Genomic DNA, 170,000 nt, shown 5'->3' on the forward strand with positions numbered 1-170,000 from the left:
AGCTCACCCGGCGGCGACGCGCTGCGCTAGCTGATGGCTACGCGCCTCGCCGCCAGCCCAGGACAACCAACAGAGGGGTCAATTTTGGACGCCGATAGGGGGTCAATTTTCAACGCCGTTTGACAATTCCACGTCGTCGACCGACCAGCCGTGTCGCTTATGCAGATGGGTGGCCTGATGGAAGAGCCCCGAGGCGAGGCTCCGATGGCGCCAATAGTCCCCGACCGCGGCGACGCGATCGGCGTTCGCTAAGCCCCGCTCGATGACGGCGTCGAAATCGACCTCGTGACGGCCGTGGGGCTGAACCGCCAACACGACCGCGCGAAGGTCCTCCAGGGTCAGGCTGGCGTCGGTCAGTCCCGGCGACCGACGTTTGGCCTCGGCGACGATGTTGCGGCAGTCGTGGCAGATCAGCGCGCTGCGGTGGCCGCCGACAATCGGGCGCCCACGCTCGGCCAGCCGGTAGCGGGGATTGACCGGATCGGTCTCCAGCTCGAACTCCGGGACGTCGTGAATCTGGGCGGACCAGCGGCCGGTGTTCGACTTGCGGCAGATCTCGGCCTTGCCGCGCTCGCAGACCTCGCAGCGCCAATCGGCCGGCGCCGCGCGCCAAGGTGCGGACGTCTGCTGCTGGGCGTCAAGGGCCGCAAAGGCCTCCGCTGACGGCGCGTCGCCGGCGGCGCGCCGCTTTGGGCGGATCGAACTGCCTGCGCCGGCCGCCGATCGCGAGCGGGCGTCGAGATGGCCGGCGAGCTGATAGGGGCGGTAGAGATCGCCCGCCTGGGCCACGAGCAGGTGGTGGACGATCTCAGGGTCGGAGAGTGGCCGGCCATAGGGCGAGCCCGGCCGGCCCTCCTTGCGGTGGCGGCCGGCAGCCACGCGCTGCGACAGCGTTCCGGCGAAGGCGACCAGGTCGTCGAACACCGGCTGCAAGGCGCGCCAGATCTCACGCGCGCGTTCGACGTCCACCTCATGCGGCTGGTTGGGCTTGGGCTTGATGAAGGCGGCGATCTCCTTCGGCGAGAAGGAGAAGTCCGGGTCGATCTCACCTTTCAACGCCAGCTTGGCCGCGCCCTCGGCCGTATTGCAGTCGTTGCAGAGCAGGGTGGTGGAGAACCGTTCGATCAGCTGACGACAGCTGTCGATGGCACGGATCAGCTGCTCGCGCGGCTCACGCGCTTCGGGGAAGGGGTTGTCGGCTCGGAAGATCGCCTTGGCGCGATCGTTGAGATGGTCGTGGTGATAGTCCAGCTGGCACAACAGGACGCCGCTGGGGGTGAGGCGAGCGATGCTCGGCTTGTCGCGCTGACAACAGGGACAGACCCAGCTCATGGGCGTAGACGCCCAGGCGTCGTTCAGGGTCAGGCGGTCCGTGCCCGCCTTCAGCAGCATCGCCTTCGTCTGTCGGCTCCAGCGCCCGTCACGGGCGCGCAGCAGGCCTTCGATCACCTCGTCGGGCGCGGTGACGAGATCGGGGATGTCGACGGACAGACGAATGGGGAAGGTCACGAAATCAGCTCCGGCGGCCGTGGCGGGCCCTGCGCCTGGTCGCCGCGAAGACGTGCGATCCAGGGCGGCAAGCGTTGCGTCACGACCTGGGCAAGCAAAGTCAGGCCCGTGACCCAGACGGCGACGATGAAAAGCCACTTCGCGACCCGCCAGGCCAGCACGATGAGAAGCCAGGTCAGGGCGAGGAGCCCTCCGATCATCAGGGCATTGCGAACCGCTCGGCTCATGGACGGACCTCCCACGCCGCGCGAAACGGCCTCGAGGCTAGGCTAGACCGGCTGCTCGACAGAATCGGTCGCGTGTCAGATCCGCTGCGCCAACGCCCGGCGCGCATGCCAGACTGTGTCGGCGTCCATATCGGTTTGACGGATCATCCACTGCAGATAGTCGCTCGGCACCTGCGCCCAGGGTTGGCCGCGATGTTTGCCGAAGGTCAGCACCGGCATGGGTCGGGGTTCGCGGGTCCAGGCGACCATCTGATCGAAGCTGGCGAACCGAGCCAGTTCGGCCAGCAGGTGGGCCGTGACCCATGCGTCCGGCCCGGCCCGATGGGGCGGCATGGCCAGGGCGTTGTCGAGGGTCAGCCCGCGCCAATAGCGCAGCACCTGGTTGGAGTGGCGCGGCGCGTCAGGCCAGACGTGCATCGCCACCTTATAGGTGCAGATCCAGGGGATCGCGCCGGTGGTCGCTTCGGTGATGAACTGGCGTTCGAAGGCGCAGCTATGGGCCACCAGCGCGGCGGGCGCAGGGCCGCTCCAGACCGCCGCGTGGAGTTGATCGGGCGTACAGACCGGTGTGCCCGGACCGAAGTCCGCCTCGGTGATGTGATGGACGGCCATCGTCTCCGGTGGAATGCCCCGCAGCGGCCTATAGAGCGAGGACTGCGGCGGTTCGACCGACGCGCCATGATCCGTGATCACGACATCGACGCGGCCGAATTCGATGATCTCTGCCGGCGGCTCGGTCCCGGTCGTTTCCAGATCGATCACACGCAGCCGCGTCATCTCGGGGCCACCTTGTGCTTGGTCTGCACGCCAACGTCGAGCCAGGGATGGTGACCGCCGCTCCAGGGAAAGCGCATCTCGACCTCAAGCTCGACACGCTGGGCTTCGCCGGGTGCGAACAGGCCCGGCAGGCTCAAGGCCTGCGGCCGTTTGGCGAAGAAGCCGAAGGCGTTGGCGGCCAGGGCGGCCGAGGACTCGGGGTTTGCGAACTTGCCGCTGATCAGCTCCTGGCCGCCGGCGACCTGGTAGCGGGCCAGGATGGCCGCCTTGGCCTGGTGGTCGAGGAGAGCGCCTTCCGCGCCGGCGATGGACTCGAACTCGGTCAAGCCGCGGCCTCGCTCTGGCGCGCGACCCGCAGCAGGGCGCCAACGATCGGCATGTGGATGTAAAGGCCGTCGCAGGATCGGCCGACGGCGGCTTCGATCGCCTCGGCATAGAGGCCGAGCTGCGACCCATAGCTGACGGCGCGCGCATCCCAGGTATCGCGCGACCCCGGGAAGCTCTTGTGGTCGATGACGGCGAAGCCGGCGTCGTGGTCCGCGAGGAGGTCGATGCGGCCGGAAACCAGCTGATCGCCGAGCCGCGCGAACACCGGGGTCTCGCGGTAAAGCCGCCCAGTCGGCCAAAGACCGCCCAGGTGCTTGTGCAGCCGGTCGCAGGCGTCGAGCACATCCTGAGCCTGAACCTGATGCACGCCCCAGCGCTCCAGGATGCGATTGGCTTTCGCCAGCCGCACTGAGGCCGGTTCGTCGGCGCGATCCGCGGCGAAGATGGCATGGACCGCCTCGCCAAGCGACAGCATGTCGGGTGTGCCGACAAAGGGCAGGCGGGGCCCAAGCTGGACCTTCTCGACGACCACAAACGCCTCGGCGCTCGCTTCGCTGCTGGGCCGCCGGTGCAGGGGTGGACGATCCCGGCCCTGGCGCGTCAGGCGCACGTAGGCCGGGCGGACCACAGGCGGGACGAGCGCGTCATCGGCGACGAGCGGACTGACCCGCGCGGCGAAGGTGTGGGTCCCGGCGGTCAGAATGTTGCTGGCGCTGGAGGGAAGCGTGACATGCCCTGGCATCGTTCCGTCCAGGACCTGCAGCCATTTCAGCTCGCCCTTGGCGGGCGGCGCAAAGACGGCGTAGTCCCGGGCGCGGGTGACGCCGACATAGAGGAGGCGGGTCTCTTCCTGCCGGGCGCGCAGCTCGGCGGCTTGGCCCAAGGGGGAGGCCAGGGCGGCCTCGTCCAAGCCGACGTCCTTGCTCTGGCTGGCATAGGGCCAGGGCCAGTAGCGGATCCAGCGTCCCGCCAGGGGATCGCGCCAGTCCAGGGTGCCTTCGGCTTCGGCCACGGGCTCGAACAAGCGCGGCTTCGGTTCGCGGTTGAGGCCGGTCAGGACGACCAGCGGCCATTCGAGCCCTTTGGCGCCGTGGTAGGTCATGACCTTCACCGCGTCGGCCTGCAGGCTCTTAGGCCGTCTCGGCTCGCCGGCGGACAGGGCCAGGACCAGGCCAGACGGGGTCGCCGGCGCGCCTGAGCTGGCGCAGCTGGCTTCATAGGCCCGCGCAAAACCGCGCAAGGCTTCCAGATCGTCGAGCCGGGAGGCGACGTCACCCCAGGTCTCGATCCGCCGAATGACCTCCGGTAGGACGATCAAGGCGTCGACCAGATCGGCGGGCGTGAGGGTCAGCACCGTCTCGCGCAGGCTCGCCAGGGCCGCCGAGATGGGCACGGCCGCTTGGAGGGCGGCGTCCTGGTCCTCTGCGCTGACGGCCTGGAGCCAGAGGTCCGAGGTCGGATCGTCGCTGAAGAACCGGGCGAGCTCGGCCAGGGCCAGGCGGTCGGTCGGGTCGGCAACCCAACGGAAGGCGGCCATCACCAGTTCGACGTGGGGCGTCTTCGCCAAGCCGTCGCGTTCGACGGCGACCTTGACGCCGAGGCGGCTGAGCGAGGTGGCGACCCGCAGGATGTCGGCGTGGCTGCGGCAGAGCACGGCGACGTCGCCGGCCTTCAGCGGACGCACCCCGCCTTCGGACTTGTCCCCGACGCGCCACTCGGCACCGTCGGCGATGGCGTCACGGACTCCGGCAGCAAGCGCCGCATACTGCAGGTCCAGTTTGCCCTCGAGCCACCAGACGGCGAATGGCGCGTGGTCGAAGCCCTCCTCTTTGCGCGCGGTGCCGGCAAAGGCGTGTTCGGACGCCGGCAGACCCATAGCAGCGAAGGCGGGCCCAAAGGCGGCGTTGACGAAGGACACGATGCCCTCACGGCTGCGGTAGGAGGTGGCGAGCACCTCTTGCGGGTCGGTCGTGGTCGAGGCCACCCCATCGAACGCGGCTTGGGTCAGGGCGCTATCAGCGTTGCGGAACCCATAGATGGCCTGCTTGGGGTCGCCGACCCAAGTGCTGGCGTCGACCAGCTCGGCCATGGCCGTGAAAATGGCGATCTGGAGCGGGCTGGAGTCCTGAAACTCGTCGACGAAGACGCGGCTGATCCGCTCCCCCAGACGCCCGGCCATGGCCGGGTCTCGGAGCACGTCCAGCGCCAGCGCCTCCTGGTCGATGAAATCCAAGAGGCCGCGTGCGGCCTTGTAGGCCTGATAGGCGTCCAGCGCCTCGGCGGCGCAGGTGAAGAGGGTGCGGATGAAGGCTTCGCAGTCTGCGCGCAGACGCGGATGCTCAGGGTGGCGCACCGCGGCGCGGGACACCGTGTCGAGGGCGTCGATCAGCGCCTGGCCATCCTTCTTGGCGCATTTGACCTTCGAGAGTCGCGCCCAGTCGGGCCAAGACAGCCGCTCCCCGCGTTGCGCGGCGGCGTGGATCGGCCGCAGCAGCTTCAGCGCCGCCTTGCCGTCATTGCCCAGTTCGCCCGGAAATACAGCCAGGGCCGCCGCGACCGCGCCCTGCAGGGCCTTGTCGAGCGCGTCGGCGCTGACGCTCGGTTCCGGCAACAGGGCCAGGAAGGTTTCGACCGAGCGGTCGGCGGAATGGGCGAGGCCGGCGGCGCCCAAGCCGTTGGCCCTGGCCAGTTCGATCAAGCGGCGCACGGTGGAGCGCCAATCCGAGCGCTCAGCGTCGGCGGCGCGTTTGGGCTCGAAGAAGCCCATCGCGTCGGCCAGCGCATTCAACGCCGGCGCGTGCCGTTCGATCGCGGTGTCGGCGGCGATGGCGAAGAGGCGCGAGACGCCGTCTTCCGGAATGACCTCGGCTCGGGGGGATCGGCCAAGATCGATGGCGTGCTCGCTGACGATCTGACCGCAGATCGAGTTGACCGTGCCGAACCGGGCGCCAAGTAGACGCGCGGCCGCTTCGGCGCGGCCTGACTTAAAGAGATGGGCGCGAGAGCGCTCGATGAGCTCATCAGCCGCCTTCACCGTGAAGGTGGTGGCGACGATTTCCTCGGGCTCGCGGGTCTCAACCTCGCCGGCGATGTCGCGGACGATGCGGGTAGTTTTGCCGGCCCCGGCCGAGGCCACGACGGTGTTGATCTTGGCGGCGCTCATGGTCAGTTCGCCTCCTGGGTGACGCGACAAAGGCTGGTAAGTTCGCAGTAGCGGCACGGCTCTTCGTTCGGACTGACGCGCAGGTCCGCCGGGAAGTGGTCGGCGGCTTCCGGAAGGCCGGTGCCGAGGGCGACGCCTTGGGCGGCCAGGTCGCGCCACGACCGCCAAGTCTCCACGAGGTCGATCCAGGTGTCGGCGAGCGAGCGCGAGGCTTCGATCTCTTCGTCGGCGACGAAGTCGCCGGACGGGCCGATGAGGCGGCGCTGGTTGAGAAGGTAGTAGGCGCCCGGCGCCGGGGCGCCGGCGGCCGGATCGGCGATGGCGCCATAGGTCGCCAACTGGAGGGCGCGACCCTCGGCGAGCTCGGTGCGCCGGCGGTTGGCGCTGCGGGTCCACTTCAGGTCGATGACCCCCGTACCCTTGGCGGGGTGACGGACCACCAGGTCCAAGCGGCCCTGCACCTCGAGTCCATCGGCGAAGGCGGCCTCGCGATCGAGTTCGGTGCCCACAACCTCAAGGTTCTTCTGACGCAGCAGGCGCGCGAGTTCGGCCAGGGCGGCGGGGACGCGGGCACGCGCGGCGGCCAGTTCGCCCGCGAACTCCGGCTGTTGCAGGGGCGAGGCGATAGCGCTGAGCAGCCTGTCGAACACCGCATCGACCTGCCGCAGCACCTCCTCGGCGTCCGCCACGGGCCCGGGCTGCAGGACGCGGTTGGCGATTTCGTGGGCGAGGTTGCCGAGCAGCTGATCGGGGCCGGGAATTTCCGAAAACCGGCCCCGCGACAGCCGCAGCACGTCGAGCAGCATCCAGCGCATCTGACAGTCGGCCAGGCGCTCAAAGCTCGTCGCGCTCTCCTTGCGGTCGGCCAGCTTGGCGACCGCCGACGGCGGCAGGCTCCAACGGGCGCGTGCCTGCGGCGGCGACACTATAGCCGCCAGTTCCCGAGGAAGACGCCGGCCCGCCACATCATGCGCCGCATCTTCGAGCAGTCGCTCGGCGCTCCAGCGAATCCTTTCCCCGGCCGGCTGGATCAGGGGATTGAGTTGGTGCGCGAGGGGGTGACTGACGGTTTCCTCACCACCGGAGAGGGCGGGGCGGAACAGCAGGGCGCGCGTCAGAGTGTGATGCAGGGCGTTGGCGTAGCCCCAACCGATGCGCGCGGCCGCTGCAGGCGGGGCCTCCAGCGTGCAGCCCGCGCTTGTGAGGGCCACGAGCTCGGCTTGGCTCCACGGGCTGGTCGGCACGCGATCGCCGGGCCCTTTGAAATCCCACCAGATCAAACGCTCGACCGGCCCCCAGATCGACGCCGGGTTCTTCACGCAACGCAGCCCTCCGGCCGTGGCGATGTGCTGGGGGTTCGAAGCGCCTTCCGCCAGCACCTGTTCAATCATCCGCTCGACCAGGAGTGCGGGCAGGGGGTCCTGGCCCAAGACGTCGATGGCTTGGGTCAGCGCACTGGCCGCGCCGGCGACGGTCAGCAGCAAGGGGTCGGAGGCGCGGGCGTCGGTCTCGATGGCCCATTGGCCCACGCGGGCGGCGATCCGCCGGGCGGCGTCCGCCGGAATGCCGTCGAGCCGGTTGTAGAGCCCACCGGTCGTCCACTCGCGCCAACGGTCCCGGCGGCGGCTGATCTCGATCTCGGCCGAGGGGTGATCGGCAAACCGTTGCGCCAGATCCGCATCGAGGTCCGCCCAGGCCCGATCCCAGGCGGCGGCGCCGGTGCCGGGCTCTCGCGTGAGGGCGCGCGCCAGCTTGCGCGCGGCACTTCGGCCGATGGGCGGGCGCGGCAGCAAGAGAAGATCAAGCACTGCCTTGGCGTCGAACGGGGCCCAGCTGGCGGCGAAGGCCAGCGGCAAGACCTGCAGGGCGCCACGCCAGGGCGAGGCGGCGGACTGTCCCAGGGCCGGCAGGCCCCGCGCCTGCAGGGCGCGATCCAGGAGTGCGGTGTCGCTGTCGCAGCTGACGACCACGGTCCCGGACAGATCCTCTTCAGAGCCGGCGGCCAGCCACTCCGCCAGCGCCTCAGCGGCCATAAGAGCGGTGTCGGCCTCGACGGTCACGAAGCTCGCGTCCCCGCGCAGCGGCTCAGCCGTCCCGGGGGCGAGGAACGTCCGCACGCGCTGTAGATCGGTGTCATCGGCCGAGCCCAACCGCAGGGTCTGGTCGATGGCGACGCCACAGTGTTCGAGCTGGTCGACGAGCCGGGCGTAGGGCGGCGGCAGTATCTCTCGCGGCTCGACTAGTTGGATGCGGTGGAGATTGATGGTCGGGCGATCCGCCAGGGCAACCAACACCGCGCAGAGGCGGTCTGCCGTCCCGGGCGGCAGCGAGGGGCCGGCGCCTTCGGCTTGGGCCAGATCGTCGAGGCGAGCAGAGCCAATCGCCTGACCCCTCCAGCCAGCGGCGACCAGTTGATCGCGCCAAGTCAACAGCGCCTTGGCGGTGGCCCAAGGGTCACGGGCGAAGGAGGCGGCGTAGAAGGGGGCGCCGTCCGCCGCAGCCGCGCGTAGTTTCGCGGCGTAGGCGGCGATCCGGACGGCTTCGGCGCCGCGAGGTCCCGTCAGACCTAGCTCGACCTCCAGAACGTCGATCAGGCCACTGGCGCCGACGACGGCCGCGTGTAGGGCGCCATCGCCTTCACCGGGAAAATCCGGATAGGCGCGCCCGTCGCATGCCAGCCCCAAAATCAAGTCCATGCCGGTTTCCCCGCCAAAATCATCCGCCCCATTCTTGGAGGCTACCGTGGGTGCCCGACAGATTCGGTCGGGTGAATGCGAAGTTTCCGGCAAGGCGTCAGCACATGTCCTTGTCCACGAAGAGATCGCGATAGTCGCGGTGTCGCCGAACCTCGTCCTCGATCTCCGACGGCGGCTTCAGCTGCGGCAGGTCCAGTTCTTCTTGAGCCAGGCCCCAGGCCAGCAACAGGCGGGCGAAATCGGTGTCGCCGTCATAGCGCAGGTTGGCGCCGGGCGCCGGCGTCCGTCGCGGCGCCTCAAGGCCCTTGGGATAGTTGCTGTAGAGTTCGTCATGGACATCCGTCAGCCGGCCCCCGCCCACGAATAGCAGCGGCTTGGGGATGCCGTTCTGGGGGAAGAAGTCTGAGTCCTTTCGCAGGAACGTCGTCGAGAGGACGTGGCGCGTATGCTGCGCGCAGGCCGCTCGGAAGGTCGGGGCAGGCACGGCGACGCCGCGCGCGGCCCGAAGCGCCTCGGCGCCGAGCAGGCCCACAGCGGACATGAAGACCAGCACCTTGTGGTCGCCATCGGGGATGTGGAAGGTCGCTACGTCCAGGGTCGATGCGCCAACATCGACGATGACGTGCGGCCCGCGCCGGTGATCGGGGCTGGCCTTGTAGCCTGCGATGACGCCTGCCAGCTCCTCGAACAGTACGAAGGGCGTGTCGGCGGTGATCGGCTGGTCCGCCATGGCCCGCTTGTGCGCGGTTTTGACGGTCTCAAGATCGAGGTCAGTCGCAAAGGGGGCGACTTCGAACGCCGCCGCCAGCACGCGGCGAAACTCATCGGCGCAGCCCGGTTCGTCCTTACAGGCCACCGGGACGCCAAAGTGGAAGCGCGAATAGTGGCTGCGGCCATCAAAGCCAGCCGGCGGATGCCTGTAGTGCTGGCCGATGACGAAGGCGATCAGCAGGGCAAGATAGGCCACAGCGGCATGGGCGTGCGTGACCCCGCCGCTCATGCGGTGACCGGTCGCCTGGATCAATCCGGTCTTGAAGCCTTCGATCGCGACCGCCCCATCACAGGGCGTCAAAGAAAACCGTCCGGTTCCTGCATGATACCAGACGACCGATCGCCAGAGGTGTTGCTGGCGGCGGCCCTGCTCTTGGGCGCACAGGGCGTCGGGCGCGCGAAGGGCGTAGGCGAGGTCTCCAGCGCCGGGTTGGTGGATCACGATCTTGCTGGAGCTCGTGCCGAAGTCGAACCCGACCAGATAGCCGGTTTCGTCGGGCCCTGGGTTCTCGAGTAGGATCTCCCCACCCGCTGCGAGGCTGGCGGCAAGGTCGGCCGCATCGTCATCGGGCAAAGTCAGGGGAAGCGGCGCCTCGGCGCGCAAGGCCGAGAGATCGATGCGGCTTGCGACATAGGCCAGGGCCTCTTTGCCCTGGAGCTCGGCAAGCGTCTTCTCACGCGTGGGCGGCGGCGGGCGTCGAACCGGCTCCAAGGCGCCATTGGCATAGCGGCCGGGATTGGGCGGCACATTGGTCGGCCCAAGGCGCGGCGGCGGCCGGTTCGGCTTCTTGCCGGTAGATCCTTTGGCCGGCTTCGCCTTGACGGCCGACTTGACCGCAGAATTTGCCGGCGTCGCCTTGGCGGGCGACGGGCGCAGCGGCTGCGGCGCGGCCGCCCTGGCCTTGGCGCGGGCAGCCTCCGCCTCGGCCTGGAAAGCGTCCTTCAGGAGACCCAGACCCTCGCGGAAATCGACGGAGCTGCGCTTACCCATCAGCGCACCTCAGCCACGAGGACGCCGAATGTGGTGGGTTCATCGAACTCGAACCCGCTCGCCCGCTCGGCCGCTTGGATCTTTTGGCTCATCCGCGCCACATATTTTTCGAGCTTGCCGCGCTCGGCGGGCACGATGCGGGCGCGCGGGCCACCCGACGCGAGATATTCGCGAATTCGCGCCTCGGCCTTGTTCCGGTGGCTATCCAGCTGATGGTGGAGGACCGCCAGCAAGGTAGCGCGCTTGTCTTCGTGGATGGCTTCCTCGAAGTCGATGAAGTCCTGCTGAGCGCGCGCCATTCGTTCGGCGACCAGGGTCGTGCCGATCACCGTGGCCGCCCTCTGCGCGCGGCCTGGGGCCGGCTTGGTGGGTTGCAGGGCGGTCATGGCGGCGCCGACGACCGCTTCGGCTTCGTCGTCTGTCAGCGCTTCGCCCGTGTCGAGGTTGACCCCAGAATAGACCAGCTTGTCCTGCGGCGTGACGCCGTCGACTGACCAGCGTTGGACAGCCAGCCCGTAGTCACCCGGTCGAATGGAGGGGGGCAGGACCGCCCGATCGAGCCTGCCCCAGACGGCGGGCCGCGCCCCCAGTCCGCCGCTGGCGTCTTCCCTGAGCTTGGCCACGAAGCGCACCAGCGGGTGGGTTGGCGTGATGACCTCGATGCGCTGTCCGCGGACCCCCTCGGGTTTCTTGCTGAAGGCGGCGCGGACCATCTCGCCGCGCCTCAGCAAGGTGTCGAAGCGGCGGGCTCTTTGGTCGAGAAAATCTCGGAAGGCCAGATGGGCCGCCGCGCACAGGCGCAGATCGTAGGCCTCATACTCGACCGGCGCCCGGTCGAGTTGGGTGTTTGGAAAGGCGCTCTGCAGGCCTGCCTTGACGTAGTCGTGGAGTTCCCGGGCCTGGATCCAACGCTGCTGCTCATGGGTGCGTTTGATCCGATGCAGGATCATATCGCCGTGGGCGATCAGACCAGCGGCCTGCTCCTCCAGCGCATCTTCGTCACGCTTGCGCAGTTCGGCCGCCGTGGCGGCTCGCTCCAGCTCCTGGTCGACCTCGTGAGGCAGGAGCTTCGGGTCGAGAAGCCGGTCCTCAAGCTCCTTCACCAACGCGCCGAGGATCGGCTCGAAGCCGCCCAGGGTGCGCTCGATGAGGTTAAGCCGTTCGTAGAGGCGGTCGTAGACTCGCGCCTCGATGGTCCCTTCGCAGACGAGACTGAAGATCTCCACGGATGGCGAGCGCTGGCCGATCCGATCGATCCGGCCGATCCGCTGCTCCACCCGCATCGGGTTCCAGGGCAGGTCGTAGTTGATCAGCGTGCGGCAGAACTGGAGGTCGAGCCCTTCGCCACCGACCTCGGAGGTCAGCAGGACGCACGGTCCCTGGGTGTCGGCGAAATCGCGCAGCAGCTGGTCGCGGTCGCGCTTCACCGAGCCGTGCATCTTCACGCAGGTCACGCCGTCGGCCGACAGCCGTTCTTCAAGGTAGTCGATGGTGCCGCGAAAACTGGAGAAGACGATCAGCTTCTCGTCAGGCGCCGTGGCCCAGCTGTCCCGCAGGGCGGTCGCCAGAAGTGTATATTTCTGGTCGGCGGCGCGCAGGGCCTCGAACCCCTCCGGATCGATGCATTCCTGCGCCAGGGTCGCGACTAGCGGACCCGGCGCGTGGCCCGGCCGGGCGTCGTCGTCATCGTCGCCTTCAAGGCCGAGATCCGTCGCGGCCTCGGCCCAACGCCTGTAGGCGGCTGGGAGACATGAGGCGAGCATCCGCTGGCTGTTGGAGAGCAGGAACCGATCGTTGACGTCCGCGTCCCAGGCGTACTGTCGGATCGCCTCGGTGGCCCGCTCGTAGAAGTCGCGCTCGACGGGGCTCATGGCCCACGTCCGACAGACCGCCCGGCGCTTGACCTGAATTTCGGTGACGTCGCGCCGCCGCGTGCGGTTCACGATGCCGCCCAGCATCGACATTTCCTCCAGCCGCGAAGCGATGTCCGCCCGGCGCGCCGGCGTGTCGGTGAGAGGATCGCTGGCCAGCTGCTGCTTTAGAATGTCCAGCCGGCGGTCAGTCTTCAGGAGCTGGCCCGCGGAGATCGCCGAGATGGCCTCGGCCACTTCTGCCAAGCTGGCCTTGGAGGCCAACACGCGCTCACGCGCGGCGACGATCGGCTCATTCTCCGTCTGTAGCTCGCCGAAGATCCATTCGCGGTCGAAGAGGTCCGGCTCGACAAGGCGCAGGATCGAGCGGAGGTCCTCACTGCGCAGGTTGATCGGCGTCGCCGACAGCATCAGCTTGTAGTCCGCCAACTCAACGATCTGGCGAGCGGTCTTATGCTGGGCGGTTTCCGGATTGCGCAGATGGTGCGCTTCGTCGAACACCACCATGTCGAATACGGGATCGCCGCCCGCCCTTTCGGCAAGAAAGCGGGCCAGCTCGGCGCGCGGGCCCTTGGCGGGATCATCGAGGTCGTCCCAGCCCCGCGGCGCGCGAATGCCGGAGAGCGTCGCAACCGCGGCGAAGTCGCCACCGCGGCTCTCAGCGTCTTTCAGAACGCTGACCAGTTCGCCGGCATCGACAGCCTGGGCTGAGACACGGAATTTGTCGCGCAGCTCGACGCGCCACTTCTCCTGCAACGACTTGGGGCAGACCACGAGGAGGCGTTGAACGTCGTAGCGAGCCGCCAGTTCGGTCCAGACCAATCCGGCCTCGATGGTCTTGCCGAGGCCGACCTCGTCGGCGATCAGCAGGCCCTTGGACGCCGAGTTGAGGATCTTCACGACCGGCTTGAACTGGTAGGCGTGGAAGTCGGTGTTGGTGGCTTCCATGCTGTAGATCAGATCGGCCAGTCGGCCGGTGAGCCGGATGTGGGTCAGCAGGCGCCCAAGATCGCCGGCGGCGGAGAACCGTTCGGCCGCCAGATCGGAGAGCGCATCGGGCGTATCGAGCAAGGGTTCGAGCCGAGATTCGAGAAAAGCCTTCAGGTGGCCATCGCTCAATCGGATGGTGCGATAGATGCGGCCATTCATCTCGCGCACGACATCGGTCGCCACGCCGATCTTCGACGGGTCGTCCTTAATCCTGACGCTCATGTCAGCTGTGATCATCTAGTCCCCCCGCCCACTCCAACCTTACGAACCCCTTGCTGCGACTCAAGGTGGAGATTTTCCGCTGTTGATCGCGTGACGCGCTTGCGGCGCCTTCACCGCCGCTGAGCCTGCGCTGTCTTCACGCCAGAATCGGTCGGGTGGGGCTGGCCTGGTGCGCCGCCAGCGCATTCTGCAGCTCGCTGACCATCAGGTCCCGCAGTCTGGGGGGCGAAAGGATCTCCACCTTGTCCGCCCAGGTGAAGAGATGCCAAGTCAGCTCCAGCATCCCGCTGGCGGTGAAGCTGACCAGCACGGACCCATCGGGTTGTTCGGTGACCTGTTGGTTCGAATGAAAGCGCCAGCCCAAGGCGTCGGCCGCGCCATGCGGTTTGATGCGCAGGACCACATGTTCGGCGTCGCCATGAAAGACGCCGAACGAGCGGCCGGCGAAGGCCGACAGGCTGAAGTCTTCCGGTGGCGGGGCCGGGCAGTCCAACAGGGTCAGGTCGTGAATGCGATCCAGCCGCCAGGACTTGGGCTCTGTCGTGCCCAGCTCCGCCGCGACGAGATAGTTGGTGCGGCCAAACATCAGGCCATAGGGCGCCACCTCGCGGATCCGACCCGGCGTCGAGCCGCCGTCGTAGGAGAACTTCAGCCCGCACATGGCCTTGACCGCGTGCCGGACGGTGGCGAGCACTGTCTCGTCCTCGAAGGGACGCGGGCCCGCTTGAACGGCGACGGTTTCGGCGTGCAGCAGAGCTTCCATGTCCGGCACCAGCTTCCGTAGGGCCGACGATCGCATCGAGGCGCGAACCTTGGTTTCGATCGACGCCAGGGCAGCGGCGCGGTCGTGATGGCCAGCCGCGCGCATGGCCTCCGCCGTCGTGCCCAGGGCCACAAGCTCTTCGGCGGTCGGGGCTTGGAATAGGCCGTCGAGGCCGGCCGTCATCCGGTAGCGTTTGGATGGCGGCTCTTCGATGCATTCGAGCTGGGGGAAGAGCTGCTCCAGCGCATCGCGCATTCGCTCGACCGTGCGGCGACCGGTGCCGGCGACCTCGGCCATTTCATCCAAGGTCAATCCCTCGGCCGAGCCGGCGAGGACCCGCGCCAGATGCAAAAGTGACTGTGCTTTCTCGTGGCGCATGGAGTCCCCCCAACCTGGGCACAGCCGAGCTTACCTGCGGTTGTTGCTCCGTCGAGTCCCACGCGACCGATTCTGTCGGGTGCGACCTCCAGGGTAAGGCTCGAAGCACAGGGAGATCTGGCAATGACGTATGCGCTCACCCGACACGCCGCCGTTCGCAGCCAGCAACGGGGCGTTCCGCACCATCTGGTCGACGCCTTGATGAGCTACGCGGATTTCGAGGCGCCAGTGGGTGGTGGCTGCACCGTGTTGCGCATGACCCGCGACCGCCTCGACGACCCTGACTTGGCCGATCGCCTCGGCGCCAAGCGTGAGCGGCTGCGGGGTCTCAGCATTGTCTGGAGCGAGCGGACCGGCGAGATCGTCACGGTCCTGCGGCCGCGCCGAGGGGCGGCCGGGCGGCGCTATCGGCGCGGCGGCCATTAGCTCGTTTCCAGGCCAACAGTCAGACGGGGGGTCTCCAATCTTCCGCCTGTTGAGCTAGTTCTAAGCCTTCGGGGTGATTTGACGCGCGTGCGAGCCTAGGCGCGGTCAACAGGGGTGCTGATGTCGTCTTTGGCGTGGATTGATTTTGACGAGGCGGAGCGTCAACGCGCGCAACGCATCATGGCGCTGTTTCAGGAGCGCGAGAGCCGCGACGAGCTGGGACTGGGCGCGATCCGGGATTCGATCGCAGACCACTTGTTCCCCGGCACCAGCACGATCCAGACCCGTCTCCGCTACATGCTGTTCATCCCGTGGATTTTACGGCGGCTGGAGGGGCGCGACGGCACAGCCAGCCAACTTGCGGCTGAAGGGCGAGCGATGGAAATCAAGCTGTCCGCTGCTTTGAAAGCGGGGGGCGAGAGTGATGGCATCATCGGTCGGCTGGCTGGTTCTCGACTGCAGCGCCTTCCAAGTTCGGTCTATTGGGCCGGCCTCGGCGCTTGGGGCATCCGGCAGTTTCCAGGTTCGCGCGAGACCTATTATGCGACCTTGCCGACCCTTCGTCGGCGGCGTCAGCGGTCCGAAGTTGAGGTCGAGGGCTTTGAAGATCTCCAGACCGGCAGCTGGCATCCGGGGTTGCCCGCCGCGCCGCCCGACTTTTTGGAGACGGCCTCCTTCACCCTGACCGAAGACGAGGCCCAGTTCATCAAGGATCGCCTCGTGGCCTCAGCGCCGACGTCACTGCTGACCTGGCTGGCGCGGCAACCCGACAACGGCCAGTGCGCCTACATCTGGCAGCATCCGGCTTTGGGTGACTTCCCCGCCGCCGCACGACGCCTAGTCGAGCACGCCGAAATCTTCTCCGGCGTCATCCATGGCGCCTCACTGCTCTACAATCTCCAGCTCGCAGAGCTGCGGGGCCGCGACGACTGGATCGACCTCTATCGCGGGCGGCTCGCCCAGTGGGCCGCCGAACTTGACGATCAACGCCTTGCCGCTTGGTCGCTGGCGGACTTCTGGCGTGAGGTCGAACATCCGACCCATACCATCCGGCCGGCCCTGGTCCGCTTCGTCCAGGATTGGGTCGGCCTGGCCCGGACTGGCGCCGTCGACCTGCCCGAGTCTGAGGTGGCGCGGGCGTTGGTGCGCGACCGCGAGCGCCGGCTGAAGACATCGCAGTCCCGGTTTACCAACCACGCGGTCCGAGACCGATGGGGCGGGGCCTCCGGCGCCGACCGGCTGTCGTTCCGCTGGGGTCAGGCCCAGTCGCATCTGGGGGATCTGCTCCATGGTCAATAGAGCGAGCCTCGATCCCGAAGCGCGGGTCCTCTACGGCGAGAGCCTCGCGGCCCCGTCCGGCTATGTGTTCGATGCGGCGGTGGCCACCACCTATTCGCTGGACTTCGAAACGGCGTTGGCCGCCCCGGTTAGCCTGGCCCTGTTCGCGGCGGAGAACCGTGACGAGATCTTGGGCCAGCCTCTCGCCCTCCTCGAGGGGGCCGAACGCATCGCTGATCGCCTCGCCGTCTATTGTGACGCCGGTCACATCCAGGCGCAGACGCAACCGCAGTCGCGGCTCTGCAGCCTGCTGGAGAGGATGATCATAGAGGTCGCCGCGCCCCAGGGCGGGGCGTTCCATCCGAAAATCTGGGTGCTGCGGTTCAAGCCGCAGTCGGGAGCCGGCCCAAGCAAGATGCGGCTCCTGGTGCTGTCGCGGAACCTGACGCGCGACCGCTCGTGGGACATCTCGCTCTGCCTGGACGGCGACGTCACCCGCCGCGTGGTCCCGCTGAACAAGCCGATCGTCGACCTGTTGAAGCGCCTGCCGCGGCTGACGGTGCAGCCGGTCGCCGATGAGGCCCGGACACTTACGCTCGACGTGGCGACCGATCTCAATCGCGTCGCCTGGACCCTGCCGGAGCCGTTCGAGAGCTTGAGCCTGGCGGTCAACGGCATCGGCTCGGAGATCTGGTCGCCGTCCGCCTGCGCCCGGATGGGCGTGATCTCGCCCTTCTGCGATGACGCGACCCTCATCCGTCTGGCGCGCCTTAGCCGGGAGAAGCCGGTGCTGGTCGGGCGCAGCGACGAGCTGGCGGCCTGTTCGCCCGACACCCTCGCCCTCTTCGAGCGCGTTAGCGTGCTGGACGAGATGGCGGCCAGCGAGGATGGCGAGGAGGCCGAGCCCGAGAGCTTGCAGGGCCTGCACGCCAAGGCCTTCATCCAGGAGGTCGGCTGGGACACCGTGCTGACCGTCGGCTCGGGCAACGCCACCCAGGCGGCGCTGGCCAACCGTCAGGTGGTCAACAACGTCGAGGTGTTCGCGACCCTCACCGGCAAGGCGTCGAAAGTCGGCAGTGTCGAAAACATCCTCGGCGCTCAAGGTTTCGGACGGCTGCTTTGTCCGTTCGTAGCGGGAGAAATCTCGGCGGACGCAGCGGCGGTGAAGGCGGCTGAGCGGCGCTTGGAGGAAGCCCGGCGCACCCTCTGCAAGGCGGGGCTGGCCCTGCGCTGCGAACGCGCCCCCGCCGTTGGCGAAGAGGCGCCCGGTTGGCGGGTCTGGCTCACCGTTTCGCGGCCCCTGGTTTTCGCCAGCGTCGCCAGCGCCTTTGCCTGGCCGATCACGCGGGGCGAAGGACATCGCTGTGACGTCCTTGCCGCCCTAGCCGCCGGCGCGGATGTGGACCTTGGGGTCATGCCGCTGGCCGATCTCACCCGCTTCATCGCCTTCCAACTGTCCGATGCGGACAGTGACGCGCGGCTCCTGTTCAGCGCCGGCCTGCCGATGGAGGGGGTGCCGACCGAGCGTCATTCGGCGATCTTCCGGTCGATCATCACCAATCGCGAGGCCTTCTTCCGCTATCTGAGGTTGCTGCTGTCGGAGTTGGGTGATCCGTTCGCGGCGGCCTTGGCCGCTCAAGGCGGCGCCGGCGAAGGCGCCTGGGGTCGCGGGGGAGGGGACGATGTGCCCCTGCTCGAGGATCTGGTGCGCGCCCTCTGTTCGGGCGACGGGCGCCTGGCGGCCGTTGACCGGTTGATCACACGCCTGGCGGCGGAGGACAGTGCGACCGATCCGGTCCCGGCGCAATTTCGCGCCCTTTGGGAGGCCTTCCGGGCCGCGATGCCCGCGGAGGCCAACCATGTCCATTGAACCGTTCAAGGCGCAGTTCGCGCTTGGGCAGCTGAAGACCTTCCAGCGCCGGACGGTCGACTATGTGTTCGACCGCTTCTACGACCCGGAAAATCCCGCCTTCCAGTTCCTGGTCGCTGACGAGGTTGGCCTCGGCAAGACGCTGGTGGCGCGCGGCGTCATCGCCAAGACTATCGAGCACCTATGGGATAAGGTCGAGCGGATCGACATCCTCTACATCTGCTCTAACCAGGCGATCGCGGCGCAGAACCTCAAGAAGCTGAATGTCCTGGGCCAGGAGGCTCTCGCGCTTCCGACGCGCATGACCCTGGTGCCGCTTCGGATGAACGGCGGGCGTTCGTTGAGCGCCAACAAGGTCAACTTGATCAGCCTGACCCCGGGAACGACCTTCGACCTGCGGTCCGCCACAGGCGTCGCTGAAGAGCGCGCGCTGCTCTTTCATCTCCTAAAGCCCCTCGTTGCTTCGCCGCGCGGCTTGCAGAACCTCCTTCAGGTCGATGTCGGACCTGAACGCTGGGACTATTGGGTCAAGAGTGAGGTCTCCCTCAACGGTGTCGACAAGGCGCTTATTGAGCGCTTTCGAGAGAGCGTCGGCGTCGACGATGCGATCTTGGGCGCGCTAGCCGATGGCGTCGAGCAATTCCGCCGCCGACGCGACCGGTATCCAACGACCATGACATCCTCGCGCAACGCGCTCATCTCCAAGCTGCGAGGCAAGCTCAGTCATTCCTGTGTCGATGCGTTGCAGCCCGACCTCATCATTATGGATGAGTTTCAACGCTTCCCGGATCTGCTGCACGGGGACAGCGATGCCGCCCATCTCGCCAGAGACCTGTTCAACTACGGGCAAGGCGGCAGCACGCCGGCCCGAACCCTCCTTTTGTCGGCGACGCCCTACCGAATGCTGACGCTTCAGGGCGACCAGGCCGAGGACGGCGATCACTACAATGACTTCCTGGAGACCCTGACCTTCCTGTTCGGCCAAGCGCGAGGGCGCGAGATGGTGCGCGCCCTGGATCAGGAAATGCGGGCGTTTCGGACGGCTCTTCATGGCTTGCCAGCCGCTCAGGCCGACGCCCTCGATCAGAAGGCCAAGGTCGAGGCCGCGCTGAAGCAGGTGATGTGCCGCACGGAGCGGGTTTCCAGCACCGCCGACCGTGACTCCATGGTCCGCGAACGGAAGACGGCGCTGAGCGTGCAAGCTGACGATCTGCGCCACGCGATGGCCGTCTCAGGCGTCGCCCGCGCCCTCGAAGCGCCAGATGTCATCGAATACTGGAAGTCGGCCCCCTATCTCCTCAACTTCATGCGCGACTATGCGCTGAAGCGGGTGATGAAGGAGAAGGAGGGGACCAAGCCCTCCACAGCGTTAGTCGCGGCCTTGTCGGCCGCCAAGGACGCCTGTCTCGATCACGATGCCCTGAATGCCTACGCGCCGGTCGAGCCGGCCAACGGGCGGATGCGGGCGGTCATGGAGGACGTCTTCCAGGATGGCCTCGAGCAGAACCTTTGGATCCCGCCGGCGCTGCCCTACTACGGTGAGGGGACCTCGGGGGCGCGACCGACCAAGGCGCTGATATTCTCGTCCTGGACCATGGTGCCGGACGCGATCGCCGCGACCCTGTCCTACGAGGCCGAGCGCCGCATGGGCGCGGGGGAGACCGGCCGCGGGTACTTCGATCAGAAGCGGCCGCGGCCGCTTCAGTTCAGGATGGCGGACGGTCGGCTCGCTGGGCTGCGTGCCCTGCTGCTGATCTATCCCTCGCCCGTCTTGGCCGAAATTGGTGATCCGTTGGCCGTGATCGCCGGCCACTCTGAGCGGCTCAGCTACGCCGAAATGCGCGCGCGGATCGCAGAACGGCTGAAGGCGAGCCTGGATGGGGTGGCCGCGCGTGGATCGGATGACGTCGAAGGTGGCCTCCAGGAATGGGCGTTGCCGGCGGCGATCGACGCTGCGGCGGGCAATGACGCGCTGAGCTGGATCGGCGCCTGGGATGGCATGGGCGGCCTCGCCAGCGAGGATGCCTTCAAAGACCATGTGACAGCGCTCAAGGCGGCCGCCGTCGGCGACCTCGGGCCGATCGGCGACGAGGCGCTCGATCTCCTGGTCGATGTAGCCCTGGGAAGCCCAGCGGTTTGCGCGTCGCGGGCGCTTCGTCGCGTGGCCCCAGAGCTGGCTTGGGATGACCCACGCCTGTTGAGCGCGGCGGCGAATGTCGCCTGGGCCTTTCGGACCCTGTTCAATCAGCATGAGGCCGTCGCCCTGCTTCGTCGCGGCGAAGAGGATCGCTACTGGCACAGGGTACTGACCTTCTCGGCGGAGCAAAACCTGCAGGCGGTGCTCGACGAATATGCGCACTACCTGGTCGACGCACAGGGTCTGAGCGCCGCTCCGCCGGCGGAGCGGGTCATCGGGCTCGGCAAGGCCATGGCCGACGCCCTGTCGATCCGCCCCTCCCAAATCGATGTCGACAATCCCACGATTGTCGACGGCAAGCTGAAGGTCGACAAATTCCAGATGCGCGGGCGCTTCGCGATGCGCCTGGCGGACTACCGTGACGAGGAAGGCTCGGTCGCCCGGCTAGGCGGGGTGCGCGACGCCTTCAATTCACCCTTTCGTCCGTTTGTGCTGGCCACGACATCGGTCGGACAGGAAGGGCTCGACTTCCACCCGTATTGCTACCGGGTCTACCACTGGAACCTGCCGGGCAACCCGGTGGATCTGGAGCAGCGAGAGGGGCGGGTCCACAGGTTCAAGGGCCATGCGGTTCGCCTCAACGTCGCCCACAACCACGGCGCCGAGCTTTGGGGGCAGGAGAGTGTGGTGATCGATCCCTGGGCGCAGATGTTCGCGTCCGCCCGGGCGGCCACCGCGGCCGACACGGATCTGGCGCCCTACTGGCTCTGCGAGGGTCCGGTGAAGGTGGAGCGACGCGTGCCGATCCTGCCGTTCAGCCGCGAGACCCAGCGGCTCGAGTGGCTGAAGCGAAGCCTAACGGTTTATCGGTTGGCTTTTGGCCAGCCGCGCCAGGATGACCTGCTGGGCTACCTCGGCGGCCTCATCGGCAGCGGGATGACGCTCGACGAGCTGGAGGCGCTGCAAATTCGGCTCGCTCCTGCATGAGCAGCTCCAGTTTGCACCCAAGAGAACCTGCTCCATGATAGCGCGCGACCGATTCTGTCGGGTGCGCGCGGCACGGTCTGCGCATGCTCGCTGAACCCGACCCATACCAACCTGACCCGATCGAAGACGCTGACGCGTCAAAGGTGCCTATGAAGAGTTTGCTGGAACAGCTGCCTGCCATTGTCGCTGAAGGGAAGCGCGAAGCTGAGCGCGTTATGGAGCGGGCTGAGAGCAACTACCGGATTGGTCTTCAGACGAGAGAGCTTGTTGTTCCGTCGAGGGACACGAATTGGCAGGACCTCTTTCGCCGGAAGTCACCACAGGTGGCTTCATCATCCGCTGATCCGAGTGCCCTTATTTATGGGGACAATCTACTGGCAATGGCCGCCCTACTCGCGGGGAGCGACGGCGCAGAATCTCTGCGAAACAAGGTTGACCTGATCTATATCGATCCGCCGTACGACAGCAAAGCCGACTATCGTTCGACAATCGAAATACTCGGCGCTTCCTACGACCAGTCGCCCACTGTTTTGGAGCAATTTGCTTACACGGACACGTGGGCGGACGGAACGTCATCCTACCTAAAGATGATCGTTCCTAGGCTATACCTCATGAAGGAGTTGCTAGCTCCTGAAGGAACAATATTTGTCCACCTTGATTGGCACGTCGGTCATTACGTAAAGGTCGCTCTCGACGAGATATTCGGAAGAGATCATTTTATTAACGAAATCATCTGGCACTATTATAACAAGATGCAGGGAAATGTGAAGCATTTCCCAAAAAACCATGACGTGATCTATTGGTATCGGAATGGGGACAAATTCCCGTTCACCAAAATAAAGGAAGAGCGGGTCGAGAAGCAGCGACAGCTCAAGCGCGTTTGGAGCAAGGAGAAGCAGAAGCTCGTCAATGCAAGAGACGAGAACGGTAGTCTTATATACATTGAGGCTGAAGACAGGGGGGTGGATGACGTTTGGTATATGTCCATGCTTCAGCCGGCCGACAAAACGGAAAACCTAGGGTACAAAACTCAAAAGCCTGAAACGGTTATTGAGACCGTTATAGCCGCAGCTTCCAAGGAGGGCGATCTCGTCGCGGATTTCTTTGCCGGGTCCGGCACGACGGCAGCAGTTGCGGAACGCCTGGGCCGCCGCTGGATTGCATCTGATCTTGGCAAGCCGGCCTGCATGATGGCGCGCAAGCGGCTGATTGACCAGAATGCCAAGCCCTTCCTCTTTCAACACATTGGCGATTATCAGGTCGAACAGATGCGCTCGACCATGGGTAGCAAGTTCCGTATTGGCGACCTCGCTGAAATCGTTCTCGGGCTCTACGGTGCGCTGCCTCTTCCTGTTGAAGAAAACCCAAACAAGAATATGGGCCGGCTCCAAGGGACCAAGACCCTCGTGCTTGCCGATAGCCCAAACAAGATGACCGGCCTGGCCACGCTGCGCCGGGCCATCGAAATTCGCGATAATCTGATGGGCGGGTGGGACAAGGTTGTTGTGCTCGGCTGGAACTTCTCGCCGACTATCGGCCACGACATCGAGGCGCTTGGGCAAGGTGAACGACTTGAGGTTCTCGTGATCCCGCCTGACCTGCTCGACCGATTGAAAAAGAAGGGCCACAAGCTCAAGGCCGACGAGGTGCGCTTCTCCTCGCTGCAATACCTGAAGCTAGGCGCAGTCTCGCGCGACCGAACGGGGGACAAGGAGTCCCTATCCGTCGCCATCGCCAACTACGTGCTTCTTTCGCCGGAGGCGCTGAATCTCGACGAGGTAAACCGGGACAAGCTGCATAAGGTCATTAGCTCTGATCCACTTGCTCTAATCGAATATTGGAGCGTCGATCCGGACTATGACGGTGAGGTGTTCCGCTCTGTCTGGCAGGATTATCGGGGTAACACCGAGAACGACAGCGACCCCTACCGTGTCACACGAACGGCGCGGCTCACCGGATTGCCGAAGAAGGACGGCAAGCGCCATGTCTGCGTGCGCGTGGTCGATGTGTTCGGCTTCGAAGCCGAAGCGACGGTGGAGGTCGCGTGATGTCGAGCATCAACGACCTCTCTCTTGCCAGGGGACTGACGGCGAGAGTCGACGAAGCCTGTGCGGGGCTTGAGAACGGCGAGGCTCCGATCCTCGACCAGGTTTCAGAGGTAACGGCCGAACTCCTGAAATGGTGGTTTCAGGCTGAGTTCCAGGACGCCCGTACCTTCAATTTCCACGCCGGCCAGCGGCAGGCCCTGCTCAATGTCATCTATGCCCATGAGGTGCTGGGCATCTCGACCCTGCAGGACCTCTACCAGGTCGCTGCACCGGAGGTGATGCTGGCGAGCACGCGGGACTCCGACATTATCCGCGCGCAGAAGAACGCCTATCCGAAATATTGCCTAAAGATGGCGACCGGCACCGGTAAGACCTGGGTGCTCCAAGCCATCATGGTCTGGCAGATTCTCAACGCGAACCGTGCGCCAGACTCTCGGCTCTTCACTAAGAATTTTCTCGTCGTCGCTCCCGGTCTAATTGTCTACGACCGACTTCTGGACGCATTCATGGGCAAGGAGCGCGACGGCAAGCGGGATTTCTCAATCTCGGACTTATCCGTTTTCCAGGAGCTGTTCATCCCGGACGCCTATCGAGACGAGGTGTTCCGCTTTGTGCAGGGAGCCGTCTGCCCAAAGGAGGACATCGGCCGAAAGGTGACGGCTGGCGGCATCATCGCCATCTCGAACTGGCACGTTCTTTCTGATGAAAGCGAGCCGCTAGAAGACGAGGGTGTTCAAGCTCCGGGCGAGGCCGCTGATCCCAAGGTGGTGGTGCAAAGCCTCCTGCCGCTGACGCCGGGCACAACCCAAGGCAACGACCTGAACGTCCTGAATCGTCGCTACGAGCGGGGCGGTATCCTTGATTATCTCAGGGATTTGCCTGCCCTCATGGTCTTCAACGACGAGGCGCACCATATCCACGAGTTCAAGCGCGAAGGCGAAGTGACCGAGGTTGAATGGCAAAGGAGCCTCAATCTCATCGCCGAGCCGAAGGGGCGCCGTTTCGTGCAGGTGGATTTCTCGGCGACGCCCTACAACGAGGTTGGGACCGGCCGAAACAGCAGGAAGTCCTATTTCCCGCACATCGTTGTGGATTTCGATCTCAAGACAGCCATGCGCGCCGGACTGGTCAAATCCCTTGTGCTGGACAAGCGCTCTGAAATCGGGGCGCTTAGCCACGACGAACTGGATTTCAACGCCGACCGCGACGAGAACGGAAACCCCGTGCTCTCGGAAGGGCAGCGGATCATGCTTCGCGCCGGCCTTACGAAGCTTCGCAAGCTCGAAGCTGATTTCGCCGGGCTCGATGCCGAGAAGCATCCGAAAATGCTGGTCGTCTGCGAGGACACGACAGTCACGCCACTCGTTGAAGAGTTCATGCGGCTCGAGGGCTTGGCGGACGACGAAATTCTCCGCGTGGACTCGAACCGCAAGGGCGAGCTGAAGCCGGACGAGTGGAAAGTCTTGCGCGAGCGGCTGTTCGATGTCGATCGCCATCGGGCGCCGCGCGTAATCGTCAGCGTGCTCATGCTCCGCGAGGGCTTCGACGTGAATAACATATGCGTCATCGTCCCGCTGCGGGCCTCGAGCGCCGGAATTCTGCTTGAGCAAACTATCGGCCGTGGTCTGCGGCTGATGTGGCGCGGCAACGAATATGACGACATCAAGCGGGAAAACCGCCAGCTCATCCGAGCCGGGCGTACGCCCACGAACATGATCGACATCCTGTCGATCGTCGAACACCCCGCCTTCCAGAGCTTCTATGACGAGCTGGTGCAAGAGGGGCTCGCAGCCGAGGCGGACGATGAGGACGAGCAAAACACCAGCTCAACCGGCGACCTCATCTCAGTGGGCCTACGCCCCGGCTACGAACCATTCGATTTCGCGATTCCGTTTATTCTCCGAGAGCAAGTCGAAGAGCTGGAGGAGACGAAGATCGATTATGAGGAACTTGCGCCGTTCGGCTCGTTCACGCTCGATCAGCTGAAAAGCCAAATTGGGCAGGGTGAGAAATTTCACTCGGAAGATGTCCAGGCTCGCACGCGCTTCGGGGACTATCGTGTCCACGGCGGCGTAATGACGGCCACCGGCTATAACGACTATTTGGCGCGCATCACGCGGAGGATCACCGAAGCCATTACGCTGACGGACACGACCTCCAGCTCGAAGGCGTTCGCCAATGCGAGCAAGTTCCCATACATCCAGATCAATCGCGCTGAGCTTGCAGAGGCGATCGACACCTACATCCGCACCCGCCTTTTCGGACATGAGTTGGAGCCACTCGTCGACGAAAACTGGCGGGTCCTTTTGATCGACCCCGTCACCGAGCACATCATCAAGGTTTGGGCTCGCGCGATCCTTGAAGCGGAAGACAGCGTGGTTGTCGCCGGAGCGGAGGTGGCCCACCGTCGGCTCTCGGAAGTCACCAAACTGGCCATGCGCGAGGGGTCCTCGCTTGCCGTCAATAAGGCGATCTACTTCCGCTTACCTTATCCCTCGCGCGCTGGGGGGCTGGAGCAGGCGTTCATGGAAAACTGTGAGCGCGACGCAAGTGTTGACGCCTTCTGCAAAATCAATGAGCAGAAGCATACTTTCGCAAGACTCCGTTATATCAAGGAGGATGGCCTGCCCGCCTTCTATTCGCCGGACTTCTTCGTGCGCTGCGGCGACTTCATCTATCTGGTCGAGACAAAGGCTCAGGGGCAGTTGACGAGTCCAAACGTGCTTCGCAAACGCAAGGCGGCGGTGGCCTGGTGCGACCGCATCAATGAGCTCGAGGCTGATCAGCGTTCCGAAGCCGAGTGGGCCTATGTTCTCCTCGGCGAAGATACCTTCTATGGATGGCGGGACCGAGGCGGCTCCGTCGCCGAAATGCTCGCCTTCGCGAAACTCCGGCCAGCGGAGGCCCGCGGCCAAGGGCGGTTTGCCTTCTAGCCGACATGCCCAGCTATCAGGGGAAGCTCGACGGACTTTGCGGTCCGTACGCGGTGGCCAATGCGCTCGAGTGTTGCGGCCTCGACTTGGAGCATGAGCGGCTCTTCCGGCTCGCCTGCGCCGCGCCTGCGCGCGCGCGCTGGCCGCAGCTCCTTTGGGAAGGAACAACCTTCTCCGACGTCCAGCGCATGGTGCGGAGTTGCCTCGATAGCCCAGCAAACCGCCTCGGCATTCGTGCGCGGTATCCGTTTCTCAAGAGCCCGCCAATGAGCAACGCCGACTACTGGCGTCGCTTCCACGAGGTCTTTGATGACCAAGGCGCGCTCTGCGGCATCATCGGGATGACGCAACCTTGGGCGCACTGGATTGTGGTTGGTCGGGATGGCGGTCGGCTGACCTTCACGGACTCTGATCCGCGGACGCCACACCGACGAAGGAACCAGGCATCCCTCTTCGCCGGGGAGAGGCGGCGTCGTCCGAGCCAATGGCTTATCGACCGCCGCGAGTTGATCGTATTCAGCGTCGGATGACGCGCTGCTTCAGCCATTGCTCTTGCAACGCGGCGCGGGCGCGCCGGAGCGCGCCCCCGGAGAGCTATGCTTGCAGCTCGTCAATTAGCGCCAGCATCTCGCGCAACTTTTCCCGGGCGCCGGTGAGCTTGCGGGCGACGATGAGGTCCTGGCGGCCCGCGAGCTGCAGGACGCTCTCCAGGACCTCGTCGGAGTGGCGGAGCAGGGTGACGAGGTTCTCGCCGCTCGGCCCGTTCTTGGCGTGGAACCAGTTCTTGACCGCCCGCTCGTTGGCGCGGGTCAGCCGGACCACGACCTTAACCGCGGCGGGCGTGCCGCCGAACTCGCGGCGCAGGGCCTCGGCGATCACCTCCGGGAAGGGGCTTGGGCCGGCTGCCGGCGGAAGAGAGTTTCCGGATTCGGACTGAAGAATTCGGTCCTTCTGCGTAGGCGACATTTCTCCCCCTCCGGCCGTAGCTTGGGGTGCGCGACAAGCCCGGAGGTTCTTGGCGGAGCCGGTGCGCTTGGCGCGGATCGGATGGCCTTAGGATGAGCGCGCCAACCGCCCGAGATCGCGAAACAGGCCCACTGACGCGGGCCGCGCAGTATGTGCGCATGTCGACCGAGCACCAGAAGTACTCGACCGAAAACCAGGCGGAGATCATCGGTCTCTACGCCGCCCAGCGCGGCTTCGAGATCGTCCGGACCTATGCCGACGAGGGCAAAAGCGGCCTTCGCCTGGACGGGCGCGATGCGCTGAAGCAGCTGATCGCCGACGTCGAGGCCGGCGACACGCCGTTCGAGGCGATCCTCGTCTACGACGTCAGCCGCTGGGGCCGCTTCCAGGACGCCGACCAGAGCGCCTATTACGAGTTCCTCTGCCGAAGGGCGGGCATCGCGGTGCACTACTGCGCCGAACAGTTCGAGAACGACGGCAGCCTCAGCGCCACCATCATCAAGAGCATGAAGCGCGCCATGGCCGGCGAGTACAGCCGCGAGCTTTCGGCCAAGGTGTTCACCGGCCAATGCCGGCTGATCACCCTTGGGTTCCGCCAGGGCGGCCCGGCCGGGTTCGGCCTGCGCCGGCTCTTGGTCGACGAGCATCGCCAACCGAAGGCCGAGCTCGCCCGCGGCGAGCACAAGAGCCTGCAGACCGACCGGGTGGTGCTCAAGCCGGGCCCGCCGTCGGAGATCGAGGTCGTGCAGCGGATCTACCGCATGTTCGTCGTGAACCGGCGCTCCGAACGCGAGATCGCGGTGCTGCTCAACGCCGAGAACATCCTGACCGACCTCGGCCGACCGTGGACCCGCGGGACGGTCCACCAGGTGCTGACCAACGAGAAGTACATCGGCAACAACGTCTACAACCGCGTCTCCTTCAAGCTGAAGACGACGAGGGTGGTGAATCCGCCCAAGGCCTGGGTGCGGGCGGACGGGGCCTTCGAGCCCATCGTCGATCTCGACTTCTTCGTCGCCGCGCAGCGGATCATCGAGGAGCGTAGCCGTCGCTACACCGATGCCGAGCTGCTCGAGCGCCTGACCGAACTCCTCGCCCGCAAGGGCTGTCTCTCCGGCCTGGTCATCGACGAGGTCGAGGACATGCCGTCGAGCTCCACCTACCGCAATCGGTTCGGCAGCCTGGTCCGCGCCTACGAGCTGGTCGGCTACACCACGGGGCGGGACTTCCGCTACCTGGAGACCAACCGGGTGCTGCGCGCCTTGCATCCGGAGGTCGTCGCCCAGACCGTCGCCGAGATCGAGCGGCTCGGGGGCACGGTGCGGGCCGACCCGGTCACCGACCTTCTGCGGGTCAACGACGAGTTCAGCGTCTCGCTCGTCATCGTGCGCTGTTCGCGCACGAGCGGCGGCGACCGTCGCTGGAAGATCCGCCTCGACACCGGCCTCAAGCCCGACATCACCGTGGCCGTCCGCATGGACGCGGAGAACGCCCAGGTGCAGGACTACTACCTGCTGCCGTGGATCGACCTCGGGCCGCTCGGCAGCCTGCGCCTTCGCGAGGACAACGGCGTCTTCCTCGACGCCTACCGCTACGACGGCCTGGAGGCGTTCTACGACCTGACGCGGCGGGTCCGTCTGAGGGCCGCCGCATGACCGCCGCGCCCGACGTCGACATGATCCCGGTGGCCGCGATCAAGGTCCTCAACCCGCGGGCGCGCAACAAGCGGGTGTTCCAGGAGCTGGTGACCAGCATCGCCAACCTCGGCCTCAAACGGCCGATCACCGTCAGCCTGCGCCCCGACGGCGGCTATGACCTGGTCTGCGGGCAAGGCCGGCTCGAGGCCTTCCTCGCCCTTGGCCAGACCGCCATTCCGGCGGTGGTGCTGGAGGTGTCGGAGGAAGACTGCTTCGTGATGAGCCTGGTCGAGAACCTCGCCCGCCGACTCCATAGGCCGTTGGAGCTGGTGCGCGAGATCGGCGCGCTCAAGGCGCGCGGCTACACGATCCAGGAGATCGCCGCCAAGACCGACTTCACGCCCGAGTACATCTGGGCGATCTGCTACCTCCTGGAGCATGGCGAGGAGCGGCTGATCAACGCCGTCGAGCGCGGCGTCATCCCGCACACCATCGCCATGGAGATCGCCCGCGCGGAGGACGGCGACGTGCAGGTCGCCTTGGCCGACGCCTACGAGCGCAAGGCGCTGCCGGGCAACCAAATGCTGGCCATCCGGCGGATCATCGAACAGCGCCGGATCAGCGGAAAGGCCGGGCACAGCGGCGCGCGCGGCGGGCCGCGCGTGCGGGTCAGCGCCGACGGCTTGGTGCGCGCCTATCGCAAGGAGACCGACCGCCAGAAGCTGCTCATCAAGAAGGCCAGCCTAGCGCAGAACCGGCTGCTGTTCGTGGTCAATGCGCTGCGCCAGCTGCTCGACGACGAGCACTTCGTCACCCTGCTTCGCGCCGAGGCCATGCACACTATGCCGCGGCCGCTGGCCGAGCGTATCGGCGCCGCGGGCGGCTGAGATGGCGCGGCCGGTCAAGCTGGCCTTCGAGCGCCAGCTCATCGTGGCGCGCCTCGATGAGATCCTGCCGACCCGCCAGGTGACCGACCAGGTCAAGAAGACGGTGAAGTACCGCCGCATCGAGCAGTCGATCCGCGAGATCGGCGTGATCGAGCCCTTGGCCGTGGTCCGCCCGACGGGCGGCGACCGGCTGATGCTCCTCGACGGCCACATCCGCCATGCGGTGCTGTTGGACCTCGGCGAAACCGAAACCCGCTGCCTGCTGGCGCGCGACGACGAGGGCTTCACCTACAACAAGCGCATCAACCGCCTGGCCACGATCCAGGAGCACTACATGATCGTGCGGGCCATCGAGCGCGGCGTCTCCGAGGACAAGATCGCCCGCGCGCTCAACGTCGATGCCCGTTCGATCCGCCGACGGCGGACGCTTCTGGAGGGCGTCTGCCCCGAAGTGGTCGAGCTGCTCAAGGATCGCTCGGTCAACCCGGTGACCTTCGACGTCCTGAAGAAGATGAAGCCGGGGCGGCAGGTCGAGGTCGCCGAGCTGATGCTGGCCGCCGGCAACTTCACCGCCAGCTACGCCAAGGCCCTGCTCGCGGCCACGCGGCAACCGGACCTGGCCCGGCCAGAGCGGCCCAAGAAGGTGGGCGGCATGACGCCCGAGCAGATGGCACGCATGGAGCGGGAAATGGCCTCGCTCAACCAGGATTTCAAAGCGCTGGAGGCGTCCTACGGCGAAGACGTCCTGCATCTGGTGATCGCCTCCGGGTACCTGGCCCGGCTGATCGGAAATCCCGAGATCGAGCGCTTCCTGCAGTCTCGGCATCCCGAGATTCTGATCGAGTTCCGCGCGATCATCACCGCCGCCTCGCTCGATCAGACGCCCGCGGCCGGCGTGGTCTAGCGGGTGCGATGACCCCTCAGGGGTTCCAGCGCATGGCGCCGCTTCGCCGACCGCCGACGCCATCGAAGTAGGAGCCGCCGTAGAGATACCAGCTCAGCCCGTTGAGATAGGCGATGGCGGTCTCCGGCGTGACGGTGGCGGCCTCGTCATCGCTGATCCGGCCGCGCGCCCAGCGGCCGGATCGGCTGAACGCCTCGTACTCGTAGCGGAGCCAGAGACGGCCGCAGGATCGGCACCGCTCGATCGTGACATCGGCAAAGCGTCCCTCGGTCTCGTCGCAGCCGACCGGCCGTGACTCGAATTCCGTGTAGCGAGCGCTGGCCTGCTCGCACACGCAGCCGGTCATTTGGGGCGGCTTCCGCGCAGGCCGTTCCTCGCTCGTCAGCGCAGGCATCATCTCTCCTCCGGCGGGTTCATCACGGCCAGAGCGTGGCGGCGCCATCCGACAAATCCGGTCGCGCCTTGCCAGTCCAGATCAGGGGCTCAGGCCTGCAAATCGGCAAACCGCTCAGCGAGGATGCGCTCCGCATCCGCGTCCTTGAGCCGGTTCTGCGGACCCGGCTCCCCAGCCAATTTCCCAGCGCCAGCCAGAGCTCCACGACACGTGGCGCACAGCAGCACAACGTCGTCGGCGTGCCCCAGATCGTCGAGCGACTTGTGGTAGACCCCGCGCTCCTCCTCCGAGCCGCAGGCTTCGCAACCCAAGTTCTGGAACTCATGGGCGCGGAACCACAGGTGTTGGGCCATCGCGTCGCGCCATTCCGGGGTCCGCAGGTAGTCGGCATAGGGAAGAGCGGCGAGCACCTGGCAACGTGCAGCGCGCGCCTTGTCTTGCCGATCGCTCGCGAGCCGTCGTGCGTCGAGCACCGCTTCCTCGCACCCGAGACAGAGAACCCGATAGCCCTCCGCCCAGCGGGGGCTGCTGCGCAGGCGCTCCTGCGTCTCTTTCATTTCGTTGCGGCTGCGGATCGGCAGATCCTCGCCGCACCGATCGCAGGGTACCCCGACTGAGACGGGGCCGGCGGCCTTGAGAAGGCGTCCCGGGTGAGCGCGGCCTGTGGCCCCGAGTGCGAGGTCCGATGCATGGACTTCCGGCGCATACCAGTAGGCGTAGATCGCCGCTTCGATACGGCTGGCCTTGTTGGCGATCTGCGACAAAGCTTGGGCTTGCGTCGCCACGAGCGCCTTGAGCTCCGCTAGGCGGGCTTCCTGCAGACGGAGTTCCTCGACCGTGGCCAGCAGAGTGTCCAACTGCGGGCTATTCGGCCGCTCCATCTGCGCCTCCTTGTTCCTGTCTGCGTCGGTCGATGCAGTCCCGCACCGCCGCTTCCGCAGCTGACTTCGTCTCGGCGTCGCCGCGGCCGATGGGGGAGATCCTGTCGTGGTCGTACGCAGACCAGGACCAGCCGGGCCGTCTCGGCCGGATGTCGTAGGCGTGTGTGCGATAGGTAGGCATGACGGTACTCTAACCGACGTTCACGGTTTGTCGCGACGCGCCGGCGCCGTCCTCCACTGGAAAATTCGTATTCGCGATGGAAGCCTCGGGAGGAGGGGGAAAGCCTTCCCCTGCGGCCGAGCCTGAAGTCTCGTCCGACCCCTTCGAGCGGGGGGAGCCCCGCAACGCCCCCGGTTGCGGCGCGGCAGCCGTCGAGAGGACGACGTCCAGCCGGTCCCGCAGCTTGGCCTCGCGCGCCGCCTCGGCCTCGGCGAAAATCCGCCGCATCAGCTTGCGAACCTTCTTGTCCGGAAAGGTGCAGCAGGGCCAGCGTCCCTTGCGCAGCTGCCAACGTCGGATGCGGAAGAAGATCCGGGCGCTGAAGAAGCCCGAGCGGGCGTTGTTGCAGGCCAAACAAGCGGCGACGAGATTTTCACGGTCGCGCGAGCCGCCGTGCACCAACGGCACGAGGTGTTCGATCGTCGCGCCGTCAAGCCGCGCGCCATCCTCGTGCATCTCTCCTGAGCAATAGGCGCACCGCCAGTTCTGCGCTTCAGCCAGGCGCACGCGACGCTTGTTCTTTCCCTTCGGCATCCCTGGGTGCGATCTCGAGGCTTAGGCTTGCGGGGCGCGGATGAAGTCGAGGAAGGCGTTGCCATAGGCGGTCGTCTGCGCCGCCTGCACGCCGCTGGCCGAGCACAGCGCCTTCGGCGATCCGCCGAGTAGCCCTTCGCGGCTCATATCGTCATAGAGCCGATCGAGCAGGCCGGGCGCGGCCGAGAGGTCGGGATGGGCGGCTTCGACGACACCCTGCACCGAGCCCATGTAGACCTTCTTGGCCTCGGCCGCGTAGGCGGCGTCGGCCATCGGGTGGGCCATGAGCGCCAGGAGCTTGAGGTGCGCCTCGGAGAACCGTTGCACGTAGCCGAGGAACGAGCCGAGCAGCGCGTTGTCCAGTTTCACGCCTGCGGCGGTGTTCAGCACGATATTGCGCAAGGCCTCGCGCTTGACGCGGCTGTGGGTCGCCGTCGCCTGTTGGCTGGCCTGCGCCACGGTTGAGACGAACACCTCGTCGGCCGCGAGGCTGTCGGCCGTGAGGCCGTCCATTCGCGCGACTAGATCCGCCAGCGCCTCGCCCAGGCCGGCGAACCAGTCCTCTTGGCGTCGGCGCAAGGGATTGCCGACCGCCTTGTCCAACACCTCTTGAGCAACAGCGCCAATGCCGGGAATGGCGCCGAGGGTCAGTCTTGCGACCGCGTAACCGAACTCCCGGTCATCACGGCGTGGAAAAGACGGCACGGAGGTCTCAGTCATTTGGGCTCCCAGGCGCGGGTGCGTTCGCGTCACGCCTTGTTAGCCCACCGGAGCGACAAAATCGGTCGCAGGGTGCAACTCTTTCCTTCAGTCCAGATTTGGACTATATCCAGTTTGTGGAGGAACCGATGCCTATCGCCAAACGTCGTTCGGACGATGTCGCCGAAGCGCCGCCTATTCTGCTCGCTCAGCGTTTCTCGCCCGCGAACCGTCGCCGGCTGAGCGGTCCGGGGCTGCGGACCTTCCTATCCATCGCCGATCTCTGGGGCCTCTCGGACGAGGAGCGCCTGCTTGTCCTCGGTCTGCCCTCCAGGTCGACCTACTACAATTGGGTGAAGGCCGTGCGTGAGCACCGGGACATCACGCTCGACGTGGACATGCTCACCCGTATCTCGGCCGTGCTAGGCATCCACCAGGCGCTTGGCGTCCTTTATCCCACTGAGCGGGAAGGGGTCGCCTGGCTGCGTACCGCCAACGCCGCGCCGATCTTCGGCGGCCGCCCGCCGATCGCCCTGATCACCTGCGGCACTCAGGACGGGCTGATGAGCGTGCGCCGGTTCCTCGATGCAGCGCGTGGCGGCCTCTACATGCCGCCGGGGGACCTCGACCGCGATTTCCGGCCCTACACCGACGCGGACATCGTCTTCACGTGACCGACGTCTATGCCGCCGCGCCGGAGCCGACGTTTCGGCTGATCCCGTCGCGCTTTCCGCCGATCGGCCTCTTTGACACGGTGGCCACGGCGGCGGACCTCGAGCCGGTGATGGAGCTCGCCGGTTGGACCAATGATCGGCTCGTCGCCGAGCGCATTGCGCGCTTGCCGCAGGCCGAGTGGGTCTATGGTCGGCCGAACGCCAGCGTGGTCATGGCCGCGTTTCTGCACGTCGCGCCGGCCGGCATGAGGTTCAACGGCCCGGACCTCGGCGCCTGGTACGCCTCGGCCGCCTTGCCTACCGCCATCGCCGAGGTCGGCCACCACCTTCGGCGCGAGGCGGTCGCCACGGGCGCCGCCTCGCTGACCCGGCAATATCGCACCTACACCGCGCGGCTGGCGGGCGACTATCTCGACATACGCGGCCGGCAGACGGCGCGGCCGGACGTGTACGCCAGCGACAGCTATGCCGCGGGCCAGGCGCTCGGCGAGTCCGTTCGCGCCTCCGGCGGTGCAGGTCTTCTGTTCGATAGTCTCCGCCATGCCGGCGGGCTGAACATCGTCGCCCATCGGCCGCGCAACGTCCTCGACGTCACCCAAGCCGATCACTTCGAGCTTTCCGTTGAGGCGGCGAGACCCCGCATCGAGGCGCGCCGCCTCGCCGCGTGAAGGCAGCGACGTCGCTCAAGCTGAAGGCGCCACCCCTGAGCCGCACTCACTCGGCTAGACGGGGAGCCTGTGACAAGGCCCCGGCTAGCGACCCCCGCAGACCGCATGTAACGTCCCGCTGTTAGGGGCGGCTGTCAGTGCTTACGAGAATAGACCGGTTAAAGAACATCGGCCGATTTAGGTCGTTCAATCAACGCGCTGATGCGCTCGGACGGCTGGCGCTGCTCTTCGCGCGCAACGGGTTCGGGAAGACCACGATCTGCGCAGTGCTAAGGTCAGCCGCCGCGCAGGATTCCGGCTCTATTGATGAGCGGCTTCATCTTGGGAATGCCGGCCCGCCGGAGGCGGCGCTCGTCTTTGACCCTACCGGCGCCGTCGTCTTCCAGAATGGTACGTGGAATCGCAGTCCGCCGAGCATTCTCATTTTCGACGGCGAGTTCATCCGCCGCAATGTTCACGCAGCCGACGAGGTCACGCGCGACAACAAGCGCCAGCTTCTCCGGGTCATTGTCGGCGCGACCGGTGTTCGGCTGGCGGAGACCGTGACCGAAATCGACGCGAAGAACACGAAGCTCAACAACGAACTCAAGGAGATCGAGCGTGCGATCCATGTCGCCCACCCCGTGATCACCGATTACGCCGGGTTCGCGAACGCCGACATTCCCGAGGACATTCAGGCGCGGATTGAGGGACAGAAGCGCCGGCTCCTCGCAGCGCAGCGCGCGAGCGACGTGCGCACCCGGATGAACATCGGCGTTTGGCAGCAGTTGCCGAACCTGGACACCGTGATCCCCTTGCTCGCTAACGTGCTCGACGGCGCGAGCGCGGCGGTTGAGCGGCGAGTCGCGGAGCACATGGCCAAGCACGCCTTCGACACGAATGGCCGACGGTGGCTCGCTTACGGCGCTGCACGGGCGAAAGACGCCTGTCCCTACTGCGATCAGGAACTCCGACCTTCGGCCATCGCCGCCGACTTTAAGGTGCTGTTCGGCGCCGCTTACACCGAGCTGATCAAGGCGCTCGAGGTTCAGCTCGCCACCGTGAACGCCCTGATCGCCACGGGTCAATCGGGGAGTATTCGAGAGGTCGTCCTCAGCAATAGAGCGGCTATGGAGTTCTGGCGCCAAGTCGGCGAGTTGCCAGTGCTGGACGATTTTGACGATAGTGAGCTTCAAGGCTTCGTGGACGCGCTGCAGCCGTTGGCGGCATCCCTCGAGCAAAAGCTCGGCGCTCCCCTGCAGTCGATCCAGCTCTCCCCAGATCAAATCGAGGCGGCGCGCGACGCGCTCGGGCGCCTCGAAGCCCACGCCCTCCAGATCCTCGCTTGCAACCAGGCCATCGAGCAGGTCCGCAAGGACAATGCCGGACAGGTCACGACAGCGCAGCTGAAGGAACTCCAGGATGCCGTCGACAAGCGCATTGCGCTGCAGGCCAAGGCACAGGACCCCATCAAGAAGCTATGCGATGATTGGAAGCTGAAGACCGCGGAGCGCGCCACCCTGGCCAGCAACCGAACCGCGGCTCAAAAGGCGCTGACAACCCACGTTGAGGCGACCGCGGCGGCTTACGAAAATGGAATCAATGAACTGTTGGAGGCCTTCGGAGCCAATTTCCGGCTTTGCCAGACCAAGGCCAGCTACGTCGGTAGAGACCCGAATACGGAATACTGCATCGACGTAAACGGGCATGTGCTTAAGGCCGGGGAATCCGGGGCCGCGGCCAAGCCGAGCTTCAGGACCGTTCTGAGCGCAGGTGACAAGTCCAGCTTGGCCCTCGCTCTCTTCATCACTCAGGTTAAGCAAAGAGCTGACCTGGGCGACTGCATTGTCGTCTTCGATGACCCATTCAACAGCCAGGACACAGCCCGTCAGTTCGAAACGGCATCGCAAATCCGTCTGATCGCAAGCCAAGCCCGCCAGGTGTTGGTGCTGTCGCATGATCCGCGCTTTCTGCATCTCATAGCGAAGGACAAGGGCGCTCTCCCGGTTACGCAGCACCAGATCGTCGCCGAAAGCGATTGGGTCGCCAATCTCAAAGCTTGGAATGTCGACGAAGAGGTCAAGGCGGATTACGTGCGGCGTGCCGAGCGCATTCGCGCGTACGCTTCAACCGGTCAGCACCTCGCCGACTGTACCCCGGCGCTCTTAGCGAGCGATATCCGCGTGTTCGTCGAGGAGTATATCGATCTACGGTTTCCAGGTCGGTTTGCGCCGCGGGCGGTCCTGGGCGCCATGGTCGACGAGATCGAGGCCGCCGGCGACACCGACCACCTCTATGTTCATCGACATGACCTGCGTAGCTTAAACGAATTCAGCCGCCCTGATCACCATCGCGGCACGGCGCCGCCAGATCCAACGCAGCTCCGCGCCCAGTGCAAAAAGGTGGTCAAGATCATCGGCGCCTATTGATGCTTCGGCGCGTAGCCTGACGCTCACACCGCGATCCTAATCGAGCGACGAGCACTGCGGACAGTTCCAGAGCTTGTGGTGAGCGACCGGCGGTCGCGCTCGGTCCCGCCGCTCGCGCGGCTCCTACGGGCGCGCCGCCTTAGGCGCGCTTCGGCGCCGCCGGCCGCTCGACGGCGCGTCCCGCCATGCAGCGCGCCGTTCGTGCGCGCGCAGGCTCCTTGCAGCCTTCATCTTTCTGGGCCGCCATACGGCGGCGTGGCTTAGGGCTCCGCCCTCGGCGCGCTTCGGAGCGGCTTCCGCCCAGCTTCGGTCCCCTTCGCCGGGCGGCACGTGCGCAGGGCCGAAAGGGGCCCTGCAGCCGGTTCCCCGCGAAGCCGCCCCTCCGCTTGCACACCCGGTCTCGCCGACGGGCAGGGCCGCAGGCGCGGCGTGCGCCTGCAACCCTGGCCCATGGAGGACCCTATGACCGTCCAGCCTGTGATCGAGAGCGGCGCTGTGATCGACATTCCGCTCAACAAGCTCAAAAAGTCGCCCAAGAACGCGCGCAAGACGCCCCACACGGAGGCCGCCATCGAAGCCCTGGCCGCCTCGATCGCCGCCAAGGGCATGCTGCAGGCGCCGGTGGTGGAGCCGGAGGTCGGGGAAGACGGCGAGCCGACCGGCTTTTGGTTGGTGACCATCGGGGAGGGGCGGCGGCTCGCCATGCTGCTGCGCGCCAGGCGCAAGGAGGTCCGCAAGGCCGAGCCGGTGCGCTGCGTCGTCGACACCTGCAACGACGCCCACGAGATCAGCCTCGACGAAAACGTCACCCGCAGCGACATGCATCCGGCCGACCAGTTCGAGGCGTTCCGTCGTCTCGCCGAGGAGCGGGGGCTGAGCGCCGAGGAGATCGGCGCCCGCTTCGGAGTGTCCGCCCACGTGGTGCGCCAGCGCCTGCGGCTCGGCGCGGTGTCGCCGCGCCTGCTGTCGATCTATCGGGAGGGCGGCCTCACCCTGGATCAGCTGATGGCGTTCGCCGTCAGCGAAGATCATGAGCGCCAGGAGCAGGTCTACGAGCAGCTGTCCTGGAACCGCTCCGCCGCCCTGATCCGGCGGGCGATGACCGAGGCCAAGGTTCCGGCCGGGGATCGTCGCGCGGTGTTTGTCGGGGCCGAGGCCTATGCCGAGGCGGGCGGGACCATCCTGCGCGACCTGTTCACCGAGGACGGCGGCGGCTGGTTCGAGGACGTCGCCCTCTTGGACCGGCTGGCGTCGGAGAAGCTGGAGGCCGTGGCCACGGAGGTTCGCGCGCGCGAGGGGTGGAAGTGGGCGACGGCCTCGCTCGACTATCCCCACGGCCACGGCCTGCGGCGCGTCTATCCCCATCCGGTGGAGCGCTCGGAGGCGGAGAAGGCGCAGATCGCCGCGCTCTCCGAGGAATACGACGCCCTGGTCAGCGAGTGGGACGCGGTGGAAGACCTGCCGGCGGAGGTGGAAGCGCGCTTCAAGGAGATCGATGCGGCCCTCGACGCCTTTGGCGACGGCATGGGTTACGATCCCGAGGAGGTGGCGCGCGGCGGGGTGTTCGTGATCCTAGGCCACGACGGCCAGATGCGCCTTGAGCGCGGGCTGATCCGGCCGGAGGACGAGCCTGTGCCGGAGCTTGAGCCGGAGAGCGAGCCTGCCGCCGAGCCCTCGGGGGAGGCTCCGGACCAGCCCGCGCCCGACGAGGAGGCCGAGGACGAAGCCGCCCCGCTGTCGGAGCGTCTGGTCTTGGAGTTGACGGCCTATCGGACCTTGGGCCTTCGCGAGGCGGTGGCGGCGGACGCGACCCTGGCGCTGAGCGCCCTGGCGCACGCTTTGGCGCTGAGGACCTTCTATCCGCCCTACGACCAGCCGTCCTGCGTGGAGGTCAAGCTTGTGTCGGCCTACCTCGACGGGCATGCGCCGGGCCTCAGCGACAGCCCGGCCGCGCGCCGCATGGCCGAACGGCATGACGCCTGGGCCTCGCGCCTGCCCCGTGAATCCGGCGAGGTTTGGGCGTTTGTCATCGGCCTGCCGACGAGCGACCTTCTCGACCTCCTCGCCCACTGCGCCGCCCTGGGGATCAACGCCGTGCGCAACCCTGTGGACCGCCGCGCGGGCGCCTGGGACCACGCCGACAAGCTCGCCACGGCGGCCGGGCTCGACATGACGCGCGTCTGGACGCCCACCGCCCAGAGCTACTTCGGCCGTGTGACCAAGGCCCGGATCGTCGAGGCGGTCGCCGAAGGGGCCGGGGAGGCGGCGGCCGAGCGCCTGACGGGGCTGAAGAAGAGCGAGATGGCCGAAGCCGCCGAACAGGCCCTCGCCGGGACCGGCTGGTTGCCGACGCTGCTGCGCACGGCGCCCGCCGTGGAGGCTCAGCCGTCTGAGCCGGTGATGGTCGCCGCCGAATAGGCCGGGCGGTTCAGGCAAAAGATGGCGGTCGCGCGCTCGCGTGCGGCCGCCTTTTTCCGTGCAGCGTTCAGGAGCGCTGTCTGATCCGGCTTGCCGAGTGGCCCTGAAGGGCCGCGCCAGAGTCGGGGCGCGCCGGCAAAGACCTGTCGGCCTCGACCGGCGGCTCGGGGAACAAGGCGACCTGCGCTTGCGGGTGCCAATCGACCGTCTCCCAATCCGGCGTCGCATCGGCGGGCAAGATGGCCTTCCGGCTGAACAGGTGGACGAGCAGGGTGTCCATGCCGAGCCGCAGCGCCCAGCCCCAGCGCGGGTGGCTGGCGTCGGCGCTTCGGCTGATGCCTTCGGCGATCTCCAGGTGCAGCACCAGATAGCGGGACCCCGGCTGCCGCCGCGCGAAGGCGAACAGGCCGGCGGTTCTGATGAAGCGGCCATCGTGATGGCCCAGCGCCAGGAACGGCACGCCGCCGATGTAGATGTCGCTCATCGCTCTATCCTCCGGCGAGAACATAAGCAGAACTCCTGGCGGCTGTGGAGTCCGAAGCTCACCCGCGCTGAAGCGTGATGCCGTGGGTGTCGATGGCGGCTTGGCCGGTCTCCAGACCCCGCCGCCGCGACCACGCGGCCTCCGATGGCCTGATCACGGCCGAGGGGACAGGGCCGAACGGCCCCGTCCGCGCCCGCAACGCCGGATGGCGACTTCTTTCCCCTGGCGGCTGCGCCGCCATTCCTCGCGCACCAAACAAGTCGCCGTCCGCCGTCCTTCGCTGCGCTGCGGGGCTGACGCCTGCGGCCGCGGCCGCCCCTCGGCTCCGGATCGCCATCGAGGCCGCGATGGGCGCGGCCGAAGGACGACAGGAGACTTCCCCATGGCCACCATCGGCACCTTCCACAAGCAGGCTGACGGCTCCTACAGCGGCGCGATCAAGACCCTCAGCCTCAACGTCAAGACCGCCCAGTTCCGGGCCTCCGACAAGGACAACGACAAGGCGCCGGATTTCCGCATCTTCGCCGGCCAGACCGAGTTCGGCGCGGCCTGGAAGAAGACCTCCCGCGAGAACCGCGACTACCTCTCCGTCAAGCTCGACGACCCCAGCTTCCCGGCCCCGATCTACGCGTCCCTGGTCGACGCCGAGGACGGCTACAGCCTGATCTGGTCCCGCAGCCGCGCCGCCGACTGACCGCTGCGCCGCCCCGTCACCCGGGGCGGCGTCCTTCTCCCAAAATCCATCTCTGAGGAGCCCGCCATGTCGCGCGCGCCCGAACAGTCACGCCCCGATCTTTACAGCCGCGTCACCCAGCAGATTGTCGAAGATCTGCAGCGCGGCGTCCGTCCCTGGACCAAGCCCTGGTCCGCTGAGCACTTGGCCAGGCGCATCACCCGGCCCCTGCGCCACAGCGGCCAGCCCTATAGCGGCATCAACGTCGTGCTGCTCTGGGCCGAAGCTGTCGCCAAGGGTTTCGGCGCCCCGATCTGGATGACCTTTCGCCAGGCCGCCGAACTTGGCGCGCACGTGCGCAAAGGCGAGCACGGCGCGACGGTGGTCTACGCCAACCGCTTCAAGCGCACCGAGACGGACGACAACGGCCACGACGTTGAGCGCGAGATCCCCTTCCTGAAGGCCTACAGCGTCTTCAACGTCGAGCAGATCGACGGCCTGCCCCCACATTTCTACGCCGTCGCCGAACCGACCTTGCAACCCACTCAGCGGATCGCGCACGCCGACGCCTTTTTCCGCGCGCTTCAGGCCGACATCCGGCATGGCGGGAACAACGCGTTCTACGCGGTGGGGCCGGACTATGTGCAGCTGCCGCCGTTCGAGAGCTTCCTCGACCCGGAGGCCTACTACGCGACGCTGGCGCACGAGTGCACGCACTGGACGCGCCATCCCACCCGTCTTGATCGCGACTTCGGGCGCAAGCGCTGGGGCGACGAAGGCTATGCCCGCGAGGAACTCGTCGCCGAACTGGGCGCCGCCTTTCTCTGCGCCGACCTCGGGCTCGAGCTGCAGCCGCGCGAAGACCACGCCGCCTATATCGAGAGCTGGCTGAGCGTCCTTCAGAACGACAAGCGCTTCATCTTCAGCGCCGCCGCCTTCGCTCAGCGCGCGGTCGACTTCCTCCACGGCCGCCAGAGTAAAGAGCTCGCCGCTTGAGCGGCAGGCCCCGGCCCGGTGGGCCGGGGCCATCTTTCCGCCGTCCGACTCGCCGACGATTCCCCAGTATACTAGGTGGCTGAAGCTCAGCCGGCGCGGCCGTCTCCTCCTCATGCGGTTGAGGGGAGTCGTTGCCAGGAACTTGCGCCGTCTGCGTCAGGCCAAGGGTCTTTCGCAGGAGGAGCTGGCGGATCGTGCCGACATCAACCGCAACTATGTCGGTCTGCTCGAACGCGAAGAGCACGCGGCCACCGTCGACATGCTGGAGAAGCTGGCCGAGGTGCTGGAGGTCGAACCGCAAGCATTCTTCGCCCGCGACTAGGCCTTCAACTCCTAAGACGTGTCGTAGGCGACCCCTGGGGCGTAAAGTTAACGCATGACCCAGGCGGAGCTCCGCGAGCGGGCGCCGCAAGGTGAGCCGCTCACCGACTATGATCGCGCACAGGCGACGGTCTACCTGCGCCTGCTCGATGCCGAAGCCGCCGGCGCCGACTGGCGCGAGGTAGCCGCGATCGTGCTGAAGGTCGATCCCACGCGTGAGCCGGACCGCGCCCGCACCATGCACGAGACGCACCTGGCCCGAGCGCATTGGCTGCGCGACGGCGGCTACAAGGACCTGCTTACCTCAACTCAAAGCTGAGCTGTTGTTAAGCAACAACTTGGGTTTGCGGCTGGCCGACAGTTGTGGATAAATGCCGTCGCTGTGGGGGCGCCCGCTCTGTTCATGGGAGAGCGCCTTGAGTGACGAGGATTGGCGTTCAGAAGAGCGCTACGCCGGTTTGCGCGAGCTTACCGCGCCGGCGCTCGCCTGGGAATTCTTGCGCCGCAACGGCGACTACCAGGCCGATTACCAACGTATCCAATCCGAGGTGGCCTCCGGGGGGACGGCGCGCGCAGGTGACGCGCGCCTGGCCCGCTGGGGGCTGACCTTTCGCTGCCGATCCGGCGCTCGCCGCGGCCGAACAGCCGGTCTTCTGGCGGCCTGAGGCCTACCCCCGCACCGTCGTCCTGGCACCCGCGCCAAAAGGCGCCAAGCAGGCGATCACCTTCGATCCATCACGGTGGCGCGGCCAATTCATCGCCCGCCAAGCCGACGACGGCGTGCACGCCCTGCTGCGCGGGGTCGACGCCGACCATCACATCTGGATGCCCGCCGCGCTCGCCTACGGTCAGACCGTCGCCTGTGTTGTCCTGCTGGACGGCGACACCCTCTGTGGGGCAGCCGCCGCGCTGCAGTTCTGGCGCGAGGTGGTTGGCGTCCGCGCGGCGCCCGAACGGCATTCCGACCAGCGTTGGGGGCGCATGGGGCAGAGCCTTCGCGCTTATGACGGCCATCTGGCCGGCGGCAGCTACCGCGCCATCGCCGAGGAGATCTTCGGCGCGCCACGGGTCGCCGCCGAGAGCTGGCGGACCTCCTCGTTGCGCGACGCCACCATTCGCCTAGTGCGCTCCGGGGCGGCGCTCGTGAGCGGTGACTACAAGCGGCTGCTGCGCCACAAGACCGACGAGTAAGGGGTGGCGGAATCGCCGCTCCCCAACTTCGCCATCCCCCTCCGATTCGCACTCCGACACGCTGTCCGGGACTTCGCTGCGCTCCGCCGCAGCATCCAGGAGAAGCCTTGGAGAGCCGAACATGGTCGAGCCCAACACCGCCCTGCCGCCGCGCCTGCTGCGCACGCCTGAAGCCGCGCGCTTCCTTGGATTGTCCGGCCGAACGCTCGAGAAGCACCGCACCTACGGCACGGGTCCCACCTACATGAAGATCGGTGGGCGCGTGGTCTATGCGGTCGCCGACCTGCAGTCCTGGGCCGCCCGTGGTGTGAAGTCTTCCACCGCCGATCCAGGCCGCGACACCGTCCACCCGGCGCGCCGGATCACCGAAGACCGCAGCTTCGTCGGCGGCTGAGGCGCGATCGCCATGCGGGCCAAGACGCCGCCGGAGAACGCGGGCGCCGCGCCCTCCGATCCTACGACTTGGGTCGAGCTCGTCTGGTACGAGAAGCGGATCGAGCGCTGGATCCGGTTTGGGACCGTGCGCGAGGAGCGCCTGCTCGACCGACGCCGGCGCCTCGTGGGCTTCCGCCCGGGCGATGTCTTCGCCTTCGTCCGGTGGCAGGCGAACGACCGTGGCACCGTCGCCTCACGGCTCGACATCCTGCAGGCCGTAGCGCCCGGCGCGCGCTGCTCTACGGTCCCCGGTGTCGAGGCCGGCGGAGAGCCGTTGCTGCGCCTGTCGGGCTGGCCCACCGTCCAGCGGGCGCTCGCCGCCATCGATGCGGTCGAGCAGCTGGGGATCGATCCGACCTGCGTCGCCCCCGACCACTGGCGGCAAGTCCACAACCGGCTGAGCGCCGGCGCTGCGCCCGAGCCCTATAGTCTCGCGCGCCATCGCGCCTGGCGCCTGCGCGACGCAGTGGGCGCCTGATGCGACCCCCCACCATAGCTGTCTTCGGGATGGGGGGCATCCTGGCGCTACTCGCCCCAGCTGCGTTCCCGGCGCGGCTAGGACTCGTCTGGAACGCGACCGCCAGTGCGCCAGAAGGGCTCTACCGACTGCAGCCGGCGCGCAGGCTGAGCGTCGGGGATTGGACCGCCGTGCGGCCGCCTCCCGCGCTGGCGACGTGGCTTTCAGCGCGCGGCTACCTGCCGTCCGGCGCCTTGCTGATCAAGCGGGTCGGCGCCCTGACGCCCAGCCACGTCTGTCGCGACGGCGACCACGTGACCATCGATGGCGCGACCGCCGCGATAGCTGAGCGACGCGACCGTTTCGGACGCCCCTTGCCCGTCTGGCGCGGCTGCTTCGCACTCGGCTCCGACCAGGTGTTCCTCCTCAACCCCGCCCCGGGCTCGCTCGACAGCCGCTACTTCGGCCCGCTGCCGCGCGGCCAGGTGGTCGGCCGGGCCGCACCCCTGTGGCTGCTCCAGGATCCTCGCCATGGCCGATAAGCCGACGCCAAGCCCAGCTCCTTTGTTCGATCGAACAAACAGCGGCCGCTCCTTCGTCCCGACCAGCTTCCGCACAGCCGCCGCGCGCAGCGGCGGTCCAGGGCGGCCGTCAGGCCGGCGCGGACGCGCCTTGCCCTGGACGGCCGCGAGCACAGCGGCACGCTGGCGGCTGATAGGGACCAGCGTCTTCTGCCTCACCGCCGGCGTTGCGTCTCAGGTCGAGGCGCAGCCGGCGGGCGTGCGGGCCGAGATCGGCGGCGTCGTCGCTGAGGCGGCGCAGCGGTTCGGCCTGCCGGAGTCCTGGATCCAGGCCGTCATGCATGTGGAGAGCGCCTTCCAGGTGCGGGCGGTGAGCCCGGCCGGCGCCATGGGGCTGATGCAGGTGATGCCCCAGACGTACGCGGAGCTGCGCTCCCGCTACGGCCTGGGTGCCGACCCTTTCCAGCCGCGGGACAACATCTTGGCGGGCGCGGCGTACCTGCGGGAGATGTACGATCGCTTCGGCGCCGGCGGGTTCCTGGCCGCCTACAACGCCGGACCGGCCCGCTATCAGCAGCATCTGATCGACGGCCGCCCGCTCCCATCAGAGACGCGCGCCTACGTCGCCAAACTCTCGCCATCTGTGCTGGGAGGGCCGGCTGCGGGCGGGTTGGCGACAGGGGCATCGCCGTCGAGTACGCCGCAGCCATCCCTGTTCGCCGTCATGCGGGACGACACAGCCGGCGGGGTGAATGCGCGCTCGGCCGGACCAGCCATCGCACGCGACCCGGCCCACGCGCCGCTGTTCGCGGAGCTCACGCCGCGGCTGGAGGACCGGTGATGGGACCCGGCGTCTCTCGTGCGGCTTCGCAGATCCGCGCAGGTTCGGCGGCGACCTCCCAAACGATGGACCGATGGCAGGATAAAAGGCGCGAGGTGCGGCGTCCGGTCGGGGGCGGAAAGTTTAAAAAATTCAACGGCCTGTCGCGAGGTGTGCAGCGCCCGCGCAGGCTGCGATTTCGACTAAGCCGTTGGTTTGGTGGACAAAGATGCACCTCGCCCGGCCGGAGGCGGTCGTGAGCGAGGACGAGTTCGAGCTGCGCGTAGGCCGTATCCGGTCGCGACCCTCCGGAGGGCGTCGCACCTTTGTCGGTCAGGCCTTGGCGGCGGCTCAGCGGGCGGGCGGCCTTGTCCGTAGCGGATCGGGCCGCGCGGGCGCCTTCGGTCGTGGCCGTGCCGCGAGCCTTTGCGCTCAGTCCGTCGGGGCCCGCCTACGCGGCGCGGTGGTCAAGGCGCGCGTCGTACGGCAGAGGGCGGGCCGGGCGCCGCTGGCCACCCACCTCGACTATCTGCAGCGCGAAGGCGTCACGCGCGACGGTGATCGCGGCCGGCTGTTCGACGCGACGACGGACGAGGCGGACGCGAACGGGTTCGCTGGGCGGTGCGAGGGCGACCGTCACCACTTCCGCTTCATCATCTCCCCCGATGACGCTGAGCAGCTGAGCGACCTGAAGGCCTTCACCCGAGACCTGATGGGGCAGGCCGAGGCGGACCTCGGCACGCGCCTCGATTGGGTCGCGGTGGACCACTGGAATACCGCCCATCCGCATCTGCACGTCATCGTGCGGGGACGCACCGACGAGGGTGAGGACCTGGTCATCGCGCCGGATTACATCCGCGAGGGCCTTCGCGCCCGCGCCGGACGGCTGGTCACCCTTGAGCTCGGGCCCCGCACCGACGGCGAATTGAAGCGGCAAACGGCGCTGCAGATCGAGGCCGATCGCTGGACCGCTCTCGACCGCGGCTTGGCGCGGCTGGCGGACGAGCAGGGCGTCGTTGATATGCGCCCCGCGGCCGGCGGCTCCGGCGACCTGCAACAGGCGCGGCTGGCGCGCCTGCGCAAGCTTCGGGGCCTCGGCCTCGCCGACGAGGTGCGGCCCGGCCGGTGGCGCGTCGCTCCGGACGCCGAGGCCGCGCTGCGGGCGCTTGGCCAGCGCCAGGACGTCATCGCCCGCCTGCACCGCGCCTTGAGCGAGCGCGGCCTCGAGAGTGACCCCGCGCGCTTCGTGCTGGACGGGGGCGAGGCCCCGCTGGTGGGTCGGCTGTGCGGCCGCGGGCTCGACGACGAACTTCGCGGCAGCGGCTACGCGATCGTGGAGGGCTTGGACGGATGCACCCATCACGTCCGGTTCGCGGACCTCGATGACGCCAGCGACGCGCCAATGGGCGGCATCGTCGAAGTCCGGCGGCTCGAATGGCAGGGCCGCCGCAGCCGCCTCGTACTGCAGGTCCGCTCCGACCTCGGCTTGGCGGATCAGGTGCGGGCCGACGGCGCCACTTGGCTCGACCGCCAGCTGGTCGGGCGCGCGCCTGCGGATCTGGGTGAGGGCGGGTTCGCCTCCGAGGTGCGCGCCGCGCTGAACGCCCGCGGTAACCGCCTGGTCGAGGCCGGGCTGGCCCAACGCCAGGGTCGGCGACTGCTCTTCGCGCGCGACCTGCTGGAGACCCTGCGACAGCGTGAGCTCGCCGGCGCCGCGGCGCGGCTCGCCGATCAAACTGGCCTCAAGCATCAGGGGCTCGGCCCAGAGGGCGTCGTCGCGGGGACCTATCGCCAGCGTGTGACCCTCGCGTCCGGTCGGTTCGCGATGATCGACAACGGTCTGGGTTTCACCCTCGTGCCCTGGCGGCCGGAGCTTGAGCGGCATCTCGGCCGCCATGTCGACGGGGTGCTCACGCCGGGCGGTGGAATGACCTGGAGCTTCAGTCCCAAGCGCGGCCTTGGCCGCTGATCAGGAGGCCGCCATGAACGGCACGAAGGTGATGTGGGGCCAGCTGGCGGCGGTATTCGCCATCGTGCTCGCCGCCCTATGGACGGCGACGGCGTGGACCGCCTGGCGGCTCGCGTTCCAGTCCCAGCTCGGGACCCCCTGGTTTGTGGTCGGTCCCTGGCCGGTCTACCCGCCGCCAGCCTTTCTCTGGTGGTGGTTCGCGTTCGACGCCTACGCGCCGCGGGTCTTTCTGGAAGGCGCCGCTATCGCCGTCACCGGCGGGGCGCTGGCCATCGCGGTAGCGATGGGCATGTCGATCTGGCGGGCGAGGGAGTCGCGCTCGGTGACCACCTACGGCTCGGCGCGCTGGGCCAGGCCGCGAGAGGTCGCAGCCGCCGGGCTGCTCGGCGAAGACGGGGTGATCCTCGGCCGTCTGAAGGGCGCCTACTTGCGCCACGACGGTCCCGAGCACGTGCTCTGCTTTGCGCCGACCCGTAGCGGCAAGGGCGTGGGCCTGGTCGTGCCGACGCTGTTGACCTGGCCCGGATCGGCCATCGTCCACGACATTAAGGGCGAGAATTGGCAGCTGACCTCCGCCTGTCGGGCCGCCGTGGGCCGGGTGCTGCTGTTCGATCCGACCAATCCGGAGAGCGCCGCCTATAACCCGCTGCTGGAGGTGCGGCGTGGCGAGACGGAGGTCCGCGATGTGCAGAACATCGCCGACATCCTAGTCGATCCAGAAGGCGCGCTGGAGCGCCGCTCGCACTGGGAGAAGACCAGCCACAGCCTGTTGGTCGGCGCCATCCTGCACGTGCTCTACGCCGGGGCGGACAAGACCCTCGCCGGGGTCGCGGAGTTCCTGTGCGACCCGCGCCGTCCGATCGAGACGACGCTCCGGGCGATGATGACGACGCCCCACTTGGGCGACCGGCCGCACCCGGTCGTGGCCTCCGCGGCGCGCGAACTCCTCAACAAGAGCGAGAACGAGCGCTCGGGCGTGCTCTCGACCGCCATGTCCTTCCTCGGCCTTTACCGCGATCCGGTGGTGGCCAAGGTGACCCGCCGCTGTGACTGGCGCATCGCCGATCTGGTCGAGGCCGAGCGCCCGTCAAGCCTGTACCTGGTCGTGCCGCCGTCCGACATAAGCCGGACCAAGCCGCTGGTCCGGCTGATCCTCAACCAAATCGGGCGGCGGCTGACCGAGGATCTCGGGGCGCGGTCGAGCCGCCACCGGGTGCTGCTGATGCTCGACGAGTTCCCGGCCCTGGGGCGACTGGACTTCTTCGAGAGCGCCCTCGCCTTCATGGCCGGCTATGGCCTGAAGGCCTTCCTTATCGCCCAGTCGCTGAACCAAATCGAGAAGGCCTACGGTCCCAACAACGCGATCCTCGACAACTGCCATGTGCGGGTCTGCTTCGCGACCAATGACGACCGGACGGCCAAGCGCGTGTCCGACGCCTTGGGGACCGCGACGGAGCTTCGGGCGATGAAGAACTATGCCGGGCATCGCCTTTCGCCCTGGCTCGGCCATCTCATGGTGTCGCGCCAGGAAACCGCGCGGCCGCTGCTCACGCCCGGCGAGGTGATGCAGTTGCCGCCTGACGACGAGCTGGTCCTAGTCTCCGGCGCGCCGCCGGTGCGGGCGCACAAGATCCGCTACTTCGAGGACCGCCAGCTGAAGGCTCGAGTCGGTCAGGCCCAGGGATCGTCGGCCGTGGCCGTGCCGCCGGATGATTGGTCGGGGCTGCAGCCGATCGCCGCCCCGCCCTCTAGGTCGATGCCGAAGGGGCAGGACGTGGGGGAGGGGGGACTGCGTCGCGAGCCCGAGCCGCTCTTCGAGGACGGTCATGTGCCGCCGCCGACGCGGGAGTTCGCCTTCTTCGACGAGGACGATGGCCAGGACGATGGCGAGGCGGCCGAGCAGGCGGCGATGCAGCGGCGGTTCCGACGCGTCGCCCGTCAAGCCTCGCTCGATCCTGATGACGGCTTGGAGCTGTGAGCATGCAAAAAGCCCGTCTGTCGGTTTACCTGGAGCCGGACACGCTGAAGGCGCTGGAGGCGTTCGCTGAGCGGCGCGGAAAGTCGAAATCGCTGGTCGCAGAGGCGGCGATCGCCTCCTTTGTCTCGCCCGACGCCGCCGAGCGGCAGGAGGCGGCGATCACCCGACGCCTGGACCAGCAGAACCGTGCGGCCGAACGACTGGAGCGAAATCTCGGCATCTCCATCGAGATGATGGCGCTGTTCGTCCGGTTCTGGCTGACCAGTACGCCCGCGCTTCCCGAAGCCGCTCAGGCGGCCGCCCAAGCCAAGGGCAAGGAGCGGTTCGAGGGCTTCGTTGCGGCGCTGGGGCGGCGGCTGGCGCGCGGCGCCAGCTTCACGCGCGAGGTGTCGGTCGAGGTCGAACATCCAGGCCGGCCAGCGGAGTAGCCGGTCGGGCTTGCATGGACTCGCCGGAACGCAAGTCATCGCACGCCAGAGCACTACTACGACGGACCGACTGTTGATCCGGCGCCATTCGGGCGCTCATTGATGACCCGTTTTCGCACGCCCAAGGGCTGCAAACGGGAGCCGCCAGTGTCCGTCGCGCCGTTCCGCAACGAGGTCTTTGTCCGCAGCGCGCGCATGCTCCGCACGGCGCTCGGGCCGCAGATCGGCGGTTGGCTGGACGACGCGTCCATCGTCGAGGTGATGCTCAACCCCGATGGCCGGCTCTGGGTCGACCGCCTGGGCCCGGGCCTGGAGGACACCACCTGCCGGATGTCCGCGGATGACGGGGAGCGGATCGTTCGCCTGGTGGCGCACCATGTGGGCGCCGAAGTCCACGCGTCGAGCCCGCGGGTCTCGGCCGAGCTGCCGGAGACGGGAGAGCGCTTCGAAGGCCTCCTTCCCCCAGTCGTGGCGGCGCCGACCTTCGCCATCCGCAAACCCGCCGTCGCCGTCTTCTCCTTGGACGATTACGTGGCGGCGGGGATCATGCCGGTTGGCGCGGCAGAGATGCTGCGGCGCGGCGTGGCCGAGCGCCGGAATATCCTCGTGGCGGGCGGCACGTCGACGGGGAAGACCACCCTGGCCAACGCCCTGCTGGCGGAAGTCGCCAAGTCCGGCGACCGGGTGGTGCTCATCGAAGACACCCGCGAGCTGCAGTGTGCAGCCCCGAACCTGGTCGCGCTGCGCACCAAGGACGGAGTCGCTTCTCTCGCCGAGCTGGTCCGCTCGTCTCTGCGGCTTCGGCCCGACCGGATCCCGATTGGCGAAGTCCGCGGCGCCGAGGCGCTCGATCTGCTCAAGGCCTGGGGCACGGGCCATCCCGGCGGTGTTGGCACGATCCACGCCGGGTCTGCCCAGGGCGCCCTGCGCCGCCTGGAACAGCTGATCCAGGAGGCGGTGCCGGTGGTTCCTCGCGCCCTGATCGCTGAGACCGTCGACTTGATCGCCGTGCTGAGCGGGCGAGGGGACGAGCGCCGGCTGACCGAGCTTTGCGCCGTCGCGGGTCTGAGCCCCGACGGCGACTACCGCATCACGCCTGTGACCGCGGCTTCTCCAGGAGAGACTTCATGATCGGCCGCATCCATGGGCGGCTCGCCACTGCGAGCGCCGTCGCCACCGTCTGGCTGCTCGCCGGGCCGGCCTACGCCGCAGGCTCCTCGATGCCGTGGGAAGCGCCGCTCGAGAAGATCCTGCAATCAATCGAGGGTCCGGTCGCCAAGATCATCGCGGTGATCATCATCATCACGACGGGCCTCACCCTGGCCTTCGGCGATACCTCGGGCGGCTTCCGTCGGCTGATCCAGATCGTCTTCGGTCTGTCGATTGCCTTCGCCGCTTCCAGCTTCTTCCTGTCGTTCTTCTCGTTCGGCGGCGGGGCGCTCATCTGATGGACCCCGCCGCTCCCATTCCAGGGTTCGAAGCGCCGGTGCATCGGGCGCTGACCGAGCCGGTGCTGCTGGCCGGCGCGCCCCGCACCTTCGCCATCGTCAACGGCACCCTGGCCGCCGCCCTAGGGCTTGGCTTACGGCTCTGGATCGCGGGCCTCGCCCTCTGGCTGATCGGGCACGCCTTCGCGGTTTGGGCCGCCAAGCGGGACCCGCACTTCGTCGAAGTCGCGCGCCGGCATGTGCGCATTCCGCCGTACCTGGAGGTCTGAGATGTTCGACCTTCGCGAATATCGTCGCCGCGCCGCCCAGCTCCCTGATTACCTGCCGTGGGCGGCGCTGGTCGGACCTGGTGTGGTCCTGAACAAGGACGGCGCCTTCCAGCGGACCGCCCGCTTCCGAGGACCTGATCTCGACTCCGCCACCGCCGCGGAGCTCGTGTCGGCGGCCGGCCGGCTCAACAACGCGCTTCGGCGCCTGGGATCGGGATGGGCGGTCTTCGTCGAAGCGCAGCGCAACGCCGCTGAGAGCTATCCCCTCAGCGACTTCCCCGACCCGGTCTCGGCGCTGGTCGACGAGGAGCGCCGCGCGCAGTTCGAGGAGAAGGGCGCCCACTTCGACAGCGCCTACTTCCTGACCTTCGTCTACCTGCCGCCGGCGGAGCAGGGCGCTCGCGCCGAAAGCTGGCTCTATGAGGGCCGGGAGCGGCGCGGCGTCGATTGGCGCGAGGCGCTGGCGGGCTTTGTCGATCGCACCGACCGGGTGCTGGCCTTGCTGGAGGGATTCGTCCCCGAAACCGCCTGGCTCGGCGACAGTGAAACCCTGACCTACCTGCATTCGACGGTCTCGACGCATCGTCACCGCGTCGGCGTGCCCGATACGCCCGTGCACCTAGATGTCCTGCTGGCCGACCAGCCGCTGACCGGCGGCCTCGAGCCTCGGCTCGGCGAGGCGCACCTGCGGGTCCTCACCATCAGCGGCTTCCCGGCCGCGACCTGGCCGGGTCTGCTGGACGAGCTCAACCGGCTCGCATTTCCCTATCGATGGACCACCCGCGCCATCTGCCTCGACAAGGTGGACGCGGCCAAGCTGCTGGCGCGCATCCGGCGGCAGTGGTTCGCCAAGCGCAAGTCGATCATGGCCATCCTCAAGGAGGTGCTGACCAACGAGGCGGCGGCGCTGGTCGATACGGACGCGCAGAACAAGGCGCTCGACGCTGACGAGGCGCTGCAGGACCTTGGCGCCGACGTGGTCGGCCACGCCTTCGTCACCGCCACGGTCTGTGTTTGGGACGACGACCCCGCGCGCGCGGACGCGAAACTGCGCTTGGTCGAGAAGACCATTCAGAGCCGCGACTTCACCTGCATGGTCGAGACGATGAACGCTGTGGAGGCCTGGCTCGGCAGCTTGCCCGGCCACGCTTACGCCAACGTCCGCCAGCCGCCCATCTCCACCCTGAACCTCGCCCACATGATCCCGCTTTCGGCGGTCTGGTCCGGGCCGCCCTCGAACACGCATCTCGGCGGGCCGCCACTCTTCTACGGCATGACCGAAGGATCGACGCCCTTCCGGTTCTCGACCCACCTCGGCGATGTTGGCCACGCCATGGTCGTCGGGCCGACCGGAGCGGGCAAGAGCGTGCTGCTCGCGCTCATGGCCCTGCAATTCCGGCGCTATCCTCGGGCGCAGGTGTTCGCCTTCGACTATGGCGGCTCCATTCGCGCCGCAGCGCTCGCCATGGGCGGCGACTTCCACGACCTCGGCGGCGCGCTTTCGGAGACCGTCGAGGCGCCGATCTCCCTGCAGCCCTTGGCGCGGCTCGAGGACCCTGCCGAACGGGCTTGGGCGGCCGAATGGCTGGCCGGGGTGCTCGGCCGGGAGCGGGTCGAGGTGACGCCGGAGGACAAGGAGCACCTCTGGACGGCCCTCGGGTCCTTGGCTTCGGCGCCTCCGTCGGAGCGGACCATGACAGGCCTCTCGGTGCTGCTGCAGTCGAACAGCCTCAAGCAGGCGCTGCAGCCCTACACGGTGGCCGGTCCCTGGGGGCGGCTGCTGGACGCCGAGCACGAGCGACTTGGGACCGCGGAGGTGCAGGCCTTCGAGACCGAGGGCCTTATCGGCTCGGCTGCGGCGCCGGCAGTGCTCGCCTACCTCTTCCACCGGATGCAGTCGCGGCTCGACGGCCGTCCCACGCTGGTGATCGTGGACGAGGGCTGGCTGGCGCTCGACGACGCCACCTTCGGCGCGCAGCTGCGCGAATGGCTGAAGACGCTCCGCAAAAAGAACGCCTCGGTGGTGTTCGCCACCCAGTCTTTGGCGGACATCGAAACGAGCGCCATCGCCGCCTCCATCATCGAGAGCTGCCCGACCCGCCTGTTCCTGCCGAACGATCGCGCCCAGGAGCCGCAGATCGCCGCGGCCTATGAGCGGTTCGGCCTCAACGCGCGCCAGATCGAGATCCTCAGCCGGGCCACGCCCAAGCGCGACTATTACTGCCAGTCGCGGCAGGGCCACCGGCTCTTCGAGCTTGGCCTGGGGCCGGTGGCGCTCGCCCTTTGCGCCGCCTCAGCCAAGACCGACCAGCTCGTCATCGCCGATCTTGTCGAACGGCACGGGCCGCAGGGCTTCGCCGCGGCCTGGCTGGACCATCGCGGCCTCGGCTGGGCGGCTGACCTGATCCGACTGCAGCGCCCCGCGCCCCACCTGGAGACCACCCGATGATCCGTCATTCGCTCCGCCTGGCTGCGCTTTCGGGCGCGGCGGTGCTGGCCCTCGCGACGCCCGCGGGCGCCCAGCTCAAGGTGTTCGATCCGACCAACTACGCTTCGAACGTCATGCAGGCGGCGCGAGCGCTTGAGCAGATCAACAACCAGGTCCGCAGCCTGCAGAACCAGGCGTTGAGCCTGACAAACCAGGCCCGCAACCTGCAGCAGCTCCCGTACTCGTCTCTTCAGACGTTGCAGGGCAATCTCGGCCGCATTGGATCCTTGATGCAGCAGGCCCAGCGCGTGGCCTACGACGTCCAGGCGATCCAACGCGAGTTCGGCCAGAACTACGCCGTCTCGTCTGGCGCGTCGGACGCCGCGCTTATCGCGTCGGCGAACGCCCGCTGGCGCAATTCCGCGGAGGCGTTCCAGCACGCCCTGCAGGTGCAGGCGGGCATCGTTAGCGGCCTGCCGAGCACCCGTGCCGAACTCAGCGCCCTTGTCGGCGCGAGCCAGGGCTCCGTGGGCATCGTTCAAGCCACCCAAGCGGGCAACCAGCTGCTCGCTCTCCAAAGCCAGCAGCTCTCCGACCTGACCGCGATGACAGCCGCGCAGGGCCGCGCCGCGGCCCTGGAGCAGGCCGAACGCGCAGCCAGCCGGGCGCAAGCACAAGAGCAGTTCCGCCGCTTCATGGATCGGCGCCAAGGTTACCAGGCGCAACCCGTGGAGATGTTCCGATGACCCGCCTGTTCTTCGCCGCCGCCGCTGTCCTCGCTTTGTCCGGCTGCGGCGAGCGCCAAGCCGCCGCCGACGCCAAGCAGATGAGCGGACAGCAGCTGGCGAGTGAACGTGATCGCTGTCGAGACCTCGGTCTGAAGGCCTATGACGACGCCGCCTGCAAGGCGGCCCAGCAAGAGCGTCAGGATCGGTTCCTCGGCAAGACTAAGGGACCGGGCTCATGAACACGGGCGTCGCCGACCGCTTCCTGGACGTTTTCACCCGCTACATCGACTCCGGCTTCGGTCTGCTCGGTGGCGAGGTGGCGTTCCTGGCGAGCACCTTGGTGGTGACCGACGTCACCTTGGCGGCGCTGTTCTGGTCGTGGTCGGCCGGCGACGACATCCTCGCGCGGCTGATCAAGAAGACCCTCTACGTCGGCTTCTTCGCCTTCCTGCTGTCGAACTTCAACAGCCTCGCCCGAGTGATCTTCCAGTCCTTCTCTGGGCTGGGCCTCAAGGCCGCGGGCTCGGGGATGTCGGCTTCAGATTTCCTGCGCCCCGGAAAGCTCGCCCAGTCCGGTATCGACGCGGGCAAGCCGATCCTCGAGTCGGCGATGCAGATGTGCGGCTTCCCTCAGTTCTTCGACAACTTCCCGCAGATTGCCGTGCTGATGGTCGCGTGGCTGATCGTGCTGGTCGCGTTTTTCGTGCTGGCCGTCCAGCTGTTCGTCACCCTCATCGAGTTCAAGCTCACCACGCTCGCGGGCTTCGTGCTCGTGCCGTTCGGTCTCTTCGGCAAGACGGCGTTCCTGGCGGAGCGGGTGCTCGGCAACGTGGTCGCCTCCGGCGTGAAGGTGCTCGTCCTGGCCGTGGTCGTCGGGATCGGCTCGACTCTGTTCGGCGAGTTCATCCAGGACTTCGGCGGTCAAGAGCCGACCCTTGAGGAGGTCCTGTCGCTCGCGCTCGCCTCGCTTTGCCTGCTCGGCCTCGGCATCTTCGGGCCCGCCATCGCCAATGGGCTGGTCTCTGGCGCACCGCAGCTCGGCGCCGGCGCCGCGGTCGGCACGGCGCTGGCTGCCGGCGGGCTTGGTGCGGCCGGCGCCATGGGCGCGCGTGCGGCCGTGGCAGCGGGGGTAGGGGGCGTGCGCGGCGCGGTCACCGCGATGCGCTCGGTCCGTCCAGGCCCGACCGGTTCGGGCGACGGCGGTTTCTCGCCGCCTAAGCCCCCCGGTTCTGGTGGTCCCTCGGGCTCCCCCTCTGGCGGTTCGTCGTCGGGCGGCTCTCCGGCTGGCGGCTCTCCGGCTGACGGCGCGCCGGCCTGGGCGCGCCAGTACCAGCGCCGCCAGGAGGCCGCCCACGGCGCCGCCACCGCCGCCCACGCCCTGCGCTCGGGTGACCACCCGGGCGGCGGAACCTCCGTCTCGCTCGCAGAGGATCGGTCATGAACGTCTTCACCCGGCCTGGGGTGCGCTACGGTGCGACCCCTACCCTCGACACTCCCTATCAACGGGCCGCTCAGGCCTGGGACGACCGCATCGGCTCGGCGCGCGTGCAGGCCCGCAACTGGCGGCTGATGGCTTTCGGCAGCCTCGTGTTGTCGGCGGGACTGGCAGGTGGGCTTCTGTGGCAGGGCTCGCACAGCTCGGTGACGCCCTGGGTCGTCGAGGTCGATCGGCTCGGGCAGACCCAGGCCGTGGCTCCAGCTGTCGCGGGCTACAAGCCCACCGATCCGCAGATCGCCTGGCACCTGGCCCGCTTCATCGAGGAGGTCCGCTCCATCCCGTCGGACCCGATCGTGGTGCGCCAGAACTGGCTCAGGGCCTACGACTACACCACCGATCGCGGCGCGCTGGCCCTCAACGACTACGCTCGAGCGAACGACCCCTTCGCCACGGTCGGAAAAGACCAGGTGGCCGTCGACGTCTCGAGCGTCATCCGCGCATCGCCCGATAGCTTTCGCGTGGCGTGGGTCGAGCGGCGATATGTCGACGGCGCACTAATGTCCACGGAACGCTGGACTGCGATCCTGACGGTGGTTGTGCAGCCGCCGCGAACCGCCGACCAGCTTCGCAAGAATCCACTGGGCGTCTTCGTCCACGCGCTCAATTGGTCGCGGGAGCTGGGATGATGCCGCGTTCCAACCTCCTGATCGGCGTGGCGGCGGCATCGGCTCTATCGGGCTGCGCCGCCCTTGCGCCAAAATCCGCCACGCCCGCACTGGTCGCGCGCCCACAGATGATCGCGCCTCCGCCAGTGACTGCGCCGGCGCCTCGCCCAATCCTGGTCGTCGCTTCCGAGCCTGTTCCCAACCCGCCTGAGCCAACCCGCCGGTCTGCGGCCGCCCAGCAGGGGGCGATGAGGCGACCGCCAGCCGTTGAGTCCGCAGACGCCGCGTCCCGCGTCGCGCGCGCCAATGCAGCGGCGCGGGTTCAGCCGTCAGGCTCCGCCTACGCGAACGCGACGCAGGTCTACGCCTTCGAGGAAGGCGCCCTGTTCCAGGTCTACGCGTCGCCAGGCCGGATCACCGATATCGCTCTGCAGGAGGGAGAGACCCTGTCCGGCACCGGTCCCGTGGCCGCGGGCGACACCGTGCGGTGGATAATCGGCGATACCGAGAGCGGCGCGGGCGCCTCACGCCGCGTGCACATTCTGGTCAAGCCGACGCGGGCGGACCTGCAGACCAACCTCGTCATCAACACGAACCGACGGACCTATCACCTGGAGCTGCGCGCCACGCCGGCCACCTACATGGCGTCCGTGGCTTGGCGCTACCCGCAGGATGAGCTGAGGGCCGCTGCGGCCGAGAACCTCGAGCGCCACGCCGTTCCCGCCGTCGCGGTCGAGAACCTGAACTTCGGCTATCGCGTGTCAGGTGATCGCGTGCCTTGGCGTCCCCGTCGGGTGTTCGATGACGGCCGCCAGACCATCATCGAGTTCGACAGCGCGGTGAGCCAAAGCGAGCTCCCGCCGCTCTTCGTCGGCCGATCCGATGGGCGGTCTGCGGACCTGGTGAACTACCGCGTCGTGGGCCAGCGCATGGTGGTGGACCGGATCTTCGATCGGGCCGAACTGCGCTTCGGCGATCGCCGCGGCCACAAGCGGGTCCGCATTGAGAAGGTGCGAGGGTGAACATGTCCACGTCCTCGCACGTGGGCGAGCGGGAGATCGCCCAGGAGCTGAGGCTCCGCTCCGGGAAGCCCCGCGTCGCCCGGCTGTCTAGGAAGATGCTCATCGGCCTGTGCGCCACTTCGTCGGTCGCGATCGCCGGAGCCGTCGCCTACGCCATGACCACCAACCCCGCCGGCGGGGTGCCGGAGGAGGTCTACCGTGTTGGCGGCGCTCCGCCGGAGCGCCTGAACGCGCTTCCGCGCGACTACGGCGCCGCGCCGCGTTTGGGCCCGCCGATGCCGGGCGACCTCGGCGGCCCGCTCTTGGCGGCCGATGTTGCGCCGCCGCCCGTGGCCGCTTCCGCTACGCCATCGCCGTCCCAGGCTGACGGGGCTCGTCAGCGGGCCCTGCAGGAGCGTGACGCCGCTCGCACCAGCCGGCTCTTCGCCAGCGACGCCCAGCCGACGGCCCCGGCGGTGTCGAACGGGGATAGCGGTCTTCTCGATCTCGCTGAGGCGGCCGCCGGGCCGGCGCGGCGCACGATCCTAGACGGCCCGGTGGACCGCCGAACGACGAGCCCGGACCGGCTCGCCTCACCTCCGTCCCCGTTCGTGATCCAGGCGGGCGCCATGATCCCGGCCGCACTCCTCACCGGCATCCGCGCGGATCTGCCGGGGCAGATCGTCGGGCAGGTGACCGAGAACGTCTATGACAGCGTGAGCGGCCGCTTCCTGCTGATCCCGCAAGGTTCGAAGCTGATCGGCGCCTACGATACGCAAGTGGCGTTCGGCCAGAACCGGGTGCTACTCGCCTGGACGCGCCTGATCCTGCCGAACGGCCGGTCTCTCGTCCTCGAGAAGCTCCCCGCCGGCGACGCGCAGGGGTACGCCGGCCTGCAGGATCGGGTGGACCGCCATTGGGGCGCCCTGTTCGGCGCCGCTGCGCTCTCCATGATCCTCGGCGTTGGGGCCGAGCTGGGAGCGGGCGACGACGAGGCCGCGATCGCCCGCGCGTTGCGCCAAGGCGCGACCGGCACGTTCAACCAGGCCGGTCAGCAGGCGGTGGGGCGCAGCCTCAGCATCCCGCCGACTCTGACGATCCGGCCGGGCGCCCCGGTCCGGGTGATGGTCACCCGCGATCTCGTTCTTGAACCCTACACAGGCTGAGAGGTGCGCAATGGCGAAGCTGAAGCTTGCTGAGCTGCAGGATGACACCCCGGTGAAGGTGACAGTCGAACTTCCTGGGGCCGTCCATCGCGACCTGGTCGCCTACGGGGAGGCGCTGGCCGCCCAGGGCGGCCGCGCCATGGAGCCTGCGAGGCTGATCGTCCCTATGCTGGCCAGGTTCATGAGCACGGATCGTGCGTTCACCCGCGCCAAGCGGTCGAGTTCCTGAGCAACAAGGGTCGTCTTGCCGACGCCTCGCCGCCGGGCGAAGTTGGCGGCGAAGGAGAGCGGCTCGATGCTCCATTGAAGCGGTTCGCGCGATCTCTACTCGGCCCTGGCGCGCTGGCCGCTGCGCTCTACCTGGCTGGACCAGCCCTGGCAGATCCCTGCGAAGCCGCCTTGCCCAAACAAGGGGCCACCTTCGCCGGCGTCGTGCGGTACGTCGGCGACGGAGACAGCCTCTGTGTTAGCCCAGGGTCGGACCCGGCGACCTGGATCGAAGTTCGGCTGGCTGACTTTTATGCGCCGGAATTGCACCGCCCGGGGGGAGCAGCGGCAAAGCAGACGCTCTCTCGAATCGCGTTGAACCGGCGGGTGGTCTGCCTGGCGCAACATCGATCTTACGATCGGATCGTCGCCGCCTGCACCTTGGGGGGCAGATCGGTTGGCGAGCTGATGCGCCGCGCCGGCGTCGCAGAGGGCGGAGCGGGACGCTAGTGCACGTGAGGACCTGTCCGCATGTTCACAGGCGGACGCCTAGCGCTCGCCGAATGGATGCTTCCCGTATTTGCGCATAAGGTCGTCGAAAGCTTCCCCCATCAGCGCCTGCAGGCTGGTTCCCTGCTCGAGCGCCAGCAGGTGCAGGCCGCGGCTCACGTCGGGGCTGAAATAGCCGCTGACGGCCTTCTTGCCGGACCGGCCAGGCGAGCGGGGGCGATATTCAGCTGGCTCCTCTGGAGGGGGCTTCGCCGTGCGCTCGGACCTGATGGATGCAAAGCGGCTCATGCGCTGATCGCCCGAGGTCCGTCGAGCTCACGTGTGGACCTGTCCAGCTGTTCACACGTCCACGCCCACAGCGCCGACACCTCATTCGCGGCCTTGCCGCCCGGCTCGTGCTCGGAGGCCACCAGACCGGCCGCGGTGCTGTGGTGGTAGGCGGCTCGCTCCGGAAGCGACACAGGTGCGAGCGCCAGGCCAAGCCCGCCGCTAGCCTCGCCGGTGATGAGCTCCGCCGCCTCTCGGTAGATTTGGGGCGCACGGGGAGGCCCGGCCGTGAAGACGACAAATGCCCGCGTGCGGCGGCTCTGAACCAGCTCGGCCGTCGCCTCTATCGCCGCCAGATCGAACGCCTTCGGGCGGCAGGGGATCAGCACAAGGTCCGCGAGTTTTGCCGCCTGCCGCGCCATGAGATCGGCATGCGGCGGCGTGTCGATCACGACGATCTCTGCCCCGAGTTCTTCGGCTCGCTTGAGCTTGGTGGCGAGGAGGGCAGGTGCGCCGCAATCTACCACGTCTGGCTCTCGCTCGCCCCGCCAGTGGGCCCAGCGGCTGGCTGTCGCCTGAGGGTCAGTATCCATGAGTAGGGCGACCCGTCCGGAGGCCTGAGCCTCTGTCGCCAGATGCACCGCCAGCGTCGTCTTTCCGGCCCCGCCCTTCTGACTGATCACGGCTATCGTGCGCATCTGCACCTCCTCACATGAAGCCATGTGAACAGGTGGGCGCGTGGACACCAGCACGCGGCCGAGGTGATCGTGGAAGATCGCAGGATCGGCGGTGAATGGGTCGGAGCTGCTAGGCGATTGCCTTGAGCCCCTTCGCCTTCACAAGGCTGAGAAGTTTAAGCGACGGCCCGTCAGGCCGTTTCTCACCGCGCTCCCATTTGCTCACCGCATCCTTGCGGACATTGAGGTAGCGGGCGAACACCGGCTGAGAGACCTGCTCACGTTCCCGCAGCGCGCGGATCTCCTCGGGCGCCATTGGGGCGACCGGCGTCAGACACAGTTCGTCGAACTGATGCATGGTCGACTTGTCGACGAGGCCGGTGTCGTGCAGCCCGGCCACCGTCTTGTGGACGGATGCCAGGATCCCCGATTCAGCCTTCCGCTTCGCCGCCGCCATGAGGCTCGCTCTCCAACTCCACCAGTTCGCCGGCCGAAGTGGCCGTCCTCAGGCCCTCGGCGGAAAGCCCGGTGAGCACGCCCGCCAAGGCTTTCAACGCCTTCAGCTCCTTCGCGCTCACGTTCGCCTTGTCGCTCTTGGCGAACCCGTGAACGAAGAAGCTGTGCCCGCCGACCTTGAACACGATGATCGTGCGGAAGCCGCCAGACTTGCCGCCGCCCTCACGGGCGACGCGCTGCTTGAACACCCCGCCGCCAAGATCGGCGTCGAAGCGTCCGGCCACGACGTCCGCCGAGGCCTCTACGAGCTTCGGGCTCGCGAGCCCTGCCTTGCGAGCGAAGCGCGCGAACTCCTTGGTCGCATAGACGCTCACGCGTGCACCGGAGCCAACATCAATGTAGTCCTCAGAGCTACATTTTCAATCGATTTAGGTGACGCCTCAGGCCGCGGGCTTGAGCGCTTTGCGGGTGAGCAGGCGCGTCACCCAGGCGTCCCACTTCTTCATGCCCGCTCGCTTCTCGGGCATGTAGTTCCAGCGGTCGTAGCTCTTGGAGCTGACGTCCTGGAGCGTGTGGTTCTGAAGCCGATCGCGGATCTCCTTCGGCACCCCAGCCTTGCCGGCCAGGGTTTTCCAGGTTCGCCGCAGGTCGCGATTGGTGACGACGGGGATCACGCCGCGGTCCCGCTGCCGCCACATGAAGCTGTAGAGCGTGCCGGCGCTCACGGGCTTTGACGGGTCCATGGCCGACGGGAAGAACCACCCGTGTTCGTTCGGCTTGATCGACTCAATGAGCTCTGCGGCCAAGGCCGGCGCCGGGATCGTGTGCGGCTTGCCGTTCTTGGTCTTCGACCAGTCGATGATCTTTTCCTTGGCGTCCCACTGATCGACGTGAAGGCGCGCGATCTCCTCGACCCGCTGGCCGGTGAGCATGAGGATGCGAACGGCCCGGGTATAGGGCGGATGCACCGGCGAGTCTGGCGTCTCCAGCCAGCGATAGAGGCGGACAAACTCGTCCTCGTTCAGCCAACGGGTTCCGACCGTCTTGGGCTCAGTCGGGATCGCCCCAGCCGGGTTGCTCACCAGCTTGAAGCGCCGCGGAGCCGCGCTGCGGTAGTCGTGCTCGGCCTTGAGGCCCCAGGAGTAGGCGGAGCGGATATAGCTCCGCACGTGATCCGCCATGGAGCGTTTGCCGCGCTCGTAGATCGGCCGCAGGACGCCGAGGACATCTTCGGGGCTGATGTCGCGAGCGAGCCGGTTGCGGCCGAGGACATCGGCGACGTTCTCGAGGCTCTTCTCGGCGTCTCGCCAGGATGACTTCCCTGCGGCCTTCAGGTTCGCGACGTAGGCTTCGAAGAGGTCTGCGACGGTGCCGGGGCGCGTATCGCCGGCGACCTTGATGCTGCTGCCCTTCTGAATGACGTCGGCGAAGTCTCGCTTGAAGACTTCGCGGGCTTCAGCGAGCGACATCACCGGGTAGGCGCCGACTTTCGACTTCGTCCGCCGGCCGTCCCGCCACTGCTGGGCCATCCACTCGGCCGTCACCCGGGTCGGCATGGGCTTGAGGATCAGCGTCAGGCGCCCGGTCCCTCGGCCTTCCCCATCGGACAGAGTCTCCTGCTTGCGGGATCGTTCCACGCGCTTGATCGCGTGCTTGATGGCGCTGTCGGTGAGGCTCGGCACGGGGGCTCTCCGGCCCGACCTACTGGGGTCGGTTTGGGGGCTGTAACTGGGGTCGGTTAGGTCGAAGTGACCCCCATATTCGGCCGAAACCGTCCCCAGTCAAGAACGGGAAAAAACCCGCTGATTCAGTGGTATTGGCCGTGATCCAACGTGATCAAAAAGGGCTGAGTGGGGTGGTTGTGGACCAGGATCAGCGCGCTGGCCGAAAGCTCCAGGGCGCGGCGGGCCACCTCGCGCGGATAGACCGGCGCGTGGTCGACGGTGCCGCGGTTCATGACCTCGTCGGCGATGAGCTGGTTCTTCTTGTCGAGGAACAGCACCCGGAACTGCTCGCGGCTTTCGTGGGCGAGGGCGGTCTTCACATAAGCGAGCAGCGCGCTCCAGGACGAGATCACCGGCCGCCGCGCGACCTGCTCCCGGGCGGTGCGGAGCGTCGCCTCGTGCAGCAGCTTGAGGTCGAGGGCGACGCTTTCGCCGACGCCCTTCACCGTCCGCAACTCCTCCGCCGTGGCCCCGAGGACGCCGCCCAGCGAGCCGAAGCGGCCGAGGAGCTGCTTGGCCAGCGGCTTGACGTCCTTCTTCGGGATCGAGCGGAAGAGGAAGAGTTCGAGCAGCTCGTAGTCGGGGAGGGCGGAAAGGCCGCCGGCCGCCGCGCGTGTACGGAGTCGTTCGCGATGCCCTGCGAAATGAGGAGCCTGCGCTGCCAGGAGGTCGGGCGCGGCGGACATGTCTTCCAGGCCGGGCAGGCTGCGCATGGGGAACAATGTTCCCTATGCGTTCTGGTTTGGCAAGCCTAGTTGTAGGCGACGCTGACGGTGAAGGTGCCGCTGTAGGCGCCGGTCGGCGTGCCGTTCGACAGCAGCACCTGGCCCCCGACGCCGAAGCCGAAGGTGCCCGAGCCGTTGGTGTTGCCGGTGAGCTGGCCCCCCGAGGCGGTGGAGTCGAGCATCACCTGCACGGTGCCGCCGCCGCCGCTGCGCAGCATGTCGAAGCTCTGCGGGACGGTGATGCTGATGTTGAGCCCGGTCTCGCCGCTCACGGTGAAGGCCGCGCGCGACGGGGCGGCGTTGGGGCCGTTGGCGACCAGGCTGGCGGCGCCGTCGGCCGTGCGCGCGCCGGTGGTTTTGTTGATGTAGATGGTGCCGTTGCCCGAGGCCGGACGCATCACGGTGCCGAAGGAGAGGTCCGACGCCTTGCTGATGGTGATCGGCTGATAGACCGTCATGGTGCCGGTCACGGAGGTATTGGCGCTGGTCTGCGCGAACGCCGGCGCCGCCGCGGCGGCCAGGCCCGTAACGGTCAGCGCCAGCAAGGCGCGGTTGAACTTCGACATCAGCCGCTCCGATCTCCGGCGGGCGTCCCGGAATGAACCAGGTCACGGCGCGCCATAGCTTACCCGTAGAAATACGGGCAAGTTCCGTGCCGGGAAAACTCAGGGAAAATCCTCAGTTTGGGTATCGGAGCGCGAGCATTTGCAGCGCTACGGTAGAGCGCCGACCCAAATTGCAACGATGGGTGGCAGCGCTCCCGCTGCCGCCACCCTGCGTAGACCGGCCGCGATCAGTCTCCGGTCACCCGGATCGCGTTGTCATCCGAGTTGCGGTCGATCTGCTTGTTGTACGGATCGACCCCGGCGAAGAGCGGCTTGCGGTCGACGGTGACCGTGATCGTCTGGCTGCCCGACTTCAGCGGGGTGAGCTGGAAGTACGCCACGTCCTTGGCCGAGAAGCCCGCCTTGCCCGGTTCGGCGGTGAAGACGCCCACGTCGAACAGCTGACCGTCGAGGGCGGCGGGCGTCTCCTTGCCCTGGCCGTCGGCGTACATCTTCTTCGCCTCGAGCGTGAGCGTGACGTCGTAGCGGCCGTCGGCGCGCTTCTTCGCCGTCGCCGTCTTCGTCTTCAGATCGTAGAGGGTGATCTTCTCGAAGAGGTCGGTGATGAGCTGCTGGGCGACCGGGTCGGCGCCCGCCTCGGCGCGCAGCGCGTCCACCAGGTCCTGGGAGCGAGGATACGGCGCGCCCTTGAAGGCGTACTGCTGAAGCACCCGGCGGAGCGCGGCGTTGACCTTGGCCTCTCCCAGGCGGTCGGCCAGCAGGTACATGACGATGCCGCCCTTCTGATAGTGGATGTAGCCCTGATCCTCGACGCGGATCAGGGGGAGTTCCTCGACCACCTCGCCGCCACGGCTTCGGAGGTAGCGATCGAGCTCCAGCTTCAGGAACCGCCGGATCCCCGCCGGTCCGTAGGTCTTCTCCATCACCTTCAGGGCGGAGTAGGACGCCAGGGTCTCGGACAGGCTCGTCGCCCCCTGCATGTCGGCCCCGATCACCTGGTGGGCCCACCACTGGTGGCCGAGTTCGTGGGCGGTCACGTAGGTGACGAAGTCCACCTTCTCCTTGTCGCGGTTGTCCGCGATGAAGCCGATCGCCTCGGAGTAGGGCATGGTGTTGGCGAACGCCTGGGCGAAGGTCTCGTAGCCCGGGAACTCCAGGATGCGCGCCTGGCGGAACTGATAGGGGCTGAAGTTCGCCTGGTAATAGTCGAGGCCGGTCTCCAGCGCCTTGATCATCCGCTCGACATTATAGGGGTGCTGGGCGTCGTAGTAGATCGCCAGCTCCACGCCCTTGTAGTTCTCCTTGCGGATCGCGTAGCGGGCCGACTGCACCGAGAAGAAGTGCAGCACCGGCGCGTCCGTCCGGTAACGCACCGTCCGGCGGCCGTCGCGGGTCACGTCCGAGACCTTGTAGCCCGGAGCCACGGGCGTCTGGTCGGCCACGGTGGTGACGGTGATGTCGGCGTTCACCCAGTCGGCGTTGGCGAGGTAGTTCCGCGCCTGGGCCGAGCGGTCCTCCAGCTTGGCGGGCCGCAGCTCCGCCGGCAGGCCGTACTTCCGGCGCTTGGCGCGGTCGCGCAGCATCTGGAAGCGGTTCATGCCGATGCTGGGCGCGAACTCGAAGTTGTTCACGAAGGTCCCATTGTCCACGAGGCGGGTGGTGTTGCCCCGGTTCCGGAAGCCCTTCTGCTGCATCACGGTGGTGAACGTCAGGGTGGCCCGCTCGCCCGGCTGCAGCGGCCGATCCAGCGTGAAGATGCGATAGTTGAAGCGGTCGAACGTCTTCACCTTGGCCGGCGTCGACAGCACGAGCGCCTCGGCCCTGGTGTCGCGGTCCAGCCGCAGATGCACCTCGCGGATCGGGACGCCGGTGTCGTTCACCAGGTCGTATCGGCCGGTGGCGACCAGCTTCGGCGCATGCGGGTCGAGGTCCAGATCCAGGACCACGTCGGTGACCGACGGCTGGGGCAGGGTCTCGTACCTGAGGAACGCCTTCTCGTACTCGGCCTGCCACTTCTCGCTGCCCTGCGCGGTCCGGTACTCGTTCCAGACGTTGGTGTTCAGGTAGATGAAGCCGCCAAGGCCCGCGAAGGCGGCGAGCGCCACGACGCCGAGCACGCCGGCCGGCCCGGCCAGCCTGCGGGGCAGACGCCTGAGACGGGGCGCCAGCCGGGTTTCGGTCCCCCGCCGCCACAGGCCGTAGGACAGGACCAGCAGGATCAGCGCGAAGGCGGTCCAGTAGGCCCGGAACCAGGCCGCCGCCTTCCAGAAGTCGCCCTGGCCATTCATGTCCGAGACGGGCGTCGAGGGGTAGCCCCCGTAGAGGTAGAGGTTGTGCTCGAACCCCATGTTGCCGAGCGTCAGCGTGGCGATGAGGTAGAGCAGCATCAGCCCCCAGCCGACGAACTTGTGGGGCGTGATGGCCTGGAAGAACACCGCCAGCACCGCGAGCAGCGTCCAGTCGATGGCGTTCGGCAGCACGTACCAGACGAGGTAGCGGCCGAGATCGATGTCGGTGAAGCCCTTGAAGAGCTGGACCAGCACGCCGGCCGCGGCGCTGACGAGGAGGGTGGCGACCAGCACCAGGGCGAGGGCCAGGGTCTTGGGGACGACGAACGCCCAGTCGGGCACGGCGGTGGCGTCGACGATCTCGTGGGTCTTGCGGTCGCGCTCGCGCCAGACGAGCTCGCCGGCGTAGTAGATCGCGACGATGATGACGATGAGGGTGAAGGCGCCGTTGAGCGTCTGGATGACCCAGCTTGTCACCGGGTAGATGTCGGTTCCCCCGCGCTCGGCTCCGAGGAAGAGGCTGCCTGCGGCGTTGAACAGGCCGAGCAGCAGGAGCACGACGAAGGCCGGGCTCTTGAACACCTGGCCCATCTCGAAACGGGTGCGCTTGACGAGCTGGGTCCACGCCGAGGCGGCGCCATAGCTGGGCGCCGGCAGCGGGCCGGACGGCGCGATCGGCGCCTCGGGCTCGGCCTGGGCGCGGAGCTTCTCGAGGCGCCGGGCGCGCTTGCCCTTGGTCTCGAAGCGGAAGACGGCGAAGGCGACAACCAGGAAGACGGCCGCCATGCCCAGCCAGATCAGCCGGTTGTAGAGCAGGGCGCCCTCGAAGGCCGGCAGCATCGTGTTCGACTCCGCGGCCGTGAAGTAGCGCGTGGCGAGCTGGAAGGCGGCGAAGCCGAAGGGCTCGACGAGGGCCGCGATCTGCCGGCGCTCGGGATCGCGCAGGGCCGCGTTCATGACGATGTAGAGCACCAGGAAGGCGGCGACGCCCACGTAGGTGGCCATCATCGACCGCGTGGCGGTGGCCAGCGAGAAGAAGATCGCCGACACCAGGAGCAGGCTGGGCAGGCCGATCAGGAAATAGGCGTAGGCGTAATAGGCGAGGTTGTTCGGCCCCAGCGTCTCGGGATCGACCCAGGGCATGAAGGAGCCCACGACGATGCCGAGCGGCACGAAGAGGAAGCTGAGCGCCGTCGCCAGGTAGGCGCCGGTGAAGCGGCCGAACAGGTAGTCGAACTTGCGGATCGGCGTCGACCGGATGATCGGGCCGTAGCCGGTCTCGTCGTCCCGAACGATCACGTTGGCGACGAACGCCGTCGAGACGAACATGAAGAACAGCGCCATGGTGAAGACCGTCTCGACGATGGCCTGGGGCGAGTTCTTGTGGACGTTGCCGCCCGATCCGATCTGGATCTGGTCGACGGTGACCGAAGCAAAGACCAGCAGGAAGAAGATCAGGCCGGCGATCCAGAAGATCGGCTGGCGGACCTGGTAGCGCAGCTCGAAGGCCGCGATCTTGCCGAACATGACGCGCGTGTCCTTGAGGCTCAGGCCGCGCGCCGCGAGGCGGTCAGCGTCGAGAAGTAGACGTCCTCCAGCCCGCCCTCGACGGGCGAGAACCCGGCGCCCGGCGAGGCGTCGGCGAGCACGTGCACCACGGTGCGGCCGCCGGAGAGCCGGGTGGAGATCACCTCGTGGCTCTGGCGCATGGTCTCGAGGTCCTGGCGGTCGATCGTGCGGGTCCAGATGCGGCCCTTCAGGGCGGCCATGAGCTGGGACGGCGCGCCTTCCTTCAGGATCTTGCCGCCGGCGAGGATGGCCATGCGCGGGCACAGGTCGGCCACGTCCTCGACGATGTGGGTCGACAGGATGACGACGACGTTCTCGCCGATCTCGGCCAGCAGGTTCAGGAAGCGGTTGCGCTCCTCGGGATCGAGGCCGGCGGTGGGCTCGTCGACGATGATGAGCTGGGGCCGGCCGATCAGCGCCTGGGCGATGCCGAAGCGCTGGCGCATGCCGCCGGAGTAGCCCGCGACCGCCTTCTTGCGCACGTCCCAGAGGTTCACCTGATGCAGCAGGGCCTCGACCGTCTGCTTGCGTTCGGCCTTGCCGGCGATTCCCTTCAGGACCGCCATGTGGTCGAGCATGTCGTAGGCGTTCACCCGCGGATAGACGCCGAAGTCCTGGGGCAGGTAGCCCAGGGTGCGGCGCAGCTTCTCGGGCGTGGCGATGACGTCGATGTCGCCGAAGCGGATCTCGCCGGACGTCGGCGTCTGCAGGGTGGCGATCGAGCGCATCAGCGTCGACTTGCCTGCGCCGTTCGGGCCCAGCAGGCCGAACATCCCCTTGCCGATCTCCAGATCGACGCCGTCCAGGGCGCGCGTGCCGTTGGCGTACACGTGCGTCAGGTTCCTGATCGTAAGCATGAATTGCCACCCCTCGTTGCAGGCGAGGCTGCAACGGCCCTGTGACGGCGGCAAGTGAGGAGCTTGTAACCTTTGGTCGCGGGCTAGCCGGAGGGGCCGTCGCCGGCGACGACCCGGCGGTGCTCGACGTGCGGCGGTCGGTCGAGCAGGAAGCGGTCGTCCTCGGGGTAGTAGACAGCGACCTCGGGGTTGGGGCCGGCGAAGCCGTGGATGGCGTCCATCCCCGTCCACCACGAGAGGGTGGAGACCTCGCTGACGCCGTCGCCCAGGTCGCGGAAGACCATCTGCCAGCCGAGGTTGCCGGGCGTCGCGCGGTACGCCGCCCCGCCCGTGGCCGTGATGTAGGCGGCGTACTCGGCCTCGTCGGCCGTCCGGATGCGGCCGGTCCACATCCGAAGGATCATGGGATCAGGCCGCGCCCTGGATCGGCGGCTTGAAGATGCCCTGGGGCGAGGCCGTGAAGACCTCGCAGCCGTCCTCGGTGACGCCCACCGAATGCTCGCACTGGGCCGACAGCGACTTGTCGCGGGTGACCGCCGTCCAGCCGTCGGAGAGCAGCTTCACCGGATGCTTGCCCAGGTTCACCATCGGCTCGATCGTGAAGAACATGCCCGGCTTCAGCACCGCGCCCGTGCCGGGCTGGCCGAAGTGCAGGATGTTGGGCGCGTCGTGGAACACGCGGCCCAGGCCGTGACCGCAGAAGTCGCGCACGACCGAGCAGCGCATGCTCTCGACGTACTGCTGGATGGCGTGGCCGATGTCGCCGGTGGTGGCGCCGGGCTTCACGGCGGCGAGGCCGCGGTCCAGGGCCTCATAGGTGATGTCGACCAGGCGCCGCGCCCGCGGGGCCACCTCGCCCACGCCGTACATCCGCGAGGTGTCGCCGTGCCAGCCGTCGACGATGACCGTGACGTCGATGTTGGCGATGTCGCCCTCGCGCAGCACCCGCTCGCCCGGGATGCCGTGGCAGACGATGTGGTTGGGGCTGATGCAGGTGGTCTTGGTGTAGCCGCGGTAGCCCAGGCAGGCCGGGATGGCGCCGTGGTCCAGGATGAACTCCCGGGCCAGATCGTCCAGCGTCTCGGTCAGCACGCCGGGCACGACGTGGGGCGTCAGCATGTCGAGGCATTCGGCGGCCAGGCGACCGGCGCGGCGCATGCCTTCGAAGTCGTCCGCGGTGTGCAGCTTGATCTGGCCGGTGCGGTGCTCGGCCTCGAGGATGTCGGTCATAGGGTGCTCGGGTGGCTGGAGGGCCTATGTCGCTATCCTAGCACGGAACTTCAACCGTCCCGACTTCGTCGCACGCGGCTTGCGGGCGCGGGGGGCGCATGCCAGCGTCCGCGCCAGTCGAGTTGGGGACCTGTCTCTATGCGTATCGTGACGTTCGCTGCGGCCGCGGCCGCCTTCCTGCTGGCCGGCGGGGCGCAGGCTCAGCCCGCATCGCCCAAGGCGGCGAAGAAGCCGTTCCAGGTGACCGCGCCGGCGGGAACGCGGACCGACGAGTACTACTGGCTGCGCGACGACACGCGGAAGAACCCCGAGATGCTCGGCTACCTGAACGCCGAGAACGCCTATGCCGACGCCGTGCTCGCGCCGCTGAAGCCGCTGAAGGAGACGCTGTTCAAGGAGATCGTCGCCCGGGTGAAGCAGGACGACGCGTCCGTGCCGTACCGCGAGCGGGGCTACTGGTACTACACGCGCTTCGAAGCCGGGAAGGACTACCCGGTCGTCGCCCGCCGCCGAGTGGTTCCTGGGGGCGCGATGAGCGCGCCCGAGGAGGTGATGCTCGACCAGAACGCCATGGCGGCCGGCAAGGGCTTCTTCTCGGTCGGGCAGTCGGTCGTCAGCCAGGACAACCGCCTGCTGGCCTGGACCGACGACACGGTGGGCCGCCGGCAGTACGTGCTGCGCTTCAAGGATCTCACGACGGGGGAGGTGTTCGCCGACACCGTGACCAACGCCGAGCCCGACATCGTCTGGGCCGACGACAACCGCACGGTCTTCTACATCGAGAAGGACCCGGTCACCCTGCTTTCGAAGCGGGTGAAGGCCCACGTGCTGGGCACGCCGGCCAGCGCCGACACCCTCGTCTATGAGGAGCCGGACAACAGCTACTACATGAGCCTCGGCCGGACGCGGTCGGACAGATTCGTCTGCGTCTACCTGCAGAGCACGACGGCGACCGAGCAGCGCTGCACCTCGGCGGCGGCGCCGGGCAAGCTGGAGGTCGTGGCGCCGCGCGAGCGCGACCACCTCTACCAGGCCGATCACCTGGACGGCCGCTGGGTGATCCGCACGAACTGGAACGCGCCGAACTACCGGCTGATGACGGCGCCCGACGGCGCGCTGGGCGACAAGGCGCGCTGGACCGACTTCGTCGCCCATAAGCCCGACGTGTTCATCGAGGACTTCCGGCTGTTCAAGACCTTCACCGCCATCGAGGAGCGCTCGGGCGGGGTGAAGCGGCTGAGGGTGCTGAAGCCGGGCGGCGGCTCCGAGTTCGTGGCGGCCGACGAGCCCGCCTACACCATGGGCTTCGAGACCAACGCCGAGGCCGATGCGACGGCACTCCGCTACACCTACACCTCGCTGACGACGCCGGCCTCGACCTATGACCTGGACGTGGCCAGCGGCAAGCGGACCCTGCTGAAGCAGACACCGGTGATCGGCTACGACCCTAGCCAGTACGTGACCGAACGGGTGTGGGCGCCGGCGCGCGACGGCACGAGGATCCCGGTTTCGATCGTCTACCGGAAGGGCTTTAAGCGCGACGGGACGGCGCCGCTCTTCCAGTACGGCTACGGCAGCTACGGCGCCTCGCAGGACCCGGCGTTCAACCTGGCGACGGTGAGCCTGCTGGACCGCGGGGTTGTCTATGCGCTGGCCCACATCCGCGGCGGCCAGGAAATGGGCCGCCAGTGGTACGACGACGGCAAGCTGCTCAAGAAGACCAACACCTTCTCCGACTTCATCGACGTGACCCGCTACCTGGTCGCCCAGAAGTACGCCGCAAAGGATCGGGTGGGGGCGATGGGCCGCTCGGCGGGCGGCCTGCTGATGGGCGCGGTGGCCAACATGGCTCCGCAGGACTACCGCGCGATCGTCACCCAGGTGCCGTTCGTCGACGTGGTCACGACGATGCTGGACGAGAGCATCCCGCTGACCACCAACGAGTTCGACGAGTGGGGCAATCCGAAGGACCCCGCGTACTACCGCTACATGCTGGCCTATTCGCCGTACGACCAGATCGAGAAGAAGGCCTATCCGGCCATCTACGTCGGCACCGGCCTGTGGGACAGCCAGGTGCAGTACTACGAGCCGGCGAAGTGGGTGGCGCGACTGCGCGACCGCAAGACCGACGCCAATCCGCTGGTTTTCCGCGTGAACATGGAGGCCGGCCACGGCGGCAAGTCGGGCCGCTTCCAGCGCTACGAGGAGACGGCGGAGTACTACGCCTTCCTGCTGGACCAGCTGGGGGCGAAGTAGGGCGTCAGGCCGGCCGGTCGCGCCACAGGATGGGCCGGGTGAGCTTCACCCGGCTCTGGTCGATCTCGCAGCCGTAGACGAGGACCTCGACGCCCTCGGCGGCGACCTCCTGCAGGGCGGCGTGGAACTTGGGATCGCAGTCGGCGGCGGTGGCGAAGCGGTCGCAGTCGGTGCGCTGGACCACGAACAGCGCGACGGCGCGGTCGTCTTGCCGGACCATCTCGGCCAGCTCGCGCAGGTGCTTCGTCGAGCGGGCAGCGACGCAGTCGGGGAATTCGGCCAGCCCCGGCTCGCGCATCAGGTGGACGTTCTTGATCTCCAGCCAGCAGCGCGGGCGGTCGGGGCTCTCCAGCAGGAAGTCGACGCGGCTGTTCTCGCCGTACTTCACCTCTCGCCGGTGGACGGCGTAGCCGGCGACTTCGGGGATGGCCTCGGCGGCGAGCGCCTCGGCGACGAGGCGGTTGGGATGCAGGGTGTTGACGCCCACCACGCCGCCGTCGGCTTCCACCAGCTCCAGCGTATGGGCGAGCTTGCGCTTGGGGTCGTCGGACTTGGACAGCCAGCAGGTGAGGCCGGGCGTGTTCAGGCCCAGCATCTTGCCGGGGTTCGGGCAGTGGGCGGTGATCGCCGCGCCATCGTCCAGCACCACGTCGGCGAAGAAGCGCTTGTAGCGCTGAACGAGGCGGCCGCGCAGCAGGGGCGAGGGGAACTCCATGGCCGGCGCATAGCACAGGGTCGAAAGCCGAGCGTATGGGTCCCGGTCTTTGGCTTCGCCAAAACCGGGATGACGGCTAGAGATGGCGCATGAGCGAGACCTCTACTGACCGCGTGACCGCCGCGGTGCTGATCATCGGCGACGAGATCCTCTCGGGCCGGACGCAGGACACCAACCTGCGCGACATCGCCCGTTACCTGGGCGTGCTGGGCGTCGACGTCGCCGAGGCGCGGACGGTTCCGGACGTGCTGGACGAGATCGTCGACGCCCTGAACGCGCTCCGGTCCCGCTACGACTATGTGATCACCACGGGCGGGATCGGGCCCACGCACGACGACATCACCGCCGATGCGGTGGCCGCGGCGTTCGGCGTGGCGCTGGAGGAGCATCCCGAGATCATCGCCATGCTGGAGGCGCGTTTCGGAGACCAGCTCAACGCCGCGCGGCGGCGGATGGCCCGCGTGCCCGTGGGTGGAACGCTGGTGAAGAACCCCGTGCAGGGGCCGCCCGGATTCGCCATCGGCAACGTCTTCGTGCTGGCCGGCGTGCCGCAGATCATGCGCGGCATGCTGGAGGACGTGGGCCCCCGGCTTCGCGGCGGACGGCCGGTGGTGTCGCGCACGGTGCGGGTGGAAGGCTCGGGCGAGGGGGCGATCGCCGCGCCGCTGGAGGCGGTGGCCAAGGCGCACCCGAACATGTCGCTGGGCAGCTACCCGTTCTTCACGCCGGAAGGCTACGGCTCCAACCTGGTGCTGCGCGGCCGCGATCCGGCCGAAGTGGAGGCGGTGGTCGGCGAGCTGATCGCCGCGCTCGCGGCGGCCGGCGTTACCGGCGCGCACGAACCGATGGTGTGACAACCGGCCGGTTTGTTTCAGAACCGGCGTTCGGCTACCATGGCGAGAGTTCCTGTTGTGGGGAAGGTGACATGATCGTTTCGATGCTGGCCGCGAGCCTGCTGCTGGTCCAGGGCGCGCCGGCCGCCGCGAAGACCGAGGTGGCCGACAAGGACCCGGTGATCTGCAAGAACGAGGCGGCGCCCGGTTCGCGACTGCCGAAGAAGGTGTGCGCCACCAAGAGCGAATGGGAGCGGCGCAAGCAGGAAGACCGCGACAACCTCGAGAAGAGCCAGCGGGTCCGCCCGATGATCGGCCAGTAAGGCTCGATCCAAGAATCTCGACCTGTGATTCCGAGGGGCTGTAAAGGCCCCTCTTTTCGCTGTGGATAAGTTGTGCGCAAATGGCGCCGCTTGAGGGCGGCCGCTGCAGGGGCCGTTCCCTTGCGGGGATCGGGCGCCCGGCGGCGCCCTGGGTTGGATTGGGGCGGCCCTGGTGAAGACGCTAGCCGTGATGTCCCGCAAAGGCGGGGCCGGAAAGACGACGGTCGCCGTCAATCTGACGCTGGCCGCGCGCGCCATGGGCGTGAAGGCCGTGCTCGCCGACGCCGATCCGATGCGCAGCGCCTGCGAAGTCCTGAAGGGCCGCGAGGAAGCGGCCTCGGTGCTGTTCGAGACGAGCGCCGCCAAGCTGTTTCCGCTGACCCAGGCCTGTTCGCGGGCGGGCGTCGAGCTCCTGATCATCGATACGCCCGCCGCGCCGGAAGCCGACGTCGCCGAGGCGGTCAAGGTCGCGGACCTGTGCCTGGCGGTGGCGCGGCCCACCTACCTGGACCTCGCCGCGGCGGTGCTGTCGGTGGCGGTGATCCAGCGCCTGGGCCGCGAGGGCCTGATCGTCCTGAACCAGTGCGCGCCCGCTCGCAGCGGCGTGGAGCCGCCGGCGGTGCTGAAGGCGTTCGAGGCGCTGCGCTTCGCCAGCCTGCCCGTCGCGCCGACCGCCCTGCGCTCGAGGGTCGTCTATCAGACCGCGTTCGCCCAGGCCCGCTCGGTGCTGGAGATCGAACCGAATGGGGCGGCGGCCGGCGAGGTGCGCGAGCTGTTCGCCCAGGTCTGGCGTCAGCTCAACGGCGCGGGCCGCGCGCCGATGCGTTCGGCCAACGACGATCTCGGCCGGGCGGCCGGGCTGCGACTGGTCCCGACCGCCTGACCCCGCCTCACTTGTAGGCGACCGCCGCGCTGGCCGGCCCGCCCAAGGGGATGACCTCGCAACGCCGGAAGCCGGCCTCCAGGCACCAGCTCTCGAAATCGGCGCCGGTGAAGTCGAAGGCGTCGCCGAACTCGATCAGCATGTTGAGCGACATCAGGAGACCGAAGGCGTTCTCGCGCCGCTCGTCGTCGATGATGTTCTCGATGGCCACGAGGGCGCCGCCTTCGGGAAGGGCGCGGAAGGCCTTGGCGATCAGCATCTTCTTATGCTCGAGATCCCAGTCGTGGAGGATCATCCCCAGGGTGATCACCTCGGCCGGCGGGAATTCCTCCTTCAGGAAGTCGATGGCGCCTGTCCGCACGCGGTCCGTGAGGCCTTCGCGGGCGATGCGGCGCTCGGCGATCGGCTGGACCACCGGCAGGTCGTAGGTGGCGCAGGCCAGGTGCGGATGACGGCGGGCGACGATGCACGAGAGCTGGCCCGTGGCGCCGCCGATGTCGGCCAGGGTGCGGTAGCCGGAGAAGTCGAACTTCGCCGCGAACGCTTCGAAGTTGCCGAGCGAGCAGCCGGTCATGGCGTCCATGAACTGCTCGAGCCGGGCGGGATTGGCGTAGAGCTCCTCGAACAACGGCTTGCCGGTGCGCGCGGCCTCGTTCTGCGGGCGGCCGGTGCAGAGCGCGGCGGTGAGCTCGCCCCAGAACGGATAGAGCCGGGCGTTGGCCATCTCGAGCAGGCCGCCGACGTACCGGGGGCTCGCCCGGTCGAGATAGACGGCGCCTTCCGGGGTGTTGGCGTAGAGCGCGGTGCGGCCCGCGCCGTCGCGCTCCAGCAGGCCGAGCGCCACCAGGGCGTCGAGGAAGTCGGCGGTGGCGCGGGGGTGCAGGCCGATGCGCGCCTCCAGTTCGTCGCCGGTCATCGGCTCTTCGGCCAGCAGGCTGAAGACGCCGAGCTCGACTGCGCTCAGGAGAGTCTTCGACGACCAGAAGGCCATGCCCACGTCGAGGATGCGGGCGGGAGAGAGTGTCGGGGCCGTGACGTTGATGCCCATGGCGTTTGTCCTTCTCGGAGTTTGCGATGGGCGAGGCTTTGCGGCTTCCCCGTGGAGGCCAGCGTTTGAAAGAACGTTGGAATTGTAGGGCCTTCGGGGTGCGGCTAGTTTCCACGCATGGGCGGGGCGGGCGCGCGATCCTTCGAACTGCAGCTGATCGGACCCTTGGCCGTGCAGCGAGACGGAAAGCCCGTGCCATTGCCCGCCTCGCGCAAGACGCGGGCCCTGCTGGCCTACCTCGCCATCTCCGGGAAGCCGGAACGCCGCGAACGGCTGTGCGAGCTGTTCTGGGAGGTCCCGGATGATCCGCGCGGCGCACTGCGCTGGAGCCTCAGCAAGCTCCGGCCGCTGGTGGACGTGGCCGCCGACCGCGAATGGGTGGAGATCCGGCTGGCCGACGAGGCGGTGGACTGGCGGCGGCTGAAGGCCCTTGTGCAGCGGGGCGTGGCGCAGGCTCCGACCGAGGCGCTGGCGGCGGCGGCCGGCGAGGGGGAGCTGCTGGAGGGACTGGAGCTTGCGCGCTGCGACCGCTTCCAGGCCTGGTGCGTCGCCCATCGCGAGGACGTGGCCGCCTGGCGCGCCGCCGTGCTGCGGGAACTGACGGCGCGGCCTCTCGCACCCGACGCGGCGCTGGCGTACGCGCGCCGCTGGGTGGAGGTGGCGGGCGATGCGGCCGAGCCTTGGACGCGGCTGGTGGACCTGCTGGAAGCGGCGGGACGCGGGCGCGAGGCTGACGAGCAGCGGGCGCAGGCGGCGCGGCGGCTGGCGGCCGTCGGCGTGGAGATTCCTGCGGCGCTGCGGGGCAGGACGGCGGCGGCCAGGCCGGCCGCGCCCGGCGGCGAGGTGCGCTTCTGCACCGCCTCGGACGGAGTGAACATCGCCTACACGGTGCAGGGCTCGGGCCCGCCGCTGGTGAAGGCGGCCAATTGGATGACCCACTTGGAGCGCGACGCCGAGGGGCCGATCTGGCGCCACTGGATCGCCGAGTTCACGCAAGGCCGCGCGTTCGTGCGCTACGACCAGCGCGGCAACGGGCTGTCGGACTGGAAGGCGCGATTCAGCTTCGAGGCCTTCGTCGACGACCTCGAGCAGGTGGTGGACGCCGCGGGCCTGGAACGGTTCGATCTGCTGGGAATCTCGCAGGGCGCTGGCGTGGCCGTGGCCTATGCCGCGCGACACCCCGAGCGCGTTCGCCGGATCGTGCTGCTGGGAGCGTTCACCCGAGGCTGGGCGTTGCGGGGCACGCCCGAGGAGCGCGAGCGGCGCGAGGCGGTCCTGACCCTGACGCGGACCGGCTGGGACCTCGACACCCCGGCCTTCCTGCAGATGTTCACCTCGCTGTTCATCCCCGACAGCAGCCCCGAGGACCAGCACTGGTTCAACACCACCCAGAAGCTCTCGACGAACGGCGAGAACGCCTACGCCATCCAGCGAAGCGGGGCGGACATGGACGTCGACCACCTGCTGCCGCAGATCAAGGCGCCCACGCTGATCGCCCACCGGCGGGGCGACGCCGTCGTGCCGTTCGAGGTCGGCCGGGAGATCGCCAGCCGCATTCCCGGAGCGCGCTTCCTGCCGCTGGAGGGCCGCAATCACATCATCCTGGAGCCGGATCCCGCCTGGCGTCGGTTCGCGGACGCCGCCCGCAGCTTCCTGGACGAGCCCGAGTCGTGAAGGGGGCGGAGCCGGCGTTCCGCGCACGGCGGGCGATAAATTTACGCCACGGAAGCGCCGGGGTCTGGACACAAAGCGGCCTCGCACCCAGCTAAGCGCATGAAGCGCTGCCGCAGACGGGCGGCGGCGCGCACATCCTGCTGAATTCGAGGGTTCGCATGTCGGGGGCGGTCCGCACGGCCGTTGTGGCCTTGGTGTCTCTGGTGCTCGCAAGCTGCGGCGCCAAGAAGGTGGAGCCGACGCAGGGCCCGCCGCCCGTGTCGGTGTCGGCGCCGCTGCAGCGGCAGGTGATCGACTGGGACGAGTTCGTCGGCCGGTTCGAGGCGATGCAGGAGGTGGAGGTCCGTCCGCGCGTGTCGGGGTACGTCCGCTCGATCCATTTCCGCGACGGCGACCTGGTGCGGAAAGGCCAGCTGCTCTACGTCATCGACCCGCGTCCTTACGAGGCGGAGCTCGCCCAGGCCCGCGCCCAGACGCGCCAGGCCGAGGCGCAAGCCGCCCGCGCCCGGCTGGAGCTGGACCGCGCACAGAAGCTGCTGGAGACGGGCTTCGTCTCCAAATCCTCGTACGACGCCCGGCTCGCCGAGAGCCGCACGGCCGAGGCCGCGGTCGGCGCGGCGCGTGCGGCCGAGCAGGCGCGCGCGCTGGACGTGCAGTTCACCCGCGTGACCGCGCCGATCGCCGGCCGCGTGTCGGACCGCCGGGTCGACGTGGGCAACCTCGTCGCCGCGGAAGGGGCCGAGCCAACGCTGCTGACGACCGTGGTCTCGCTGGATCCGATCCATTTCACCTTCACGGGGTCGGAAAGCGTCTACCTGAAGTACCAGCGGCAGAACCGCGAAGGGACGCGGATCAGCTCGCGCTATGCCTCCAACCCGGTCGAGATCCAGCTGCAGGACGAGACGGCCTACGCCTGGCGCGGGCAGATGGACTTCGTCGACAACGCGCTCGACACCGGGTCGGGCACGATCCGTGGCCGCGCGGTTGTGCGCAATCCCGACCTGTTCCTGACGCCCGGGATGTACGGCCGGATGCGGCTGCTGGGCTCCGGCGCCTACGACGCCATGCTGGTGCCCGACGCCGCGGTGATGACCGACCAGTCTGACAAGATGGTGCTGGTGGTCGGCCCCGGAAACGCCGTCCAGCCGCGGAAGGTGCAGCTCGGTCCCATCGTCGATGGCCTGCGGGTGATCCGCGCTGGCCTGTCGCCGGCGGACCGGGTGATAATCGAGGGGCAGCATCGGGTGCGGCCGGGCGACAAGGTCGTGCCGCAACCCGGCCGGATCGTGGCCAGCGCGCCGACGGCGCCCCGGCCCCCGCAGGTCCTGACCCAGCCCGCCGCCCAGGCCACCTCGGCCGACGGCGCGGAGTGAGGCCATGAGGTTCTCGCGCTTCTTCATCGACCGGCCGATCTTCGCGGCCGTCATCTCGGTGATCATCGTGCTGGTGGGCGCGTTCGCCTATCCGACGCTGCCGATCGCGCAGTACCCGGAGATCGCGCCGCCCACGATCACCGTGAACGCGGTCTATCCGGGCGCCTCGGCCGAGGTGATCGCCGACACCGTGGCCACGCCGCTGGAGCAGGAGATCAACGGCGTCGAGGACATGCTCTACATGTCCTCGTCGTCGACGTCGGACGGCCGGCTGACCGTCACCATCACCTTCAAGCTGGGCACCGACCTGAACGCCGCCCAGGTGCTGGTGCAGAACCGGGTGGCCTCGGCCGAGGCCCGGCTGCCGGAGGAGGTGCGCCGCCTGGGCGTCGTGACACGCAAGGCCGCGCCGGACCTGCTGATGGTGATCCACCTCTACTCGCCCGACGGCTCGCGCAGCCCCGAGTACATCTCGAACTACGCGACGCTGCAGCTGCGGAACCAGCTGGCCCGGCTGGAGGGCGTGGGCGACGCCCAGATCTTCGGCGCGCGCGACTATGCAATGCGCGTCTGGATCGACCCGGACAAGGCCGCCGCCCACAACCTGACGGGGGGCGAGATCGTCCAGGCGCTGCGCGCGCAGAACGTCCAGGTGGCGGCCGGCACGGTGGGCGCCCCGCCGTTCTCGGACAACGGAGCGGCCTTCGAGCTGAACGTCTCCACCCAGGGCCGCCTGGTCGATCCGGCGCAGTTCGAGAACGTGATGATCAGCGCCGCGGACGGCCGGGTGGTGCGCGTGCGCGACGTCGCCCGCGTCGAGCTGGGCGCCCAGGACTACAACATCAACGCCTACCTGGACCGCGGCCAGAAGGCGGTCGTCATCGGCATCGCCCAGCGTCCGGGCTCGAACGCGCTGGCCACCGCCGAGGCCGTGAAGAAGACCATGGAGCAGGCGAGCGAAGGCTTCCCGCCCGGGCTCGAGTACACGATCATCTACAACCCGACGGAGTACGTCGCCGAGAACATCAAGGAGGTGCGCAAGACCCTCCTCGAGGCGGTGGTCCTGGTGGTGCTGGTCGTGATCGTCTTCCTGCAGACCTGGCGGGCGGCGATCATCCCGGTGCTCGCGATCCCGGTGTCGCTGATCGGGGCGTTCTCGGTGATGGCGGGCTTCGGCGCCTCGCTGAACAGCCTGTCGCTGTTCGGGCTGGTGCTGGCCATCGGCATCGTCGTCGACGACGCCATCGTCGTGGTCGAGAACGTCGAGCGGAACCTCGCCGCGGGCATGTCGCCGAAGGAGGCGGCCTACAAGACGATGGAGGAGGTGGGCGGCGCCCTGATCGCCATCGCCCTCGTCCTCGTGGCCGTGTTCGTGCCGACGGCCTTCATCACCGGCATCTCGGGCCAGTTCTACAAGCAGTTCGCCCTGACCATCGCGAGCGCGACGGTGATCTCGTGCATCGTCTCGCTGACGCTGTCGCCGGCCATGGCGGCGCTGCTGCTGAGGCCGCACGACCACCACGCGCCGGCTCCCGCCGGCTGGCGTGCGCCGTTCGCCCGCTTCGGGCGGTGGTTCAACCACACCTTCGACGTGCTGAGCGACCGCTACGGCAAGCTGACGGCCCACACCGTCAGACGGGTGTCGGTGATGCTGATCGTCTACGGCGTGCTGCTGCTGGTCACGGTCTGGCGGTTCGCCGCGACGCCTACCGGCTTCATCCCGGCGAAATGACCTGACTTTTCCAGCCGTCTGATTTTGTGAGGGAAAAGAAGGGTCCATTCCGCCGTGTAGGAAGTGTGCAGGAATCCTCCTGCACAGGCCGGGCGAAAGCGCCCAACCTTGGCAATTCCTAGCGATTCCCGCAACGGCTGGCGACAGCCTGTTGCGCTGGCCTGGGGGCCAGTTGGCAAGGAGGCCCGAGGCCGGATGGCGGCGGGCCGGAGCCCGCCGCTGCTGGGAAGGCGCGTCATGCGGCGCCCGCCTCGGGCCGGGGCTCGATAAGCCGCAGGACGATCCGGCCGGTGAGCGGGACCGCATCGCAGTTGAGGTTGAAGCCCTTGCCGTCCTTGTTGGGCCAAGCTGCCCCGATGGGGGTCCAGATCGAGGCGTCGCCGTCGCCGGTGACGCGGTAGAGCCGGTGCGTCGGGCGCCGGGGCTCGGCTGAAGACTGGGGGCGTTCGGCGGAGGTGGTGGACTTGGCGGTCATGGGAGAGGCTCCTTCAATCCAGCCGCGGGACCATCCCGCGGCTTCATGGTGAGCCCCAGCGACAGGCCAGGAGCCGGCGGTCACACCCCGCGCGCAGCGCGCCCGAAGGGAGCGAGCTGCACGGAGCCGAAGGCGGAGGAAGCGAGCTGGGTTGATCGGCGGCGGGCCTGGCGCACAACGCTCACAGTTCGAAGCCGCAGAGGTTCCGCTACTCCAAGAAGAGGAGAACTTGCCCGCCGGCAAGGCCCTGGCCCGCTATGACACGCGTCCCTGAGGCTCAGACAGAGCTTCCACGAACGAAACGACAGCAGCCTTGTAGCCCAGAGGCAACCGGCAATAGGCCCGCAGTAGATTGAGCGCCCCCGGCTCGCTCAGCATCGTGGCGATGTCATCGCTGATCCGCGACGCTGCTTCGACGGGCCCGAACAGTTCGACGACGGAGACTCCTAGCGCCGCTGCGATCCGCACCAGCATCGACGCACTCACCCGGTTGGCCCCGCGCTCGTACTTCTGCACCTGCTGGAAGGACACTCCGATCGTCATGGCGAGGGCTTGCTGGGACTGGCCACACATCTTGCGGGCCAAGCGGATACGCGCGCCAACGGCGACATCGACGGGATCGCGGTGGTCGCTCGGCTGACGAGTCATCATGCGCCTTCAACCAAGCCGGCGGCGCCGGTGGCGCCCGACATGACGATGAGGTCTTGTCGGGCGCCCACGATCAGGGCGTGGACCTCCGGGTGCTCTTCGCGCCAGATCAGACGCTCCACCACCGCCAGTCTGGCGATCACCGCCTCCAGGCTAACAGCGCCCGAAGTCGGCAGGACCTCCAGAAGGGCCTCGCGCTTCTCGAACAGCAGGTCCAGGCAGCCGTCGATGTCGCGCAGCTCCTTCGCCCAGGGCAACGCCTGCTGCTCGGACGGGCTGAGCTCGAACCAGCGGTGTTTCTTCGCCAGCCAGCTCTCCAGCTTGGCCCAGCGTGTCTGCAGGCGTTCGATCCTGGCGTTGACGGCCAGCCAGCTTGCGCAGCGTCTGGCGCATTCGTCCGAAGCGGCCGAGGTGGCGATTGGCGGAACGGCCACCACCGTAACGGGCCGGGCAGCACCGAAGGCGGCAACCGATGTCCCCGCGATGACGGCGCGCCGGGAGAGTTCCAGCAGGCGCACGGCCTCTCCGCTCGTCGTTCGACGCGAGCCCATGACTCAGCTTCTCCGGGTGTGTTAGTCGTTTAGTACCACGGGCAGCCGCAAAATCCAATCTAAAAGTACCATGAAAAGCACCAAAAGTACCATATCATGGTGACGGCCGCCCAGATCCGGGCCGCGCGCGCCCTGTTGGGATGGAGCGGCGCCCAACTGGCTGAGGCGGCCGGCATCTCCCTTCAGACCATCCGGCGCATGGAAAGCGACCTGGGGCCTGGCCGCAGCTCAGCCGCCAACGTCGATGCGGTGCGACGCGCTCTAGAGATGGCTGGCGTTCAGTTCTTGGAGCCTGACGATGTTCTTGGAGGCGGACCCGGTGTGCGGCTCAAGCCGGGTCTGTAGGCATCCGGCGGATCGACCGCACGAGACGGAGGCCAGATGACCGGCCTCCGAACGCGGCTCTAGATGTTCCCATTATGTTCTAGTTGTGATAGATTGCGGGACGGCTGGTGAACCATGTCTGATGGAAGCGCGATCGAATGGACGGATGCTACTTGGAACCCGGTGACGGGTTGCACGAAGATCACGCGCGGCTGCGACAACTGCTACGCAGAGCGCTTTTCAGAGCGCTGGCGCGGCGTAGCTGGCCACCCCTTCGAGTTCGGCTTTGATCTGACGCTGCGGCCTGACCGGTTGGAACAGCCCCTCCGGTGGAAGCGGCGCCGGATGATCTTCGTCAATTCTATGAGCGACCTGTTCCATAAGAACGTGCCTCGGGCCTTTGTCGACCGCGTATTCGATACGATGGAGACAGCGGACTGGCATGTCTTCCAGGTGCTGACGAAACGCAGCTCCCTCATGCGAGACTACCTGCGGTTCCGCTACGGCGATCAGCGCGGACCAGCTCACATTTGGTGCGGCGTATCAGTCGAGGACGCCGAGGGTGCAGCCCGGATCAAGCATCTTCGGGCCAGCCCTGCCGGCGTGCGGTTCCTGTCGATCGAGCCGCTGATCGGAGCCGTCGGTCAAATCGATCTGGGTGGAATCGACTGGGTGATCGCGGGGGGTGAGTCAGGCCCAGGCGCCCGCCCCATCCATCTCGAATGGGTGCGCGAAGTCCGCGATCAATGCGTGGAGCAGAACGTCGCCTTCTTCTTCAAGCAGTGGGGCGGCATACGGCCCAAATCGGGCGGGCGCGAGTTGGATGGCCGGGAGTGGAGCGAATTTCCCGGCGTGCAGGCGGGCGTCCTCTAGTGCCGGACATAGAAGTCGCAACCCTACGAGACATTCAGCTTTCTGGTCCTCGATCTGGACCGCAACGGGCCGTGGCTGGCGACTCAAGCCGCCTTTCGAGCGCAATTCTTCACTCACCACCGCCGTATGTCGTTCAAAGCCCTGAACGACGGCCTCCGGCGCCGCGCACTCGCACCGTTCCTGCGGCTGGCGAGCTTGGTAGACGGGGTGCTTGTGACCTTCGCGGTCGATAAATCGGAGCGACCATATATCGGCGTCGACGATGAGGTGCGCGAGGAGCTGCGCGCCTTCTGGAAGCCGGCGGTGGCGGATCGGCTGATGTGGGTGATCTACCTAAGCGTCTTCCTGGTCAGCGGTCTATCGGCGGCCGGCCAGGACGTGATGTTTATCATCGACGAGGACGAGGTGGCGGCGAATGTGCCGCAACTCACCAAGCTGACGGAGCTGTTTGGGCGGGCTCACTCCAACCAGGGAGGCCCGATGATGGGCCATCTCCGTTGCGGCACAGCGAAGTCCGACGACGGCAGTCTTGCTCTGGAAGACCTCGTGGCCATTCCTGACCTGGCCGCCGGCGCCGTTAGCGAGTTCACGGACGTCCTTCGGCGCCACGGGGCAGGCCCGCTGTCAGGCCTGATCCAGCGGCTTCCGCCAACGCTGATCTGGAAGACAGGGATCATCATGCCGTGGCTGAGCGCCCGCGACCAATCACTCACCCGACTGACCTGCATTATCGACGGATCGTCAGGATCAACGACTTGGCGGGCGACGATCCCGGAGTGGTACGTCGTAGATGACCCTATGCGGGTCCAGGTGTGAACATTACAACAGGCGTTCGCTCTCAGGATTTGGGACCGCTCCCGCCCGCGACAACGACCTTGCAAGTCTCCGCCTTCTGCATCTTCTCGGCCGCCTTCAGGCATCCCTCCAGCGCAGGCCGGTTGTCGCGCCAGAGCTGCGCGCCGCTGACGACGGTTTTCCAGGACGCCGGATCGGCCGACTGCATCAGGCGCGAGCCCGCCTCCCATCGGTCCAGATGGAGCGTGGCCGCAGCCATCTTCTCCGGGACCTGCCAGCTCTGCGGGAGCAGACGCGCGAGCGGCCCAGCCAGGATCCCCCACAGAACCGCGCCTGCCACGAGTCCGCCCGCGCCCGCGTAGACAACGGCGTTGCGCTGGGCCTCGCGGGACCGCAGCTCACCCGCGAACCGTGCGACGTCGCGCGAGGCGTGGTCTACGGCGGCGACGGCGTGCCGAAGGTCCGGCTCGATCACGCGGCGCAGGGCCTCCGCCGCCTCCTTGGCCTGGCTGTTGAAGCGCTCCGGCGTGAGCTGTAGGGCCGGATGGGTCTCGATCTTCCTGATTCCCCCGATGATCGCCGCGAACGTCTCGCTAAAGTCCGGCGCCTTGCCGCGCATCCGGGTCGGCAGGCGCTCGATCTGGACTCCGAGTTCGGCGACCTCACGCCGGAGCTGCTCGAAGGCCTCGGCGGCGTCCTGCGGTTCCTGCTGATCCCCCATGAGTGCTCCTATCTGGAAAGGCCGCGCGACCGGTCGATGGTCCGGGCCAGCTCCCGGCCGATGTCCTGGCCTCGCGCCGGCCCTAAGGCCAGTTCGCGGCGCCGCTCGCCGAGCGCGGCCATCAGCTCGGCGTCACGTCCGAGGCCCTTCGCCATCGCCTGCATGCGGCGCTCCACGGCCTGCTGCGCCGGGCGGTTCTCGAAGCCCTCGAGCTCGGCACGACGCGCGCCCAAAGCCTTCCAATCGGCCACGAACCGCTCGGCCCGAAGCTGCGGATCGGCGCGGACCTGGGCCTCCCGCGCCATCGCCTTGAACACCGCCTCCAGTCCGCCGGGCTGATCGACGCCGCTGGCGAGGCCGGGACGGCGCTCGAGCGCGCTCTTGAGGTCCCTCGCGGCCGAAGGGCTGGCTCGCTCCAGCGTGTCTGCGGCTCGCTTCAACGCCCGATCCTGATGGGGAAGCACCGGCAAGCCACGGGCGCGCATCCGCCGCACGTCACCGAAAGCGCGCGCATAGCCCTCCATGCCCTCGGCCAGGTCGCGCCGCATGGTCGGGCTCGCCGGATAGCTTTTTTCCTTGCCAGGTTGGCGTTCCGGTCGCGCCCGTGGCTTGAAGTCGGCGAACAGCCCCCGCTTGGGCCCGTCGCGCGCCTTGAGGATCTCGCGCTGGATCGCGCGCCGCTCCGCGAAGACCTCGCCGTAGTCCAGCGTCGTGTCCTTGGCCCGCTCGCGGCCGAGTGTGCGCACAAGCTGTCGCCGATCCGGGAAGTCCTCGGCGGCATAGTGGATCGCCAGCGTGTCACGATGGCGGCTCGCCGCCACATACGTCGCGTGCCGGTCCAGGCCGCCGGTGGCGAGCACATGTGCGCGATCCACGGTGACGCCCTGGCTCTTGTGGATGGTGGACGCATAGCCGTGGTCGACGTGGGCGTAGTCTTTCAGGTCGAACGCCACGCGGCGATCCCCGCCGTCCAGGCGCACCGTGACGCTGGAGCCTGTGACTTGCTCCACTGTCCCCAGGGTCCCGTTCTTCACGCCCAGGGAGCGTTCGTTGCGAAGAAAGAGCAGCCGGTCGCCGGATGCGAAAGCCCGCTCGCCACGCTCGGTCTGGAGGATGTGGTCGGCGCCGAGTTCGCCTGCCTCGCGCATGCGGGCTCGCGCGAGCTGGTTGAGTTCGGCCACGTCCGCCCGCGTGTGCGCGAGCATGATCTGGCTCTCGCCCGGCTGTGCCCTCCGCGCCGCGTCCCAACCGTCCACCAAAGCCGCTTGCGCGTCCGCCCGCGTCGCATGGGCGTGGACCACGCCGGCCGCTTCGTAGCGATCCAGCGCAGCGCCGGTGCGGCCGGTGGCCAGTTCGCGTGTGGCCTGCCGCTGCCAGTCCTGGCGCTGGCGGCGGATTTCGGTGATCTCCGCCGCGCCGTGGCGTTCGGTGAGCGCCCGGAACGCCGCGCCGGCCTCGATCGCCTGGAGCTGCTCGGCATCGCCCACCAGCACCACCTTGGCGCCGGCACCCTCGGCCGCCGCCAGCACCCGGTCCATCTGCCGCGAGCCGATCATGCCCGCCTCGTCGATCACCAGCACGTCGCGCCGAGTGAGCTGCTCGCGGCCCTGGCTCCAGGCGTGCTCCAGGCTGGCGATGGTGCGCGAGGCGATGCCGGAGCCGCCCTCCAGGCTTTCTGCCGCAATGCCGGAGAGCGTCGCGCCGCGGACCTGGTAGCCCTCGGCCTCCCAGGCCTCGCGGGCGACGCCGAGCATCGCGCTCTTCCCGGAGCCGGCGTAGCCCACCACCATCGCCAGGTCCGTTCGGCCAATCACGTGCCGCAGGGCGGTGCGCTGCTCCTCGCCCAGCGCGAGCCCTGACTTCGCCGCCCGGTCGATCGCCTGTTCACGCGTGTCCCACCCGACGCCGTGGCCGCGCCGCTCGGCGAGCCGGTGGGCCGTGCGCTCCAACCGGTTCTCGGTCGCGATCATGTCGCGCGTGCTGAACCGGGCCTCCCCGCGGGCGTCACTTCCGAGCGCGACCAACTCGGAGGAGGCGCGCATCGCGCTCATCGCGCGGCGGAACTGTTCGGAGTCGACCGTATGGCGATGGGCGAACCGCATCAGGTCGCGGTCGGTGAAGGTGCTTTGCTGGCGGGTGATGGCGTCGAGGGCGACGGACGGATGCGCCGCGATCAGCTCGCCGTTGCGCCGGGCGATCTCGCGGTGCTCGGCCAGGCGCTCGGCAACTTCGCCGCGCTCAGACCGGCCGGACGCGGCGGGGCCGATCTTGTTCTGCGGTTCAAGGCCGATGCCCTGGTCTTTGAAGCTGCGATGATCGACGCTCGCGTCGATGTCGAGTTCGGCCAGGCGTTGGTTGACGTGGTCCGCCCAGGCCGCGCGCCAGTCGGTGAGAAGCTCGGTACGGTTCCAGTCGCGGACCTTGCCGCCGAACCCCTCGGGGCCGGCTTCGCGCATCGACAGCATGACGTGGGCGTGGGGCTTGGGCTCGCCGTCTTCGCCCACGTCCCAATGGACGTTCAGGTCGGCGACCATGCCGCGCGCCACAAACTCGCGCTGGACGAAGTCACGCGCGAGGGCGACGCCCTGCACCTGATCCAACTCACGGGGGATGGCGAATTCCACTTCGCGCGCGAGCTGGGCGTCCTTGCGCTTTTCGACGCCTTCGACCTCGTTCCAGAGCGTCTCGCGGTCCTGCCACCGCTCGGGCGCGCCTTCCGGCGCCATGACCTCGGAATGGACGACGCCGGCCTTGTTGGTGAAATCGTGGTCCCGCCCGAGCCGCTGATCATGCAGGCGGCTGGCCGCACGATAGGCCGCCGCCGCCACGGCGCTGGAGCCGTTGGCCCGGCTGATGACCTTGGCGCTGAAGTGGTAGATGGCCACGGCGGCCGTCCTTCCCCGACAGGGCCGCACACGTCGCGCAGCGACGTATAAGCGCGCACTCACGACTTTCGTTTCGCTCGTGACGGGTGTTTTGCCGAATTTCGCGCGCAGTTCACAACTTACGGCTGCTGAAGTATCTTGAAGTGGGGGCTTTGGCGCAACGACGGAGCGGCCCCATGCGCAAACCCCGAGACATCGACGCCGAACTCAAGGCCCTCCAGGAGAAGGCCAAGGGTCTGAAGGCGCGCAAGGTCAGCCAGCACGGCGAGCTGGTCGCCGCCACCGGCGCGGACCAGCTCGACCCCGACACCTTGGCCGGCGTGCTGCTGGCGGCGGTGGAGACCAAGGACGCCGCCCAGCGGGAGGCCTGGCGCAAGCGCGGGAGCGCCTTCTTTCAAGGCCGGTCGGGAAAGGCTGCTGGAGCATCTGGATCGAACAGCGCGCGGCCTGGAGCGGACGGCGGCGCTCATGCGCCGGGCTGAGGCGGCCCACGCGCGCCAGGACGAACGGGAATGGGCCGTGGAGCGCCGCGCCCGCACGCGGCAGCTCATCGAACTCGGCGGCTTGGTGCAGAAGGCCGGTTTGGTCGATCTGCTGAAGGATGATCGCGCCGCGCTTTACGGCGGCCTCCTGGAGTTGGCCTACCAGCTCCAGGAGGACCAGGACGGCCGGCTGCCCGATCTCTGGCGGCGGCGTGGCCGGCGCGCCTTCCAGGCGGACGCGCCGGAAGCGGCTCACGGGCCGTCATGAGATACGTCTCGCTCGCGGTCTACATCGTCGTCGGCTTCCTCATCGGCAACACGATCGCCGACCTCATCGTGGGGATCGCGATCCCGACCTGGCGCAACCACCTCGGCCAGTCCTTGCTCATCCTCCTCATCGGCGGCGCGGGCGCCTTCGGGGGTTGGACCTCGTGGCGGCTGAAACGGTCGTCCACGCAGTCCGACGTGCATGGCTCCGCGCGCTGGGCGACCGACCGCCAGGTTCGCGCGACCCTCGGTCGTCCGGACGGACTGATCGTCGGTCGCGAGCCCAAACGTGGCGGCCAGCTTCTCCGCTATGACGGCGCCGCCCACCTGATGACCATCGCGCCCACGCGGTCAGGCAAGGGCGTCGGCGCCATCATCCCGAACCTGCTCACCGCAAAGCGCGCGATCATCTGCGTCGATCCGAAGGGCGAGAACGCCCGCGTCGCCGCACGCGCCCGGGCGCGGTTCGGTGAGGTGCATGTACTCGACCCGTTCGAGATCACGGGCGAACTGTCCGCCGCCTACAATCCGCTCGATCTGCTGAACGCCAATAGCCCGGACCTGGCCGAAGACGCCGCGCTACTGGCCGACGCCCTAGTCTACGATCCGCCGGCGCATGTCGGCGAGGTGCACTGGAACGAAGAGGCCAAGGCGCTGATCGCCGGCCTGATCCTCCACGTGGTCTGCAACCGCGAGGCCGAGCAGCGCACGCTGGGCGAGGTGCGAAGCCTCCTGACCGCGAGCCCGGAGGAGCTGTCGGCGACGCTGACGGAGATGCAGGCCAGCCCCGCCGCCGACGGTCTGGTGCGGCGCGCCGCCAACCGGCATCTGGGCAAGAGCGACCGCGAGGCCTCGGGCGTTCTCTCCTCAGCGCAGCGCCACACGCATTTCCTCGACAGCGCCCGCATCACCCGCGGCATGTCGCGCTCGGACTTCCGCTTCGGCGAGCTGAAGGCGGGCCAGTCTACGGTCTTCCTGGTGCTGCCGCCCGAGCGGCTGGAGACGCACGCGCGCTGGCTGCGCCTGCTGGTCGTCCAGGCGCTCCAGGACATTGCCCGGACGCCCGGAAACGGCGGCGCCCCGGTGCTCTTCCTGCTCGACGAATTCGCCGCGCTCGGCCGCCTCGAACCCGTCGAGCGGGCCTTCGGCTATATGGCGGGATACGGCGTACAGCTCTGGCCGATCCTCCAGGACATGCACCAGCTCTGGAGCACCTACGGCGAGCGCGCCGGGACCTTTCTCTCCAACGCCGGCATGGTCCAGGTCTTCAACGTCGCCGACATCGAGACCGCGAACTGGGTGTCCCGCTCGATAGGCGCCACGACGGCGGCCTACGAGACCTCTGGCGCCAGCACCTCGCGCGCCCCGAACCAGTTCTTCAGCACGCACAGCACGTCGACCACGACGCACCTGGCGCGCCGCGACCTCATCGCGCCGGACGAAATCATGCGGCTCGACCAATCATTGGAGATCCTACTGCAACCCGGCCTGCCGCCGATGTGGGCATGGAAGGTGCGGCATTTCGCTGATCCGGAGTTTGCGGGGCTGTTTGCGCGGTAGGGCCGCCCGCGCGACAGCGCCGTCGAGGACAAGAATCGAGGACACGTCAGCCCAAGTAAACTATGTCGCCCCGAATGATAGTCGCGGCCACGCGTTCGCATGAGGGTTGAGCCAAGACTTCGCTGAGCGGGGCGTTTAGCAAACACAGGTCCGCCGGGGCCCCAACCCCGATCCGCCGGAGCCTCCGCCCGGGCGCCATTGGATCATCGAGATATAACCCTAGCGCCCGGGCCGCGGAAACCGCCTCACTGCCGCCCAGCAGCTGTCCTCCTGCGCTGAGCCGGTCCATGGCCGATGTTATGCCCACCCACGGATCGGGGCTCGCGTAGGGGGCGTCCGAGCTGGCCGCCACGGGTACGCCGGCAGCCAAGAGGCTGGCGCACCGGTAAAGGTCGGGCCGCTCGTGCGCTGCGACAGTCGTAACGTAGCGGTCGCCGCGCTCGCGGATAAAGGCTGGCTGCGTCACCACGGCGAGGTTCAGTTCCCTCAGTTGGGGAATGGCCTCAATGGGGATGACGCCTCCGTGCTCGACGCGGTCGCCGGGCTCGGCGCCCGCCGCCGTGAACGCCGCCAGGGTCAGTGCGAGTTCCACCGCGGTCACGCAGTGCACTGCCACCTTTCGACCTTGGGTACGCGCGTCGCCGATGCGCGCTACGAAATCGTCGAGGTCGATCAACGCCTGCTCGTCGAGCAGCACCTTGATTGGCCCGACCGCGAATGCCCCGTCGACCGGCATGTCGATCGGGCCGCCGCTCATCACTGTCAGCCGCTGCGGCAGCGCTCCGGTACGACAAGCGTTGGCAAGGTGCGCGGCGGTCGCGGTGTCATTGGTGACGCTGGCGTCGGTCAGCGCCGTTATGCCGTAGGCGGCCAGGCGGGCGCCGATCCGGTCCAGCGGTGGAGGCTCGGCGACGATGCGGGTCCGTAACCACGCATCGCCGCGCCAAATCCGCCCTGTGTCCCGATCCACACCCGGTGGATCGTCACCAACACCGAGGGAGGCCAGGGCTAGGCTGTTGAGTACCCAAAGCGCGCCGGTCTGGTGCTGCAGCCGCAGCGGGTGGCGCGGCGCGAGCCGGTCAAGATCATCCCGAGTCAGTTCTCCGGCCATGGTCTCGTGGTAGCCGAATACCCGAACCCAGGCGCCCACCGGCCGGGTCGCAACGCCAGCCGCGATTCGCTCGGCGAACTGCGATGGCGAGGTCACGCCTTCCAGCGGCACCGACGCTGCGCGGGCGGCGAGGCCGAATAGGTGGATGTGGTGGTCGCATAGCCCCGGGATCAGCGCTCCGCCCCGCCCGTCGATTTCCATGCCGCCGCGCGGAAGCACCGGCGAGATCGCCGCGATCCGCCCGCGCTCAATCCGAACGTCAGACCCGGCGCGCCCGTTCACCTCGACGTTGCGAACGGTCAACATCATTCTGCGCCCACCAATCCCATCGCCGCCGCCGCGCCAGCCGCGCAGGGGGCCAGGCCCGCGTCAACGAAGGCCGCAACGCCGAGAGCGAGGGCCTCCAGCGCGCCTACGGCGGCGGCGAGACCCACCACCGGATCGGCGAGCGCGTCGCCCAGGAAATGCGGCTCCCCCGCCGTCCAGCGCACGAGACCACCGGCCACCGCGGCGTCATCGCCAAACGCCACCCGGCAGCCGTTAGCCCACCCATGGCCGGTGATCCCCACCCAGACCGCGCCCCCCTCCACAATTTCCTGCGGATGAAACCCTAAGGACGCGAATGCCCGCGGCCGTGCGGCCGTGATCACCACGTCCGCCCTCAGGAGAGCTTCGCGCAGGTGAGCGCGGTCGCGAGGATCAGCGAAGTTCAGGGTCATTTCGCGCTTGGCTCGGTTCAGCCGCCGATAGAACTCAGGCGTCGAAATCCGCGTAGGATCGGGACGCGCGGCGCTTTCGTACTTGGTCACTTCGCAGCCTGCGGCCGCCAGGATGGTGCCGCACATAGGACCCGCCCACAGTGCGGAGAGATCGACGACCCGCGGCGGTCCAGATCGTGACCGGGCGGCGCCAGCAATACTCACCGGCGCTTCAGGCCCCGGTCGGGTATACTCGCCGAGCGAGCTCACCGGCAGCCCCAGGTCGGCGCCGTCCGCGAGCAGTTGCGCCACCGCCCGATCGGGAACCCCACGCTCTACGAGGCGCCAGGCGTCCTGTCCCCACTCACCTTCCAGCCAGGCCGGGACGAGTTCGCGATCCTCCGCGCGGGCGAGATTCACGGCGATCCAGCCGTCCGCGGCGCGCACCAGCCGACAGGCTCGATTGGGAGAACTCCGGGTCGGGGCGTCCAGCGCCAGCAGTCCGGTCCGTTCGGTGACGCCCAGCGCCGCCACGTCGACCCTTGCGCCAAGGCCGGCGCTCACACGTCCGACACGGCCCGCGAGCTCTCCCAAGACGTCCGGGAAGGTCGTCATACCGCCACCTCGTCGACGAGACCCCACGATAGCGCCGTCGCCAGGTCGATGTTGGCGCCTGAGAGCGCCATGTAGCAGGCCCGCTGTCGCCCGATCCGACGGGCAATGGTGGCCGTGCCACCGGCTCCGGGGATCAGCCCCATGGACACTTCAGGCAGGCGGAAGTGCGCGCCGGAGTCGGCCACCACCCGGGCCGCCGCGGCCGGCACCTCTATCCCCGCGCCGACGCAGGCGCCGTGGAGCCGCACCTGTAACCGGTCGCCCAGCGCTCCGGCCAGGCGGGCAGGGGAGCGAAGTGTTCGGATGAGGTGTGCGCAGCCACGATCCGCGGCGGTTCCGAACTCGTCGAGGTCGCCGCCCGCGCTGAAGCAGGGCCCCTCGGCGCTGAGGACCACTGCGGGCGCGTCGGGGTGCGCGAGGGCGAAAGCCAGCGCTTCGGTCAGTTCGTCGCGCATGCGTGCGTCGAACGCGTTTCGCCTCTCTGAGCGCGTCAGGCGAATCGCGATCTCAGCCCCGACCTCCATCGTCACGCGCGGACCGCTGGCGTCGCCCAGCGGCCGAGCCGCATTTGCGCCGCGCCATGCCCTGAAGCCCTCTGCCCCCAGCAGCATCGAATACGCCAGCGATTCCAGCGTGAGCGCATTTTCGAACGGCACATCCAGCGTCATCCGAAATACCTGCCCGCAGACTGCCGCCGCGACCGGCTGGCGCGCCACCGCGGCGTGCAAATCGTCGACCGCCGCATCCAAGCGGTCCTGCGCAATGCCTACAAACGGCGCCGGCGCATTGGGATCGTGGCTCAATAGAACGTCGAACGGCTCCAGCGCGGCGCCGAGCAATGGCCCACCACGCCAGACGCCGACCTGAACCAGGCCGGGCGCCGCCGCCGGCGGTGGCGGATCGCGCCCCAGCACCGTCAGCGCCATCCCAGCGCCGCCGAGTTCGGTCAGGTCCGCGATGAGTCTCACCGCGAGACGACCATCGACAACCCCCTCTCCGGCTGCGCCGGAGCTCCCCCAGGGAGAGCGCGTCTGCAAGCTCCGCCCCCGCTGGGGGAGGTGCTCGCGGGCCGTGGAAAGAGGGTTCTAGGCACGTGAACGAGACGCTCCGGAGCAGCGGCTACGCGGGCGTTCGGCTCATCTCCGCCTTGAGCTGGCGCCGCAGCACCTTGCCCGTCTCGTTATAAGGCAATGCATCGCGGAATTCCCAGACTTCAGGTGTTTTTGATGACCGCAGGCGGGCCCTTACGAAGTCGACGAGCTCCTGCGGCGACGGCTTCGTCGCGCGAGGCACAATGATGGCGGCGACCCTCTCACCCCACTCAGTGTCGGGCAGGCCCAGCACCGCCACGTCGGCCACCGCGGGATGTTCGCGCAGCACGTCCTCGATCTCGCCAGGACTCATGTTCTCACCGCCGCGCACGATCACATCGTCCAGCCGCCCTTCGACGAAGAGGTAGCCCTCCTCGTCCATGAAGCCGCCATCGTTGGTGGCGAACCACCCCTCAGAATCGATCACCTTCTTGGAGGTATACTCGCCCGAGACCTGCTCGCCGCGGACGTAGATCTCGCCCGATTGGTTGGGGCCAAGCACCTCGCCTTCGGGGCCTCGGATCTGCAGCTGCAGCGTCGGCAGCGGCTTGCCGACCGAGCCCAGCCGCTTCTTCACCGCTTCGTCGTCGGAATAGAGGGCCATGCGGTGGTCGTCGGGCCCGAGGATCGAGATCGTCGAGGACGTCTCAGTGAGACCGTAGGCGTTGGCGAAGTCCACGTGCGGCAGAAAGTTCAGCGCGCGCTCGATCACCGGCAGCGGCATGCGCCCACCGCCGTAGCTGATCGCTCGCAGCGACGACAGACGCTCGCCACGCATCTCAAGAACATCGAGGATGCGCCCCAGCATCGTGGGGACCACCATGGCGTGGGTGATCTCCTCGGCCGCGGCGACATCCACCCAGCTCTCAGGCGTGAAGGCGTCCAAGTACACGATGCGGCGCCCCGAATAACAGCAAGTGAGCACCGCCGCGATTCCTGCGATGTGGTACGGCGGCACGCTGATCAGCGCTGCTTCGTAGGGCTCCGAGCCCATGAACTCCACAGTGGAGATCACGTAGCTGGTCAGGTTAGCGTGGCGCAGCATCGCGGCCTTAGGCTCACCCGTGGTACCGCTGGTGAACAGCAGCACGGCGATGTCGTGGTTCACGTTCAAGAATTCAGCGTCCGAAACGCCATGCATGCCGCACGCGGCCTCGAACACGCTTCGGGCGACCACTGCCACGCCCTCCACGAGCCCAACACGCTGAGCCATATCGTCGTCAACGATGGCCACGGAGGGGGCCGTGCGCGCCAGCAGCTTCGACAGATCCGCGTCCGGGAGGCGGTAGTTCAGCGGCGCGAACGGCCGCGCCAGCATACCGGCCGCGAACAGAGCCGCGGGCAGTGCTGGGCCGTTCAGGCCGATGAAGGCAACGTTGGCCCCACCAAGTTGCTCAAGGAACGCGGCACCGTGATGCGCGCGGCGGCGCAATTCGGCAAAGGTCAGGCCCTCGTCGCGACGTCCGAGCGCCAAACGGTGCGGTACGGAGTCCGCCGCCATGTCTAGCAATAGAGCAGTATGCAACAAGCCTCTCCCAGTGAATTGACCGGACAAGGGAGTCCGATTGGCGGTCCCCAGCTGAAAGCTGGTGCGTCAGTCAGAGAGGATGCACGATGGCAGCGCTTCCATATGACTAATCCGAGGAAGGCAGCTTTTTGGCTTCTTTCAGGAGAAGGGGACGGTCGCCGAGCGAGAGCGAACCCGAGCCCGATTTCACGCAGAGCACTTCGATACCCGTTTCCTCATCATAATACCGTTTGCCAACCTGACTTCCTGCGGCGTGCTCGCACGACACGGCCGCGTTCGGCGCAACATGTTCTGCCTCAGTATAGAGGCGCATTGGCGACCCGCCACATTCCAACGACACCGGACCGTTCGGAGGGCGAACGACCACCACGTTGGTGGAGCAGACGCTGCTTTGCCAACGCGATCCGGGTTTTAGCGTCAATAAATGATCCACCGTAATATTCCTGGCCAACCCGAGTTCCATGCTTCCTCTCGCCCCGGTAGGCGCAACCCACAGCGGGAATGGCTGAGAGAACGCCTCACCCTGGCTGCAGATGATATATAGGAATATGTGTTGTCAATGCTCGGGTTCAGGAGAAGGTCCGCCTCCCGATAATTCTTCTAGTTCATCTATATCGATTGTGCCACAGTCCGTCGCATAAGATCGGCAAGGATGGCCCGCATGACCACCACGACGACGGCTCCGCGCGTCGCCCTACAAAACGTGCTCTATGAACGCCTCGGCGCGGTGGCTCGAATCTATCACCACCGGCCAAATGCGCGGAACGCGGAAAACACCGCGTTGCTGGACGAGCTCAACGAAGCCTTCCGAACAGCGGGCGCAGACCCCGAGGTTCGCGTCATCATCCTTGGAGGATCCGGAAGCCATTTCTCCGCCGGCCACGATCTCAAAGAGGCCATGACCGACCGGGCTCACTACACGGTCGAGGAGCGTTGGGACTACGAAGCGGAGCGCTACTTCGGGTACGCGCTCAACATTTGGGACTGTCCCAAGCCGACGATTGCGCAGGTCCAAGGGGCCTGTGTCGCAGGCGCGTTCATGGTTGCCAACATGTGCGACCTCATCGTCGCCTCAGACGATGCGTTCTTTGCCGATCCCGTTTGTCAAACCCTCGCCGCGGCGTCGTGTGAAGTCCTCATCCATCCCTGGGTCATGGGTCTTCGCCGCGCGAAGGAACTCCTGTTTACCGGCGAACGCATGGACGCACAGGAGGCCTATCGCATCGGCATGGTCAATCGCATCGTGCCGACGCCCGACCTCCAAGAGGCCACCCTGGCGCTTGCTGAAAAGATAGCTGCTACGCCGCCGTTCGCGATGAAGCTCCTGAAGCGTTCGCTCAACCGGACCTGGGACGTCCAGGGCCTGCGCAGCGCGCTATCCGCGCACTTTGAGACCCATCAGCTCACGCACGTTACCGACGAGACCAAACAGATCCGTCTTCATGGACCGGGTGCGGCGATCGGGAAGGGCCGAAGCGGGCCTAGTCGGAACCCTCCCCACGCCAACCATGAAAAGTAAGATCATATATACGAACGAGCTTGGAAGTTAAGCTGAACCGGAAGCGGGGAGATGAAATGACGGACGCATGGTCGCCGATGACCAACTATGACACCCGAAGCTATTGGGAAGGGTGCCGCGAGAAAAAGTTGATCATCGCCAGGTGCGGTGACTGCCGCTATTGGATCCATCCCCCGCGCGGCGTTTGTCCGAAATGTTGGTCGGACAACATTGGGTACGAAGAATGCGACGGCGTAGCCAAGGTTTACAGCTACGTCGTCTTGCCTGCGGCCCGCCAGGACAACTCGGGCTCTGACCGCATCACGGTGTGGGCGGAGTTGAACGACCAAGAAAGACTGATTGTCGTGGCCGACATGGTCGGCAGTGCGCCGAACGAGGTCGCCATGGAAGCTCCCTTGGAACTGGCGTGGTCGGAATACCGAGGTCACCCCGTACCGGTTTTCAAACTGAGGGCGGCCGGATGAGTGGTCCAAACCAAAAGATCGCAATCGCGGGTGTCGGGTATTCGAAGCTCGCACGCGACTCCGGCCAATCCATTGGCCATCTTGCCGTGACTGCGGCGCGCGAGGCCATTAGAGATGCGGGACTGACGGCGGACGCAATCGACGGCATCGGTGCCGTCTTTAGCACGGACTTGGCCGGAGTTTGGCCAGCCTACGTCATGGACGGCCTCGATCTCAAGAATATCGTCTGGATGGGGACGAGCACGCCGCCCTCGGCAAACATCATCCTCGACGGGGTGCATGCCGTAGCCTCGGGGGCCTGCACCTATGCCGTTTGCTTTCATGCCAAGTATCGTTGGGACGTAACGGCGCGAGACGCCCGCGCGGACGCGTTACGTCGCTCGCCCCCTATGACCTTTGATCCGACATTCGGAAAAACGCTCACCGAGCCCTGTGCGGCCCCGAACGGCGCGGCCGCGCTGATGCGGCGCCACATGCACCTCTATGGGTCGAAGCGACGGCACTTTGGCATGATCGCCGTGAACAACCGCACCAACGCGCAACTGAACCCGCGCGCCGTCTTCTGCGGTCAACCGTTGTCGATGGACGCGTACATGGCTGCCAAACCAATCGCCGAGCCGTTCACCATACTCGATATGGATGTACCTATTGACGGTGCCATGGCGGTGATTGTCACGACGGCCGAACGAGCCGCCGATCTGAAGCAGCCGGCGGTGATCGTCGATGCCTGCAGCCATATGGCGCTTCCTCAGAGCGACATGGGGTTCCAGCCGTTTGACACGCCGGCGGCTCAACGCCGCCTCCTGGAAAAGCTCTGGTCCAACAGCGGTTGCGGGCCCAAGGACATCGATGTTGCGAATGTCTATGACGGCTTCACGATCCTCACGATGACATGGCTCGAAGCCGCGTTCGCTAGGCCTGGCGAGGGGCCGGGCTTACTGGAGGATGCATGGGACGCGAAGTCCGGAACCCTGCGGTTGTTGGGCCGAATTCCGATGAGCACACACGGTGGCAATCTCAGCGAAGGCCGCGTGCAGGGAATCGGGCACGTCCTCGAGGCGGTCACCCAACTTCGCGGTCACGCCGGACCCCGTCAGGTCCCCGACGCGAAACGCGCCCTCGTGCTGAACGGCACAAACCCTGTGATGTGTGGCATGATCTTGAGCACGCCCGATTGAAACAGTCGTTTCATCCCATGTCTGTGCGGCGGGTTAGATCTTTCGGTTGCGCGTGGGCGGGATCGCGGCGGCGAAGTCCCCGGTGCGCATTCCGACGCGATCGCGCCCACGGTTCCGATTTGATCAACACCAATAATAGGGATGGATCACTTCAAGGGGCGCAGACCATGAGAACCCGGATCTTCCGCCCTGTCGCCAGCTGGTCGTGGACGAAGTCCATCGCCCAGGTTTCGTTCGGGCCGGTGGCGGCGCGACGCTCCTCCCCGCAGCTTCGCCTTTGGGCAGCTGCAGCCCTAAGCCTCTGTAGATCCGATGGGTTTTCTTCATGTTGATTTCCCAGCCTTCGCGGCGAAGCAGGACATGGACGCGTCGATAGCCGTAGCGGACGCGGGTCTGACAGATCTCTCTGATGCGGGCTTCAACGCCGGCCTGCTCGCGGCGGCGGGACTTGTAGTGATAGGTCAAGGTGTCGAATTCCAGCACCCGGCAGGCCCGCCGGATCGACACGCTCCAATCACCACAAACCCCGTCCACCAGCTCGCGTTTGCGAGCAGGCCTCACAGTTTTCGGCGGATGACGTCCTGCAGCATCTCCCGGTCTCGGGACAGATCCCCCACCAGCTTGCGCAGCTTGGCGTTCTCACCCCTCCAGCTGCTTCAGCCGACGCATCCCAGCGGCTGCAGCCCGTCGTACTTCCTCTTCCAGTTGAAGTAACGTCGCCGGGCTGATCCCGACCTTGCGGAAGATGTCCGCCACCGGCACGCCCTCGGCGCCCTGCTTCAGAATGAACGCCTTCTGGGCGTCCGAGAACGTTGAGGCCTTCATCGTCTTCCGCTCCTCCCAGCCAGGAAGGCTACGCGGAAAACTCCAACTTTAAACGGTCGAGTTTCCGGGGATCAGAGCAAAGGTCACCATCGTCGAGACGCCCTGACCGCGCTATAACGATGCCATGACGACCATCAGGGCCGACCGCATCATCGCAATCACGGGCGCCGCCGGCGTCCTGGGCTCCGCCGTGGCGCAGGCTGCGGCGGAGCTTCCGTTTAAGCTCGCTCTCATCGACCACGCCAAGCACTGTCCGGGTCCTGAAGGCGCCTTCGTGCAGACGGGCGTCGACCTGACCGAGGCCGTGCAGGCGGGCGCGGCGATCGACGCCGTGGCCGACAGGCTGGGCGGCCTCGACGTGGTGCTGAACATCGCCGGCGGCTTCCGCTGGGAGCCGATCGAGGGCGGGTCGTACGAGACCTGGCCGCAGCTCTACCGGCTGAACGTGCTGACCGCGGCCAACACCAGCCGCGCCGCCATCCCGCACCTGAAGCGCAGCGCCGCGGGCCGGATCGTCAACGTGGGCTCGGCCGCCGCCCTGAAGGCCGGGATGGGCATGGGTGCCTATGCGGCGTCGAAGGCCGGGGTGCACGCCCTGACACAGGCCCTGGCCGATGAGCTCAAGGGCGATGGCGTCACCGTCAACGCCGTCTTGCCCTCGATCCTGGATACGCCGGCCAACCGCGCCGACATGCCGGACGCGGATGGCTCGGCCTGGGTGGCGCCGAAGGAACTGGCGGCCGTGATGCTGTTCCTGGCCTCCGAGGCGGCGAGCGCTGTCACGGGCGCGCTGCTGCCGGTGACCGGGCGGGTCTGAAGGCGACGCTTGCGCTTCCCCGGACGTCATCCGTGGGGTCTGGACCGATAAGAGGGATTGAACGACACCGCTGACGCGGGACTGGGGTGAGCGCCTGTTTGAGAAGGTGTGGTTGTCGAGGCCTACCCTCAAGACAGGAGCGCCCCAGATGGCCGAGCAGAGCCCTCTGTGCCGACGGATGGTCGAGGACATGACCGACACCTGTAGATGGCGAGGTGAAATTCCCAAGATCGGGCGACTGAAAAATCCCCAATTCAGCGGCAGGCACAGGCGGTCGGCTGTGAGGGGTCGCTCGTGAAATCGCTGATGCTTTCCGCGATGGTCGCGAGGAGAGGGATCGGTGATCGAACTGGCGGAGTTGGTTATGATCCTGAAATGCATCGACAGGGATTGTCGGCGTCGGCGATTGCGCGGTCTCGCGGCGCGGATCGCAAGGCGATCCGGAAATCGTCCCCTCTCCCCGAAGATCCTCAGCTCCGAAAGGTCCCGTCACGGCCCCGCTTACGACTCCTCACGCCGTTAACCGAAGCCATTGCCCTGCATCGCCACACGACCAGTATTGCCAATTCATTTGTATGATCTTAATGATGTGCGCAGACACTGGGTTCGCAGACACGTCGTCGATGCGACCGCACCTTCGGGAGGGTTCTGAGTTGGTTGAACTTGTGGAGCAGATTCGGGTCGTCGACACCGACACTCATGTGATCGAGGCATACGATCTTTGGACATCGAGAATCTCGGTCGCCAAGTACGGAGACCTCGTCCCACAGGTCCGATGGGATGCGGAGGCGGAGCAGGAAGCCTGGTACTTTGGCGGAAAGCGGATTGCTTATGCGGCGGGTTCCTGCATGGCGGGCTGGCACGAGTACGCGCCCGACCGCCCGCGCAAGCTTGCCGAAGCCGATCCGGCGTGCTGGCGCGCTGAAGACCGACTCAAGAAGATGGATGAGACGGGGGTTTATGCTCAAATCCTCTATCCCAACGTCGCGGGCTTCGGCGCTGGGCGGTACCTGACGCTCAACGATCCGGAATTGATGCTGCTTTGTGTGCAAGCGTACAACGATTGGGTGGTCGAATGGGCCGGTATCGCGCCGAAGCGCCTGATCCCGCAGATGGCGATCCCCTTCTGGGATATCCAAGCTTCCATCGCCGAAATGGATCGCGCAACCAAGCTTGGCCATAAAGGAATTGTCCTATGTGGTGCGCCGCAGGACTTTAATCTGCCGAAGCTCAGCGATCCCTATTGGGACCCTTTCTGGGCCGCTGCGCAGGAACGCAATCTCCCCGTAAACTTCCATATCGGCACCGGCGATATGTGGGTCTTCGACATGATGCACGAGAGCGTAGGCAAGCATGCTTCCTTCGCCGCGGTCGCGCCGGTGCTTTTTACGGAAAACATTCAAGTTATCGTGCAGTTGATTTTTGGGGGCATCTGTCATCGTTTCCCCAATCTCAAATTCGTTTCGGTCGAGAGCGGTGCGGGATGGTTGCCTTTCGCGCTGGAGTCCTTCGATTGGCAGTGGCTGAATAGCGGCGTTCACAAGGAACATCCCGAATACAAGCTTCTGCCGAGCGAATTCTTCAAGCGGCAAATCTACGGATCGTACTGGTTCGAGCGGAAGTCCTTGCACAGCGCGCTCGATGCCATTGGCGCTGACAACATCATGTACGAGACGGACTTCCCACATCCGACGAGCATGTCTCCCGGGCCGGCCACGATCGCGACATCGCCGCGCGAATACATTCAGGAGACGCTGGGGGATGTCCCGCGCGACGTCGCGGAAAAGCTCCTCTGGGGCAACGCCGCAAGAGTCTACAACCTCGACTGAGGTCTCCGCGGCGCGATGTCCGGCCGGTGCGGCTTGAGTGACCGCCGGACGTCACCCTTGAATGGATTGGGTCTGCTGGAGACGTCGATGACGAAGGTGATGAGCGGCGTGAGGGTACTTGAGGTCGCAGAATATGCCATGGCCCCGGCTGCGGCGGCGATCATGTCGGATTGGGGAGCTAACGTTCTCAAAATCGAGCACGCCGAAAGAGGCGATCCGATACGCGGGCTGCGAGCATGGGGTGTCGCGCCGGACGTGGGTGGCTTTACCTATCTCTGGGAGCCGTTCAACCGCGGCAAGCGGTCGATGGGCCTCAACATAGCTACGCCGGAGGGGCGAAACATCCTCTTGCGCTTGGCGAAAAACGCCGACGTCTTCATCACCAATTTCCTCCCCGATGCTCGTCGCAACCTGGGAATCGACGTCGCCGACCTTCGCGCCGTCAACCCGAAGATCATCTATGCGCGCGGCTCTGCGCACGGGCCAAAGGGTCCAGAATCGGAGCGTGGCGGGTTCGACGGCCTCACCTACTGGCAACGAAGTGGGGCCGGAGTTTCCGCGATGCCCGCCGACACGACCGACTTGATTACGCTGCCTGCGCCCGCGTTTGGCGACAGCCAGACCGGAACAGCGCTCGCCGCCGGCGTCTCGGCGGCCCTCTTCCATCGGGAGCGGACCGGCGAAGCTCTCGTCGTCGACGTCTCGCTGCTTGCGGCCGGTATGTGGGCAATGCAGGCTTCCATGGTTGGCGCGAATCTGAGCGGTATGCCCGAACTCCCGCATAGTAATCATAGCACTGCGCCTAGTCCGACATCGAACTACTATCGCTGCAGTGACGGTCGTTTCATCGCGCTGTCGATGCTTCAGAGCGATAGGTACTGGGCACGGCTCTGCACGCTGATGGGGCGAGCCGACCTGGCCAACGATCCCCGCTTCTGCACGATCGATAAGCGCGCTGAGAATAACAGGGCCTGCATTCTTGAGCTCGATAGTGTCTTCGAGCAGCACCCATTGCCCTATTGGACTGAAATCTTGGCGCAACAGGAAGGGCAGTGGGCGATCGTGCAAGTGGCGAAAGATCTAAACGAGGATCGGCAGGCCTGGGCTAACGGATACATCCAGACGGTCGATTACGAGGATGGTAGATCTTTGAACCTCGTTTCAACGCCGATCCAATTTGACGAATCTCCGCCGGAGCTGCGGCCGGCTCCAGAGCACGGCGCGCACACGGAAGAGGTGCTGCTGGAGGAGCTCGGCTACGATTGGGATGCAATCCTTGAGCTGAAACAGCAGGGCGTCATCTCTTAGTGGGCCTTATCGCGGGTTCCATTGCCCTCGGCGGTCAGCGCAGGTCAGGTGCGGAGAGCAATTCAGCGAATTCGCGACTCGCCTAAAGCGCGCGCAACCTCTGCGAAGCAACCTGCGCAAGATGATTTCCGGCCTAAGCTCGTTTTGCCGATTTGCACTCCGCAAATCTGCGCGTTGCAAGCTAGGCAAAAAATATATATCAATTATATTATCAGCGAAGTTCGCAACAGCAATAACGTCTCATCCATCAAGGTGGGATCCAAAAGGGGGAAACGTCATGCGGTCGACATTGCGCAAGCTGCCTATCCATAATAAGCGATTGATGCTGGGCTCGGTGACCATTCTGGCGCTCGGGGTCGCCGATATCGCCAACGCTCAAGCGGCTGACCCGGCCGCGTCCAATCAACTGCGGCTGGTTGACGAGGTCGTCGTCACCGCCCGGCGGAGGGAAGAGCGGCTTCAGGACGTCCCCGCCTCTATCGCCTCTGTCTCGGCGGCAACCTTGGCGAGCGCCGGCGTTGACAATGTGTATGGGCTCTCCCAGGTCGCCCCGGGCGTCAATTTCACCGGTTCGGGGACTTCGGTCCTGCCGATCATTCGTGGCGTAAGCTCGACCAACATCTCCGTCGGCGATGAATCCAACGTCGCGATCTACATTGACGGCGTGTACATGTCGCAGACGTTCGCAAATGCGTTCAAGTTCAACAACATTGAACGCATCGAAGTCCTCAAGGGACCCCAGGGCACGCTATTTGGGAGAAACGCAACCGGCGGTGCGATCAGCATTTTCACGAAGGACCCTTCGCCGACGCCGACCGCGAAGTTCTCGATCGGACGCGGCAATCTGGAATCGACCGACGTGGCGGCATATTTCTCCGCGCCCATCGGCGACAATATCGCCTTCGACATCGCGGCCGTGTATCACAACGACGAGGGCTACGTGAAGGACCTCGGTGGTCCAGGCGTCGTTCGCGGTGGGAATCTGGGATACAGCACCTTCTTGGGCTTTCGCGGTAAGGTGGTCTACACGCCGACCGACTGGGCGAAGTTCACGCTGGCCGCCGATTCTACCAGCAGCGAGGATGTGACAACCAATTCCTCCCAAGCACTGAATGGCAATACTGTAGCCAGGGTCCGCTTTCCGACCATCCCGGTCGCTACGGGGCCATACCAATACACTGGCACGGCCAGGCCGATGAATGACACTTCGCAGGACGGCATCAGCCTGAAGGTCGATCTCGATCTCGGTTGGGCGAACTTCGTCTCCATCACCGCCCGCCGTCGCGACCTCATGCACGCGATCAACGACACGGACGGTTCCTTCGCGAGCATTCGGCTATCGGATTCCAAGCAACCGTCACGTTCGGTAACGCAAGAGTTTCAGTTGAGTTCGGCTGCTGACAGCCGCATACAATGGGTCGCTGGCGCTTACTACTTACACAACTACACGGGATATAAACCCCTAACATTCACTCCTGCGGCCGCAGTCATTGACAGTAATCTGAAGACGGATGCCTGGGCTGGATTCGGTGAATTGACCGTGGAGACTTTGGAGAATTTTACAGTCACAGCCGGACTCCGGTATAGTTACGAGGAAAAAAACGCCTTCGGAACGATTGGCAGCGCCCCTAAGCGCAACTTCAAGGAATCGTGGGACGACTGGACACCGCGCATTATCGCAAAGTACGAAATTCCGGGAATAGCGAACATCTATGGATCCTACAGCAAAGGCTTCAAGAGCGGGCAGCTGAATAGTTCCACCTTGGATGGCATCCCGGTTCGTCCGGAATATCTGGACGCGGTCGAGGTTGGCGTGAAGTCGCTCTGGTCAGGCCCTTGGCGGGGGACGGCGACGGTCTACAACTACGACTACAAAGACATTCAAACCGCCGCTCGGCCTGCGAACTCTGCCGTCACCATTCTTACAAACGCAGCTAAGGCGAGCATTCGTGGCGCCGAATTCACTGTGAACGGGCGGGTCACGAACGAGCTGACGGTGGATTTCGGACTGACTTATACGGATAGCAAGTACGACAGTTTCCCCAACGCAAACGTTACGATACCGACCACGCAGGTGAACCCCACGCCAGCGACAGCTTGTGTGTCGGGAACGGGTGCCGCCGTCGGTGGAAATCGCGCCCTGATCTGCGACGTCACGGGAAACCGTGTGATCCGCACCCCGAAGTGGACGACCAATGCGTCGGCGCGATACGAGCGGCCGCTTGCGGTTGGGACGCTGGACGCCTACGCCAGCATTCTGCTCAGCGACTCGTTCTTTTTCGATCCGCTCAATCGTCTTAAGCAATCGGCCTACACGGTTGTGAACGGTGAAATCGGCTGGACTGCGCCGGATAATCGGACGCGGGTATCCGTTTGGGGCAATAACTTGACAGACGAGGTCTACTTCCGGGTTGTGAGCACAAGCGGCAACGCCGATTGGGTTAACTATGCAAGCCCGCGCACCTATGGTGTGCGACTGGCCTACACCTACTGATCTTAGGTCCGCCCCGGCGAGCTCGAGCAGCCAACTGCTCGAGCTCGCGACGTCAGCTCTGCCGGGTGCGCCGCCGGGCGCGTCTGGTCTGCTAAGGCCGGCCGTCCGGCCAGCGTAGCGGCTCACCGATCTTTTCCGGCCAGAGGCGGGCGAAATGCGCGTCGATATGATCTATGTGGTCACGCATGAACTTGCGCGCGAGGATCGGGTCCCCGTCGATAATCGCTTTGGCGATGCCTGAGTGATCCGCGTACAGAGCGCCCCTCGAGAGGTCCGGTAGGTTTTTGGCGACGTACTGGGCGGCGATCCCGGCGATTGAGCGGATCGAAAGGGCCAGCACACGGTTCGAGGCGAGTTCCGCCACCTCGGTATGGAATCCTGCGGCGCCCCCGCGGATGCTGTCTCGTTCACAGCAGACTTGTTGATCAAGGTAGGGCTCCATGATCTCGCGAACCCTGTCACGGTCCGGATTTTGCGCCGCCCGCTCGGCCAACATGCCTTCGGTGTCACGCCACGCCTCGGTCAACTCGCGGTACGTCGCGCCCATGAGATGGAGGTAAAGCGTAAGGGTGTCGCCCAGCTTTTCAGTTGAGACAGCGCCAACCACTGTGCCTGCGCCTGGTCCCGGCCTGATCGAGATCAGACCTTGAAACTCCAGAAGCCGCAGCGCTTCGCGAACCGTCGGGCGACTGAAGCCGTACTTCACGACCATCTCGCTTTCGGATGGAAGCTTGGCCCCCGCTGAAAGGCCGCGCGCGGCGATGTCACGCACGATTTCTAGGGCGACGATCTCTCCGGATTTCATCGATCGTCTAGGCCGACTGAAGTTCATCTGGCTGTTCCTATGGCCGTGATTGCTGGCCGCTTTCCTGAGACGCCTGAGGGGCGGCGAATCTCGCCGCTGCATCGAGGCAGGGTAGGACGATATACGCGCGTGGCGACCTAGCGAAGCGGCAGGTTGTGGCGACACGTGGCGGAAGCCCATTTTCAACGCTCGAGATAATCCGATTGACATCCTGTATCGGGTCGAAGCTAGATGATATATATGAATATGATGTTCCCGCGGGCTTGATGTAATGGATCTCGATCTTAATCAAGATCAGACTGATCAGTCGCAAGCCGTCGAAAGGCTTTTTGCCGAAGCTTCGCGCGATTGCGACCCTGTTGCGGCGGCCGAGCGATCATGGGCTTCGCTCATTGCCGGCGGCTGGCCCTCTATCGCTATTCCGGAGGCGCGCGGGGGCTATGGTGGGTCGGCGCTTGAGGCCGGGCTAATCATGCGCGCCGCAGGCCGTCATGCCTTGGTCACGCCGTTCCTCTCCAGCATTTTACTCGGCGCGCGGGCCTTGGCGCACTTGCCTCGCAGCGCCGACGCAGATGCGGCGCTCGATGCTGCGCTTGGGGGTCATGCGTCGTTGTCGTTTGCCCACCAGGAAGGCGAGGCTATCAACCCACCCGTCTCCAGCGTCCAGGCTGTCCCAGGGCCGGGTGGCTGGAGGCTCGTTGGACGCAAACACGCCGTGTTGGGCGCCTGCAAAGCGGCCTGGCTCGTGGTCTCGGCCTCCATCGCGACCCCGACGGGAGCCCAGCCGGGCGTTTTCCTCCTTCCCGCGCGGCATGACGGCGTGCGCATGGAGTCCTGGCAGTCGCTTCGCGGCGAAGATGTCGCGGATTTGAAGCTCGAAATCGAGGTCCAGGCCGGAGCATGTCTTCTGCAGGGGGAAGCCGCCAGAGAACTGATGTCGCGTATCGCCGATGAAGGCGTGATCTGTCTGTGTTGGGAAGCCTTGGGTGCAGCGACGGCCCTGCTCAAGCATACGGTGGAGTACGTAACGTTCCGCCGACAGTTCGGCCGCCCCATATCGGAATTCCAGACCGTCCAACACCGTCTCGCTGAAATGGCCGTCCTCGTGGAGGAAGGCCAAGCTATCGCCGAACTCGCGAGCCTGAAGATCGACACCCAGCAGCGCTCGATGATGGTCTCCGCCGCCAAGGTCAAGATTGGGCGTATCGCCCGCTTCATCGCCGAGACGTCGGTGCAGCTACACGGTGGCATTGGGGTGACGGAGGAATTGTACGTCGCCCGTTACTTCCGGCTGCTCACAGCCTTCCAAGCGACGTTCGGAACGGCCGACCGGCATCTTGCTCGTTATGCCGCAGCCACGATCCCCGCGCGGAGCTACGCGCAAAGCGCTATCTTGAGCTGACTAACACATGGATATCGTTCTCGACGAAGCAACCTTGGCGTTCCGACGCGAAGTGCAGGCTTTCCTCAGTGATGAGCTCACGGAGGAGCTCCGACGCGGTCAGGCCCTGACAACTGGCCTCTATCCGCCCCCCAAGGTCTCGCAGCCCTGGCAACGAAAGCTTGCAGCGCGGGGCTGGATGGCGCCGCTCTGGCCGCAGGAGTTTGGCGGTGCAGGATGGACCCCCCTGCAGCGGTTCATCTTTGAATCTGAGTGCGCGCTCGCTGGCGCGCCCCTCGTCCATCCCATGGGGGTGCGTCTGCTGGGGCCTGTATTGATTCGCTTCGGCACCCCCGAGCAGAAGGCCCACTACCTGCCGCGCATACTTCGAAGTGAGGACTATTGGTGCCAAGGGTATTCGGAACCCGCCGCTGGATCGGATCTGACATCGTTGCAGACATCGGCCAGGTCCGACGGGGACTCGTATGTCGTAAATGGCAGCAAGATTTGGACGACCCACGCGCACTATGCGAACAAAATGTTTATGCTCGTGCGCACAAGCAATATTGGCAGACCCCGTGACGGAATTTCCTTTCTACTCGTCGATTTGGATGCGCCTGGCATCACAGTTCGACCCATTGTTTCGATGAGCGGCGAACATGAACTCAACCAAGTCTTTTTCGATAACGTGCGGATTGCAAAGGAAAATCTAGTCGGGAACGAGAACGGCGGCTGGGCTTGTGCGCAGTACCTTCTCGAATTCGAAAGGGGCGCCGGGCTATTCAGCGCCAGATTGCGCTCAAGCCTCACGCGGTTGCGCGCCGTGATCGATGAGTTCGCGGAAGGCGGCGTCTCGCCCCTGGACGATCCCACAAACGCCGCGCGCTTCGCCGAAGTTGCGATCGACCTGGACACGTTCGAGATGCTTGAGCTTCGGTCTCTCGACGGCATGCGCCAGGGTGAGAGATCTCCCGCCTTGCCGTCCATCCTGAAGTTGCGCGCCAGCCGAATGAAGCAAGCTGTGGCGGAACTCGGCATGACGTTGCTCGGTCGTCGCGCCGCGCGCTGGCATTCATCTCTCGAGTGCGACACCAACAGTTTTGCCGACACGGCCGTCTCCGAATATCTCAACAGCCGCGCCTACACGATCTTCGGCGGCTCCTCTGAAGTTCAGCTCGGCCTTATTGCGCGACAATTCGTGTGATTAATACAATTTCCTGATGGCGATATTGGGCGAGGAATAGCAGTCCGCGATCCTTTATTCTCATTCTACATCAATAATAAGACCAATTTGCCGGCGAGACGACTGGCCTGTATTTTAAGATGTGGCGGCATCACAGTCTAGGGCGGAAAGATGAACCGTGGAATGATATACGTGAGCTGCTTCCTCATAGCGCTCATGGAAGGTTTTGACTCGCAGATCATGGCGTTGGCGGTTCCGCAAATGGCAGGTGCCTGGGGCAAGCCGGCGCATGAGTTTGCCATCGTATTCTCCGCCGCCGGACTGGGGATGGCGTTCGGCGCGACGGCGGTGGGCTATCTCGCCGATCGGTTTGGCCGGCGTTGGGCGCTGATTTGGTCCATGCTGGCGCTGGGCGTGCTAACCTTCGCCATCATAGGAATTCACAGCTTAAGCCTGCTCGTACTATTGCGGTTTCTGGGCGGCATCTGTCTGGGCGGCATACTGGTGAACGTCATTGCGATCGCTGGGGATGTAAGCGCGCCGGAAACGCGCCTGCGAAACACCTTGCTCACCTACACGGGCGCTCCCTCCGGCGCTCTTCTGGGCTCGCTTGTGGGCGGCTATCTCTTTCGGTTCTCGGACTGGCGACTGATATTCATCGTCGGCGGGGCGATGGCACTATCTTGCATTATCTTGCCATTGGCGTTCCTGCCCACCGGCAAGCCAGCCTGTGGACCGCTCAGTGGGGATGAGCCCAACAACACGGGGCCGTTAGTGTTGTTCTCGGACACATACCGCAACCGAGCCTTAGCGCATTGCGCAGCCGAGTTGCTCGCCGTCATGGGGATCACCCTCCTGGCGAGCTGGCTACCGACCATCATGGCCGAGGCCACAGGGTCCGTGGCGACGGCGTCGTTGTTCACTTCGCTCGTCTACCTTGGTGCGATCGTCGGGGTCGTCGGCTTGGCGCCTTTCCTCAATCTCGTCGGCCCTAAACGGCTTCTGGCTGGGATCTTCTTCATCGCTGGTGCGGTGTGTGTGCTGCTGAACGCCGCGATAGGGCATTCGGAGGCTCTCACGGTGGCGTACCTGACCGTTCTCGGCGTGGGCGTGATCGGCGGCCAGGTCGCGCTTCACTCGCTCGGCGCGACCCTTTACCCGGCGCATATCCGTGGCACGGGCGTGGGTCTGGCTCTCGCCGTAGGCCGGGTTGGCGCGTTGACGGGCCCGATCATTGGAGGGGCCGTGTTGGCGACGGCGAGCGCGAAGGGATCGATCTTCCTGGTCCTGAGCGGCATCGTCCTTGCGGCCGCGTGCGCGGTCGCGGTGTTGGACTACGTGACGCGACGCGACAGCCTTGAACTCACCTAAAGCCGGTGCCGCGTGCGCGCCCCGCGTCGGTATGTCGACGAGCTCGAGCGTGTGTCCTCGCAACTGACCCGCCTGAATCAGTGCTCTGATCCCCGGAAACTCGACCGTTTAAAGTTGGAGTTTTCCGCGTAGCCTTCCTGGCTGGGAGGAGCGGAAGACGATGAAGGCCTCAACGTTCTCGGACGCCCAGAAGGCGTTCATTCTGAAGCAGGGCGCCGAGGGCGTGCCGGTGGCGGACATCTTCCGCAAGGCCGGGATCAGCCCGGCGACGTTACTTCAACTGGAAGAGGAAGTACGACGGGCTGCAGCCGCTGGGATGCGTCGGCTGAAGCAGCTGGAGGGGTGAGAACGCCAAGCTGCGCAAGCTGGTGGGGGATCTGTCCCGAGACCGGGAGATGCTGCAGGACGTCATCCGCCGAAAACTGTGAGGCCTGCTCGCAAACGCGAGCTGGTGGACGGGGTTTGTGGTGATTGGAGCGTGTCGATCCGGCGGGCCTGCCGGGTGCTGGAATTCGACACCTTGACCTATCACTACAAGTCCCGCCGCCGCGAGCAGGCCGGCGTTGAAGCCCGCATCAGAGAGATCTGTCAGACCCGCGTCCGCTACGGCTATCGACGCGTCCATGTCCTGCTTCGCCGCGAAGGCTGGGAAATCAACATGAAGAAAACCCATCGGATCTACAGAGGCTTAGGGCTGCAGCTGCCCAAAGGCGAAGCTGCGGGGAGGAGCGTCGCGCCGCCACCGGCCCGAACGAAACCTGGGCGATGGACTTCGTCCACGACCAGCTGGCGACAGGGCGGAAGATCCGGGTCCTGACCGTCGTGGACACCTTCTCACGCTACTCGCCGGTGCTGGATCCGCGGTTCAGCTATCGCGGCGAGGATGTTGTCCAGACCCTGGAGAGGGTCTGCGCCACGGTGGGCTATCCATCGACGATCCGTGTCGACCAGGGCTCGGAATTTATCAGCCGGGATATGGATCTCTGGGCCTGCGCCAACGGCGTCACCCTGGACTTCTCCCGGCCTGGCACGCCCACCGACAACGCCTTCATCGAGGCCTTCAACGGTCGCTTCCGGGCGGAGTGCCTGAACGCCCACTGGTTCCTGACGCTTGCCGACGCCGGCGAAAAGTTGGAGGCTTGGCGCAGATACTACAACGAGGATCGGCCGCATGGGGCCATCGGCAACAAGCCCCCGATCTCATTGATGAATCCCGGTGGCCAGACCAGCCCGCCACCGTGACCAAGGCCGTGAGACTCTAACTTCCCGCGGTCCAAAGATGGGTATCAGAGCAACTTGGTGACGGACTCTCACTCAAGCCGAGGGATCAGGAAGGGGGCAGGTCAGTTTCACTCCGGCATCAACAGACCACGCGAACTCGGCGCGGCTGCCTTCGACATGGTCCGGCTAAGAGCGCCCTCGGGCGCGCCGGACAAGAGCAAGAGTTGAGACGGCGCGGCGTCGGAGCTCGACGCCGCCGGATTATCTCTCAGGTCTAGGAACTGCGGCGGCGAGCCTTGCTGCCGGGCTCTGGTGTTCTGGCCTTCGCCCGTGGGGTTCGCACCGCCCTGACGCTGTCGGCTTCGGCCTCGCCGCCGGCCGCGGCAGGATCCCAGCCTCCCATGCCCTGGAGCACCAGGTCGGCATGCTTGACGGTATTCACGTGGCCATAGTGCTCCTCGATCATCTTGACCGAGGTCCCCATCTGCTCGGCCAGGAAATAGACGTCCACGCCCTCGGCGAGGCGGAAGGTCGCGTAGGTGTGCCGGAAGCAATAGGTGGAGCGCGGGACGCCTGAGGCGCCCTCGCGCAGCTTCGCCTTGATCAGCAGGTCTTCGATCATGGCCTGGTAGAGGGACTTGGCGGGCTCGCCGGTGATGGTGGTGAACACCCGGTCCTCGGGCCGGAACTCGGCCTCGGGGACCGTTTCGCCATCCTTGGCCGCCTCGCGCCGATACTGCCGCGTCGCCTCGCGGATGCGCTCGAAGTAATCGCCGACGCTCTTGGGCGCCACCAGCTTGCGCGACTTGCCCTTGCCCTGGACGAACAGCACCACCAGCTCGCGGCCCTCCCGGTCGGTCCCGGTGGTGATGTCGCGCCACCGCAGGTTCTTGGCCTCGGAGGGGCGCATGCCCGTGTTGCACATGATCAGGATGAAGTTGTAGGCGACCGTTCGATACCAGGTGCTGGACGGGCGGATCGCCGCCTTGACCCACGACCGCGCCACGGTGTGGAGGTGGCGGTATTCCTCCAGGGTGAACTCGTCCCGCCGCATGGTCTTGAGCTTGGGACGGTCGTCGAAGCGCTGGCTGGCGGGGACGTAGCGCTTCTTGATCGCGTGGTTCATCACCGCGCCGAAGATCGACATCTCGAAACGGATGGTGGCGTCGCTGATCATGGCGACCGTACGGCTCTCGGCCGGGGCGGGGGGCGCCGCCGCCGGCCGGAGCTTGCGGAAGCCGAGCGTCTCCATCGCCCTGGCGCGCGAAGCGGCGTCGCGGGCGTCCAACTCCGCGGCCTTCTCGGCGGAGATTTCCCGCACCCCGTTGCGCTTGTTGCGGCCGGCGCCGTTCTCCCGCCGCCAGGCCGGATATCCGGCCCAGAGTTCGTCGCCGATCAGATGCACCTGGGTCGATCCGACGTACTCCTCAAGCGCCCCCTCGATCACGGCCTTGAGCTTCTTCGGGCGCTCCTTGCTGATCTCGCCGCGCTTGGCGCGCGCCTCCTGGGTCGCCAGATACTCCTTCGCCACGGCGCGGAAGGGGTGGTTGAACACCGGCACGTCGTGCTTGAGCCGGAAGCGCACATCGGCGTCCTGGTCGAAGGCCGCCTCGCGCGCCACGTTGATGTCGCTGGTCTTAAGCGAGATCGTCTTGTAGCGGTCGGCCTTGGGCAGCTTGACGCGGCAGTACCAGTTGCGGTGGTCCACATCCGCGCGCCGGAAGATGATGAGGCCGGGCTTGAGCACTTCCTTGTCGGTCACGAACGCCATGGCGATCCCCGATCTGTGCAGGTTCCGTGCAGATCGCGGCGCTAAGTCATTGTTTCGCCGTGTCTGTGAATGGATTGTGCGGGAGAAATCCGGCGCAATTATGTTTGAAAAACAATGAGATGACTAATATCTATCATCCCGGCGCAGGACCAGGGCTATTTCATCGCCGTCGTGCAGCTTCCGCCGGGCTCCTCCCTGGCGCGCACGGACGCCGTCGTCAGGCGCGTGGCCAACGATGCGCTGGACACCAAGGGCGTGATCCACGCCGCGGCCTTCACGGGCCTGGACGGCGCGACCTTCACCAATGCGCCCAACGCCGGGACCATCTTCCTGACGCTCACCGACTTCCACGAGCGCCAGAAGGAGGGGATCGACGACGCCAAGGTGCTGGACGAGCTGCGCGCCAAGCTGGGCGGCATCCCCGGCGCCAACGTCCTGGTCATCCAGCCGCCGCCCGTCCAGGGCATCGGCACCGGCGGGGGCTGGAAGCTGATCATCCAGGACCGTGGCGGCGCAGGCTATCGGGCGCTCGAACAGGCCACCGTCGACCTGATGATGCAGGGCAACCAGCAGAAGGAGCTGACCTCCGTCTTCACGCTGTTCAACACCTCGACGCCACGGCTGTGGGCCGAGATCGATCGCGACAAGGCGGAGCTGGCGGGCGTGCCGCCCGAGCGGATCTTCGAGACGCTGTCGACCTATCTCGGCTCGGCCTTCGTGAACGACTTCAACTACCTGGGCCGCACCTACCGGGTGACGGCGCAGGCGGACGCGCCGTTTCGCGACGAGGCCTCCGACATCCAGCGGCTGCAGACACGGTCCGACAGCGGGGCCATGGTGCCGCTGGGCGCCGTCGCCACGGTGCGCGACGACTCCGGACCCTATCGCGTGGTCCGCTACAACCTCTATCCGGCGGCAGAGCTGCAGGGCGACACCAAGCCGGGCGCCTCGTCCGGCCAGGCGCTGGCGGCGGTGGAGAAGCTGGCCAAGGAGCGGCTGCCGGAAGGCTTCGGCACCGAGTGGACCGAACTGGCCTACGCCCAGAAGGAGGCCGGCAACACCGGGCCGATCGCCTTCGGCTTGGCGGTGGTGTTCGTCTTCCTGCTGCTGGCCGCGCAGTACGAGAGCGTGACCCTGCCGCTGGCGATCATACTGATCGTGCCGATGTGCCTGCTGGCCGCTATCCTCGGGCTGAACCTGAGAGGGATGGACAACAACATCCTGACCCAGATCGGCCTGGTGGTGCTGATCGGCCTGGCCGCGAAGAACGCGATCCTGATCGTGGAATTCGCCAAGCAGGCCGAGGACCGGGGACTGGATCGCTGGCGCGCGGCCGTCGAGGCCGCCCGCACCCGCCTGCGGCCGATCCTAATGACCTCGTTCGCCTTCATCCTGGGCGTGCTGCCGCTGGTCATCGCGAGCGGTCCGGGCGCCGAGATGCGCCAGGCCCTGGGAACGGCGGTGTTCTTCGGCATGGTCGGCGTGACGGCCTTCGGCCTGCTGTTCACGCCCGCCTTCTATGTGCTGTGCCGGGGCCTGTCGGAGCGGCTGCTGCGCCGGCGGGGGCAGGAGCCGGTCGCGGCGCCCGCCGAATAGGCCCTGACCTTGGCTTGACCTCCCCTACGTCGCCCGCGCAAGTGACGGGCAACGACGTAGGGGAGAGAAGTCCATGGCGTTCACACCGTTCGACCTGACCGGCAAGGTGGCTCTGGTCACCGGCGGCAACGGCGGCATCGGCCTCGGCATGGCCGAGGGTCTGGCCGCCGCCGGAGCCAAGGTCGCCATCTGGGGGCAGAACCCGGAGAAGAACGCCAAGGCCGAGGCGGCGCTCAAGGCCCACGGCGGCGAGGTGCTGGTCCAGAAGGTGGACGTGGCCGACGAGGCCGCCATCGTGGCCGGCGTCGCCGAGGTGCTGAAGACCTTCGGGCGCCTGGACTTCTGCGCCGCCAACGCCGGCATCGGCGGCGGCGCGCCCTTCGAGGAAATGACCACCGAGAAGTGGCGGCGGGTGACGACGGTGAACCTGGACGCCGTTTTCTGGACCTTCCGGGAAGCCGCCAAGCACATGGTCGAGCGCTCGAAGGCCGGCGATCCCGGCGGCTCGCTGGTGGTGACGTCATCGACGTCGGCCATCCACGGTGCGCCGCGCAATCAGGCCTATGCCTCGACGAAGGGCGCGGTGCTGTCGATGGTGCGGGGCCTGGCGGTGGAGTACGCCCGCTACGGCATCCGGGCCAATTCCATCCTGCCGGGCTGGATCGCCACGGACATGACGGCCGGCCTGCAGGCCTGGGACACCTTCAACGAGAAGGCGATCGGCCGCGTGCCGATGCGGCGCTGGGGCGAGGGCGAGGATTTCTCGGGGATCGCCGTGTACCTGGCCTCGGACGCCTCGAAGTTCCACACCGGGGACAGCTTCGTCATCGACGGCGGCTATACGATCTACTGATGAGCGACCTCTACGCGCGCTACCAGCGGCTGAAGTTCGAGCGCCCGGCCGAGGGCGTGCTGCGCATCGTCATGAGCAATCCCGGCAAGCTCAACGCCACCGATCAGCAGATGCACTGGGAGCTGGCGGAGATCTGGCGGACGATCGACGACGACCCGGACGTACGCTGCGCGATCCTGACGGGGGAGGGCGCCGCCTTCTCGGCCGGCGGCGACTTCGAGATGATCCAGAAGATCGTCGACGACTTCGAGATGCGCGTCCGGATCCTCAAGGAGGCCCGGGACATCGTCTACAATGTGATCAACTGCTCCAAGCCGGTGGTCAGCGCCATGCGCGGGCCGGCGGTGGGGGCGGGGCTGGTCTGCGGCCTGCTGGCCGACGTCTCGATCGTCACGCCGGAGGCCAAGATCATCGACGGCCATACCCGGCTGGGCGTGGCGGCCGGCGACCACGCCGCGATCGTCTGGCCCCTGCTCTGCGGCATGGCCAAGGCCAAGTACTACCTGCTGACCTGCGACCCGCTGAACGGCGCCGAGGCCGAGCGGATCGGGCTGGTGTCGCTGTGCGTACCGGACGAGGCGCTGGACGCCAGGGCGCTGGAGGTGGCGACCAAGCTCGCCAACGGCGCCCAGCAGGCGATCCGCTGGACGAAGCTGTCGCTCAACAACTGGCTGCGCCAGGCCGGGCCGACCTTCGACGCCTCGGCGGCGCTGGAGATGCTGGGCTTCACCGGGCCAGAGGCGGCTGAGGGCCTGGCCTCCCACCGCGAGAAGCGGAAGCCGAAGTTCGTCTGAGGTGGCGGTCCCGTTCCTGACCGATCCGCTGTTCTATGCCCTGGCCGTTCCCGCGGTCGTCATGATGGGGCTGGCGAAGGGCGGGTTCGCGGGCGTGGGCGCGGTGGCCATGCCGCTGCTGGCCTTGGCGATCTCGCCCGTGCAGGCGGCGGCCATCCTGCTGCCGATCCTGATCGTGCAGGACGTGGTCGGCGTCTGGGCGTTCCGGAAGACCTGGGATCGGGGCGTGCTGGCGGTGATGCTGCCCAGCGCGGCGGTGGGCATCTACCTGGGCTATCTGCTTGCGGCGCAGGTGTCGGCCGTGGTCGTTCTGGCGGTGCTGGGCGCGATCTCGATCCTGTTCGCGGCCCATCGGCTGTGGAGCGCCAGGGGCGGGCGGGTGACGGCGCCGTCGAACGCACCCTGGCCGGTCGGCGCGGCGCTGGGGGTGGCGTCGGGCTTCACCAGCCAGATCGCCCATGCCGGCCAGCCGCCGTTCCAGATGTGGGTGCTGCCCAAGAACCTGAGCCCTGCGAGCCTCGTGGGCACGACGGCGATCTTCTTTGCGGTGGTGAACTGGGTGAAGGTCCCGGCATACATCGCGCTCGGCCAGTTCACGCGCCAGAACCTGGCCACCTCGGCGGTGCTGGCGCCGGTGGCGATCGCGTCCACCTTCGCGGGCGTCTGGCTGGTGCGGCGGGTCAAGCCGGACCGCTTCTACACGATCATCTATGGGCTGATGATCGTGGTCGGCGCCCAGCTCCTTTGGGAGGCGTGGAGAGCTAGTCCGTAAAGACCACGGTCTTGCGGCCGTTCAGCAGGACCCGGTCTTCCAGGTGCCAGCGGACGGCGCGGGCCAGCACGCGGCGTTCGATGTCACGGCCCTTGCGGACCAGGTCGCGCGGATGGTCGCGGTGGCTGATGCGCTCGACGTCCTGCTCGATGATCGGGCCCTCGTCGAGGTCGGCGGTGACGTAGTGGGCGGTGGCGCCGATCACCTTCACGCCGCGGGCGTGCGCCTGATGGTAGGGCTTGGCGCCCTTAAAGCCCGGCAGGAACGAGTGGTGGATGTTGATGCAGCGGCCCTCGAGCTTGCCCGACAGGTCGTCCGAGAGGATCTGCATGTAGCGCGCGAGCACGACGAGCTCGGTCCCGGTCTCCTGGATCAGCTTCCAGAGGCGGGCTTCCTGCTGCGGCTTGGTGTCGGCCGTGATCGGCAGATGATGGAAGGCGATGCCGTGCAGGTCGGTGTGCGGATAGGTGGACGCCGGGTGGTTGGACACGACCGCGGTGATCCCCATCGGCAGCTCGCCCTGGCGCCAGCGCCAGATGAGGTCGGCCAGGCAGTGGTCCTGCTGCGAGGCCAGGATCATCACCCGGCGGCGCTCGCCTCGGGCGCGCATCTGCCAGGTCATGGCGTAGCGGTCGGCCAGCGGCTGGAAGGCTGCGCGCCAGTCGTCGACGCCCGCCGCGCCGGGATCGAACACCACGCGCATGAAGAAGCGGCCCGTCTCCTCGTCGTCGAACTGCTGGGCGTCGAGGATATTCGCGCCGCGCTCGAACAGCAGGGCGGAGACCCGGGCCACGATGCCGGGTTGGTCGGGACAGGACAGCGTCAGGATCATCGTGCGGGCGACCTCGCAAGCGAACGCATGGCGGTCAAGCTCGTTGAGCCGTTGCGGGCGCGGCGCGCGGGCTTAAGGTGACGGGCATGAGTTACGTGGAAGGCCGTTTCGCGGACCCCCTGGCCAAGCGTCGGGCCCTGATCGTGCTGGCGGTGCTGGCGCTCGGCAGCTTCCTGCATGGCATGTTCCGGGACGTCGAGTTCCACTGGCCGGGCTCGGCGCCGGCGCCGCCTCCGCCGCCGGTCCAGGCTCCGCCCATGCCGACGCCTGCGCCGACCGCCCAGACGCCGGAGCCGAAGGTCGAAGCGCCCCCGACGAAGGACGAGGAGGCGGAGGCGGCGCCCGCGGCGAAAGCGGACGATGTCGAGCCCGCCCCTGCGCCAGTCGAGCCCGCGCCGCCGCCCGTGCCCACGCAACCCGCGCCGCTCGCGCCGCCGGCGCCCGCCGTCCCGCCCCAGGCACCGTCGACGCCGGAGGAACCGCTCACCTGAGGCCTATCGACCGGACCTGCGATAGCGGCTAGGCCTCTTGCGGCCGGGGACATGGCGGAACTGGTAGACGCAAGCGACTTAAAATCGCTCGGGCCTCGCCCGTCCGGGTTCGACCCCCGGTGTCCCCACCAGCTCAGACGATCTCGCCCAGCCTGCGGAGCGCGTCGGCGAGCGCCGTGCGTTTCGAGACCCCGCCGAGCGAGATGCGGACGCCGTTGGGCGCCTCGGGCGAGGTCGCGAACGCCTCGCTGGTGATCAGCGACAGGCCGCGTTCCTGGGCCGTGCGGCGCAAGGCGTCGGGGGAGGCGCGGGGGGTGAGCGGCAGCCAGACGTGCAGGCTTTCGGCCGCGCCGATCGCGGCGGGCAGGGCTTCGGCGGCGAGCGCGCGGCGGGCGATCGCCTCGGCGCGGACGGCGTTCAGCAGGGTCTGGGCCGCGCCTTCCCGGATCCAGGTTGCGGCCACCGCCGCCATCAGCGGCGCGGTCATCAGGGCGGTGGCGCGCAGGGCGTCGGCGGCGCGCTCGGCTTGGGCCGGCGGGGCGGCGACATAGGCGATGCGCAGGCCGGGCGTCAGGCATTTGGCGAGGGTGCCGATGTGGAAGGTGCGATCCGGGGCGAACGCAGCCAGGGCCTGCGGCGGGGCCTCGCACAGGCGGCTGTAGGGATCGTCCTCCAGGATCCAGGCGTCGGCGGCCTCGGCGATGCGGGCGATGTCGCGCCGCCGGGCCTCGCCCATGGTCGTGGCGACGGGGTTCTGCATCGTGGGCACGACGTAGAGGGCCCGGGGGCGCTCGGTCCGGCAGAGGCGCTCCAGCGCCTCGGGCAGGGGACCTTCGGCGTCGACCGGGCAGGCCAGCACCCGGAGGCCGAGCGGGGCGGCGATGCTGCGGAAGCCCGGATAGGTCAGCGTCTCGGCGACGACCGCGTCGCCCGGGCGGCAGAGGCAGGAGAGCACGGCGGCCAGCGCCGCCTGCGCGCCCGGCGCGACCAGCACGCGTTCGGGCGAGACCTCGCCCAGGTGGGGCGCCAGCCATTGGGCGCCGGCGATCCGCTGGCCCAGCGCGCCCGCCCCGGGATGGTAGGCCATCAAGGTCGCCGCGTCGGTCCGCTGGAGGATGGCGGCCGAGGTCTCTTGCAGCAGCCGGCCGAGCGAGAGGCCGGCGGGCGGAGGCGGCAGGTTCATGGAGAGGTCGACGACGCCGCCCTCGTCCTCCTCGCGGCGGGCGCGGACGAAGGTGCCGCGGCCCACCGTGCCCTCCACCAGCCCGCGGTCGCGCGCGGCGGCGTAGGCGCGGGTGACGGTGGTGAGGTCGACCCCCAGCCGCTCGGCGACCGTGCGCTGGGGCGGGAGCCGGTCGCCCGGCTGGAGTTCGCCGGTCCGGATCGCTTCGGTGAGCGCAGCGAGGATCGCGAGATACACGGGACCGCCGGGCCGCACGCGGGCGAGCCATGAGGTCGCAGATCTGTCGGCGGCGGCGCTTGTCATCGGCATCGGCAATCCATACATTATGGCCAGATTGTATGGATTACAATCGGGATTGTATGGAGAGCCTCCCGGTGACCCAGTTCCAGACGCCGTCCACCCTCGTCGCCGGCCTGCGCTGCCGCTGCCCGCGCTGCGGCGAAGGCAAGATCTTCCGCGGCTTCCTGAAGGTGGCGCCGAAGTGCGAGGCCTGCGGGCTGGATTTCAGCTTCGCCGATCCGGCCGACGGCCCGGCCTTCTTCGTCATGAGCGGCGTGGCCATCGTGGTGACGGCGCTTTGGGGCGTGTGGGCCGTCATGGCCGACCCGCCGATCTGGGCGCAGTTCGCCGTCGTCTTCCCGGCGCTGATCGGCGGCTGCCTGGGCGCGCTCCGGCCCGTGAAGGCCTGGCTCGTGGCCGAGCAGTACGTCCACAAGGCCGAAGAGGCGCGCTGGGACAGCCTCGGCGCCCACGGCAAGGCCCCGCAGGGCTATAAGCCGAACGGCTGGTGAGCCTCTACTGCGCCGGGATGTCGATGAGTTCGATGTCGAAGAGCAGGGCGCTGCCGTTCGGGATCGGGTCGCGGTTGCGGTCGCCGTAGCCGAGGTCGGCCGGGATGGCGAACAGCCACCGCTCGCCCTTGCGCATCATCGGCACGCCTTCCTGCCAGCCCTTGATCAGCCGGCCGAGCGGGAAGGTGGCCGGCTCGCCGCGGTCGCGCGACGAGTCGAACTTGCGGCCGTCGATGAACGTGCCGGTGTAGTGGATGGTGACCGTCGCGCCGGGCTCGGGCTTCGGCGCGGATTTCGGCGCCCGCTTCACCACCTTGTACTGCAGGCCGCTCGCCGTCGTCTTCCAGCCGGGCTGGCGGGCGTTCCAGGCGAGATAGGCCGCCTGGCCCTGTTCCCAGCGCACCTGCGGGTCGGAGGAGGGCGCCGGCGCCGGTTGGCTCACCGTCGTCGCACAGGCTCCGAGCAACAGGCATCCCACGATTGCGGCGGCTTGGCGGATCATTCTTCCCCGACTCCCCTCGATCTTGGCGAACACCGTCGTGCTTACGGCCGTTGCGCGCAAGGCCGGGCTTGCTACCAATGACGCCGCCATCAGAGGGGGCGTCCATGAAGTCCAAGCTTGCGTTGTTTGTCGCCGCGTCGATCGGGGTGCTCCCCGCTGCCGCCCAGCAGCCCGTCCAGCCGGCGCCGCCGGTGCAGGCCGCCCAGGGGCCCGAGGACCAGGCGACGAACCCGGACGCCCGTCGCGACCTGCCGAAACCGACGGCGCCGACCGCCGCCGCGCCGGCCGCGACCGGCAAGTCGCCGAAGTGGGACGTGAACAATCCGCCGACCGTCGCCCAGATCCGCCAGGCGGCGATCAACGTCGACGAGGGCACCTGGATGGACCTCGACGTCAGCCCGGACGGCCGGACCATCGCCTTCGCCCTGCTGGGCGACATCTATGTGATGCCGATCGCGGGCGGGACGCCGACCCGGATCGCCGAAGGCCTCGCCTGGGAAATCCAGCCGCGCTTCTCGCCGGACGGCAGGCGCATCGCCTTTACCTCGGACCGCGGCGGCGGCGACAACATCTGGGTCATGAACGCCGACGGCTCGGACAAGCGGCAGGTGACCAAGGAGGAGTTCCGCCTCCTCAACCAGCCGAGCTGGAGCCCCGACGGCCGCTTCATCGCCGCCAAGAAGCACTTCACCACCGGTCGTTCGCTGGGCACCGGCGAGGTGTGGCTGTACCACGTCTCGGGCGGCGGCGGCGTGCCGCTGGTCAAGCGGCCGAACGAGCAGCACCAGAAGGAGCTGGGCGAGCCGACCTACGCCCCCGACGGCAAGTCGATCTACTTCACCCGCAACATCACGCCCGGGCCGATCTTCGAATACGCCCAGGACAGCAACACCGACCTCTTCAACATCGAACGCTATGAGCTGGCGACGGGCGAGACCTCGACGGCGGTGGCCGGCGCCGGCGGCTCGGTGCGGCCGCAGCCCTCGCCCGACGGCAAGAGCATCGCCTTCATCCGGCGCGAGCGGACGAAGTCGGCACTGTGGGTGAAGGACCTGACCTCGGGCGTGGAGCGGAGGATCTACGCCGACCTCGATCCCGACATGCAGGAGACCTGGGCGGTCATCGGCCTTTACCCGAACCTCGCCTGGACCCCGGATTCCAAGAGCCTGGTGTTCTGGGCCGGCGGCAAGATCCGCCGCGTCGACGCCGACGGGGCGAACGCCCGGGTGATCCCGTTCCGGGTGAACGACACCCGGCCGGTGATCGACGCCCCGCATCCGAAGGTCGCGGTCTCCCCGGACCGCTTCACGACGAAGATGACGCGCTTCGCGGCGGTCTCTCCGGACGGCCGGCAGGTGGTCTATGAAAGCCTCGGCAAGCTCTATGTGAAGCCGATGGCCGGCGGCGCGGCCCGGCGCCTGACCAAGGGAAGCGACGACAGCTTCGAGCTGTGGCCCTCGTGGTCGCGCGACGGCAGGACGGTCGCCTTCGTGAGCTGGACCGACAAGGGCCTGGGCCGGATCAGGACCGTAGGCGCCGGCGGCGGCGCGCCCAAGGACGTCACCAGCCAACCCGGCCACTACGCCCGGCCGCAGTTCTCGCCCGACGGCAGGACCATCGTCTTCGAAAAGGGCGAGGGCGGCTTCCTGACTTCGCGCGCCTGGTCCGAGAACCCCGGCGTCTATCGCGTGTCGGCCAGCGGCGGGGCGATCGAGCGCATCGCCCGCGACATGGGCTCGCCGCACTTCGGCTCTGCGAACGACCGCGTGTTCATGGTGGGCTCGGAGAAGGGCAAGCAGCAGCTCGTCTCCACCGACCTGAACGGCGAGGCCAAGCGGGTCCACGCGCAGGGCGAGCTGGTGAACGACTTCATGGTCTCGCCGGACGGCCAGTACTTCGCCTTCCGCCAGAATTACGAGGTCAACGTCATGCCCCTGATGCCGGGCGGCCAGGACGTGGCGGTCGACCTGAAGGGCGGCCCCATGCCGGTGACGAAGGCCAGCACGGGCGGCGCGAACTGGATGCACTGGTCGCACAACGGCGGCGAGCTGCACTGGAGCATGGGACCGACCGTGTACACGGTCGCCACGCCGGCGCTGTTCCGCTCGGGTCCGGCCGGCGAGGACGCGCCCAAGTTCGAACCGCCGACCCAAGGCGTCTCCCTGGCCACCGAGGTCGCGGCGGCGAAGCCGACCGGGACCGTGGCCCTGACGGGCGCGCGGATCGTCACCATGGCCCGCGAGGACGGCGGGATCATCGACGACGGCGTGATCGTCATCCAGGGCGACCGCATCGCCGCGGTCGGCCCGCGAGGCCAGGTGCAGATCCCCGCGGGCGCCAGGACCGTGGACGTGGCCGGCAAGACCATCATTCCGGGCCTGATCGACGCCCACGCCCACGGCCCTTACGGCGTCGATGAGCTGGTGCCGCAGCAGAACTGGTCGCTGATGGTCAACCTGGCGATGGGCACGACGACGATCCACGATCCCTCGAGCCGCGCCGCCGAGGTGTTCGCCGCCCAGGAGCTGCAGCGGGCCGGCAAGATCGTGGGCCCGCACATCTTCTCCACCGGCGAGGTGGTCTATGGCGCGAAGTCGCCGCGCAACTATGCGGAGATCAACAGCCTGGACGACGCGCTCGCCCACGTGCGGCGGCTGAAGGCCGAGGGCGGCCACAGCGTCAAGAACTACAACCAGCCGCGCCGCGAGCAGCGCCAGCAGATCGTCGAGGCCGCGCGCCGCGAGAACATGCAGGTGGTGGCCGAGGGCGGGGCGATGTTCGGCCAGGACATGACCATCATCGCCGACGGCAACTCGACGCTGGAGCACAACATCCCGCAGCTTCGGCTGTACGAGGACGTGCTGAGCTACTTCAGCCAGTCGAAGACCCAGTACACGCCGACCCTGATCGTCTCGTTCGGCGGCCTGGACGGCGACCGCTACTGGCGCTCTCACACGGACGTCTTCGACCAGCCGGTGCTGAAGGCCAACATCCCGCCGACGCAGCTCAACGCCGACAACGTGCGCCGCGCCATCGCGCCGGAGAGCGACTATGTCGACGACGACAACGCGCGCGAGGCGCACAAGCTGGCCAAGCGGGGCGTGCAGGTCTCGATCGGCGCGCACGGCCAGCAGGCCGGCATCGGCTCGCACTGGGAGCTGTGGTCGTTCGTGCGCGGCGGCATGAGCCCCGTCGAGGCGCTGCGGGCGGGCACCATCGTGCCGGCCAGATCGCTGGGCATGGACGCCGACATCGGCTCGCTGGAGGTCGGCAAGCTGGCCGACCTGGTGGTGCTGGACGCCGACCCGACCACCAACATCCGCAACTCCGAAACGGTGCACCGGGTGATGGTGGGCGGCCGCATGTACGACCCGATGACCATGAACGAGGTGGTCACCGGCGAGACGAAGCGCGCGCCTTACTGGTGGGAGTGAGCTGAAATACGGCTGCAAGGTTGAGCCCCGACCTTCCCGGCGAGGCGCCGCCACCGAAAGGCGCCCGCTGGGGAGGTTTGAGGATGTCGAAGATCGTGTGGGGCGCGGCCGCGGCCGTGCTGACGTTGTGGGCGGTGCCGGCGATGGCGCGTGACGTGGGCGGCGTGGCCTGCACCAGCCCGCCGCCGGCCCGCTGCGTGGGCGAAGCCTGCGCCACGAGCGGGGATCTCGCCAACCTCGGCAACGCGACCGACGCCAAGACCGGCCGCAAGTTCTGGCTGGACTACCCGTGCGACCTGAAGCCCGGCGAGAAGGTGGTGTTCGTCCTGAACCTCCACGGGGCCGGCTCGGTCGGCAACTGGCAGCGGCACTACTTCCCGGTCGCCGACTACAAGGAGAAGTATCGCCTGGTCGTGGCGACGCCCACGGCTGCGACGGCGACGCCGGTCCGGCGGTGGGACGGCGCGGCCGACGACGCCCACCTGCAGAACATCACCACCTGGGTGTTCGACACCTTCGGCCAGAAGAACATCAAGTCGTTCTGGCTGGCGGGCCACAGCCAGGGCGGGCTCACGTCCAGCCGCATCGTCTGCACGGACTTCTTCAAGGACAAGGTGGACGGCTGGCTGAGCCTGTCGGGCGGCCGTGTGGGCCAGGCGCCGTTCGTGGCGCAGTTCGGGCCGCCGAAGGCCGACGGCTCGCCGCCGGACCCGCGGCCAAGGCCGGCCATCCCCGCGAGCTCCGGCCCGGCCTGCGACTTCTCGCACATCTTCGCCGTCGGTGAGTATGAGATCGAGAGCCTGCCCGAGACCTCGCCGCTGGCCGAACGCTTCGGCTGCGGTCCGCGCGTGCGGCGCAAGGACATCGTGGACGACAAGCCCGGATACGTCTGGGACTTCCAGCGCGCCGGCTACAAGGTCTGGGGCATGAAGGCGCGGCCGGGAACGGCGCGCGAGTGGGCGTTCGACAAGTGCCGCGACGGCCGGGTGGTCGCCGACGTGGTGCGCGTGGACAAGGGCCATACCGAGGGCCTGGAGCCGCACGTCACCGAGGAGCTGGTGAAGCTGATGGTGTCGGCCAAGGGCGGCAAGGCCCAGGCCGCCGCCGACTAGCCGAGATCGGCGAGCGCCAGCGGCAGGAGCCGGGCGAGACGTTCGGCCTCCGCCTGCTGGCCGGTCGGGTCGGCCAGCAGATCCTGGCGCACTTCCAGCTCCACGTAGTCGAGGCCACGGCCGTGGGCGTGGTGCGGCACGGTGAAGTCCGTGCCGTCCATGCGGTAGGGCTCGTTGTCGCCGACCGGCTGCAGGTCCGGCTCCGCGCGCAGCCGCGTCAGCATGGCGGCCGAGAGCGGCGAGTCCTCCAGGTGCAGCACGCCGTATCGCCACGGGCGCGCGAACCCGTTCATCGTTGGCGTGAAGGAGTGAAGGGCGACGATCACCGGCCGGCCTCCCCGGGCGTCGAGCTGGGCCGCGATGGCGTCGTGATAGGGTCGGAACACCGCCTCCACGCGGGCCAGCCGGTCGGCCGGCGTGAGGCCGACGTTGCCGGGGATCGGCGTGCCGTCGCTGATCTCGGGACAGGCGTCCGGCCGCGCGGGGTCGCGATTGCAGTCGATGACGAGCCGCGAATAGCGCTGGGCGACGAACACGGCGTCGAGCCGTTCGGAGAGCCGCGCCCCGAGGCCGGCGACGCCGATATCCCACGCGATGTGGCGATCCATCTCGGCGGCGGACACGCCCAGCCCCTTCAGCGGCGGCGGGATCTCGCGTCCCGCGTGATCGCCCAGCAGCACGAACGGCGCGCGACCGCCTGGATTCATGACAATCGCGGGCGAAGCGTCATCTGAGGCGAGCCGTCGCGTGGACCGCGCCGCGGAATCGCTTCCACCCTTTTCCAATGCCGGTCGTCTCCATCCGTCACCTGACCACCTACCGGTATCGTAAGCCGGTCGCGTTCGGCGAGCATCGGATGATGTTCCGGCCGCTGGAGGCGTTCGACCAGCGGGTGCTGTCGGCCGAACTGGAGATATCGCCCGAGCCGGGGATGTTCCGCCAGGTGCACGACGCCGCCGGAGCGAGCGTCGGGGTCGCCCGGTTCGACCGGCGCGCGGACCGGTTGAGCTTCGAGAGCCGAATCCTGCTGGAGCACGCGCCGCACGGCGGCTTCGATCTGGAGGACGACGGCGTCTTCCTGGGCGGGGACAGGCCGCTGTACGACGATCACGAGACGCCGGAACTCGCCCGGTCTCTCGCCCGCTGGCGGCACGACACCGGGGAGGTCTCGGCGTGGGCCCGCGGTTTCCTTCGGCCGGCGGGACCGACGCGCGCCTCCGAGGCGCTGATCGACATGACCCACGCTATCCGCGAGGGCTTCGCCTACCGCCTTCGCCTGAGCGGCGCCCCGCAGACGCCGGTCGAGACGCTGGAAACCCGCACCGGCAGCTGCCGAGACTTCGCAGTGCTGATGATGGAGGCGGTGCGCAGCCTTGGGATCGCGGCGCGGTTCGTCTCCGGCTACGTCTATTCGAGCTCGCGCAAGGGGCGGAAGGGCGGCGGGCACACCCATGCGTGGGTGCGCGCCTATGTGCCCGGCTGCGGCTGGACCGATTTCGATCCCACCAACGGCATCATCGGCGGCGCGGACCTGATCCGGGTCGCCGTCGTCGCCGATCCGCGCGAGGCCCTCCCGCTGCACGGAACGTATGCAGGCGAGCCGGGCGACTACCTCGGAATGGACGTCGAGGTCGATATCTCGCCACAAGCGGCGAGCGCGGCGAAACCCCAGGCCGTTTCGAGGGTTGCGATAGCTCGGTAAGGCAGAGGTCGTTCATGCGCATCAGGGCAGGCTACGAGATCAGCTACGACTGCCCGGCGCCGACGCCCATGCTGCTCATGCTGAACGTGCGCCCCGAGCGCGCCGCGGACCTTGAAACGCCCGACACGATCCAGACCGAGCCGGTGGTCCCCGTGCGGCTTTACATGGACACGTTCGGCAACGTCTGCGGCCGGCTCGTCGCGCCCGCGGGCCGCATCACCCTGCGCTCGGACTTCGTGATCCGCGACGACGGGGAGCCCGATCCGCAGCGGCCCGAGGCCGTGCAGCACGCCGTCGAGGACCTGCCCGACCACGTCGTCGAATACCTGCTGCCGTCCCGCTACTGCGACACCGAGTTGCTGAGCGACCTGGCCTGGCGCACCTTCGGCGACACGCCGCTGGGGTGGGCGCGGGTGCAGGCGGTGGTCGACTATGCGCACGCCCGCATCGCGTTCGGCTACCAACATGCCCGGGCGACCCGGACCGCGCACGAGGCCCATGAGGAAGGCTGCGGGGTCTGCCGAGACTACGCGCACCTGGCCATCACGCTCTGCCGGTGCCTCAACATTCCCGCGCGCTACTGCACCGGCTACCTTGGCGACATCGGGGTTCCGGCCTCCGACGCGCCGATGGACTTCAGCGCCTGGTTCCAGGTGTGGCTGGGCGGCACGTGGCATACGTTCGACGCACGCCACAACCGGCCGCGCATCGGGCGGATCCTGATGGCCGTCGGCCGCGACGCCACGGACGTGGCGATCACCACCCATTTCGGCCCGGCGGCCTTGAGCGGGTTCAAGGTCGTGACCGAGGAACTGCCCTAGCCGCCGAAATTCACGGTGAGCATGGCCCGGACGGTTGTCGGCGTGACCGGCCAGAGCTGACCCGAAGGCGTCGCCCACCAGCCTTCGCCGCCGGTGACGTTGGTGGCCAGCAGGCGAAGCTGCGCAGGCCGGCCCTGGAGCTCGAACCGGCGCCGCGCGCCGACGTTGAGCTGCACCTGGGAGGGCGTCTTGAAGGTGTTGCGCGTGTCGGCCCAGCGGTCGGACCAGTAGGTCAGCTGGGCGTCCACCGACCAGCCGCCGCCGAGCTGGCGCTCCATGCTGGCGTTGGCGACGACATCGGAGATGCCCGCCGCCCGATCGCCGACGACGCCGGCTTCCACGAGCGGCCCCGAGACCTTGGGCTGGAAGACGACGGCGCCCAGGACGATGCTGGTCTTCTCGTCGAGGCGGCCGGCCAGCGAACCCTCGACCCCGCGATGGGCCACCTCGCCCACAAAGCCGAACGTGCCGTCCGCGCGCATGCCAGTGGTCGGCTTGGAGACCTCGAACAGGGCGCCGATGAGGGTGAGGCCGTCGGTCACGGCGTGGCGGACGCCGAGTTCGTACTGCTCGGCCTCGACGGGAGCCAGGACCTCATTGGCGTTGACGGCGCTCTGCGGGGCGACGCCGGACTCCTCCAGGCCCGTCACCCAGCTGGCGAAGACCGAGGTCCGCGGGCTCAGGCTCCAGACGGCCGAGGCATTGTACAGCGTGGTTCGATCGACGCCGCGGGTCTGCACGCCCGTCACGGTACGGACGTCCTTTTCGTAGCGGGTGCGATGGGCGCCCAGGCGCACCTGCAGCCGGTCGGCCCAGACGACGCCGTAGCCGACCGAGGCCGTGACCTGCTCGACCGTGTCCAGGCCCCGCCGGCCGGCCCAGGCGGGTTCAGGCGGCGTCGGCACGTCGCCGTCCAGTGTCAGCGATCCGAGGGGGACGGCCAGACTGGTGGTCAGTTCCACCTCGGTTCGCCGCCCGCGCACCGAGGCGCTGACCAGATGGCTGAGTCCGCCCGCGTCGAAGACCCGGCTGACGCGGGCCTCGACGGAGTCGGCCACGGTGTCCTTGCCCGGGTTCATGAACAGGGTCGCGTTCGCACTGCCGTCGGCGCGGGTCTCCACCAGGGTGAAGTCCGTCCGCTCGCCGTCGAAGAGGGAGTGGAAGGCGGAGAGGTCGACCGACCAGGGGCCGAAGGCGCCGTTGTAGAGCGCGCCGAAGTTGGCGTTCAGCGCATCGGCCCTGGCCCACTCGGGAGTGTAGGCGTGCTGTTCGCGCGCCGGGGGCGGCAGCGCGCCGTCCGCCGACTTCATGGCGTAGTCTCCGTTGTAGCGCCGCTTGTAGGCCGTGGCGAAGGCGCGGATGGTCTGGGTCTCGCCCAGCCGCCAACGGCCGACAGCCCCCACGTCCACGGCCTCGCCCTTCGTGCCGGGTCCCCAGCGCGCGACCGGGCGCCAGACCGCGCCGCCGGCCAGGCCGAAGCGGTCGGCTTCGTCCTTCCACGAGCCGTTGAACTCGATGGCCTGTGTTCCGTAGTCGCGCAGGCCAGCGCCGAGGCTGAAGGTGTTCTTGGGGCCCGGCTCGCGCAGGCGGTAGCTGACCACGCCCGATGGCGCGGGGTAGGCGAGGCGGGCGGCGCTGACGCCCACCCGGACGCTGACGCCGGCGAGCACCGGATCGTTCAGGCCGATGGCGCGGCTGAAGTAGGCGTCATTGATCCGGTAGGCGCCCGAGTTGTTGAGGTCGAAGCCGCGGACCTGGCCCTCGTTGTAGAGGCCGATCTGCTCGATGCCGACACGCTCGCCGAAGGCGTCGGCGGCCGAGCGCAATGCATTGTCCTGCGCCGCCACGGGACCAGCCATCGAGGCGCTCGCGAAAATCAGAACGGTGATACGTGACATCCGTGTAATCCCGGCGAACAGGGGTGTTCAGACCGGGTGGTTTGTCGGATGTTGCGGCCGGGGCGGCGCGGCTGTGGGCGTGATTTATTCGTGATGGTTTCGCGATGAACGAGCATGTCGCGCTGTGGCCGAAGCTGACCTTGGCCCGCGAGCTGCCCTTTGGGCTGGCCGGCACGCTCGTACGTCCGGCGGCTCTGGAGGTTGAGACCGAAGGCCGCGTCACCACGCTGGAGCCGCGGGTGATGAAGGTGCTGGTGGCGCTGCATCGCGCGCGCGGCCATCCCGTCAGCCGAGACGAACTCATCGACCTCTGCTGGGACGGCCGCATCGTCACCGAAGGCGCGCTGAACCGCTGCGTGGCGCAGCTTCGCAAGGCGCTTTCCGACAATCCCCTGATCCGGGTCGATACGATCGCGACCGTCGGCTATCGGCTGCAGGCCTGCGCCGAGGCGCGGCGGCTGAGCGCCGATCCAGCGCGCGCGCCGGCCGTCGAGGCGGCCGCCGCCGCCCCGAGTGCTCGCCGGCCCTGGATGCTGGCAGGCGGCGCAGCTGCGATCGTCGCGCTCGCCGCCGCGATCGCCGCGCTGGCGCTCATGCCAAGGCCGGTGGCGTGGACCACCGCAGCCTATCATCCGCTCACCGCCGAACCCGGCATGGAGACGCACCCGGCGATCTCGCCGAACGGGCAACAGCTCGTCTATGCCCAGCGGCTGGCGTCCACCGTGGGGCGCGACCTCTACATCCGCGGCGTCGATCAGGGCACGCCGGTGCGGATCACCACCGATCCCGCCGACGACCATAGCGCCGCGTGGTCGCCAAGCGGCGACCGGATCGTGTTCGTGCGCAGCTATCCGGACGGCGCATGCGCCCTCGTCGTCGTCCCCGTGCCGATCGGACCTGAGCGCGTCGCCGCCCGCTGCGAGTCCTCCACCTACACCCGCGTCGGATGGCTGGACGGCGACACCCTGGCCATCGGCGACAAGCCCAAGCCCAGCCTGCTCTACCGGATACGCTCGGTCGACCTGACGAGCGGCGCCGTGCGCGATCTGACCGCGCCGCCGGTGGAGACCTTGGGCGACTCCGACCCCAGCGTGTCGCCGAACGGCCGCTACATCGCCTTCCGCCGCAGCCTGCTGCACGGGGCCGACGACCTCTATCTCAAGGACCTGAAGACCGGGCGGGAGCGGGCGCTGACCACCGACGGCTGGAAGGCCGCGGGCTACGTCTGGTCGGCCGACAGCCGGCACATCTTCTATTCCTCGAACCGGGGCGGCGAGTTCGGGCTGTGGACCATCGACACCGCCCGCCGCGAGCCGCCGAAGCGCATCGGACTGGGGGTGGGCCAGCTCACCTTCAGCCGCATGTCGATCGACCGACGGAATCGCCTGGCGGTCGAGGCGCCGCGGAGCCGCACCAACATCGCCGCGGTCTCCTCAGACGGGACCATCCGCCCGGTCACGGACGCCATCGGCGGCGACTGGGATCCCGAGGGCGCCGCCGACGGGACGGTCGCCTACGCCTCGGGCCGCAGCGGCGGCTCGGACCTGTGGGTGACTCGGCCCGACGGGCAGTCGGTGCGCCTGACCAGCATGGGCGGCTCCTACGTCCATTCCCCGCACTGGTCGCCCGACGAGCAGAGCCTGGTGTTCGTGGGCGTGAAGGGCCGCCGGGCCGAGCTCTACACCATCGGGCGCGACGGCTCGCGTCTGCGCGCCATCACAGACGATGGGCGCGACAAGCTGGATCCGGTCTGGGCTCCGGATGGCCGTATCCGTTACCTTGAGCGCACTGGGCCGCGCTATCGGGTGATGCAGCTCGATCCCGCCTCGGGCGCCGGCCCCACGCCGACCGACCGCGAGGGCTTCTGGGCGCTGCGGATGACGCGGGACGGGCGGCTGTTCGGCCAGCCGGTGAACGGCAACACGGTCGGTCCGCTCTACGGCGGCGGTCCGCAGGCGCCGGTCGGAGACCACGACACCTGGACGGTGGGCCGCGACGGCGTCTTCGTGAAGCGCGCCCACCAAGGCGACGCGCCGGCGTCGATCTGGCTCCATCCCTGGAGCGGGCCGGCCCGCCGCATCGCCGAGGTTCCCACCCTGACCGGCGAGATCGGCGCCGGGCCTGACGGCCAGGTGCTGGTCTCGCGCAGCCTCGATGAGCAGGTCGACCTTGGCCTCTTCGACCTGAGCGCCGCCCGCTAGGCGGGCTCGTTCACCGGCGCACGATAGCGGTAGCCCTGGCCCTGACCCTTGGCGGCGGCGTACTGCGCCTCGACGAAGGCCCAGTTGACGGCCTCATCGAACCAGCGCTCGAGGAAGCCCTTCCGGTCGTTCTTGTAGTCCAGGTAGTAGGCGTGCTCCCACACGTCGCAGACGAGAAGCGGCGTGCCGTCCTCGTGGACGATAGGCGTGTCGCCGTCGTGGTACGAGGTCACCTTCAGTCCGTCGGCGCCGGCCACCAGCCAGGCCCATCCCGAGGCGAAGTGGTTCACGCCCTCGGCGACAAACGCCTCCTTCAGCTTGTCGAGGCCGCCGAAAGCCTGGTCGATCGCCTGGGCCAGCTCGCCTGACGGCGGGCGGAAGTCGGGGGTCATGCACTGCCAGAAGAAGGCATGGTTCCAGGCCTGGCCCGCGTTGTTGAACAGCTTCTGGTCGCCCAGGCGGCGGGCCTCGCGCACCACCTCTTCCATCGGCCGACCGGCCACGCCGGCCTTCGGCGCCAGCTCGTTGGTCTTGTCGACATAGGCCTTGTGGTGCTTGCCGTGGTGGGTTCGCAGGGTCTCCGCCGAAACGATGGGTTCGAGCGCGTCGTGCGCGTACGGAAGCTCGGGCAGAACGTACATGGCGATGTTCCCTGGAAGTTACTGGGGGAGGTGTGGCGAAGCCGAGGGGCGGACGCCCCTGTCGACTGCGCAACACAACTGGGGTCCGACCGTTCCGCGCTCAAGGTTTTGCGATTGACTTGCAACTGCGCCCCTCTATGAACCTGCGAACCATTTGCAGGACGGAGTTTGGGGTGCGGACGAACCAACGCGCGTGGCTGGCCGGCGTCGCGCTTTCGGCCCTGGTGGCGGGCGCGGCCCGCGCCGAGGAGGCTCCCGCGCCCACGAACGTGGAGGAAGTGGTCATCACCGCGCTGCGCGTCGAGCAGCCGCGATCAGCGACGCCCGCGACCGTTCAGGTCATCGGCGATCAGGAACTCGTCACCCAGCAGGCCCTGTCGCAGAGCGCGGTGGAAGCCGTGGCCGCCCTGGCGCCGTCGTTCTCGCCCACGCGCCAGAAGCTGTCGGGCGCCGGCGAGACGCTTCGCGGCCGCTCGCCGCTCTATCTGGTGGACGGCATCCCGCAGTCGACGCCGCTGCGCGACGACAGCCGCGACGGCTTCACCATTGATCCATTCTTCATCGACCGCGTCGAGGTGGTGTTCGGCTCCAACGCGATCCAGGGTATCGGGGCGACCGGCGGGGTCATCAACTACGTCACCGCGCCGACGCCTAAGGAAGGCGAGGGCTGGGCCGGGAAGATCATGGGCCAGACGACCTTCGACGACGAGGGCGAGGGCGACAGCTTCGGCTACAAGGTGGCGGGCCTGGCCGGCCGCGACTTCGGGCGGTGGGACTTTACGGCGGGCGCGGCCTACGAGACGCGCGGCGCGTTCTACGACGCCCACGGCCTGCGGATCGGCCCCGACAGCACCCAGGGCGATATCCAGGACTCCGACAGCTGGTCGCTGTTCGGCAAGGCGGGCTTCGACCTCAGCGATACCCGCCGCATCGAGGTGATGGCCAACCACTTCGAGCTGGAAGGCGACGGCGACTACATCGTGGTGAACGGCAACCGCGCCACGGGCCTGCCGACCAGCGGCTGGCGCGGGGCCCAGCTGGGCGAGCCGCCGCGCAACAAGGTGAGTTCGATCGCGCTGGCCTATCGCGACCGCGAGCTGCTGGGCGGCGCGTTCCAGGCCCAGGCCTATACCCACGATTACCAGGGCACCTTCGGCGGCGGCCGCGAGGGCACCTTCCAGGATCCGCGGATCGCGCCCGTCGGCACGCTGTTCGACCAGTCCGAGAACAATTCCGAGAAGCTGGGCTTCAAGCTCGACTACGAGCGGGGGATCGAGGCCCTGCCGGGCTTCAGGTTCCTGGTCGGCCTCGACGGCATCCGGGACAAGACCTACCAGGCGCTGATCCTCACCGGCCGCAACTGGGTGCCGGAGACGACCTACGAGAGCCTCGCGCCGTTCCTGCAGCTCCGCCAGGCGCTGTTCGAGGGCCGGGTGCACCTGTCGGCCGGCGTGCGCCAGGAGAACGCGACGCTGAAGGTCGATGACTACGTGACCGTCTATGCGGCGGGCGGCGGCGTGGCCGTGGCGGGCGGCTCGCCCAGCTTCGAAGAGACGCTGTACAACGTCGGCGGGACGGTGACGCTGATCGACGGCGTCACGGCCTACGCCTCCTACGCGCAGGGCTTCACCATGCCCGACGTCGGTCGGGTGCTGCGGGCCGTCAACACGCCGGGCCGGGACATCGACACCTACCTCGACGTCGAGCCGGTGGTCTCCGACAACGTCGAGCTCGGCGTCGAGGTGAACCGCGACCGGTGGCGTGCGTCGCTGGCCTATTTCGAATCCAAGTCCGACCGTGGCGCACTGCTTGTGCTGAACTCGGGCGGGACCTTCGACGTGCAGCGGCAGAAGACCAAGATCGACGGCCTCGAGGCCACGCTGCGGGTGCAGGCGACCGACTGGCTCACGCTGGGCGGCGCCTACTCCAGGCTGGACGGCCGCACCGACGGCAACGGCGACGGCGTGCTCGACCGCGACCTGAACGGCGCGAACATCTCGCCCGACCGGTTCACGGCCTACGCCGAGGCGACCTGGGGCCCGGCATCGTTGCGCATCCAGGCCCAGAAGTACGAAGGCCGCGAGTTCGACGGCGAGCCGGCCGCGAACAGCTTCGAGGGCTACACGCTGGTGGACGCCGTCGGGACCTGGCGTTTCGATGTCGCCGACGTCAGCCTGGGCGTCCAGAACCTGCTCGACGAACAGTACATCACCTACTTCAGCGACACCCAGAACCCGACCGACAATGCGCGGTACTGGGCGGGCCGCGGCCGCACCATCAGCCTGACGGTGGCGAAGAGCTTCTGATGGGTTTCCTTCGGACCCTGCACGCCTGGGCCGGCGCGATCCTCGCGCTGCTGCTCGTCGTGCTGGGCCTGAGCGGCAGCCTGCTTGTGCTGCGCGACCCCTGGGTCAAGCTGACCACCCCGGAAGCCCGCGCCTCGGCGGTGGCCTCGCCGCAGGCGCTGGGCGCGGCGGTGCAGGCGTTGGAAATGCAGGCGCCCGGCGAGGTGCGGAACGTGGTCTTCGGCCGCCCGGACCTCGGGGTGCACCGCGTCTATTTCAAGGACAAGGACCAGGGCTACGCGGCGGTCGACGGGCGGCTCATCCGGCGGTTCGAGCCGACGCGGACGGCGGACGGCTGGCTGTTCGAGCTGCACCACTATCTGCTGGCCGGCGAGACCGGCATGAAAGTGGGCGGCGCGGCGGGCCTGGCGGGCGCCGTGCTCGTCTTGACCGGCGTGATCGTCTGGGCGCCGACGTGGCGCACCTTCGGCGCTCGCGTCTGGCCCAGGACGATGACGCGGCGCGCCGATCTTGTGGGCTCGCACCGGAACCTCGGCATGATCACGGCGGTCCCGGTCCTGGTGCTGTGCCTCACGGGCGGCGCCATCGTCTTCAGCGAGACGACGCAGAAGCTGATGATCGCCGCCGTCCCCGGGCCGAAGGCGCCGAAGCCGCCCAAGGCCGAGGAGGGCGAGGTCAACTGGATGCGCGCGCTCTCAGCTGCCCAGGCGGCGTTTCCGGACGCGACCCTGCGCATGGCCGCCGCTCCGACGAAGCCTGGGGCGCCGGCGAGCATCCGCATGAAGCAGCCGGGCGAGTGGCACCCCAACGGCCGCACGGTGGTCTGGATCGATCCCTCGGACGAGCGCGTGCTGGGCGTGGTCGACGCGATGAAGCTGGGCGGCGGCGTGCGGGCCTACAACGCCTTCTATCCGCTGCACGCAGCCAAGGTGGGCGGGCTCGCCTACGAGGCCGTGGTGTTCCTCGGCGGCCTGGCGCTGGCGGGGCTGGGCGGCTTCGGCCTCTGGTCGTTCCTGCTGAAACAGACGCGCCGCAGGCCCGCGCGGACGCGGATCGCGGCGCAGCCGGCCGAATAGCTACTGCGCCGCCTGCTCCTGGGCGTAGCCGAGCTGCTCGTTCAGCCGATCCAGGACCTCGATAGCGGCTTCCGGCACGACGGTGCCGGGCGGGAAGATCGCCGCCACGCCCATCTCCTCCAGCGCCTTGAAATCCTCGGGAGGAATGACGCCGCCCACGAAGACCACGATGTCGGGCCGGCCCAGCTTGGCGAGTTCCGACTTCAGCTCGGGCACGAGGGTCAGGTGGCCCGCCGCCAGCGAGCTCGCGCCCACCGCATGCACGTTGTCGCGCACGGCCTGGGCGGCGGTCTCGGCGGGCGTCTGGAAGAGGTCGCCGATATCGACATCGAAGCCGAGGTCAGCGAAGCCCGAGGCGATCACCTTCTGGCCCCGGTCGTGGCCGTCCTGGCCCATCTTGGCGACGAGCACGCGCGGCTTGCGGCCGTCGGCCTGGCGGAAGGCCTCGGTCATGGCCTTGGCGCGCTGGCCGGCCGGAGTCTCGCCGGACTCCCGCAGATAGACGCCCTTCACCGCGTCGGCGTGGGCCTTGTGGCGGCCGAACACCTTCTCCAGCGCATACGAGATCTCGCCGACGGTGGCCTTGGCGCGGGCGGCGTTCACCGACAGCTCCAGCAGGTTGCCGTTTCCGGCCGCGCCCGCCGTCAGGGCGTCGAGGGCGGCGGCCACGGCGTCCGGATCGCGCTCGGCCTTGAGCCGGTTCAGCTTGGCGATCTGGGCGTTGCGGACGGCGGTGTTGTCGACCTTCAGCACCGGGATCTCATCGGCGACCTCGGGCTTGTAGCGGTTCACGCCGACGACGGTCTGGTGGCCGCTGTCGATGCGCGCCTGGGTACGGGCCGAGGCTTCCTCGATGCGGCGCTTGGGCAGGCCGTCCTCGATGGCCTTGGCCATGCCGCCCAGGGCCTCCACCTCGGCGATGTGGGCGAGCGCCCGTTCGGCCAGGGCCGCCGTCAGGGCCTCGACGTAGTGGCTGCCGCCCCAGGGATCGACGACGCGCGTCTGGCCGCTCTCGAGCTGGATGAACAGCTGGGTGTTGCGCGCGATCCGCGCCGAGAAGTCGGTGGGCAGCGCCAGGGCCTCGTCCAGCGAGTTGGTGTGCAGGCTCTGGGTCTGGCCGCCGGTCGCGGCCATGGCCTCGATGGCGGTGCGGGCGACGTTGTTGAACACGTCCTGGGCGGCCAGCGACCAGCCGGAGGTCTGGGTGTGGGCGCGCAGCGAGAGCGAGCGCGAGTCCTTCGGATCGAACTCCTGCTTCATGAGCTTGGCCCAGAGCAGGCGGGCGGCCCGCTGCTTGGCGATCTCCATGAAGACGTTCATGCCGGCGTTCCAGAAGAACGACAGGCGCGGGGCGAACTGGTCGACCGTCATGCCCGCGGCCACGCCGGCGCGGACGTACTCGATGCCGTCGGCGAGGGTGTAGGCCAGCTCCAGGTCCAGCGTCGCTCCGGCTTCCTGGATGTGGTAGCCGCTGATCGAGATCGAGTTGAACCGCGGCATCTCCTTCGACGTGTAAGCGAAGATGTCCGCGATGATCCGCATCGAGGGACCGGGCGGGTAGATGTAGGTGTTCCGGACCAGGAACTCCTTCAGGATGTCGTTCTGGATCGTGCCGGTCAGCTTGTCATGCGGCACGCCCTGTTCCTCGGCCGCCACCACGTACAGCGCCAGGATCGGCAGCACCGCGCCGTTCATGGTCATCGACACGCTCATCTTGTCGAGCGGGATGCCGTCGAACAGCGTGCGCATGTCGAGGATGGAATCGATCGCCACGCCGGCCATGCCGACATCGCCGAGCACGCGCGGGTGGTCCGAGTCGTAGCCGCGGTGGGTGGCGAGGTCGAAGGCGATGGAGAGGCCCATCTGACCGGCCGCCAGGTTGCGGCGGTAGAAGGCGTTGGAATCCTCGGCCGTGGAGAAGCCCGCGTACTGGCGGATGGTCCACGGGTTCGTCGCGTACATCGTGGGATACGGACCGCGGACGAAGGGCGCCAGGCCGGGATAGCCGCCGAGCGCGGCGAAACGCTGAGAATCGGCGGCGCCATAGGCCGGCTTCACGGGGATGCCTTCGGGCGTATCCCAGGCGGCGCCGGTCGGCAGGCCGGCCGCGGCGGGCTCGGCGTCGAAGGGCAGGGCGGCGAAATCGGGGAAGCCGGTCATCTCAAGCCGCCTCGTACTTTTCGGACAGCCGCATGGGCTTGAGCGGCGGACACCGCCCGTCCGGGCCTGGCAGACGCGGCGAGGGCGCCTCGACGGCGCGGGCGGCCGCACGCTCCACTTCGACCGGCGCATCCTGGGCGGGCGGGAAGGCGGTGACGCCCACGATCTTCAGCTCGCCCCGGGCGGCGTTGGCGGCCTCGACCTCGCGGGCGATGTCGCCCTTCTCGAGGGCGGCGATGATGCCGCCGGCCGCTTCGATGGCCTGGAACTTCGCCCACGCGGCGCGGGCGATCTCGTCGGTGAGGCTCTCGATGTAGCCCGAGCCGGCGGCCGGGTCGGCGACGCGGCCGACGAAGGCTTCTTCCATCAGCACGAGCTGGGTGTTGCGGCTCTGGCGGCGGGCGAAGGCTGTCGGCAGGCCCAGCGCATCGGTGAAGGCGCCGAGCTGGACGGCGTCGGCGCCGCCCACGGCCGCGCCGAACCCGGCGGCGGTGAGGCGGATCATGTTCGTGAAGGCGTCCTTGGCGGCCAGCATCCGGCGCGAGGCGCGGGCCTCGATCCGCGCCAGCGGGTTCGCGCCGCAGGCCTGCGCGATGCGCGCCCAGACCGCGCGAGCCGCACGCAGCTTGGCGATCACGAGGAAGTAGTCGGCGTCGGCGGAGAGGCCGAGGGTGATGCGGCCGAAGGCTTCGTCCATGGGCATCCCGGCCCGCACCATGGCCTTGGCGTAGGCGATCGCCGCGGCCGCGGCGAAGGCGATCTCCAGGGCGTCGCCGCCGCCGGCCTCGTGGACCACCCGGCCCGAGGCCAGGAAGAGCTGGGCGTTCGGATAGGGCTGGGCGAGCCGCGCGGCGACGGTGGCGGCGCTGACCAGGTGGCTCTCGATCGGCCCCGGGCTGTCGCCGGCCTCGGCGAAGGCGCTGAGCGGGTCGAGGTTGAAGTTCAGCTTCGCGCCCGGCGACGACTTGGCCACGGCGTGCAGCCAGTCGGCAGCCTTGGGGCCGAGGAAGCCGGCGTCGAGGCCCACCGGCGCCAGCTCGACGATGATCTCGTTCAGCGCGCGGGCGAGGTCGTCGGCCGAGCCGATGGCCACGCCGTTCGCGCCCGTGGGATCGATCTTCACGGTGACGGAGGCCGCGCCGCCCGCCAGGTCGGCGAGCAGTTCGGCGTTGGCGCGCGCCGGATCGGGATGGGCCGAAAGGACCCGCACGTCCCAAGGCCGTTCGGCATCGAAGGGGCGCGGGGGGAAGGCTGCGGTCTTCGCGGCTTGGGCGTACAGCGGCTGGATCGCCAACCCTTCGGCCGTGGATTTCACCAGGCTTTCGAAGGGCTTCTCGCCGAGCGTCTTGGCGACGAGCGCGCGCCAGGCGTCCTCGCCCGCAGGGGTGAATCCGGGGTCCAGGAGGCTTGCGTCCGACATGGGCGCAGATGGGCCGGCCCACGCGCGCGCGTCAAGTTCACCCAGCGTGATCAAAACCCCCGCGACTCGGCGCAAATTCCGAGGCCTAGCCTCGGGAGGAGCCCATGCCCGTCGACTACCGCGCCCAGGACATCCTGATGGACTGGGGCCCGCGCCTCGCCATCGCCGTCGTCATCCTGATCGTCGCCCATTTCCTGGCGAAGGCCACGCAATGGGGCCTGGCGAAGCTGATCGACCGCCTGCCGGGGGCCAAGCAGCATAACGAGGGCGTCGAGCCAAAGGAGACCGTGGGCTTTCAGCTGGGCCAGCTCGCCTACTGGCTGGTGCTGCTGATCGGCCTCATCGCGGCGCTGACCATTCTGGAGCTGACCAGCATCGTGGCCCCGCTGAACGGGCTGTTGCTGGAGGTGGCGGCCTTCGTCCCGAACCTGATCGGGGCGGTGGTGATCTTCTTCGTCGGCTTCATCGTCGCCACCCTGGCGCGGCGCGTGGTCGAGGCGGGCCTTGCGGCGGCGCGCATGGACGCCTGGCTGGAGCGGGCGGGCCTTTCGCGGGTGACCGGCGCCTCCGGCCTCTCGCGTACGGTGGGGACGCTCGTCTTCGTGCTGATCATCATCCCGGTGACCATCGCCGCCCTGCAACAGCTCGGCGTCAGCGCCATCTCGGATCCGGCGGTGTCGGTGCTCGCCACCGTGCTGGACGCCCTGCCGCGCATCGTCGCGGCGGCCATCGTGCTGGCCGTGGCCTTCGTCATCGGCCGCTGGGTGTCGAGCCTCCTGGAGCAGCTCCTGCCGTCGCTGGGCTTCGACCGCAGCCTTCAGGCGCTGGGCGTCGGCCAGTTCGAGCCGGTCGCGGAAGAGGGCGCCGAGGCCGCCCCGCTGGCGACGCCGCGCGTCACGCCTTCGAAGGTGGTCGCGCGCCTGACGCTGGTGGCGATCATGCTGTTCTCGGCGGTGGAGGCTGCGCGCCTGCTCGCCTTCGCCGCCATCGCCGTGATGCTGACCGAGATCCTGGAACTGGCGGGCCACGTTCTGTTCGGCGGGGTGATCATCGCCATCGGCGTGATGATCGCGAACTTCCTGTCGAGCCTGATCGACCGCTCGACCAACGGCGCCGACGGCTTCGCGTCCGACATCGTGAAGTGGGCCACGATCGCGCTGGCCACCGCCATGGGCCTGCGCTTCATGGGCATCGCCGACGAGATCGTGATCCTGGCCTTCGGCCTGATCCTCGGCTCGGCCGCGGTCGCCGCGGCGCTGGCCTTCGGCATCGGCGGCCGCGAGGCGGCGGCGAAGATGCTGGAGAAGTGGACGAAGGGCGGCGGTCCGAAGCCGCCGCCCTCCAGCCTCTAGGGTCTAGACCCGCTCGACGATGATCGCCGGGGCCATGCCGCCGGCGGCGCACATGGTGACGAGGCCGCGCTTGAGGTCGCGGCGCTCCAGCTCGTCGACGATCGTCCCGATCAGGATGGAGCCGGTGGCGCCGATCGGATGGCCCAGCGCCATGGCGCCACCGTTCACATTGACCTTCTCGCGGTCGAGGTTGAGGTCGCGGATGAACTTCTCGGCGACGACCGAGAAGGCCTCGTTGATCTCCCACAGGTCGATGTCGTCGGGAGTCAGGCCGGCCTTCTGAAGCACCTTCTTCGCCGCCGGGACCGGGGCGTTCAGCATCAGCGTCGGGCTGTCGCCGACATTGGCCATGGCGACCACGCGGGCGCGGGCTTTCAGGCCGTTCTTCGCGGCGTACTCCGGCGAGGCCAGCAGCACCGCTGCGGCGCCATCCACGACGCCGGAGGAATTCCCGGCGTGGTGGAAGTGCTGGATCTTCAGGTCCGGATAGACCTGGTTGATCAGGCCGGCGAGGGTGGTGCCCTTGTCGTCGAGCGGCACGTTGGCCATCGCCTCGAACGACGGCTTCAGAGAGGCCAGGCCTTCACGCGTCGTCTGCGGGCGCGGGAACTCCTCGCGGTCGAGGGCCACCGTGCCGTCTTCGCGGTAGACCGGCACGAGGGCGCGGTCGAAGCGGCCCTCCTGGATCGCCTTGGCCGCGCGCTGCTGGCTGACGTAGGCCAGTTCGTCGAGCGCCTCGCGGCTGATGCCTTCCAGCGTCGCGATGGCGTCGGCGCAGACGCCCTGGTGCGACTGGGGATGTCTCGCCCGCAGGCGCGTGTTGCCGCTGTCCATGAGCGCGGGGCCGCCGTCGGGGCCCTGCATCGACGCCGTGGCCGTCGTGTAGCTCATCATCTCGGTGCCGCCGGCGATGACCAGGTCCTCCATGCCGGACATGATCTGCGCTGCGGCCAGGTTCACGGCGGTGATGCCCGAGCCGCAGAAGCGGTCCAGGGTCACGCCGCTGGCGCGGGTGTCGTAGCCGGCGTCGAGAGCGGCCATGCGGCCAAGGTCGCCGCCCTGCTTGCCGCGCTGGGACGAGGTGCCCCAGATGATGTCGTCGACTTCCTCGGTCTTGAGGTGGTTGCGCTCGGCGAGCGCCTTCAGAACCGCGGCGGCGAGATGTTGCGGATGGTGCTCGGCAAGCGCTCCCTTGCCGACCTTGCCGATGCCGCGCGGCGTGCGGCAGGCGTCGATGATCAGGGCCTCGGGCATGTCTTGTCCTCCCTCCGAAAGCCGCCAAACATCCCTGCTGTACGCTGCGGCAGTCCAGAGGAAATGCGCCTTGTCGCCCGCGGCGTGTGTGCATACGCTGTAAATCCAAACGAACGTTCGAGGTTTGAACCATGGCCCTGCCGCCTGTCCTGCGTGACCGTCTCCGCCTGCCGGTGATCGGCAGCCCGTTGTTCATCATCTCGGGTCCGGACCTGGTGATCGCCCAATGCAAGGCCGGCATCGTGGGCTCGTTTCCCGCGCTGAACGCCCGGCCCGCCTCGTTGCTGGACGAGTGGCTGCACCGCATCACCGAGGAACTCGCGGCCTGGGATCGCGACAATCCCGACAGACCGTCAGCGCCCTTCGCGGTGAACCACATCGTCCACAAGACGAACGATCGGCTCGAACACGACCTCGAGGTCTCGACCAAGTGGAAGGCGCCGGTGGTCATCACCTCGCTGGGCGCCCGGGAGGACGTGAACGCCGCGGTGCATTCCTATGGCGGCGTGGTTCTCCACGACGTGATCAACGACCGCTTCGCGCGCAAGGCGGTGGAGAAGGGCGCCGACGGCCTGATCACGGTGGCGGCCGGCGCCGGCGGCCACGCCGGGCGGCTGTCGCCGTTCGCCCTGGTGCAGGAGGTCCGCGCGTGGTTCGACGGCCCGATCGCGCTGTCCGGCTCCATCGCCAACGGCCGCGCCATCCTGGGCGCCCAGGCGATGGGCGCGGACCTGGCCTACATCGGCTCGGCCTTCATCGCCACGAAGGAGGCCAACGCCGAGCAGCCCTACAAGGACATGATCGTGGCGTCCGGCGCCGACGACATCGTCTACTCCAACCTCTTCACCGGCGTGCACGGCAACTACCTGGCGCCGTCGATCCGGGCGGCCGGCATGGATCCGGAGAACCTGCCGGAGAGCGATCCGTCGCGGATGAGCTTCGGCTCTGGCGGCAATCAGAAGTCCAAGGCCTGGCGCGACATCTGGGGCTGCGGCCAGGGCATCGGGGCGATCAAGGACGTGCCGGCCGCCGCCGACCTCGTGGCGAGGCTTGCCCAGGAGTACGAAGAGGCCAAGGCGGAGCTGGCCGAGAAGACTTCGTTCACCGCCGGGCGCGCCCTCCTGGCGGCGGAGTAGCGCTTTAGAAAAACTGTGCGGCCTAGGAGCATATTCCCACTTAACTGATCGGAATTAGCGGAATAGCTTCACCTCCGGGATCACGGAGGGAGAGGCATGGCCGCGCCTGCACGACGCAAGACCATCTTGGGCGCCGCCTTGGCGACGCTCCTCTGCAGCGCGGCGCCTTCGGCGATGGCCCAGGCGGTCAGCACGGCGAATGGCGGGGTCACGGGCATCAGCCAGGAACAGCTCCTGGCGCTGATCGGCCGCCTGGACGCGCTGGAGCGGCGCAACGACGAGCTCGAGCAGCAGATCCTGGATCTGAAGGCGCAGGGCGCGGCGTCGGACCAGTCGATCCGCGACCAGGTGAACGCCACCACGGTCTCCCTGGCCAATGGCCGCCCGACGTTCGCCACGGCGGACGGCGCCTTCACGGCGTCGCTGCGCGGCATCGTCCAACTGGACGCCGCCCACTACGACCAGCGCAGCCCCGGACCGCCCGCCACCGACTTCCGGCGGGGCTCGGTCGGCGACGCCGCCGAGGCCGAGCGGGCGCGCGACCTGGCCGACGGCGCGAACTTCCGCCGGGTGCGGTTCGGCGTCGAGGGCAAGGCCTTTGCCGACTGGAACTACAACCTGCTGTTCGATTTCGGCGGCTCGGGCGTGGAGGAAGGCGGCAAGATCACCAACGCCTATGTCGAGTACGCCGGGCTGCAGCCGCTGCGCTTCCGGGTGGGCGCCTTCGCGCCGGTCACGGGCCTGGAGGACGCCACCTCCAACACCGCCTCGCTGTTCCCGGAACGGGCCGCGGCGGCCGAGCTGGTGCGCGGCCTGGCCGGCGGCGACGGCCGCACCGGCGCGGCGGTCCTCGCCAACGGGGAGCGCTGGTCGTTCGGCGGCTACGTCACCGGCAACACCATCGGCGTCTCCAGCTTCGACGAGCAGCTCGGCGCGATCGTCCGGGCCACCTACACCCCGCACAAGACGCTCGACAGCGTGCTGCACCTCGGCGCCAACGCGAACTTCATCATCAATCCGGCGGCCTCCGCGGCGGACATCGCGCCGGCCGGCTCGCCGACACAGGTCCGCCTGCGCGAGCGGCCGGAGCTGCGGGTCGACGCGACACGGCTGGTCGACACCGGCGCCATCGACGCTGACGGTCTGCGCGCGCTGGGCCTCGAAGCCGGCTACCAGTGGAAGGCCTTCAGCATCCAGGGCGAGCACTTCTGGATCGACGTGGAACGCCGCAACAGCGCACTCGCCGATCCGGACTTCAGCGGCTGGTACGTGCAGGGCGCCTGGACCATCACCGGCGAGCCGCGCCGCTACAACGCCGCCAACGGCGGCTTCGACAGCCCCAAGGTCGAGAACCCGTTCAAGCTGGGCTCCGGGAACTGGGGCGTGTGGGAGCTCGCTGCCCGCTACTCGGTGCTCGACCTGAACCACGACGCAGGCGCGGCGGGCACGGCTCCGCTGGCGGCGGCCATTCGGGGCGGCGAGCAGAAGATCCTCACGCTCGGCCTGAACTGGTACGTGAATAACAACGTTCGTTTTCTCGCCGACTATCAGCGCGTGGAGGTCGATCGTCTTTCGCCCGGCGGGACCGCCTTCGGCGTCGGCGCGCTCACGCCGCCCGCCGGCGTCCAGATCGGCCAGGACCTGAACATCTGGTCCTTCCGCACCCAGTACGCCTTCTGACCTGCAACCCCTCGACGGGACCTCGGATCATGACCGACGACATCCAATTCGATCGCCGCCGCCTGCTCACGGTGGGAGCCGCAGGCTTCGCGGCGGCTGGGACTGCGCCGCTCCTCCTCCCCGGAGCGGCGCAGGCCCAGTCCAAGGCCGGGCAGGTCACGCTGCTGAACGTCAGCTACGACCCGACGCGCGAGCTCTACAAGGACATCAACGCCGCCTTCGCCAGCTACTGGAAGGGCCGCACGGGCCAGACGCTGACGATCAACCAGAGCCACGGCGGCTCGGGCAAGCAGGCCCGCTCGGTCATCGATGGCCTGCAGGCGGACGTGGTCACCCTTGCGCTCGCCTACGACATCGACGAGATCGCCGCCCGGGCGAAGCTGCTGCCGGCCAACTGGCAGAGCCGGCTGCCGAACAACTCGGCGCCCTACACCTCGACCATCGTGTTCCTGGTGCGGAAGGGCAATCCCTGGAAGATCCGCGACTGGGGCGACCTGGCGAAGCCGGGCGTCGGGGTCATCACGCCCAACCCGAAGACCTCGGGCGGCGCGCGGTGGAACCACCTGGCGGCCTACGCCTGGGCGCTGAAGCAGCCGGGGGGCTCCCCGCAGAGCGCCGAGGCCTACCTGGCGAAGCTCTACAAGAACGTGCCGGTGCTCGACACCGGCGCCCGCGGCGCCACCACGACCTTCGTGGAGCGGGGCATCGGCGACGTGCTGCTGGCCTGGGAGAACGAGGCCTTCCTGTCGCTGGCGGAGTTCCCCGGCAAGTTCGACATCGTCTATCCCAGCCTGTCGATCCTGGCCGAGCCGACCGTGGCGCTGGTGGACCGGAACGTCGACCGCAAGAAGACCCGCATCCAGGCCGAGGGCTACCTCAACTTCCTCTACAGCCCGCTGGCCCAGGACCTGATCGGCAAGAACCATTACCGGCCACGCAGCGCGCAGGCGGCCGCCAAGTACGCGAACAAGTTCAAGCCGCTGCAGCTCGTCACCATCGATGGCCAGTTCGGCGGCTGGAAGAAGGCCCAGGCGGCGCACTTCGCCGACGGCGGGCTCTTCGACCGGATCTACAGGCGCTAGGTCCCGCATGACGATCGCAGCCCTGGCGGAGCCGCCCAAGGCCCGCGCGCGACCTCGGACGCGGTGGAAGCAGCCCAGCATCCTGCCGGGCTTCGGCCTCGCCATGGGCTGGACCCTGACCTACCTCGGCCTGCTGGTGGTGCTGCCACTGACGGCGCTGATCCTGCGGCCCTGGGAGCTTGGGCTGTCGGGCGTCTGGGCCACCTTGACCGAGGAGCGGGTTCTCGCCGCCCTGCGGCTCAGCTTCGGCACGGCGGCGCTGGCGGCGCTCACCAACCTGCCGCTTGGGCTGCTGGTCGCCTGGACGCTGACCCGCTACGAGTTTCCGGGCAGGCGGCTGCTGGACGCCTTCGTCGACCTGCCGTTCGCCTTGCCGACCGCCGTGGCGGGCATCGCGCTGACGGCCATCTATGCGCCGACCGGCGTCCTCGGCGAACAATTCGCGAAGCTGGGCATCAAGACGGCCTACGCGCCCCTCGGCATCTATATCGCGCTGCTCTTCATCGGGCTGCCGTTCGTCGTGCGGACCGTTCAGCCGGTGCTGCAGGATCTCGACGTGGAGGTGGAGGAGGCGGCCCAGACCCTGGGCGCCACCAACCTGCAGCGGTTCTGGAGAGTGGTGCTGCCGAGCCTCGCGCCTTCGCTGGTCTCGGGCTTCAGCCTGGCGTTCGCGCGTGCGGTCGGCGAGTACGGGAGCGTGATCTTCATCGCCGGCAACATGCCGCTGAAGTCCGAGATCGCCCCGCTGCTCATCGTCATCAAGCTGGAGCAATACGACTACGCCGGCGCCGCGGCGGTCGGCCTCGCCATGCTGGTGATCTCGTTCGGCGCGCTGCTGGCGGTGAACGCCGTCCAGGTCTTCCTGGCCAAGCGGGGGCGCGCATGACCGTCCGCCTGCCGGGTGTCGGCGCCCTGTTCCTCGCCCTGACGGTCGCCGTCCTGGGCGTGCTGATCGTGCTGCCGCTGGGCGTCGTGTTCCAGCAGGCCTTCGCCAAGGGGCTGGACGCCTATCTCGAACCCCTGTCGCAACCCGACGCGCGGGCGGCCATCCGGCTGACGCTGACGGTCGCGGCGATTTCCGTGCCCTTGAACGCGCTGTTCGGGGGGGCGGCGGCGTGGGCGATCGCCAAGTTCGAGTTCTGGGGCAAGAGCCTGCTGGTCACCTTCATCGACCTGCCGTTCTCGATGTCGCCGGTGGTCTCGGGCCTCGTCTGGGTGCTGCTGTTCGGCGCCCAGGGCTGGTTCGGCGAGTGGCTGCTGGATCACGACATCAAGATCATCTTCGCCACGTCGGGCCTGGTGCTGGCCACGGTGCTGGTCACGCTGCCGTTCGTCGCCCGCGAGCTCATCCCGCTGATGCAGGACCAGGGCTCGGACGAGGAGGCGGCGGCGCTGACCCTCGGCGCCGGCGGATGGACGACCTTCTGGCGCGTGACCCTGCCCAACATCCGGTGGGCGCTGCTGTACGGTGTCCTGCTCTGCAACGCGCGCGCCATGGGCGAGTTCGGCGCGGTCTCGGTGGTTTCCGGCAGCGTGCGGGGTCTCACGACCACTTTGCCGCTGCATGTCGAGGTGCTCTACAATGACTACGAATTCGTCGGCGCTTTCGCAGCCGCCAGCCTCCTGGCCGGCCTCGGACTCGTCACCCTGGTCCTCAAGACCGTCCTCGAATGGCGTCATTCCGGTGAACTTTCGGCCCGACGACGACACTAGCCTCGCGCTCGACATCCGCGGCGTATCGAAAGCCTTCGGTCGCTTCGCGGCGCTGAAGGACGTTTCGCTGCAGGCGAAGGACAAGGAGTTCCTGGCCCTGCTCGGACCCTCGGGCTCGGGCAAGACCACGCTGCTGCGCGTGCTGGCCGGCCTCGAAAAGCCCGACGCCGGCGAGGTGCGGTTCGCGGGCGAGGACTTCCTGGCCCTGCCGGTTCGGAAGCGCCGCGTCGGGATGGTCTTTCAGCACTACGCGCTGTTTCGGCACATGACGGTGGCCCAAAACATCGCCTTCGGACTGTCGGTCCGCAAAGGTTCGGATCGTCCGTCCAAGGCCGAGATCGCCGAGCGGGTGCGCGACCTCCTCTCGCTGGTCCAGCTCGAAGGCCTGGACAAGCGCTACCCCTCTCAGCTTTCCGGGGGGCAGCGACAGCGCGTGGCGCTGGCCCGGGCGCTGGCGATCGAGCCGCGGATGCTGCTGCTGGACGAGCCGTTCGGCGCGCTGGACGCTCAGGTACGACGTGAACTGCGCCGCTGGCTGCGCGAGCTGCACGAGCGCACCGGGGTGACGACCGTGTTCGTCACCCACGACCAGGAGGAGGCGCTGGACCTCGCCGACCGCGTGGCGATCCTGAAGGACGGCCAGCTCGTCCAGCTCGGCACGCCCAACGCGGTGTACGAGCACCCCGCGGATCCGTTCGTGTTCGACTTCCTGGGCGCCGCCTGCCGCATGCCCGGCGTCGTCGACAAGGATCGGCTGCGCATCGCCGACTGGGAAGCGTCCGCGCCGCCCGGTGCGCCGGAAGGCCAGGTGGAGGTCTTCTTCCGCCCGGACGAGGTGGCCTTTTCCCCCGCCGACGGGACCGGCCTCTCCGCCGAGGTCAAGGCGGTCGCCGCGCGCGGACCCGACGTGCGGATCGAGTGCCTGATCGAGGGATCGATCGTGGAACTGCAGGCGCACGGCCCGACGCTGCCGCCCGGGGTCGCCCCCGGGCTTGCGGTGCGCGTCAAGCCGCTGCGGCCGCAGGTGTACGCCGCCTGACGGCTACTGGAAGATCCAGTCGCCCGAGCCGAGCTGGCTGGGCGAGACCTTCTCGATCTGCAGGATGTAGTTCGGCCATTGCTGGGCTGTCCCGGCGGCGTCGCGGTCGAAGAGCACTTTCGTGCCGCCGGCGCCGTCGTCGATCAGCTTCAGGTAGCCGGCGCCGAACGGATCGGTCCCGGTGTAGCCCGCCGCATCGAGCAGGCCGCGCAGGTCGATCTTGTCGGCGCCGTGCTCGAAGTCGGTGATCCGGGCCGGCGACCACGGCTCCTTGCCGAACACGAACCGGTCCGCGCCGCCGCCGCCCGTCAGGATGTCGGGACCCTGGCTGGCGTTCAGCGTGTCGTTGCCCGACGTGCCGGTAAGCGTAGAGCCGGGGCCGGGCGAGTTGATCACCTGACCCGCACCGCCGCCGGTGGGCGGGGGCGTCGAGCCGTCGTCATTGGTGATCGTACCGGTCGCTGTGGCCTGGCCCAATGTCGCGCCCCACGGCCCAGAGAGCGTCAGCGTGAACGTCTCCGTCGACTCGACCGTGGTGTCGCCCGCCACCTGGAGGACGATGGTCTTGCTGGTCTCGCCGGCGGCGAAGGTCACCGAGCCGTAGAGCGGGGAACCCGACACGAAGTCGGAGCCGTCCGCCGGGTTGGAGCCCGAGCCCGAGATGCTCCAGTAGACCGTGGAGGAGCCGCTGGTCGGCCCGGTGCGGTTGAGCGTGTAGCTGAAAGCGGTCGCGCCGGAGTTCCCCTCTGCCAGGCTCAGCGATGTGGTCGTGAGCGAGACCTGCGGGTCGCCGGAGGGCGGGGGCGGCTCGGTGGTTCCGCCGCCGCCGCCGGTGGTCAGCTTGGTCCAGGTGAGGCCGGAGACAGGCACCTTTTCCAGCTGCAGGACATAGTTGGGCCACTGCTGGCCGGTGGCCGCGCCATCCCGGTCGAACAGCACCTTCGTGCCGCCGGCGCCGTCGTCCAGGAAGACGATGTAGCGGTCCGCGACCGGATCGGAGCCGGTGTAGCCCGAAGCCTGGAAGAGCTTGGAGAAGTCCAGCTTGTCCGTGCCGAGCGCAAAGTCGGTGATCCGGGCCGGCGACCAGGGCTCCTTGGCCCAGGCGAAGACGTCGGCGCCGGCGCCGCCGGTGATCACGTCCGACCCCTGGCTGGCGTTGATGGTGTCGGCGCCGGAGGTCCCGGTGACCGTCGAGCCGGGCCCTGGCGAGTTGATCACCTGACCGCCGCCCGAGGGCGGAGGCTCGGTCGCGCTGTCGTCGTTGGTGATCGTGCCGGTCGCCGTGGCTTGACCGAGCGTCGCGCCTGACGGCCCGGAGAGCGTAAGCGTGAAGGTCTCGTTTCCTTCCACTGCGGTGTCGCCGGCCACGTTGACGACGATCGTCTTGCTGGTCTCGCCGGCGGCGAAGGTCAGCGTGCCGGAGGGCAGGACATTGCCCTGGAAGTCCGCCGCGGTCGCCGGGTTCGACCCCGAGCCGGAAAGGCTCCAGTTCACCGTCGAGGCGTTGGCCGTCGACCCCGTGCGGGCGACGGTGTAGCTGAAGCCCGTGGCGCCGGCGTTGCCCTCGGCGAGGCTGAGGGTCGTGGTGGTGAACGCCAGTTGCGGGCTGGTCGGCGGGGGCGGTTCACTGGTTCCGCCGCCGGTGGTGAGCTTGGTCCAGGTGAGGCCGGAGACGGGCACCTTTTCCAGCTGCAGGACATAGTTGGGCCACTGCTGGCCGGTGGCCGCGCCATCCCGGTCGAACAGCACCTTCGTGCCGCCGGCGCCGTCGTCCAGGAAGACGATGTAGCCGTCGGCGACCGGATCGGAGCCCGTGTAGCCCGAGGCCTGGAAGAGCTTGGAGAAGTCCAGCTTGTCCGTGCCGAGCGCGAAGTCGGTGATCCGGGCCGGCGACCAGGGCTCCTTGGCCCAGGCGAAGACGTCGGCGCCGGCGCCGCCGGTGATCACGTCCGACCCCTGGCTGGCGTTGATGGTGTCGGCGCCGGAGGTCCCGGTGACCGTCGAGCCGGGCCCTGGCGAGTTGATCACCTGACCGCCGCCCGAGGGCGGAGGCTCGGTCGCGCTGTCGTCGTTGGTGATCGTGCCGGTCGCCGTCGCTTGACCGAGCGTCGCGCCTGACGGCCCGGAGAGCGTAAGCGTGAAGGTCTCGTTTCCTTCCACTGCGGTGTCGCCGGCCACGTTGACGGTGATGACCTTGGAGGTTTCACCCGCCGCGAAGGTCAGCGTCCCGGAGGGACGTGCGCCGCCCGCGAAGTCGGCCGCGTCCGCGCCGCTGACGGACCAGTTCACGGTGGACGAGGCGGTGGTCGGGCCGGTCCGCGTGACGGTGTAGCTGAAGGCGGTGCTGCCGGAGTCGCCCTCGGCCAGGGTCACGGCGCTCGTCGCGAACGAGAGCTGGGTCTGGCCCTGAGGCGGCGGCTGGCCGCCGGTGTCGTCGTTGGTGATGAAGCCCGTCGCGGTCGCCTGGCCGAGCTTCGCCCCCACCGGATTGACGAGCGTGACGAGGAATTCCTCGTCGCCTTCCTGGTAGCTGTCGCCCTGCACGTAGATCTGCACATAGGCCGTGGTCTGGTTGATCTCGAAGGTGACGGTGCCGGAGGGCAGGGCGCCGCCCACGAAGTCCAGCGCATCGGCCGGCGCGCCGCCCTGGCCGCGGACCTGCCAGCCCACGGTGACCTTTTCGCTCTGATCCCAGTCGCGGGTGAGCGTGAAGGTGTAGAGCGTGCCGCCGGAGACGCCTTCCGCATGGCTGACCCCAGCCATGGGGCCGATCGACACGATGGCGTCCACGCCGCGCGGCGGGTTGATCATGTCGTACAGCTGCTGCTGGCCCGAGGCGTTGGTGGTGATGATCTCGCCCGTCGCGGTCACGCCCGTGACGTCCCCGGCGAGCTGCCGGGTCGGCCCGAACCAGCCCTCGCCGTCGTAGGCGAAGGCGTCGAAGCCGCGGCCTCGCACCGTCCCGTCGGGCGCATCCCAGCTCGCGACGAAGCCGCCGTTCCTGGTGGCGATGATGTCGATATCGCCGGTGGCGTCGCCCAGCTCATGCCTGACGAAGGTGTTCTTCGACGGGTCGAAGATCATCACCCAGGCTTCCTTGCCCGCCCCGTCCGGCAGCATGTAGGCCAGCGCCACCTTGCCGTCCGTGAGCCACGTGCCCGTGCCGGTGAAGACGCGGCTGTCGCCGGCCATCAGGGGCGTCGCCTGGCCCACGGATCCGCCGCTGGCCACGGCGCCGAACACCGCGCCCGCGTCCTCCCAGATGACGAAGGTCTTCTCCTGCGGGAAGGTCGACGGCTTGGCGTCATGCACCGCGATCTTGGCGGTGGTCACCGCTTGGCCGCTGCCTTCGAAGGTGACCGGCGCGTTGGCTTGGCCGCTGGTGGCGCCGCCATCGGCGCGCAGGGTGGCCGCAGGCGGCTCGGGCTCGCCACGCTCGACGACGGTGTCTCCAGAGGCCAGGGCGTAAGCCTTGACGTAGTCCACCTTCATCTCGGCGGGGAACATCGTCTCGTTGGGTTCGCCGCCCCAGCCGCCGACCGCCATGTTGACGATCAGAGCCATCGGGTGCGTCCAGTTGGCGGGCGTCGCCGCCTGCATCACCGCCACGCCGTCGTAGTAGAAGGTGACCGTCGAGGGCGTCCAAAGCATGCCGTAGGTGTGGTAGCCGGACGGATCGATCTTGTAGGCGTTGTCGTAGAGGTTCTGGTCGCCGCCCCAGGCGCGCCGGTAGTCGACGTTCGGCGTGGCCGCGAGGCCCTCCATGATGTCGGCTTCCGTCTGGGCGACATAAGGCGTGGGCATCATCCAGAAGGCCGGCCAAGCGCCGAGCGCGGTGGGCAGCTCGGCCCTCATCTCGAAGTAGCCGTACTTCTGCTCGAACATGCCCATGGTGTTGAGCATCCCCGAGGAATACTCGCGGCCCCAGGCGGCCTCGCGCTGGTCCTGCTGCAGGCGCTCGGCCTTGATGGTCAGGATGCCGCCCGAGACGGTGTGCGGGGTGTAGCCGAGGTCCTCCTCACCCTGACCGTACCAGCCCGCCTTGGTATAGACCTGCCGCTCGCCGTTGGAGGTGAGGGTGTAGGCCCATTCGTCCTTCAGGTTGCCGCCGAAATCGGCGCGCCACTGACCCGTCTGCAGCGACGGATCGTAGATGTTCAGGCTGTTGAACTCGTCCTGGAAGGTGACCGCGCCGAGCTGCGAGCGGTCCAGCGGCAGGAGGAACTGCCGGTCCTGGAAGCTGGCCAGCGTCTCGTCGCGGAAGGTGAGCGTCTCGCCGTTGTTGAAGCTCAGGACGACGTCGGCGCCCTGCTGGCTCATCGCGCCGCGGATCTCGGCGGCCGTGTTGAAGCCGTAGCCCCACAGTTGAAGCTGGCTGTTGCCGTTCCAGTTGTAGATGACGTCCGAGCCTTCGCCGGCGCGGACCACGAAGGTGCACTTATCGGTGGTCGCGCCCACCAGCACGTCGTCGCCGCCGGCCCCGTAGAGCCAGTGGGTGTTGTTGTCGACGATGATCAGGTTCCCGAGGTCGTTGCCCACCGCGTAGTTGAAGGGGTTGTTGACCTGCAGGTTCTCGACGTTCGGCGCGAGCTTGATCGACGTCCAGCCGATCTGGGTGTCGATGCCGCCGCCGGCCTGCTCCTGCACGCGGTCGTTCGGGTGGGTGATCCAGTGGCGGTTGTCGCCGGACGAACCGATCAGCAGGTCGCCGCCGCCCTCGCCCGAGAGGGACGTGTGGCCCGCCGGCGCCACGATCGTTTCGTTGCCCGCCGACGTGCCGGCCACCCGACCGGTTTCGGTCGCGGACTCCGGCATAGCCTGGCCGCGCGCGTTGTAATAGACCATTCACCGAACTCCGAGGTACTGACCGGGCTCGGAAACTCCGAAGTGAAGCCTCGGTTCATTGAAGTTCGCGTGAGCTTCGCTTTCTTCCGAAATCGTGCCCGGAAGACACGTATGGCCAAGCTCCGAATTGACGAAGCTTGACCATTACCTGAAGAGACTTACCCGACGTAGATCCAGCCGGAATCCAGGGTCGAGAGCTGGACGCCCACCAGCACCATCTGGCCGCCGCCGGTCATACTGATCACGACGCCCTCCGCGCCCTGGCTGACCTGGTAGGTCGTGCCTGCCAGCAGGTTCACGCGGTCGCCTTCGGCGCGGTTGAAGTCGATCACCCGGTCGAGGCCCGCATCGCCCCAGCTGTGGAAGATGTCCGCGCCCCCACCGCCCGAAAGCGTGTCGTTCCCGCGATCGCCGGCGAGCCAGTCGTTCCCCCAGCTCGCCACGACGCTGTCGTCGCCCTGGCCGCCGCGGACCCAGTCGTCGCCGAGGCCCCCGTCGACGGTGTCGTTGCCGAGGTTGCCCAGCACCACGTCGTGCTCGTCTTCGCCATACAGCAGGTCGTTACCCTGGCCGCCGACCACCCAGTCGCCGCCGAGGCCGCCGTAGAGGGTGTCTTCGCCCCAGTTGCCGTGCATGTCGTCGAAGCCGTCGGCCCCGTACAGGCGGTCGTTGCCGTCCTCGCCGCGGAGGTAGTCCTGTCCGGCGGTGCCGGTGAGCGTGTCGTTCCCGGCGCCGCCGAACAGGCGCTGGCCGGTCAGGGTGTCGTCGCCCGGCGAGCCGCCGCTTCCTCCGCCCGGAACCAGCGAGGCGCCGTGGATGGTGTAGAGCTCGCCGCCGGCGATGACCTGGCCCGAGGCGGTGACGCCCGTGATGTCTCCCGCGAGCTGGCGCGTCGGGCCGTACCAGCCGGGCACGTCGCCGCCGTAGGCGTACTCGTCATAGGCCCGGCCCATCACCGAGCCGTCGGGCGCATCCCAGCTCGCCACGAAGCCGCCCGAGCCGGTGGCGACGAACCGCAGGTCGCCGACCGCCGCGCCCAGCTCCTGCTTCACCAGGGTGTTCTTCACGGGATCGAAAACGAGCGCCCAGGCCTCGCCGCCAACGCGGTAGCCGACGACCACCTTGCCGGTGGTGAGCCAGGTCCCCGTGCCGCTGAACTGGCCGGCGGAGCCGGCCATGAGGGCGGTGGCCTGACCGTAGCCCGAGCCGTTCCAGACCGCGCCGAACACCGCGCCGGCGTCCTCCCACACGACGAAGGTCTTCTCCGCGCCGAGGGCGGCGGGCTTCGAAGCGAAGACGGCGACCTTGGCGGACGTCACCGCCTGGCCGGTGTCGGCGAAGGTCACCGGCGTGTTCACCGCGCCGGCGGAAGACCCGGCCGACTTCAGCGTCGCGGCCGGCGCCTCCGGCGTGAGATGGTTCACGACGCTCGACCCGTCGGCCAGCGCGTAGGCGCGGACGTAGTCCACCTTGAGCTGGGCGGGGAAGGCGCCGAAGTCCGGATTGCCGCCCCAGCCGCCGACCGCCAGGTTGACGATCAGGCTCATCGGCGAGGTCCAGTTGGCGGGCGTCGCGCCGGTCAGCACCGCCTGGCCGTCGTAGTAGAAGGTGACGGTCTCCGCAGTCCACAGCATGCCATAGGTGTGGAAGCCGGACGGGTCGATCTTGTAGGCGTTGTCGTAGATCGTGCCGTCGCCGCCCAAGGCCCGGGCGTAGTGGTAGTTCGGCGTCGCCGCCAGGCCCTCCATGATGTCCCCCTCAACCGAGCCGTCGGCGGTCTTGGGGATCATCCAGAAGGCCGGCCAGGAGCCGACGGCGGTCGGCAGCTCGGCGCGGATCTCGAAGTAGCCGTACTTCTGCTCGAACGAGCCCAGGGTGTTCAGCATCCCGGAGGTGAAGTCGCGGTTCCAGGTCGCATAGGCGTCTTCCCCGGACGTGCGGGTCGCCGTGATGGTCAGGACGCCGCCCGTGACTGAGAACGGGTTGACCTCGATGTCCTGGTCGCCCCGGCCCTGGAAGCCCGGCTTCACATAGACCTGCTGCTCGCCGTTGGAGACGAGGGTGTAGGCCCACTGGTCCTTCAGGTTGCCGCCGAAGTCGGCGCGCCACTGGCCCGAGCCCGTGGAGGGATCGTAGAGCGACAGGCCGTTGAACTCGTCCTGGAAGGTGACGGCGCCCAGCTTCGAGGTGTCGAGCGGGAGCAGGAACTGCCGGTCGCTGATGCTGGCTAGGGTCTCGTCGCGGATCGTCAGGGTCTCGCCGTTGCCGAAGTGAAGGACGACGTCGGCGCCTTCCTGCCGCATGGCGGCGCGCACCTGGGCGGCGGTGCTGAGGCCGTAGCCCGAGAGGTGGAGCTGGCTGTTGCCGTTCCAGTTGTAGATGACGTCCGAACCTTCGCCCGCGCGGACCATGAAGGTGGTGCGCTGGCTGGCGGCGCCGACCAGCACGTCGTCGCCGCCGGCGCCGTAGATCCAGTGGCTGGCGTCGTCGACCGTGATGAGGTTCGCAAGCTCGTTGCCCACGGCGTAGTTGAAGGCGCCGTTGACCACGAGGTTCTCGGCATTGGCCGGGAGCTTGGCGGGCGACCACGCTGTGACGGTGTCGATCCCGCCGCCGGCGTTCTCGATGATCCGGTCGTTCGGATGGGTGATCCAGAAGCGGTTGTCGCCCGAGGAGCCGATCAGCGTATCGCCGCCGCCTTCGCCCGAAACGGACGTGTTGCCGGGCGGGGCGGTGATGGTCTCGCCGCCGGCGCTCGTGCCGGCCACGCGGCCGGACTCCGGCGCGCTCTCCGGCATGAGCACGCCGCGGGCGTTGTAATAGGGCATTTGTACAGCTCCGAGAAACGTCGCCTCAACACGCGACGGGGCCTCGGGGTTCACCGGTGACGTTCAACCGGCGCCGGAAATGGCGCGACCGCCACACCGCAGCGTGGCTGTAGGATCGCCTGTGGCCGTGGTGCGTTCTGGCGGGTTTCGCCATGCGCCCGTCGTCGGGCGGACGACGAACGGGCCGGCCGCGCCTCACTTCTTGAAGCTGCGGCCTTCGTTCTCGCGGCGGGCGTGTTCGGTGAGGGCGTCGCGGGCCTGCCGAATCCGGTCGCGGACGGCGGCGATCTGATCCTTAAGTCCGTCGGCGGCGCGTTGAGCCTCGTCGTGCGGCGAGGGGTGGCTCTCTCCCGCCTCGGGCGGTGTCGGCTCTACGGACTCGGAATTGCTCATCGGCGTGGAACGGCCTCGGGATACGTCCGAACGTGACCCCTCCGCGCCTGAACGGAAGCTGACTTCGCCTGTCAGGGTCGGGGCCGCGTCGGCGCGCCAACCGAAAGCAGGCCCGCCGAGCGCCGGTTGAGTAGCGACAGGTTGTCGCGGTTGCAAGCGGAGCCATGGGTCCTTTTTCCGCTCCGGGCGTTACGGCGGCACGCGAAGGAGCTTCTGATGCGCGCCGGTTTCGACACGCTGCAACGACGGTTCTCGGTCCATCCGCGGGCCGACGCTCCGAACCATGGGCATATCGTCGAGGGCGTCAGTTTCGAAGACGCCGCGCTGCATTTCCTGGAAGACGCCCACCCCGAGCCCGACGCCGACGACGAGGTCCAATTGCTGGTGGAGGATTGCGAGACCGGCGAGCGGCAGTGCTTTCGCATCGATCTCGAGACCGGGGAGACGGCGCCCTGCTGAGCAGGGCGCCGCCGGCCTGATTCAGAGGACCCCGAGCATCTCGGCCACGAGCGGATGGCGGACGATGTCCCGCTCGGCCAGACGCACGACCGCGATGTTGCCCACCTCCTGAAGCCGGTCGGCCACGGGGCCGAGGCCGGAAAGCTCGGGCAGCAGGTCGGACTGGTTCGGGTCGCCGGTCACCACCATGGTCGAATGCCAGCCCAGGCGGGTCAGCAGCATCTTGAGCTGCACGTAGGTGCAGTTCTGGGCTTCGTCGATGACCACGAAGGCGTTGTTCAGCGTCCGCCCGCGCATGAACCCGACCGGCGCGATCTCGATGGCGCCTTCCGCCATCAAGGCTCGGACCCGCTTCATCGAGAGGCGGTCGGAGAGGGCGTCGTAGAGCGGCCGCAGGTAGGGCGCGAGCTTGTCCTCGGCGTCGCCCGGCAGGAAGCCGATGGACTCGCCCGCCTCGACGGCGGGACGCGACAGCACGATCCGGCCGACGCGGCCGCTCTCTAGCGCCTCCACGGCCTTGGCGATGGCCAGATAGGTCTTGCCGGTGCCCGCGGGGCCCAGCGCCATGACCAGGTTCTTGTTGTCGATGGCCTCGATCAGCTCCTGCTGGCCGGGCGACTTGGCCTTGATGGTCTTCAGGTAGCCCTGCTCGCGGTCATCGTTGTGGTGGGCGAGGGGCGACCAGCCGCGATCGAGCGGGAGCCTGCGCACCTTATCGTCGCTGTCGAACTGACCGGCGTCGAACGCGCCTTCGCGCAGCTGTCGCTTCAGGGCTCGCTTGCTCATCAGGGCCTCCTCAGGGGGCAAGAAAAAAGGGCGTCCCGTGCTTGGGATCGCCCTTCGATGCGTGGGTGATGGCGGAAATGGCGGCGGCGGCGTGCGCGGCCGGCAGGCTCGCGGCTCAGTTCGGATCCGGGCGGTGAGCCCCGGGGGACCAACAGACCAGGCGCCATCCAACTCCGTCCAGCGCGAGGCGCGGAGCTTATGCCCCGCGGCGGCTACCGAGAGACCTATCGCCCTCTCGAATCGCCCGACTAGAATGAGCCTAACGTCCTTTCCGAGTCGTTAAACAGCCCATTCGCGAAAAGAAATAAGGTGGCCCGATGAGTGTCTACAACTTAGGCAATGTGACACCTGAGTTGCCGAATGATGACGAATACTGGATAGCGCCCACCGCGGCCGTGATGGGCAATGTGATTCTCAAGAAGAACGCGTCGGTGTGGTGGGGCGCGACGCTGCGCGGCGACAACGACCCCATCGTCATCGGCGAGAACTCCAATGTGCAGGACGGCAGCGTGCTGCACACCGATGCCGGCTCGCCGCTGACGGTCGGCGCGAACGTCACCGTGGGCCACATGGTGATGCTTCACGGCTGCAGCATCGGCGACAACACGCTGGTCGGCATCGGGTCGATCATCCTGAACGGCGCGAAGATCGGGCGGAACTGCCTCATCGGCGCCAACTGCCTGATCACCGAAGGCAAGGAGATCCCCGACAACTCTCTGGTCATGGGCGCGCCGGGCAAGGTGGTGCGCGAGGTCAGCGAACAGCAGGCCATGGTCATGGCGGCCGGCGCCCACCACTATGTGGAGAACTGGAAGCGCTATCGGCGGGAGCTCGCGGTGGTTCCGAGATGACCGGCCCCTTGCACACATTCCTCTCACTGAAAGGGACGGCGAGTCGCCGGGAGTGGTGGACGGTGGCGGCCTTCTGCGGCGTGCTCCACGTGACCTTGCTGGTGCTCGGGTTTGCGACCGGCCTGATCTATTTGGCGGTGTCGGCCTGGCAGAATTGGCTGCTGCTGGCGCTGCAGAACGTCGTCCTTGGGCTGTTGCTCGCGCCGGTGTCGATCCGTCGGTTGCGCGATCGGCGAATGTCCCCGTGGTGGTACGCCGTACTCCCCGCATGGGCTCTGGCTGCTCCGCACGTCCTCCGTATGGCCGATGACGCCGACCGCTTGGTGCTCGGAAACGCCATCCAGATCGCCGGCATGCTTCTCGGCCTGTTCGTGATGGTCCAACTGGCCTTGCTGCCCTCCAAGGCTGCTCCCGAAGCCGGCTTGACGGACGCTGCGGCGCCCGGCGCCTGATCGCCCTCTATATAAATGCGGAGGGAGGCGCCGATGGCCTATGAGTTCATCCGGGTGGAGCGGGAAGGCCCGATCACCACCTTCATCCTGAACCGGCCCGAGGTGATGAATGCGCTGCATTCGCCGGCGCACTTCGAGCTGCACGAGGCGTTCGACGCCTTCGCCGCCGATCCCGAGCAGTGGGTGGGCATCGTCACCGGCGCGGGCGACCGGGCGTTCTCGGCCGGCAACGACCTCAAGCACCAGGCGTCCGGCGGGGAGATGAAGAGCCCGCCGTCGGGCTTCGCGGGCCTGACCTCGCGGTTCGACCTGACCAAGCCTCTGATCGCGGCGGTCAACGGCGTCGCCATGGGCGGCGGGTTCGAGATCGCACTCGCCTGCGACATCATCATCGCCTCGGAAGCGGCGACCTTCGCCCTTCCCGAACCGCGGGTCGGCCTGGCGGCGCTGGCCGGAGGACTGCACCGGCTGCCGCGGGCCATCGGCACGAAGCGGGCCATGGCCATGATCCTCACCGCCCGCCGCGTCTCGGCGGCGGAGGGCAAGGAGCTTGGCTTCGTGGCCGAGGTGACCGCGCCCCAGGACCTGATGCGGACGGCGCGCGAATGGGCCAAGCAGATCTGCGAGCTCTCGCCGATGTCGGTGCGCGCGTCCAAGGAGGCCGTCTATCGCGGCCTGGACGAGGCCAGCCTCGAAGCGGCCATCCGCGGCCAGAACAAGTATCCGGCCGTGGAGGCCTTGTTCACCTCGGAGGACTTCAAGGAAGGCCCGCTGGCCTTCGCCCAGAAGCGCCCACCGCAGTGGAAGGGGCGCTAGCCGGCGGCTGACGGAGCCTTGTTCCGCGGCGGCAATCCCGCCACAGTTCGCCGCGACGACGGGGGTGCGTATGGTCGATGTGGACGCGGCGGGGGCCGTGGCGGGAGCGGTGCATGGCGGCGGGCTCGGCGCGGCCGTCGAGAAGCCGGCGGGCAAGGCCGGCGAGGCCCAGCACATCTGCACCGACTGCGGCGCCGAGATTCACGGCCGGTTCTGCTCCAGCTGCGGCCAGCCCGCCCACCTGCACCGCACCCTGCTGCATCTCGGCGAGGAGGTGCTGCACGGGGTCATGCACTTCGACAGCCGCTTCTGGCGGACCGTTCCGCTGCTCGCGTTCCGGCCGGGCCGGCTGACGCGCGAGTGGGTGCACGGCAAGCGCACCCGCTACGTCTCGCCGATGGCCATGTTCCTGTTCACGATGTTCGTGCTCTTCATGGGGCTGAGCTATTTCCCCGTGGACGGCGGCAACAGCGTCGTGGGCCAGCAGGCCCTGGCCACGGCCGACCTGGCGCGCAAGAACACCGAACTGGCCAACGCCGAGGTCGCCCTGGAGAAGGCCACGCCCGAGAACAAGGCCGCGGCCCAGGCCCGCGTCGACCGCGCCCGGGCGGCGGCCGAGACCGCCGGCGAGCAGATCGGAAACGTCACCGACACCGCGCGCGTCAGGACCGACATCAGGACGGTGATCGGCTCCGACGCCGCCGACGCGGTCAACACCGGCAACAAGAAGCTGGACGAGAAGATCCGGCACAAGCTCGAGAACCCCGAGCTCGCGCTCTACAAGCTGCAGCAGGCCTTCTATAAGTTCTCGTTCCTGCTGATCCCGATCTCGATCCCCTTCGTGGCCTCGCTGTTCCTCTGGAAGCGCGGCTTCACGCTCTACGACCACGGGGTGTTCGTCCTATACTCGTTGACCTTCATCTCCTGGCTGGTCATGGCGCTGGCCATCGGAACGCGGATCGGCGGCATCGTCTCGGCGCTGCTCTGGATGACCCTGCCGTTCGCGATCCCCGTGCACATGTACTACCAGCTCAAGGGCGCCTACGGCCTGCGCACGTTCTCGGCGCTTTGGCGGACGTGGTTCCTGCTGTGGTTCTGCACCTTCGCCCTCGGGCTGTTCGTGGCCGCGGTGACGGTGCTCTCGGCCTAGAGGCTGACGCAGGGACGCGCTTGCAAGAACCTGACGCCTGCGTCACCTTTGCCGCAGAACGAGGTGAACGAGGACGCGCCCATGCCCGGCTCTGGCGAACGCTATGACTACATCATCGTCGGCGCGGGCTCGGCCGGCTGCGTGCTCGCGAACCGCCTCACCGAGGACCCCGGCACGCGGGTGCTGCTGCTGGAGGCGGGCGGCAAGGACGCCTCGCTGCTGGTGCGCATGCCGGCCGGCGTCGGGAGCCTGATCGGCAAGCAGGGGCCGTTCAACTGGGGCTTCTGGACCGAACCCGAGCCGCACCTCGACAACCGCCGCCTCTGGTGGCCGCGCGGCAAGGGCTGGGGCGGGTCGTCGTCGATCAACGGCATGATCTACATCCGCGGCCACGCCCGCGACTACGACCAGTGGCGGCAGATGGGTCTCGCCGGCTGGGGCTACGCCGACGTGCTGCCGTACTTCAAGCGCTCAGAGACCTTCGAGGGCGGGGCGGATTCCTGGCACGGCGCCGAGGGCCCGCTGCACGTCTCCAAGGCCAGTTCGCCGAACCCGATCTATCGCGCGGCCATCGAGGCCGGGGCGCAGGCCGGCCATCCGGTGACGAGCGACTTCAACGGCTACCAGCAGGAAGGCTGGGGTCCGTATCAGATGACCATCCGCGACGGTCAGCGCTGGAGCGCGGCGCGCGGCTATCTGCACCCGATCCTGAAGCGGCCGAACCTGACCTGCCTGACGGGCGCGCGCACCACGCGGGTGCTGGTCGAGAACGGCCGCGCGATCGGCGTTGAAGTGGTGGAGGGCAAGAAGCCTGCCCGGGCGATCCATGCCGACGCCGAGGTGATCGTGGCCGCCGGCGCGGTGCAGTCGCCGCACATCCTGCAGCTGTCGGGCATCGGCGACCCGGACGATCTGACGGCGCACGGCGTGAAGCTGGTGCACGAATCCAAGGGGGTGGGCGCCAACCTGCAGGACCATCTCGACGCCTGCCTGTCGTGGGAATGCCCGCAGCCGATCACCGTCTATTCCATGCGCAAGGGCGTGAAGCAGCTCTTCGTGGGGCTCGACTACATGCTGCGCGGTCAGGGGATCGGCCGGGAGAACTTCCTGGAGAGCGGCGCCTTCCTGCGATCGCGGCCCGATCTCGACCGGCCCGACCTGCAGGTCCACACGGTGCTCGCCATCATGCAGGACCACGGCAAGGTGCAGGTGGAGAAGGACGGCTTCACCTTCCACGTCTGCCAGTTGCGGCCCGAGAGCCGCGGCAAGGTGGGCCTCAAGAGCGCCGATCCGCTGGCCGATCCCGCGATCTTCGCCAACTACCTCTCGGCGGAAGAGGACCGCCGCGCCATGCGGGAAGGCGTGAAGATGATGCGCGACGTCGCCGCCCAGGCGGCGCTCGACCCCTACCGCGGCTCGGAGTACGCGCCCGGCAAGGACGTGAAGACCGACGCCGAGATCGACGCCTGGATCCGCCGCGCGGCCGAGACGATCTACCACCCGGTGGGCACCTGCCGGATGGGCGCGGCGGGCGACGCCATGGCGGTCGTGGACGGCGAGTGCCGGGTCCAGGGCCTGGAGGGCCTGCGGGTTGTCGACGCCTCGGTCATGCCGACCCTCGTGGGCGGCAACACCAACGCGCCCACCATCATGGTCGCGGAGAAGATCTCCGACGCCATCCGCGGCCGCGCGTTCCTGCCGGCCGAGGATGCGCCGGTGTTCGGCGACGAGAAGGCGGCCGCCTAGAGCCTACTTGGGCTGTCCGGCCTCGGGCCGCACGATCAGCTTGAAGGCGGTCTCGTCCTTCAGCCACGTCCGCGCGGCGCGCTGCACGTCGTCGGCGGTCACCTTCTGGGTGCCAGCGATGGTCTCGCGGATCGTCTCCAGCCGGCGCGGCTCGAACTGGGCGCCGGAGAGCTCGGCCAGCCAGTACTGGTTGGTGACGCGCGCCTTCTGCAGCCGCTCCAGGCGGGGCGACTTGGCTCGCTGCAGCTCGTCGGCCGTCGGCGGCTTGGCCTTCAGATCGGCGACGATCTTGGCGACGTCGTCGAAGAAGGCCGGCAGCTTCTCGGGCGGCACCTCGACGCTGGCGGCCACATAGCCCCAGCCTTGCCAGACCATGCTGTGGTTGACGCCCACGTTCGGCGAGTAGGTCGCGCCCTGGGCCTCGCGCAGCTCGTCGAGCAGCCGCAGGCTCAGCACCTCGCTCATCACCGCCGTCTCGCGGGCCCGCTGGGGATCGGCCCAGTAGTCGGTCGTGGGCCAGGCGACATAGCCGATGGACTGGTCGGCGCGGCCCTTGTGGGTCAGGACCAGCGGGGCGCCGCCGCCCTTCGGGAAGGCCACCTTCTTCGCAGCCTCGGGCACGGCGGGCGCTTCGGGGCGGGCGGGCAGGGCGCCGAACGTCGTGGCCGTGGCGGCCAGAGCCTGGTCCACGGTGATGTCGCCCACGATCACCACCTCGATCCTGCCATCGGCGAGATGCGGCGCGACCTGACCGGTCAGGTCCGACAGCTTGGCGCTCGCGATCTCCTCCCGGCTCGGGAAGGTCCAGCGGCGGTCGCCGCCATGCAGCAGGCCTGACAGGTCGCGGCTCAGGACGCCGCTGTCGGTGGACTCGAACTGGTCGTGGATGGTCTTGCCGGCCGTCTTCAGCCGCTGGAAGGCTTCGTCGCGAAAGCCCGGCTCGGCGACATAGGCCGCCAGCACCTGCATCTGGGTGGGCAGGTCGCCCGGTCGCGTGGAGCCTGAGAAGACGAAGGCGTCGTCGCCGAGGCCGAAGCGGGCCCCGAACACCTTGTCGGCCAGCACCCGCTCCATGTCGTCGGTCTCGATTTTCTTGAGGCCGCCTTCGACCAGCGCGCTGGCCGCCCAGCTCGGGCTCTGGCGTGTGGACGAAAGGTCCAGCAGGCCGTCGCCCACGTTGACGCGCACCAGCACCTCGTCGTCGCGGAACTTCGTGGGCTTCACGGTGAGGCGCACGCCATTGGCGAAGCGGATGAAGGTCGCGCCCATGTCGGCGACCTCGCGTCGCTCGGCGACCTGGCCAGGCGGCCCGAAGCTCTCGTACGGCCACGAGACGGCGGAGGCCTCGGCCGGCGGCTGCACGGGGGTCTTCTGCGAGGCTTGGAAGGCGGCCATCAGGGCCGCATCACCGCCTTCGACCGGCTTTGGCGTCGCCATGAAGACCAGCGGGCCGCCGCCGTGGAAGGCGGACTTCAGCGCCGCTGACGCGGTGGCCGCGGTCAGGCCCTTCACCGCCTCCTCGAACAGCGCCAGATCGTCCGCCGGCGCCGTGACCACCTGGTCGTCGTCGAGCGACGCGACGATCTCGTTGGCGAGCTCGGCCTGGCGTCGGGTGTTCGCGCCCGCGACGGCGGTGCGGAGCAGGGCGCGCATCTCGGTGATCTCGCGATCGAGCTCGTCCTGACGGATGCCGTAGGTGAGCGCCCGGCGCTGCTCCTGCTCGGCCGCCGCCATGGCCTCGGCCCAGCGGCCCGGTTCGGCCGCCACGCTCACGACCGCGACGTCGGCCTCGTCCTCCTGCTGGAAGGTGTAGGCGGTGGCGCCGATGAAGGGCGGGTTCGCACCGCGCGCCAGGCGCGAATAGCGGCGATTGAGCGTCGCCAGAGCGAGGCTCTCCACAAGGTCGCGCTTCCGCTTGGCTTCGGTGTCGGGCGAAAGGTCGGGCTTGGCCACCCAGGCGATCTGCAGCGAGAGCTGGGCGCCCGGCTCCACCATCAGCTTGGCCTCGGGGCCGCGCGGCGCGACCTTGCCCTGCTCGGGATCGGCGCCGGCCGGCCCGACGCCCTTCCAGTCCGAGAACCGGGCGCGGATCTTCGCCTCCATCGCGTCGACGTCGAAGTCGCCCACCGCCACGAACACGGCCCGCTCCGGCCGATAGTACCGGTGATAGAAGTCGGCGACCTGGGCCGCCGGCGCGGTCTTCAGCACCTCGACCTTTCCTATGGGCATCCGCTGCGGCAGCCGCTGGCCCTTCAGCCAGAAGGCGAGGCGTTCCTTGACGATCCGGTAGCCCGGCGTGTCGCGGGCCCGCTCCTCCGACAGCACGACGCCGCGCTCGCGGTCGACCGCCGGCTGTTCGATCAGCAGGTTCGAGGCCGACTCGCGCATGAGCATGAGCGAGGTGTCGACGGTCTCGGGGTCGGTCTTCGGCAGCTCCAGCATATAGATGGTCTCGCCGAAGCCGGTCGAGGCGTTGGTGTCCGGGCCGAACGCCAGGCCAAGACGCTCCAGCATCTTGGTCATCTCGCCTTCCTTGACGTTCTTCGAGCCGTTGAACGCCATGTGCTCGAGGAAGTGGGCGAGGCCCTGCTGGGCGTCGGTCTCCATCATGGCGCCGGCGTCGATGCGCAGGCGAAGCGAGGCCTGGCCCGGCGGGATCGACTGCTTGCGGATGGCGTAGCGCATGCCGTTCGGCAGGACGCCGAAACGGACCGCGGGGTCGGCCCTGAGGTCCGACGCCGCCTGCGGCCAGCGCGCCGGCTGGGCGGCGAGGGCGGGTTGGGCGGCAAACAGCAGCGCCGTGCCGAGCGCGAGGCCCGCACGCAGAGAGCGGTTCATTCGGATTGTCCCGGGAAGTCCTTCAAGGCCGCGCCACCATCGCGGACCCCGAGGGCCATCGCAAGGCGCTCTCCCGACGCAGATGTGGCGGAGCCTTAGGAACCATCGGGGCGGCCGTACGATCAGAGGTGGAGCGCACGGGAGATTTCGCCATGTCCATGGACTTCGAGAACGATAACGCGTCCGGCCTGCGGCCGCTCGCCGTGGTGACCGGCGGCTCCAAAGGCATCGGCTTCGAACTGGCGCGGGAGTTCGCCGAGCATGGCTACGATCTGGTGATCTGCGCCGAGGATGTGGGCGTCCTCGGCGAGGCGGCGCAAGCGCTGAGCGGCCTTGGCCCCGACGCGGGATCGCAGGTGCGCACCGTCTCCGCCGATCTCTCCACCTACGAGGGCGTTGAACAACTCGCCGGAGAGCTGCAGGCCCTCGGCCGCCCCATCGACGTGCTGGCCGCCAACGCGGGGGTCGGCGTCGGCGGCGACTTCGCCCGCGAGACCGACCTCGACGACGAACTGCACATGATCGAGCTGAACGTCAGCGGCCAGGTGCATCTGATAAAGCGCGTTGTCCGCGAGATGGTGGAGCGCGACCGCGGCCAGATCCTGATCACCTCCTCGATCGCCGGCGTGCTACCGGGCCCTCGCGAGGCGGTCTATGCCGCGACCAAAGCGTTCCTGCGCTCGTTCGGGCACGCGCTGCGCAACGAACTCTCGGACACCGGCGTCGGCGTCACCGTCCTGATGCCCGGGCCGACCGAGACCGAATTCTTCGAGCGCGCCGGGCTCGAGGACACGCGGGCAGGGCAGATGAACAAGGACGATCCCGCGATGGTCGCCAAGGCCGCCTTCCACGCGCTGGAGCATGACCGCGCCCAGGTCGTCGCCGGGGTGAAGAACAAGGTCCAGGTGGGTATGGCCGCCGCGATGCCTGACACCGCCAAGGCCGCTTTCCACGGCGAGATGACCAAGCCGGCCAAGGAATAGCGCCGGCGAGGCCGCTCGCGTCGGCGGCCAAGACGGCCTACATGGAGGCGATGCACGTCGCCCGTTTCGAAGCGCCGGCGGACGGAGGTCCGCGCCTGCCGCCCCACCGCGAGCAGCCGGAACGCCGCCGGACGCCGGAGCCGGTATTCAACGCGCCGTGGATCGTGCTGTTGCTCACCGCCGTCCTCATCGGCGGCTATGCCTTCCAGAGCCGTTTCCCGCTGCCGGCCGTGGCCATGTCCTACGCCTTCTCTCCGGCGCTGCTGGAGGAGGGCCGATGGGAGCGGCTGTTCACCGCGCTCTTCCTTCATGGCAACTGGACGCATGTGCTGATGAACGCCGGCTTCTGCCTCGCCTTCGGCACGCCCGTCGGCCGGTACTTCGGCGGTCGCCTCTCCGGCGCGGCGTTGTTCATGCTCTTCTATCTGACGTGCGGCGCGCTCTCGAGCCTCGGCTATGTGGCGCTTCATCCCGGCGAGCAAAGCGCGCTTCTGGGCGCCTCGGGGGCGGTGTCGGGGCTGATGGGCGGAGCCGCACGGCTGATGGCGGGCCATGGTCGACCGGGGCCGATCCTCTCGCGCACCGTGCTGGGCATGGGCGGCGTATGGTTCGCGATCAACGCAGTGATCGGCCTGCTGGGCTCGGGCCTGCTGCCGGGAGCTGAGAGCGCGGCGGTGGCGTGGGAAGCGCACATCGCCGGCTTCATCGCAGGCGTCCTGCTGTTCGGTCCCTTCGCCTGGATCGCCCGCCGGACCTAGGTGCCCGCTTCACGCGTGCGTGAGACCGCAGGTTGCAGCGTTGAACCCTGGCACGTTCTGAGCAACGGTGTTCTCCCAGTAACGGATGGGAGAGACCCGATGTTGGTCTCACAGATACTCCGGACCAAGGGCGACAGCGTGTTCACCACGCGGCCGGGCGAGACGCTCGCGGCCGTCGCCGAACTGCTCCATTCCAGGAACGTTGGCGCCCTCGTCGTCATGGACGCCGAGCGCGTGGTGGGCATCGTCTCCGAACGGGACGTCGTCCGCGCCGTGGCCGAGGATGGCCCACGGGCGCTGGAGCGGCCGGTGTCCGACTACATGACCGCGAATGTGCTGTTCGCCGAGCCCGGCGAGACGGTCGACGGCCTGCTGGGCCGGATGACCGATCGCCGGATCCGCCACCTGCCGGTCTGCAAGGCCGAGCGCCTGGTCGGGATCGTCTCGATCGGCGACCTGGTGAAGTCGAAGATTTCCGAGGTGGAGGCCGAGGCCGACGGCCTGAAGGCCTACATCGCCGCCAGTTAGGAGATACCCTCCGAGCGAGGGCTGGAAGCCGGCTGCCCGCCGGCGAAAGGGCGAGGAAGACGCAAAGCGCGCCTTCCTCGCCCGTTTTCGTTGTTAGCTCAGCAGCGGGTGAGGGGATTCGGCTGCGCCCGTCCGGGCCGCGTCCGCCAGGGTGTAGGCCTCGAGCACGTCGGCGGTGGCGTCGCGGGCGCGGGCCAGCGCCTCGCGCAGCGTGCAGGTCTCCAGGTCCGGACAGTCGGCGCACTTGCGGAAGCCGAGTCGCGGCGAGACACAGGGCGCCAGCGCCAGGGGACCATCGATGACCCGAATGATCTCGGCGAAGGCGATCTCGCGGGGGGGACGCGCCAGGGTGTAGCCGCCGAACTTGCCGCGGCGGCTGACCACGATCTGGTTGCGGGACAGCTCCAGGAGGATCGCCTCCAGGAACTTGCGCGGCGCGCCCGCCCGCGTGGAAAGCTCGCCGGCCGAGAGCTGGGCGCCGTCGCCCCGGGCGAGCTCGACGAGCGCGCGCAACGCATACTTGGCCTTCTGCGACAGCATCCCGGTGGCGCCTCCCTATAAGAGAGAGGGTTTGTGACGGGCGCGGGCCGCCGGCGCAAGGAAGGCGCCGCGAGCGTCCGCCGCGCCAGGCCGCCGCACCCCCTTATAAGACGAGGCCGCAGCCCCATCTGTGAGCCTCTGGCGGCAGGGCTCCCGACCTCCCGATATCAACGCTCTTCCGAAAGTTTTCGGAACGCTGTTGACGGGGCTCCGGGGGCCAACTAGATAGCCGCCTCCCGCTCGGGGGCGGGCCGATGAAGAGACGAGAACGAGAACCTAAGTTCTTGAAATCGCTCTGCTAATCGACCTATCTCCGAGCATCGGCCGCAGCGCCGGAACAGGATGGAAGCTTCCGCTTCCGGAACGTTTCGGAGCTGTTCGACCCGAAGAAGCGGACGTGTCCGTGGATCGGT

General features: G+C 67.9%; 150 protein-coding genes and 1 tRNA gene. 94 read left to right on the top strand and 57 right to left on the bottom strand.

The features are described from left to right. Positions 1–102: 102 nt before the first annotated feature. From ACO2Q0_RS11185 to ACO2Q0_RS11225, 9 genes are all read right to left on the bottom strand, one after another. Positions 103–1,509, bottom strand: a complete 1,407-nt coding sequence (locus ACO2Q0_RS11185) for a hypothetical protein (protein ID WP_423351606.1) — start codon at positions 1,507–1,509, stop codon at positions 103–105. Next, positions 1,506–1,736 (bottom strand): hypothetical protein, encoded by a 231-nt coding sequence (locus tag ACO2Q0_RS11190; RefSeq protein WP_423351607.1) that lies wholly within the window; start codon positions 1,734–1,736, stop codon positions 1,506–1,508. The genes ACO2Q0_RS11185 and ACO2Q0_RS11190 overlap by 4 nt, the downstream gene beginning before the upstream one ends. A 75-nt stretch (positions 1,737–1,811) precedes the next feature. Further along, positions 1,812–2,513 carry an exonuclease domain-containing protein gene (locus tag ACO2Q0_RS11195; protein WP_423351608.1) on the bottom strand — a complete coding sequence of 234 codons (702 nt, stop codon included), beginning with the start codon at positions 2,511–2,513 and terminating at the stop codon, positions 1,812–1,814. Next, positions 2,510–2,839 carry a hypothetical protein gene (locus tag ACO2Q0_RS11200; protein ID WP_423351609.1) on the bottom strand — a complete coding sequence of 110 codons (330 nt, stop codon included), beginning with the start codon at positions 2,837–2,839 and terminating at the stop codon, positions 2,510–2,512. Before ACO2Q0_RS11200 ends, ACO2Q0_RS11195 begins: the two co-directional genes overlap by 4 nt. Beyond that, on the bottom strand, positions 2,836–6,003 hold the full coding sequence (locus ACO2Q0_RS11205) for a UvrD-helicase domain-containing protein (RefSeq protein ID WP_423351610.1): 3,168 nt from the start codon (positions 6,001–6,003) through the stop codon (positions 2,836–2,838). Before ACO2Q0_RS11205 ends, ACO2Q0_RS11200 begins: the two co-directional genes overlap by 4 nt. Positions 6,004–6,005: 2 nt before the next feature. Continuing rightward, entirely contained in the window at positions 6,006–8,792 is a 2,787-nt protein-coding gene (locus ACO2Q0_RS11210) for a PD-(D/E)XK nuclease family protein (RefSeq protein ID WP_423351611.1), read from the bottom strand. Between the two features lie 4 nt (positions 8,793–8,796). After that, positions 8,797–10,218: a hypothetical protein gene (locus tag ACO2Q0_RS11215; protein WP_423351612.1), complete on the bottom strand. Its 1,422-nt coding sequence runs from the start codon at positions 10,216–10,218 to the stop codon at positions 8,797–8,799. Positions 10,219–10,460: 242 nt separating this feature from the next. Continuing rightward, positions 10,461–13,544, bottom strand: a complete 3,084-nt coding sequence (locus ACO2Q0_RS11220; protein ID WP_423351613.1) for a helicase-related protein — start codon at positions 13,542–13,544, stop codon at positions 10,461–10,463. A 136-nt stretch (positions 13,545–13,680) separates the two neighbouring features. Continuing rightward, positions 13,681–14,685 carry a helix-turn-helix transcriptional regulator gene (locus ACO2Q0_RS11225; RefSeq protein WP_423351614.1) on the bottom strand — a complete coding sequence of 335 codons (1,005 nt, stop codon included), beginning with the start codon at positions 14,683–14,685 and terminating at the stop codon, positions 13,681–13,683. A gap of 123 nt (positions 14,686–14,808) precedes the next feature. On the opposite strand from ACO2Q0_RS11225, the gene ACO2Q0_RS11230 reads away from it, so the two are divergent. The 7 genes from ACO2Q0_RS11230 (at position 14,809) to ACO2Q0_RS11260 (ending at position 26,894) form a co-directional block, all read left to right on the top strand. Next, on the top strand, positions 14,809–15,111 hold the full coding sequence (locus ACO2Q0_RS11230; protein WP_423351615.1) for a hypothetical protein: 303 nt from the start codon (positions 14,809–14,811) through the stop codon (positions 15,109–15,111). Between the two features lie 120 nt (positions 15,112–15,231). Further along, a complete protein-coding gene (locus tag ACO2Q0_RS11235; RefSeq protein ID WP_423352257.1) occupies positions 15,232–16,410 on the top strand; it encodes a DUF6361 family protein in 1,179 nt (392 codons plus the stop codon). Further along, positions 16,400–18,259 carry a phospholipase D family protein gene (locus tag ACO2Q0_RS11240; RefSeq protein ID WP_423351616.1) on the top strand — a complete coding sequence of 620 codons (1,860 nt, stop codon included), beginning with the start codon at positions 16,400–16,402 and terminating at the stop codon, positions 18,257–18,259. The genes ACO2Q0_RS11235 and ACO2Q0_RS11240 overlap by 11 nt, the downstream gene beginning before the upstream one ends. Further along, complete coding sequence (locus tag ACO2Q0_RS11245; RefSeq protein ID WP_423351617.1) at positions 18,249–21,383, top strand: helicase-related protein; 3,135 nt, start codon at positions 18,249–18,251, stop codon at positions 21,381–21,383. Before ACO2Q0_RS11240 ends, ACO2Q0_RS11245 begins: the two co-directional genes overlap by 11 nt. A gap of 149 nt (positions 21,384–21,532) precedes the next feature. Then, the gene (locus ACO2Q0_RS11250) at positions 21,533–23,431 is read left to right on the top strand and encodes a DNA methyltransferase (RefSeq protein WP_423351618.1); all 1,899 of its coding nucleotides are present in this window, start codon (positions 21,533–21,535) and stop codon (positions 23,429–23,431) included. Continuing rightward, positions 23,431–26,364 (top strand): DEAD/DEAH box helicase family protein, encoded by a 2,934-nt coding sequence (locus tag ACO2Q0_RS11255; RefSeq protein ID WP_423351619.1) that lies wholly within the window; start codon positions 23,431–23,433, stop codon positions 26,362–26,364. The genes ACO2Q0_RS11250 and ACO2Q0_RS11255 overlap by 1 nt, the downstream gene beginning before the upstream one ends. 5 nt (positions 26,365–26,369) lie before the next feature. Next, positions 26,370–26,894, top strand: a complete 525-nt coding sequence (locus tag ACO2Q0_RS11260; RefSeq protein WP_423351620.1) for a hypothetical protein — start codon at positions 26,370–26,372, stop codon at positions 26,892–26,894. A gap of 64 nt (positions 26,895–26,958) precedes the next feature. On the opposite strand, the gene ACO2Q0_RS11265 is transcribed toward ACO2Q0_RS11260, so the two are convergent. After that, positions 26,959–27,243: a hypothetical protein gene (locus ACO2Q0_RS11265; RefSeq protein WP_423351621.1), complete on the bottom strand. Its 285-nt coding sequence runs from the start codon at positions 27,241–27,243 to the stop codon at positions 26,959–26,961. A gap of 179 nt (positions 27,244–27,422) precedes the next feature. Between ACO2Q0_RS11265 and ACO2Q0_RS11270 the strand changes: the two genes are divergently transcribed. From ACO2Q0_RS11270 to ACO2Q0_RS11280, 3 genes are read left to right on the top strand one after another with little or no spacing between them, the layout of a single operon-like run. Beyond that, the gene (locus tag ACO2Q0_RS11270; protein ID WP_423351622.1) at positions 27,423–28,985 is read left to right on the top strand and encodes a recombinase family protein; all 1,563 of its coding nucleotides are present in this window, start codon (positions 27,423–27,425) and stop codon (positions 28,983–28,985) included. Beyond that, positions 28,982–29,854: a plasmid partitioning protein RepB C-terminal domain-containing protein gene (locus ACO2Q0_RS11275; protein WP_423351623.1), complete on the top strand. Its 873-nt coding sequence runs from the start codon at positions 28,982–28,984 to the stop codon at positions 29,852–29,854. Before ACO2Q0_RS11270 ends, ACO2Q0_RS11275 begins: the two co-directional genes overlap by 4 nt. 1 nt (position 29,855) lies before the next feature. Continuing rightward, on the top strand, positions 29,856–30,758 hold the full coding sequence (locus tag ACO2Q0_RS11280) for a plasmid partitioning protein RepB C-terminal domain-containing protein (RefSeq protein WP_423351624.1): 903 nt from the start codon (positions 29,856–29,858) through the stop codon (positions 30,756–30,758). A 16-nt stretch (positions 30,759–30,774) separates the two neighbouring features. Here the strand turns inward: ACO2Q0_RS11280 and ACO2Q0_RS11285 are convergent, their stop codons facing one another. From ACO2Q0_RS11285 to ACO2Q0_RS11300, 4 genes are all read right to left on the bottom strand, one after another. Further along, positions 30,775–31,152, bottom strand: coding sequence for a hypothetical protein (locus ACO2Q0_RS11285; protein ID WP_423351625.1), 378 nt, complete (start codon positions 31,150–31,152; stop codon positions 30,775–30,777). Between the two features lie 89 nt (positions 31,153–31,241). Next, positions 31,242–32,033 (bottom strand): hypothetical protein, encoded by a 792-nt coding sequence (locus ACO2Q0_RS11290; protein WP_423351626.1) that lies wholly within the window; start codon positions 32,031–32,033, stop codon positions 31,242–31,244. Between the two features lie 190 nt (positions 32,034–32,223). Then, complete coding sequence (locus tag ACO2Q0_RS11295; protein ID WP_423351627.1) at positions 32,224–32,787, bottom strand: HNH endonuclease; 564 nt, start codon at positions 32,785–32,787, stop codon at positions 32,224–32,226. Positions 32,788–32,808: 21 nt separating this feature from the next. Then, positions 32,809–33,507: a hypothetical protein gene (locus ACO2Q0_RS11300; protein ID WP_423351628.1), complete on the bottom strand. Its 699-nt coding sequence runs from the start codon at positions 33,505–33,507 to the stop codon at positions 32,809–32,811. Positions 33,508–33,635: 128 nt separating this feature from the next. Between ACO2Q0_RS11300 and ACO2Q0_RS11305 the strand changes: the two genes are divergently transcribed. The 4 genes from ACO2Q0_RS11305 to ACO2Q0_RS11320 all read left to right on the top strand — a co-directional run bounded on the left by ACO2Q0_RS11305 (position 33,636) and on the right by ACO2Q0_RS11320 (position 39,654). Next, positions 33,636–34,160 (top strand): MbcA/ParS/Xre antitoxin family protein, encoded by a 525-nt coding sequence (locus tag ACO2Q0_RS11305; protein WP_423351629.1) that lies wholly within the window; start codon positions 33,636–33,638, stop codon positions 34,158–34,160. Further along, positions 34,157–34,828, top strand: a complete 672-nt coding sequence (locus tag ACO2Q0_RS11310) for an RES family NAD+ phosphorylase (protein WP_423351630.1) — start codon at positions 34,157–34,159, stop codon at positions 34,826–34,828. Before ACO2Q0_RS11305 ends, ACO2Q0_RS11310 begins: the two co-directional genes overlap by 4 nt. 137 nt (positions 34,829–34,965) lie before the next feature. Next, a complete protein-coding gene (locus ACO2Q0_RS11315; RefSeq protein WP_423351631.1) occupies positions 34,966–37,236 on the top strand; it encodes an AAA family ATPase in 2,271 nt (756 codons plus the stop codon). A gap of 462 nt (positions 37,237–37,698) precedes the next feature. Further along, positions 37,699–39,654 (top strand): ParB/RepB/Spo0J family partition protein, encoded by a 1,956-nt coding sequence (locus ACO2Q0_RS11320; RefSeq protein ID WP_423351632.1) that lies wholly within the window; start codon positions 37,699–37,701, stop codon positions 39,652–39,654. A gap of 67 nt (positions 39,655–39,721) precedes the next feature. Here ACO2Q0_RS11320 and ACO2Q0_RS11325 read toward each other — a convergent pair whose 3' ends face one another. After that, the gene (locus tag ACO2Q0_RS11325; RefSeq protein ID WP_423351633.1) at positions 39,722–40,138 is read right to left on the bottom strand and encodes a hypothetical protein; all 417 of its coding nucleotides are present in this window, start codon (positions 40,136–40,138) and stop codon (positions 39,722–39,724) included. A 382-nt stretch (positions 40,139–40,520) separates the two neighbouring features. Here ACO2Q0_RS11325 and ACO2Q0_RS11330 point away from each other — a divergent pair, with 382 nt between their 5' ends. The 24 genes from ACO2Q0_RS11330 to ACO2Q0_RS11445 all read left to right on the top strand — a co-directional run bounded on the left by ACO2Q0_RS11330 (position 40,521) and on the right by ACO2Q0_RS11445 (position 59,299). Beyond that, positions 40,521–40,832, top strand: coding sequence for a DUF736 domain-containing protein (locus ACO2Q0_RS11330; RefSeq protein ID WP_423351634.1), 312 nt, complete (start codon positions 40,521–40,523; stop codon positions 40,830–40,832). Positions 40,833–40,898: 66 nt separating this feature from the next. Then, positions 40,899–41,807: an ArdC family protein gene (locus ACO2Q0_RS11335; protein WP_423351635.1), complete on the top strand. Its 909-nt coding sequence runs from the start codon at positions 40,899–40,901 to the stop codon at positions 41,805–41,807. Positions 41,808–41,949: 142 nt separating this feature from the next. Continuing rightward, positions 41,950–42,129, top strand: coding sequence for a helix-turn-helix domain-containing protein (locus tag ACO2Q0_RS11340; protein WP_423351636.1), 180 nt, complete (start codon positions 41,950–41,952; stop codon positions 42,127–42,129). Positions 42,130–42,183: 54 nt separating this feature from the next. Further along, positions 42,184–42,447 carry a DNA -binding domain-containing protein gene (locus ACO2Q0_RS11345; RefSeq protein ID WP_423351637.1) on the top strand — a complete coding sequence of 88 codons (264 nt, stop codon included), beginning with the start codon at positions 42,184–42,186 and terminating at the stop codon, positions 42,445–42,447. Between the two features lie 97 nt (positions 42,448–42,544). Next, complete coding sequence (locus tag ACO2Q0_RS11350; protein ID WP_423351638.1) at positions 42,545–42,793, top strand: transcriptional regulator domain-containing protein; 249 nt, start codon at positions 42,545–42,547, stop codon at positions 42,791–42,793. A 22-nt stretch (positions 42,794–42,815) separates the two neighbouring features. Then, positions 42,816–43,319 (top strand): DUF2285 domain-containing protein, encoded by a 504-nt coding sequence (locus ACO2Q0_RS11355; RefSeq protein ID WP_423352258.1) that lies wholly within the window; start codon positions 42,816–42,818, stop codon positions 43,317–43,319. A gap of 121 nt (positions 43,320–43,440) precedes the next feature. After that, positions 43,441–43,713, top strand: coding sequence for a helix-turn-helix transcriptional regulator (locus tag ACO2Q0_RS11360; RefSeq protein WP_423351639.1), 273 nt, complete (start codon positions 43,441–43,443; stop codon positions 43,711–43,713). 12 nt (positions 43,714–43,725) lie between these two features. Beyond that, positions 43,726–44,232, top strand: a complete 507-nt coding sequence (locus ACO2Q0_RS11365) for a DUF2840 domain-containing protein (RefSeq protein WP_423351640.1) — start codon at positions 43,726–43,728, stop codon at positions 44,230–44,232. 29 nt (positions 44,233–44,261) lie between these two features. Continuing rightward, the gene (locus tag ACO2Q0_RS11370) at positions 44,262–44,753 is read left to right on the top strand and encodes a S26 family signal peptidase (RefSeq protein ID WP_423352259.1); all 492 of its coding nucleotides are present in this window, start codon (positions 44,262–44,264) and stop codon (positions 44,751–44,753) included. 130 nt (positions 44,754–44,883) lie between these two features. Continuing rightward, positions 44,884–45,573, top strand: coding sequence for a lytic transglycosylase domain-containing protein (locus tag ACO2Q0_RS11375; protein WP_423351641.1), 690 nt, complete (start codon positions 44,884–44,886; stop codon positions 45,571–45,573). Between the two features lie 442 nt (positions 45,574–46,015). Then, positions 46,016–47,521, top strand: coding sequence for a relaxase/mobilization nuclease domain-containing protein (locus ACO2Q0_RS11380; RefSeq protein WP_423351642.1), 1,506 nt, complete (start codon positions 46,016–46,018; stop codon positions 47,519–47,521). A 13-nt stretch (positions 47,522–47,534) separates the two neighbouring features. Then, positions 47,535–49,499, top strand: coding sequence for a conjugal transfer protein TraG (locus ACO2Q0_RS11385; RefSeq protein WP_423351643.1), 1,965 nt, complete (start codon positions 47,535–47,537; stop codon positions 49,497–49,499). 2 nt (positions 49,500–49,501) lie between these two features. Further along, positions 49,502–49,927 (top strand): CopG family transcriptional regulator, encoded by a 426-nt coding sequence (locus ACO2Q0_RS11390; RefSeq protein WP_423351644.1) that lies wholly within the window; start codon positions 49,502–49,504, stop codon positions 49,925–49,927. A gap of 195 nt (positions 49,928–50,122) precedes the next feature. Further along, entirely contained in the window at positions 50,123–51,058 is a 936-nt protein-coding gene (gene trbB / locus ACO2Q0_RS11395; protein ID WP_423352260.1) for a P-type conjugative transfer ATPase TrbB, read from the top strand. Beyond that, positions 51,055–51,375, top strand: a complete 321-nt coding sequence (locus ACO2Q0_RS11400) for a TrbC/VirB2 family protein (protein WP_423351645.1) — start codon at positions 51,055–51,057, stop codon at positions 51,373–51,375. Before trbB ends, ACO2Q0_RS11400 begins: the two co-directional genes overlap by 4 nt. Next, the gene (locus tag ACO2Q0_RS11405) at positions 51,375–51,644 is read left to right on the top strand and encodes a VirB3 family type IV secretion system protein (protein WP_423351646.1); all 270 of its coding nucleotides are present in this window, start codon (positions 51,375–51,377) and stop codon (positions 51,642–51,644) included. Before ACO2Q0_RS11400 ends, ACO2Q0_RS11405 begins: the two co-directional genes overlap by 1 nt. Before the next feature lies 1 nt (position 51,645). Next, complete coding sequence (trbE, locus tag ACO2Q0_RS11410; protein WP_423351647.1) at positions 51,646–54,093, top strand: conjugal transfer protein TrbE; 2,448 nt, start codon at positions 51,646–51,648, stop codon at positions 54,091–54,093. Further along, positions 54,090–54,818 carry a P-type conjugative transfer protein TrbJ gene (gene trbJ / locus ACO2Q0_RS11415; RefSeq protein WP_423351648.1) on the top strand — a complete coding sequence of 243 codons (729 nt, stop codon included), beginning with the start codon at positions 54,090–54,092 and terminating at the stop codon, positions 54,816–54,818. The genes trbE and trbJ overlap by 4 nt, the downstream gene beginning before the upstream one ends. Beyond that, entirely contained in the window at positions 54,815–55,039 is a 225-nt protein-coding gene (gene trbK-alt / locus ACO2Q0_RS11420; protein ID WP_423351649.1) for a putative entry exclusion protein TrbK-alt, read from the top strand. The genes trbJ and trbK-alt overlap by 4 nt, the downstream gene beginning before the upstream one ends. Next, positions 55,036–56,241 carry a P-type conjugative transfer protein TrbL gene (gene trbL / locus ACO2Q0_RS11425; protein ID WP_423351650.1) on the top strand — a complete coding sequence of 402 codons (1,206 nt, stop codon included), beginning with the start codon at positions 55,036–55,038 and terminating at the stop codon, positions 56,239–56,241. Before trbK-alt ends, trbL begins: the two co-directional genes overlap by 4 nt. Continuing rightward, positions 56,238–56,924 (top strand): conjugal transfer protein TrbF, encoded by a 687-nt coding sequence (gene trbF / locus ACO2Q0_RS11430; RefSeq protein ID WP_423351651.1) that lies wholly within the window; start codon positions 56,238–56,240, stop codon positions 56,922–56,924. Before trbL ends, trbF begins: the two co-directional genes overlap by 4 nt. 227 nt (positions 56,925–57,151) lie before the next feature. Beyond that, positions 57,152–57,925: a P-type conjugative transfer protein TrbG gene (gene trbG / locus ACO2Q0_RS11435; RefSeq protein ID WP_423351652.1), complete on the top strand. Its 774-nt coding sequence runs from the start codon at positions 57,152–57,154 to the stop codon at positions 57,923–57,925. 2 nt (positions 57,926–57,927) lie between these two features. Next, the gene (locus tag ACO2Q0_RS11440; RefSeq protein ID WP_423351653.1) at positions 57,928–59,070 is read left to right on the top strand and encodes a TrbI/VirB10 family protein; all 1,143 of its coding nucleotides are present in this window, start codon (positions 57,928–57,930) and stop codon (positions 59,068–59,070) included. 10 nt (positions 59,071–59,080) lie between these two features. Beyond that, on the top strand, positions 59,081–59,299 hold the full coding sequence (locus ACO2Q0_RS11445) for a DUF2274 domain-containing protein (protein ID WP_423351654.1): 219 nt from the start codon (positions 59,081–59,083) through the stop codon (positions 59,297–59,299). Between the two features lie 527 nt (positions 59,300–59,826). Here the strand turns inward: ACO2Q0_RS11445 and ACO2Q0_RS11450 are convergent. The 11 genes from ACO2Q0_RS11450 to map all read right to left on the bottom strand — a co-directional run bounded on the left by ACO2Q0_RS11450 (position 59,827) and on the right by map (position 70,146). Next, positions 59,827–60,075 carry a ribbon-helix-helix domain-containing protein gene (locus tag ACO2Q0_RS11450; protein ID WP_423351655.1) on the bottom strand — a complete coding sequence of 83 codons (249 nt, stop codon included), beginning with the start codon at positions 60,073–60,075 and terminating at the stop codon, positions 59,827–59,829. Then, positions 60,072–60,752, bottom strand: coding sequence for a ParA family partition ATPase (gene parA / locus ACO2Q0_RS11455; protein WP_423351656.1), 681 nt, complete (start codon positions 60,750–60,752; stop codon positions 60,072–60,074). Before parA ends, ACO2Q0_RS11450 begins: the two co-directional genes overlap by 4 nt. 109 nt (positions 60,753–60,861) lie before the next feature. Continuing rightward, a complete protein-coding gene (locus ACO2Q0_RS11460; protein ID WP_423351657.1) occupies positions 60,862–61,188 on the bottom strand; it encodes a helix-turn-helix domain-containing protein in 327 nt (108 codons plus the stop codon). Next, the gene (locus ACO2Q0_RS11465; protein WP_423351658.1) at positions 61,163–61,561 is read right to left on the bottom strand and encodes a type II toxin-antitoxin system RelE/ParE family toxin; all 399 of its coding nucleotides are present in this window, start codon (positions 61,559–61,561) and stop codon (positions 61,163–61,165) included. The genes ACO2Q0_RS11460 and ACO2Q0_RS11465 overlap by 26 nt, the downstream gene beginning before the upstream one ends. 66 nt (positions 61,562–61,627) lie before the next feature. Further along, complete coding sequence (locus tag ACO2Q0_RS11470) at positions 61,628–62,869, bottom strand: tyrosine-type recombinase/integrase (protein WP_423351659.1); 1,242 nt, start codon at positions 62,867–62,869, stop codon at positions 61,628–61,630. A gap of 125 nt (positions 62,870–62,994) precedes the next feature. Beyond that, positions 62,995–63,597 carry a JAB domain-containing protein gene (locus ACO2Q0_RS11475; RefSeq protein ID WP_423352261.1) on the bottom strand — a complete coding sequence of 201 codons (603 nt, stop codon included), beginning with the start codon at positions 63,595–63,597 and terminating at the stop codon, positions 62,995–62,997. Positions 63,598–63,662: 65 nt separating this feature from the next. Then, on the bottom strand, positions 63,663–64,202 hold the full coding sequence (locus tag ACO2Q0_RS11480) for a DUF4402 domain-containing protein (RefSeq protein WP_423351660.1): 540 nt from the start codon (positions 64,200–64,202) through the stop codon (positions 63,663–63,665). Between the two features lie 227 nt (positions 64,203–64,429). Continuing rightward, positions 64,430–68,017 carry an ABC transporter permease/M1 family aminopeptidase gene (locus ACO2Q0_RS11485; protein WP_423351661.1) on the bottom strand — a complete coding sequence of 1,196 codons (3,588 nt, stop codon included), beginning with the start codon at positions 68,015–68,017 and terminating at the stop codon, positions 64,430–64,432. A 20-nt stretch (positions 68,018–68,037) separates the two neighbouring features. Beyond that, positions 68,038–68,916, bottom strand: coding sequence for an ABC transporter ATP-binding protein (locus ACO2Q0_RS11490; RefSeq protein WP_423351662.1), 879 nt, complete (start codon positions 68,914–68,916; stop codon positions 68,038–68,040). 83 nt (positions 68,917–68,999) lie between these two features. Then, entirely contained in the window at positions 69,000–69,320 is a 321-nt protein-coding gene (locus tag ACO2Q0_RS11495; protein ID WP_423351663.1) for a hypothetical protein, read from the bottom strand. A gap of 4 nt (positions 69,321–69,324) precedes the next feature. Further along, complete coding sequence (gene map / locus ACO2Q0_RS11500) at positions 69,325–70,146, bottom strand: type I methionyl aminopeptidase (RefSeq protein WP_423351664.1); 822 nt, start codon at positions 70,144–70,146, stop codon at positions 69,325–69,327. Positions 70,147–70,284: 138 nt separating this feature from the next. On the opposite strand from map, the gene ACO2Q0_RS11505 reads away from it, so the two are divergent. Continuing rightward, the gene (locus ACO2Q0_RS11505) at positions 70,285–72,402 is read left to right on the top strand and encodes a S9 family peptidase (protein WP_423351665.1); all 2,118 of its coding nucleotides are present in this window, start codon (positions 70,285–70,287) and stop codon (positions 72,400–72,402) included. Between the two features lie 4 nt (positions 72,403–72,406). Here ACO2Q0_RS11505 and sfsA read toward each other — a convergent pair whose 3' ends face one another. Beyond that, the gene (gene sfsA, locus ACO2Q0_RS11510) at positions 72,407–73,117 is read right to left on the bottom strand and encodes a DNA/RNA nuclease SfsA (protein WP_423351666.1); all 711 of its coding nucleotides are present in this window, start codon (positions 73,115–73,117) and stop codon (positions 72,407–72,409) included. A gap of 89 nt (positions 73,118–73,206) precedes the next feature. Between sfsA and ACO2Q0_RS11515 the strand changes: the two genes are divergently transcribed. The 3 genes from ACO2Q0_RS11515 (at position 73,207) to ACO2Q0_RS11525 (ending at position 75,156) form a co-directional block, all read left to right on the top strand. Then, positions 73,207–73,971, top strand: a complete 765-nt coding sequence (locus ACO2Q0_RS11515; protein ID WP_423351667.1) for a competence/damage-inducible protein A — start codon at positions 73,207–73,209, stop codon at positions 73,969–73,971. A 71-nt stretch (positions 73,972–74,042) separates the two neighbouring features. After that, on the top strand, positions 74,043–74,273 hold the full coding sequence (locus tag ACO2Q0_RS11520) for a hypothetical protein (protein ID WP_423351668.1): 231 nt from the start codon (positions 74,043–74,045) through the stop codon (positions 74,271–74,273). Positions 74,274–74,445: 172 nt separating this feature from the next. Continuing rightward, positions 74,446–75,156, top strand: coding sequence for an AAA family ATPase (locus ACO2Q0_RS11525; protein WP_423351669.1), 711 nt, complete (start codon positions 74,446–74,448; stop codon positions 75,154–75,156). Positions 75,157–75,163: 7 nt separating this feature from the next. Here the strand turns inward: ACO2Q0_RS11525 and ACO2Q0_RS11530 are convergent, their stop codons facing one another. Next, positions 75,164–76,204, bottom strand: coding sequence for a class I SAM-dependent methyltransferase (locus ACO2Q0_RS11530; RefSeq protein WP_423351670.1), 1,041 nt, complete (start codon positions 76,202–76,204; stop codon positions 75,164–75,166). Between the two features lie 192 nt (positions 76,205–76,396). Here ACO2Q0_RS11530 and ACO2Q0_RS11535 point away from each other — a divergent pair, with 192 nt between their 5' ends. The 3 genes from ACO2Q0_RS11535 (at position 76,397) to ACO2Q0_RS11545 (ending at position 80,983) form a co-directional block, all read left to right on the top strand. Further along, complete coding sequence (locus ACO2Q0_RS11535) at positions 76,397–77,878, top strand: alpha/beta fold hydrolase (RefSeq protein ID WP_423351671.1); 1,482 nt, start codon at positions 76,397–76,399, stop codon at positions 77,876–77,878. A 158-nt stretch (positions 77,879–78,036) separates the two neighbouring features. Next, positions 78,037–79,251: an efflux RND transporter periplasmic adaptor subunit gene (locus tag ACO2Q0_RS11540; protein WP_423351672.1), complete on the top strand. Its 1,215-nt coding sequence runs from the start codon at positions 78,037–78,039 to the stop codon at positions 79,249–79,251. A gap of 4 nt (positions 79,252–79,255) precedes the next feature. Then, a complete protein-coding gene (locus ACO2Q0_RS11545; RefSeq protein ID WP_423351673.1) occupies positions 79,256–80,983 on the top strand; it encodes an efflux RND transporter permease subunit in 1,728 nt (575 codons plus the stop codon). A 235-nt stretch (positions 80,984–81,218) separates the two neighbouring features. Here the strand turns inward: ACO2Q0_RS11545 and ACO2Q0_RS11550 are convergent, their stop codons facing one another. The 3 genes from ACO2Q0_RS11550 to ACO2Q0_RS11560 all read right to left on the bottom strand — a co-directional run bounded on the left by ACO2Q0_RS11550 (position 81,219) and on the right by ACO2Q0_RS11560 (position 82,540). After that, positions 81,219–81,458 (bottom strand): hypothetical protein, encoded by a 240-nt coding sequence (locus ACO2Q0_RS11550; protein WP_423351674.1) that lies wholly within the window; start codon positions 81,456–81,458, stop codon positions 81,219–81,221. Between the two features lie 255 nt (positions 81,459–81,713). Then, complete coding sequence (locus tag ACO2Q0_RS11555; protein ID WP_423351675.1) at positions 81,714–82,109, bottom strand: helix-turn-helix domain-containing protein; 396 nt, start codon at positions 82,107–82,109, stop codon at positions 81,714–81,716. Further along, positions 82,106–82,540: a hypothetical protein gene (locus tag ACO2Q0_RS11560; protein ID WP_423351676.1), complete on the bottom strand. Its 435-nt coding sequence runs from the start codon at positions 82,538–82,540 to the stop codon at positions 82,106–82,108. Before ACO2Q0_RS11560 ends, ACO2Q0_RS11555 begins: the two co-directional genes overlap by 4 nt. 213 nt (positions 82,541–82,753) lie before the next feature. On the opposite strand from ACO2Q0_RS11560, the gene ACO2Q0_RS11565 reads away from it, so the two are divergent. The 3 genes from ACO2Q0_RS11565 to ACO2Q0_RS11575 all read left to right on the top strand — a co-directional run bounded on the left by ACO2Q0_RS11565 (position 82,754) and on the right by ACO2Q0_RS11575 (position 84,670). Further along, a complete protein-coding gene (locus ACO2Q0_RS11565; RefSeq protein ID WP_423351677.1) occupies positions 82,754–83,002 on the top strand; it encodes a helix-turn-helix domain-containing protein in 249 nt (82 codons plus the stop codon). Between the two features lie 114 nt (positions 83,003–83,116). Then, entirely contained in the window at positions 83,117–83,854 is a 738-nt protein-coding gene (locus tag ACO2Q0_RS11570; protein ID WP_423351678.1) for a DUF5131 family protein, read from the top strand. 126 nt (positions 83,855–83,980) lie between these two features. Continuing rightward, complete coding sequence (locus ACO2Q0_RS11575) at positions 83,981–84,670, top strand: hypothetical protein (protein ID WP_423351679.1); 690 nt, start codon at positions 83,981–83,983, stop codon at positions 84,668–84,670. 22 nt (positions 84,671–84,692) lie between these two features. Here the strand turns inward: ACO2Q0_RS11575 and ACO2Q0_RS11580 are convergent, their stop codons facing one another. Beyond that, the gene (locus ACO2Q0_RS11580) at positions 84,693–85,370 is read right to left on the bottom strand and encodes a DUF6118 family protein (RefSeq protein ID WP_423351680.1); all 678 of its coding nucleotides are present in this window, start codon (positions 85,368–85,370) and stop codon (positions 84,693–84,695) included. An 8-nt stretch (positions 85,371–85,378) separates the two neighbouring features. Beyond that, the gene (traA, locus tag ACO2Q0_RS11585; protein ID WP_423351681.1) at positions 85,379–88,255 is read right to left on the bottom strand and encodes a Ti-type conjugative transfer relaxase TraA; all 2,877 of its coding nucleotides are present in this window, start codon (positions 88,253–88,255) and stop codon (positions 85,379–85,381) included. Positions 88,256–88,431: 176 nt separating this feature from the next. On the opposite strand from traA, the gene ACO2Q0_RS11590 reads away from it, so the two are divergent. From ACO2Q0_RS11590 to ACO2Q0_RS11600, 3 genes are read left to right on the top strand one after another with little or no spacing between them, the layout of a single operon-like run. After that, positions 88,432–88,737: a conjugal transfer protein TraD gene (locus tag ACO2Q0_RS11590; RefSeq protein ID WP_423351682.1), complete on the top strand. Its 306-nt coding sequence runs from the start codon at positions 88,432–88,434 to the stop codon at positions 88,735–88,737. After that, positions 88,724–89,005: a conjugal transfer protein TraD gene (locus tag ACO2Q0_RS11595; protein WP_423351683.1), complete on the top strand. Its 282-nt coding sequence runs from the start codon at positions 88,724–88,726 to the stop codon at positions 89,003–89,005. Before ACO2Q0_RS11590 ends, ACO2Q0_RS11595 begins: the two co-directional genes overlap by 14 nt. Beyond that, positions 89,002–90,564 (top strand): type IV secretory system conjugative DNA transfer family protein, encoded by a 1,563-nt coding sequence (locus tag ACO2Q0_RS11600; protein ID WP_423351684.1) that lies wholly within the window; start codon positions 89,002–89,004, stop codon positions 90,562–90,564. Before ACO2Q0_RS11595 ends, ACO2Q0_RS11600 begins: the two co-directional genes overlap by 4 nt. A 46-nt stretch (positions 90,565–90,610) precedes the next feature. Here ACO2Q0_RS11600 and ACO2Q0_RS11605 read toward each other — a convergent pair whose 3' ends face one another. The 5 genes from ACO2Q0_RS11605 to ACO2Q0_RS11625 all read right to left on the bottom strand — a co-directional run bounded on the left by ACO2Q0_RS11605 (position 90,611) and on the right by ACO2Q0_RS11625 (position 96,070). Next, entirely contained in the window at positions 90,611–91,984 is a 1,374-nt protein-coding gene (locus ACO2Q0_RS11605; protein WP_423351685.1) for an amidohydrolase family protein, read from the bottom strand. Further along, positions 91,981–92,988, bottom strand: a complete 1,008-nt coding sequence (locus tag ACO2Q0_RS11610; RefSeq protein ID WP_423351686.1) for a CoA transferase — start codon at positions 92,986–92,988, stop codon at positions 91,981–91,983. Before ACO2Q0_RS11610 ends, ACO2Q0_RS11605 begins: the two co-directional genes overlap by 4 nt. Further along, positions 92,985–93,956 carry an enoyl-CoA hydratase/isomerase family protein gene (locus ACO2Q0_RS11615; protein WP_423351687.1) on the bottom strand — a complete coding sequence of 324 codons (972 nt, stop codon included), beginning with the start codon at positions 93,954–93,956 and terminating at the stop codon, positions 92,985–92,987. The genes ACO2Q0_RS11610 and ACO2Q0_RS11615 overlap by 4 nt, the downstream gene beginning before the upstream one ends. A gap of 151 nt (positions 93,957–94,107) precedes the next feature. Beyond that, a complete protein-coding gene (locus tag ACO2Q0_RS11620; protein WP_423351688.1) occupies positions 94,108–95,580 on the bottom strand; it encodes a class I adenylate-forming enzyme family protein in 1,473 nt (490 codons plus the stop codon). A gap of 133 nt (positions 95,581–95,713) precedes the next feature. After that, positions 95,714–96,070 (bottom strand): hypothetical protein, encoded by a 357-nt coding sequence (locus ACO2Q0_RS11625; RefSeq protein ID WP_423351689.1) that lies wholly within the window; start codon positions 96,068–96,070, stop codon positions 95,714–95,716. Positions 96,071–96,268: 198 nt separating this feature from the next. On the opposite strand from ACO2Q0_RS11625, the gene ACO2Q0_RS11630 reads away from it, so the two are divergent. Genes ACO2Q0_RS11630 through ACO2Q0_RS11640 form a run of 3 tightly spaced genes read left to right on the top strand, consistent with a single transcriptional unit; the run spans position 96,269 to position 98,768 of the window. Then, entirely contained in the window at positions 96,269–97,126 is an 858-nt protein-coding gene (locus ACO2Q0_RS11630) for an enoyl-CoA hydratase (RefSeq protein WP_423351690.1), read from the top strand. A 56-nt stretch (positions 97,127–97,182) separates the two neighbouring features. Then, positions 97,183–97,590 carry a Zn-ribbon domain-containing OB-fold protein gene (locus ACO2Q0_RS11635; protein ID WP_423351691.1) on the top strand — a complete coding sequence of 136 codons (408 nt, stop codon included), beginning with the start codon at positions 97,183–97,185 and terminating at the stop codon, positions 97,588–97,590. After that, positions 97,587–98,768 (top strand): thiolase family protein, encoded by a 1,182-nt coding sequence (locus tag ACO2Q0_RS11640; protein ID WP_423351692.1) that lies wholly within the window; start codon positions 97,587–97,589, stop codon positions 98,766–98,768. The genes ACO2Q0_RS11635 and ACO2Q0_RS11640 overlap by 4 nt, the downstream gene beginning before the upstream one ends. Before the next feature lie 123 nt (positions 98,769–98,891). On the opposite strand, the gene ACO2Q0_RS11645 is transcribed toward ACO2Q0_RS11640, so the two are convergent. Next, the gene (locus ACO2Q0_RS11645; RefSeq protein WP_423351693.1) at positions 98,892–99,329 is read right to left on the bottom strand and encodes an IS3 family transposase; all 438 of its coding nucleotides are present in this window, start codon (positions 99,327–99,329) and stop codon (positions 98,892–98,894) included. Between the two features lie 78 nt (positions 99,330–99,407). Then, on the bottom strand, positions 99,408–99,593 hold the full coding sequence (locus ACO2Q0_RS11650) for a transposase (protein ID WP_423351694.1): 186 nt from the start codon (positions 99,591–99,593) through the stop codon (positions 99,408–99,410). A gap of 124 nt (positions 99,594–99,717) precedes the next feature. Here ACO2Q0_RS11650 and ACO2Q0_RS11655 point away from each other — a divergent pair, with 124 nt between their 5' ends. The 4 genes from ACO2Q0_RS11655 (at position 99,718) to ACO2Q0_RS11670 (ending at position 106,041) form a co-directional block, all read left to right on the top strand. Next, on the top strand, positions 99,718–100,410 hold the full coding sequence (locus tag ACO2Q0_RS11655; RefSeq protein WP_423351695.1) for an SDR family NAD(P)-dependent oxidoreductase: 693 nt from the start codon (positions 99,718–99,720) through the stop codon (positions 100,408–100,410). A 653-nt stretch (positions 100,411–101,063) separates the two neighbouring features. Continuing rightward, positions 101,064–102,239: an amidohydrolase family protein gene (locus ACO2Q0_RS11660; protein ID WP_423351696.1), complete on the top strand. Its 1,176-nt coding sequence runs from the start codon at positions 101,064–101,066 to the stop codon at positions 102,237–102,239. An 87-nt stretch (positions 102,240–102,326) separates the two neighbouring features. After that, a complete protein-coding gene (locus ACO2Q0_RS11665) occupies positions 102,327–103,547 on the top strand; it encodes a CaiB/BaiF CoA transferase family protein (protein WP_423351697.1) in 1,221 nt (406 codons plus the stop codon). 277 nt (positions 103,548–103,824) lie between these two features. Continuing rightward, the gene (locus ACO2Q0_RS11670) at positions 103,825–106,041 is read left to right on the top strand and encodes a TonB-dependent receptor (RefSeq protein ID WP_423351698.1); all 2,217 of its coding nucleotides are present in this window, start codon (positions 103,825–103,827) and stop codon (positions 106,039–106,041) included. A 91-nt stretch (positions 106,042–106,132) separates the two neighbouring features. Here ACO2Q0_RS11670 and ACO2Q0_RS11675 read toward each other — a convergent pair whose 3' ends face one another. Then, on the bottom strand, positions 106,133–106,846 hold the full coding sequence (locus ACO2Q0_RS11675; protein WP_423351699.1) for a FadR/GntR family transcriptional regulator: 714 nt from the start codon (positions 106,844–106,846) through the stop codon (positions 106,133–106,135). Positions 106,847–107,117: 271 nt separating this feature from the next. Here ACO2Q0_RS11675 and ACO2Q0_RS11680 point away from each other — a divergent pair, with 271 nt between their 5' ends. The 6 genes from ACO2Q0_RS11680 (at position 107,118) to ACO2Q0_RS11705 (ending at position 112,023) form a co-directional block, all read left to right on the top strand. Beyond that, positions 107,118–108,248: an acyl-CoA dehydrogenase family protein gene (locus ACO2Q0_RS11680; protein ID WP_423351700.1), complete on the top strand. Its 1,131-nt coding sequence runs from the start codon at positions 107,118–107,120 to the stop codon at positions 108,246–108,248. A 7-nt stretch (positions 108,249–108,255) separates the two neighbouring features. Further along, positions 108,256–109,431: an acyl-CoA dehydrogenase family protein gene (locus ACO2Q0_RS11685; protein ID WP_423351701.1), complete on the top strand. Its 1,176-nt coding sequence runs from the start codon at positions 108,256–108,258 to the stop codon at positions 109,429–109,431. A gap of 162 nt (positions 109,432–109,593) precedes the next feature. Then, complete coding sequence (locus ACO2Q0_RS11690; RefSeq protein ID WP_423352262.1) at positions 109,594–110,781, top strand: MFS transporter; 1,188 nt, start codon at positions 109,594–109,596, stop codon at positions 110,779–110,781. Between the two features lie 160 nt (positions 110,782–110,941). Continuing rightward, a complete protein-coding gene (locus tag ACO2Q0_RS11695) occupies positions 110,942–111,127 on the top strand; it encodes a transposase (RefSeq protein WP_423351702.1) in 186 nt (61 codons plus the stop codon). Between the two features lie 156 nt (positions 111,128–111,283). Continuing rightward, entirely contained in the window at positions 111,284–111,598 is a 315-nt protein-coding gene (locus ACO2Q0_RS11700) for an IS3 family transposase (RefSeq protein WP_423351703.1), read from the top strand. Next, the gene (locus ACO2Q0_RS11705) at positions 111,547–112,023 is read left to right on the top strand and encodes an integrase core domain-containing protein (protein WP_423351704.1); all 477 of its coding nucleotides are present in this window, start codon (positions 111,547–111,549) and stop codon (positions 112,021–112,023) included. Before ACO2Q0_RS11700 ends, ACO2Q0_RS11705 begins: the two co-directional genes overlap by 52 nt. A gap of 253 nt (positions 112,024–112,276) precedes the next feature. On the opposite strand, the gene ACO2Q0_RS11710 is transcribed toward ACO2Q0_RS11705, so the two are convergent. Continuing rightward, positions 112,277–113,773: a tyrosine-type recombinase/integrase gene (locus tag ACO2Q0_RS11710; protein WP_423351705.1), complete on the bottom strand. Its 1,497-nt coding sequence runs from the start codon at positions 113,771–113,773 to the stop codon at positions 112,277–112,279. A gap of 135 nt (positions 113,774–113,908) precedes the next feature. On the opposite strand from ACO2Q0_RS11710, the gene ACO2Q0_RS11715 reads away from it, so the two are divergent. From ACO2Q0_RS11715 to ACO2Q0_RS11730, 4 genes are all read left to right on the top strand, one after another. Beyond that, positions 113,909–115,369 carry an efflux RND transporter permease subunit gene (locus ACO2Q0_RS11715; RefSeq protein WP_423352263.1) on the top strand — a complete coding sequence of 487 codons (1,461 nt, stop codon included), beginning with the start codon at positions 113,909–113,911 and terminating at the stop codon, positions 115,367–115,369. A 73-nt stretch (positions 115,370–115,442) separates the two neighbouring features. After that, the gene (locus ACO2Q0_RS11720; protein ID WP_423351706.1) at positions 115,443–116,222 is read left to right on the top strand and encodes an SDR family NAD(P)-dependent oxidoreductase; all 780 of its coding nucleotides are present in this window, start codon (positions 115,443–115,445) and stop codon (positions 116,220–116,222) included. Continuing rightward, positions 116,222–117,016 (top strand): enoyl-CoA hydratase/isomerase family protein, encoded by a 795-nt coding sequence (locus ACO2Q0_RS11725; protein WP_423351707.1) that lies wholly within the window; start codon positions 116,222–116,224, stop codon positions 117,014–117,016. The genes ACO2Q0_RS11720 and ACO2Q0_RS11725 overlap by 1 nt, the downstream gene beginning before the upstream one ends. A 61-nt stretch (positions 117,017–117,077) precedes the next feature. Further along, positions 117,078–117,788: a sulfite exporter TauE/SafE family protein gene (locus ACO2Q0_RS11730; RefSeq protein WP_423352264.1), complete on the top strand. Its 711-nt coding sequence runs from the start codon at positions 117,078–117,080 to the stop codon at positions 117,786–117,788. Here ACO2Q0_RS11730 and purU read toward each other — a convergent pair. Beyond that, on the bottom strand, positions 117,778–118,620 hold the full coding sequence (purU, locus tag ACO2Q0_RS11735) for a formyltetrahydrofolate deformylase (RefSeq protein WP_423351708.1): 843 nt from the start codon (positions 118,618–118,620) through the stop codon (positions 117,778–117,780). The genes ACO2Q0_RS11730 and purU overlap by 11 nt on opposite strands. A gap of 86 nt (positions 118,621–118,706) precedes the next feature. Here purU and ACO2Q0_RS11740 point away from each other — a divergent pair, with 86 nt between their 5' ends. Together ACO2Q0_RS11740 and ACO2Q0_RS11745 are read left to right on the top strand one after the other, a co-directional pair. Then, positions 118,707–119,111: a hypothetical protein gene (locus tag ACO2Q0_RS11740; protein ID WP_423351709.1), complete on the top strand. Its 405-nt coding sequence runs from the start codon at positions 118,707–118,709 to the stop codon at positions 119,109–119,111. 45 nt (positions 119,112–119,156) lie between these two features. Further along, positions 119,157–119,242 (top strand) — tRNA-Leu (locus ACO2Q0_RS11745). A 2-nt stretch (positions 119,243–119,244) separates the two neighbouring features. On the opposite strand, the gene ACO2Q0_RS11750 is transcribed toward ACO2Q0_RS11745, so the two are convergent. Continuing rightward, positions 119,245–120,603: a PLP-dependent aminotransferase family protein gene (locus tag ACO2Q0_RS11750; RefSeq protein WP_423351710.1), complete on the bottom strand. Its 1,359-nt coding sequence runs from the start codon at positions 120,601–120,603 to the stop codon at positions 119,245–119,247. 50 nt (positions 120,604–120,653) lie between these two features. On the opposite strand from ACO2Q0_RS11750, the gene ACO2Q0_RS11755 reads away from it, so the two are divergent. Next, positions 120,654–121,085 (top strand): DUF983 domain-containing protein, encoded by a 432-nt coding sequence (locus tag ACO2Q0_RS11755; RefSeq protein WP_423351711.1) that lies wholly within the window; start codon positions 120,654–120,656, stop codon positions 121,083–121,085. A gap of 4 nt (positions 121,086–121,089) precedes the next feature. Here the strand turns inward: ACO2Q0_RS11755 and ACO2Q0_RS11760 are convergent, their stop codons facing one another. Continuing rightward, complete coding sequence (locus ACO2Q0_RS11760; protein ID WP_423351712.1) at positions 121,090–121,587, bottom strand: FKBP-type peptidyl-prolyl cis-trans isomerase; 498 nt, start codon at positions 121,585–121,587, stop codon at positions 121,090–121,092. Between the two features lie 104 nt (positions 121,588–121,691). On the opposite strand from ACO2Q0_RS11760, the gene ACO2Q0_RS11765 reads away from it, so the two are divergent. Continuing rightward, positions 121,692–125,021, top strand: a complete 3,330-nt coding sequence (locus ACO2Q0_RS11765; protein WP_423351713.1) for an amidohydrolase family protein — start codon at positions 121,692–121,694, stop codon at positions 125,019–125,021. Positions 125,022–125,104: 83 nt separating this feature from the next. Next, positions 125,105–126,133, top strand: a complete 1,029-nt coding sequence (locus ACO2Q0_RS11770) for a hypothetical protein (RefSeq protein ID WP_423351714.1) — start codon at positions 125,105–125,107, stop codon at positions 126,131–126,133. Here the strand turns inward: ACO2Q0_RS11770 and ACO2Q0_RS11775 are convergent. After that, on the bottom strand, positions 126,130–126,840 hold the full coding sequence (locus tag ACO2Q0_RS11775) for an N-formylglutamate amidohydrolase (protein WP_423351715.1): 711 nt from the start codon (positions 126,838–126,840) through the stop codon (positions 126,130–126,132). The two genes, ACO2Q0_RS11770 and ACO2Q0_RS11775, sit on opposite strands and share 4 nt — an antisense overlap. A 77-nt stretch (positions 126,841–126,917) precedes the next feature. Here ACO2Q0_RS11775 and ACO2Q0_RS11780 point away from each other — a divergent pair, with 77 nt between their 5' ends. Both ACO2Q0_RS11780 and ACO2Q0_RS11785 read left to right on the top strand, forming a co-directional pair. After that, the gene (locus ACO2Q0_RS11780; protein WP_423351716.1) at positions 126,918–127,835 is read left to right on the top strand and encodes a transglutaminase family protein; all 918 of its coding nucleotides are present in this window, start codon (positions 126,918–126,920) and stop codon (positions 127,833–127,835) included. A gap of 14 nt (positions 127,836–127,849) precedes the next feature. Beyond that, the gene (locus ACO2Q0_RS11785) at positions 127,850–128,656 is read left to right on the top strand and encodes a transglutaminase-like domain-containing protein (protein WP_423351717.1); all 807 of its coding nucleotides are present in this window, start codon (positions 127,850–127,852) and stop codon (positions 128,654–128,656) included. On the opposite strand, the gene ACO2Q0_RS11790 is transcribed toward ACO2Q0_RS11785, so the two are convergent. Then, positions 128,653–130,515, bottom strand: coding sequence for a TonB-dependent receptor domain-containing protein (locus ACO2Q0_RS11790; protein WP_423351718.1), 1,863 nt, complete (start codon positions 130,513–130,515; stop codon positions 128,653–128,655). The two genes, ACO2Q0_RS11785 and ACO2Q0_RS11790, sit on opposite strands and share 4 nt — an antisense overlap. A 143-nt stretch (positions 130,516–130,658) precedes the next feature. On the opposite strand from ACO2Q0_RS11790, the gene ACO2Q0_RS11795 reads away from it, so the two are divergent. Then, the gene (locus tag ACO2Q0_RS11795; RefSeq protein WP_423351719.1) at positions 130,659–132,755 is read left to right on the top strand and encodes a winged helix-turn-helix domain-containing protein; all 2,097 of its coding nucleotides are present in this window, start codon (positions 130,659–130,661) and stop codon (positions 132,753–132,755) included. Here the strand turns inward: ACO2Q0_RS11795 and ACO2Q0_RS11800 are convergent. After that, positions 132,752–133,396: a superoxide dismutase gene (locus ACO2Q0_RS11800; RefSeq protein WP_423351720.1), complete on the bottom strand. Its 645-nt coding sequence runs from the start codon at positions 133,394–133,396 to the stop codon at positions 132,752–132,754. The two genes, ACO2Q0_RS11795 and ACO2Q0_RS11800, sit on opposite strands and share 4 nt — an antisense overlap. 173 nt (positions 133,397–133,569) lie before the next feature. Between ACO2Q0_RS11800 and ACO2Q0_RS11805 the strand changes: the two genes are divergently transcribed. Further along, positions 133,570–135,702 (top strand): TonB-dependent receptor, encoded by a 2,133-nt coding sequence (locus tag ACO2Q0_RS11805; protein ID WP_423351721.1) that lies wholly within the window; start codon positions 133,570–133,572, stop codon positions 135,700–135,702. After that, the gene (locus tag ACO2Q0_RS11810) at positions 135,702–136,778 is read left to right on the top strand and encodes a PepSY-associated TM helix domain-containing protein (protein WP_423351722.1); all 1,077 of its coding nucleotides are present in this window, start codon (positions 135,702–135,704) and stop codon (positions 136,776–136,778) included. Before ACO2Q0_RS11805 ends, ACO2Q0_RS11810 begins: the two co-directional genes overlap by 1 nt. Here the strand turns inward: ACO2Q0_RS11810 and scpA are convergent, their stop codons facing one another. Both scpA and ACO2Q0_RS11820 read right to left on the bottom strand, forming a co-directional pair. Continuing rightward, the gene (scpA, locus tag ACO2Q0_RS11815; protein ID WP_423351723.1) at positions 136,779–138,938 is read right to left on the bottom strand and encodes a methylmalonyl-CoA mutase; all 2,160 of its coding nucleotides are present in this window, start codon (positions 138,936–138,938) and stop codon (positions 136,779–136,781) included. Position 138,939: 1 nt separating this feature from the next. Next, positions 138,940–140,358, bottom strand: coding sequence for a methylmalonyl-CoA mutase family protein (locus ACO2Q0_RS11820; protein ID WP_423351724.1), 1,419 nt, complete (start codon positions 140,356–140,358; stop codon positions 138,940–138,942). A 104-nt stretch (positions 140,359–140,462) separates the two neighbouring features. Between ACO2Q0_RS11820 and ACO2Q0_RS11825 the strand changes: the two genes are divergently transcribed. Continuing rightward, a complete protein-coding gene (locus ACO2Q0_RS11825; protein ID WP_423351725.1) occupies positions 140,463–141,710 on the top strand; it encodes a mechanosensitive ion channel in 1,248 nt (415 codons plus the stop codon). Positions 141,711–141,713: 3 nt separating this feature from the next. On the opposite strand, the gene ACO2Q0_RS11830 is transcribed toward ACO2Q0_RS11825, so the two are convergent. Next, positions 141,714–142,964: an acetyl-CoA C-acetyltransferase gene (locus ACO2Q0_RS11830; protein ID WP_423351726.1), complete on the bottom strand. Its 1,251-nt coding sequence runs from the start codon at positions 142,962–142,964 to the stop codon at positions 141,714–141,716. Positions 142,965–143,095: 131 nt separating this feature from the next. Between ACO2Q0_RS11830 and ACO2Q0_RS11835 the strand changes: the two genes are divergently transcribed. From ACO2Q0_RS11835 to ACO2Q0_RS11860, 6 genes are all read left to right on the top strand, one after another. After that, entirely contained in the window at positions 143,096–144,100 is a 1,005-nt protein-coding gene (locus ACO2Q0_RS11835) for an NAD(P)H-dependent flavin oxidoreductase (protein ID WP_423351727.1), read from the top strand. Positions 144,101–144,196: 96 nt separating this feature from the next. After that, positions 144,197–145,780, top strand: coding sequence for a porin (locus ACO2Q0_RS11840; protein ID WP_423351728.1), 1,584 nt, complete (start codon positions 144,197–144,199; stop codon positions 145,778–145,780). 29 nt (positions 145,781–145,809) lie between these two features. Continuing rightward, positions 145,810–146,862, top strand: coding sequence for a sulfate ABC transporter substrate-binding protein (locus tag ACO2Q0_RS11845; protein WP_423351729.1), 1,053 nt, complete (start codon positions 145,810–145,812; stop codon positions 146,860–146,862). A gap of 7 nt (positions 146,863–146,869) precedes the next feature. Beyond that, positions 146,870–147,748: a sulfate ABC transporter permease subunit CysT gene (gene cysT, locus ACO2Q0_RS11850; RefSeq protein ID WP_423351730.1), complete on the top strand. Its 879-nt coding sequence runs from the start codon at positions 146,870–146,872 to the stop codon at positions 147,746–147,748. Next, positions 147,745–148,575: a sulfate ABC transporter permease subunit CysW gene (cysW, locus tag ACO2Q0_RS11855; RefSeq protein WP_423351731.1), complete on the top strand. Its 831-nt coding sequence runs from the start codon at positions 147,745–147,747 to the stop codon at positions 148,573–148,575. The genes cysT and cysW overlap by 4 nt, the downstream gene beginning before the upstream one ends. Beyond that, positions 148,547–149,614, top strand: a complete 1,068-nt coding sequence (locus ACO2Q0_RS11860) for a sulfate/molybdate ABC transporter ATP-binding protein (RefSeq protein ID WP_423351732.1) — start codon at positions 148,547–148,549, stop codon at positions 149,612–149,614. Before cysW ends, ACO2Q0_RS11860 begins: the two co-directional genes overlap by 29 nt. Positions 149,615–149,617: 3 nt before the next feature. On the opposite strand, the gene ACO2Q0_RS11865 is transcribed toward ACO2Q0_RS11860, so the two are convergent. The 3 genes from ACO2Q0_RS11865 to ACO2Q0_RS11875 form a co-directional block, all read right to left on the bottom strand. Beyond that, entirely contained in the window at positions 149,618–154,459 is a 4,842-nt protein-coding gene (locus tag ACO2Q0_RS11865; protein WP_423351733.1) for a Calx-beta domain-containing protein, read from the bottom strand. 158 nt (positions 154,460–154,617) lie between these two features. Further along, positions 154,618–157,287 (bottom strand): family 16 glycosylhydrolase, encoded by a 2,670-nt coding sequence (locus tag ACO2Q0_RS11870; protein ID WP_423351734.1) that lies wholly within the window; start codon positions 157,285–157,287, stop codon positions 154,618–154,620. Between the two features lie 195 nt (positions 157,288–157,482). Next, positions 157,483–157,680: a hypothetical protein gene (locus tag ACO2Q0_RS11875; RefSeq protein ID WP_423351735.1), complete on the bottom strand. Its 198-nt coding sequence runs from the start codon at positions 157,678–157,680 to the stop codon at positions 157,483–157,485. A 216-nt stretch (positions 157,681–157,896) separates the two neighbouring features. Between ACO2Q0_RS11875 and ACO2Q0_RS11880 the strand changes: the two genes are divergently transcribed. Further along, positions 157,897–158,139, top strand: coding sequence for a DUF5961 family protein (locus tag ACO2Q0_RS11880; RefSeq protein WP_423351736.1), 243 nt, complete (start codon positions 157,897–157,899; stop codon positions 158,137–158,139). A 21-nt stretch (positions 158,140–158,160) separates the two neighbouring features. On the opposite strand, the gene ACO2Q0_RS11885 is transcribed toward ACO2Q0_RS11880, so the two are convergent. Then, on the bottom strand, positions 158,161–158,925 hold the full coding sequence (locus ACO2Q0_RS11885; RefSeq protein WP_423351737.1) for a PhoH family protein: 765 nt from the start codon (positions 158,923–158,925) through the stop codon (positions 158,161–158,163). 317 nt (positions 158,926–159,242) lie between these two features. On the opposite strand from ACO2Q0_RS11885, the gene ACO2Q0_RS11890 reads away from it, so the two are divergent. From ACO2Q0_RS11890 to ACO2Q0_RS11910, 5 genes are all read left to right on the top strand, one after another. After that, complete coding sequence (locus ACO2Q0_RS11890) at positions 159,243–159,776, top strand: gamma carbonic anhydrase family protein (RefSeq protein WP_423351738.1); 534 nt, start codon at positions 159,243–159,245, stop codon at positions 159,774–159,776. Next, a complete protein-coding gene (locus ACO2Q0_RS11895) occupies positions 159,773–160,228 on the top strand; it encodes a DUF805 domain-containing protein (RefSeq protein ID WP_423351739.1) in 456 nt (151 codons plus the stop codon). The genes ACO2Q0_RS11890 and ACO2Q0_RS11895 overlap by 4 nt, the downstream gene beginning before the upstream one ends. 33 nt (positions 160,229–160,261) lie before the next feature. Beyond that, entirely contained in the window at positions 160,262–161,044 is a 783-nt protein-coding gene (locus tag ACO2Q0_RS11900; protein WP_423351740.1) for an enoyl-CoA hydratase-related protein, read from the top strand. 70 nt (positions 161,045–161,114) lie between these two features. Beyond that, entirely contained in the window at positions 161,115–162,194 is a 1,080-nt protein-coding gene (locus tag ACO2Q0_RS11905; RefSeq protein WP_423352265.1) for a DUF3667 domain-containing protein, read from the top strand. An 81-nt stretch (positions 162,195–162,275) separates the two neighbouring features. Then, complete coding sequence (locus ACO2Q0_RS11910) at positions 162,276–163,940, top strand: choline dehydrogenase (protein ID WP_423351741.1); 1,665 nt, start codon at positions 162,276–162,278, stop codon at positions 163,938–163,940. 3 nt (positions 163,941–163,943) lie between these two features. Here the strand turns inward: ACO2Q0_RS11910 and ACO2Q0_RS11915 are convergent, their stop codons facing one another. Further along, positions 163,944–166,778 carry a M16 family metallopeptidase gene (locus ACO2Q0_RS11915; protein WP_423351742.1) on the bottom strand — a complete coding sequence of 945 codons (2,835 nt, stop codon included), beginning with the start codon at positions 166,776–166,778 and terminating at the stop codon, positions 163,944–163,946. A gap of 152 nt (positions 166,779–166,930) precedes the next feature. Between ACO2Q0_RS11915 and ACO2Q0_RS11920 the strand changes: the two genes are divergently transcribed. From ACO2Q0_RS11920 to ACO2Q0_RS11930, 3 genes are all read left to right on the top strand, one after another. Beyond that, positions 166,931–167,761 carry an SDR family NAD(P)-dependent oxidoreductase gene (locus ACO2Q0_RS11920; protein ID WP_423351743.1) on the top strand — a complete coding sequence of 277 codons (831 nt, stop codon included), beginning with the start codon at positions 166,931–166,933 and terminating at the stop codon, positions 167,759–167,761. Between the two features lie 50 nt (positions 167,762–167,811). After that, a complete protein-coding gene (locus tag ACO2Q0_RS11925; RefSeq protein ID WP_423351744.1) occupies positions 167,812–168,519 on the top strand; it encodes a rhomboid family intramembrane serine protease in 708 nt (235 codons plus the stop codon). Positions 168,520–168,618: 99 nt separating this feature from the next. Then, complete coding sequence (locus tag ACO2Q0_RS11930; RefSeq protein WP_423351745.1) at positions 168,619–169,047, top strand: CBS domain-containing protein; 429 nt, start codon at positions 168,619–168,621, stop codon at positions 169,045–169,047. Between the two features lie 93 nt (positions 169,048–169,140). On the opposite strand, the gene ACO2Q0_RS11935 is transcribed toward ACO2Q0_RS11930, so the two are convergent. Beyond that, positions 169,141–169,587 carry an RrF2 family transcriptional regulator gene (locus ACO2Q0_RS11935; RefSeq protein WP_423351746.1) on the bottom strand — a complete coding sequence of 149 codons (447 nt, stop codon included), beginning with the start codon at positions 169,585–169,587 and terminating at the stop codon, positions 169,141–169,143. Between the last annotated feature and the right edge of the window lie 413 nt (positions 169,588–170,000).

Source organism: Phenylobacterium sp. VNQ135 (assembly GCF_049445735.1).
GTDB lineage: Bacteria > Pseudomonadota > Alphaproteobacteria > Caulobacterales > Caulobacteraceae > Phenylobacterium.

Coding starts and splice junctions, on each gene's coding strand:
- ACO2Q0_RS11190 (WP_423351607.1), bottom strand. CDS start 1,736: ATGAGCCGAGCGGTTCGCAATGCCCTGATGATCGGAGGGCTCCTCGCC.
- ACO2Q0_RS11195 (WP_423351608.1), bottom strand. CDS start 2,513: ATGACGCGGCTGCGTGTGATCGATCTGGAAACGACCGGGACCGAGCCG.
- ACO2Q0_RS11205 (WP_423351610.1), bottom strand. CDS start 6,003: ATGAGCGCCGCCAAGATCAACACCGTCGTGGCCTCGGCCGGGGCCGGC.
- ACO2Q0_RS11220 (WP_423351613.1), bottom strand. CDS start 13,544: ATGAGCGTCAGGATTAAGGACGACCCGTCGAAGATCGGCGTGGCGACC.
- ACO2Q0_RS11225 (WP_423351614.1), bottom strand. CDS start 14,685: ATGCGCCACGAGAAAGCACAGTCACTTTTGCATCTGGCGCGGGTCCTC.
- ACO2Q0_RS11230 (WP_423351615.1), top strand. CDS start 14,809: ATGACGTATGCGCTCACCCGACACGCCGCCGTTCGCAGCCAGCAACGG.
- ACO2Q0_RS11235 (WP_423352257.1), top strand. CDS start 15,232: ATGTCGTCTTTGGCGTGGATTGATTTTGACGAGGCGGAGCGTCAACGC.
- ACO2Q0_RS11240 (WP_423351616.1), top strand. CDS start 16,400: ATGGTCAATAGAGCGAGCCTCGATCCCGAAGCGCGGGTCCTCTACGGC.
- ACO2Q0_RS11245 (WP_423351617.1), top strand. CDS start 18,249: ATGTCCATTGAACCGTTCAAGGCGCAGTTCGCGCTTGGGCAGCTGAAG.
- ACO2Q0_RS11250 (WP_423351618.1), top strand. CDS start 21,533: ATGAAGAGTTTGCTGGAACAGCTGCCTGCCATTGTCGCTGAAGGGAAG.
- ACO2Q0_RS11255 (WP_423351619.1), top strand. CDS start 23,431: ATGTCGAGCATCAACGACCTCTCTCTTGCCAGGGGACTGACGGCGAGA.
- ACO2Q0_RS11260 (WP_423351620.1), top strand. CDS start 26,370: ATGCCCAGCTATCAGGGGAAGCTCGACGGACTTTGCGGTCCGTACGCG.
- ACO2Q0_RS11270 (WP_423351622.1), top strand. CDS start 27,423: ATGAGCGCGCCAACCGCCCGAGATCGCGAAACAGGCCCACTGACGCGG.
- ACO2Q0_RS11275 (WP_423351623.1), top strand. CDS start 28,982: ATGACCGCCGCGCCCGACGTCGACATGATCCCGGTGGCCGCGATCAAG.
- ACO2Q0_RS11280 (WP_423351624.1), top strand. CDS start 29,856: ATGGCGCGGCCGGTCAAGCTGGCCTTCGAGCGCCAGCTCATCGTGGCG.
- ACO2Q0_RS11285 (WP_423351625.1), bottom strand. CDS start 31,152: ATGCCTGCGCTGACGAGCGAGGAACGGCCTGCGCGGAAGCCGCCCCAA.
- ACO2Q0_RS11290 (WP_423351626.1), bottom strand. CDS start 32,033: ATGGAGCGGCCGAATAGCCCGCAGTTGGACACTCTGCTGGCCACGGTC.
- ACO2Q0_RS11295 (WP_423351627.1), bottom strand. CDS start 32,787: ATGCCGAAGGGAAAGAACAAGCGTCGCGTGCGCCTGGCTGAAGCGCAG.
- ACO2Q0_RS11300 (WP_423351628.1), bottom strand. CDS start 33,507: ATGACTGAGACCTCCGTGCCGTCTTTTCCACGCCGTGATGACCGGGAG.
- ACO2Q0_RS11305 (WP_423351629.1), top strand. CDS start 33,636: ATGCCTATCGCCAAACGTCGTTCGGACGATGTCGCCGAAGCGCCGCCT.
- ACO2Q0_RS11320 (WP_423351632.1), top strand. CDS start 37,699: ATGACCGTCCAGCCTGTGATCGAGAGCGGCGCTGTGATCGACATTCCG.
- ACO2Q0_RS11325 (WP_423351633.1), bottom strand. CDS start 40,138: ATGAGCGACATCTACATCGGCGGCGTGCCGTTCCTGGCGCTGGGCCAT.
- ACO2Q0_RS11330 (WP_423351634.1), top strand. CDS start 40,521: ATGGCCACCATCGGCACCTTCCACAAGCAGGCTGACGGCTCCTACAGC.
- ACO2Q0_RS11335 (WP_423351635.1), top strand. CDS start 40,899: ATGTCGCGCGCGCCCGAACAGTCACGCCCCGATCTTTACAGCCGCGTC.
- ACO2Q0_RS11345 (WP_423351637.1), top strand. CDS start 42,184: ATGACCCAGGCGGAGCTCCGCGAGCGGGCGCCGCAAGGTGAGCCGCTC.
- ACO2Q0_RS11360 (WP_423351639.1), top strand. CDS start 43,441: ATGGTCGAGCCCAACACCGCCCTGCCGCCGCGCCTGCTGCGCACGCCT.
- ACO2Q0_RS11365 (WP_423351640.1), top strand. CDS start 43,726: ATGCGGGCCAAGACGCCGCCGGAGAACGCGGGCGCCGCGCCCTCCGAT.
- ACO2Q0_RS11370 (WP_423352259.1), top strand. CDS start 44,262: ATGGGGGGCATCCTGGCGCTACTCGCCCCAGCTGCGTTCCCGGCGCGG.
- ACO2Q0_RS11385 (WP_423351643.1), top strand. CDS start 47,535: ATGAACGGCACGAAGGTGATGTGGGGCCAGCTGGCGGCGGTATTCGCC.
- ACO2Q0_RS11390 (WP_423351644.1), top strand. CDS start 49,502: ATGCAAAAAGCCCGTCTGTCGGTTTACCTGGAGCCGGACACGCTGAAG.
- trbB (WP_423352260.1), top strand. CDS start 50,123: ATGCTCCGCACGGCGCTCGGGCCGCAGATCGGCGGTTGGCTGGACGAC.
- ACO2Q0_RS11400 (WP_423351645.1), top strand. CDS start 51,055: ATGATCGGCCGCATCCATGGGCGGCTCGCCACTGCGAGCGCCGTCGCC.
- ACO2Q0_RS11405 (WP_423351646.1), top strand. CDS start 51,375: ATGGACCCCGCCGCTCCCATTCCAGGGTTCGAAGCGCCGGTGCATCGG.
- trbE (WP_423351647.1), top strand. CDS start 51,646: ATGTTCGACCTTCGCGAATATCGTCGCCGCGCCGCCCAGCTCCCTGAT.
- trbJ (WP_423351648.1), top strand. CDS start 54,090: ATGATCCGTCATTCGCTCCGCCTGGCTGCGCTTTCGGGCGCGGCGGTG.
- trbK-alt (WP_423351649.1), top strand. CDS start 54,815: ATGACCCGCCTGTTCTTCGCCGCCGCCGCTGTCCTCGCTTTGTCCGGC.
- trbL (WP_423351650.1), top strand. CDS start 55,036: ATGAACACGGGCGTCGCCGACCGCTTCCTGGACGTTTTCACCCGCTAC.
- trbF (WP_423351651.1), top strand. CDS start 56,238: ATGAACGTCTTCACCCGGCCTGGGGTGCGCTACGGTGCGACCCCTACC.
- trbG (WP_423351652.1), top strand. CDS start 57,152: ATGAGGCGACCGCCAGCCGTTGAGTCCGCAGACGCCGCGTCCCGCGTC.
- ACO2Q0_RS11440 (WP_423351653.1), top strand. CDS start 57,928: ATGTCCACGTCCTCGCACGTGGGCGAGCGGGAGATCGCCCAGGAGCTG.
- ACO2Q0_RS11445 (WP_423351654.1), top strand. CDS start 59,081: ATGGCGAAGCTGAAGCTTGCTGAGCTGCAGGATGACACCCCGGTGAAG.
- ACO2Q0_RS11450 (WP_423351655.1), bottom strand. CDS start 60,075: ATGAGCCGCTTTGCATCCATCAGGTCCGAGCGCACGGCGAAGCCCCCT.
- parA (WP_423351656.1), bottom strand. CDS start 60,752: ATGCGCACGATAGCCGTGATCAGTCAGAAGGGCGGGGCCGGAAAGACG.
- ACO2Q0_RS11460 (WP_423351657.1), bottom strand. CDS start 61,188: ATGGCGGCGGCGAAGCGGAAGGCTGAATCGGGGATCCTGGCATCCGTC.
- ACO2Q0_RS11475 (WP_423352261.1), bottom strand. CDS start 63,597: ATGTCCGCCGCGCCCGACCTCCTGGCAGCGCAGGCTCCTCATTTCGCA.
- ACO2Q0_RS11480 (WP_423351660.1), bottom strand. CDS start 64,202: ATGTCGAAGTTCAACCGCGCCTTGCTGGCGCTGACCGTTACGGGCCTG.
- ACO2Q0_RS11485 (WP_423351661.1), bottom strand. CDS start 68,017: ATGTTCGGCAAGATCGCGGCCTTCGAGCTGCGCTACCAGGTCCGCCAG.
- ACO2Q0_RS11490 (WP_423351662.1), bottom strand. CDS start 68,916: ATGCTTACGATCAGGAACCTGACGCACGTGTACGCCAACGGCACGCGC.
- ACO2Q0_RS11495 (WP_423351663.1), bottom strand. CDS start 69,320: ATGATCCTTCGGATGTGGACCGGCCGCATCCGGACGGCCGACGAGGCC.
- map (WP_423351664.1), bottom strand. CDS start 70,146: ATGACCGACATCCTCGAGGCCGAGCACCGCACCGGCCAGATCAAGCTG.
- ACO2Q0_RS11505 (WP_423351665.1), top strand. CDS start 70,285: ATGCGTATCGTGACGTTCGCTGCGGCCGCGGCCGCCTTCCTGCTGGCC.
- sfsA (WP_423351666.1), bottom strand. CDS start 73,117: ATGGAGTTCCCCTCGCCCCTGCTGCGCGGCCGCCTCGTTCAGCGCTAC.
- ACO2Q0_RS11515 (WP_423351667.1), top strand. CDS start 73,207: ATGAGCGAGACCTCTACTGACCGCGTGACCGCCGCGGTGCTGATCATC.
- ACO2Q0_RS11520 (WP_423351668.1), top strand. CDS start 74,043: ATGATCGTTTCGATGCTGGCCGCGAGCCTGCTGCTGGTCCAGGGCGCG.
- ACO2Q0_RS11530 (WP_423351670.1), bottom strand. CDS start 76,204: ATGGGCATCAACGTCACGGCCCCGACACTCTCTCCCGCCCGCATCCTC.
- ACO2Q0_RS11540 (WP_423351672.1), top strand. CDS start 78,037: ATGTCGGGGGCGGTCCGCACGGCCGTTGTGGCCTTGGTGTCTCTGGTG.
- ACO2Q0_RS11545 (WP_423351673.1), top strand. CDS start 79,256: ATGAGGTTCTCGCGCTTCTTCATCGACCGGCCGATCTTCGCGGCCGTC.
- ACO2Q0_RS11550 (WP_423351674.1), bottom strand. CDS start 81,458: ATGACCGCCAAGTCCACCACCTCCGCCGAACGCCCCCAGTCTTCAGCC.
- ACO2Q0_RS11555 (WP_423351675.1), bottom strand. CDS start 82,109: ATGATGACTCGTCAGCCGAGCGACCACCGCGATCCCGTCGATGTCGCC.
- ACO2Q0_RS11565 (WP_423351677.1), top strand. CDS start 82,754: ATGGTGACGGCCGCCCAGATCCGGGCCGCGCGCGCCCTGTTGGGATGG.
- ACO2Q0_RS11570 (WP_423351678.1), top strand. CDS start 83,117: ATGTCTGATGGAAGCGCGATCGAATGGACGGATGCTACTTGGAACCCG.
- ACO2Q0_RS11575 (WP_423351679.1), top strand. CDS start 83,981: ATGTCGTTCAAAGCCCTGAACGACGGCCTCCGGCGCCGCGCACTCGCA.
- ACO2Q0_RS11580 (WP_423351680.1), bottom strand. CDS start 85,370: ATGGGGGATCAGCAGGAACCGCAGGACGCCGCCGAGGCCTTCGAGCAG.
- ACO2Q0_RS11590 (WP_423351682.1), top strand. CDS start 88,432: ATGCGCAAACCCCGAGACATCGACGCCGAACTCAAGGCCCTCCAGGAG.
- ACO2Q0_RS11595 (WP_423351683.1), top strand. CDS start 88,724: ATGCGCCGGGCTGAGGCGGCCCACGCGCGCCAGGACGAACGGGAATGG.
- ACO2Q0_RS11600 (WP_423351684.1), top strand. CDS start 89,002: ATGAGATACGTCTCGCTCGCGGTCTACATCGTCGTCGGCTTCCTCATC.
- ACO2Q0_RS11605 (WP_423351685.1), bottom strand. CDS start 91,984: ATGATGTTGACCGTTCGCAACGTCGAGGTGAACGGGCGCGCCGGGTCT.
- ACO2Q0_RS11610 (WP_423351686.1), bottom strand. CDS start 92,988: ATGACGACCTTCCCGGACGTCTTGGGAGAGCTCGCGGGCCGTGTCGGA.
- ACO2Q0_RS11620 (WP_423351688.1), bottom strand. CDS start 95,580: ATGGCGGCGGACTCCGTACCGCACCGTTTGGCGCTCGGACGTCGCGAC.
- ACO2Q0_RS11625 (WP_423351689.1), bottom strand. CDS start 96,070: ATGGAACTCGGGTTGGCCAGGAATATTACGGTGGATCATTTATTGACG.
- ACO2Q0_RS11630 (WP_423351690.1), top strand. CDS start 96,269: ATGACCACCACGACGACGGCTCCGCGCGTCGCCCTACAAAACGTGCTC.
- ACO2Q0_RS11635 (WP_423351691.1), top strand. CDS start 97,183: ATGACGGACGCATGGTCGCCGATGACCAACTATGACACCCGAAGCTAT.
- ACO2Q0_RS11640 (WP_423351692.1), top strand. CDS start 97,587: ATGAGTGGTCCAAACCAAAAGATCGCAATCGCGGGTGTCGGGTATTCG.
- ACO2Q0_RS11650 (WP_423351694.1), bottom strand. CDS start 99,593: ATGAAGGCCTCAACGTTCTCGGACGCCCAGAAGGCGTTCATTCTGAAG.
- ACO2Q0_RS11655 (WP_423351695.1), top strand. CDS start 99,718: ATGACGACCATCAGGGCCGACCGCATCATCGCAATCACGGGCGCCGCC.
- ACO2Q0_RS11665 (WP_423351697.1), top strand. CDS start 102,327: ATGACGAAGGTGATGAGCGGCGTGAGGGTACTTGAGGTCGCAGAATAT.
- ACO2Q0_RS11670 (WP_423351698.1), top strand. CDS start 103,825: ATGCGGTCGACATTGCGCAAGCTGCCTATCCATAATAAGCGATTGATG.
- ACO2Q0_RS11675 (WP_423351699.1), bottom strand. CDS start 106,846: ATGAAATCCGGAGAGATCGTCGCCCTAGAAATCGTGCGTGACATCGCC.
- ACO2Q0_RS11680 (WP_423351700.1), top strand. CDS start 107,118: ATGGATCTCGATCTTAATCAAGATCAGACTGATCAGTCGCAAGCCGTC.
- ACO2Q0_RS11685 (WP_423351701.1), top strand. CDS start 108,256: ATGGATATCGTTCTCGACGAAGCAACCTTGGCGTTCCGACGCGAAGTG.
- ACO2Q0_RS11690 (WP_423352262.1), top strand. CDS start 109,594: ATGATATACGTGAGCTGCTTCCTCATAGCGCTCATGGAAGGTTTTGAC.
- ACO2Q0_RS11695 (WP_423351702.1), top strand. CDS start 110,942: ATGAAGGCCTCAACGTTCTCGGACGCCCAGAAGGCGTTCATTCTGAAG.
- ACO2Q0_RS11705 (WP_423351704.1), top strand. CDS start 111,547: ATGGACTTCGTCCACGACCAGCTGGCGACAGGGCGGAAGATCCGGGTC.
- ACO2Q0_RS11710 (WP_423351705.1), bottom strand. CDS start 113,773: ATGGCGTTCGTGACCGACAAGGAAGTGCTCAAGCCCGGCCTCATCATC.
- ACO2Q0_RS11720 (WP_423351706.1), top strand. CDS start 115,443: ATGGCGTTCACACCGTTCGACCTGACCGGCAAGGTGGCTCTGGTCACC.
- ACO2Q0_RS11725 (WP_423351707.1), top strand. CDS start 116,222: ATGAGCGACCTCTACGCGCGCTACCAGCGGCTGAAGTTCGAGCGCCCG.
- ACO2Q0_RS11730 (WP_423352264.1), top strand. CDS start 117,078: ATGATGGGGCTGGCGAAGGGCGGGTTCGCGGGCGTGGGCGCGGTGGCC.
- purU (WP_423351708.1), bottom strand. CDS start 118,620: ATGATCCTGACGCTGTCCTGTCCCGACCAACCCGGCATCGTGGCCCGG.
- ACO2Q0_RS11740 (WP_423351709.1), top strand. CDS start 118,707: ATGAGTTACGTGGAAGGCCGTTTCGCGGACCCCCTGGCCAAGCGTCGG.
- ACO2Q0_RS11750 (WP_423351710.1), bottom strand. CDS start 120,603: ATGCCGATGACAAGCGCCGCCGCCGACAGATCTGCGACCTCATGGCTC.
- ACO2Q0_RS11755 (WP_423351711.1), top strand. CDS start 120,654: ATGGAGAGCCTCCCGGTGACCCAGTTCCAGACGCCGTCCACCCTCGTC.
- ACO2Q0_RS11760 (WP_423351712.1), bottom strand. CDS start 121,587: ATGATCCGCCAAGCCGCCGCAATCGTGGGATGCCTGTTGCTCGGAGCC.
- ACO2Q0_RS11765 (WP_423351713.1), top strand. CDS start 121,692: ATGAAGTCCAAGCTTGCGTTGTTTGTCGCCGCGTCGATCGGGGTGCTC.
- ACO2Q0_RS11770 (WP_423351714.1), top strand. CDS start 125,105: ATGTCGAAGATCGTGTGGGGCGCGGCCGCGGCCGTGCTGACGTTGTGG.
- ACO2Q0_RS11775 (WP_423351715.1), bottom strand. CDS start 126,840: ATGAATCCAGGCGGTCGCGCGCCGTTCGTGCTGCTGGGCGATCACGCG.
- ACO2Q0_RS11780 (WP_423351716.1), top strand. CDS start 126,918: ATGCCGGTCGTCTCCATCCGTCACCTGACCACCTACCGGTATCGTAAG.
- ACO2Q0_RS11785 (WP_423351717.1), top strand. CDS start 127,850: ATGCGCATCAGGGCAGGCTACGAGATCAGCTACGACTGCCCGGCGCCG.
- ACO2Q0_RS11790 (WP_423351718.1), bottom strand. CDS start 130,515: ATGGCTGGTCCCGTGGCGGCGCAGGACAATGCATTGCGCTCGGCCGCC.
- ACO2Q0_RS11795 (WP_423351719.1), top strand. CDS start 130,659: ATGAACGAGCATGTCGCGCTGTGGCCGAAGCTGACCTTGGCCCGCGAG.
- ACO2Q0_RS11800 (WP_423351720.1), bottom strand. CDS start 133,396: ATGTACGTTCTGCCCGAGCTTCCGTACGCGCACGACGCGCTCGAACCC.
- ACO2Q0_RS11810 (WP_423351722.1), top strand. CDS start 135,702: ATGGGTTTCCTTCGGACCCTGCACGCCTGGGCCGGCGCGATCCTCGCG.
- scpA (WP_423351723.1), bottom strand. CDS start 138,938: ATGACCGGCTTCCCCGATTTCGCCGCCCTGCCCTTCGACGCCGAGCCC.
- ACO2Q0_RS11820 (WP_423351724.1), bottom strand. CDS start 140,358: ATGTCGGACGCAAGCCTCCTGGACCCCGGATTCACCCCTGCGGGCGAG.
- ACO2Q0_RS11825 (WP_423351725.1), top strand. CDS start 140,463: ATGCCCGTCGACTACCGCGCCCAGGACATCCTGATGGACTGGGGCCCG.
- ACO2Q0_RS11830 (WP_423351726.1), bottom strand. CDS start 142,964: ATGCCCGAGGCCCTGATCATCGACGCCTGCCGCACGCCGCGCGGCATC.
- ACO2Q0_RS11835 (WP_423351727.1), top strand. CDS start 143,096: ATGGCCCTGCCGCCTGTCCTGCGTGACCGTCTCCGCCTGCCGGTGATC.
- ACO2Q0_RS11840 (WP_423351728.1), top strand. CDS start 144,197: ATGGCCGCGCCTGCACGACGCAAGACCATCTTGGGCGCCGCCTTGGCG.
- ACO2Q0_RS11845 (WP_423351729.1), top strand. CDS start 145,810: ATGACCGACGACATCCAATTCGATCGCCGCCGCCTGCTCACGGTGGGA.
- cysT (WP_423351730.1), top strand. CDS start 146,870: ATGACGATCGCAGCCCTGGCGGAGCCGCCCAAGGCCCGCGCGCGACCT.
- cysW (WP_423351731.1), top strand. CDS start 147,745: ATGACCGTCCGCCTGCCGGGTGTCGGCGCCCTGTTCCTCGCCCTGACG.
- ACO2Q0_RS11865 (WP_423351733.1), bottom strand. CDS start 154,459: ATGGTCTATTACAACGCGCGCGGCCAGGCTATGCCGGAGTCCGCGACC.
- ACO2Q0_RS11870 (WP_423351734.1), bottom strand. CDS start 157,287: ATGCCCTATTACAACGCCCGCGGCGTGCTCATGCCGGAGAGCGCGCCG.
- ACO2Q0_RS11875 (WP_423351735.1), bottom strand. CDS start 157,680: ATGAGCAATTCCGAGTCCGTAGAGCCGACACCGCCCGAGGCGGGAGAG.
- ACO2Q0_RS11880 (WP_423351736.1), top strand. CDS start 157,897: ATGCGCGCCGGTTTCGACACGCTGCAACGACGGTTCTCGGTCCATCCG.
- ACO2Q0_RS11885 (WP_423351737.1), bottom strand. CDS start 158,925: ATGAGCAAGCGAGCCCTGAAGCGACAGCTGCGCGAAGGCGCGTTCGAC.
- ACO2Q0_RS11890 (WP_423351738.1), top strand. CDS start 159,243: ATGAGTGTCTACAACTTAGGCAATGTGACACCTGAGTTGCCGAATGAT.
- ACO2Q0_RS11895 (WP_423351739.1), top strand. CDS start 159,773: ATGACCGGCCCCTTGCACACATTCCTCTCACTGAAAGGGACGGCGAGT.
- ACO2Q0_RS11900 (WP_423351740.1), top strand. CDS start 160,262: ATGGCCTATGAGTTCATCCGGGTGGAGCGGGAAGGCCCGATCACCACC.
- ACO2Q0_RS11905 (WP_423352265.1), top strand. CDS start 161,115: ATGGTCGATGTGGACGCGGCGGGGGCCGTGGCGGGAGCGGTGCATGGC.
- ACO2Q0_RS11910 (WP_423351741.1), top strand. CDS start 162,276: ATGCCCGGCTCTGGCGAACGCTATGACTACATCATCGTCGGCGCGGGC.
- ACO2Q0_RS11915 (WP_423351742.1), bottom strand. CDS start 166,778: ATGAACCGCTCTCTGCGTGCGGGCCTCGCGCTCGGCACGGCGCTGCTG.
- ACO2Q0_RS11920 (WP_423351743.1), top strand. CDS start 166,931: ATGTCCATGGACTTCGAGAACGATAACGCGTCCGGCCTGCGGCCGCTC.
- ACO2Q0_RS11925 (WP_423351744.1), top strand. CDS start 167,812: ATGCACGTCGCCCGTTTCGAAGCGCCGGCGGACGGAGGTCCGCGCCTG.
- ACO2Q0_RS11930 (WP_423351745.1), top strand. CDS start 168,619: ATGTTGGTCTCACAGATACTCCGGACCAAGGGCGACAGCGTGTTCACC.
- ACO2Q0_RS11935 (WP_423351746.1), bottom strand. CDS start 169,587: ATGCTGTCGCAGAAGGCCAAGTATGCGTTGCGCGCGCTCGTCGAGCTC.